At 56.7% G+C, this 182,527-nt stretch carries 148 protein-coding genes, 1 tRNA gene, 1 pseudogene and 1 riboswitch (1 of these 151 only partly in view); of the genes and pseudogenes, 68 read left to right on the top strand and 82 right to left on the bottom strand.

Annotation, left to right across the window (positions count from 1 at the left end; all coding sequences use genetic code 11):
• Window positions 1–42: 42 nt before the first annotated feature.
• The 3 genes from wzc to ACMWJS_RS11495 are packed head-to-tail and all read right to left on the bottom strand — an operon-like array spanning window position 43 to window position 3,797.
• Window positions 43–2,205 (bottom strand): tyrosine-protein kinase Wzc, encoded by a 2,163-nt coding sequence (gene wzc / locus ACMWJS_RS11505; RefSeq protein WP_048028312.1) that lies wholly within the window; start codon window positions 2,203–2,205, stop codon window positions 43–45.
• Between the two features lie 2 nt (window positions 2,206–2,207).
• Window positions 2,208–2,651: a low molecular weight protein-tyrosine-phosphatase Wzb gene (gene wzb, locus ACMWJS_RS11500; RefSeq protein ID WP_045908628.1), complete on the bottom strand. Its 444-nt coding sequence runs from the start codon at window positions 2,649–2,651 to the stop codon at window positions 2,208–2,210.
• Between the two features lie 6 nt (window positions 2,652–2,657).
• The gene (locus ACMWJS_RS11495) at window positions 2,658–3,797 is read right to left on the bottom strand and encodes a polysaccharide export protein (protein ID WP_008499413.1); all 1,140 of its coding nucleotides are present in this window, start codon (window positions 3,795–3,797) and stop codon (window positions 2,658–2,660) included.
• Window positions 3,798–4,481: 684 nt separating this feature from the next.
• On the opposite strand from ACMWJS_RS11495, the gene ACMWJS_RS11490 reads away from it, so the two are divergent.
• Complete coding sequence (locus tag ACMWJS_RS11490; protein ID WP_196346848.1) at window positions 4,482–6,065, top strand: TerC family protein; 1,584 nt, start codon at window positions 4,482–4,484, stop codon at window positions 6,063–6,065.
• 75 nt (window positions 6,066–6,140) lie between these two features.
• Here ACMWJS_RS11490 and asmA read toward each other — a convergent pair whose 3' ends face one another.
• From asmA to udk, 3 genes are all read right to left on the bottom strand, one after another.
• A complete protein-coding gene (gene asmA, locus ACMWJS_RS11485) occupies window positions 6,141–7,991 on the bottom strand; it encodes an outer membrane assembly protein AsmA (RefSeq protein WP_414747080.1) in 1,851 nt (616 codons plus the stop codon).
• A 22-nt stretch (window positions 7,992–8,013) separates the two neighbouring features.
• Window positions 8,014–8,595: a dCTP deaminase gene (gene dcd, locus ACMWJS_RS11480; protein WP_024908111.1), complete on the bottom strand. Its 582-nt coding sequence runs from the start codon at window positions 8,593–8,595 to the stop codon at window positions 8,014–8,016.
• 91 nt (window positions 8,596–8,686) lie between these two features.
• Window positions 8,687–9,328, bottom strand: a complete 642-nt coding sequence (udk, locus tag ACMWJS_RS11475; RefSeq protein ID WP_334399673.1) for a uridine kinase — start codon at window positions 9,326–9,328, stop codon at window positions 8,687–8,689.
• Between the two features lie 343 nt (window positions 9,329–9,671).
• On the opposite strand from udk, the gene ACMWJS_RS11470 reads away from it, so the two are divergent.
• Window positions 9,672–13,001 (top strand): diguanylate cyclase, encoded by a 3,330-nt coding sequence (locus tag ACMWJS_RS11470; protein WP_262778223.1) that lies wholly within the window; start codon window positions 9,672–9,674, stop codon window positions 12,999–13,001.
• Here ACMWJS_RS11470 and alkA read toward each other — a convergent pair.
• On the bottom strand, window positions 12,960–13,838 hold the full coding sequence (gene alkA / locus ACMWJS_RS11465) for a DNA-3-methyladenine glycosylase 2 (protein ID WP_414747082.1): 879 nt from the start codon (window positions 13,836–13,838) through the stop codon (window positions 12,960–12,962). The genes ACMWJS_RS11470 and alkA overlap by 42 nt on opposite strands.
• A gap of 130 nt (window positions 13,839–13,968) precedes the next feature.
• On the opposite strand from alkA, the gene yegD reads away from it, so the two are divergent.
• The 8 genes from yegD (at window position 13,969) to yegQ (ending at window position 28,057) form a co-directional block, all read left to right on the top strand.
• Window positions 13,969–15,321: a molecular chaperone gene (gene yegD, locus ACMWJS_RS11460; protein ID WP_262778226.1), complete on the top strand. Its 1,353-nt coding sequence runs from the start codon at window positions 13,969–13,971 to the stop codon at window positions 15,319–15,321.
• Window positions 15,322–15,589: 268 nt separating this feature from the next.
• Window positions 15,590–16,792, top strand: coding sequence for an MdtA/MuxA family multidrug efflux RND transporter periplasmic adaptor subunit (locus ACMWJS_RS11455; protein WP_048028298.1), 1,203 nt, complete (start codon window positions 15,590–15,592; stop codon window positions 16,790–16,792).
• Window positions 16,792–19,914 carry an MdtB/MuxB family multidrug efflux RND transporter permease subunit gene (locus tag ACMWJS_RS11450; protein ID WP_414747079.1) on the top strand — a complete coding sequence of 1,041 codons (3,123 nt, stop codon included), beginning with the start codon at window positions 16,792–16,794 and terminating at the stop codon, window positions 19,912–19,914. The genes ACMWJS_RS11455 and ACMWJS_RS11450 overlap by 1 nt, the downstream gene beginning before the upstream one ends.
• A complete protein-coding gene (mdtC, locus tag ACMWJS_RS11445; RefSeq protein WP_262801425.1) occupies window positions 19,915–22,992 on the top strand; it encodes a multidrug efflux RND transporter permease subunit MdtC in 3,078 nt (1,025 codons plus the stop codon).
• A complete protein-coding gene (locus ACMWJS_RS11440) occupies window positions 22,993–24,408 on the top strand; it encodes an MFS transporter (RefSeq protein WP_262801424.1) in 1,416 nt (471 codons plus the stop codon).
• Window positions 24,405–25,808 (top strand): two-component system sensor histidine kinase BaeS, encoded by a 1,404-nt coding sequence (gene baeS, locus ACMWJS_RS11435; protein ID WP_039025016.1) that lies wholly within the window; start codon window positions 24,405–24,407, stop codon window positions 25,806–25,808. Before ACMWJS_RS11440 ends, baeS begins: the two co-directional genes overlap by 4 nt.
• Complete coding sequence (gene baeR / locus ACMWJS_RS11430; RefSeq protein WP_024908120.1) at window positions 25,805–26,527, top strand: two-component system response regulator BaeR; 723 nt, start codon at window positions 25,805–25,807, stop codon at window positions 26,525–26,527. The genes baeS and baeR overlap by 4 nt, the downstream gene beginning before the upstream one ends.
• A gap of 168 nt (window positions 26,528–26,695) precedes the next feature.
• Window positions 26,696–28,057 (top strand): tRNA 5-hydroxyuridine modification protein YegQ, encoded by a 1,362-nt coding sequence (gene yegQ, locus ACMWJS_RS11425; protein ID WP_008500866.1) that lies wholly within the window; start codon window positions 26,696–26,698, stop codon window positions 28,055–28,057.
• 161 nt (window positions 28,058–28,218) lie between these two features.
• Here the strand turns inward: yegQ and ACMWJS_RS11420 are convergent, their stop codons facing one another.
• Window positions 28,219–28,719: a DUF523 domain-containing protein gene (locus tag ACMWJS_RS11420; RefSeq protein ID WP_414747078.1), complete on the bottom strand. Its 501-nt coding sequence runs from the start codon at window positions 28,717–28,719 to the stop codon at window positions 28,219–28,221.
• A gap of 141 nt (window positions 28,720–28,860) precedes the next feature.
• Here ACMWJS_RS11420 and yegS point away from each other — a divergent pair, with 141 nt between their 5' ends.
• Window positions 28,861–29,760 (top strand): lipid kinase YegS, encoded by a 900-nt coding sequence (yegS, locus tag ACMWJS_RS11415; RefSeq protein ID WP_045908639.1) that lies wholly within the window; start codon window positions 28,861–28,863, stop codon window positions 29,758–29,760.
• A 53-nt stretch (window positions 29,761–29,813) separates the two neighbouring features.
• Here yegS and fbaB read toward each other — a convergent pair whose 3' ends face one another.
• A complete protein-coding gene (fbaB, locus tag ACMWJS_RS11410; protein ID WP_008500869.1) occupies window positions 29,814–30,866 on the bottom strand; it encodes a class I fructose-bisphosphate aldolase in 1,053 nt (350 codons plus the stop codon).
• 250 nt (window positions 30,867–31,116) lie between these two features.
• On the opposite strand from fbaB, the gene ACMWJS_RS11405 reads away from it, so the two are divergent.
• From ACMWJS_RS11405 to ACMWJS_RS11395, 3 genes are read left to right on the top strand one after another with little or no spacing between them, the layout of a single operon-like run.
• A complete protein-coding gene (locus ACMWJS_RS11405; RefSeq protein WP_045908640.1) occupies window positions 31,117–32,394 on the top strand; it encodes a nucleoside permease in 1,278 nt (425 codons plus the stop codon).
• Window positions 32,391–33,395 (top strand): ADP-ribosylglycohydrolase family protein, encoded by a 1,005-nt coding sequence (locus ACMWJS_RS11400; protein ID WP_111968079.1) that lies wholly within the window; start codon window positions 32,391–32,393, stop codon window positions 33,393–33,395. The genes ACMWJS_RS11405 and ACMWJS_RS11400 overlap by 4 nt, the downstream gene beginning before the upstream one ends.
• Window positions 33,392–34,345 (top strand): PfkB family carbohydrate kinase, encoded by a 954-nt coding sequence (locus tag ACMWJS_RS11395; RefSeq protein WP_414747077.1) that lies wholly within the window; start codon window positions 33,392–33,394, stop codon window positions 34,343–34,345. Before ACMWJS_RS11400 ends, ACMWJS_RS11395 begins: the two co-directional genes overlap by 4 nt.
• Here the strand turns inward: ACMWJS_RS11395 and ACMWJS_RS11390 are convergent.
• The 3 genes from ACMWJS_RS11390 to thiM are packed head-to-tail and all read right to left on the bottom strand — an operon-like array spanning window position 34,319 to window position 36,675.
• Window positions 34,319–35,065: a GntR family transcriptional regulator gene (locus tag ACMWJS_RS11390; protein WP_045908643.1), complete on the bottom strand. Its 747-nt coding sequence runs from the start codon at window positions 35,063–35,065 to the stop codon at window positions 34,319–34,321. The genes ACMWJS_RS11395 and ACMWJS_RS11390 overlap by 27 nt on opposite strands.
• Before the next feature lie 42 nt (window positions 35,066–35,107).
• The gene (gene thiD, locus ACMWJS_RS11385) at window positions 35,108–35,908 is read right to left on the bottom strand and encodes a bifunctional hydroxymethylpyrimidine kinase/phosphomethylpyrimidine kinase (protein WP_063622075.1); all 801 of its coding nucleotides are present in this window, start codon (window positions 35,906–35,908) and stop codon (window positions 35,108–35,110) included.
• A complete protein-coding gene (gene thiM / locus ACMWJS_RS11380; RefSeq protein WP_111968083.1) occupies window positions 35,905–36,675 on the bottom strand; it encodes a hydroxyethylthiazole kinase in 771 nt (256 codons plus the stop codon). The genes thiD and thiM overlap by 4 nt, the downstream gene beginning before the upstream one ends.
• A gap of 35 nt (window positions 36,676–36,710) precedes the next feature.
• A riboswitch (TPP riboswitch) is annotated at window positions 36,711–36,807 on the bottom strand.
• Window positions 36,808–37,151: 344 nt separating this feature from the next.
• Here thiM and ACMWJS_RS11375 point away from each other — a divergent pair.
• The 5 genes from ACMWJS_RS11375 (at window position 37,152) to ACMWJS_RS11355 (ending at window position 40,696) form a co-directional block, all read left to right on the top strand.
• Window positions 37,152–37,601, top strand: a complete 450-nt coding sequence (locus tag ACMWJS_RS11375) for an STM2901 family protein (protein ID WP_414747076.1) — start codon at window positions 37,152–37,154, stop codon at window positions 37,599–37,601.
• Window positions 37,595–37,921 carry a DUF1493 family protein gene (locus ACMWJS_RS11370; protein ID WP_025913229.1) on the top strand — a complete coding sequence of 109 codons (327 nt, stop codon included), beginning with the start codon at window positions 37,595–37,597 and terminating at the stop codon, window positions 37,919–37,921. The genes ACMWJS_RS11375 and ACMWJS_RS11370 overlap by 7 nt, the downstream gene beginning before the upstream one ends.
• Window positions 37,922–37,939: 18 nt before the next feature.
• Window positions 37,940–38,425 (top strand): Hcp family type VI secretion system effector, encoded by a 486-nt coding sequence (locus tag ACMWJS_RS11365; protein ID WP_414747075.1) that lies wholly within the window; start codon window positions 37,940–37,942, stop codon window positions 38,423–38,425.
• 588 nt (window positions 38,426–39,013) lie between these two features.
• Window positions 39,014–40,021, top strand: coding sequence for a YadA C-terminal domain-containing protein (locus ACMWJS_RS11360; RefSeq protein ID WP_262778250.1), 1,008 nt, complete (start codon window positions 39,014–39,016; stop codon window positions 40,019–40,021).
• Window positions 40,022–40,234: 213 nt separating this feature from the next.
• Entirely contained in the window at window positions 40,235–40,696 is a 462-nt protein-coding gene (locus ACMWJS_RS11355) for a hypothetical protein (protein WP_063622078.1), read from the top strand.
• An 84-nt stretch (window positions 40,697–40,780) separates the two neighbouring features.
• Here the strand turns inward: ACMWJS_RS11355 and ACMWJS_RS11350 are convergent, their stop codons facing one another.
• Together ACMWJS_RS11350 and ACMWJS_RS11345 are read right to left on the bottom strand one after the other, a co-directional pair.
• Window positions 40,781–42,214 (bottom strand): glycoside hydrolase family 32 protein, encoded by a 1,434-nt coding sequence (locus ACMWJS_RS11350; protein WP_414747074.1) that lies wholly within the window; start codon window positions 42,212–42,214, stop codon window positions 40,781–40,783.
• Between the two features lie 15 nt (window positions 42,215–42,229).
• Window positions 42,230–43,471 carry an MFS transporter gene (locus ACMWJS_RS11345; RefSeq protein WP_069720631.1) on the bottom strand — a complete coding sequence of 414 codons (1,242 nt, stop codon included), beginning with the start codon at window positions 43,469–43,471 and terminating at the stop codon, window positions 42,230–42,232.
• Between the two features lie 238 nt (window positions 43,472–43,709).
• On the opposite strand from ACMWJS_RS11345, the gene ACMWJS_RS11340 reads away from it, so the two are divergent.
• From ACMWJS_RS11340 to ACMWJS_RS11330, 3 genes are all read left to right on the top strand, one after another.
• Window positions 43,710–44,717 carry a LacI family DNA-binding transcriptional regulator gene (locus ACMWJS_RS11340; RefSeq protein WP_414747073.1) on the top strand — a complete coding sequence of 336 codons (1,008 nt, stop codon included), beginning with the start codon at window positions 43,710–43,712 and terminating at the stop codon, window positions 44,715–44,717.
• Window positions 44,718–45,050: 333 nt separating this feature from the next.
• Window positions 45,051–46,427: a diaminobutyrate--2-oxoglutarate transaminase gene (locus ACMWJS_RS11335; protein WP_014884533.1), complete on the top strand. Its 1,377-nt coding sequence runs from the start codon at window positions 45,051–45,053 to the stop codon at window positions 46,425–46,427.
• Window positions 46,428–46,445: 18 nt separating this feature from the next.
• Window positions 46,446–47,912: a pyridoxal phosphate-dependent decarboxylase family protein gene (locus ACMWJS_RS11330; protein WP_063622081.1), complete on the top strand. Its 1,467-nt coding sequence runs from the start codon at window positions 46,446–46,448 to the stop codon at window positions 47,910–47,912.
• 36 nt (window positions 47,913–47,948) lie between these two features.
• Here the strand turns inward: ACMWJS_RS11330 and ACMWJS_RS11325 are convergent, their stop codons facing one another.
• The 4 genes from ACMWJS_RS11325 to ACMWJS_RS11310 form a co-directional block, all read right to left on the bottom strand.
• The gene (locus tag ACMWJS_RS11325; RefSeq protein ID WP_048028262.1) at window positions 47,949–48,464 is read right to left on the bottom strand and encodes a protein disulfide oxidoreductase; all 516 of its coding nucleotides are present in this window, start codon (window positions 48,462–48,464) and stop codon (window positions 47,949–47,951) included.
• A gap of 76 nt (window positions 48,465–48,540) precedes the next feature.
• Window positions 48,541–50,721, bottom strand: a complete 2,181-nt coding sequence (locus ACMWJS_RS11320) for a polysaccharide biosynthesis tyrosine autokinase (RefSeq protein ID WP_414747072.1) — start codon at window positions 50,719–50,721, stop codon at window positions 48,541–48,543.
• A gap of 22 nt (window positions 50,722–50,743) precedes the next feature.
• The gene (locus ACMWJS_RS11315) at window positions 50,744–50,857 is read right to left on the bottom strand and encodes a hypothetical protein (RefSeq protein WP_198925398.1); all 114 of its coding nucleotides are present in this window, start codon (window positions 50,855–50,857) and stop codon (window positions 50,744–50,746) included.
• A complete protein-coding gene (locus tag ACMWJS_RS11310; protein WP_414747071.1) occupies window positions 50,857–51,996 on the bottom strand; it encodes a polysaccharide export protein in 1,140 nt (379 codons plus the stop codon). The genes ACMWJS_RS11315 and ACMWJS_RS11310 overlap by 1 nt, the downstream gene beginning before the upstream one ends.
• Before the next feature lie 488 nt (window positions 51,997–52,484).
• On the opposite strand from ACMWJS_RS11310, the gene ACMWJS_RS11305 reads away from it, so the two are divergent.
• Both ACMWJS_RS11305 and ACMWJS_RS11300 read left to right on the top strand, forming a co-directional pair.
• Window positions 52,485–52,817, top strand: coding sequence for an RcnB family protein (locus ACMWJS_RS11305; RefSeq protein ID WP_008500887.1), 333 nt, complete (start codon window positions 52,485–52,487; stop codon window positions 52,815–52,817).
• Window positions 52,768–53,247 carry a GNAT family N-acetyltransferase gene (locus ACMWJS_RS11300; protein WP_045908655.1) on the top strand — a complete coding sequence of 160 codons (480 nt, stop codon included), beginning with the start codon at window positions 52,768–52,770 and terminating at the stop codon, window positions 53,245–53,247. The genes ACMWJS_RS11305 and ACMWJS_RS11300 overlap by 50 nt, the downstream gene beginning before the upstream one ends.
• Window positions 53,248–53,342: 95 nt before the next feature.
• Here ACMWJS_RS11300 and apbC read toward each other — a convergent pair whose 3' ends face one another.
• The gene (gene apbC / locus ACMWJS_RS11295) at window positions 53,343–54,452 is read right to left on the bottom strand and encodes an iron-sulfur cluster carrier protein ApbC (protein ID WP_196351889.1); all 1,110 of its coding nucleotides are present in this window, start codon (window positions 54,450–54,452) and stop codon (window positions 53,343–53,345) included.
• Window positions 54,453–54,589: 137 nt separating this feature from the next.
• Between apbC and metG the strand changes: the two genes are divergently transcribed.
• Window positions 54,590–56,623, top strand: a complete 2,034-nt coding sequence (gene metG, locus ACMWJS_RS11290) for a methionine--tRNA ligase (RefSeq protein ID WP_414747070.1) — start codon at window positions 54,590–54,592, stop codon at window positions 56,621–56,623.
• A gap of 105 nt (window positions 56,624–56,728) precedes the next feature.
• On the opposite strand, the gene ACMWJS_RS11285 is transcribed toward metG, so the two are convergent.
• From ACMWJS_RS11285 to ACMWJS_RS11275, 3 genes are read right to left on the bottom strand one after another with little or no spacing between them, the layout of a single operon-like run.
• Entirely contained in the window at window positions 56,729–57,199 is a 471-nt protein-coding gene (locus ACMWJS_RS11285; RefSeq protein WP_008500891.1) for a DUF1456 family protein, read from the bottom strand.
• A gap of 46 nt (window positions 57,200–57,245) precedes the next feature.
• Window positions 57,246–57,965 carry a two-component system response regulator BtsR gene (btsR, locus tag ACMWJS_RS11280; protein WP_023325655.1) on the bottom strand — a complete coding sequence of 240 codons (720 nt, stop codon included), beginning with the start codon at window positions 57,963–57,965 and terminating at the stop codon, window positions 57,246–57,248.
• A complete protein-coding gene (locus ACMWJS_RS11275) occupies window positions 57,959–59,644 on the bottom strand; it encodes a sensor histidine kinase (RefSeq protein ID WP_024908145.1) in 1,686 nt (561 codons plus the stop codon). Before ACMWJS_RS11275 ends, btsR begins: the two co-directional genes overlap by 7 nt.
• 217 nt (window positions 59,645–59,861) lie before the next feature.
• On the opposite strand from ACMWJS_RS11275, the gene mlrA reads away from it, so the two are divergent.
• Window positions 59,862–60,602, top strand: a complete 741-nt coding sequence (gene mlrA, locus ACMWJS_RS11270) for an HTH-type transcriptional regulator MlrA (protein WP_048224086.1) — start codon at window positions 59,862–59,864, stop codon at window positions 60,600–60,602.
• 69 nt (window positions 60,603–60,671) lie between these two features.
• Window positions 60,672–60,785, top strand: coding sequence for a protein YohO (locus tag ACMWJS_RS11265; protein WP_008500895.1), 114 nt, complete (start codon window positions 60,672–60,674; stop codon window positions 60,783–60,785).
• Here the strand turns inward: ACMWJS_RS11265 and ACMWJS_RS11260 are convergent.
• From ACMWJS_RS11260 to bglX, 5 genes are all read right to left on the bottom strand, one after another.
• Entirely contained in the window at window positions 60,760–61,497 is a 738-nt protein-coding gene (locus ACMWJS_RS11260; protein WP_045908661.1) for an ABC transporter permease, read from the bottom strand. The genes ACMWJS_RS11265 and ACMWJS_RS11260 overlap by 26 nt on opposite strands.
• The gene (locus tag ACMWJS_RS11255; RefSeq protein WP_262811665.1) at window positions 61,481–62,431 is read right to left on the bottom strand and encodes an ABC transporter ATP-binding protein; all 951 of its coding nucleotides are present in this window, start codon (window positions 62,429–62,431) and stop codon (window positions 61,481–61,483) included. Before ACMWJS_RS11255 ends, ACMWJS_RS11260 begins: the two co-directional genes overlap by 17 nt.
• Entirely contained in the window at window positions 62,424–63,581 is a 1,158-nt protein-coding gene (locus ACMWJS_RS11250) for an ABC transporter permease (protein ID WP_048028246.1), read from the bottom strand. The genes ACMWJS_RS11255 and ACMWJS_RS11250 overlap by 8 nt, the downstream gene beginning before the upstream one ends.
• A 12-nt stretch (window positions 63,582–63,593) precedes the next feature.
• Complete coding sequence (locus tag ACMWJS_RS11245) at window positions 63,594–64,511, bottom strand: ABC transporter substrate-binding protein (RefSeq protein WP_196346829.1); 918 nt, start codon at window positions 64,509–64,511, stop codon at window positions 63,594–63,596.
• Between the two features lie 147 nt (window positions 64,512–64,658).
• A complete protein-coding gene (gene bglX / locus ACMWJS_RS11240) occupies window positions 64,659–66,956 on the bottom strand; it encodes a beta-glucosidase BglX (RefSeq protein ID WP_048028242.1) in 2,298 nt (765 codons plus the stop codon).
• 189 nt (window positions 66,957–67,145) lie between these two features.
• Here bglX and dld point away from each other — a divergent pair, with 189 nt between their 5' ends.
• Both dld and ACMWJS_RS11230 read left to right on the top strand, forming a co-directional pair.
• Window positions 67,146–68,894: a D-lactate dehydrogenase gene (dld, locus tag ACMWJS_RS11235; RefSeq protein ID WP_414747069.1), complete on the top strand. Its 1,749-nt coding sequence runs from the start codon at window positions 67,146–67,148 to the stop codon at window positions 68,892–68,894.
• A gap of 112 nt (window positions 68,895–69,006) precedes the next feature.
• The gene (locus ACMWJS_RS11230; protein WP_045908666.1) at window positions 69,007–69,561 is read left to right on the top strand and encodes a GNAT family N-acetyltransferase; all 555 of its coding nucleotides are present in this window, start codon (window positions 69,007–69,009) and stop codon (window positions 69,559–69,561) included.
• A 94-nt stretch (window positions 69,562–69,655) separates the two neighbouring features.
• Here ACMWJS_RS11230 and pbpG read toward each other — a convergent pair whose 3' ends face one another.
• The gene (pbpG, locus tag ACMWJS_RS11225) at window positions 69,656–70,579 is read right to left on the bottom strand and encodes a D-alanyl-D-alanine endopeptidase (RefSeq protein ID WP_252076910.1); all 924 of its coding nucleotides are present in this window, start codon (window positions 70,577–70,579) and stop codon (window positions 69,656–69,658) included.
• Between the two features lie 167 nt (window positions 70,580–70,746).
• A complete protein-coding gene (locus tag ACMWJS_RS11220) occupies window positions 70,747–71,334 on the bottom strand; it encodes a Yip1 family protein (RefSeq protein WP_023312454.1) in 588 nt (195 codons plus the stop codon).
• A 157-nt stretch (window positions 71,335–71,491) separates the two neighbouring features.
• On the opposite strand from ACMWJS_RS11220, the gene ACMWJS_RS11215 reads away from it, so the two are divergent.
• Window positions 71,492–72,064 (top strand): DedA family protein, encoded by a 573-nt coding sequence (locus ACMWJS_RS11215; RefSeq protein WP_414747068.1) that lies wholly within the window; start codon window positions 71,492–71,494, stop codon window positions 72,062–72,064.
• An 88-nt stretch (window positions 72,065–72,152) separates the two neighbouring features.
• Here the strand turns inward: ACMWJS_RS11215 and ACMWJS_RS11210 are convergent, their stop codons facing one another.
• From ACMWJS_RS11210 to ACMWJS_RS11175, 8 genes and pseudogenes are all read right to left on the bottom strand, one after another.
• Entirely contained in the window at window positions 72,153–72,917 is a 765-nt protein-coding gene (locus ACMWJS_RS11210) for an SDR family oxidoreductase (protein ID WP_196365097.1), read from the bottom strand.
• A gap of 50 nt (window positions 72,918–72,967) precedes the next feature.
• The gene (mdtQ, locus tag ACMWJS_RS11205) at window positions 72,968–74,386 is read right to left on the bottom strand and encodes a multidrug resistance outer membrane protein MdtQ (protein WP_414747067.1); all 1,419 of its coding nucleotides are present in this window, start codon (window positions 74,384–74,386) and stop codon (window positions 72,968–72,970) included.
• Between the two features lie 201 nt (window positions 74,387–74,587).
• Window positions 74,588–75,982: a glycoside hydrolase family 1 protein gene (locus ACMWJS_RS11200; RefSeq protein WP_045908670.1), complete on the bottom strand. Its 1,395-nt coding sequence runs from the start codon at window positions 75,980–75,982 to the stop codon at window positions 74,588–74,590.
• Between the two features lie 12 nt (window positions 75,983–75,994).
• Window positions 75,995–77,954 (bottom strand): annotated as a pseudogene (gene bglF / locus ACMWJS_RS11195) (PTS beta-glucoside transporter subunit IIABC); the annotation flags it as partial.
• 29 nt (window positions 77,955–77,983) lie between these two features.
• Window positions 77,984–78,817 (bottom strand): BglG family transcription antiterminator LicT, encoded by an 834-nt coding sequence (licT, locus tag ACMWJS_RS11190; RefSeq protein WP_023616723.1) that lies wholly within the window; start codon window positions 78,815–78,817, stop codon window positions 77,984–77,986.
• Window positions 78,818–78,983: 166 nt separating this feature from the next.
• Entirely contained in the window at window positions 78,984–80,273 is a 1,290-nt protein-coding gene (locus ACMWJS_RS11185) for a carbohydrate porin (protein WP_233100200.1), read from the bottom strand.
• Between the two features lie 358 nt (window positions 80,274–80,631).
• On the bottom strand, window positions 80,632–81,564 hold the full coding sequence (gene dusC, locus ACMWJS_RS11180) for a tRNA dihydrouridine(16) synthase DusC (protein ID WP_045908673.1): 933 nt from the start codon (window positions 81,562–81,564) through the stop codon (window positions 80,632–80,634).
• 41 nt (window positions 81,565–81,605) lie between these two features.
• Complete coding sequence (locus ACMWJS_RS11175) at window positions 81,606–82,403, bottom strand: helix-turn-helix domain-containing protein (RefSeq protein WP_414747066.1); 798 nt, start codon at window positions 82,401–82,403, stop codon at window positions 81,606–81,608.
• Window positions 82,404–82,462: 59 nt separating this feature from the next.
• On the opposite strand from ACMWJS_RS11175, the gene ACMWJS_RS11170 reads away from it, so the two are divergent.
• The 6 genes from ACMWJS_RS11170 (at window position 82,463) to ACMWJS_RS11145 (ending at window position 87,816) form a co-directional block, all read left to right on the top strand.
• On the top strand, window positions 82,463–83,173 hold the full coding sequence (locus tag ACMWJS_RS11170; protein ID WP_414747065.1) for a type 1 glutamine amidotransferase: 711 nt from the start codon (window positions 82,463–82,465) through the stop codon (window positions 83,171–83,173).
• Between the two features lie 184 nt (window positions 83,174–83,357).
• On the top strand, window positions 83,358–83,753 hold the full coding sequence (locus ACMWJS_RS11165) for a CidA/LrgA family protein (protein WP_414747064.1): 396 nt from the start codon (window positions 83,358–83,360) through the stop codon (window positions 83,751–83,753).
• A complete protein-coding gene (locus ACMWJS_RS11160) occupies window positions 83,750–84,445 on the top strand; it encodes a CidB/LrgB family autolysis modulator (RefSeq protein ID WP_008500916.1) in 696 nt (231 codons plus the stop codon). The genes ACMWJS_RS11165 and ACMWJS_RS11160 overlap by 4 nt, the downstream gene beginning before the upstream one ends.
• Before the next feature lie 129 nt (window positions 84,446–84,574).
• A complete protein-coding gene (cdd, locus tag ACMWJS_RS11155) occupies window positions 84,575–85,459 on the top strand; it encodes a cytidine deaminase (RefSeq protein WP_046091540.1) in 885 nt (294 codons plus the stop codon).
• A 127-nt stretch (window positions 85,460–85,586) separates the two neighbouring features.
• On the top strand, window positions 85,587–86,303 hold the full coding sequence (gene sanA / locus ACMWJS_RS11150; protein ID WP_008500918.1) for an outer membrane permeability protein SanA: 717 nt from the start codon (window positions 85,587–85,589) through the stop codon (window positions 86,301–86,303).
• Between the two features lie 124 nt (window positions 86,304–86,427).
• On the top strand, window positions 86,428–87,816 hold the full coding sequence (locus ACMWJS_RS11145) for a glutamine synthetase family protein (RefSeq protein WP_414747081.1): 1,389 nt from the start codon (window positions 86,428–86,430) through the stop codon (window positions 87,814–87,816).
• A 50-nt stretch (window positions 87,817–87,866) separates the two neighbouring features.
• Here ACMWJS_RS11145 and mglC read toward each other — a convergent pair whose 3' ends face one another.
• The 7 genes from mglC to ACMWJS_RS11110 all read right to left on the bottom strand — a co-directional run bounded on the left by mglC (window position 87,867) and on the right by ACMWJS_RS11110 (window position 96,061).
• Entirely contained in the window at window positions 87,867–88,877 is a 1,011-nt protein-coding gene (mglC, locus tag ACMWJS_RS11140; RefSeq protein WP_008500921.1) for a galactose/methyl galactoside ABC transporter permease MglC, read from the bottom strand.
• 15 nt (window positions 88,878–88,892) lie between these two features.
• Window positions 88,893–90,413: a galactose/methyl galactoside ABC transporter ATP-binding protein MglA gene (mglA, locus tag ACMWJS_RS11135; protein ID WP_008500922.1), complete on the bottom strand. Its 1,521-nt coding sequence runs from the start codon at window positions 90,411–90,413 to the stop codon at window positions 88,893–88,895.
• Between the two features lie 79 nt (window positions 90,414–90,492).
• Entirely contained in the window at window positions 90,493–91,491 is a 999-nt protein-coding gene (gene mglB / locus ACMWJS_RS11130) for a galactose/glucose ABC transporter substrate-binding protein MglB (RefSeq protein ID WP_414747063.1), read from the bottom strand.
• 295 nt (window positions 91,492–91,786) lie between these two features.
• Window positions 91,787–92,809 carry an HTH-type transcriptional regulator GalS gene (galS, locus tag ACMWJS_RS11125; RefSeq protein ID WP_196365105.1) on the bottom strand — a complete coding sequence of 341 codons (1,023 nt, stop codon included), beginning with the start codon at window positions 92,807–92,809 and terminating at the stop codon, window positions 91,787–91,789.
• 155 nt (window positions 92,810–92,964) lie between these two features.
• Window positions 92,965–94,122 (bottom strand): DUF418 domain-containing protein YeiB, encoded by a 1,158-nt coding sequence (gene yeiB / locus ACMWJS_RS11120; RefSeq protein WP_414747062.1) that lies wholly within the window; start codon window positions 94,120–94,122, stop codon window positions 92,965–92,967.
• Window positions 94,123–94,141: 19 nt separating this feature from the next.
• The gene (gene folE / locus ACMWJS_RS11115) at window positions 94,142–94,810 is read right to left on the bottom strand and encodes a GTP cyclohydrolase I FolE (protein WP_008500927.1); all 669 of its coding nucleotides are present in this window, start codon (window positions 94,808–94,810) and stop codon (window positions 94,142–94,144) included.
• Window positions 94,811–94,912: 102 nt separating this feature from the next.
• A complete protein-coding gene (locus ACMWJS_RS11110) occupies window positions 94,913–96,061 on the bottom strand; it encodes a YbfB/YjiJ family MFS transporter (protein ID WP_045908681.1) in 1,149 nt (382 codons plus the stop codon).
• Window positions 96,062–96,199: 138 nt separating this feature from the next.
• On the opposite strand from ACMWJS_RS11110, the gene fghA reads away from it, so the two are divergent.
• The gene (fghA, locus tag ACMWJS_RS11105) at window positions 96,200–97,027 is read left to right on the top strand and encodes an S-formylglutathione hydrolase (protein ID WP_325841147.1); all 828 of its coding nucleotides are present in this window, start codon (window positions 96,200–96,202) and stop codon (window positions 97,025–97,027) included.
• A gap of 99 nt (window positions 97,028–97,126) precedes the next feature.
• Here the strand turns inward: fghA and cirA are convergent, their stop codons facing one another.
• The 3 genes from cirA to yieE form a co-directional block, all read right to left on the bottom strand.
• A complete protein-coding gene (gene cirA, locus ACMWJS_RS11100) occupies window positions 97,127–99,097 on the bottom strand; it encodes a catecholate siderophore receptor CirA (protein ID WP_414747061.1) in 1,971 nt (656 codons plus the stop codon).
• A 224-nt stretch (window positions 99,098–99,321) separates the two neighbouring features.
• Window positions 99,322–100,791, bottom strand: coding sequence for an amino acid permease (locus ACMWJS_RS11095; RefSeq protein WP_008500931.1), 1,470 nt, complete (start codon window positions 100,789–100,791; stop codon window positions 99,322–99,324).
• Window positions 100,792–100,949: 158 nt separating this feature from the next.
• Complete coding sequence (gene yieE / locus ACMWJS_RS11090) at window positions 100,950–101,816, bottom strand: DNA-binding transcriptional regulator YeiE (protein WP_069720466.1); 867 nt, start codon at window positions 101,814–101,816, stop codon at window positions 100,950–100,952.
• A 97-nt stretch (window positions 101,817–101,913) separates the two neighbouring features.
• Here yieE and ACMWJS_RS11085 point away from each other — a divergent pair, with 97 nt between their 5' ends.
• On the top strand, window positions 101,914–102,960 hold the full coding sequence (locus ACMWJS_RS11085) for a YeiH family protein (protein ID WP_023294037.1): 1,047 nt from the start codon (window positions 101,914–101,916) through the stop codon (window positions 102,958–102,960).
• A gap of 64 nt (window positions 102,961–103,024) precedes the next feature.
• Window positions 103,025–103,882, top strand: a complete 858-nt coding sequence (nfo, locus tag ACMWJS_RS11080) for a deoxyribonuclease IV (RefSeq protein WP_023294038.1) — start codon at window positions 103,025–103,027, stop codon at window positions 103,880–103,882.
• Window positions 103,883–103,929: 47 nt separating this feature from the next.
• On the opposite strand, the gene fruA is transcribed toward nfo, so the two are convergent.
• From fruA to fruB, 3 genes are read right to left on the bottom strand one after another with little or no spacing between them, the layout of a single operon-like run.
• Window positions 103,930–105,615: a PTS fructose transporter subunit IIBC gene (gene fruA, locus ACMWJS_RS11075; RefSeq protein ID WP_069720465.1), complete on the bottom strand. Its 1,686-nt coding sequence runs from the start codon at window positions 105,613–105,615 to the stop codon at window positions 103,930–103,932.
• Window positions 105,616–105,631: 16 nt separating this feature from the next.
• Entirely contained in the window at window positions 105,632–106,570 is a 939-nt protein-coding gene (gene fruK / locus ACMWJS_RS11070; protein WP_008500936.1) for a 1-phosphofructokinase, read from the bottom strand.
• Window positions 106,570–107,700 carry a fused PTS fructose transporter subunit IIA/HPr protein gene (fruB, locus tag ACMWJS_RS11065; protein WP_063622107.1) on the bottom strand — a complete coding sequence of 377 codons (1,131 nt, stop codon included), beginning with the start codon at window positions 107,698–107,700 and terminating at the stop codon, window positions 106,570–106,572. Before fruB ends, fruK begins: the two co-directional genes overlap by 1 nt.
• Window positions 107,701–108,060: 360 nt before the next feature.
• On the opposite strand from fruB, the gene setB reads away from it, so the two are divergent.
• On the top strand, window positions 108,061–109,242 hold the full coding sequence (gene setB, locus ACMWJS_RS11060) for a sugar efflux transporter SetB (protein ID WP_063622108.1): 1,182 nt from the start codon (window positions 108,061–108,063) through the stop codon (window positions 109,240–109,242).
• Here the strand turns inward: setB and ACMWJS_RS11055 are convergent.
• The gene (locus ACMWJS_RS11055; RefSeq protein WP_045908692.1) at window positions 109,239–109,493 is read right to left on the bottom strand and encodes a YkgJ family cysteine cluster protein; all 255 of its coding nucleotides are present in this window, start codon (window positions 109,491–109,493) and stop codon (window positions 109,239–109,241) included. The two genes, setB and ACMWJS_RS11055, sit on opposite strands and share 4 nt — an antisense overlap.
• Before the next feature lie 164 nt (window positions 109,494–109,657).
• Here ACMWJS_RS11055 and yeiP point away from each other — a divergent pair, with 164 nt between their 5' ends.
• Complete coding sequence (gene yeiP / locus ACMWJS_RS11050) at window positions 109,658–110,230, top strand: elongation factor P-like protein YeiP (RefSeq protein WP_008500940.1); 573 nt, start codon at window positions 109,658–109,660, stop codon at window positions 110,228–110,230.
• A gap of 117 nt (window positions 110,231–110,347) precedes the next feature.
• Here the strand turns inward: yeiP and uxuA are convergent, their stop codons facing one another.
• Entirely contained in the window at window positions 110,348–111,538 is a 1,191-nt protein-coding gene (gene uxuA / locus ACMWJS_RS11045) for a mannonate dehydratase (protein WP_048028201.1), read from the bottom strand.
• 205 nt (window positions 111,539–111,743) lie between these two features.
• Here uxuA and ACMWJS_RS11040 point away from each other — a divergent pair, with 205 nt between their 5' ends.
• The 9 genes from ACMWJS_RS11040 (at window position 111,744) to yejF (ending at window position 123,335) form a co-directional block, all read left to right on the top strand.
• Window positions 111,744–113,210, top strand: coding sequence for a mannitol dehydrogenase family protein (locus tag ACMWJS_RS11040; RefSeq protein ID WP_414747060.1), 1,467 nt, complete (start codon window positions 111,744–111,746; stop codon window positions 113,208–113,210).
• 122 nt (window positions 113,211–113,332) lie between these two features.
• Window positions 113,333–114,319 (top strand): CobW family GTP-binding protein, encoded by a 987-nt coding sequence (locus tag ACMWJS_RS11035; protein WP_414747059.1) that lies wholly within the window; start codon window positions 113,333–113,335, stop codon window positions 114,317–114,319.
• A 33-nt stretch (window positions 114,320–114,352) separates the two neighbouring features.
• Window positions 114,353–115,054 (top strand): phosphatase PAP2 family protein, encoded by a 702-nt coding sequence (locus ACMWJS_RS11030; RefSeq protein WP_164712107.1) that lies wholly within the window; start codon window positions 114,353–114,355, stop codon window positions 115,052–115,054.
• A gap of 427 nt (window positions 115,055–115,481) precedes the next feature.
• The gene (gene mepS, locus ACMWJS_RS11025) at window positions 115,482–116,051 is read left to right on the top strand and encodes a bifunctional murein DD-endopeptidase/murein LD-carboxypeptidase (RefSeq protein WP_008500946.1); all 570 of its coding nucleotides are present in this window, start codon (window positions 115,482–115,484) and stop codon (window positions 116,049–116,051) included.
• 127 nt (window positions 116,052–116,178) lie between these two features.
• The gene (locus ACMWJS_RS11020) at window positions 116,179–117,735 is read left to right on the top strand and encodes a cyclic di-GMP phosphodiesterase (protein ID WP_045334347.1); all 1,557 of its coding nucleotides are present in this window, start codon (window positions 116,179–116,181) and stop codon (window positions 117,733–117,735) included.
• A 74-nt stretch (window positions 117,736–117,809) separates the two neighbouring features.
• A complete protein-coding gene (locus ACMWJS_RS11015) occupies window positions 117,810–119,615 on the top strand; it encodes an extracellular solute-binding protein (RefSeq protein WP_414747058.1) in 1,806 nt (601 codons plus the stop codon).
• 9 nt (window positions 119,616–119,624) lie between these two features.
• Window positions 119,625–120,719 (top strand): microcin C ABC transporter permease YejB, encoded by a 1,095-nt coding sequence (locus tag ACMWJS_RS11010; protein WP_045334343.1) that lies wholly within the window; start codon window positions 119,625–119,627, stop codon window positions 120,717–120,719.
• Entirely contained in the window at window positions 120,719–121,744 is a 1,026-nt protein-coding gene (locus tag ACMWJS_RS11005) for an ABC transporter permease (RefSeq protein WP_045334341.1), read from the top strand. The genes ACMWJS_RS11010 and ACMWJS_RS11005 overlap by 1 nt, the downstream gene beginning before the upstream one ends.
• A 1-nt stretch (window position 121,745) precedes the next feature.
• The gene (gene yejF, locus ACMWJS_RS11000; RefSeq protein ID WP_414747057.1) at window positions 121,746–123,335 is read left to right on the top strand and encodes a microcin C ABC transporter ATP-binding protein YejF; all 1,590 of its coding nucleotides are present in this window, start codon (window positions 121,746–121,748) and stop codon (window positions 123,333–123,335) included.
• Between the two features lie 3 nt (window positions 123,336–123,338).
• Here yejF and ACMWJS_RS10995 read toward each other — a convergent pair whose 3' ends face one another.
• The 3 genes from ACMWJS_RS10995 to rsuA form a co-directional block, all read right to left on the bottom strand.
• On the bottom strand, window positions 123,339–123,683 hold the full coding sequence (locus ACMWJS_RS10995; RefSeq protein WP_008500952.1) for a YejG family protein: 345 nt from the start codon (window positions 123,681–123,683) through the stop codon (window positions 123,339–123,341).
• Between the two features lie 278 nt (window positions 123,684–123,961).
• Window positions 123,962–125,158, bottom strand: coding sequence for a Bcr/CflA family multidrug efflux MFS transporter (locus ACMWJS_RS10990; protein WP_045334334.1), 1,197 nt, complete (start codon window positions 125,156–125,158; stop codon window positions 123,962–123,964).
• Between the two features lie 15 nt (window positions 125,159–125,173).
• The gene (gene rsuA, locus ACMWJS_RS10985) at window positions 125,174–125,881 is read right to left on the bottom strand and encodes a 16S rRNA pseudouridine(516) synthase RsuA (protein ID WP_021241522.1); all 708 of its coding nucleotides are present in this window, start codon (window positions 125,879–125,881) and stop codon (window positions 125,174–125,176) included.
• A gap of 349 nt (window positions 125,882–126,230) precedes the next feature.
• Here rsuA and ACMWJS_RS10980 point away from each other — a divergent pair, with 349 nt between their 5' ends.
• Together ACMWJS_RS10980 and rplY are read left to right on the top strand one after the other, a co-directional pair.
• A complete protein-coding gene (locus ACMWJS_RS10980) occupies window positions 126,231–127,991 on the top strand; it encodes a DEAD/DEAH box helicase (protein WP_414747056.1) in 1,761 nt (586 codons plus the stop codon).
• Window positions 127,992–128,116: 125 nt separating this feature from the next.
• Window positions 128,117–128,401, top strand: a complete 285-nt coding sequence (gene rplY / locus ACMWJS_RS10975) for a 50S ribosomal protein L25 (protein ID WP_008500956.1) — start codon at window positions 128,117–128,119, stop codon at window positions 128,399–128,401.
• 50 nt (window positions 128,402–128,451) lie between these two features.
• On the opposite strand, the gene yejK is transcribed toward rplY, so the two are convergent.
• Window positions 128,452–129,459, bottom strand: coding sequence for a nucleoid-associated protein YejK (gene yejK, locus ACMWJS_RS10970; protein ID WP_008500957.1), 1,008 nt, complete (start codon window positions 129,457–129,459; stop codon window positions 128,452–128,454).
• Window positions 129,460–129,593: 134 nt separating this feature from the next.
• Between yejK and ACMWJS_RS10965 the strand changes: the two genes are divergently transcribed.
• The 3 genes from ACMWJS_RS10965 (at window position 129,594) to ACMWJS_RS10955 (ending at window position 131,750) form a co-directional block, all read left to right on the top strand.
• On the top strand, window positions 129,594–129,821 hold the full coding sequence (locus tag ACMWJS_RS10965; RefSeq protein ID WP_008500958.1) for a YejL family protein: 228 nt from the start codon (window positions 129,594–129,596) through the stop codon (window positions 129,819–129,821).
• Between the two features lie 19 nt (window positions 129,822–129,840).
• Complete coding sequence (gene yejM, locus ACMWJS_RS10960; protein WP_229226157.1) at window positions 129,841–131,601, top strand: LPS biosynthesis-modulating metalloenzyme YejM; 1,761 nt, start codon at window positions 129,841–129,843, stop codon at window positions 131,599–131,601.
• Window positions 131,602–131,673: 72 nt separating this feature from the next.
• A tRNA-Pro gene (locus ACMWJS_RS10955) sits at window positions 131,674–131,750 on the top strand.
• A 38-nt stretch (window positions 131,751–131,788) separates the two neighbouring features.
• On the opposite strand, the gene ACMWJS_RS10950 is transcribed toward ACMWJS_RS10955, so the two are convergent.
• Window positions 131,789–132,976 carry an MFS transporter gene (locus tag ACMWJS_RS10950; protein WP_045908701.1) on the bottom strand — a complete coding sequence of 396 codons (1,188 nt, stop codon included), beginning with the start codon at window positions 132,974–132,976 and terminating at the stop codon, window positions 131,789–131,791.
• Between the two features lie 125 nt (window positions 132,977–133,101).
• Window positions 133,102–133,362, bottom strand: coding sequence for a DUF2534 family protein (locus ACMWJS_RS10945; protein WP_010433451.1), 261 nt, complete (start codon window positions 133,360–133,362; stop codon window positions 133,102–133,104).
• Window positions 133,363–133,571: 209 nt separating this feature from the next.
• Here ACMWJS_RS10945 and eco point away from each other — a divergent pair, with 209 nt between their 5' ends.
• Window positions 133,572–134,075 carry a serine protease inhibitor ecotin gene (gene eco, locus ACMWJS_RS10940; RefSeq protein ID WP_023616341.1) on the top strand — a complete coding sequence of 168 codons (504 nt, stop codon included), beginning with the start codon at window positions 133,572–133,574 and terminating at the stop codon, window positions 134,073–134,075.
• Window positions 134,076–134,168: 93 nt separating this feature from the next.
• Here the strand turns inward: eco and mqo are convergent, their stop codons facing one another.
• Window positions 134,169–135,818 (bottom strand): malate dehydrogenase (quinone), encoded by a 1,650-nt coding sequence (gene mqo, locus ACMWJS_RS10935; RefSeq protein WP_023344564.1) that lies wholly within the window; start codon window positions 135,816–135,818, stop codon window positions 134,169–134,171.
• A gap of 187 nt (window positions 135,819–136,005) precedes the next feature.
• Between mqo and ACMWJS_RS10930 the strand changes: the two genes are divergently transcribed.
• Window positions 136,006–137,295, top strand: coding sequence for a SulP family inorganic anion transporter (locus ACMWJS_RS10930; protein ID WP_414747055.1), 1,290 nt, complete (start codon window positions 136,006–136,008; stop codon window positions 137,293–137,295).
• Here the strand turns inward: ACMWJS_RS10930 and mgtE are convergent.
• From mgtE to ACMWJS_RS10900, 6 genes are all read right to left on the bottom strand, one after another.
• Window positions 137,258–138,694: a magnesium transporter gene (gene mgtE, locus ACMWJS_RS10925; protein WP_045414667.1), complete on the bottom strand. Its 1,437-nt coding sequence runs from the start codon at window positions 138,692–138,694 to the stop codon at window positions 137,258–137,260. The two genes, ACMWJS_RS10930 and mgtE, sit on opposite strands and share 38 nt — an antisense overlap.
• A 147-nt stretch (window positions 138,695–138,841) precedes the next feature.
• Window positions 138,842–140,485 carry a multidrug ABC transporter permease/ATP-binding protein gene (locus ACMWJS_RS10920; RefSeq protein ID WP_045908765.1) on the bottom strand — a complete coding sequence of 548 codons (1,644 nt, stop codon included), beginning with the start codon at window positions 140,483–140,485 and terminating at the stop codon, window positions 138,842–138,844.
• 69 nt (window positions 140,486–140,554) lie between these two features.
• On the bottom strand, window positions 140,555–141,211 hold the full coding sequence (gene alkB, locus ACMWJS_RS10915) for a DNA oxidative demethylase AlkB (RefSeq protein WP_414747054.1): 657 nt from the start codon (window positions 141,209–141,211) through the stop codon (window positions 140,555–140,557).
• Complete coding sequence (gene ada / locus ACMWJS_RS10910) at window positions 141,211–142,269, bottom strand: bifunctional DNA-binding transcriptional regulator/O6-methylguanine-DNA methyltransferase Ada (protein WP_414747053.1); 1,059 nt, start codon at window positions 142,267–142,269, stop codon at window positions 141,211–141,213. The genes alkB and ada overlap by 1 nt, the downstream gene beginning before the upstream one ends.
• Before the next feature lie 72 nt (window positions 142,270–142,341).
• Window positions 142,342–143,397, bottom strand: a complete 1,056-nt coding sequence (gene apbE, locus ACMWJS_RS10905; protein ID WP_045908705.1) for an FAD:protein FMN transferase ApbE — start codon at window positions 143,395–143,397, stop codon at window positions 142,342–142,344.
• A 116-nt stretch (window positions 143,398–143,513) separates the two neighbouring features.
• Window positions 143,514–144,626 carry a porin OmpC gene (locus ACMWJS_RS10900; RefSeq protein WP_048224198.1) on the bottom strand — a complete coding sequence of 371 codons (1,113 nt, stop codon included), beginning with the start codon at window positions 144,624–144,626 and terminating at the stop codon, window positions 143,514–143,516.
• A 743-nt stretch (window positions 144,627–145,369) separates the two neighbouring features.
• On the opposite strand from ACMWJS_RS10900, the gene rcsD reads away from it, so the two are divergent.
• Complete coding sequence (gene rcsD, locus ACMWJS_RS10895) at window positions 145,370–148,042, top strand: phosphotransferase RcsD (RefSeq protein ID WP_063622157.1); 2,673 nt, start codon at window positions 145,370–145,372, stop codon at window positions 148,040–148,042.
• Between the two features lie 16 nt (window positions 148,043–148,058).
• Window positions 148,059–148,709 carry a response regulator transcription factor RcsB gene (gene rcsB / locus ACMWJS_RS10890; protein ID WP_003859405.1) on the top strand — a complete coding sequence of 217 codons (651 nt, stop codon included), beginning with the start codon at window positions 148,059–148,061 and terminating at the stop codon, window positions 148,707–148,709.
• Between the two features lie 111 nt (window positions 148,710–148,820).
• Here the strand turns inward: rcsB and rcsC are convergent, their stop codons facing one another.
• Window positions 148,821–151,667, bottom strand: coding sequence for a two-component system sensor histidine kinase RcsC (rcsC, locus tag ACMWJS_RS10885; protein ID WP_104950479.1), 2,847 nt, complete (start codon window positions 151,665–151,667; stop codon window positions 148,821–148,823).
• A gap of 135 nt (window positions 151,668–151,802) precedes the next feature.
• A complete protein-coding gene (gyrA, locus tag ACMWJS_RS10880) occupies window positions 151,803–154,439 on the bottom strand; it encodes a DNA topoisomerase (ATP-hydrolyzing) subunit A (RefSeq protein ID WP_048224205.1) in 2,637 nt (878 codons plus the stop codon).
• Between the two features lie 146 nt (window positions 154,440–154,585).
• Here gyrA and ubiG point away from each other — a divergent pair, with 146 nt between their 5' ends.
• The 4 genes from ubiG to yfaE all read left to right on the top strand — a co-directional run bounded on the left by ubiG (window position 154,586) and on the right by yfaE (window position 159,432).
• Complete coding sequence (gene ubiG, locus ACMWJS_RS10875) at window positions 154,586–155,314, top strand: bifunctional 2-polyprenyl-6-hydroxyphenol methylase/3-demethylubiquinol 3-O-methyltransferase UbiG (protein WP_045908709.1); 729 nt, start codon at window positions 154,586–154,588, stop codon at window positions 155,312–155,314.
• Between the two features lie 347 nt (window positions 155,315–155,661).
• Window positions 155,662–157,947, top strand: coding sequence for a class 1a ribonucleoside-diphosphate reductase subunit alpha (gene nrdA, locus ACMWJS_RS10870; protein WP_045908710.1), 2,286 nt, complete (start codon window positions 155,662–155,664; stop codon window positions 157,945–157,947).
• A 100-nt stretch (window positions 157,948–158,047) separates the two neighbouring features.
• Window positions 158,048–159,178, top strand: a complete 1,131-nt coding sequence (gene nrdB / locus ACMWJS_RS10865) for a class Ia ribonucleoside-diphosphate reductase subunit beta (protein WP_045908711.1) — start codon at window positions 158,048–158,050, stop codon at window positions 159,176–159,178.
• On the top strand, window positions 159,178–159,432 hold the full coding sequence (gene yfaE / locus ACMWJS_RS10860; protein ID WP_025757202.1) for a class I ribonucleotide reductase maintenance protein YfaE: 255 nt from the start codon (window positions 159,178–159,180) through the stop codon (window positions 159,430–159,432). The genes nrdB and yfaE overlap by 1 nt, the downstream gene beginning before the upstream one ends.
• An 89-nt stretch (window positions 159,433–159,521) precedes the next feature.
• On the opposite strand, the gene glpQ is transcribed toward yfaE, so the two are convergent.
• On the bottom strand, window positions 159,522–160,577 hold the full coding sequence (gene glpQ / locus ACMWJS_RS10855; protein ID WP_414747052.1) for a glycerophosphodiester phosphodiesterase: 1,056 nt from the start codon (window positions 160,575–160,577) through the stop codon (window positions 159,522–159,524).
• 11 nt (window positions 160,578–160,588) lie between these two features.
• Window positions 160,589–161,941, bottom strand: coding sequence for a glycerol-3-phosphate transporter (glpT, locus tag ACMWJS_RS10850; protein WP_045354273.1), 1,353 nt, complete (start codon window positions 161,939–161,941; stop codon window positions 160,589–160,591).
• 251 nt (window positions 161,942–162,192) lie between these two features.
• Here glpT and glpA point away from each other — a divergent pair, with 251 nt between their 5' ends.
• Genes glpA through glpC form a run of 3 tightly spaced genes read left to right on the top strand, consistent with a single transcriptional unit; the run spans window position 162,193 to window position 166,215 of the window.
• Window positions 162,193–163,821: an anaerobic glycerol-3-phosphate dehydrogenase subunit A gene (gene glpA / locus ACMWJS_RS10845; RefSeq protein ID WP_414747051.1), complete on the top strand. Its 1,629-nt coding sequence runs from the start codon at window positions 162,193–162,195 to the stop codon at window positions 163,819–163,821.
• Complete coding sequence (glpB, locus tag ACMWJS_RS10840; RefSeq protein WP_414747050.1) at window positions 163,811–165,028, top strand: glycerol-3-phosphate dehydrogenase subunit GlpB; 1,218 nt, start codon at window positions 163,811–163,813, stop codon at window positions 165,026–165,028. The genes glpA and glpB overlap by 11 nt, the downstream gene beginning before the upstream one ends.
• Window positions 165,025–166,215, top strand: coding sequence for an anaerobic glycerol-3-phosphate dehydrogenase subunit GlpC (gene glpC / locus ACMWJS_RS10835; RefSeq protein WP_196351926.1), 1,191 nt, complete (start codon window positions 165,025–165,027; stop codon window positions 166,213–166,215). Before glpB ends, glpC begins: the two co-directional genes overlap by 4 nt.
• Before the next feature lie 33 nt (window positions 166,216–166,248).
• On the opposite strand, the gene ACMWJS_RS10830 is transcribed toward glpC, so the two are convergent.
• The 10 genes from ACMWJS_RS10830 to ACMWJS_RS10785 form a co-directional block, all read right to left on the bottom strand.
• On the bottom strand, window positions 166,249–167,448 hold the full coding sequence (locus ACMWJS_RS10830; protein WP_414747049.1) for a nicotinamide mononucleotide deamidase-related protein YfaY: 1,200 nt from the start codon (window positions 167,446–167,448) through the stop codon (window positions 166,249–166,251).
• Between the two features lie 93 nt (window positions 167,449–167,541).
• The gene (locus ACMWJS_RS10825) at window positions 167,542–168,081 is read right to left on the bottom strand and encodes a YfaZ family outer membrane protein (protein WP_414747048.1); all 540 of its coding nucleotides are present in this window, start codon (window positions 168,079–168,081) and stop codon (window positions 167,542–167,544) included.
• A 124-nt stretch (window positions 168,082–168,205) separates the two neighbouring features.
• Entirely contained in the window at window positions 168,206–169,567 is a 1,362-nt protein-coding gene (gene menE, locus ACMWJS_RS10820) for an o-succinylbenzoate--CoA ligase (protein ID WP_414747047.1), read from the bottom strand.
• Window positions 169,564–170,529 carry an o-succinylbenzoate synthase gene (gene menC, locus ACMWJS_RS10815; protein WP_262820978.1) on the bottom strand — a complete coding sequence of 322 codons (966 nt, stop codon included), beginning with the start codon at window positions 170,527–170,529 and terminating at the stop codon, window positions 169,564–169,566. Before menC ends, menE begins: the two co-directional genes overlap by 4 nt.
• The gene (gene menB / locus ACMWJS_RS10810) at window positions 170,529–171,386 is read right to left on the bottom strand and encodes a 1,4-dihydroxy-2-naphthoyl-CoA synthase (protein ID WP_008500223.1); all 858 of its coding nucleotides are present in this window, start codon (window positions 171,384–171,386) and stop codon (window positions 170,529–170,531) included. Before menB ends, menC begins: the two co-directional genes overlap by 1 nt.
• Window positions 171,383–172,159, bottom strand: a complete 777-nt coding sequence (gene menH, locus ACMWJS_RS10805; protein WP_414747046.1) for a 2-succinyl-6-hydroxy-2,4-cyclohexadiene-1-carboxylate synthase — start codon at window positions 172,157–172,159, stop codon at window positions 171,383–171,385. The genes menB and menH overlap by 4 nt, the downstream gene beginning before the upstream one ends.
• Window positions 172,156–173,826, bottom strand: a complete 1,671-nt coding sequence (gene menD / locus ACMWJS_RS10800) for a 2-succinyl-5-enolpyruvyl-6-hydroxy-3-cyclohexene-1-carboxylic-acid synthase (RefSeq protein ID WP_414747045.1) — start codon at window positions 173,824–173,826, stop codon at window positions 172,156–172,158. The genes menH and menD overlap by 4 nt, the downstream gene beginning before the upstream one ends.
• Window positions 173,827–173,914: 88 nt before the next feature.
• Window positions 173,915–175,210 (bottom strand): isochorismate synthase MenF, encoded by a 1,296-nt coding sequence (menF, locus tag ACMWJS_RS10795; protein ID WP_414747044.1) that lies wholly within the window; start codon window positions 175,208–175,210, stop codon window positions 173,915–173,917.
• An 86-nt stretch (window positions 175,211–175,296) separates the two neighbouring features.
• Window positions 175,297–175,602, bottom strand: coding sequence for a stress response protein ElaB (gene elaB, locus ACMWJS_RS10790; RefSeq protein WP_008500219.1), 306 nt, complete (start codon window positions 175,600–175,602; stop codon window positions 175,297–175,299).
• Between the two features lie 53 nt (window positions 175,603–175,655).
• Window positions 175,656–176,117, bottom strand: a complete 462-nt coding sequence (locus tag ACMWJS_RS10785; RefSeq protein WP_048029682.1) for a GNAT family N-acetyltransferase — start codon at window positions 176,115–176,117, stop codon at window positions 175,656–175,658.
• A gap of 71 nt (window positions 176,118–176,188) precedes the next feature.
• On the opposite strand from ACMWJS_RS10785, the gene rbn reads away from it, so the two are divergent.
• Complete coding sequence (rbn, locus tag ACMWJS_RS10780; RefSeq protein ID WP_045908723.1) at window positions 176,189–177,106, top strand: ribonuclease BN; 918 nt, start codon at window positions 176,189–176,191, stop codon at window positions 177,104–177,106.
• Window positions 177,107–177,170: 64 nt separating this feature from the next.
• Window positions 177,171–178,175: a chemotaxis protein gene (locus tag ACMWJS_RS10775; protein WP_032652809.1), complete on the top strand. Its 1,005-nt coding sequence runs from the start codon at window positions 177,171–177,173 to the stop codon at window positions 178,173–178,175.
• Between the two features lie 99 nt (window positions 178,176–178,274).
• Here ACMWJS_RS10775 and nuoN read toward each other — a convergent pair whose 3' ends face one another.
• The 3 genes from nuoN to nuoL form a co-directional block, all read right to left on the bottom strand.
• A complete protein-coding gene (gene nuoN / locus ACMWJS_RS10770) occupies window positions 178,275–179,732 on the bottom strand; it encodes an NADH-quinone oxidoreductase subunit NuoN (RefSeq protein ID WP_024908971.1) in 1,458 nt (485 codons plus the stop codon).
• A gap of 6 nt (window positions 179,733–179,738) precedes the next feature.
• Window positions 179,739–181,268: an NADH-quinone oxidoreductase subunit M gene (gene nuoM / locus ACMWJS_RS10765; RefSeq protein WP_414747043.1), complete on the bottom strand. Its 1,530-nt coding sequence runs from the start codon at window positions 181,266–181,268 to the stop codon at window positions 179,739–179,741.
• A gap of 76 nt (window positions 181,269–181,344) precedes the next feature.
• Window positions 181,345–182,527, bottom strand: the 3' portion of a protein-coding gene (gene nuoL / locus ACMWJS_RS10760; RefSeq protein WP_023325763.1) for an NADH-quinone oxidoreductase subunit L. It continues 659 nt past the right edge of the window; 1,183 of the gene's 1,842 nt are visible here — the last part of the coding sequence; its start codon lies off the right edge, out of view — the gene reads right to left on this strand; it ends in the stop codon at window positions 181,345–181,347.

Raw genomic sequence — 182,527 nt, 5'->3', positions numbered from 1 at the left:
CTCCCCTCTGGGGAGAGGGTTAGGGTGAGGGGGGGTGTTTTGTTATTTACTGTCAGACTTATATTCGTACTCGTAATAGCCATAATCCTGATAGCCGGTCGCGCGACGGAAGATGGAGTTCAGGATCACCCCTTTTACCTCAATCCCGTTCTGCTCGAAGCGGCTCAGGCTGGTTTCCACCTCTTTCAGGGTGTTCACCGCGTAACGCGCCACCATCAACGTGGTACCCGCATGGCGGCCAACAACGGCCGCGTCGGTCACGGCCAGAATCGGCGGCGTATCGATCAGCACCAGGTCGTAGTTTTTGCTCGCCCACTCCACCAGTTCGCTAAAGCGCTCGCTCATCAGCAGCTCGGACGGGTTAGGCGGCACCTGCCCACGAGGGATCAGGTCAAATTTCGGCACCGTAGTGGGCTTCGCGCTCTGGCTGATATCACCTTTGCCAAGCAGGATTTCCGACAGACCGTTAACATTGTTGGTACCCAGCAGTTCGTGGGTGTAGCCCTTACGCATATCGCAGTCGATCAGCAGCACACGCTTGTTGGTCTGGCTGACCACCGCCGCCAGGTTGGCGCAGACAAAGGTTTTACCGATTGACGGGCTGACGCCGGTTAACATCAGGACGTTATTTTTAGCCTGCATCATGGCGAAGTGCAGACTGGTGCGCAGGCTGCGGATCGCTTCGATAGCGAGGTCGGTTGGGTTACCTACCGCCAGCAGCTGGCTCTGTTTGTAACGCTTAACGCCTTTGATGGTTTTGACGCTGTCACGGGATTTTTGCCACTCAGACAGCGGAATGCTGGCATAGACGTTGATACCGTTTTCTTCCAGCACCTGCGGGCTTTCGATACCGCGGTTGAACAGCGAACGCAGCAGCACGCCAACGATGGAGAGCATCAGGCCGAGAATAATGCTGCCGAGAATGATCAGCGCTTTCTTCGGCTTCAGCACGCCAGGCTGGGTAATGGCCGGGTCGACAATGCGCACGTCACCCACGGTGCTTGCCTCGGTGATTTTCAGCTCCTGCTGCTTGTTCAGCAGCTGCATATAGACCTGCTGTCCGGACTCCACATCGCGGGTCAGACGCACGATCTCCTGCTGAGTTTTCGGCATCGCGGTCACGCGGTCATTGAGCTTCGCCTTCTCCTCTTCCAGCGTGCGGCGTTTCTCCAGCAGGGTGCGGTAGGCCGGGTGGCGTTTGGTGTAAAGCTTGGAAATCTCCGCCTCTTTGAAGGTCAACTCGTTAAGCTGCGCATCAATATTGACCATCGAATCGAGGACCGATTTTGCCTCCAGCGGCAGGTCAACAGAGTCTTTATCCTGACGGTAGGCGTTCAGCTTGTTCTCAGCATCATCCAGACGGCCGCGTACTTCCGGGAGCTGTTTCGCGAGGAAGGCCAGGCTTTTCGCCGCTTCAGCCGACTTACGCTCGACGTTCTGCTCAAGATAGTTGCGGGTAATGCTGTTCAGGATGTCGCGGATCTGATCCTTATCTTCACCGGTAAAGGTCATGCTCAGCACGCCGGTATCCTTACCGTTTTCGGTGACGGTCAGGTTGTTCTGCAGATTGTTGATCATCCCCAGCGTGGAGAATTTCGTGACGGTGAATTCACCGCCCTCCTGGGCATTGATCGCGCTGACCATCATGCTGACGCCATCTTTGGTGAGCATCTGCCCCACTTCACCACGCGCGCTAAAGCCCGCGTCGCTGGTCAGCTGGTACTGTTTCGGGCCAAGCACCGTCAGGGTAAAGGTCTGATCGGCGGCCCCTTTTGGCAGCACAAAGTCAGTAACCTTGACCGTGTCGTTGTTTCTGCCCATCAACCGATCCCAGCCCGCACCAAAGATCGGGAAGGTATTTTTGGTGACGGAGATATCAAGCCCAAGGTCATGGACCGTTTTACCCAGTACCAGTCGTGACTGGATGAGCTGAATTTCAGCATCGGAGGCCGGCGGCTTGTTCGCCAGCGCAGAGCCAATGTCCTGCACCAGCGAGTTGCCGGTATTCTGCTCGATCTGCACCAGCGCATCGGCGCTGTAGATGGGGGTGGCAAACAGCGTGTAGACGACGGCCGCAGCGGCAAACACGGCGGTAATGCCCAGCACCCACCACTTTGCCTCTACAACAGTGCCGACCAGGCGTCCAATATCAATTTCATCACTGCCCGAAGTCGGGGCGGCAGAAGGTCTTGTTTTTTCGGTCATTGTTATCCCTGCTGAGCTTTCAGTGCCTGCGCCCACTGTTGGGCAGACTGGTCAAGTAAGGTGTAAACCGCCTCAAAGGCCTCATGGCTTTTGCGGTAGGGATCGGGGATTTCACGTTCATTGTCCCAGTGTCCAAACAGCATCACCTTACCGCGCATCTCCGGAGCGATATCGCACAGCGCATGAATATGGCGTTTTTCCATCGCCAGAATCAGGTCATACTCGCGGCACATGCGGCCAGTGACCTGGCGGGCAACATGCCCGTCGAGAGAGAGGTGATGATCCCGCGCCACGATCGTTGCGCGCTCATCGGCACCTTTACCGACCAGTGCACCCAGCCCTGCCGAATCGACGGTCAGTTCGGGCTGGTAGTGTTTCAACAACCGTTCAGCCGTAGGGGAACGGCAAATGTTCCCCACGCATACCACCAGAATTTTGTTAAACATCGCGGATTACCAGGTATGAATGTCGCGCGCCGTATCCGTCATGTAGCGAACGCCACTGATGGTTGGCAGCAACTGGTTGATCAGACGGTTCCAGCGGGCAACCGGTGCGGTAGTGACATACACCACATCGTATGGCTGGAGACGGAACTCCGTCGCCATCACCAGAGAGGTCGCATCGGACATATCCAGCTGGTAGATGTTGGCAATCTTGCCTTTCGCGCTGCCCTCACCTTTCAGCGGACGGATCACGAAGATGCCGGTCGCGTTAGAGGTCGTCAGATCGATACCCTCAGCATTGCCCAGCGCTTCGGTCAGCGTCATACCGCTGAAGTCCATCTTGAGGGTGCTTTGTTTCTTCACTTCACCCATCACGAAGACTTTGAGATCGTCATTGCGTGGTACATAGAGGATGTCGCCCGGGTAAAGCAGGCGGTTCTGGGTCAGATCGCCGTTTTGCATCAGCGCCTGCAGTGAAATGCGCTGCTCCTTCCCGTTGTGGGTCAGTACCACGTTGCGCCAGTCGGCGCCGTCGGTTAACCCGCCCGCGGCGTTAATGGCATCCAGCACGGTCAGAGGAACGTTGGTGATAGCCTGCTGACCGGATTTGTTCACCTGGCCGGAGATGTAGGCTTTTTGCGAGCGGAATGCGGCGATATTAACGTCCACCTGCGGGTCGGCGATGTACTGCGCTAAGCGGCCGGTAATATCACTACGGATCTCGGCAAGCGTTTTCCCTGCCACATGGACTTTACCAATGTAGGGATAGAACATGGTGCCATCTGACTGCACCCAGTTACCGGTGTCGCTTGAGCTACGGTACTGGCCCGCTGGCGTGGTCAGTTCGGGGTGGTCCCAGACGGTCACGTTAATGACGTCTCCTGGCCCTACGCGATACTGGTAGGACGCGATTTCCTGGTCCAGTGACATATTCGGCTGGGCAACGTTTGGACGTGGGCGTAATTGTTCGACCAGACGAGGCGTAAGTGGATAAACATTCACCATTTTGTCGAGATCAAAATCGGCATCCTGTTGCTTGATCACATCCTTGCCCATTGTTGACATATTGCTGCCGGGAAAGACAGTGCAACCGCTCATCAAGGTCACAGACACCAATAATGGCATCAATTTCATTTTGGAGTTCATCATTGATTATTTATCACTTTGGCAGAGTAATTATCCTGTGCAATTTAAATACGTGTGAATCTAAAATGCATTAAGAATGTAGCTAATTAAATAAAAATATAACTAGCATCATTCCTAAAAAAAACGTTATTTGGCCAGTCACTGTTGACAACGGAATCATGGCTCATCCACACACATCCAGGCACGCTACCGCCCTTGGCTTCCAGCTACCAATACGCTATAACACGATGAATTGCAGGCAAAAAATCGCCAGATTTTTTGCATTTGAAATAAATGGAGCATTCATAATACGCAGGCACTATTTCGTTAGTCGCTCAAAAAAAAACAACAACCAGTAACAGAAGATATCCTTTTTCAGGCTAATAATCTTGTAACAGCTAATCCCAAAACAGGCAAGAAAACGGGTTCCGAACACCAAATTTTAAGAATTTGTTTAGAAAAGCAGTTTATTTTTAAGAATTTCTTTATATTGACAGCGTTATCATTGAACATCTTTTAATGCGATATTTCTTAATTTTGTTATTTCAGATAAATACAGACTTTCTAGATGAATTAGACTTATTATTCCCGGTATTATTAATTTAATGATTATTGAGAGAAATCTCATACTGACATTGCAATTTCCCCCAGCTTTATCCATGATCGAATTGTGTCATTCGTCATGTTACAGAAGGTATTGCTACTACTATGGAATGGATTGCCGATCCCTCAATCTGGGCCGGGCTGGTTACGCTGGTCGTCATCGAGCTGGTGCTCGGGATTGATAATCTGGTTTTTATCGCCATCCTCGCTGAAAAACTGCCCCCTTCCCAGCGCGATCGCGCGCGCGTAACGGGGCTGCTGCTGGCGATGGTCATGCGGCTACTGCTGCTGGCCTCTATTTCCTGGCTGGTCACGCTCACTCAGCCTCTGTTCTCCATCCACGGTCTGAGCTTTAGCGCCCGCGATCTGATCATGCTTTTCGGCGGCCTGTTCCTGCTGTTCAAAGCCACCGTGGAGCTCAACGAGCGGCTGGAAGGCAAAGACAGCGAGAACCCGACCCAGCGCCGCGGGGCAAAATTCTGGCCGGTGGTCGCGCAAATCGTGGTGCTGGATGCGGTCTTCTCCCTGGACTCGGTGATCACCGCCGTCGGGATGGTGGACCATCTTGCGGTGATGATGGCCGCGGTCATTATTGCCATCACGCTGATGGTCATGGCCAGCAAGGCACTGACCCGTTTTGTGAACAGTCACCCCACCATCGTGATCCTCTGTCTGAGCTTCCTGCTGATGATTGGCTTTAGCCTGGTGGCCGACGGCTTTGGCTTTCATATTCCGAAAGGCTACCTGTATGCCGCCATCGGGTTCTCCGTCATGATTGAAGCGCTTAACCAGCTGGCGATATTCAACCGCCGCCGCTTCCTTTCCGCCAATCAGACTCTGCGTCAGCGTACGGCCGACACGGTCATGCGCCTGTTAAGCGGTAAGAAAGAGGATGCGGAGCTGGACGCCGAATCCTCCGCCATGCTGGCCGACCACAGTGATGGGCAGATCTTTGACCCGCAGGAACGACGGATGATTGAGCGGGTGCTCAATCTTAACCAGCGTACGGTCAGCAGCATTATGACGTCGCGGCATGATATAGAGCACATTGACCTGACGGCCCCGGAAGCGCACATTCGCGCCCTGCTGGATAAAAACCAGCACACACGCGTGGTGGTGACCGGCGGGGAAGCGGAAGAGGAGCTGCTGGGCGTGGTGCACGTCATTGACCTGCTCCAGCAGCAGCTTCACGGTGAGCCGCTTAATCTCCGCGTCCTGGTTCGCCAGCCGCTGGTCTTCCCGGAGGGGCTGCCGTTGCTTTCCGCCCTTGAGCAGTTCCGTAACGCGCGGACCCACTTTGCCTTTGTGGTGGATGAGTTTGGTTCGGTGGAAGGACTGGTCACGCTCAGCGACGTGATGGAAACCATTGCCGGTAATCTGCCAAACGAGGTGGATGAGATTGATGCCCGCCACGACATTCAGAAAAACGCCGACGGCTCGTGGACGGCAAACGGCCATATGCCGCTGGAAGATCTGGTGCAATATGTCCCGCTGCCGCTGGATGAAAAGCGGGAATATCACACCATTGCCGGTCTGCTGATGGAGTATCTGCAGCGTATCCCGCAGCCGGGCGAAGAGGTTCAGGTAGGCGACTATCGGCTTAAAACGCTACAAATTGAAAACCATCGCGTGCAGAAAGTTCAGCTGATACCGCTGCGGGATGAGGAAGAACTGGATTTTGAGGTGTAAAAAAGCCGGGTGGCGCAACGGCGTCAGGCTTTTGTAGGCCGGGTAAGGCGAAGCCGCCACCCGGCACAACAGGCATCACAGCTTATCCAGCAACTTCTTCACATCCTTGCCGTCCTGCGAATCTTTATTACGATCCGCCCAGCCGCTCAGCCGACGTTTCGCTTCATCCTGCAGATGCTTGCGCAGGATCTGATCCACCTGGAGGCTATAATTCAGAGCCTGCCATTTGCCGTAGACGCTCAATGGGACCGGCGTTTCTTTCAGGAAGTCGATGAGCTTACTTTCTCCCTGCCAGCCGGAAAGTACCCGCACGTTAAAGCGAGTGTCCGCCGTCTCTTTGACCAGATCCAGCTTACCTTCGCCCGTCAATGATAAGAGTGAAGAGGCACCCTGCATTCCGTCGAGAGAGAGTTGTCCGTTGTCCAGCGTCAGGTCCGTGGTGAAGCTGTCGAGTCGCGTGGCGCTGTCGTAGTTCTCCTGGGCTTTCACATCGCTGCTGCGCTCCACCGCCTGCTGTACCAGCTGCTGGAAGTTGAGCCCTTCCATACGGGAGTTTTTCAGATCAAGATGCGCCTGCCCTTGCCACTCGCGGCGGAAAGCCTCGGCATCAATTTTCGTGCCGGAGAAGTCCCCCGCCAGCGTCAACTGCCCCGTCAGGGATATCGGGTAATTAAACGCGTTCAGGATGGTTCCTATCTCAACGTTATCGAGACGCGGCTGGAATTCGGCGCTGGCAACGTCTTTACGAACATCCAGCGTGCCGGGCAGCGAGAGGTGCCCTGCGCCCATCTTGCCGCTCAGCTCGGAGATCACCAGCAAACCGTTATGGTTAAACATCTGGCTGCTCACGTCGGTAAAGTCCATGCCGCGCCAGCGCAGGCTATTGGCTTTCAGCAGAATATCCGCCGTGAATCCGCGTAGGACGTTATAGTCAGGCTGATCGAGATTCGACGAAATAACCGGGCGTGATACCGCTGCCTGGCTTTGCCCCGTCTGCGCCGCATTGCTGTCCGTGGCGCTGGCTGGCAGAGGCGGCAACAGATTTTCCAGGTTGAGCTTGTCAAACTGCAGATTCAGCACCCACTTCGGCTTTTCTTCGAGCGTGACGCTGGCCTGCCCTTTCAGACTACTGTCATTTGCCTGCAGGTTGAGGTTATCCAGCTCCAGCTGTTTTTGTTCCTCGCGCCACACGGCCTGCAGCGTCCCCTGCCCGGCGATCCCCTGGGTGGGAAGATCGGCCCCCGTCAGTTGCCAGTCCAACTGCTGAATGTCGGCGGTGAGCTGGTGCGGATAGTCTGACGCGTTAACGCTGGCATTCAGCGACAGGGTCAGATCGCGCTGATCGCGGTTCACGCGCCCGCTGAATTCCACCGACGCAATATGGTGTGCATCCTGTTCCATCTGCAGGTTAATGTTGCGAACGGTGACCTGCTCTTCGTGCTCATGCTGGAAAACCAGTACGCTATCGGCCACTTTCAGTTTGCCAATATCAAAGGACCAGCCTGTATCAGACGGCTCATCAGGCAGGGTGTTTTCGCGCGGTGCCACCGGCGCGTTAGCATCACGCACGGCCTCGGTTTGCGGGGTGAGCTGAATCACCGCACCTTTCAGCATCACCTGATTCACCTGCAGCTGATGGGAAATGAGCGGGATCAGCGCCACATCAAGGCGCATGTTGTCTGCGGAAACCAGCGGCTGGGATGCCCCCGGCGCCGTGAGCGACATGCGGCCAGAGAGAATACTGAGCTGCGGCCAGACGTGCCAGCGCAGCGGCCCATCAAGCTTCAGTTGATAACCACTGCGTGCCTCGACCTGCCGCACCATGTAAGCGCGGAAGTCATTGGGGTTAACCAGCAGAACCAACGCCGAAAGGCCAGCCACCAGCACCACCAGCAAAATCATCAGCGTTGTCAGAACTCTTCTCATGGCATCCTCAATGGACTAACGATCAGTCTTTATCAATACGGCTGGCAACCGCACCCTGCTGGTCGCGATATTTTGCGTCCTGGCGGCGGTTATACGGCCTGTCTGCCGGGCCTGACAGCGGTTCAAAACTCAACGCGCCGATCATCATGCCCGGACGAAGCGCCAGCGGCAATTTACCGGCATTGAAGAATTCCAGCACGATACGTCCTGACCAGCCTGGATCGATACGGTGCGCGGTCACGTGTACCATCAGCCCCAGTCGCGCCAGCGAAGAGCGGCCATCAAGCCAGCCGACGAGGTCCGCAGGCAGGGTGACGGATTCAAATGTAACCGCCAGCGCCAGTTCTCCCGGATGCAGATAAAAGGCTTCGCCGTCGTCGATAACGATTTCATCACTCATCACGCGATCGAGCGCGGCGCTGACTTCGTCCTTCGGACCGCTGAGGTCGATGAACGGTGCGGTATGGCCGCTAAAGGTGCGGAATTTATTCCCCAACCGGACATCAACGGTCACCCCATTGATACGCTCAACAGGTGGACGCGGGGTAATAGACAAACGGCCTTCATCCAGCCAGGCTTCTATATCGCGATCACAAAGACGCACGCCTCTTTCTCCTTTCATGCAACGTACCCTGAGTCGGTAAGCGCTCAGGGTAAAACCAGGTTATCTCTGAACGGTACACAATTCACGCGGCTTATTCAAAAAACTGGCTGATTTTCGCTTTTAAGATATCAATCGCAATGCGGTTTTTACCCCCGCGCGGCACGATAATATCGGCGTATTGTTTGGAGGGTTCAATAAACTGCAGGAACATTGGGCGGACCGTTTTCTGGTATTGCGCCATCACGGAGTCCATTGAACGGCCGCGTTCATTAACGTCACGCTTGATGCGGCGCATCAGGCAGATATCCAGCGGGGTATCGACGAAAATCGAGAAGTTCATGGATTCACGCAGGCGGGCATCGGTCAGCAGCAGGATGCCTTCAAGGATAATGACCTTTTTCGGCTCGATGCGGATCGTTTCCTTGGTACGGGTATGTTCGACATAACTGTAAACGGGCAGTTCAATCGCCTGGCCGCTCTTAAGCGCTTCTAAATGCTGGAACAGCAGGCTGTGATCCATTGCATTTGGGTGGTCATAGTTCGTTTTAACGCGCTCTTCCATCGACAGATGGGATTGATCTTTGTAATAGCTGTCTTCGGGAATGACGCCGATATGCTCATCACCTACTTGTTCACGCAGTTCGCGATAAAGCGTACTGGCAATTAGACTTTTACCTGAAGCCGATGCGCCGGCGATGCCTATAATGACGCACTGATGAGACTTATCAGTCATAAATTTAGCGACCTGATTAACCTGGATGTTAAGGAAGGACGACGCCGGAGCGTCAAACGCGGCAATTATAGGGATTTCGCGGGCGTGATACCAGTCGAATGCACAGGTTCTGCGAGACTGGCCGAAAAGTGACGAGTTATTCCCTGAATGAAATTTAAATGACCATTTTTTCACCGTTTCACCGTTTTTTTTAACGGAGTAAGTATTTAATAAGTCTGTGGTGTCAAATTCTGAGCGGTCACCATATGAATTGTAAATTGTTTGTACTAGCATAAACCAAATTATCAAATTCACGCGTTCGGACATCTTCCCTGACGGCATGGCGTCTCTGGATAAAGCGGTAATGAATAAACAATACCAGCGGGTTTTGGTGACTACCCCACATCCTTTAACACGACTTGTCTGTCTGGGCCTGGTCACCTTTATCTTTACCTTATTTTCGCTGGAACTCACCCGTTTCGGCACCCTGCTGGCTCCGCTCTGGTTCCCCACCGCCATTATGATGGTGGCGTTTTACCGCCATGCCGGAAAAATGTGGCCGGGCATTGCCCTGGCCTGCTCGTTCGGTAATGTTCTGGCCTCGTGGATGCTGTTCTCCTGGGGATCGGTCAGCCTCATCTATCCTTCGATCAACATCATTGAGGCCGCTATCGGTGCGCTGTTTCTGCGCAAATGGCTCCCATGGTACAACCCGCTGCAGAATCTGAACGACTGGATCCGCGTGGCCATCGGCAGCGCACTGGTGCCTCCGCTGGTGGGCGGTATTCTGGTGACCCTGCTGGCCCCCGGCCCAGAGCCCCTGCGTAATTTCTTCGTCTGGGTATTGTCAGAAGCGATTGGCGCGCTGGCGCTGGTGCCGCTAGGGCTGTTGTTTAAGCCGCATTATCTGCTGCGCCACCGCGATCCGCGGTTGCTGCTGGAAACACTGACCACGCTGGCCGTGACGTTAGCCCTCAGTTGGGCAGCCATCACCTGGCTGCCGTGGCCCTTCACCTGCGTGATCGTTCTGCTGATGTGGAGCGCCGTGCGCCTGCCGCGGATGGAAGCGTTCATGGTGTTTCTGGTCACCGTAATGGTTGTGTCGCTGATGATTGCCCAGAACCCACTGGCGCTGACCACCCAGCACGCCGGGCCGATGATAAACGCCCCCTGGCTGCCGTTCCTGATGCTGCTCCTGCCCGCTAACGTCATGACCATGGTGATGTACGCCTTCCGCGCCGAGCGCAAACACATCACCGAAAGCGAAGAGCGTTTTCGTAACGCAATGGAATATTCTGCCATCGGTATGGCGCTGGTCAGCATCGAAGGAAAATGGCTTCAGGCGAACAAGGCGCTGTGCAATTTCCTCGGCTACAGCCAGACGGAGCTCCAGTCGCTGACCTTCCAGCAGCTCACCTGGCCGGAAGATCTGAATACCGACCTGGAGCAGCTCGAACAGCTCATTAACGGCGAGATCAATACCTACACCCTCGAGAAGCGCTATTACACGCGCGATGGGGAAGTGGTCTGGGCGCTTCTTGCCGTCTCCGTGGTGCGCCATGCCGACGGCTCGCCGCTCTATTTTATCGCCCAGATTGAAGACATTAACGACCTGAAGCAGACCGAGTGGGTCAATAAACGCCTGATGGAGCGCATCACCCTGGCAAACGAAGCAGGGGGCATCGGCATCTGGGAGTGGGATCTGGAACCCGACGTTATTAGCTGGGATAAGCGGATGTTTGAGCTGTATGAAATTCCGCCGCACATCAAGCCCACCTGGCAGCTCTGGCACGACACGATGCTGCCGGAAGATCGCGCCCACGCAGAGAAGGTACTGCGGGACTCTCTGATTTCCCGTCTGCCGTTTAAGCTGGAATTCCGCATTCGCGTGAAGGAAGGCGTGCGTCATATTCGCTCCCTGGCGAACCGGGTGCTCAATAAGCAGGGGGAAGTCGAACGGTTGCTCGGTATCAACATGGACATGACCGAGGTTAAGCAGCTTAACGAGGCGCTTTTCCAGGAAAAAGAGCGTCTGCACATTACCCTCGACTCCATCGGTGAAGCAGTGCTGTGCACCGATATCAACATGAACGTCACCTTTATGAACCCGGTCGCCGAGAAAATGAGCGGCTGGCTGCAGACCGAAGCTATTGGTCAGCCGATTCTGAAGGTGTTACACATCACCTTTGGTGAAAAAGGGCCGCTGATGGAAAATATTCACAGCGGCGATATGTCCCGTTCCGATATCGATCAGGACGTGGTGCTGAACTGCCGTACCGGCGGTAATTTTGATATCCACTACAGCATTACGCCGCTCAGCACGCTGGATGGACAGAATATCGGCTCGGTGATCGTGATTCAGGACGTGACCGAGTCGCGCAAAATGCTGCGCCAGCTGAGCTACAGCGCCTCCCACGATGCCCTGACCCATCTGGCTAACCGGGTTAGCTTCGAAAACCATCTCAAACGGCTCCTGCAGACCGTTCGTGAAACGCGCCAGCGTCATGCCCTGGTGTTTATCGACCTCGATCGCTTCAAAGCCGTCAACGACACGGCTGGCCACGCGGCGGGCGATGCCCTGCTGCGGGAACTGGCTTCCCTGATGTTGACCATGCTCCGCTCCAGCGACGTGCTGGCGCGCCTGGGCGGGGACGAGTTCGGGTTACTGTTACCGGACTGCAACCTGGAAAGCGCGCGCTATATCGCCGGTCGCCTGATTCATGCCATCAACGACTATCACTTTATGTGGGAAGGCCGCCTGCACCGGATCGGCGCCAGCGCCGGCATCACGCTGATTGATGAAAATAACCATCAGGCGTCGGAGATCATGTCGCAGGCGGACATTGCCTGTTACGCCTCAAAAAACAGCGGACGTGGCATGGTGACGGTGTATGAACCCCAGCAGGAGCGGGATCACCACACGCGCAGCATGATGTCGCTTGATGAACAGTGGCACATGATTAAAGACAATCATCTGATGATGATTGCCCGCAGCGTCGCCTCACCGCGCATCCCTGAGAGCAGTAATTTCTGGCTGCTGTCGTTACGCCTGTGGACCAGCCAGGGCGAAGTTCAGGAAGAGCATGCCTTCCGCTCGGGCCTGGCGGAACCAGAGCTTCTGCACGCCCTCGACAGGCGGATCTTTAGCGAGTTTTTCCGCACCTCAGCCGCCCAGATCGCCAGTAAAGGCATGGGTGTGGCGCTGCCGCTCTCAGAGGCCGGTTTAGCCAGCGTGACGCTGGTCGATGAACTGCTCGACCTGCTGGATAAAAGCCCGATGCCGGGCCGTCTGCTGCATCTGGTTATCTCTGCCGATGTGGTGTGCAATCCGGATAAGAACCTGCATCGGGGTCTGCAAAAGCTCCGTCAGGCGGGCTGCCGCGTGATCTTCAGCCAGGTGGGACGCGATATGAACGTCTTTACCCACCTGACTGCGAACATGGCCGACTATCTGATGCTGGATGCGGAGGTGGTAACCAACGTGTACGGCAATCTGATGGATGAGATGATGGTGACGATTGTTCAGGGGCACGCCCAGCGTCTGGGAATGAAAACCATCGCAGGCCCTTGTAACCAGCCCATCATGATGGATACGCTCTCCGGTATCGGCATCGATTTTATCTTTGGTGACACCATCGCCGAGCCGCAGCCATTAGATCTTCTTCTCAACACCAGCTATTTCGCGATCAACTGACGGTGCCCAGCCGTCGGTATACCAGATATGCAGCAGAGCATAGGAGCGCCACGGCTTCCAGCGTTCGGCATAGCGACGAATTTGCGCGGGCGTCATTCCGGCGAAGCGTTGTTTAATTAGGTAATCATCCGGCAGAAACACATCTTTCGCCTGCCAGCCGCGCAGGGCCAGATAATTTGCCGTCCAGCGCCCTATTCCCGGCCGCTGCTGTAGCGCCTTCATCCCCTCTTCTATATTCGCGGGCGGGAAAAGCGGAAATGTTCCGTCGATAACCGACTGCGCCAGATGAATCAGCGACTCCGCGCGCTTTACCGGCATGCCCAACGCTTTCAGCGCCAGCGGGTCCGCTGCCGCCAGCGCCTGCGGCGTGGGGAAGCAGAGATAGCCCGGGCAATCCGCCACGGGTTCACCGCATAACGCCACCACGCGTGACGCCAGCTTCGCCGCCATCGCCACGCTCACCAGCTGTCCGAGAATCGCCCGGACGCCCTGCTCGTACGCATCCATCGCTCCCGGCAAACGTAAGCCCGGCCTTGCAGCACCGAGATCGCCCAGCGTCTCCGCGATGTGCTGCGGATTGCAGGCAAGATCGAACAGGCGTTCGATGCGCTCAAGGCACGGCTGCGCAACCGGCATTAATCCCGGGCTGAGGGTCACGGTCAGCGTGTGTGTTGCGATATCCGGCGTCACGCGGAAGATCCCCTGATGTCCCTCGCAGGCAAAACTGCGCTCGTAGTAGTCGTGCGTGACGGTTTCAATGCCCGTCACCGCACGCGCGCCAAGAAAGCCAAACATCCACTGCCAGTCGTAAGGGGGAAGCCAGTTCAGGGTGTACATCATCTCTCCTTTTAGGTTCTTCACAGCATAAACGGAAAGGTCCTGTTTCGCCTTGCTTTCATATTCCTGTTGTCGCCATGCGGACATTTCGTTAAAGTCTCGCCCCTTCTCACCGGCATGGGGATTCATCGTGTTTATTGGATTTGACTACGGTACGGCAAACTGCTCGGTTGCGATTATGCAAAACGGGCAGCCACGGCTCCTGAAAATGGAAAAAGAGAGCACGCTGCTGCCGTCAATGCTCTGCGCACCGACGCGTGAAGCGGTGAGCGAATGGCTGTTCCGCCACCATCAGGTTCCGGCTTCGGCGGCGGAAACCCAGGCGCTGTTACGCCGTGCCGTCAGCTTCAACCGCGAGGAAGATATCGACGTTACGCCGTCCAGCGTGCAGTTCGGCCTCTCCTCGCTCGGACACTACATTGAAGACCCCGAAGAGGTCTATTTCGTTAAGTCGCCAAAATCCTTCCTCGGCGCCAGCGGCCTGAAGCCGCAGCAGGTCGCGCTGTTCGAAGACCTGGTGTGTGCGATGATGCTGCACATCCGCAACCAGGCGCAGACGCAGGTCCCAGAGGCGATTACCCAGGCGGTGATTGGCCGACCAATTAACTTCCAGGGGCTGGGCGGCGATGAGGCCAACCAGCAGGCGCAGGGGATCCTGGAACGCGCGGCGCACCGCGCAGGCTTCCGCGACGTGGTATTCCAGTATGAACCCGTTGCCGCAGGGCTGGACTTCGAAGCCACGCTGACGGAAGAGAAGCGCGTATTGGTCGTGGACATCGGCGGGGGCACGACGGACTGCTCGCTGCTGCTGATGGGCCCCCAGTGGCATAACCGTCGCGATCGTGAAAACAGCCTGCTGGGACACAGCGGCTGCCGCGTAGGCGGGAACGATCTTGACATCGCCCTGGCATTCAAGAGCCTGATGCCGCTGCTCGGCATGGGCGGGCAAACGGAAAAAGGCATCGCGCTGCCGATCCTGCCGTGGTGGAACGCGATTGCCATCAACGACGTGCCGGCACAGAGTGATTTTTACAGCACCGCCAACGGCCGCTTCCTTAACGATCTGGTGCGTGATGCCCAGGATGGCGAAAAAGTCGCCCTGCTCTATAAAGTGTGGCGTCAGCGCCTCAGCTACCGCGTGGTGCGTACGGCTGAAGAGAGCAAAATCGCCCTTTCCGACCGCGCTGAACATGCGGTATCCCTGCCGTTTATCAGTGACGAACTGGCCACCGCCATTTCGCAGGACGGGCTGGAGACGGCGCTTGCCCAGCCGCTACAGCGCATTCTGGAACAGGTGCAGCTCGCGCTGGAGAACAGCAACGAGAAGCCGGATGTGATTTACCTGACCGGCGGTAGCGCCCGTTCGCCGCTGATCAAGAAAGCGCTGGCCGAACAGCTGCCGGGTATTCCGATTGCAGGTGGCGATGACTTTGGTTCCGTTACCGCTGGTCTGGCACGCTGGGCGCAGGTGATGTTTAGCTAGTGCGGTTGTGCCGGGTGGCGGCTTCGCCTTACCCGGCCTTCAAAACGTGTGTTGTTGTGGTGCGGTCTGGTGCCCTCTCCCACAAAACACCAAAAACGGCAACGTCCGTTGCCGTTCGCATTTACCTTGTAGGCCGGGTAAGCGAAGCGCCACCCGGCAACACTCAGACAATTCCCGACAGTCTTCCATATTTCCTCCATTTTTCCGCTGTGTTGCCTGACTAAACTAGTATCATTCCCCGAAGTATTCAGGATGAGAACGTATAACGATGAAAGGCAGTAACAAATCCCGCTGGGCAATCGCCGCTGGCATCATTGTGGTGGCCCTTGCCGCCGCTTGGTACTGGCACAGCCAATCCGCGAACTCCGCCGCACCCGCCGGTGCCACCAGCCAGGCTCAGCGCCCCACGGGCGGAGGGCGTCATGGAATGCGCGGCGGCGCCCTGGCGCCGGTTCAGGCGGCGACGGCGGTAAATAAAGCCGTTCCTCGCTATCTCACCGGTCTCGGGACCATTACCGCCGCCAACACTGCCACGGTGCGCAGCCGCGTCGACGGCCAGCTCATCGCGATCCACTTCCAGGAAGGTCAGCAGGTTAAGGCTGGTGACCTGCTGGCGGAAATCGACCCGAGCCAGTTTAAGGTCGCCCTCGCCCAGGCGCAGGGACAGCTCGCGAAAGACAACGCGACCCTCGCCAACGCCCGGCGCGATTTAGCCCGCTACCAGCAACTGGTGAAAACGAATCTGGTGTCCCGTCAGGAGCTGGATACCCAGCAGTCGCTGGTCAGTGAAACGCAGGGCACTATCAAAGCGGACGAAGCCGCCGTGGCCAGCGCCCAGTTGCAGCTGGACTGGAGCCGCATCACCGCGCCGATTGACGGACGCGTCGGCCTGAAGCAGGTCGATATCGGCAACCAAATCTCCAGCGGCGACACCACGGGCATCGTGGTGATCACCCAGACCCACCCGATTGATTTAGTCTTTACCCTGCCGGAAAGCGATATCGCGACCGTCATGCAGGCGCAAAAAGCCGGTAAAGGCCTGGTAGTGGAAGCCTGGGACCGCACCAATAAGCAGAAACTGAGTGAAGGGTCCCTGCTCAGTCTGGATAACCAGATCGACACCACCACCGGCACCATCAAGCTGAAGGCGCGCTTTAATAACCAGGACGATGCCCTCTTCCCGAACCAGTTCGTCAATGCACGCATGCTGGTCGCCACCGAAGAGAACGCGGTGGTGATCCCCACCGCTGCACTGCAGATGGGTAATGAAGGTAACTTTGTCTGGGTGCTTAACAGCGACAATAAAGTCAGCAAGCATCTCGTAAAAACCGGAATTCAGGACAGCCAGACGGTGGTCATCAGCGCGGGGCTTTCCGCAGGCGACCGCGTGGTCACCGACGGCATTGACCGTCTGACCGAAGGGGCCAAAGTGGAAGTGGTTGAACCTGCGAAACAGGGAGCGACCTCCTGATGCAGGTGCTGCCGCCGGGCTCTACAGGTGGGCCGTCACGCCTGTTTATCCTCCGTCCTGTCGCCACCACGTTGCTGATGGTGGCGATCCTGCTCGCCGGGATTATCGGCTATCGCTTCCTGCCCGTCTCGGCGCTGCCGGAGGTGGATTACCCAACGATTCAGGTTGTCACCCTCTATCCCGGGGCCAGCCCGGACGTGGTGACGTCCGCCATTACCGCCCCGCTGGAGCGCCAGTTCGGCCAGATGTCGGGGCTAAAACAGATGTCCTCCCAGAGTTCTGGCGGGGCATCCGTCGTGACGCTGCAGTTCCAGCTGACGCTGTCGCTGGACGTCGCCGAGCAGGAGGTGCAGGCCGCCATCAACGCCGCTACCAATCTGCTGCCGTCAGACCTGCCTAACCCACCGGTCTACAGCAAGGTGAACCCGGCAGATCCGCCAATCATGACGCTTGCCGTCACCTCCTCCGCGATGCCGATGACCCAGGTCGAAGACATGGTCGAAACGCGCGTGGCGCAGAAAATTTCTCAGGTGTCCGGCGTTGGCCTCGTCACCCTCGCGGGCGGCCAGCGCCCGGCGGTGCGCGTCAAGCTGAACGCGCAGGCCATCGCCGCGCTGGGGCTCACCAGCGAAACCATTCGCAGCGCCATCAGCAACGCGAACGTCAACTCGGCGAAGGGCTCGCTGGACGGCCCAACCCGCGCCGTGACGCTCTCCGCCAACGACCAGATGCAGTCCGCCGACGAATATCGTCAGCTAATTATCGCCTACCAGAACGGCGCGCCAGTGCGTCTGGGCGACGTGGCGACCGTAGAACAAGGCGCGGAGAACAGCTGGCTGGGAGCCTGGGCCAACAAACAGCAGGCGATCGTGATGAACGTGCAGCGCCAGCCGGGTGCCAACATCATCGAAACCGCCGACAGCATCCGCACCATGCTGCCGCAGCTGATCGAAAGCCTGCCGAAATCGGTCAGCGTGAAGGTGCTTTCCGACCGTACCACCAACATTCGCGCGTCGGTCACCGACACCCAGTTCGAGCTGATGCTGGCGATTGCGCTGGTGGTGATGATTATCTATCTGTTCCTGCGTAACGTCCCGGCGACCATCATCCCCGCCGTCGCCGTACCGCTCTCGCTGGTCGGTACCTTTGCGGTGATGGTGTTCCTCGATTTTTCGATCAACAACCTGACGCTGATGGCGCTCACCATCGCCACCGGGTTCGTGGTGGATGACGCTATCGTCGTCATCGAGAACATCTCGCGCTATATCGAGAAAGGCGAAAAGCCGCTGGCCGCCGCGCTGAAAGGCGCAGGGGAAATCGGCTTTACCATTATCTCGCTGACCTTCTCATTGATTGCGGTGCTGATCCCGCTGCTGTTTATGGGCGATATCGTCGGGCGTCTTTTCCGCGAGTTTGCCGTGACGCTGGCGGTCGCCATTCTGATCTCCGCCGTGGTGTCGCTGACCCTGACGCCGATGATGTGCGCCCGCATGCTGAGCCACGAGTCACTGCGTAAGCAAAACCGCTTCTCGCGCGCCTCCGAGCGCATGTTCGAGCGCATTATTGCCGGCTACGGTCGCGTGCTGGCGAAAGTCCTCAACCACCCGTGGGCGACGCTCGGCGTGGCGCTCGGCACGCTGGCGCTCAGCGTGATGCTGTGGATTTTCATTCCGAAAGGCTTCTTCCCCATCCAGGACAACGGCATTATTCAGGGCACGCTTCAGGCCCCGCAGTCAGTCTCCTTCGCCAATATGGCCCAGCGCCAGCAGCAGGTGTCTGAGATTGTTATGAAAGATCCGGCGGTCGAGAGCCTGACCTCCTACGTGGGCGTCGACGGCACCAACCCGTCGCTCAACAGCGCGCGTCTGCAGATCAACCTTAAGCCGCTGGATGAGCGCGACGATCGCGTCAACGCCGTCATTGAGCGGCTGCAAAACGCCGTGGCCCGCGTGCCGGGCGTTGAGCTTTACCTGCAGCCGATTCAGGATTTGACCATCGATACCCAGGTCAGCCGCACGCAGTACCAGTTCACGCTGCAGGCCACCTCGCTGGACGCGCTCAGCACCTGGGTGCCGCAGCTGGTGGATAAACTCAAAACCCTGCCGCAGCTCTCGGACGTCAGCAGCGACTGGCAGGACAAGGGCCTGGCGGCGTATGTGAACGTCAACCGCGACGCCGCCAGCCGTCTGGGTATTACCATGGCGGACGTGGATAACGCTCTGTACAACGCCTTCGGTCAGCGCCTGATCTCCACCATCTACACCCAGGCGAACCAGTACCGCGTGGTGCTGGAGCACAACACGGAGAACACGCCCGGCCTGGCGGGGCTGGACTCGGTGCGCCTGACCAGCAAAGACGGCGGCATTGTGCCGCTGAGCGCTATCGCCACGGTGGAAGAACGCTATACCCCGCTGTCGATTAACCATCTGGATCAGTTCCCGTCCACCACCATCTCCTTTAACGTGCCGGACAATTACTCTCTGGGTGAAGCGGTGGAGGCCATTCAGGCGGCGGAAAAAGATCTCAGCTTCCCGTCCGACATTCAGACCCAGTTCCAGGGCAGCACCCTGGCGTTTCAGGCCGCGCTGGGCAACACCATCTGGTTGATCGTGGCGGCGGTCGTGGCGATGTACATCGTGCTCGGCGTGCTGTACGAAAGCTTTATCCACCCGATCACCATCCTCTCTACCCTGCCGACGGCGGGCGTGGGGGCGCTGCTGGCATTAATGCTGGCGGGCAGCGAGCTGGACGTGATTGCCATCATCGGCATTATCCTGCTTATCGGGATCGTGAAGAAAAACGCCATCATGATGATCGACTTTGCCCTGGCCGCCGAGCGCGAACAGGGGATGTCGCCGCGCGATGCCATCTTCCAGGCCTGCCTGCTGCGTTTTCGTCCGATCCTGATGACCACGCTGGCCGCCCTGCTGGGCGCGCTGCCGCTGATGCTGAGCACTGGCGTCGGCGCGGAGCTGCGCCGTCCGCTGGGTATCGGCATGGTCGGCGGTCTGCTGGTGAGCCAGGTGCTGACGCTGTTCACCACACCGGTGATCTACCTGCTGTTTGACCGCCTGGCGCTGTGGACCAAAAGCCGCTTCCCGAAACGTGAAGAGGAGGCATAAGTGAAGTTTTTCGCCCTCTTCATTTATCGCCCGGTGGCGACGATTTTAATCTCGCTCGCCATTACCCTCTGCGGCGTTCTGGGCTTCCGGCTGCTGCCGGTGGCGCCGCTGCCGCAGGTAGATTTCCCGGTAATCATGGTCAGCGCCTCGCTGCCGGGTGCCTCGCCGGAAACCATGGCCTCGTCCGTTGCCACGCCGCTGGAGCGTTCGCTCGGGCGGATTGCGGGGGTCAACGAGATGACCTCCAGCAGCTCGCTGGGCAGCACGCGCATTATTCTGGAGTTCAGCTTCGACCGTGATATCAACGGCGCGGCGCGCGACGTGCAGGCGGCCATCAACGCCGCACAGAGCCTGCTGCCGAGCGGGATGCCGAGCCGTCCGACCTACCGCAAGGCCAACCCGTCCGACGCGCCGATCATGATCCTGACGCTGACCTCGGATACGTACTCACAGGGGCAGCTGTACGACTTTGCGTCTACCCAGCTGGCGCAGACAATCTCACAAATTAACGGCGTCGGTGACGTGAGCGTCGGTGGGAGTTCCCTGCCCGCCGTGCGCGTGGGGTTAAACCCGCAGGCGTTATTCAACCAGGGCGTGTCGCTGGACGACGTGCGCTCCGCCATCAGCAACGCCAACGTGCGTAAACCGCAGGGGGCGATTGAGGATAACAGCCACCGCTGGCAGATCCACACCAACGACGAGCTGAAAACCGCGGCGGAATATCAACCGCTCATCATCCACTATAACAACGGCGCGGCGGTGCGCTTAAGCGACGTGGCCAGCGTCACCGACTCGGTGCAGGACGTGCGCAACGCCGGGATGACCAACGCCAAACCGGCGATTTTGCTGATGATCCGCAAGCTGCCGGAGGCCAACATTATTGAGACGGTGAACAGCATTCGCGCCCGTCTTCCGGACCTGCAGGAGACCATCCCGGCAGCAATCGATCTGCAAATTGCCCAGGATCGCTCCCCGACCATTCGCGCCTCGCTGGAAGAGGTGGAGCAAACGCTGGTGATCTCCGTCGCGCTGGTGATCCTGGTGGTCTTCCTGTTCCTGCGCTCTGGCCGCGCGACGCTGATCCCGGCGGTGGCCGTGCCGGTCTCGCTGATCGGTACCTTTGCCGCCATGTATCTGTGCGGGTTTAGCCTCAACAACCTGTCGCTGATGGCCCTGACGATTGCGACGGGCTTCGTAGTGGATGACGCCATCGTGGTGCTGGAGAACATCTCCCGCCATCTGGAAGCGGGCGTGAAGCCGCTGCAGGCTGCATTGCAGGGCACGCGCGAGGTGGGGTTTACGGTGCTCTCCATGAGCCTGTCGCTGGTGGCGGTGTTCCTCCCGCTGCTGCTGATGGGCGGGCTGCCGGGCCGGTTGCTGCGCGAGTTTGCCGTCACCCTCTCCGTCGCGATCGGCATTTCGCTGGCGATCTCCCTAACGCTGACGCCAATGATGTGCGGCTGGATGCTCAAGCGCAGCAAACCGCACTCGCAGCCGCGCCGCAAAGGCTTTGGCCGTTTCCTGATGGCAATGCAGGAAGGCTACGGAAAATCGCTGAAGTGGGTGCTGAACCATACCCGACTGGTCGGCCTGGTGCTGGTCGGCACCATCGTGCTCAACGTGTGGATGTATATCACCATCCCGAAAACTTTCTTCCCGGAGCAGGACACCGGCGTGCTGATGGGCGGCATTCAGGCGGACCAGAGCATTTCGTTCCAGGCCATGCGCGGCAAGCTGCAGGACTTTATGAAGATCATTCGTGAAGACAAAGCCGTGGATAACGTCACCGGTTTTACCGGCGGGTCACGCGTCAACAGCGGGATGATGTTTATTACCCTCAAACCGCGCGGCGAGCGCAACGAAACCGCCCAGCAGGTGATTGACCGCCTGCGGGTGAAGCTCGCCAAAGAGCCGGGGGCAAACCTGTTTTTGATGGCCGTTCAGGATATCCGCGTCGGTGGGCGACAGGCGAACGCCAGCTATCAGTACACATTACTCTCGGACGATTTGGCCGCCCTGCGCGAGTGGGAGCCGAAGATCCGCAAGGCGCTGGCCGCCCTTCCCCAACTGGCGGACGTAAACTCCGATCAGCAGGACAACGGCGCCGAGATGGCCCTGACCTACGACCGTGAAACCATGTCGCGGCTGGGTATCAACGTTGAAGCCGCCAACAGCCTGCTGAACAACGCCTTCGGTCAGCGCGAGATCTCCACCATCTACCAGCCGATGAACCAGTATAAGGTGGTGATGGAAGTTGACCCGCGCTACACCCAGGACATCAGCGCCCTGGACAAAATGTTTGTCATTAACAACGACGGTAAGGCGATTCCGCTCTCCTACTTCGCCAGCTGGCAGCCTGCCAACGCGCCGCTGTCGGTGAACCATCAGGGGCTTTCGGCGGCATCGACCATCTCCTTTAACCTCCCCGCCGGTTCGTCACTGTCTGAGGCCAGTGATGCAATCAACCGCGCGATGACCCAGCTTGGCGTGCCGTCTACCGTCCGCGGCAGCTTCGCCGGGACCGCGCAGGTATTCCAGGAGACAATGAACTCGCAGGTGATTTTGATTCTGGCCGCCATCGCCACGGTCTATATTGTGCTGGGCGTGCTGTATGAGAGCTACGTGCACCCGCTGACCATCCTCTCGACGCTGCCGTCGGCGGGCGTGGGGGCACTGCTGGCGCTGGAGCTGTTCGGCGCACCGTTCAGCCTTATCGCGCTCATCGGGATCATGCTGCTGATCGGCATCGTGAAGAAAAATGCCATCATGATGGTGGACTTCGCGCTGGACGCCCAGCGCAACGGCAACCTCTCGCCGGAAGAGGCCATCTTCCAGGCCTGCCTGCTGCGCTTTCGTCCGATCATGATGACCACCCTGGCGGCGCTGTTTGGCGCGCTGCCGCTGGTAATTTCGGGCGGCGACGGCTCAGAGCTGCGCCAGCCGCTGGGGATCACCATTGTCGGCGGCCTGGTGATGAGCCAGCTGCTGACGCTGTACACCACGCCGGTGGTCTATCTGTTCTTCGACCGCCTGCGGCTGCGCTTTTCGCGTAAAAACAGAGAAACGGTAAACGGGTAAATGACTGAGCTTCCCAGCAACGTTCGCTGGCAATTATGGATAGTCGCCTTCGGCTTCTTTATGCAGTCGCTGGATACGACCATCGTCAACACCGCCCTCCCCTCCATGGCGAAAAGCCTGGGGGAGAGCCCGCTGCATATGCACATGGTGATTGTCTCCTACGTGCTGACGGTTGCCGTGATGCTGCCCGCCAGCGGCTGGCTGGCCGATAAGGTCGGCGTGCGGAATATCTTCTTTACCGCCATCGTGCTGTTTACCACCGGCTCGCTGTTTTGCGCCCAGGCCAATACCCTCGACCAGCTGGTGATGGCGCGCGTGCTGCAGGGCATCGGCGGGGCGATGATGGTGCCCGTCGGGCGGTTAACGGTGATGAAGATTGTGCCGCGCGAGCAGTACATGGCGGCGATGACCTTTGTCACCCTGCCCGGTCAGGTGGGGCCGCTGCTGGGCCCGGCGCTGGGCGGCATGCTGGTGGAGTACGCCTCCTGGCACTGGATCTTCTTAATCAACCTCCCGGTAGGCATCATCGGCGCGATGGCCACCCTGACGCTGATGCCGAACTACAAAATGCAGACCCGGCGCTTTGATTTCTTAGGTTTTATCCTGTTGGCCGGCGGTATGGCCACGCTCACCCTGGCGCTCGACGGGCAAAAAGGACTGGGGATTTCGCCCCTGACGCTCGGGCTCCTGATCGCGCTCGGTGTTACCGCCATACTGTGGTATCTGTGGCACGCCAGAGGAAACGACAAGGCGCTGTTCAGCCTGGCGTTGTTTAAAAACCCCACTTACCGTCTGGGCCTGTCTGGCAGCTTCGCCGGACGCATCGGCAGCGGGATGCTGCCGTTTATGACGCCCGTTTTTCTGCAAATTGGCATGGGTTTTTCGCCATTCCACGCGGGCCTGATGATGATCCCGATGGTGCTCGGCAGCATGGGAATGAAGCGCATTGTGGTGCAGGTGGTGAACCGCTTTGGCTATCGACACGTGCTGGTGGCGGCCACGCTGGGGCTGGCGCTGGTCAGCCTGCTGTTTATGGCCGTGGCGCTGATGGGCTGGTACTACGTCCTGCCGCTGGTGCTGTTCTGCCAGGGGATCATCAACTCCATGCGCTTCTCGTCGATGAATACCCTGACCCTGAAAGACCTGCCGGACGATCTGGCGAGCAGCGGCAACAGCCTGCTGTCGATGGTGATGCAGCTCTCCATGAGCGTGGGCGTGACTATCGCGGGGTTACTGCTCGGCATGTACGGTCAGCACCACCTCAGCGTCGACACGCCGGTGGCGCATCAGGTCTTTATGTATACCTACCTCAGCATGGCGATCATCATCGCCCTGCCCGCTTTCATCTTCGCCAGAGTGCCGGATGATACCAGCAAGAACGTCGTGATTAGGCGCGGCAAAAGGAGTGGCTCATGAAATTCTGGCGTCCGGGTATTACCGGCAAGCTCTTTGTAGCGATCTTCGCCACCTGTATCGTCCTTCTGATCACCATGCACTGGGCGGTGCGGGTCAGCTTCGAGCGCGGCTTTATTGATTACATCAAGCATGGCAATGAGCAGCGTTTGCAGGGACTGAGCGATGCGCTGAGTGAACAGTACGCCCAGCACGGCAACTGGCGTTTTCTGCGCAACAATGATCGCTTTATTTTCCAGATCCTGCGCTCGCTGGAGCACGATACCGGCGACGATCGCCCTGGCCCGGGCATGCCGCCGCACGGCTGGCGCACCCAGTTCTGGGTAATCGACCAGGATATGCGCCCCCTGGTTGGCCCGCGCGCGCCGATACCGCCTGACGGCACCCGGCGGGCGATTAAAGTGAATAACGCCACCGTTGGCTGGGTGATCGCCTCCCCGGTGGAGCGCCTGACGCGCAACACCGACATCAACTTTGACCGCCAGCAGCGTCGGACAAGCTGGCTGATTGTCGCCCTCTCCACGCTGCTCGCCGCGCTCGCCACCTTCCCGCTGGCGCGCGGTCTGCTCGCCCCGGTGAAACGCCTGGTGGAAGGCACGCACAAGCTCGCCGCCGGGGATTTCACCACCCGCGTCGATACCCGCAGCCAGGACGAACTGGGCAAGCTGGCGCAGGACTTTAACCAGCTCGCCAGCACGCTGGAGAAGAACCAGCAGATGCGCCGCGACTTTATGGCCGATATCTCCCACGAGCTGCGCACGCCGCTGGCGGTGCTGCGCGGCGAGCTCGAGGCCATTCAGGACGGCGTGCGCCAGTTTACGCCCGAATCGGTGGCTTCCCTGCAGGCGGAGGTGGGCACGCTCACCAAGCTGGTGGACGATCTCCACCAGCTCTCCATGTCCGACGAAGGCGCACTGGCCTACCAGAAGGCGCCCGTAGACGTCATTAACGTGCTGGAGGTGGCGAGCGGCGCCTTCCGCGAACGCTTTGCCAGCCGCAACCTGAAAATCGACCTCTCCCTGCCGGACAGCGCGGTGGTGTTTGGCGACAAAGATCGGCTGATGCAGCTGTTCAACAACCTGCTGGAAAACAGCCTGCGCTATACCGACAGCGGCGGCGGGCTGCTGATTTCCGGCAGACAGGAAAACGGGCGCTTTGCCCTTACCTTCGCGGATTCCGCACCCGGCGTGCAGGACGCGCAGCTGGAAAAACTGTTTGAACGTTTTTACCGTACCGAAGGCTCCCGCAATCGCGCCAGCGGCGGATCCGGTCTGGGGCTGGCGATTTGCGTTAACATCGTCGAGGCGCATAATGGCACGATCCGCGCCGCCCATTCGCCTTTTGGCGGGGTTAGCATTACAGTAGAGTTACCTCTGGAACGGGATTTATCGAGAGAAGTATGACCGAGTTACCGATTGACGAAAACACGCCGCGCATTTTGATCGTCGAAGACGAACCCAAGCTGGGACAGCTGCTGATCGACTATTTACGCGCGGCCAGCTATGCCCCGTCACTGATAAGCCACGGCGATCAGGTGCTGCCATACGTGCGCCAGACCCCGCCGGACCTGATCCTGCTTGATCTGATGCTTCCCGGGACCGATGGCCTGACCCTGTGCCGGGAAATTCGCCGCTTCTCCGACGTGCCGATCGTCATGGTCACCGCCAAAATTGAAGAGATTGACCGCCTGCTGGGGCTCGAAATCGGCGCGGACGACTACATCTGCAAGCCCTACAGTCCGCGCGAGGTGGTCGCCCGCGTGAAAACCATTCTGCGCCGCTGCAGGCCGCAGCGCGAGCTTCAGGTGCTGGACGCCGAAAGCCCGCTGATTGTCGACGAAAGCCGCTTCCAGGCGAGCTGGCGCAGCAAGCTGCTGGACCTGACCCCTGCGGAGTTCCGCCTGCTGAAAACCCTCTCCCACGAGCCGGGAAAAGTCTTCTCCCGCGAACAGCTGCTGAACCACCTGTATGACGATTATCGCGTGGTGACCGACCGCACCATCGACAGCCACATCAAAAACCTGCGCCGCAAGCTGGAGGCGCTGGATGCCGAGCAGTCGTTTATTCGCGCGGTGTATGGTGTGGGGTATCGCTGGGAAGCGGATGCGTGCAGGATAGCCTAGCCAGCAGAGGGTCAATCCAGGCCGGGTAAGGCGAAGCCGCCACCCGGCACAATAACTTTACCTCCCCGCCCCGCAGCGCTACAATGCCCGCCCTTAAAGTGGGGGATCTCCCCTTACCGCTGCACCTGGTGCACGCGGATCTGACCTGTCATCAGAACGAGAACAAACATGTTTAAACCGGAACTCCTTTCCCCGGCGGGAACGCTGCAAAATATGCGTTACGCTTTCGCCTATGGCGCCGACGCCGTGTATGCGGGCCAGCCGCGCTACTCGCTGCGCGTACGTAATAACGAATTCAACCACGAGAACCTGCAGCTCGGCATCAACGAAGCGCACGCTCTGGGTAAAAAATTCTACGTGGTGGTCAACATCGCGCCGCACAACGCCAAGCTGAAAACGTTCATCCGTGACCTGAAGCCGGTGGTGGATATGGGGCCGGACGCGCTGATCATGTCGGACCCGGGTTTAATCATGCTGGTTCGGGAGAACTTCCCGGAGATGGATATCCACCTCTCCGTACAGGCTAACGCCGTCAACTGGGCAACGGTGAAGTTCTGGAAGCAGATGGGGCTGACCCGCGTCATCCTGTCTCGCGAGCTTTCGCTGGAAGAGATCGAAGAGATCCGCACCCAGGTGCCGGATATGGAAATCGAAATCTTCGTTCACGGCGCGCTGTGCATGGCCTATTCCGGCCGCTGCCTGCTTTCTGGCTATATCAACAAGCGTGACCCGAACCAGGGCACCTGCACCAACGCCTGCCGCTGGGAATACAACGTCCAGGAAGGCAAAGAGGATGACATCGGCAACATCGTCCACAAGCATGAGCCGATCCCGGTGACCAACGTTGAGCCAACGCTGGGCATCGGCGCGCCAACCGACAGCGTGTTTATGATTGAAGAAGCCAAACGTCCGGGCGAATACATGACCGCCTTTGAAGACGAGCATGGCACTTACATCATGAACTCGAAAGATCTGCGCGCCATCGCCCACGTCGAGCGCCTGACCCAGATGGGTGTGCACTCCCTGAAGATTGAAGGCCGCACCAAATCCTATTACTACTGCGCGCGTACCGCGCAGGTATACCGCAAAGCCATCGACGATGCGGCCGCCGGTAAACCGTTCGATACCAGCCTGCTGGAAACTCTGGAAGGCCTGGCGCATCGCGGCTATACCGAAGGCTTCCTGCGCCGTCATACCCACGACGACTACCAGAACTACGAGCACGGCTACTCCGTATCCGAGCGCCAGCAGTTTGTCGGTGACTTCACCGGCGAGCGCAAAGGCGCGCTGGCGGCCGTCGCGGTGAAAAACAAGTTCACCAAAGGCGACAGCCTGGAACTGATGACCCCGCAGGGCAACATGAACTTTACGCTGGAGCATCTGGAAAACGGCAAAGGCGAAGCGATTGAGGTCGCGCCGGGCGACGGGCATACCGTCTGGCTGCCGGTTCCGGAAGAGGTGGAGCTGAAGTTCGCGCTGCTGATGCGTAACTTCAACGGGGAAAGCACCCGTAACCCACACGGCAAATAGTCAATCAGGGAAATTTTTTCGCGCTGGGATAATTCTTAGAATCGGATCACATACCGCTTCGTTCAATACGGGTATTATCCCCCCGCTGAAAAACATAACCCATAAATGCTAGCTGTACCAGGAACCACCTCCTTAGCCTGCGTAATCTCCCTTACGCGGGCTTATTTTTTGCCTTCTCTCTCCTCAATCCAGGCAATGAGTTCGTCGATTTGCTTCTCTGAGAACACGGCGATCCCATGCTCTGAGAGCAACGATGCCGCAACCCCCTTCCCCGCTTTATGTATTCCGCGAAACGATCCGTCATAAATAAACTCACTGCCGCACGTTGGGCTGCCATCGGTTAACAATGCAGCGCTACACCCCGACTCCTGAGCAGCGCGTAGCGCAAGCCAGGCTGCAAGCTGATACTGCTCAGTAACGTCCTGCCCGGTATTTTCAACAATTCTGGCTTGCCCGCGCATTACGTCTTTGCCATCAGCGGACATAATCTCTGCCGGAGGACGCGGTACAGGCAGCCCGGCAGCCAGTTCAGGGCAGTGGATAACCAGACGTTGTTCCTGTTGCCAGCGAGCGAGTTGCGCGTTCATTCTCGCTTTTTCACTTCCGTTATAACGAACCCTGAAGCCCATCAGGCACGCGCTTACCAAAATTTTATTCATCATCACTTTCCTGTGATTACGTTAATATCATCGCTGGAGTGTAACGCGCTTTCGGGCTTATTTTGTTCCTTTCATCCTGTTCTTACCCGCTTTTTTCCTCTCTGCTATACACTCTTACTAACGCTAAAAAAGGGAGCAGCGCGGATGGCAACCTATCCAGACAGTTTATTGATTCTCAATGGCAAAAGTGCGGGCAACGATCTACTGCGTCAGGCAATTCAGGATTTGCGTGACGACGGCGCGCGCATCCACGTCAGGGTAACCTGGGAAAAAGGCGACGCGGCACGCTATATCAATGAAGCCCTCGGGCTTGGCGTCAACACCATCATTTCCGGCGGCGGCGATGGCACCATCAATGAGATCGCGTCAGCGCTGATCGACCTGCCCCCGGCAAACCGCCCGGTGATGGGCATTTTACCGCTCGGCACCGCCAATGATTTTGCCACCAGCGCAGGGATCCCGGAGGCGTTAGAAAAAGCGCTCCAGCTGGCGATCCTCGGTAAAGCCACCGCGGTAGATATTGCGCAGGTGAATGACAAAACCTGCTTTATCAATATGGCCACCGGCGGGTTCGGCACGCGCATCACCAGCGAAACGCCGGAAAAACTGAAGGCGGCGCTGGGCGGCGTGTCGTATCTGATCCACGGTCTGATGCGCATGGATACCCTCAAGCCTGACCGCTGCGAAATTCGCGGCGAGGATTTTCAGTGGCAGGGTGACGCGCTGGTCATTGGCATTGGCAATGGTCGACAGGCTGGCGGCGGTCAGCAGCTGTGCCCGGAGGCGCTGATCAATGACGGTCAGCTACAGCTGCGGATTTTCACAGGCGACGGCCTTCTGCCCGCGCTGTTTACCACGCTGACGCAGCCGGAAGAGAGTCCGAATATCATTGACGGGAAATCCGCATGGTTTGAGGTCAATGCCCCGCACGGGATGACGTTTAACCTCGACGGAGAGCCGCTAAGCGGAACACAGTTCCGCATTGAGGTGTTGCCCGGCGCGCTGCAGTGTCGGTTGCCGCCGGACTGTGTGCTTTTGCGCTGATGGTATTGCCGGGTGGTGGCTACGCCTTACCCGGCCTACACTTCGCCCTCAGGTCAGGCAATCGTGACTTTGCTGTCCAGATAGACATCCTGCACCGCATTGATCAGCTTCACGCCGTCGGCCATCGATTTCTTAAACGCCTTACGACCCAGGATCAGCCCCATGCCGCCCGCGCGTTTGTTAATAACCGCCGTACGTACCGCGTCTGACAGGTCAGTATCGCCGCCCGCCGCGCCGCCGGAGTTAATCAGCCCTGCACGTCCCATATAGCAGTTCGCCAGCTGGTAGCGCACCAGGTCGATCGGGTTATCGCTGGTCAGCTTGCTGTAAACGCGGTCATCGGTGTAACCAAAGTTCACCGCTTTATAGCCGCCGTTATTCTCGGCCATTTTCTGCTTCACGATGTCTGCGCCAATGGTCGCCGCTAGATGGTTCGCCTGGCCGGTCAGGTCGGCCGAAACGTGGTAATCCACGCCGTCTTTTTTGAACGCCGAGTTACGCAGGTACGCCCACAGCACGGTCACCATACCCAGCTCGTGCGCGCGCTCAAACGCCGCAGAGATCTCTTCAATCTGACGACGGGACTGTTCAGAGCCAAAGTAAATCGTCGCCCCAACGGCAACCGCCCCCATATTGAACGCCTGCTCGACGCTGGCGTAGAGCGTCTGGTCATATTCGGTGGGGTAGCTCAGGGTTTCATTGTGGTTCAGCTTCACGAGGAACGGAATGCGGTGGGCATAGCGACGCGAGACGGAGGCCAGCACGCCGTAGGTGGAGGCCACGCAGTTACAGCCCGCTTCAATCGCCAGCTCAACAATGTTCTTCGGATCGAAATAGAGCGGATTCGCTGCGAAAGAGGCGCCCGCCGAGTGCTCAACGCCCTGGTCTACCGGCAGAATGGAGAGATATCCGGTGCCACCGAGCCGCCCGGTGTTGTAGAGCGTCTGCATGTTTCGCAGAACCGCAGGCGGACGGTTGTTATCGACCATCACGCGGTCGACGTAGTCATGACCCGGCAGATAGAGCTGGTCGGCTGGAATGGTCATACAACGATGCTGTAAAAGGCTGTCGGCGTCTTTGCCAAGCAACTGCGCAATATCAGTCATGTGATACTCCCGTAAGTCCGACGTCGTGTCGGTGTGTGTTTATCCAGTCCCATTATTTATGGGCAGACTAAGCCTGGTACCGACTTAACAGATTTTCCACCTTTTGCATTTTTTTTCAGCACAATCTGCTGGCTCGATTCGTGTACAACAAAACTGTTACATTGATCAAACAATCGCCACAAAGGTATTTAAAAGGTATTATAGAATGGTATGTTAAAGGCGTACCCTCTCTGACATGCAGGATTAAAAAATGAAAACGAAAGTCCAACTGTCATTCATGATGTTTGTTGAATGGTTTATCTGGGGCGCGTGGTTTGTGCCGCTGTGGCTGTGGCTGAGCAAAAGCGGTTTTACCGCCGGGGAAATCGGCTGGTCTTATGCCTGTACCGCCATTGCCGCAATCCTCTCCCCAATTCTGGTCGGATCGCTGACGGACCGCTTCTTCGCCGCGCAGAAAGTACTGGCGGTGCTGATGTTTGCCGGCGCGATTTTGATGTACTTCGCCGCACAACAAACCCAGTTCAGCACCTTCTTCCCGCTGCTGCTGGTTTACTCCCTGACCTATATGCCCACCATCGCGCTGACCAACAGTATTGCCTTCGCGAACGTGGATGACGTCGAGGCCGATTTCCCGCGTATCCGCGTAATGGGCACTATCGGCTGGATCGCCTCCGGGCTGGCGTGCGGCTTCCTGCCGCAGATGCTGGGCTATAGCGATATTTCCGATACCAATATTCCTCTGCTGATGACGGCAGCCAGCTCCGCCCTGCTCGGCGTGTTTGCCCTCTTCCTGCCGAACACGCCGCCGAAAAGTACCGGCAAGCTGGACTTCAAAGTAATGCTGGGGCTGGACGCGCTGATCCTGCTGCGCGACAAAAACTTCCTCGTGTTCTTCTTCTGCTCGTTTCTGTTCGCCATGCCACTGGCCTTCTATTACATCTTCGCCAACGGCTATCTCACCGAAGTGGGAATGAAAAACGCCACCGGCTGGATGACGCTCGGCCAGTTCTCTGAAATCTTCTTTATGCTGGCGCTGCCGTTCTTTACCAAACGCTTTGGTATTAAGAAGGTCTTACTGCTGGGTCTGATCACGGCCGCCATCCGCTACGGGTTCTTCGTTTACGGCGGTGCGGAACAGTACTTCACCTACGCCCTGCTGTTCCTCGGCATTCTGCTGCACGGCGTGAGCTACGACTTCTACTACGTTACCGCGTACATCTACGTGGATAAAAAAGCGCCGGTGCACATGCGTACCGCCGCGCAAGGCCTGATTACGCTGTGCTGCCAGGGCTTTGGTAGCCTGCTGGGTTACCGCCTGGGCGGCGTGATGATGGAAAAAATGTTCGCATATAAAGAGCCGGTGAATGGGCTGACCTTCAACTGGGCCGGAATGTGGGCATTTGGCGCAATCATGATTGCCGTGATTGCCGTGCTGTTTATGCTGTTTTTCCGCGAATCGGACAAAGAGATCACTGCTATTGAGGTGGTTGATGGCGATACCGCGCTGACACAAGGGGAAGTTAAATGAAACAAGAACGTGTTCTCGGTGCCCTTTACGGGCAGGCGTTAGGGGATGCGATGGGCATGCCGTCGGAGCTGTGGCCGAGAAAGCGCGTCAAGGCCCACTTTGGCTGGATCGACCGCTTTTTACCCGGCCCGGCAGAAAATAACGCGGCCTGCTATTTCGGGCAGGCAGAGTTCACCGACGATACCTCAATGGCGCTGTGCCTCGCCGATGCGATCATTGAGTGCGACGGGGAGATTAACGCGGATGTTATCGGCAAGCATATCCTGAACTGGGCGCTCGATTTCGACGCGTTCAACAAGAATGTGCTCGGCCCGACCTCAAAAATCGCGCTTAATGCGATTCGTGACGGGAAGCCGGTCAGCGAACTGGAAAACAACGGCGTGACGAACGGGGCGGCGATGCGCGCCTCCCCGCTGGGCTGCCTGCTCCCGGCGACGCGGCTGGAACACTTTGTTGAACAGGTGGCGCTGGCCTCCAGCCCGACCCATAAATCGGACCTCGCCATTGCCGGCGCGGTGGTGATTGCCTGGGCGGTATCCCGCGCCATCGACGGCGAAAGCTGGCAGAACATCGTTGATGCCCTGCCGGGGATCGCCCGCTATGCGCAGGAGATGAAAACCACCACTTTCAGCGCGTCGCTGGCGGCGCGTATTGAGCTGGCGCTTAAGACCGTGCGGGAAGCCAACGGTATTGACTCTGCCAGCGAGCAGGTTTATCAGCTGATTGGCGCGGGAACCAGCACCATTGAGTCCGTTCCGGCGGCCATTGCGATGGTGGAACTGGCGGGAACCGACCCGAACCGCTGCGCCATTTTATGTGCCAATCTGGGCGGTGATACGGACACCATTGGCGCCATGGCGACGGCCATCTGCGGTGCGCTCCACGGTGTGCAGGCGATTGACCCGGCGCTCAAAGCCGAACTCGATGCCGTCAACCAGCTCAACTTCGGCCATTATTGCGAGAAACTGCTGCACTTCAGGGAGCAAAGGGAGGGCGTATGAATGCATTTGCCCAACGTCTCGAAAATCTGCACGCCACGCGCCCGGTGACGGTGCTGGGCGCAGCGGTGATTGACGTCATCGCCGACGCCTACGCCCTGCCCTGGCGCGGGTGCGATATCGAACTTAAGCAGCAGGGCGTGAATATCGGCGGCTGCGCGCTGAATATCGCCATTGCCCTGAAGCGGCTCGGCATTACGGCGCAAAACGCTCTGCCCGTCGGGCACGGCGTGTGGGCGGATATTATTCGCAACGCCATGGCGAAGCAGGATCTGCACAGCGCCGTGGAGGCCGATACGGGCGATAACGGCTGGTGCCTGGCGCTGGTTGAGCCTGACGGAGAACGGACCTTTATGTCCTTTAGCGGCGTGGAGAACCAGTGGCAGCAGCGCTGGCTGGATGCGCTTCACGTCCCGCAAAACAGCCTGGTGTATTTGTCCGGCTATCAGTTGGCCTCACCGTGCGGTGAACTGCTGACACGCTGGCTGGAGGGGTTGCAGGAGGTGACGGCATTCATCGATTTCGGCCCCCGTATTGCGGATATCCCCGACGCGCTGATGGCGCGAATTATGGCCTGCAGGCCAATCGTGTCCCTTAATCGTCAGGAAGCGGAGATCGCAGCCGGGCGGCTGGGTGTCGTGGCTGAAAACCTGGGTGCAGAGTGGCAGCAGCGTTTCGGGGCCGCACTGATTGTGCGCCACGATAAAGACGGTGCGGCCTGGTATGACGCCGGGAGCTCGGGCGTTGTTCCGGCGTTCCCGGCGACGGTCGTGGACACCATTGGCGCAGGCGACAGCCACGCGGGCGGCACGCTTGCCGGACTGGCGGGAGGATGGTCACTGGCAGACGCGGTTCTGCTAGGGAATGCCGTGGCGTCCCGGGTGGTCAGCCAACGCGGCGGCGATTGCGCACCAACTCGCGAGGAATTACTCCTCGCACACAAAGACGTATAGGTCGCTGCGACAGTAGCTGATGCTGTACTCAATCGGCCGGTGCTGCTGGTCAAGCGCGACCTGCTTGATCACCAGCACCGGTATTTTTTCATCCATCTTGATGTGCGCCTGAAACTCGCTGTCCGGCATGCGGGCGCTCACCCTTGAGCGGGTGCGCTGCGGGAAGATATTCTGGCTGCGGAAGTAGTCGTAGAGCGAAATGCCAATCGCATCCGGGTCGGGAATTAACCCGACCGGGACCCAGGACTCTTCAATGGACACCGCATCGTCATCCACATAGCGAATGCGCTTGAGCAAAAAGACCTCGCTGTCCGGGGAGATCGACAGGTGGTTCGCCACCTCTTCCGGGCATTTCACCACCCGCTTGTTAACCCAGAGCGTATTTGGCGTTTGGCCGCGCAGCACCACCTGCTGTGAGAAGCCGCGCGCCTCTTTCAGCGAGTATTCGAAGATATTGTTGATTTGCGTCCCATAGCCACGGGCGCGCGTCACCACACCCTCTTCCTCCAGCGCCTGCATCGCTTTACGCACGGTAATGCGCGACACCCCGGTCAATTGGCTCAGATCGCGCTCGCCGGGCAAAATATTCCCGTGCTCCAGCACCCCGCTGCGCACCGCATTTTTTACCGTTTCGGCAAACTTCAGGTACAGCGGCGTGTTATCGGGCGCGGCGATCCGTTCATTCAATTGAGCGATTAACCGGGTATGCGCTTGTTCCATCTCTGTTTTCTCAGGCGTGGTGTTTTCTGCCAGTATACTGGCTTACCACCATGCATGAAAATGATGAACCGGCCCAATACCGTGACCGACTTCCAGAGTATCGGCTTTTGCCAGCGCCGCCGAGAGCCAGGCTTTCGCTTCGCGCACCGTATCGGCCCAGCCTTCATGCCGGGGACGCAGCGCCGCCAGCGCGGCCGAGAGCGTACAGCCCGTGCCGTGGGTATTTTTGGTCTGCACGCGCGGCGCGGTAAAGCGCACTTCGCCGTCCCGGGTGAAGAGCCAGTCCGGGCTTTCCGCGTCATCCAGATGCCCACCCTTCATCAGCACCGCCCCGCAGCCCATCGCCAGCAGCGCGTTCCCCTGCGCTTTCATCTCGCGTTCCGTTTGCGCGTGCGATGTGCCCAACAGCGCGGCGGCTTCCGGCAGATTGGGCGTGATGAGCGCTACCTGTGGCAGCAGCTTTTTGCGCAGTGTCTCCACGGCAGAGGCGGAGAGCAGCGGATCGCCGCTTTTCGCCAGCATCACCGTATCCAGCACCACGTTTTGTACCTGATAGCGTTTAAGCCGCTCGGCCACCGCTTCAACGATATCCGTTTCGGCCAGCATGCCGATTTTGGTGGTATCGATGCGCACGTCGCTGAAGACTGAATCCAGCTGCGCGGCAACAAAATCCGGCTCGATACGGTAGACCGACTGCACGCCGCGCGTGTTTTGCGCCACCAGCGCGGTGATGACCGAGCAGCCGTACGCGCCAAGGGCTGAGAAAGTTTTCAGGTCAGCCTGGATACCCGCGCCGCCGCTGGGATCGGTGCCGGCAATGGTCAGGGCGTTAATTCGCTTCATGCCTGTTCCTCCAGCGTGTAGAGCGCATCCAGGAACGCGCTGGCAAAACTGCCCGGGCCACGCGACTGCACAACCGCGACCGTTCCGGCTCGTTTCATCCATCCGCAGGCGGCAGCGATGTTATCCAGCCGGTCACCCGGCAGCGAGCAGCTCGCCGCCACAACGGCAGAAAGCGCGCACCCGGTGCCCACCACGCGCGTCATCAGCGGGTCACCGCCGGTAACCGTTCGGGTACGTTGCCCGTCCGTGATGTAGTCCACCTCGCCGGTGACCACCACAATCGTATTGATCTGCCGGGCCAGCGCCTGGGCCGCAGGCACCGCGCTGGCGGCGGTATCGGTCGTATCGACGCCGCGCCCGCCGGCGCTCATCCCGGCAAGAGCAAGGATTTCGGAGGCATTGCCGCGAATGGCCGCCGGTTTCAGGGCAAGAATTTGATGGCAAAAGCGGGTGCGGAACGCCAGGGCGCCCACGGCAACCGGGTCCAGCGTCCAGGGCTTGCCTGCCGCCACCGCGCTTTCAATTGCCCGACGCATCGACTGGGCGCGCGGCGCGGTCAGCGTGCCAACGTTAACCAGCAGCGCGTCGGCTATCGCGGCAAACTGCTCGGCCTCTTCGGCCTCGATCACCATCGCCGGGGATGCGCCAAGCGCCAGCAAAACGTTGGCCGTAAAGGTCTGTACGACGTCATTGGTCATACAATGGGTCAGCGGAGAACGGGTGCGGAAGTGATGTAAAACGTGTAAATCGAGCAGGTCAGGCTGCATGGGTTCGCTCCTGCCTTGCGTGAAGAAGCGATGACCGGGAAGGCATCTGACTTCCCTACGCTGGCATTATCCAGATCAGGTAATACGGGTATTTCTCAGCCTTCACAAAGAAGGGCACCCCGAGTCATTTGGTAAGCATTAGCTTACTTTTTGCCAGATTAGGGGAAGTTGCTGGCTCAAGCAAGCCCACTCTTTCGGATAATGATTCTTCACGCAAGGCAGGAGCGAAAGACTTCGAGTGCTCAGAAAGAACAACGACATTCTGTTACTCACTGTCTTTTTAGTTAAACAACTAAAAGGTCCTTCACAGAAAAGAAAATAATTAATATTGTAAGAGATGGTATTGAGCAGTAGCTAATGAATTATTTAGCCAACAGCACTTTGATTTTAAGTGCTTTTTCATAAAAACAGCTTCTCCTTTGTACTTGCACGCAGTACGATTAATAAACATGTTGCCTGAAACTAAAGGGTTACTGATGGATACAGTAGAAAAATTAAATGGAACATATTTCTATCGTGGCGTATGCAATATCACTGCAGGAGAGTTATTTTTTTGGATTTTACTGGATAGAGTTAATGATCAATTTGGCGGAATTAAAGATGTTATTTCAATGAGCTGTATTATTCTGGGTCTGCCATTATTAAAAACAAGAGGTAAACCTTACGGAACCACAGCGGGTACGTCAATAGCATCAAAATACCTTCGCCAACTTCTTAACACTGAATTACCTGTAAGACTTCCAACTCTTACAGAAGCGAGCATAACAACACTTAAGCCTAAATATGTTACTAACCTGGGCGCTTTTGTGGGGCGTGGATTACCTGTTGTTGGTTGGGCTATAGTAGCGAGCGATATTAGTCAAATCGTTTATAAAACCGTTCGTAACTACAACACCATCGCACACGAGAAAGATCGCATATGGTAACAGATCAGGAAGTTTTAGAGCTATTCCGTAAAGAGTTACCTGTGTCAGGTACATTCACAGGAAAGCTGATACCGTTAGAGCTTGATGATATTCTTCAAGATTATGCAGACGATGATGATTTAATTTATTGCATTAATAAATACGACAGTTTTTTTAATATTGACATGTCAGCAATGAATTATCAGAAATATTATCCGTGGTTTAGAACGTGGTTCTTTAGAAGATGGTTTACTGATAAACCAGTAAAGCAAATCTCAAAACCTCTTACTGTAAGGATGTTTGCAGAATCGGCTAAAGCAGGAAGATGGTTATACGACTAACAGCAAGGAGCGTTAAAAATGGCTGTACCAGTACATTTGATTTTAAAAGATGATGGTGGTTCTCAGATCATGGGATCTTGTGACGTTCATGGACGTGATGGAAGCATAGAACTACGTAGCTTACAGCATAGCGTGATCATTCCTACAGACAATTTAACAGGTAAAGTGACAGGAAGCCGACAACATTGCTCATTCAACTTCACTAAAGAGATTGACAGTTCATCACCCTATCTGTTTAAAGCTGTTGCAACGGGGCAGACTCTTAAAAGCGCTGAGTTTAATTTCTATCGTATCAACTACAGCGGGCAAGAGGACATTTACTACACCATTACATTAGAACGTGTGAAAGTAGTTAGCTTTAGCCCTGTGATGCACGATACCCGAACGGCTACGGGTACAGGCCATATGGAAGATATTTCTTTAGCCTACGAGAAAATCACTCACCTTTATAAAGATGGCAATATCTTGCACTCCGATGCGTGGAACGAAAAGAAACAAGCATAGCAAAAAAAGCTTTAAACATGGGGCTACCCTGCCCCTCCTTCAGACTCTCCATTTTGTATAACAATTCTGTTACTAAGTCATATAAATTTATATCCAGATACATTTCGCTTGAGTTTTCAACAACAATATTTTTAGCAAAAAACTGTAGGATTACTGTTAGGCTCAGCATTGCTTTCATTCAAAACATAAGAAGGATTCAATAATAAAACAGAGAGAGAGATCCATTAACTGACATTAACTATTCCGCCTATTTTTCATCTTTCCTCGCCAAGAAACTTAAAAAATATTAATGAGTTTTTATTTCATACACATCATAAAATCAAACCAACTAAAAACTTATATCATTGATATTTAACAGGTAATATCTTTTCTATTACAACGAACTAAATTAGCTATTAATGCGATTTATGATTTAGATCAATAATCATAATTACACATTCATAGATAGTTGCTGCACGTTACGAAATAAGTTATCAAACTAAAACTTTCTACGTTAATCGTGAATTAATACAGATATAACAAGACGTTGTATCTTCCCGCCAGGATAGCGCCCTAATTTTTTCTTGTATTGATGATGAGAGCTTTAATATGAAATGTTTAAATACATCAGCTACCGCTGTTTTTGTATTTGGTATTGTGTTTTCTGGTGCAACATTCGCAGCTACGATCAGCACTGATGATGTTGTAGATTCTTTGGGCTGGACTCAAACCCAAATCAATCAACAAAATGCAGATCGTGAAGAGGCAAATCGTGTTGATATTGGTACAAATCGCACTGATATTATCAACATGCGAGATGAAAATTTATTGCGTGATGATGCAATTAAAAGCGCAACTGATAAAGCTGACGCAGCTTTACAAGGCGTTATGACTAACGGACAAGCAATCATTGATACAAACACGAGAGTAGATAAAGCTGAATCTGATGCTGTGCTTGCTGGTGCAAAAGCTGATACAGCGCTTACTGATGCTACTGGCGCTAAAGCCGCTGCTGATCATGCCGAAATCACCGCCATTAATGCGAACAATAAAGCAGATGCTAATACACAAGCGCTTGCAAGTAAGGTAGATAAAAGCATTTTTAACGCCGATCAGGATAGACAAGATCAAGCCCTTCAGGATGCCTCTGACAAAGCGACTCAGGCATTTAATACGGGCGCTTATGCGCAATCTTTAGCTGTAGATGCACAAACGGTAGCCGCAGCGAATAAAGCTGCTGTTGCTAACGTTCAGTCACGCCAGCAAACGCAGGAAGCGACGATTCAGAATCACAGCGCACAATTAGCGAATCATGAATCACGTATTACTGCGTTAGAGAGTCAAAATAACGCTAAGTTCTCTTCTCTGGAGAATCAGCAGAATGAGGATCGCAAGGAATATCGTGCTGGTATCGCTGGCGCTGCTTCTCTTGCTGGTTTGCATTACGTTGATACAGATAACGCGGTTGCCGTCGGTGCTGCCAACTTCAAAGATGCGCAAGGTTATGCGATCGGCTACCGTCATAAGTTCGCTGAGAATGTAGCCGCTACCCTCTCTACATCAGGTACATCCAACGGTGATGAAATTGTTGCGGCGTCCGCATCTTACGGATGGTGATGCTAGAGTATTAAAATAAAATGCCAGTAAGCTAAAAAACTCGCCCATGCGTTTTAATCAGCTGGCTATAACTCAATACATTGCTGCTCGCAAAGAAAATGACAAAGTACATTTTTATCTCCGCTGTTTTGTATCTCACTTTTATTTTATTAGGGATATGGATCGGCTTGATGTTAGGCACGTATATTTATAATTGTAATTACTGAGGCAATAATGAAAAAGTTAATGATGGTGGCGGCTATATTATCTCTTGCTGCGTGTTCCTCACCCGCTCAACGGATGGCGGATTGTCAAAGCAAAGGAGTGAGTAAAGATGCTTGTTATATTGCAGAGCAAAACCGCACTACAGCCATTAACGCTGCTGCTGAAAAACAGGCTTTAGAGAATGCTGCTCAACTTGCACAGTCAGCGCACAGGCACCTTCCTGAAGGCTGCACTCAGGTAATGGATGCTGCGGGTCGTTGTGATAGCAAGCCGGCCAAAGTAAGCGGTGATTTAAAAAAGTTCTCAGGTGAAGCGGATCACGTTATGAATAAGCCAATCTCTGAAGCTGCTGAATATCTGCTTTCGAAAGGCTGGAAGCCAAATAAGGGTTCATGGCACAAGGGTGGCTATATTATGCAGCTGGTTGTCGAAAAAGAGAGAGTTGTAAACGCACAATTATCAAAAATGTGATCTTAGCATTACGCTCCCACCTCATAAGATTTACATAGCCCCATTTGTATGGGGCTTTATTTTAGCTCGTGACTAAATACACATTTACTCTAACTGCCACGCCCCGCCATGAATAAGCGACGCTCCTCCCGTCCAGGCAAATAACGCCAGCTCGCGGCAGCCTGCATCAGGATAGATACGGCTGCTGAGGCACGCCTCACCGTCGTTAACAAACACTTCCACTGACGAGCTGTCAACGAACAGGCGCAGGCTTAGCGTGTCGTTCAGGTTCAGCGCGACACTACGGGTACCGCACAGGCCATACTGCGGATAATAACGCTCCAGCACCAGGCGCTGCATCTGCGCATCAACGTAGAGACGGAATCCGTCGCCGAGACGAATGCCGTATTGCTCCGCGCTGCTGTTCCTGCAATCCCATTGCAGAATGACCTCCATCGCATCGCAATGTTCCACTAGCGTCATCTGCTGGTTATTAAGCGTACTTATCGGCCAGGGGAACCACGCCCCGCGCAGGGTTTCAACTTCTCTGGCCGGCCGCATTTGCAGATTGTTATCCGCACTCAGCGTCAGCTCGCGAGGTAAGGAGAGCATGCCCGCCCAGCCATCCTCCTGTTCCGGCAGCGGGGATTCCCACATGTCCAGCCAGCCGATGACGATGCGTCGGCCATCCGGCGTCAGGAAACTTTGCGGCGCATAGAAATCATGCCCGTAATCCATCTCCACAAATTCACCTTCACGCACAAAGGGCTGACCTGGCTGCCATTCACCTACCAGATAGCCGCTCTGGAAAAGATTGCGATGTTTAAATCCGTCTGCGGTGAGTCCCTGAGGCGAAAACATCAGCACGCGTTTCCCACCGAGAGTGAAGAAGTCCGGGCATTCCCACATATAACCCATCTCTTTTTCAGCCACCGCGAGCACGCCCCTGTCCTGCCACTCGCGCAGATCCGCAGACCGGTACGCACGCACCTGGCCCGTATCACCCTCTCGCGCGCCAACGACCATGTACCACCACTCCCCTTCACGCCATACTTTCGGATCGCGGAAGTGGTGCAGTCCAGGCGGTGTGTCAATGACGGTCCCGTGCCGCACAAAGTGGATGCCGTCACGGCTGGTTGCCAGGCACTGAACCTGGTAGAGATTAGCCTCATCGCCGGGATCGCCGTGGAATTTGTGGCCGGTGTAGATCAGCGCCAGCGTGTCGCCATCCACCACGGCTGAGCCAGAAAAACAGCCGTCCTTGTCGTCTGGTCCTTCCGGAGCCAGCGCAACCGGGAGATGCTCCCAGTGAACTAAATCTTTGCTGCGCGCATGGCCCCAGTGCATCGGACCCCATTGGGTCGAATACGGATGGTGCTGATAAAAGGCGTGATACCAGCCATCAAACCAGACCAGGCCATTCGGGTCGTTCATCCAGCCAGCACGCGCAGCGAGGTGGTAACGGGGATACCAGCGCAGGTTGAGCCCTTCGCGTCTGGACTGAATTTCCTGTTCTGCTTTCGTAATGGAATACGTCATTTCTCTACTCTTTGATCAGATGGTGGAAGGTTGCGGCATAAGCGGGTCAGAAGAGGACTTACCCGAGCGCAACAGGAAGATGGAGATAAACGTGGTGCTGAAGACCAGTAGTCCCATGATGAGATAGGACTGGGCAAAGCCGTATTTCTCATAGCTGTAACCTGCCAGCGGCGACAGCACCGAGGCAATCACTGAGCTTGTACAGGCAAAGCCCACCAGATAGAGGGTGGAAGAGAGTCGCTTATCAAAATGCAGGCTGTTGTATTTGAAGATGGAGACCAGCAAAACGGGCAGCTCAACCGCGTGCAATAGCTTGGTAATGGAGATCAATACCGGCCCCTCAACCAGACCCGATGCCACCATACGCATCGCCATCACCATTCCGGCGAAAATCAGGCCGTTTTTCGCACCGAGGCGATTCACCAGCCACGGGGCGCAAAACATGCCCGCCGCCTCCAGGAAGACCTGGAAGGAGTTGAGATAGCCATACATGGCGTTTCCTTCCTGCAGCGTCGGGAACTGGGACGAGAAATAGACCGGGAACTGCTGGTCATAGACGCCATAAATACAGGTGCCGATAACAAAAAATACCAGCGCCCAGAAGCGCGGCAGCGTCAGCAGGCGCAATGCATCCTCCAGCGTGACCTTACCGCCGGACACCGCCTCCTGCATGGCATGCGGCGCGGAAGAGACCCGGAGGCGTGCCAGCAACACAAAAAACACCAGCCCGGCGCAGCTCGCCACCGCGAAGTTCAGCTTCGGATTAATGTTGAACAGGAGTCCTGCAAAAAAGGTTGCCACTGCCCAGCCCAGCGATCCCCACATCCTCGCCTTGCCAAATTCAAACTGGCTCTGGCGGGCCACGCGCTCGGTATAGGACTCCAGAACCCCTATTCCGCCGTTAAACGTCAGCCCGATATAAACCCCGCCGAAAATACTGCCGAGTAACACGTTAATTTGCAGCAGATAACCAAACAGCAGGAAGGCCGGACCGGAAAGAATGAGCAGACTGGTCAGAAACCAGAGCAGGTTTTTTCGCAGGCCGAGCTTGTCCTGAATGAAGCCGTAGCAGATTTGCGCGCACAGCGCGGAGACGGACAGCACGGCATAGATGACTCCCGTATCCCCTGCCTTTAACCCCACCTCCTGATGGAGCCAGATAGAGAGCAACGAGCCGGAAGATGACCATGTGACAAAAAAGAAAAAGAGTAGTGCGCTTAATAAAGGGTAGCTGTGAGAGTGATGCGTTTTCATCATGACATTCTCATGTTGGAGTAATGACGCAATGGTAACGTTAACATCTATCCTTTCTCATGCTGTTTGGTAAAAATTTAAGATGTTAATCACGAAAGTTAACGTTAACATCAAGAGAGTGAGATCGCGATCAAATATTCATCACTGAGGTAAGCCTGACCTGGCCTGTGCATCAGCCTTCCTTTTACATCAGCGACTTAGTTGTATACCCTTTCACACAGAGCATTAACGGAGTAAAAAAATGGCTTCCCTGAAGGACGTCGCAAAGCTGGCTAACGTATCGCTGATGACGGTCTCCCGTGCGCTGAACAGCCCGGAGCGCCTTAAGCCGGAAACGCTGGCGCGCGTTCAGCGGGCTATCGAGCAGACCAGCTACGTGCCCGATCTGTCCGCCAAGAAAATTCGCGGCGCGCATGCCTCGCCTAAAACCATAGGCGTACTGGCGCTCGATACGGTGACGACGCCTTTCTCGGTGGAGATCACGCTGTCGATTGAAGAGACGGCCAGAATGCACGGCTGGAATAGCTTCGTGATGAATATGTTTACCGATGACAACCCGGACGCCATTGTCGACCTTCTTCTTTCTCATCGGCCTGACGGAATTATCTACACCACCATGGGGTTACGTCAGGTTCCTCTCCCGGCCAAACTCCTCACCCTTCCCTGCGTGCTGGCCAACTGCGAAAGTGACGGCGAAAAGGTCGCCAGCTATATTCCTGATGATGAACAGGGGCAGTATACCGCCGTACGGGCGTTACTCGCGGCGGGTTATCGACGCCCTCTCTGCCTGCATTTGCCTGAGGGGCATCTGGCCACAACCCGACGTCGTCAGGGGCTGGAACGTGCATGCCGTGAAGCGGGGCTCGATCCGGACGGCCTGGAGCACAGCTATATGGCACTCGGCGATGAGCACTATCGTGACATTCCGTCAGTATTGCTGGCGCACATGCAGAATGGCATTCCCCGGTTCGACGCGGTTATCTGCGGCAACGATCGTATCGCGTTTATGGTCTATCAGACGCTACTGGCGCAAGGGCTTCGCATACCGGAAGATGTCGCCGTTATCGGCTATGACAATATGGTGGGCATTGGGGAGTTGTTCCTGCCGCCTCTCTCGACGGTTCAACTGCCGCACTATGAAATTGGTCGTTTGAGCGCCCTGCATATTATTAACGGTGAAGAACATCATGAAACCACGCGCGTAGAAAGTCCTTTTTTACCGCGTGATTCCGTTGCGCATGCAACGTAACCGCCGTTTTTTGCCCAGGACGCAGAAACAGGAAGCGTCACCCTCCTTTTATGCCGTTCGATGGCACGATTTGTCACACTCTTTTCTGTGACTTTACACACCGGGTAAACGGCCTGTAACGCGCTGTTTTTATTTGGCATAAAATGCAATTTTCATTTTAAAAATGGGGATATTTCCTCGTTACAGCCCCGTGTCACAAAACAGTAAACAAATTAACCATTGAGCCCCGTGGCAAAAGGCTCTATATTGGCGGCGTTTTTTTCAGGCCCCCATCTGTTTTTTAACTTTTTATTCAATCGTGGCTCATAACGAAGCGGCGGTTGTAGGAGTGATATGATGACGGATAAAGTCCGTATTGACACCGTAGATGCCCACAAAAGCAACGAAACCTATCTGGCCCGTCAGGCCGAGTTTGAATCTAACGTCAGGAGTTATCCGCGCAAACTGCCTTTAGCCATCACTAAAGCAGAAGGCGTGTGGATCACCGATGCAGATAATAAAGAATACCTTGACTGTTTAGCAGGCGCAGGGACCCTTGCGCTTGGCCATAACCATCCTGATGTGCTGAAAAGCATCCAAAATGTCATTACCAGCGGCTTGCCGTTACATACTCTGGATCTGACGACGCCTCTGAAAGACGCGTTTTCCGAATACCTGCTCTCTCTGCTGCCTGGTCAGGGCAAAGAGTACTGCCTGCAGTTCACCGGTCCATCCGGTGCTGACGCCGTTGAAGCGGCGCTGAAGCTGGCGAAAAAAGTGACCGGCCGTAGCGGTATCATCAGCTTCTCTGGTGGTTACCACGGCATGACCCACGGCGCACTGTCCGTGACCGGCAACCTGTCTCCGAAAGAAGCGGTTGACGGTATGATGCCAGAAGTCCAGTTCATGCCTTACCCGCACGAATACCGCTGCCCGCTGGGTATCGGTGGTGAAGCGGGCGTGAAAGCGCTGACTTACTACTTCGATAACCTGATCAACGACGTTGAAAGCGGCGTGCGTAAGCCTGCTGCGGTGATCCTGGAAGCGGTTCAGGGCGAAGGCGGCGTGAACCCGGCTCCGGCTGAGTGGCTGCAGCGCATCCGTAAAGTCACTCAGGAACACGGCATTCTGCTGATCCTCGACGAAGTTCAGGCTGGCTTTGCCCGTACCGGTAAATTCTTCGCCTTCGAACACGCTGGCATTGAGCCAGACATCATCGTGATGTCTAAAGCCGTCGGTGGCGGTCTGCCGCTGGCCGTGCTCGGTATCAAAAAGCAGTTCGATGCATGGGCACCAGGTCACCACACCGGTACCTTCCGCGGCAACCAGCTGGCGATGGCAACCGGTCTGACGACGCTGAAAATCCTGAAAGATCAGAACATCGCAGGCAAAGTGGCTGCACAGGGCGAATGGCTGAAAGGCCAGCTGAAAGAGATGGCGAAACGTTATCCGGTCATCGGCCATGTGCGCGGTCTGGGCATGATGATCGGTATTGAGATCGTTAAGCCACACGAAGCCGCTGACCACATGGGCTGCTTCCCGGGCGACGGCGAGCTGTCCGCACTGATTCAGAAGAAGTGCTTCGAAGCCGGTCTGATTCTGGAGCGCGGTGGTCGTAACGGTATCGTTCTGCGTCTGCTGCCTTCTCTGCTGATCAGCGATGAAGAGCTGAAGATCTTCCTGGATAAATTCGAGCAGGCACTGCTTGCTGCGGGCGTTCGCCCGGCGTAACCGGAGTTGTTGATTACGATGTCTGATTCAAACCCAATTTTGTTCTCCTCTGCGCAGAGCATTGAAGCTTACCAGCAGGCGATTGAACAAAGCACTCAGGCTGTGATGCAGTGGCTGAAACAGCCTGAGATGTACCAGGGCAAAACGGTCGCGGAACTGCGCGACCGTATTAAGCTGGATTTCAACCCGAAAGGGCTGGGCAACGAAGCGGCGATTGAACGCGCTGTCGAGTTCTTCCTGAAAGACAGCCTGTCCGTTCATCACCCGCAGTGTGTGGCGCACCTGCACTGCCCAAGCCTGGTCGTAAGCCAGGCGGCGGAAGTGCTGATCAACGCCACTAACCAGAGTATGGACTCCTGGGATCAAAGCCCGTCCGCAACCATCATTGAGATCAAACTGATCGAGTGGCTGCGTACCCGCGTGGGTTATCAGGCCGGCGACGCAGGTGTTTTCACCAGCGGCGGGACTCAGAGCAACCTGATGGGCCTGATGCTGGCGCGCGATGCGTTCTTCGCGCGTCAGGGTCATTCCGTTCAGCAGGACGGCCTGGTTGGCGATCTGCGCAAAATTCGCGTGCTGTGCTCCGAAAACGCACACTTCTCCGTGCAGAAAAACATGGCGCTGATGGGCCTGGGCTACCAGTCCGTAGTGCAGGTGAAAACGGACGAATTCTCCCGCATGGATCTGACCGATCTGGCAGCGAAAATTGAGCAGTGCAATGCGAACGGCGAGCAGATTCTGGCGATCGTCGCGACGGCAGGTACCACCGATGCCGGTGCTATCGACCCGCTGCGTGCGATTGCAGAGCTGGCGGCGAAGCAGAACATCTGGGTACACGTTGATGCAGCCTGGGGTGGCGCGCTGCTGATGTCTGAGCAGTATCGTCACTACCTGGACGGCATTGAGCTGGTGGATTCCGTGACCCTGGACTTCCACAAGCAGTTCTTCCAGACCATCAGCTGCGGCGCGTTCCTGCTGAAAGAAGCGCGCCACTATGAGCTGATGCGCTACCAGGCGGCTTACCTGAACTCTGAGTTCGACGAAGAAGCAGGCGTGCCTAACCTGGTCTCCAAATCTCTGCAGACCACCCGTCGTTTCGACGCACTGAAGCTGTGGATGAGCCTGGAAGCGCTGGGTCAGGAGCAATACGCGGCGATCATCGATCACGGCGTGACCCTGGCACAGCAGGTTGCGGCCTACGTGAAATCGCAGCCTGCGCTGGAACTGGTTATGCAGCCGCAGCTGGCAAGCGTGCTGTTCCGCTTCCGCGGACAGGTGCAGACGGATGACGCGGGCATCGCCCTGCTGAACCAGAAAATTGGTGACGCACTGCTGGAATCCGGCCGTGCAAACGTCGGTGTGACCGAGCATAACGGCGTGACCTGCCTGAAGCTGACGCTGCTGAACCCAACCGTGACGCTGGAAGATATTAAAATCCTGCTGTCTCTGGTTGAGCGTACCGCGCAGGAAGTTCTGGCTAAGTAATACAAAACCCCTCTTCCGCCGGGAGAGGGGTTATTTTTATACGCCTGCCCACCACATCCTTAATTTTAATCCCCAGTAGCTCGTCCAGCCCGTTGTGGTACTGACCACGTTCCCCTTCGACACAACCACCAGCGTTGGCGTGACGCTCACCTGCCACTGCTGCGACAAAGCACCGTTTGCATCATTAATGACCGGCATTTTCAGCTGTTTCTTATCAACCCAGCGCTCAAGCTTTGCGTTGTCACCGGAACGCATGGCGATACTCACCACGTTCCCGCCCTCTTCTGCCAGTTGATTAACCGCAGGCGTCGTGTAGCGGCAAATGCTGCACCAGGTCGCCCAGACGTAGATCAGCAGCGGACGATCCTGGCTGAGCGCCGCAATATCGTGAACGTTGCCGTCGATACTCGTCATCGGCGTTGCACTAAAACTGGCGGGGAGTGTCGGTTTTCGGTATTGATCCACACCCCACACCACGGCCAGCGTCAGCAGAACGAGTATTATCCCTTCCCGCGCCCAGCGGCGCAGTCGATTGATTTTGCGGTTATCCATTGTGACCTCATGTTTTAATGGAGGTCATCTTAACGGGCAATACGCCATCACGCTGTAAAGAAGTGTCGCGCCAGGGTTACTCCGGGCTATAGCCGTAATCGTAATAGCTGTACCCCGAGTTGTAATAGAGCGCGGCAGATTTCACTATGTCATTGAGGATCGTGCCACTCACCTGCACGCCCATCCGCTCCATACGCTTAAGGCTGGTCTCGATCTCTTTAACGCTGGTTTTACCAAAGCGGGCGACCAGCAGCGTGGTGGCGGCTGTTCTGGCTATCAGCAAAGCATCCGTGACGGCAAGCACAGGCGGAGTGTCGATAATCACCATGTCATATCGCTTTTCAATCTGCGACATTATCCCCTGAAGGCATTCACTCATGAGCAGATCGACGGGATGGGCAGGTTGAGGTCCGCAGGTCAGTACATCAAAACCGCCTTTTTCGAAGCGTTGAACCGCCTCCTGCCACTCGACCGTTCCGTCGAGCACGCTGGACAACCCCCGCTGATTATTCAGCCTGAACACGTTGTGGACATAGCCCTTGCGCATATCCGCATCAATAAACAGCACCCGCTGTCCGGCCTGCGCCAGAATCGACGCCAGCGAAGAACTGACCAGCGTCTTTCCGCAGTCCTGCGTGGGGCCAGACACCACGACAATCCGGTTTGTGGCATCCATCATGGTAAAGTGCAAACTGGTGCGCAGCCCGCGTATCGCCTCCACAAACGAATCAGCCGGACGATCGATGGGCAGAAAAGGCACGTTGGCTATCTTGTGCTTCCAGTGGGAAGTAAACAGGTTTCTCCTGCGCAGCTGCGTTTTTTTCCATAACCATGCCGAGCGCGGAAGCGTCACCAGCAGCGGCATTCCGAGCTCATCCAGTTGTTCTGACGACGTAATGCCCCGCTTAAAGGCTGAACGCACTAAAACCGTTCCGGCAGAAAGTATCAACCCCATCAGCATACCAAACACGATAATGAGTGCTTTGCGCGGTTCAACCGGAGCAGGCTGCGTCATGGCCGGGTCAATGATCCGCACGTTCCCGATCGCGCTGGAGCGCGAGATGCTCAGCTCTTGCTGACGCGTCAGCAACTGCATGTATACGGTACGCCCGGATTCAACGTCACGACTCAGACGTAATATTTCCTGCTGCGTGGAAGGCATGGATGACACGCGGCTATTCAGGCGTGCGCGCTCCCGTTCAAGGGTTTGTTTCTTCTCCCGTAAAGCACGGTAGGTTGGATGATCTTTTTTGAACAGCTGAGAGACTTCTGCTTCGCGAAATATAAGCTCGTTAAGCTGATTTTCCACGTTAACCACCTGATCAAGCACCGATTTTGCCTCAAGAGATAAATCGACCGAATCGCGCTGCTCTCGGTAAGCATTCAGTCGTGCCTCGGCTTCATTCAGTTCGAGACTGATTTTAGGTAACTGATCCTGTAAGAACGCGAGGCTGCGGGAATCTTTAGCCTCCTGGCGCGCAATGTTCTGGCTGAGAAAATGTTCAGCAATCGAATTAAGTATCGTGGCGGTCTTGTCGGGATCGTCGCCCGTTAGCGTTAAGGCGATCATACCGCTCTGTTTCGCCGACTCGGCAATCGTAAGTTTGCTCTGAAGGGCGTTGATCGCGTCAAGCCTGGTCACGGTGTTGAGGGTAAATTGCGTTCCCGGTACCGCACTGAGGGATGTCACCAGAAGCGATACGCCCTCTTTAACCAGCGCTTTCCCGACAATGCCCTCTGCTTCAAGCGTTTTCCCCTCAAGATGATATCGCCCCTGCTCCTGAACGGTGAGTAAAAGCGTTTGTGGCTCACCTTCCACAAGGGGAATATTCAGCGAGCCAATCGTGATTTCCGCCGGTTTGCGGCCCTGCACGTGCTGCCAAAGCGCCCCGATAACGGGGAACATGCGCTGGCTAACCTCGTAGGTCAACCCTAATTGATCAACGGTCTCGCCGAGGACCATCCGTGACTTGAGGAGTAAAAGTTCTGGGGCGACATCGGGTGAAAGATCGGGCCTGAACGACGTCAGGTTCTTGAGCAGCGCGTTGCCCTGCTTCGCTTCGACCTGCACCAGGGCATCAGCCTGATAAACTGGCGTGGCGCTGAATGCGTAGATCCCCGCACACACCGTAAACAGAAGTGTTACACACGCGATCGTTACCCGGTGATCGAACATCTCAGCAAGCAGCTGAATAAGATCCATTTCGTTATTCTGCGGCGTCGCAGCACGATATTTGTCTGATTGAGAAGACGACATTACAGCTTCATTCCTTGTTAACTTAAACGGCAGGCCCATTCCTGACGGACTTTTCCTGATTGCCCGAAAATGGCCGCTCACCAATCGGTGAGCGGCACATATTGCCGGTGCAGACCACTAAGATTGAAGGGAACATTACTGCGGCCACGCTCTGATGTTGCGAACGGTTTCGGTCAGGTCATGTACGCCGCTGATGGTGGGTACCAGCTGGGAGATCACGCGATTCCAGCGCGATAGCGGTGCCGTGGTGACGTAGACAATGTCATACGGCTCAAGCTGAAATTCCGTACCCAGCACCATGGCTGACGCATCTTCCGCATTCAGCTGATAGATATTGGCGATTTTGTCGGTGTCGCCTTTTTTCGATACCTGCCGAATAACAAAAATGCCGGTTGCATCGGCCATATTTTGGTTAAGCCCCCCGGCATTCCCCAGGGCTTCGGCCAGCGTCATGCCGCTACGATCCATCTTAAGCGTGCTCTGTTTAATCACTTCCCCCATCACGAACACCTTCAGCGCGTCGTTCCGGGGCACAAACAGGATATCGCCAGGATAAAGCAGCTCATTTTGGGTTAAATCGCCATGCTGCATCAGGGCATAGAGGGAAAGGTGCGCGTCCTGTCCATTATGTGTGAGCACGACGTTACGCCAGTCGGCATCTGCCGAGAGCCCACCCGCAGCGTTAACCGCGTCCATCACCGTCAACGGAATATTGGTTATCGGTTGTTGCCCTGATTTTTCGACCTCACCGGTGACGTAGGCTTTTTGTGAACGGAAGGCGGCAACGCTGACGTCCACCTGCGGGCTCTCAATAACGTTATCCAGTCGAGCCGTAATCTCGTCGCGTACCTGTGAAACCGTTTTTCCTGCTACCCGCAGTTTACCGACATAGGGATAAAAGAGCGTGCCGTCGGCGTTAACCCAGTTGCCGGCATCGCTCGCGCTACGATATTGTCCTGCCGGCGTCGTTAATTCAGGGTGATCCCAGACGGTGACCGTCAGGATGTCACCCGTACCAATACGGTATTCCCAGCGTTTGATCTGCGCATCCAGATTAGGATTTGCCTGAGATTTCGACACGGGCGGACGCAGTTTTTCAATCAGTTCCGGCGTCAGGGGAAATATTTCCACGCGCTTTTCGAGCTGATAATTTGCCTCTTCCGGCGAAATAACGTTCTTCCCGGACACAGTTAAGTCCAGGCCTGGTGAAAACATACACCCCGTTAACTGACTCATACTCAGAAATAAGAGCGAAAATGCAGTTGTACTTTTCATTAATATAAATATTTCTTTTCAACGTTGCGTTTATCGTCAAGCCTGTAAAAAGACTTAAGCTAACATCATGAAATTTAATTGATTACTCTTTCCCGGAGTGAAATTGCTGGCATTATAAAACGCACTTCACCCGCTTTCTAAAAAGCAGAGCCTTTGCCTGGTCTTGTTAAAAAAATGGCGGTAAGCACGCTGCACTCGAAGGCGATATTAAATGCTCTTCAGGCGGAAAGCATTCGCATCGCTTTCTAACTTTGATATGAAAAGTTATTTTCAGAATTAATAAATGAAATGATAAATATTAAAAATATAAGACACTGGCAATATTCCCGACACTGATAAACATCACGCAATTGGGCTACACAAAACCGTCCACTTTTGTTACATTTTTTTTCAAACATACCCTGCATTGATACTTAAAATGGACTGTCTGCTTCGCTTTGCACGACCCGCAGACGAAAAGTATCTGTAACGATATCACTGGAGAAAAAATGGCTAAGCGTAAACTGCTGCTTCTGGGTGTATTACTGTCTCTGGCGGGATCTGCATTCTCTGCCCCGCAAACGGCCGCTGCACCCTCCGGCATCAAGGCCTATGAAGAACAAGAGTTCATCGCTGACTTCACGAAATTCAAGATTGGCGACACGGCGCCGGCGCAGTATCAAACGCCGGAGTACACCATCAAACAGTACCAGCTGCGTAATCTGCCGGCGCCGGATGCCGGAACCCACTGGACCTACATGGGCGAGAATTACGTGTTGATTGGCGATGCGGATGGCAAAATCTACAAAGCCTATAATGGAGATATTTTCTATCACCGCTAATACCATCCTGATCCGCCCCTGGCAGGAAAGCGATCGCCCTTTCCTGCGCACGCTCTTCCTCCACGCCCGGCGTGAAGCCTGGCCATGGCTGGACAGTTCAGACTGGCAGCTTGAAGACTTTGACGCGGCCACCCGTGACGAAGTGATTTGGGTTGCCACGCAGAACGGCCATCGACTGGGTTTTGCTTCCGTCTGGACGAACGATAATTTTCTGCACAACCTCTTTGTTGACCCGCAGTATCAAAGCCACGGCGTCGGGAAAATGCTCCTGGAACAGGTGCAGAAGACGTTTACCAGTACGGGTTCGCTTAAGTGTCTGGTGAAGAATGCGCGGGCTGTCGCGTTTTACCAGCGGCACGGCTGGCACATTGAGGCGACGGGGGATTCTCCGGAGGGAGAGTATTATTTGATGCACTATCGGTTGGGTTAAAGTCGGGTGGCGGCTTCGCCTTACCCGACCTACGTGATAGTGCCACTTGTAGGCCGGGTAAGCGAAGCGCCACCCGGCAATTCAACGCGAAGGCATTACACCGCGCGGAACGCGATTTCGCCCGGGATCACTTCGCCCTGCCAGTAAAGCTGCGCCGCAACGCGACCCGCCAACTGACGATACATCTCTGCAAATTCGCTGTCCGGACGGCTGACCACCGTCGGCTTGCCGCTATCCAGATCTTCGCGCAGGGTAATGTGCAGCGGCATCTGTCCCAGCAGTTGGGTGTGATACTTCGCGGCCAGTTTTTCTGCGCCACCCGTACCAAAGATAGGTTCGTGGTGACCGCAGTTGCTGCAGATGTGCATGCTCATGTTCTCCACGATACCGAGCACCGGCACTTCCACCTTCTCGAACATTACGATGCCTTTTTTGGCGTCGATCAGCGCGATATCCTGCGGCGTGGTCACCACAACGGCTCCCGTCACCGGAATGTTTTGCGCCAGCGTGAGCTGTATATCACCGGTGCCCGGCGGCATGTCCAGAACCAGATAATCCAGATCCGGCCACATCGTCTCCTGCAGCATCTGCAGCAGCGCTTTGCTGGCCATCGGGCCGCGCCAGACCATGGCGTTATCGTCAGTCACCAGGTAACCGATAGAGTTGGTCGCCAGACCGTGCGCCATGATTGGCGCCATGTGGGTGCCGTCCGGTGAGGTTGGACGCTGGTTTTCCGCGCCCAGCATATTTGGAATAGACGGACCGTAGATGTCGGCATCCAGAATACCGACCTTTGCCCCTTCCGCTGCCAGCGCCAGCGCCAGGTTTACGGCGGTAGAGGATTTCCCCACCCCGCCCTTGCCCGAGCTGACGGCAATGATGTTTTTCACGCCGTTCACGCCAGGCTGGTTTTTCACGCGTTTCAGCGTGGCAATGCTGTGGCTCAGCTTCCAGTCGATCGCCTTCGCGCCGGTCATGCGCAGCAGCTCAGAGCTGGTCTGCTCTTTCAGCGCGTCAAAGGCGTTGGTCCAGACGAACGGCATCTGCAGCTCAATGTGCAGCGTATCATCCAGCCAGGCAACGTGGTGTAACGCTTTCAGCGTAGTGAGATTATGTTTCAGGGTTGGATGCTGAAAGTTAGCCAGCGTCCCGGCGACCATTGCTCGTAAGGCTTCCGGTGATTTGGCCTGGGATTGAGAACTCATCCCGACTCCTTTGTTCTTGTGAATAAGACCTTAGATGAACAAGTTTACCTGAAAGGCCGTGGTTTGTGCTTACTTAATAATGCCCCTTTTGGTAATATCAAAAACCCTTTTCACAGTTAAAAGAAGTAATGCCTACTATGACTCAAGTCGCGAAGAAAATTCTGGTAACGTGCGCACTGCCGTACGCCAACGGCTCAATCCACCTCGGCCACATGCTGGAGCATATCCAGGCTGATGTCTGGGTCCGTTACCAGCGAATGCGCGGCCACGAGGTTAACTTCATCTGTGCGGACGATGCCCACGGCACGCCGATCATGCTGAAAGCGCAGCAGCTGGGGATCTCCCCGGAGCAGATGATTGCCGAAATGAGTCAGGAGCATCAGACCGATTTTGCTGGCTTTGACATCAGCTATGACAACTATCACTCCACGCACAGCGACGAGAACCGCGAGCTGTCGGAGCTGATCTACACCCGTCTGAAAGAGAACGGTTTTATCAAAAACCGCACCATCTCTCAGCTGTACGATCCGGAAAAAGGCATGTTCCTGCCGGACCGTTTCGTCAAAGGCACCTGCCCGAAATGTAAATCCCCGGACCAGTACGGCGATAACTGCGAAGTGTGCGGCGCAACCTACAGCCCGACCGAGCTTATCGAGCCAAAATCCGTGGTTTCCGGTGCCACGCCTGAGATGCGTGACTCCGAGCACTTCTTCTTCGATCTGCCGTCCTTCAGCGAAATGCTGCAGGCGTGGACCCGCAGCGGCGCGCTGCAGGAGCAGGTGGCGAACAAGATGCAGGAGTGGTTCGAATCCGGCCTGCAGCAGTGGGATATCTCCCGCGATGCGCCGTACTTCGGCTTCGAAATCCCGAACGCACCGGGTAAATACTTCTACGTCTGGCTGGACGCGCCAATCGGCTACATGGGCTCCTTTAAGAACCTGTGCGACAAGCGTGGCGATACCGTAAGCTTCGACGATTACTGGAAGAAAGATTCCACTGCCGAGCTGTACCACTTCATCGGTAAAGACATCGTTTACTTCCACAGCCTGTTCTGGCCGGCCATGCTGGAAGGCAGCAACTTCCGCAAGCCAACCAACCTGTTTGTTCACGGCTACGTGACGGTGAACGGCGCCAAGATGTCCAAGTCCCGCGGGACGTTCATCAAGGCCAGCACCTGGCTGAACCACTTCGACGCGGACAGCCTGCGCTACTACTACACCGCGAAGCTCTCTTCCCGCATCGACGATATCGACCTGAACCTGGAAGATTTCGTGCAGCGCGTGAATGCGGACATCGTCAACAAGGTGGTGAACCTGGCGTCACGTAACGCGGGCTTCATCGCCAAGCGTTTTGACGGCGTGCTTTCTGCCGAACTGGCCGATCCGGCGCTTTATAAAACCTTCACCGATGCCGCCGCTGCGGTTGGCGAAGCCTGGGAAAGCCGTGAATTCGGTAAAGCGATTCGCGAAATCATGGCGCTGGCCGATGTTGCCAACCGCTATGTGGACGAGCAGGCCCCGTGGGTGGTCGCGAAACAGGAAGGCCGTGACGCCGACCTGCAGGCGATCTGCACCATGGGTCTGAACATGTTCCGCGTGCTGATGACCTGGCTGAAGCCGGTTCTGCCACAGCTGGCAGCCCGTGCTGAAGCGTTCCTGAACACGGAACTGACCTGGGATGCTATCCAGCAGCCGCTGCTCGGCCACAAGGTCAACACCTTCAAAGCGCTGTACAACCGCATCGAGATGAAGCAGGTTGAAGCCCTGGTGGAAGCCTCTAAAGAAGAGGTGAAGGCAGCAGCGGCACCGGTCACCGGCCCGCTGGCAGACGACCCGATTCAGGAAACCATTACCTTCGATGATTTCGCCAAAGTCGACCTGCGCGTGGCGCTGATTGAAAACGCGGAGTTCGTGGAAGGCTCTGACAAGCTGCTGCGCCTGACGCTGGATCTGGGCGGCGAGAAGCGCAACGTCTTCTCCGGGATCCGCTCTGCTTACCCGGATCCGCAGGTGCTGATCGGCCGTCAGACCGTGATGGTGGCGAACCTGGCGCCGCGTAAAATGCGCTTCGGCATCTCTGAGGGGATGGTGATGGCTGCAGGCCCTGGCGGGAAAGATATCTTCCTGTTAAGCCCTGACGAAGGCGCGAAGCCGGGTCAGCAGGTGAAATAACAAAAAAACCGGATTCTTATCCGGCTTTTTTTTGCCGGGTGGCGGCTTCGCCTTACCCGGCCTACAAAACCCGTAGGCCCTGCAAGCGCAGCGCCGCTGGGCAAATCACGCCTTCGGGTGATGCACCCGGTGGGTCAGTCCGCGCAGGAAATTACGCAGAAACTGGTCGCCGCACTCGCGGTAGTTTTTATGATCCGGCGCGCGCATCATGGCGGTCACTTCCGGTACGGATACGCGGAATTTTTGCTCGGTCATGATCGCCACGATATCGTCCGTTTTCAGCGAGAACGCGATACGCAGCTTTTTCAGCACCGTGTTGTTGTTCACCCGACGCTCCAGCGCCAGCTCTGGTGCGGCCGGATCTTTGCCACGCTTATCGTAAATCAGGCCGTTCAGGAAACCCGACAGAATGATGTCAGGGCAGCGGACAAAGCCCTCTTCGTCTTCTTTGGTCATCCACGTGTCAAAACTCGCAGACGTGGATTCCATATCGGACAGCGCAAGAATGCGCACCATGTCGTTATTGTTCGCTTTCAGGGTGTAGCGCAGGCTACGAAGAATATCGTTACTTAGCATAGAGCCTTCGAATGTCGATGATGCAATGGCGCGCAGTGTACCAGCTTTACAGCCCAATCGCCTCTTTCAAACTCTTCAGGTAGCGACGGCTGACGGGTACCGTTTGTCCGGCACGCAGCACCAGCTCGGCCTGGCCGTTATCTTCCAGGCGGATCTCCTTCAGATGCGCCATATTCACCAGGTACTGACGGTGACAGCGAATCAGCGGCGTGCGGCTCTCCAGCGTGCGCAGGGTCAGCTCGGTAAACCCTTCGTTCCCTTCCGCGCTGGTGACAAACACCCCGCTCAGACGGCTGCTGACAAAGGCCACATCATCCATCTGCAGAAGATAAATCCGGCTGTGCCCGGTGCAGGGGATAAACTTCAGCGGCTGCTGGTTTTCCGGCAGCAGCGTGACGTCCTGGACCGTGCGCTCCTGGCGTAAACGGGTGAGTGTTTTATCCAGACGCTTCTCTTCAATCGGCTTGAGCAGATAGTCAAACGCGTGCTCCTCAAAAGCCTTAACGGCATATTCATCAAACGCCGTCAGAAACACGATGTAGGGACGATGTTCCGGATCGAGCATGCCGACCATCTCCAGCCCGCTGATGCGGGGCATCTGAATATCGAGGAACAGCACGTCCGGACGCAGTTTGTGCACCGCGCCGATGGCCTCAATGGCGTTCGCGCACTCCCCCACAATCTCAATATCCGGCTGCTCCTGCAGCAGAACGCGCAGGTTTTCCCGTGCCAGCGGCTCGTCATCCACAATCAGCACTCTTAACATGCGTTTTCCTCCAGCGGCAGTCGTACGGTAATACGGGTAAATCGGTCGGGCTCGCAGGCGACGGTAATGCCACAGTCATCGCCAAAATGGGCGCGCAGGCGTTTATCCACCAGGCTCATCCCTAAACCGCCGGAGGCGGAAGGCTGATAAAGCCCGGCATTATCTTCAATATCCAGCACCAGGTGATGGTTGAAACGGCTGGCGGCAATGGTTATCTCCCCCGTTCCCAGCAGCTGTGATGTACCGTGCTTAATGGCGTTTTCCACAATCGGCTGCAGGGTAAAGGCCGGAAGATGCTGATACGCCAGCTCATCCGGTACGGAGAGCGACACCTGCAGACGAGACTGGAAACGCGCCTGTTCAATCTGCAGATAGGCATTTACGTGCTCAATCTCATCGGCGAGGGTGACGATCTCAGACGGACGTTTCAGATTTTTACGGAAAAAGGTCGACAGAAACTGCACCAATTGGGCGGCCTGATCGCTGTCGCGGCGGATCACCGCTTTAAGCGTATTGAGGGCGTTGAACAGGAAATGCGGATTGACCTGGGCATGCAGCAGTTTGATCTCAGACTGCGTCAGCAGGGCTTTCTGCCGCTCATACTGTCCGGCGAGGATTTGCGCGGACAGCAGCTGGGCGATCCCCTCCCCCAGCGTGCGGTTGATCGAGCTGAACAGACGGTTTTTCGCCTCATACAGTTTGATGGTGCCCATCACCCGCTGATTCTCGCCGCGCAGCGGAATCACCAGCGTGGAGCCCAGCTTGCACTGCGGATGCAGCGAACAGCGGTAAGGCACTTCGTTACCGTCGGCATACACCACCTCGCCGGTTTCAATGGCGCGCAGCGTGTAGGCTGAAGAGATCGGTTTACCCGGCAGATGGTGATCGTCGCCGGTGCCGGTAAAGGCCAGCAGCCGCTCGCGGTCGGTGATGGCCACCGCGCCGATATCCAGCTCCTTGTAGAGCACCTGCGCCACCTTCATGCTGTTCTCTTCGTTAAAGCCCTGGCGCAGGATCCCTTCGGTCGAGGCGGCAACCTTCAGCGCCGTGGCGGAAAAGGCCGAGGTGTACTTCTCAAACATGGCGCGCTTGTCGAGCAGAATGCGCATAAACAGCGCCGCGCCCACGGTATTGGTCACCATCATCGGAGCAGCAATGCTGCTGACCAGGTGCAGCGCATCCTCAAACGGACGGGCAATCAGCAGAATGATCGCCATCTGCGCCATTTCGGCCACAAAGGTAATGGCACCGGCGGTGAGCGGGCTGAAGACTTTATCCGGGCGGCCGCGTTTAATCATGTAGCTGTGAACCAGGCCGCCAAGCAGACCTTCCACAATCGTGGAGATCATACAGCTCAGGGCCGTCATCCCGCCCATGGAATAGCGATGCAGCCCCCCGGTTAAACCGACAAGGCCACCGACGACGGGACCGCCCAGCAGCCCGCCCATCACCGCGCCAATCGCGCGGGTATTGGCAATAGAGTCTTCGATATGGAGACCAAAATAAGTCCCCATGATGCAGAAAATAGAGAAGGTGACGTAGCAGAGCAGCTTATGCGGCAGACGTACGGTGACCTGCATCAGCGGGATAAACAGGCGCGTTTTACTCATCAGCCAGGCAATGACCAGAAACACGCACATCTGCTGAAGCAACAGCAGCACCAGATTAAACTCGTACATACTCAAAACCGCACACGCTAAAAACGCGTAACATACACGGATGCGGCTTTACTTTCTTTGAAGCATCCCAAAAAAGCGCAAAATCGTGTCCGTTATCACACCTTTTTCTGAATATCGCGCATGCTTCGCATTGTTTGTTCAAAAATCAATCAATCCTTCCTGGTTCGGAAAAGTGGGTCTACAGTTAAGCTGGGGACGCGTAAGCCAGGGGGCGAATATGGCGCTTTACACGATAGGTGAAGTGGCACTCCTTTGTGATATCAATCCCGTTACCCTACGGGCGTGGCAGCGACGGTATGGATTACTCAAACCGCAGAGAACGGACGGTGGTCATCGCCTTTTCAATGAGGCCGATATCGACCGCATCCGCGAGATTAAGAGCTGGATCGACAATGGCGTGCAGGTCGGCAAAGTGAAGTCCCTTCTGAGCCACGACGACCCGGATACGCAGCATCTCTGGCGCGAACAACAGGAAACCCTGCTGCGGCTCCTGCAGGCGGGCAACCTGCAGCGCCTGCGCGCATGGATAAAAGAGCAGGGCCGCGATTACCCGGCACAGACGCTGATCTCCCATCTTTTCATTCCGCTTCGTCGACGCCTGCAGTGCCAGCAGTCTACCCTGCAGGCGCTGCTCAGCATGCTCGACGGGGTGCTGATCAACTACATTGCCGTCTGCCTTGCCTCGGCGAAGAACAAAGCCGGCAAAGATGCGCTGGTGGTGGGCTGGAACGTGCACGATACCACCCGCCTGTGGCTGGAAGCGTGGATAGCCACCCAGAAGGGCTGGCGCGTGGATGTCCTGGCGCACTCGCTGGCGCAGCTCAGACCTGAGTTTTTCGACGGTCAGACCCTGCTGGTCTGGTGTGGCGAAGTGCCGTCCGCCACGCAGCAACAGCTGCTGACGGAATGGCGTGAGAATGGTTACCCGGTTTATTCCCTTGGCCCGGATGAGCCATAACGGCATTTAATGGTTCATTAACAGCTGCGCTTCACCGTATAATTGTTCCGTTAACAACAGGAGCACATGATGAAGGCAACCAAACTGGCCATTATTACCCTTTTTGTCCTGATGGCCGTAAGCGGCATCGGCGGCGTAATGCTGGCAGGGTACTCGTTTATTGTTCGCGGCGGTGTCGGCTGAGGTACAGCGCCAGCCGCTCAAAAGCGCGATCGACGACGATTGCCGCCAGCGCGACCAGCACCGCTCCCTGCACAATATAAGCCGTATTAAACCCGCTTAAGCCGATAATGATCGGCGTTCCCAGCGTATTAGCACCGACCGTCGACGCAATGGTCGCCGTCCCGATGTTAATGATGACCGACGTGCGGATCCCGGCAATGATAACCGGTGCCGCAAGCGGCAGTTCAACCTTACGCAGCCGCTGGCCGCGACTCATCCCCATCCCTTCCGCCACGCTCAGCACGGACGCAGGTACCGCCGCGATGCCCGCCAGCGTGCCCTGCAGAACCGGCAGTACGCCGTATAATATCAGCGCAATGATGGCAGGCTGTTGGCCAAAGCCCATCACCGGAACCGCTATCGCCAGCACCGCCACGGGCGGAAACGTCTGTCCGATGGCCGCAATCGTCTCCACCAGCGGACGAAACTCCCGGCCCGCAGGCCGCGTGACCGCGATGCCCGCCCCCACGCCCAGCACAACCGCGATGGCGCTTGAGAGCGCCACCAGCCAGAGATGCGCCAGGGCGAGATTAATGAAGCTCTCCTGCTGATACACCGGCCGCGGCAGTCCGGGAAAGAGGCTGTTAAACAGCGCCGCGCTGTGGGGCATCAGAAACAGTAAAGCGACAAAGAGCGCTACCAGCCAGAGGAGCGGATCACGCAGTGCCTTCACGCGTCACCTCCCCGGCCAGCAGATCGCGAAAGTGCAAGGTACCGCACGGTGCGCCCCGGGCATCCGCAACGGGCAATACCTCGCACTGGCGCGCGACAAACGCGGAGAGCGCATCCCGCAGGCTCATCTGCGCCTGCAGCGGTTCGCCGCTCACCGGCACCGCCTCCCGACGCATATAGTCGCTGACCGTTCGCAGGGAGAGCAGCCTGACGCCCAGCTCGCTGCGGCCAAAAAACTCGCGCACAAAGTCGTTCTTCGGCCAGGTTAACAGCTCAAGCGGCGAGCCCTGCTGCACCACTTCGCCATGATCCATCAGCACCAGATGGTCAGCCAGGCGCAGGGCTTCATCAATATCGTGCGTCACGAGTACGATCGTGCGTCCGAGAATGCGGTGAATGCGGGTCATCTCCGCCTGCAGCGCCCCGCGCGTAACCGGATCCAGCGCGCCAAAGGGTTCGTCCATCAGCAACACCTGCGGGTTGGCCGCCAGCGCGCGCGCCACGCCCACGCGCTGCTGCTGCCCGCCGGAAAGCTGGTGCGGATAGCGATCGCGCAGCGCGGGCTCGAGCCCCAGCAGAGACATCAGCTCATCAACACGATCGGCGATTTTCGCCCGCGACCATTTTTCCAGCTGCAGCACGGTGGCGATGTTCTGAGCCACCGTCCAGTGCGGAAACAGGCCGATAGACTGAATGGCATAGCCCATCCGACGGCGCAGCTCCAGCACCGGCAGGCTGCGGATCTCTTCCCCGGCAAAGCGAATCAGCCCGCTGTCATGCTCAACCAGCCGGTTGATCATCTTCAGCGTGGTGGACTTGCCCGACCCCGAGGTGCCTATCAGCACGGAAAACGCCCCCTCGGCAAAGTTCAGGTTCAGGTGGCTCGCCGCCGGGCGACCGGCAAAGGTTTTACTGACATCATGAAATTCAATCATTGGCTCTTCTCCCGAGCAGCGCGAGCCATAAGGCAAACAATGCGTCGACGACCACCGCCAGCGCAATCGTGGGCACCACGCCCAATAACACCAGATCCAGAGCACTGCTCAGCAGCCCCTGGAACACCAGCGCGCCAAAGCCACCCGCGCCAATCAGCGCCGCAATCACCGCCATGCCAACGGTCTGGACCGCCACCACCCGCAGGCTGCGCAGCAGCAGGGGCAGCGCCAGCGGGAGCTGAATTTTCCAGAAACACTGCCGCGCGCTCATTCCCATCGCATGGGCGCTTTCCAGCACGTCAGGTGCGACCTGGCCCAAACCTGCGACCACGCCGCGCACCAGCGGCAGCAGGGCATACAGCACCAGCGCGATAAGAGCGGGCGTTAGCCCCGTCCCGGCAACACCGAGCGTTCCGAGCACCGGGAATGACTTCACCAGCCCGGCCAGTGGCGCAATCAGCAGGCCAAACAGCGCAACGGAAGGAATGGTCTGGATCACGTTGAGCACGGCAAAAACCCCGCCCTGGCGTGAAGGATGGCGATAGCACCACATGCCAAGGGGGATCCCAACCAGCAGCGCCGGAACGAGCGTACCAAAGAGGATCGTCAGGTGCTGCGCGAGGGCATCATCAAACACCTCCTGACGGTTGGCGTACTCTTTTAACAGCGAGAGGTTGTTCAGTTCCCCGCTGAACAGCAGGAGTAAAGGAATACACCATATCTGCGCATTGAGCACCCAGCGCCAGACGGCGCTGGCGATGAGTCGACGAATGGCATCGCTGCAGGCCAGCAGACACAGCGCCAGCCACAGCCACAGGCCGCTGCCGATAGTGGTTCTCGCCAGCGGACTTTCCGCCGAGGCCATATGCGTCGCCGCCAGCCCGGCGCTCCAGAACAGGAGGATAAACAGCCCTTCAGAGAGGAACAGCGTAAGCCACTGCGCCGGGCGTCCCTGCCAGAGCGACAGGATCACCCACGCGCCCAGCGACGCCACAAGCCACCCCGGCGTAAACGACCAGACCTGCCAGAGCGCTTTGCCCTCCCCCGACATCAGGCGGTTTGGGGCAACGTTGACAAACGGTAACGCGACCGCCGCGATGGCCACACAGGCCAGCAGCAGCAGGACGCGGTTATGACATTTTATTGGCACAGCCTTTTCCCGTTACTTCACAAGCCCTTGTTGCTTCAGGAAGTCGGCGGCCACTTTTTTGGCATCCAGTCCCTCGACGGCAATGCTGGCATTCAGCTGCTGCAGCGTTTTTTCATCCAGCTTTTCGAAAACCGGTTTGAGCCATTCTGCAATGTCCGGGTACGCTTTTAGCACCGCCTCGCGCACCACCGGGGTCGGCGCGTAAATCGGCTGTACACCTTTTGGATCGGTCAGGGTTTGCAGGCCAAGCGCCGCCACCGGGCCGTCGGTGCCGTAGGCCATTGCCGCGTTAACGCCGGAGGTTTGCTGTGCCGCCGCTTTGATGGTCACCGCGGTATCCCCGCCCGCCAGCGAGAGCAGCTGAGCCTGGTCGAGCTTGAAGTCGTAGGCTTTTTCGAACGCCGGGAGCGCATCAGGACGCTCGATAAACTCCGCGGACGCCGCCAGCTTAAAGTCGCCCTTCTCTTTCAGGTAGCGGCTGAGATCCGCCAGGGTGGTCAGCTTCCCTTTCTCCGCCACGTCCTTGCGCACGGCGATAGTCCAGGTATTGTTGGCCGGCGCCGGGGTCAGCCAGACCAGTTTGTTCTGTTCCGCGTCGAGTTTTTTGACTTTCTCATATCCGGCTTTGGCGTTTTTCCATGCCGGATCGTTTTCATCTTTGAAGAAGAATGCGCCGTTGCCGGTGTATTCCGGGTAGATATCCAGCTCGCCGGAGGTAATTGCGCCGCGCACAACGGGCGTGGTGCCGAGCTGGACTTTATTGACCGTTTTCACGCCGTGACTTTCCAGCACCTGCAAAATAATATTGCCGAGCAGCGCGCCTTCGGTATCGATCTTTGAACCCACCTTTACCGGCTCCGCCGCCTGTAACGGCAGGCTCAGCGCCGCCAGTAACACCGCAGATCCCCACATCCCCTTTGCAATCGTCATTCCGCTATCCTCATTTTTTTGCTGCCTTTTTCAGAGGCTTGAGAGAAAAGCGTAGCTTAAAACGGCGGAATTAACCGTCAAAATGCCTTTTTAGCATAAGGTAAGACGCCTCCCCCGCAGGACGGGGGGAGGCAAAGGAGGGAAAGGTTACAGCAGCTCGAACTCGCCTTTATTCACGCGGGCGGAGTCCACGCCGATAAAGACGTTAAATTTGCCCGGTTCCGCATCATATTTCATCTGCTGGTTCCAGAACTTCAGCGCATCCACGTCGATCGGGAAGCTGATGGTTTTGGTTTCCCCCGGCTTCAGGTTGACCTTCTCAAAACCGCGCAGCTGTTTCACCGGACGGCTCATCGACGCGGTGACATCCTGAACGTACATCTGAATCACCGTTGCCCCTTCGCGCTTGCCGGTGTTGGTCACCTCAACGCTGGCGGTGACGTTGCCGTCACGCTTCAGGCTCGGCGACGACATTTTGACGTCAGAAACCTTAAAGGTGGTGTAGCTCAGGCCGTAACCAAACGGATACAGCGGGCCGTTAGCTTCGTCGAAGTAACGAGAGGTGTACTTGTTCGGCTTGTCGGCGTTGTACGGGCGACCGGTATTCAGGTGGCTGTAGTAGACCGGGATCTGCCCGACGGAGCGCGGGAAGGACATCGGCAGCTTGCCCGACGGGTTGTAATCGCCAAACAGCACGTCGGCGATGGCGTTACCGCCTTCGGTACCGGCGAACCAGGTTTCCAGGATGGCGTCAGCCTGCTGGTCTTCTTTCACCAGCGCCAGCGGACGACCGTTCATCAGCACCAGCACCAGCGGCTTGCCGGTGGCTTTCAGGGCGGCGATCAGATCGCGCTGGCTCTGTGGAATGGTGATATCGGTCCGGCTGGAGGCTTCGTGTGCCATACCCTGCGCTTCCCCCACGACCGCGACAACGACGTCAGACTGCTTCGCGGCGTTCACCGCCTCATCAATCATCTCCTTCGGCGTGCGCGGATCGACCTTCACCGCTTCCTCATACTGGTTGAGGAAGGTCACGATGTCTTTATCGTTGGTGACGTTCGCCCCTTTGGCGTAAACCACTTTGGCGTTTTCACCGACGGCACTCTTGATACCGGTCAGCACGGTCACGGACTGGTCAGCCACGCCCGCGGCAGACCAGCTGCCCATCACGTCGCGCTTGCTGTCGGCCAGCGGCCCCACCACGGCAATGGTGCCGGATTTTTTCAGCGGCAGCGTGTCGAGGCGGTTTTTCAGCAGCACCAGGCTTTCGCGCGCCACGTCACGCGCTTCTTTGCGGTGCAGGCGGCTTTCAGCATTGGTATCTGCCGGGTCAGACTCTTTCGGACCCAGGTGGCTGTACGGATCGTTAAACAGCCCCATGTCGTATTTCACGTTCAGCACGTGACGGGTGGCATCGTCCAGCTCCGCCATCGTCACCTTGCCGCTCTTCACCAGCCCCGGCAGATATTTGCTGTAATACTCGTCGCTCATGCTCATGTTGATGCCGGACTTGAGCGCGACGCGCACCGCGTCTTCCGGATCGGAGGCGGTACCGTGTTTGATCAGCTCTTTAATCGCACCGTGGTCGGAAACGGTGATGCCCTTAAAGCCCCACTGGTCGCGCAGCACGTCTTTCAGCAGCCAGGAATCAGAGGTCGCAGGCGTGCCGTTCAGCGAGTTCAGCGCCACCATCACCGCGCCGCTGCCCGCATCCAGACCGGCCTTGTATGGCGGCATGTAGTCGTTGAACAGGCGCTGCGGACTCATGTCGACGGTGTTGTACTCTTTACCGCCCTCCACCGCGCCGTAGGCCGCGAAGTGTTTGACGCTGGTCATCACCGAGTAGCGGTCCGCCGGGCTTTTGCCCTGCATCGCTTCCACCATGGTTTTACCCATCGTGGAGGTTAAATACGTATCTTCACCAAAGCCTTCCGAGCCGCGGCCCCAGCGCGGATCGCGCGAGACGTCCACCATAGGCGCCCAGGTCATGTTCAGGCCGTCGTCCGCCGCTTCATAAGCCGACACGCGCCCGACGGTTTTCACCGCGTCGAGGTTAAAGGAGGAGGCTAAGCCGAGGCTGATGGGGAAGACGGTACGCTGGCCGTGCACCACGTCATAGGCAAAGAACAGCGGAATTTTCAGGCGGCTGAGATCCATCACCTGGTCCTGCATCTTGCGGATATCCTGGCGGGTGACGGTATTAAAGATGGCCCCTACCTGCCCGTCTTTGATCATCTCGCGGATGGCCTCTTTCGGGTTATCCGGGCCGACGCTGATCAGACGCAGCTGGCCGATTTTCTCATCGACCGTCATTTTCTTGAGCAATTCCGTGACAAACGCATCCCGCGCTTCAGGCGTGAGCGGGTGATTGCCAAACAAATCCTCTGCCAGCGCAGGTTGCAGCGCCAGGCTGACGGCGACACCTACAGAACATAGCCATTTCATGTCGTTTTACTCTCTCATCAATAACCGCCGGACGATCTCGGCCATACCGTGCGAAAAGCGCAGTGTGCCACAAACCCTCCGATCGTTGCAGGGTTATTCTCTGATTTTTCTCGTGAATACTCGACCGCTTAACAGTTAATCGCGCTATGCTTTACAGCGAGAAATTTGCCCCACCACAAGGAGTGGAAGATGTCTTCTGTTCGAACTGACGATAACAAAACATTTATTAACGAACTGTCGCGCCTGGTTGGCTCCTCTCACCTGCTTACCGACCCGGCTAAAACCGCCCGCTACCGCAAGGGCTTCCGCTCCGGTCAGGGCGAGGCGCTGGCGGTGGTTTTCCCCGGCACGCTGCTGGAGCTGTGGCGCGTGCTGAGCGCCTGCGTCGCCGCCGACAAGATTATTTTAATGCAGGCGGCCAACACCGGCCTGACCGAAGGCTCTACGCCGAACGGCAACGATTACGATCGTGACATCGTGATTATCAGCACCCTGCGCCTCGACAAGCTGCACCTGCTGGATAAAGGCGAGCAGGTGCTCGCGTTCCCCGGCACGACGCTCTACTCCCTCGAGAAAGCGCTTAAGCCGCTGGGCCGCGAACCGCACTCGGTGATCGGTTCCTCCTGCATTGGCGCCTCGGTGGTCGGTGGGATCTGCAATAACTCCGGCGGCTCGCTGGTACAGCGTGGCCCCGCCTACACCGAGATGTCGCTGTATGCACGTATTGACGAAAACGGCAAGCTGACGCTGGTGAACCATCTGGGAATCGATCTCGGCGTGACGCCGGAGCAGATCCTCAGCAAGCTCGACGACGATCGCGTGAAGGACGAAGACGTTCAGCACGACGGCCGCCATGCGCACGACCATGACTACGTGACCCGGGTGCGCGATATCAACGCTGACACCCCGGCGCGCTATAACGCCGACCCGGATCGCCTGTTTGAATCCTCCGGCTGCGCGGGCAAGCTGGCCGTTTTTGCGGTGCGTCTCGACACGTTCCCGGCAGAGAAAAAGCAGCAGGTATTTTACATCGGCACCAACCAGCCTGAGGTTCTGACGGAGATCCGCCGTCATATTCTGGGCGAATTCACTCATCTGCCGGTGGCGGGCGAGTACATGCACCGGGACATTTACGACATCGCCGAGCGCTACGGCAAAGACACGTTCCTGATGATCGACAAGCTCGGCACCGACAAAATGCCGTTCTTCTTCACCATGAAGGGCCGTACCGACGCGATGCTGGAGAAAGTGTCGCTGTTCAAACCTCACTTCACCGACCGCTTTATGCAGAAGCTGGGCAACGTTTTCCCGGCGCATTTACCGGAGAGAATGAAAACCTGGCGCGACAAGTACGAACATCACCTGCTGCTGAAAATGGCCGGAGACGGGATCGCCGAAGCGCAGGCCTGGCTGACCGAGTTCTTCAAAACTGCCGAAGGGGATTTCTTTGCCTGTACGCCTGAAGAGGGCAGCAAAGCGTTTCTGCACCGCTTTGCCGCCGCTGGTGCCGCCATCCGATATCAGGCGGTGCATTCCGAAGAGGTGGAAGACATTCTGGCGCTGGATATCGCCCTGCGGCGTAACGACACCGAGTGGTTCGAGCACCTGCCGCCGGAAATCGACAGCAAGCTGGTGCATAAGCTCTATTACGGCCACTTTATGTGCTATGTCTTCCATCAGGATTACATCGTCAAAAAAGGGGTCGATGCACACGAACTGAAGGAGCAGATGCTCGCCCTTTTGCGTGAACGTGGCGCACAATATCCTGCGGAACACAACGTCGGACATCTTTATAAAGCCCCTGACGCACTTAAGCAGTTTTATCGCGAGAATGACCCTACAAACAGCATGAATCCCGGCATCGGTAAAACAACGCGGAAGAAATACTGGAAAGATAGCGAAGACGCGGAGCAGCGCATAACGCAAGCGTCTGATTAATTCCTACAGCCAAATTTGAGAGATTGTTAAGCGCTCCTTAATCGTAATAGAGTAACTGCTCATCGCCGGAGAAACGTTTCTCCGGCATTCGATAACGAGGAGCAGGCACATCATGTCGGCTATTGATGTTTTATCCGAGACCGAGCTGGAAGTGCGCGACGCCCTTCCCGATGATGTGCATGCCATTGCCGCGATCTATGCCTGGCATGTACTTCACGGGCGTGCGTCATTTGAAGAAGTCCCCCCGACCATTGACGAAATGCGCCAACGTATGAAAAGCGTGACTGAGAACGGTTTACCGTGGCTTATCGCGCTGTACCGCGGCATTGTGGTTGGCTACTGCTATGCCACCCCTTACCGACCGCGACACGCCTACCGCTATACCCTGGAAGAGTCGATTTACGTGGATGCCAGCATCACCGGGCGCGGTTTTGGCACGGCACTGATGGATGCGCTGATTGAACGCTGCGAGCAAGGGCCGTGGCGGCAGATGATTGCCGTAGTGGGAGATGGTAATAACAACGCCGGTTCGTTACGCCTGCATAAAAAACATGGTTTCGTGATTGTCGGTCAGTTGCGCAGCGTAGGCTATAAGAAAGGAGACTGGCGGGATACGGTGATTATGCAGCGCCCGCTCAACGACGGTGACTGGACGCTGCCGGAATAATCGCAGTGCGGTCTGGTGCCCTCACCCCGGCCCTCTCCCACAGGGAGAGGGAGAACATAAAAAACGGTAACATGCGTTACCGTTTTGCTTTTACCTAATCGTTCTGCGCCGTCGCCATCTGCTCGGCTTTCTGCTTTTTATACGTCAATGCCGCGGCCGGGACAGGCTGCACTTTTCCTGTTTCAATCCAGGTACGCAGGCGGCTCGCATCCGCGAAGTGCGTGTATTTGCCGAAGGCATCCATCACCACCAGCGCCACCGGCTTACCGTTAAACACGGTGCGCATCACCAGACAGTGTCCAGCCGCGTTGGTAAAGCCGGTTTTGGTTAGCTGAATATTCCAGTTATCCCGGTAAACCAGATGGTTAGTATTGCGGAACGGCAGCGTATAGGCTGGGTTCGCAAAGGTCGCCATCTCTTCACGGGTGGTACTGAGCTGGCCAATCAGCGGGTACTGTTTGCTGGCAATCAGCAGTTTCGTCAGATCGCGCGCCGTGGAGACGTTGTTGATCGACAGCCCCGTCGGTTCAACATAGTGCGTATTGTTCATCCCCAGCGCTTTGGCTTTGGCGTTCATCGCGCGGATAAAGGCGTCGTAGCCGCCAGGATAGTGGTGCGCCAGACTCGCCGCCGCGCGGTTTTCAGACGACATCAGCGCCAGCAGCAGCATATTCTTACGGCTGATCTCACTGTTCAGGCGCACGCGGGAGTAGATCCCCCTCATCTCCGGCGTGTGGCTGATATCCACTTTCAGTTTTTCGTCCAGCGGCAGATGGGCATCAAGCACCACCATCGCGGTCATTAATTTGGTAATTGAGGCGATCGGTCGCACCAGATCCGGATGGCTGGCGTAAATCACCTTATTGGTGTTGAGATCGACAATCATCGCGCTGCCGGAAGCAATTTGCGGCTGAGCGGCGGTAGCAGTCACCGCGGGCGTTTTGGCGACGGCCGGCACGGCAGCGGACGCACCCAGCAACAGCGCCAGGCTAAGTAAAGAGACTCGGAATTTCAGCATGGTGAGACTTCTGATAATTATTCACGCACGTCATGACGTACACCGCCTGGGTCGACGGATAAACTCAGGCTGGCTTCGGCATCATAGCCGTCAGCGGGCGTTGTCGCCAGAGGATAATCGTGAACAGATGCTGCATTGCTGGCATTTACGCCAGCAATGCAGTGCGTTTAGAAGAGACGGTATCCATAACCCCAAAGAATTACCGTCAGCGCCAGTAGCGCCTCCAGCACCAGCACCCCGATGGCAAGCGTTGAACTGGAGAAGCTCAGGCCCTCTTCTTTATTGATATTCAGGAAGGTTGGAACCCCCAGATACAGCAGATAACCGGTGTAAAAGAGGGCAATAGTACCGATCAGCGCGCACAGCCAGACCAGTGGATAGAGCGCAACAATACCGCTTAAGAACAACGGAGTCGCGACATACCCGGCAAAGACCATACAGTGCGCCAGCGATGGACGTTGCGGATAGTTACGCGCCATCCAGTGAATGACCCGCCCCATGACCGCCACACCCGCCAGCATCAGGCCATAAAAGACGATGGCCAGATAGAGTCCGGTAAACCAGGAAAGCTGAACCACGGTGCCGTCACCGAAGTTCCAGCCGATTTGTGTCGTTCCGATAAAAGCGCATATTACCGGCACCGCAGCCATCAGCAGCACGTGGTGCGTGTAATGATGCGAGACCGTTTCGTTCTCACTTTTAATGACATGCATTTCACGATCGGGATGGGAGAAAAGTCCCCAGACATGGTTCATAGCGCCCCCTTGTTGTCGGCCCGTCAGCGATACCTTAAGTATAATGCAGGCTTTAGATTATTTTATGTACAGTGGGAAATTTCCGTTGATTTCCCCGCTGTTGATTCATGGGGTATATGATTAAACGAGGCACGCTGAGGGAGATAACAGTTACGTAATGGATATTAACGCACTCATTGAGCAATATGGATATGCCGCGCTGGTGATCGGTAGCGTGGCAGAAGGTGAAACCATCACGCTGTTAGGGGGCGTCGCCGCGCATCAGGGGTTACTGAAATTCCCGCTGGTCGTCGCCGCGGTCGCGCTGGGCGGGATGATAGGCGATCAGCTGCTCTACTTTCTGGGGCTGCGCTTTGGGCCAACGCTGCTTAAGCGTTTCGCAAAGCATCAGAAGAAAATCCGCCGCGCTCAGCGGCTCATTCAACGTCATCCCTATCTGTTCGTCATTGGCACCCGCTTTATGTATGGCTTTCGCATTATCGGGCCGATACTGATTGGTGCCAGCCATCTGCCGCCCAAAATTTTTCTGCCGCTCAATATTGTGGGCGCGATTGCCTGGGCGCTGATCTTTACGACGCTCGGTTACGTAGGGGGCGAAGTGATTGCGCCCTGGCTGCATAATCTCGACCAGCACCTGAAGCACTGGGCGTGGTTGATTCTGGTGGTCGTGGCGGTGATTGCGGTTCGACTGTGGCTGAAGCATCGGGACAAGACGCGGGATGAGGAGTGAGTGCGGCCTGATGCCCTCACCCTAACCCTCTCCCACAGGGAGAGGGAACTAGAAACACCCTCAGCCTCAGGGAGAGGGAGAAAGGAACCTACCCCTCCGGCTTAAACTGCGGGTTCGCCAGCATAAAGCCCCCGTCGACGATAAACGATTGCCCTGTTGTATAGCTGGCGTCACTGTCACACAGCCACGCCACCAGGCTGGCAATCTCTTTCGTGTGGCCCGGCCTTGCCAGCGGGATTTCCGGCATTGAGCCTTCCTTCACTTCGCTGTCGTCCATGTCATTCATCGGCGTGGCAATGGCACCCGGCGCGACGGCGTTCACCAGAATGTTGTGCTTCACCAGCTCCATCGCCATGGATTTGGTTAACCCGCCGAGCGCGTGTTTCGCCGCCGTGTAGGCGCTGGCCTCCGGCAGGGGCGTGTGTTCATGTACCGAGGTGATGTTCACAATCCGCCCCCCTTCCCCCTGCTTCACCATCTGCCTTGCGGCTATCTGTGAACAGAGAAACGCCCCGTCCACGTCGACGGTGAAAATGTTCCGCCAGTCGTCGAACGGCATCTCGAGGAACGGCGCTTTGGTCATCGCCCCTGCATTATTGACCAGCACGTCCAGCCGGCCAAAACGCGCAATCAGCATTTCAATGGCCTCAGCGCCTTCCGGCAGCGTGCTTAAATCAAGATGGATAGCCTCCGCACGCTGCCCCTGCGCTTCGACTTCGCGGCAGGTTTCCAGCGCCCCTTTCTCATCCGAGTGCCAGGTGACGCCAATATCAAACCCGCGCTCAGCCAGCATCAGGGCCGTGGTTTTCCCTATCCCGGAATCCGATGCGGTCACAATCGCTACTCTGGTCATACTCACCTCCTGAAAAACTGCAAAGAGGTAAGTATAGATAATGGCCTTTTTTAGCCATGATGATAGCCGCCGCCCAGCGCCGAGGTCAGTTGCAGGGTAGCGTCGACATATTGCCCCTTCAGCAGCACGCCTTCGAGGTGCTCTTTGAGGGCCGGTATTCTGGCTTCACTGACCCGGGAGCCCGCAATAATCCCCGCGCTGAAACGCGCCTGAGCCAGCGCCACGACCCGTGCCGCATCTTTTTCAACCTGCTGCTGATGGCTGTTCTTCGCCATTAGCGTTTCGACTTCGCTGGCCGTGCGTGCCACCTGATTGACGGCCTCCACTACCGCTTTGTTGTAGTTGGCAACCGAGAGATTGTTCTGCGCCTGGGCGATATCCAGGCTGGCGTTCAGCCTGCCGCTGTCAAAAATTGGCAGCGTCAACCCGGCGGTCACGCCCATCTGCTGCGCGGATGAACGGAACAGATCGCTCAGGTGGAGGGCATCCTGCTGTAAGAACGCCATCAGGTTCACGTCAGGATAGAACGCTGCTCTGGCGGCCTCCACCTCGCTCATGGAGGCGTCGATATACCAGTGCGCCTCCTGAAGATCCGGGCGGCGTGCCAGCAGTTCATAGCCGAGCGTCGACGGTAACGAGGCTTCCACCTTCGGCAAGGCGTGCCGCGTCAGCTTCACGGAGGGGGCGTTGGTCAGCGCGACCAGGCGCGCCTCTATGGCTTTCATCTTCCCGTTGACCCCGGCCAACTGCTCTTGGGTTTTGCTGGCGTTGATGTCCGTTTCGACGCCCTCCACGGAGGAGGTGATGCCGTGTTGATACAGCTCGCGGTCGGCGCCGATAATATTGTCCTGCTCATGTTTGATCTGCGCGAGGACCTCCCCCACGGCGGCCTGCGTTTGCCATTCCCAGTAAAGCCGCGCCACGCTGCGGGCCAGCAGCTGACGGGTCTGCTCCAGCTCCGCTTTTTGCGCATTCACTTTGCCTATCCGGGCTTCGACCTGCGCGCGATTTTTTCCCCACAGATCGAGATCCCAGCCAGCAGTCAGGCCAAAGGTGCCGTTGGTGTACCACGGCCCGGTTGTCCCTGCCGCCGGGTCGGTAATGGCAAAGGGCCCCATCAACCCTTCGGCGGACATTTTCTGGCGTTCAGCATCCGCTGAAAAATCGATCTGCGGACCGTCGGCAGCCATAACCGCTTTGGCCTGGGCTTCAGCGAGCGTAATGCGCTGACGGGCAATCTGCATATCCGGCGCATCGCTTAATGCTTTCGCAATCAGCGAATTAAGTTCGGGATCGTTATATGCTTTCCACCACTCATTTTTCGGCCAGTCCTGATGAGCCAGAAACGTCTTTACCGACGCCGCCGTGGTTTGGGTTTTAATGGGAGTTACCGTGGCATGTTCAGGCGCGCAGGCAGCCAGAATAAATGCAAAGGGAACACTCAGAGATAAAATAAAAGACCGTTTCATTACGCCATATACTCAAAAAATAAAGGCGCAAATTACGCTTGATTCTGTTTGTTTTTTTAGTAATGCGTGGCAACGCGTAAATTGTCATAGATTTAAATATACGGAAAAGTATTCACCGAAATTATTGTTTAAATTTAATTATGCAAATAAAAAATAATCAACCCGACAGCGTGAACGTCCTCTGTCAGGTTGATCGCGTTATTAAACTTTCAGCGACGCGCCTTTTGTCGCAATAACCTCTTTATACCAGTAGAAGCTTTTCTTGCGGCTGCGCGCCAGCGTACCTTTGCCACTGTCATCGCGATCGACGTAAATAAAGCCGTAGCGCTTAGAGAGTTCAGCTTTTGATGCGCTCACCAGGTCGATTGGCCCCCAGCTGGTATAGCCCATCACCTCAACGCCGTCTTCGATCGCTTCACGCACCTGCACCAGATGATCGTTAAGGTAGCTGATGCGGTAGTCATCCTGCACCGTGCCGTCCGCGTCCGGTTTATCCTTTGCTCCCAGACCATTTTCCACAATAAACAGCGGCTTCTGATAGCGATCCCAGAGCACGTTTAGCAGGGTACGCAGGCCGATGGGGTCAATCTGCCAGCCCCATTCGGAACTGGCCAGATGCGGGTTTGGCACCATGCTCAGGATGTTGCCGCGCGCCTGCTGGTTGAGGGCGTCGTCCGCGGTGACGCAGCCCGTCATGTAGTAGCTGAAGGAGATAAAATCGACGGTCGATTTCAGCGCCTCGCGGTCGGCGTCCGTGACCTCAAGCTGAATACCGTTGTCGCGGAAGAAGCGCTGCATATACCCCGGGTAGGCACCGCGACACTGTACGTCACCAAAGAATTGCCAGGCGCGGTTTTCCTGCAGTGTTTCCAGAACATCTTCCGGCTTGCAGGTCAGCGGATACATCAGACCGCCCAGCAGCATATTGCCAATTCTGCCATCAGGAACGATCTCATGGCAGGCCTTCACCGCCAGCGCGCTGGCCACCAGCTGATGATGGATCGCCTGATACACTTCGCCTTTGCTGCTGGTTTCCGGCAGGCCCACGCCGGTCATCGGCGCGTGCAGAGACATATTGATCTCGTTGAAGGTCAGCCAGAGCTTGACCTTTTCTTTGTAGCGCGCAAACACGGTACGGGCGTAGCGCTCGAAGAACCCAATAGTCTGGCGGCTGCCCCATCCGCCGTACTGCTTCACCAGCCCCCACGGCATTTCGTAATGCGACAGCGTCACCAGCGGGGTAATGTTGTGCGCGGCCAGCTCGTCAAACAGCCGGTCGTAAAACGCCAGCCCCGCCTCGTTCGGCTGCTGCTCGTCGCCGTTCGGAAAAATGCGGGTCCAGGCAATGGAGACGCGCAGGCAGCTAAAGCCCATCTCCGCGAACAGTTTGATGTCTTCCGGATAGCGATGATAGAAGTCGATGGCAACATCCTTGATGCCGCTGTCGCCCGCCACGCGCTCAACCACCGGGCCGAAGACCCCCTGCGGCTGAACGTCAGAGGTGGACAGCCCTTTCCCCTCCTCCAGATATGCGCCCTCTACCTGATTCGCGGCAACCGCGCCGCCCCATAAAAAATCGTCCGGGAAAGTTTTCATCACGTTCTCCTGTTATTGATGGCTTACGCTGAGTAACGGCGCACCAGCATTGACGGACGTTGCCGCCACGGTCACCACATCGCGATACTCATCGCTGTTACTGATAATAATCGGGGTTGCCAGGTCGTATCCGGCATCGATAATCGCCTGTCGGTCAAACTCCAGCAGCAGATCGCCGGGCTGCACCGTGTCACCGACCTTCACATGGGCGGTAAACGGCTTGCCGTCGAGCTTCACGGTGTCGATACCCACATGGATCAACACTTCGATTCCACTGTTACTGAGCAGGCCGATGGCGTGTTTGGTCTGGAACAGCGAGGCCACCACGCCAGCAAACGGGGCAACCACTTTGTTATCGGAGGGAATAATCGCGGCGCCGCTACCCAGCAGGCCGCTGGCAAAGGTGGTATCCGGCACCTGGTCGAGCGCAAGAACGGTACCGGTCATCGGTGATAGCACATCGTTTTCGCTCGCGGTGACCACCCCTTCTGTCGCGGTGTTTCCTTGCATACCGGCGACCAGCGTCAGGCCGCAGCTCAGTACCAGCGCCACCACCGTACCGATAATGCCGCCCCACAGCGTGGCGTCCACGCCGCCCGGCGGGATCATCTGGGCGACAGTAAAGATATTGGCGAAGCCGAAAGAGTAAACGTGGGTGTCACTAAAGCCGACAATCGCTCCGCCGATAGCACCTGCCAGGCAGCCAAAAATAAACGGACGACGCAGCGGCAGGTTTACACCATACACTGCGGGTTCGGTGATACCGAAAAACCCTGCCGTCACGGATGAACCGGCCAGCATTTTCTGACGCGCATCGCGGGTACGCAGGAAAATGCCCAGTGCCGCCCCCACCTGGCCGAACACCGCAGGCAAGAGCATCGGCAGCATGGAGTCATGCCCCAGCACCGCCAGGTTGTTGATCATCAGCGGCACCAGCCCCCAGTGCAGGCCAAAAATGACGCAGACCTGCCACAGCGCGCCCATCGCCGCGCCCGCCAGCCACGGTGCCAGAACGTAAATACTCTGATAGCCGTTCGCCAGCATCTGGCTCAGCCAGGTCGCCAGCGGCCCGATAACGAGGAAAGTCAGCGGCACGGTCACGGCAAGACAGATCAGCGGCGCGAAGAAGTTTTTCATCGAGGAAGGCAGCAGCCTGGTGCTCTGCTTTTCCAGCCAGCAGCTCACCCACGCGGCGAGAATAATCGGGATCACCGACGAGCTGTAGTTGAACCAGGTGACAGGAATGCCCAAAAAGGCTTCCGACACCGCGCCCGGCTGCTGGCTGGCGTTGAACGCCGCAATCATCACTGGATGGGTGAGCGCCCCGCCGATCACCATGGTAATGAATGGGTTGCCGCCGAACTTTTTCCCGGCGGTATAGCCCAGCACCAGCGGGAAGAAGAAGAACAGCGCGTCGCTGGCAGCAAACCAGATTTTATACGTGCCGCTCTCGGTCGTGAGCCAGCCGCACACCACGGCCAGCGCCAGCAGCCCCTTCAGAATACCGGACGCGGCCAGAATGCCGATAAACGGGGTAAAGATGCCGGAGACGATATCAATCAGACGGCCCAACAGGTTACCCTTTTCACCCTTCTCTTCCACGACAGGAGCGTCATCGGTAAGACCTGCTTCATTGCGCACCGCCTGCCAGACGTCATGCACGTGGTTGCCAATCACCACCTGAAACTGGCCGCCGCTTTCGACCACCATGATCACGCCCGGATTTTTCTTGAGCCCTTCCGCATCCGCCCGTTGATTGTCTTTCAGTTTGAAGCGAAGCCGGGTTGCACAGTGCACAAGACTGACGATGTTCTCTTTTCCGCCAACGTGGCCGAGAATATCCTTCGCTAAAGCCTGGTATTCCATCTCGATTTCCTTACATCCGATGCCCGCAGGCACCTGTTGACTGAGTACAAAAAATAAAAAACCCGAGAACGGCCTTCTGACGACGCCCGCGCTCAGGTTTTGCCTGCGTAGTGCAGTAACAATCCTGTTTGAGGCTTAACGCCCCTCTTTTCTCACCCGCTCGATATGAATGGCGAGGAACATGATTTCTTCGGTTGTCAGCTCACGCTGATAGCTTTTGTTCAGGTGCTGTGCGATTTTCTCGGCGCATTTCCACGCCTTCGCGTAGTTGTCTTTGACTGCCGTATGCAGCGAGACATCGTCATCTTCCACCACGGTGCGGGTGAGCATCCGCTGGGCAAAAAACTTCAGGTGGGTGACAAAACGCTGATAGCTGAGCGACTCTTCGTCATACTCAAGCTGCAGCTGATACTTCACCAGTTGCAGGATCTCCTGCATCACCCGCGTCACGTGCATCACCTCCGGCATTTCGCTGTTCAGCTGCGCGGTGACCAGATGCAGGGCGATAAAACCGGCCTCATCCTCCTCCAGTTCGACGTTCAGGCGTCTGGCGATAATGGCCCGCGCCTCCTGCCCTAACTCGAACTCCTTCGGATACAGTCGTTTAATATCCCACAGCAGCACGTTTTTGATGGCCAACCCGTTCTTCTGCCGCTCAATCGCAAAGTAGCAGTGATCGGTGAGGGTGATATACAAGCTCTCCTGCAGCTTGCCCAGCCGCTGCGCCGCCAGCCCGATGATGCGGTCGCAGGTGGTCATCACCTCCAGCGGAATTTGACTCAGCAGCTCTCCGAGCCGACGCACCAGTTCATCGCTTTGTAACGCAAACACCTTTTCAACCAACGCGGTATCCAGCGCTTCACCGACGCGCTTCTGAAAGGCCAGCCCACGGCCCATCACCACCTGTTCGCGCCCGCGCTCATCCTGAACAACCACCACGTTATTATTGAGTATCTTGGCGATTTTCATCTGAACCCCAGAAACAAAAAAACCTGACCTCCGGCAGATGCCAGAAAATCAGGTTTTGCCTGCCTAAGCAGTAACAATCCAGTTCTGGCACTCTATCAGTTTCATTCGTAGCCTCAATGCGTCACGCGTCAGAAACGTGACGCGGATCGAACTTGCTACGGTGATATCAGAAGGTCACCACCGTTTTCAGCTCGGTGACCCAGGCATCCTGAGTGCGACTGACCCCGCCGGGATGGTGCCAGTACTGAATGCCCGGCTGCAGTTCAAGCCATGACACCGGACGAAAACGGTAGTAAAACTCGCCGTTCAGGGAATGGCCCGGCACCGGGTGATACGCCGGATTGTCATAATCGCTTACGCCGCTCAGGCTGTTCAGGTAACGCTGGTTGCGGGCGTACTGGCTGCTCATATCAATCCAGGTTAAGCCAAAGCCAATCCAGTCTTCCGGTCGCGCATCAAACAGGCCGCGGTAGCGCAGCGAGGCGGCGTATACCTGGTGCATGTAGTTAGTACTCTGATCCGCAAGGCTCATGCTGAACGAGGTACTCAACCCGCGATTCGGATCATCCTGATGCTGCGTTAGCTGCTGGTTCAGTCCGGCGTACATAAACCAGGTCCGGCTGTGCGTATCGAATCCGTCCGGGTCCGTCGCCCCCGCCCCACCCGATTTGCCGCGATAGAGATCGGTTTGCGGCGCGTTGGTAAACACCACGCCCAGGTTGTACGCGCCCGGCAGGCCGTTAATCAGCGGACGCGCTTCGATTTCAACCGGCAGTAAGATCCCTTTGCTGCCCTTCGTCGACCAACTCCAGGCATGGCTGCGGCTGGCGGCCTGCGGATTCTGCTCCATCACGCCGCCCTTCAGGGTTAGCGTCGGCGTGAGTTTATACGCAAGCGTGGTGCCCCAGGTGTGCACGTTCCAGTTGTTCCAGGTCAGCGAGTTGGCTGACTTTCCGCCGCACTGGGACAGCAGCTGGAAATCACAGGGGATAATTTGATCGAAGGTTTGTACCTTGTTCATCATCCCGATGCGCCAGGTCAGACGCCGGTCGTCAAAGCTGCGGGCAAAGGTCAGCCAGCCCAGACGGGTAATCGACTGCCCGCCCCAGCTCTCCTGGGTCAGATCGTTGAAGTTGACACGCGGGTCCTGCACGCGTTTGGTGGTGAGGTCATCATTGTGGTTACGGTTGACGATGTTCCCCTCGATACGCGCGTCCGGAATACCGGTCCAGCGCTCCAGATCCTGGTTGAAGGTCAGCGCGAACTGGTCAATATAGGCCACGTGTGAATCGTGGTTATAGCCACCACCGCCGTTCCAGCCAATTTCATTCAGGTATCCGAGGTTGTAGGTAAAACCGTTATCGTTAAGGATTTTACGTATGCCGAGCATTTCGCCGAGAACAGGCTCCGGCGGAGCTTCAAACCCTAATACCGTACCGTTCCAGTCTTGCGCCATCGACAGCGGGGATATCGCCAATAAGGCGAGCGCATAGAGTTTATTTTTATATGCCATAATAACAACCTGTGATTGAGTATTGAGTGCGTAACCGGCCGCAGGAAATTTTTCTATTTCCTGTCGAGAATTCATTTTTTAAAATCATTAAAAAGCGCTAAGCCAAATGTCTCTCCTGCGTAAACGACAGGCAAAAAAAAACCTAAGCGCTCCACAGCGAAAATGCTGTGAAACGCTTAGGTTTTGCCTGTTAACCAGTAACAATCCTGCGTTGAAAACAGTGGCACCTTAACACCGTCGCGCCACGTTGAAAACCGGAACTGTTTTCTGTTTTAAAAAAGTGTGAGCAATTTAACGCTTATTATTTGGACTGAATCACCCGCGCAATATCAGCCGACGTCTGTAAAGTACGAATCTCCTGAAATAACCCCAGCGCTTCATCGTACTCTTTGCGTAAATAACTCAGCCACTGCTTAATTCGCGCGACGTGATACAAACCGGTGTCGCCCTGCTTTTCCAGACGGCTGTATTTTTGCAGCAGCGTGACGACGTCTGCCCACGGCATCCGCGGTTCGTTATATTTCACCACCCGGCTGAGGTTAGGCACGTTCAGCGCGCCGCGGCCGATCATTACCGCATCGCAGCCGGTGGCGTTCAGACAGGCCTGCGCGCTCTCGTAGTCCCAGATTTCGCCGTTGGCGATCACCGGAATGGTGAGGCGTTTGCGGATCTCACCGATCGCCTGCCAGTTAATGCGATCGGCTTTGTAGCCATCTTCTTTGGTACGGCCATGCACCACCAGCTCGGTGGCGCCGGCCTGCTGCACCGCATCGGCGATTTCAAACTGCCGCGCATCGCTGTCCCATCCCAGGCGAACCTTAACCGTCACCGGCAAATGCGCGGGTACCGCCTCGCGCATGGCTTTCGCGCCGCGGTAAATCAGTTCAGGATCTTTCAGCAACGTCGCTCCGCCGCCGCTGCCGTTCACCAGCTTAGATGGACAGCCGCAGTTGAGATCTACCCCGTAAGAGCCCAGCTCAACCGCGCGGGCGGCGTTTTCCGCCAGCCATTCCGGATACTGGCCGAGGAGCTGAATACGCACCAGCGTGCCGGAAGAGGTCCGGCTCTGGTTGTGCAGCTCGGGGCAAAGCCGGAAGAAGGATTTTACCGGCAACAGCATATCGACCACGCGCAGGAACTCCGTCACGCAGAGATCGTAGTCGTTCACCTCGGTCAGAAGCTCGCGCACGAGGGAGTCGAGCACGCCTTCCATTGGGGCCAGTAAAACACGCATAGCAGTACCTGTGAAAAAAGACGCGCTATAGTAGCCGCTCTCTATATCGCTGGGAAGCGCTTCTGTTCAGGCAGAAAGTCACCCGGCGTTGCCCCAACAATGGCGCGAAACGCCGCCGCAAATGCCGCCGGGCCGGAAAAGCCCAGCATCCAGGCCACCTGCTTAACCGGGTATCCGTTGGCGAGGAGATCCAGCGAGGCACAAATCCTGGCACGCTGTCGCCAGGCCCGGAAGCTAAAGCCGGTATCGTTGATAAACGCGCGTGAAAACGTGCGTTCAGACATCGCGGCCCGTTCCGCCAGCCTTTCCAGAGAAAGATCCCAGAGATTGTTGGCAATGATGTCACAGGCAATGCGATGTAAGCGCTCATCCACGGGCATCGGTAATTCGGCCGAGATTTGCTGAGCTTCACTGAGGATATCGAGCAGCAAAACGGCCATGCTGCGCTGACTGGCTGGCCGGTATTCCGCGCTGAACAGTCCGGCAATCAGCTCTTTGAACAACGCTGTTGCCATAATCACGTGAACCTCGTTTTTCCGCTTAAAAGGCTCGCATTGCGCTATCAGCGCCGGGCTAAACCAGACTGCGCGCAGCTCCGTTGTGGATAACACGCTGTAGGTATGCTCCTGAAAGGGAGGGATCCACAGCGCACGCTGTGGCGGTATGACCCAGCGTTTGCTGCCGGTTTCGACCAGCATAACCCCTTTGATGGCAAACAAAAGTTGTCCCTGCGAATGCTGGTGAGGCGGATCGACTTCGCCGCGCGTATAGCGAATTGCCCCTCTTGACCATCCGATAGCATCGTCGTGAATTGGCGTTTTATCGATAACGGTTGGCATTTCACATTCCCTCCTTCCTCTTATGATGCTGCTTGTACACGTAACCAGAGAGAGACGCAATGCACATCCATTTTATTATTCATGAACATTTCGAGGCACCTGGCGCCTATGAAATCTGGGGGAAAAGTCGCGGCTGCAGTCTGAGCTACACCAGAGTTTATCAGGGCGATTCGTTACCTGAGGAACTGGAGAACATAGACCTGCTTATCATCATGGGAGGCCCGCAGTCCCCCGCCACCACGCGTGAGGAATGCCCCTGGTTTGATGCGCAGGCGGAAAAGGCACTCATCAGCCGCGCGATAGAGGCAGGTAAAATGGCGATAGGCGTTTGTCTGGGCTCGCAGCTTATCGGTGAAGCGCTGGGCGCAGCGTTTTGTCACAGCCCGGAAAAAGAGATCGGCAAATTTCCCGTCAGGCTCACAGATGCAGGTAAGGCGAACCCGCTGTTTGAGGACTTTGGCAGCGTGCTGAACGTCGGTCACTGGCATAACGATATGCCTGGGTTGACGCCGCAGGCTAAAGTTCTGGCTTACAGCGAGGGCTGTCCCCGCCAGATCGTGCAATACAGCGAACGGGTTTACGGTTTCCAGTGCCATATGGAGCTGACGCCGGAGGTGGTAGAGTTGCTGATTGAGCATTCGCAGAGTGACCTCCGCCGCGCGGGTGAATTCCGTTTTGTCGAAACGGCGGAAAAACTCCGCTCGCATGATTATCGCGAAATGAACCAGGTGCTGTTTTCTTTTCTCGATAAACTGACCGCCTGTCGCTGATACCTTCTCTGGCACGCCGTTTCGCCAGCGCAATCCCTTTCCTCTAAACTGTAGCCTGCACCGGTAAAGTGATACCAGACGTTCCATTCCGGAATGTCTGGTATGCTCAAAATTCATGATGTGATCCATGGCACATTTTTAGGTTTAATTGTATGATGAATGCGTTTCAGCAAGGACTATCACCATGAGCAAATCATTGAACATTATCTGGCAATATCTGCGCGCATTCACCCTGATTTACGCCTGCCTGTATGCCGGGATTTTCATCGCGTCGCTGCTGCCCATCACCATCCCCGGCAGCATTATCGGCATGCTGATCCTCTTCGTTTTGCTGGCGCTGCAAATCCTGCCCGCAAAGTGGGTCAACCCCGGCTGCTTCGTCCTCATTCGCTATATGGCGCTGCTTTTCGTGCCTATCGGCGTGGGCGTCATGCAGTATTTTGATTTGCTCAAAGCCCAGTTCGGCCCGATTGTGGTCTCCTGCGCGGTCAGTACGCTGGTGGTTTTCCTGGTGGTGAGCTGGAGTTCACATCTGGTGCATGGCGAACGTAACGTGATTGGGGAGAAAACAAAAAAATGATGGACAATATCTGGTGGTCTCTGCCGCTCACCCTGGCAGTGTTCTTCGCCGCACGTAAGCTTGCCGCGCGTTTCAAAATGCCCTTGCTGAACCCCCTGCTGGTGGCGATGGTGGTGATTATTCCGTTCCTGCTGCTCACCGGCATTCCTTACGAACGCTACTTTGCCGGCAGCAAAATCTTAAACGACCTGCTGCAACCCGCCGTTGTGGCGCTAGCGTTTCCTTTATACGAGCAGTTGCACCAGATCCGCGCCCGCTGGAAATCCATCATTACCATCTGCTTTGTGGGTAGCCTGGTGGCGATGATCACCGGTACGTCGGTGGCGCTGTTGATGGGAGCCTCGCCGCAAATTGCCGCCTCTATTCTGCCTAAATCGGTGACCACGCCTATCGCGATGGCGGTTGGGGGCAGCCTCGGCGGTATTCCGGCCATCAGCGCGATGTGCGTCATTTTCGTCGGTATTCTCGGCGCGGTGTTTGGCCACACCCTTCTGAACGCGATGCGTATTCATACTAAGGCTGCTCGGGGGCTGTCGATGGGCACCGCCTCGCACGCGCTGGGCACCGCCCGCTGCGCGGAGCTGGATTATCAGGAAGGGGCGTTTAGCTCCCTGGCGCTGGTGATCTGCGGGATTATCACCTCCCTGCTGGCCCCGTTCATTTTCCCGCTTATTCTGGCGGTGATGGGCTAAAATTTGCGATGCGTCGCGCAAATTTCATTTTGATTTCATAAGTTGCATACATAATGAGAAGTGGATCACATATAAAGCCCTGACGGCTCCGTAAACTACCGATCCATTAACCTTTATGAGGCAAACGCCATGCACCCACGTTTTCAAGCTGCTTTCGCCCAGCTTGCAGAGAATTTGCAGTCAGCCCTTGCTCCCGTTCTGGCAGATGCGCACTTCCCCGCCCTGCTGACCGCGGAGCAGGTCACGATGCTGAAACAGGCAACGGGACTGGACGAAGACGCGCTGGCTTTCGCACTGCTTCCTCTGGCTGCCGCCTGCGCGCGGGCCGATCTCTCCCACTTCAACGTCGGGGCCATTGCGCGCGGCGTCAGCGGCACCTGGTACTTCGGCGGCAACATGGAGTTCCTGGGCGCAACCATGCAGCAAACCGTGCACGCCGAGCAGAGCGCCATCAGTCACGCCTGGCTGCGCGGTGAAAAAGCGCTGAGCGCCATTACCGTTAACTACACTCCGTGCGGTCACTGCCGTCAGTTTATGAACGAGCTGAACAGCGGGCTGCAGCTGCGCATCAATCTGCCAGGCCGCGCGCCGCACACGCTGGCGGATTACCTGCCTGACGCGTTTGGCCCGAAAGATCTGGAGATCAAAACCCTGCTGATGGACGAGCAGAACCACGGTTTCGCCCTGTCCGGCGATGACCTGAGCCAGGCGGCGATTGCCGCCGCCAACAAGAGCCACACGCCGTACAGCAAGTCCCCGAGCGGCGTGGCGCTGCAGTGCCGCGATGGCCGAATCTTCACCGGCAGCTATGCGGAAAACGCCGCGTTTAACCCAACGCTGCCGCCGCTGCAGGGCGCACTCAACCTGCTGAGCCTGAACGGCTATGATTATCCTGACATTCAGCGCGCCATTCTGGCTGAAATTGCCGATGCGCCGCTGATTCAGTGGGATGCCACTGCCGCAACGCTTAAAGCGCTGGGCTGTACGACGATTGACCGCGTACTGCTGGCGTAATCCTTCCGGCGGGCAGAAATGCCCGCCAGTTTGCTGAAAAACCCCTCAGTTGAGTCGCTGTTTCTTGCGCTAACCAGGCGGGTAAAGTAGCCTGAGTTAAATTTCACCTTCGGTACGAGCCATCTGCATGTTAAAGCGCGTTTTTTACAGCCTGTCTGTCCTGGTCGGCATACTGCTGTTGATCGTGCTCGGTCTCGACCGCTGGATGAGCTGGAAAACCGCCCCCTACATCTTTGATGACCTGCAGGACCTGCCCTATCGTCAGGTTGGCGTGGTGCTCGGCACCGCCAAGTATTACCGCACCGGCGTCATCAACCAGTATTACCGTTACCGCATCCAGGGCGCGCTGAACGCCTACAACAGCGGCAAGGTGAACTATCTGCTGCTGAGCGGCGATAACGCGCTGCAAAGCTACAATGAACCGGTGACGATGCGTAAGGACCTGATTGCCGCGGGTGTGGATCCTGCCGATATCGTCCTCGACTACGCCGGGTTCCGCACCCTGGACTCCATCGTCCGCACGCGCAAAGTCTTCGACACCAACGACTTCATCATCATCACCCAGCGCTTCCACTGCGAGCGTGCGCTGTTTATTGCCCTGCATATGGGTATTCAGGCGCAGTGTTACGCGGTGCCGTCGCCAAAAGATATGCTGAGCGTGCGCGTGCGCGAGTTCGGCGCCCGCTTTGGTGCCCTGGCCGATCTGTATATCTTTAAGCGCGAACCGCGCTTTTTAGGCCCGCTGGTGCCGATTCCGGCGATGCACGAAGTGCCGGAAGACGCGCAGGGTTACCCGGCCGTCACGCCTGAGCAGCTGCTCGATATGCAGAAAAAAGAGAAATAGCGGAACCGCCTTTATACTTTCTTTACGCCGGGCCTGACGCTTTTTATCTCCCCTTTACGTCGGCTCTTTTAAGCTGAGTTCATTGCCGCTACGGCTTCATTGAAGAATGACTATGAACTCGATAATGAATGCGTTTTTCCTCAAAAGTCTCCGTCCGTACTTTAACTTTCCCGGCTTATCACTCCCTGGCGCACTCCATTCTGGTCTCTGGCTGGATGAAAAAATTGACGCCCTGCAGCACAACGTTGCCGTGGAAGTGGCCGATTATCTGGAACGTTACCCGCAAACGAAACATGTTGACGTTTACCTGAACGATATCAACGGCACGATGCGCGGCAAGCGCCTCTCGGTGGAGAGCATGCTGAATCTGGAAAAAGGCTGTTATTTTCCACTTTCCGTCTACTCAATGGATCAGAAGGGAAACATCGCCGCCCCGCTTTATGATGAACCCGATCGGCTGTGCGTCCCGGTCGCCGGCTCTTTGCGTCCCTTTCCGCAGGATCCGGAGCACACCGCGCAGATCCTGCTGACGATGAAAGACAGCGACGGTAACCCCTGCCCGCTTGAGCCGCGCGCGATACTGCAGAACGTCGTGGCCCGCTTCCATCAGCACGGCCTTTTCCCGGTCATTGCCCCGGAAATTGAGTTTTACCTGACGGGACAGGGCGAACGCGATCCGCAAAATCAGGGCTGTTTTCATATGGATACCTCGTCGGCGCATGCGGCGCTGTTTGACGAGCTGGAACAGCTGGCGCACCTGCAGCGCATCCCGCTGTCAGGGGTCGTAGCGGAAGCCGAGTCCGGACAGTACGAATTAAACCTGAAGCACAGCCAGCGCGTCGTTGAGGTCTGTGATAACGTGCTGGCCCTGCGCCGCCTGACCCGCTATGTCGCTGAAAAGCACGGTCTTCAGGCCAACTTTATGGCTAAACCTTTCAGCCAGCTGTCCGGCAGCGGTTTGCACATCCATTTCAGTCTGAACAACAGCCGTGGCGAAAACGTTTTTGCCTCGCCGGTGAACGCGCTGAGCAGCATGATGCGTTTGTGCATCGCGGGCCAGCTGGCGCTAATGCCCGCCTCCGTCGCCATTCTTGCGCCGGGGGTCAACGCGTTTCGTCGCCTGCGTAAAAACCTGACGGAACCCGTCTTTAACTCCTGGGGCTATAACACCCGCTCCGCCGCCTTGCGTATTCCCTGCTCGGATGACGGCAATCGTCGCATTGAGTACCGGCTGGCCGGGGCCGATGCGAATCCGTATCTGGTGGCGGCCACTATCCTGACAGGCATGCTTTACGGGCTGGAACATATCGACGAGGGGGATCTCCCTGAGCCGCAGCACGACCAACCTGAACTGCCGCTGTTCCAGCAGGAGGCGATTGAGGCCTTTGCCCGCTGTCAGTATCTCACCGACAGCCTGGGCGACGCCTTTTCCGAACAGTGGGTCGCCTGCAAGCTTTCTGAACTCGACTGGTTTGAGCGCATTGTGACGCAGGAGGAGTCCCATCTGGCATAGGGCATAAAAAAAGCCCGCTCGGTGAGCGGGCCGGGTATGGCGAGTGACGATTACTTCTTACGGGCGTACTTCAGTGAATCCAGCGCAACCGCGAAGATAATGATGGCGCCCTTGATGATGTACTGCCAGTACGGGTTCACGCCGATGTAGGTCAACCCGTAGTTGATGACGGTGAAGATGATCACACCGGTCACCACGCCGAGCACCGTCCCCACGCCGCCGCTGAAGGAGACGCCGCCCACCACGCAGGCTGCAATCGCATCCAGTTCGTACATGAAGCCAAGGTTGTTCGTTGCAGAGCCGATACGGCCCGCTTCCAGCATCCCGCCGAAGGCGTAGAACACGCCGGACAGGGCATAGATGATGAGCAGGTTCAGGGCAACGTTTACGCCGGAGACTTTCGCCGCTTCCGGGTTACCGCCGATAGCGAAGATGTTTTTGCCAAAGCGCGTTTTGTTCCACAGGATCCAGACGAAGGCGACCGCAATCAGCGCATAGAAGGTGATATACGACAGGCGGAAGCTGCCCAGCGCGATAAACCCTTGCGTAAAGGTCGAGAAGCCGCTGTCAAAGCCCGAGATGGGCGAAGCACCGACGAAGTCGTAGTACAGGGAGTTGATACCGTAAACGATGATCATCGTACCCAGGGTGGTGATGAATGGCGTCACGTTCAGGTAGGCGATGATAATACCGTTGATCAGACCAATCACCGCACCGATGGCGCAGACAATCAGGATCACCACGAAAATCGGCATGGTGGCCATTTCCGGGAAGACCTTGTTGGCGTTTTCCATCGACTGCAGCAGGGTTGCCGCGATAACCGCCGCCAGACCTACCTGACGCCCCGCGGAGAGGTCCGTCCCCTGGGTCACGATCAGGCCCGCCACGCCCAGCGCAATGATAATACGCACGGAGGACTGGGTCAGAATGTTACTCAGGTTCAGCAGGCTTAAGAACGTAGGGTCCTGGAAAATGATGATTGCCAGCAAGACTAAAAGAACAACGTAAATACCGCCTTCTTTCAGGTAAGTGAGAAAACTTTTTTTATTTAACGCACTCATGAGGAGCCCCTGATCTTAAAGGTGCAAAGACGCAAGACGCAAAATTTCATTTTGCGTTGTCGTTTTGGTGTCAACAATACCGGCAACGAGACCATTGCTCATAACCAGAATACGGTCTGTGATCCCTAACAATTCCGGCATTTCGGAAGAAATAATAATGATCCCTTTATTCTTTTTCGCCAACTCGGCAATCAGCTGATAAATTTCAAACTTCGCACCGACGTCAATACCGCGGGTCGGCTCATCCAGCATCAGAATTTCTGGCTGGGTTAATAACCAGCGGCCGATAATGACTTTCTGCTGGTTACCGCCTGACAGCGAACCAATCTGGGTGCGGTGGCCTGGCGTTTTCACGCGCATGGAGTCAATTACCCATTGGGTATCGCTCTTCATGCGGGAGTTATCCAGCAGCCCGACTTTGTTTTTGTAATTGCGAATGTTAGAAATTAACGAGTTAAAGTTAATATCCAGATAAGCATAAATACCGGTCGAACGACGCTCTTCCGTCACCAGCGCAAAACCATTATTAATGGCTTCGTTGGCGTTGTGGTTATTGATTTTCTTACCGTGCAGCGTAATGGTGCCTTCGGCTTTCTCACGAATGCCAAACAGGGTTTCCACGATATCGGTACGCTTTGCCCCCACCAGCCCGGCAATCCCCAGGATTTCACCCTTGTGCAGGTCGAAGGAGACATCGCGGATAGACGGCTGACGCAATGAGGTCAGATTGCGCACTTCCAGAATCACTTCACCCGGCTTGTTTTCTTTGTCCGGGAAGCGCTGGTTCAGGGAACGGCCGACCATCATGGCGATGATCTTGTCCATGTCCAGCCCTTCCAGCGGCTGTGTGGCAATCCACTGGCCGTCGCGCAGGATGGTGATTTCATCGCACAGCTGGAAGATCTCTTCCATTTTGTGGGAGATGTACACAATGCCGCAGCCGCGATCTTTCAGCTTACGAATAATGGTAAAAAGGTGGTTAACCTCTTTTTCCGTTAATGACGATGTCGGTTCGTCCATGATGACGATTTTCGCATCATAGGAGAACGCTTTGGCAATTTCGATCATCTGCATCTGGGAGACGGATAATGTTCCCACGCGGGCGCGCGGATCGATATCAATATCCAGCTCGTCGAAAATCGCCTTGGTGTCGCGATACATTTTATCCTGATCGACAAAGACACCTTTGGTGGGATAACGCCCCAACCACATGTTATCCATGACTGAACGCTGCAGCACCAGGTTTAATTCCTGGTGAACCATCGAGATACCGTTTTCCAGTGCTTCTTTCGCTGAATGGAAATCGATCTCTTTCCCCTGAAAAAGAATGCTGCCAGAATCTTTTTGATAGATCCCAAAAAGACATTTTAATAATGTTGATTTACCCGCACCGTTCTCCCCCATTAAGGCATGAATAGAGTGAGGACGCACTTTTAAATTAACATTATCGAGTGCCTTAACGCCGGGAAATGACTTGTTGATACCGCTCATTTCCAACAGGTATTCACCGGATGACTGAGTTGTTGTGCTGACCATAATTATACCTTGTTGGCCTCGCATATCGCGTTATAAAAGGGCGCAACGAATTGCGCCCAGTGGAGACAGTACCGCTTACTTATTTACCGATAAACTCAGCCAGGTTGGACTGGTCTACGCCCACGTAAGGTACGCGAACGATTTTGTTGTCAATTTTCCAGTTGGTGCCGTCTGCCGCACCTTTGCCATCGGCCAGGTTTTTCGCCAGGTCGAAGGTGGCTTTCGCCTGGTTGTTGGCATCGTTCAGCACGGTACCGGCCATCGCACCGGATTTAACCAGCGCCAGCGCTTCTGGCAGCGCATCCACACCGAATACCGGGATAGAGGATTTGTTGTGTGCTTTCAGCGCTTCTACCGCACCCATTGCCATCGCATCGTTGTTGGCGATAACCACTTCGATTTTGTTGGCGTTAGGGCCGGACAGCCACGCGTCCATCTTATCTTTCGCCTGAGCGGTATCCCACATCGCGGTATCTAACGCCAGCTGCTGGGTTTTCAGGCCCTTGTCGTTCAGCTCTTTGATAACGTAGTTGGTACGCGCTTCAGCATCCGGGTGGCCAGGTTCGCCTTTCAGCAACACGAACTGAATCTGACCGTCTTTGTTCAGGTCCCAGTTCGGGTTCGCCGCCCAGTGTTTCGCGATCAGATCGCCCTGAATAATACCGGACTCTTTGGAGTCGGTGCCGACGTAATACGCTTTATCATAGCTATCCAGCGCCTTACGGGAAGGTTCTTTGTTGAAGAAGACGATCGGCACGTTCTGGCCGCGCGCTTTTTCAATAACCGTGCCTGCTGCAGCCGGGTCAACCAGGTTGATGGCCAGGGCTTTCACGCCTTTCGCCAGCAGAACGTCGATCTGGTCGTTCTGTTTGGACTGGTCATTCTGGGAGTCGTTCATCAGCAGCTGAACGTCTGGCGCTGCTTTCGCATCTTTCTCAATCGCTTTACGCACAACAGACATGAAGTTGTCGTCGTATTTATAGATGGTCACACCAATACGGGTATCCGCAGCGTGCGCTGCTGCACCAAAAAGCATGCTTGCCATTACAGCAGACAGGGTCAACACCTTCTTATTCATGGTATCTCCGGTTTTTTTTATGCAGGGTAGTTCTTGTGAATAACGAGCGGCGGGCAGATGTTAATAAAACGTTACTGACAGCCGAGGTTCACTTATAAAATTTCTCTCTTCCGTGTTCGGTAACGCTCCAGAAATGCGTTTTATTCGTTGTTTGCGGCACATTGGCTATAGTGAAAGTGAATAATCACTGTTACATAGCGTTTCAGCCCCTAAGACGCTGACATCATAGTCAGCGCCTTGTTAAGATACTGTGAATTTACTCACAGATTGAAAACGGTTACATCACCACATGTAATCAGTTAGTGATCGGAACCACAGTTTGCCGGGCCGCGACGGAGTGACGACGCACTAAAGTCGGCATGAAACAGTGTGTTGCCCCCGGATCCAGCACGCCAGCAGCCCCCTGTAACGCCAGCTCAGTCGCCAGTTTTGCCATAGAGGCAATGGGGTAACGCACGGTTGTCAGCTGCGGGTCGGTGTAACGGGCAATCGGGATATCATCAAAACCAATGAGTGATAAATGCTGTGGCACCGCAATGCCGTTATCCTTCAGCGCCGTCAGGGCGCCTGCCGCCATGCTGTCGTTATAGGCAAACACCGCAGACAGCTGCAGATTGCGGCCCAGCAGCTCTACCATCGCCGCTTCACCGCCCTGCATGTCCGGCGTGCCGGTCCCCACCCAGCTTTCGGATGGCGTAATGCCGTGCTCTTTCAGGGCGTTTTGCCACCCTTCGCGCCGCAGTTCGTCATCTTCAATCTGATGGCTGGAGGCCAGATAACCGATCCGCTGATGCCCGTTGTTGATGAGCATTTTCGTGGCCATCATGGCGCCGCTGACGTTATCCAGCCCGACGCAGCGGTGGGCATAGCCGGGGACGATGCGGTTGATCAGCACCATGCCCGGGATCTGCTCCATCAATCCGGTTAGCTCTTCATCGCTCAGGGCTTTTGAATGGACAATCAAGGCGTTACAGCGCTGGCGGATCAGCACTTCAATGGCATGGCGTTCTTTTTCCGCCTCATGATAGCTATTGCCGATCAGGACATATTTCTGATGCTGCTGGGCGACCATATCGACCGCTTTTACCAGTGCGCCAAAAAAGGCATCTGAGACATCCATTACCACCACGCCGATGGTGTCGCTGACCTGCGTCGCAAGCGCCTGGGCATTGGCATTTGGCCGGTACCCGAGCTGGGTCACGGCCTTCATTACGGTTTCACGGGTTTCAGGGCTGACCAGCGCGCTATTGTTGAGCACGCGTGAGACGGTAGCCACAGAAACGCCCGCCTGACGGGCGACGTCACGAATGGTGATCATATTCACCATCCTTCAAAGGATTGCAGCAACTCACAGACACCCCCTGTGTTTAGCAAGGTGGCTATTTTGGCAGCGAGAGAAAGGGGACTACGTGAAGAAGCTCACAGTCATGAAAACGCTTACATCCGTTTTGTTAATGATTGTGATCCAGATCGTTATCTGGATGTATTTTTCAATGATATCCCTGAAGCACGTGCGGTTAACTGACGCCATACCCACTCCAGCGGTCCCTGGCGGAAATAGCGTAGCCAGAGCACAGAAAACGCCAGGTTTACTGCCCAGACCGGAATAACAAACGTCAGCAGCGTAAGGCGGTCGAATTTCATAAACAGGCCAAAGCGATAGAAAAGCGTGGTGCAGATCAGCGTTTGCAGGAGGTAATTGCTTAACGCCATGCGGCCCACGCAGGCGATAGCGCTGACCATCCACAGACGAGAAAGCGAGGGCCAGAAGCCGTAGATCAGCGCCGCGTAGCCGATGGTCTGAAACGGCGCGCTCAGTTCACGCGGCACCTGGAGCAGGAACGCGCACCAGCGGTAATCCCAGTGGATATGCCACTGCACCATCACCGCCGGGAAATTAATCAGCACGCCGAGCAGCACCAGACCGGCGCCGGTACGGCGATAGTGACGCAGGCTGAATTCCCCTTTCAGCCAGCCGGTGCGCATCAGTGACGCGCCCATCAGCATCATACCCGCCAGCTGCCAGCCGTATTGCGCGCCCAGCGCGAGGAGGTTGTCCCCCAGCATATCCGCGCGGTTGCTTATCGCTTCCGTTCCGCCCTTCAGCTTCCAGAACTGCTCGTACTGCAGGTTAGCGGCATCCGGGATCCAGGCACGGTTTGTCGTCTCGCCGGAGATCATCCCCAGCAGCAACAGTACTCCAAGCCCCATGACATAGAGCATCACCCCGGTGTTGAACAGGCTTTTAACGCTGTGCGCATCGCGAATGAGGCGCCAGCAGATGAGCCCGACTAACCCATAGGCAAGAAGAATATCGCCGTCCCAGAAGAACAGGCCATGGATAAAGCCGAGGATAACCAGCAGCGTCAGGCGCGACTGGATCCAGCGCGTGCCGCGTTTGAGGAGAAGCTGCAGGCCTGCGCCAAACAGCAGGGCAAAGAGCGTGAGGAATTTGACCTGCGCAAAGAGATCGAGGATTGCCCAGGTCCAGGCATCACTGCGGGTAATGTCGCCATACCACGCGGGATTGAGATACGCCGCCTTCGGCAAACCGAAGGCGGTGATATTAAGCAGCAGGATACCGAGAATGGCGACGCCGCGAACAAAATCGAGCGTGACGTTTCGCTCCATGGTCCCTGCCCTGTAAGACTTAGTTGTGGTGACGTACGGCGCGCAGGAACTCCTGGCGGGTATTCTGGCTCGATTTAAACAGACCGCCCAGCGAGGTTGTAGTGGTCGCACTGGTGGCATCGCGCACGCCGCGCGCTTTCACGCAGTAGTGAACCGCGTCGATAGAGACGGCCACGTTATTGGTGCCCAGCAGCGTTTGCAGCGCGGTCAGGATCTGCTGGGTCAGGCGCTCCTGCACCTGCGGACGCTGAGCGAAGAACTGCACGATGCGGTTAATCTTCGACAGGCCAATCACCGTATCTTTGGGGATATACGCCACGGTCGCTTTACCGTCGATGGTCACGAAATGGTGTTCGCAGGTGCTGGTCAGCGTGATATCGCGAACCGTCACCATCTCATCCACTTTCATCTTGTTTTCAATGACGGTGATTTTCGGGAAGTTGGCGTAATCCAGGCCCGAGAAAATTTCGTCGACGTACATTTTTGCGATGCGGTGCGGCGTCTCCATCAGACTGTCGTCACTCAGATCGAGATTCAGCAGCTCCATGATGTCGGTCATATGACCGGCAATCAGACGCTTGCGGGTTTCATTGTCCAAGTCCTGTACGGGCGGACGCAGTGGCGTTTCAAGACCGCGCGCGACCAGGGCTTCGTGGACCAGGGCAGCTTCTTTACTGAGTGATGACATTTTGTTCTCCTGCAGGTGTGGCGTCTTTTGCCCTCGTTGTGGCAAAAGTATGCGTTCATTGTGCGTGAGGCGGCGCACATAATCCAGTATTCACGACGATAATTATTGCAATTGCTGTTGCCTTTCAGCGTGACGATTCCAGACCAGGGCTCCTCCAACGAACAGCGCCACGCCCGCCAGCCCCAGCGCCGGCTCCAGCCGGTGGGTAAGCCAGGTTGATAACGCCGAGGTGACCGGGCCAATTAACTGCCCTATCGCATACCCGGTGGTGAGCAGGCCCGCCATATAGCGCGTGTGGTTTGGCGCCAGTTCACGACCGTATAAAAGAGAGAGCTGCACGGCACACAAAAAGCCACCGCCCACCAGCAGCCCGCCCGTCAGCAACCCGCCAATCCCCGGCAGCAGCCAGGCCGCCAGCACGCCCGCCCCCTGTAACCACAGTACGATAGCCAGCCTGCGGTTAGCCGTTGAGGTATGGCGTAACAGAATACTGAGCGCAATCCCCACCACGGCGGCGAGACCAAAAATCGGCCAGACAAACTGGGCAAACAGGCTGCCGGGAAAACGCACGGCCGCCATTTGCGACAGGAAGGTCGCCGGAAGGATATAGCCAAACCCGGCCAGGCTGTAGCTCCAGACCAGACGCGTCAAATCCGCCGTCAGCACCAGCGGCTCTGGCGCGGTGCCGGGTCGATGGAGCTGCCCGGATCGCGGCAGGTAGCGCGCCACCAGGGCAATCAACACCAGCGCCAGCACGCCGTAGATTTGCCATGCCGCCCCGGCCGACAGGGACTTCGCCTGAATATAGACGGCGAGCAGGCCGCTCAGCGCAATGCCTGCCCCCGGCCCGGCAAATACGGCAGCGCTCAGACCCGGTTTACCGAGCTGTCCCAGCCGTTCGTTAGTCCAGGCGGCAATGAGTACCATCGACCAGCCGCTCATGCAGCCGATGACAAAACGCAGCAGGCCGTGCACGACGGCGTTCTCCGCCGCCGCGGAGAGCAGCGTCAGCGCCACCGCGCCGGTGATGCCAAGCCAGAGGCGCGTTTCAACGAAGCGGTGCGCACGCATCGCATCCCACGCGCCCACCAGATAGCCCAGATAGTTCATCGCCGCCACCAGACCCGCGCTGGTCAGCGTAAGCTGTCCGGCAGCAATCATCAGCGGCACCTGGGGCGTAAAAGCAAAGCGCCCTATCCCCATCGCCACCACCAGCACGACAAACCCACTGAGCGCAATACGCAGCGCCATGACCGCTCCAATTGTTAAAGAAAAGTAAATTTATGATGCAGCATCTCGACGTCTGGCGAAAGTGAAAGTTACTCACAGGTCAATGAAAAGGCTGTATTATGGTTTTTATGAATACGCATTCTCATTAAGGAGCCCTGCATGGAACTGCTCGAAGAGCACCGTTGTTTTGAAGGTCGACAGCAGCGCTGGCGGCACGACTCCACCACCCTGAACTGCGCAATGACGTTCAGCATTTTCCTGCCGCCGACGGAAAATCCACCGGTTCTGTTCTGGCTTTCCGGCCTGACCTGCAACGACGAAAACTTCACCACCAAAGCGGGCGCGCAGCGCATTGCCGCCGAGCTGGGCATTGCGCTGGTGATGCCAGACACCAGCCCGCGTGGCGACGATGTGGCCGACGATGCCGGATACGACCTGGGCAAAGGCGCCGGGTTTTATCTCAATGCGACCGAGCAACCCTGGGCGCGCCACTACCGCATGTATGATTACCTTCGCGATGAACTTCCTGCGCTGGTGCAGTCGCAATTTGCGGTCGGTGAGCGCTGCGCAATCAGCGGCCACTCAATGGGCGGACACGGGGCGCTCATCATGGCGCTGAAAAATCCGGGGAAATACGTCAGCGTGTCGGCATTTGCACCAATTGTGAACCCAACACAGGTGCCGTGGGGGCAGAAAGCCTTCACACACTATTTGGGTGAGGATGCGGAAAAATGGCAGGCATGGGACAGCTGCGCGCTGATGCTGGCCAGCAAAGCTGAAGAGGCCATTCCCACCCTTATCGATCAGGGTGATGCGGACCAGTTCCTCGCCGGACAGCTACAGCCTGCGGTGCTGGCAGAAGCGGCACGCCAGAAGGACTGGCCGCTGACGCTGCGCATTCAGCCGGGATACGATCACAGCTATTACTTCATTGCGTCCTTTATTGAGGATCATCTCCGCTTCCATGCGGAGCATTTGTTCGGGTAAGTGCGGCCGATTGCCGGGTGGCGGCTTTGCCTTACCCGGCCTACATTCGTGGGTTTTGTAGGCCCGGTAAGCGAAGCGCCACCGGGCATAAAGGTTACATCAGAACTTATAATCCACACCGATAAAGTAGCGACGGCCATCTTCCGTGTAGCTGTAATCGTCGCGGCTCAGATCTTTGTCCAGCAGGTTTTGCACGCCCGCACGCAGCTTCACGCTTTTCGTCGCCTGCCACGCTGCGCCGGTATTCCAGATAACATAGCCACCCGGCGTTGGGTCGCTGCTGGTCAGCGCGCGTTTCTCACCGGTGTAGTTGCCCTGAACATAGAACGACCAGTCCTGCGTCGCCTTCCAGTCAACGGTCCCGTTGGCGGTGTGGAACGGCAGATCGGACAGCGGCTTGTTGCCACCGTTGCTGATATCACGACCGTCGTTGTAGGTGTAGTTCAGCGTCACTTTCCAGTCGTCCGCCAGCGGGAATTTCAGCTCGGTCTCCACCCCGCGGATGCGCGCCTTGTTGACGTTGTAGTAGCGGAATATCGGTTCACCGTCCGCATTCAGGCCAACGTAGTTAGGGTAGCTCTGCGCCTGCTTCGCATTGGCCGTACGGCTGATGCTGATGCGGTCATCGACATTATTCTGGAAGGTGGTCACGCTGGCCTGCACGCCCTCTAACCAGCCCTCTTCCCCGCTGTAGTACAGACCGAACTCGAAGCTCTCGCTGGTCTCTGGTTTCAGATCCGGGTTACCGACAATCTCACAGGCACCGCGGCACGAGCCGGTGACCCAGTCCGGGCTCAGCTGCAGCAGTGACGGCGCTTTAAATGCGGTCGCCCAGCCCCCTTTCACCGTTACGGTATCGGTCGCGTTGTAGACCAGATAGGCGCGCGGGCTCCAGTGGTCGCCGTAGGTATCATGGTCATCCATACGGATGCCGGTGGTCAGCGCCAGAGGTTCAAAGATACGCCACTCATCTTCAAGGAACAGGGCATACTGGCTTGTCGACGTACTGCTGCTTGAACCGCCCGTCAGGTTGACCGGATCCTTCAGCTTATCGTGACGCCATTCGCCGCCGAAGGTCATCAGTTGGTTGATGTCGCCCAGCGGCAGCACGTATTTCCCGTCCACCGCGTTGCTCTCGGAGGTGATCGTATTGCTGTTGCCCGGGTTTTTGTTATCCACCTTCTCGCCGTACACCTTCAGCTCGCTGTTGCCGACGCCCCAGCGGCCGTTGTGGCTAAGAGAGTAGTTCTGACGCTCAAGGCGGTTTTTGTCGAGGGAATCCGAGTCACGATCCTGACGGTCGAAACCGTAGCCCGCCGTAAAGTCATGATTTTCAGACGGCGTCCAGGCGAACTCCACATTCGCATCGCGGCTGGTAAAGCCCTCAATGCGCGGCGTTTCACCGCTCGCCGTGGTAGAGGACTTCTGCTGCCCGTCTTTCTCACGCTTTGCGAGGCTACCGTAGGCTTTCAGCCCCAGCAGACCGTCCACCAGCGGACCGCTGGTATAGAATTGACCGTTGTAGGTGTCTCCACGGTCGCGATGTTCCTGAATTGTGGAATCGGCGCTCAGGGTACCCGTCCATTTCTGGCCGATTTTTTTGGTGATAATGTTTACCACGCCGCCCAGCGCATCGGAGCCGTAAAGAGAAGACATCGGTCCGCGCACCACTTCAATTCGTTCGATGGCGTCAACCGGCACCCAGTTGAGGTCAAAATCATTATGGCGGAACACCGCGTTACGGGAATTGACGCGCTTGCCGTCTATCAGGATCAGCGTATAGCTGCTGTCCAGTCCGCGAATACTTACCCCTTTACGGTTGTCCCCTTCGCTCGTGAGCTGCACGCCCGGCACATCCCGTAACACATCTTTCAGGTTCTGAACGGGTTTGCGCTGCAAATCTTCCTGGGTGATGACGCTGATGCTTGCCGGTGCGTCTTTCAGGTTTTGCTCGGTCGCGGAGGCCGTGACAACCATTGTGTCGCCGGATTCCGCTGCGATAACAGGCAGGGCCAGGGACATTGCGGACGCGCAAAGTCCTCCCCTGACGAAGGGATTCAACCTAAACATTCCATATCTCCATGAGGTAAATACAACTCAATCAAATCATCATTGCTCACAGCGTCTTCCTGGCCGCCCACATCTCGGGTGGGTCGGTGAAACGCTTATTTTTGATAACGATAAAGCAAACGATAATTATTATCAATTAAATTGTTAAGAAATATATCTTTGTTTCAGGGGGCGGGAATAAAAAAGCCCGCTCAAACGAGCGGGCTAACAGAGAGGAAGTGCGGTTATTGTTTAAATCGTTCCGGGAATTCCATTTCACTGTAGCGAACGAAGTGTGTCCCTTTCGTCAGCTTGTAACCAAACCAGATGACGAGGAACAGCGGAATGCCAATGTAGGTTGCCGTGACGGCGCCCCAGTCAATGGTGTCCGCCAGGAACGCTTCATAGTTCTGTCCCAGCGTAATGATCAGGCACAGAATGAAGGCGAAAATGGGACCCAGCGGGAAGAAGCCGGAGCGATACGGCAGCTGGTTAACGTCATAACCCTGTTTGACGTAGCCACGGCGGAAACGATAGTGGCTAATGGCAATCCCCAGCCAGGCAATAAAGCCCGTCATCCCGGAGGTGTTAAGCAGCCACAGGTACACCGTCTGGTTGCCAAACATAGAGGTCAGGAAGCACAGACCGGCGATCACCGTAGTGGCGTACAGCGCGTTACGCGGTACGCCGCCACGGGACAGCTTCGCGAAAATACGCGGTGCTTTACCGTCGCATGCCAGCGTGTAGAGCATACGGGTGGACGCGTACATCCCGGAGTTACCGGCTGACAGTACAGCGGTCAGGATAACGGCGTTCATCACTGCCGCGGCAGAAAGCAGACCGGCATGCTGGAAGACCAGCGTGAACGGGCTAACGCTAATGTCTTTCACGTCATTACGCAGCAGGCTTGGATCGGTGTACGGAATGATCAGGCTGATAATCAGGATCGCGAACACATAGAACAGCAGGATACGCCAGAAGACCTGACGAACCGCGCGCGGAATATTCTTCTCCGGGTTCTCTGACTCACCGGCAGCAATGCCAATCAGCTCGGTTCCCTGGAAGGAGAAGCCGACAATCATTGCCACGCCAATCATTGCCGACAGTCCACCGGCAAACGGCGCATCGCCTATTGTCCAGTTACTCCAGCCCGCAGGTTCTGCGCCTTTGAAAATACCAACGATCATCGCCACACCGACGACGATAAAGATGATGACGGTTGCCACTTTGATCAAAGAGAACCAGTATTCCGCTTCGCCGAAACCGCGCACGGAGATGTAGTTCAGCAGGAAGATGACGGCCAGGAACAGGGCGCTCCAGATCCAGCCCGGCGTATCCGGGAACCACCAGTTCATCACCAGCTGTGCGGCGACAAGGTCAACGGCGATGGTGACCGCCCAGTTGTACCAGTAGTTCCAGCCCAGCGCGAAGCCGAAGCCTTCTTCAACGTATTTTTGACCGTAGGTCGAGAACGAACCGGATACCGGCATGTACGCGGCCAGTTCGCCGAGACTGGTCATCAGGAAGTACACCATCAGGCCAATCAGGATATAAGAGAAAAGTGCCCCACCCGGGCCGGCTGCCGAAATCGTTGCGCCAGAGGCAACGAAAAGACCTGTACCGATTGAGCCGCCAATGGCGATCATCGTCAGGTGACGCGCCTTGAGTTCACGACGTAGCGTGGGCGCTTCTGTGGTTTTAATTTCTGAAACCATATGAAAATGCTGTCCATTTAATAAATGAGGCGCGATTGTAGCAGACGATCCGCGTTCCTTCCGGCAGAAATACTCAGTTATAAGAGAGCTTCATGACGCGGCCAGGATTATAAGTAAAGCATAATTTTTCCCTCTCCCCTTTGGGGTGAGGGATGCTGTCAGATTTCGCAATAGCGCAGAAAACGCTGCAGGGAGCTGGAAAGGTGTTTCTGACGATGATGAATGCACCACAGCGTGCGCACCAGCTTCGGCAGCGGGATGGGGATTTCAACCAGCGATCCGGTTTCAAGCTGTTCGGCAATAACGCGCCGGGAAAGACAGCTGATGCCCAGCCCGTGGCGCACCGCGTGCTTGATGGCCTCAGAGTTCCCCAGCTCCATCCCTAACTGGAAATGCGGCAGATGGGAAAGCAGCAGATAATCGACAATTTCACGCGTGCCGGAGCCCTGCTCGCGCAGGATCCACTGCGCCTGCGCCAGCCTCTCCAGCGTCACCTCTCCCTGCAATAACGACGAGGCCGGGGACGCAAACACCACCAGCTCGTCTTCCAGCCAGGGCTCGGCAATGATATCGACGTTATGGCAGGGACCTTCGATGAGGCCGATATCCACACGGAAGTCGATCACTGCGTTGATGACGTCCTGGCTATTGCCCACGCTCATCTCCAGCGGCAGGGTGGGAAAATCCCGGCGGTAGCGGGCAATCACTTCCGGCAGAATGTAGTTCCCGATGGTGCTGCTGGCGTAAACGCGGATCGCACCGTTGTCTTCGCGGAACAACTGCTCGATTTCGATTGCCTGCTCGAGCAGCGCCAGCGCGCGCGGATAAAGAAGACGACCGTGCTCGTTGACCACCAGACGCTTCCCTACCCTGTCAAAGAGCTGAACGCCCAGCTGTCCTTCAAGATCGGTTAACGCCGCGCTGACCGCAGACTGTGAGAGCGCCAGCATTTGTGACGCCTGGGTCGTCGAGCCGCTTTTCAGCACCTCGGCAAACACTTCCAGCTGACGCAGAGTAATGTGCATGGTTGCTTACCACTTATATAGATTGATTATAAGTATATAATCAATTTTATTTTTAAACCAGAGCGCCGTAACCTTTAGCCAGACAAAGGAGAAGGTTATGTCAGAAATCACCTTACAACATCATCGTACAGTGTGGCACTTCGTGCCGGGTCTTGCGCTCAGCGCTGCAGTCACCGCCGTAGCGCTATGGGGCGGCAGCATCCCGGCCATCGCAGGCGCAGGTTTCAGCGCGCTGACGCTCGCCATTTTGCTCGGCATGGTCGTGGGTAACACCGTTTACCCGCATATCTGGAAATCCTGCGACGGCGGCGTAATCTTTGCCAAGCAGCATCTGCTGCGTCTTGGGATCATTCTTTACGGCTTCCGTCTTACCTTTTCGCAGATTGCGGACGTGGGTGCGAGCGGGATCGCCATCGACGTTCTGACCCTGACCAGCACCTTTTTACTGGCCTGCTTTATCGGCCAGAAAGTGTTTGGCCTGGACAGGCAAACCAGCTGGCTGATCGGTGCCGGGAGCAGTATCTGTGGCGCAGCGGCGGTGCTGGCCACGGAACCCGTCGTGAAGGCCGAAGCCAGCAAGGTAACGGTGGCGGTAGCGACGGTGGTGATCTTCGGTACGCTGGCGATTTTCCTCTACCCGGCCATGTATCCGCTGGTTGCCCACTGGTTCAGCCCGGAAACCTACGGCATCTATATCGGTTCGACCATGCACGAAGTGGCCCAGGTGGTCGCGGCAGGACACGCCATTAACCCGGACGCCGAAAACGCAGCGGTGATTGCCAAAATGCTGCGCGTGATGATGCTGGCCCCGTTCCTGATTTTCCTGGCTGCACGGGTTAAACAACTGGCTCCGGCGGGCGGCAGTGAGAAAAGTAAAATCACCATTCCGTGGTTTGCGATCCTGTTCATCGTGGTCGCTATCTTTAACTCCTTCCATCTGCTGCCGAAAGCGGTGGTGGATATGCTGGTGACGCTGGATACCGTACTGCTGGCAATGGCCATGGCGGCCCTGGGAGTGACCACGCACGTCAGCGCGCTGAAAAAAGCCGGTGCGAAACCGCTGCTGATGGCGCTGGTACTCTTCATCTGGCTGATTGTCGGCGGCGGCGCGATTAACCTCGCGGTCCATAGCCTGATGGCATAAACCACTACATCCTTCTCCTGTTAACCCGCTATCATAAGCATTTCGGGTTAACAGGAGTCCCTTTATGAAATATGTTGGAGCGCACGTCAGCGCTGCAGGTGGCCTTGCGAATGCCGCCATTCGTGCCGCCGAAATTGAGGCGACCGCTTTCGCCCTGTTCACCAAAAATCAGCGCCAGTGGCGCGCCGCACCGCTCACCGCTGAGGTGATTGATGATTTCAAAGCCGCCTGCGAGAAATACCGCTACGGGCCCGGCCAGATCCTCCCCCACGACAGCTACCTGATCAACCTCGGTCACCCGGTTGAAGAGGCGCTGGAAAAATCCCGCGAGGCGTTTCTTGATGAAGTGCAGCGCTGCGAACAGCTGGGGCTGACGCTGCTGAACTTCCATCCGGGCAGCCATCTGATGCAGATCGACGAAGATGCCTGCCTGGCGCGCATTGCCGAATCCATCAACATCACGCTGGACAAGACCAAAGGCGTCACCGCGGTGATTGAGAATACCGCTGGTCAGGGCAGCAACCTCGGCTTTAAGTTCGAACATCTGGCGGCGATTATCGACGGCGTGGAGGATAAATCCCGCGTGGGCGTGTGCATTGATACCTGCCACGCGTTTGCCGCCGGTTATGACCTGCGCACCACCGAGGCAACGAAAAACACGTTTGATGAGTTCGAGCGCATTGTGGGCTTTAAGTACCTGCGCGGAATGCACTTAAACGATGCAAAAAGCGCCTTTGGTAGCCGCGTTGACCGCCACCACAGCCTGGGCGAAGGCAACATTGGCCACGATGCGTTTCGCTTTATTATGCAGGACGCCCGCTTCGACGGTATTCCGATGGTGCTGGAAACCATTAATCCGGACATCTGGGCAGAAGAGATTGCCTGGCTGAAGGCACAGCAAACCGCTGAACAGGCGGCATAAAAAAAGCCGGGTGCGTAATGCAACCCGGCTTTTTTGTTGTTTATCGCTTACGCTGCTTTTGCCACAACTTCCGCTTCCGGACGTTTAAGCACCGCGTAAGAGAGACCCGCCACCAGCGTACCGGCAACAATCGCCAGCAGGTAGCCCAGTACCGGGGTGATGGCGCCAGGGATCAGCAGCACGAACAGACCGCCGTGTGGTGCCATCAGCTTCGCACCGACAGCCATAGAGATCGCCCCCGTTACCGCACCGCCAACGATACAGCACGGCAGCACACGCATTGGGTCACGCGCCGCGAACGGAATCGCCCCTTCGGTGATGAAGCACAGACCCAGCACCAGCGCGGCTTTACCGCCTTCCTGCTGCGCTTTATCGAACTTACGACGGGCAATAATCGTCGCCAGACCGAGCGCCAGCGGAGGCACCATACCTGCCGCCATGATCGCCGCCATTGGCGCGTAGGTCTGGGTACTCAGCAGGCCCACACCAAAGGCGTACGCCGCTTTGTTCACCGGACCACCCATGTCGGTACACATCATGCCACCGAGGATTGCACCCAGCAGAACCGCATTCGCGGTCCCCATGGTTTGCAGCCAGTGGGTCAGACCCGCCAGGATGCCCGCAACCGGCTTACCAATCAGGTAAATCATCGCCAGACCGACCACCAGGCTGGAAATCAGCGGGATGATCAGGATCGGCTTCAGCGCTTCCATACTCTGCGGCAGCTTCAGCTTCGAGCTAATCAGCTTCGCGACGTAGCCGGCGAGGAAGCCCGCGATGATACCGCCGATAAAGCCGGAACCGGTGCTCACGGCCAGCATACCGCCGATAAGACCCGGCGTCAGGCCAGGACGGTCAGCAATGGAGAAGGCAATAAAGCCCGCCAGTACCGGCACCATCAGGGCGAAGGCTGAGCCGCCGCCGATCTGCATCAGCGCAGCCGCCAGCGTACCTTGTTCTTTAAACGCGGTGATACCAAACGCGAACGAGAGCGCGATACACAGACCGCCCGCGACTACCATTGGCAGCATGTAAGACACGCCGGTCAGCAGGTGACGATAGGCGCCTGCGGACTCTTTCTTCCCTTCCGTCGCGGTCTGACGCGCGCCGGTTGCTTGATACGGCTTCGCTTCTACCAGCGCTTTATCAAACTCCTGCGCGGTCTTTTTCAGCGCCAGGCCGGTGGAGGTACGGTACATTGGCTTACCGGCAAATTTCGCCAGGTCCACTTCGATATCCGCCGCCACAATCACCAGATCGGCCTCCGCCACTTCTTCAGGGGTGATCGCGTTGCCGGCACCGACGGAGCCGCGTGTTTCAACTTTTACCCACCAGCCACGTTTTTTCGCTTCGGTTTCAATGGCTTCAGCCGCCATAAAGGTGTGAGCCACCCCCGTCGGGCAGGCCGTCACCGCCACAATGCGTTTCGGACCCGTGGCCGCAGCCGGTGCCGTCGCGACAGGCGCGCTGTAGACAGACGCATGACCTTTCGCTTCGCTCAGGAACAGTTCCGGGTGTGCCACCGCGCGATTAATATCGCCCAGCCACACTTTTTTGCCGTTCAGCGCACTGTCAGCCGGGATTTTGTCGCCCAGGACAATGGCCAGTTCTGCATCGCCTGGATTATCGATAATCTCCAGATGTGCTTTTTGTGCCGCCGCGCCCAGCAAGGTCTTCGCCATATAGGCGCGAGCCTGTCCGAGACCGGAGTCAATGATCAGCAGCGTTTTCATTATTCCTCTCCTGCTGTTAGTTAAAAGGTTTTAAGTCAACGCGCGCCATCATCGCGGCTAACTGGGTACGATCGGTAATACCGACATTGCTCTGGCTGACGGCCAGGGCAGCAACGGCAGTGGCAAGACGTAAGGTATGTTCACTGGATTCCCGCATCAGCAGACCATAAATCAGGCCGCCAACCATGGAATCCCCTGCGCCAACGGTACTCACAACCTCCATTGACGGCGGTTTGGCGATCCATTCGCCAGACGCGTTAACCCACAACGCGCCTTCTGCACCAAGCGAGATCACCACGTGAGCGATACCCTGCTCGCGCAGCGCATGGGCAGCGTCAATCACATCTTTTAATTCTGGCAGCTTACGACCCGCCCAGATCTCCAGCTCGCGGCGATTCGGCTTCACCAGCCACGGTGAGGCTTTCAGGCCCGCAACCAGCGCGTCACGGCTGCTGTCAAAAATGATGCATGGGCACTGGCTGCGCAGGCGCGTCATCCAGTCGGTAAAGGCTTCCGGGCTCACGCCGGACGGCAGGCTGCCGCTGACGCAGACCATGTCAAACTGCCCCAGCCAGGTCAGCGAGTCGTTGACAAAGCGCTCCCAGTCTGACGGCGTCACTTCGAAGCCTGAGAAGTTCAGATCGGTTACTTCACCGTCTTTCTCCGTCAGCTTAACGTTGATACGGGTACGGCCCTGAACAACCTGAAAACGGTTGGCAATGCCCAGCTCGCTGAAGAGCTGCTGGAAACCGTCCTGGTTGTCTTTACCGAGGAATCCGCCCACGGTGACATCAATACCGAGATCCTTGAGCACTTTCGCGACGTTAATCCCTTTGCCCGCAGCGTGCAGGCCGGTGGTACGCACGAGGTTGACTTCGCCGCGCTCAATTTCCGGGCAAAATCCTACCAGGTCATAAGCCGGGTTCAGCGTAATAGTCGCAACACGTCTGCTCATTATGCGCCCTCCCCCAGACCTGCCGCGATGGCATCGCCAATCGCTTTCAGCGCCTGTTCAGCATCGGCACCCTGCGCGGTGAAACGCAGACGGTGGCCTTTCTTCACGCCCAGCGCGACCACTTTCATCAGACTACGGCCGTTGGCCGGTTTGCCCGTGCCGTCAAGATTCGCCACGGTAATCTCACTCTCGAATTGTTTAATGGTATTCACCAGCATGGTGCCCGGGCGGGCATGCAGGCCGTGTTCGTTACGCACCACGAACTCCGCGGTTTGCACGTCATCCGTCAGCGCATCATCACTGGTCAGCAGTGCCAGCACGGTGGAGGCATCAGCGTTCAGCAGCTTTTCAGCTTTGTTATTCAGCAGCAGGTCGCCCAGACGCTTCAGCACGGAAACCGGCTGTTCATCAGCCATCGCCACGGTCACCAGCATGGCCGCGCGTTCGCCTTCTACGTCAAATGCCGTGGCCGCACGGCTCACGGCAATCGCACTGCGCAGGTTGCCTTCAGCACTGTCGTTCAGCCAGATGCCCTGACCCAGATTCAACGGCTTATCGTTAATCACGCGCGTCACAAAGGTGGCATCCGCCGCGCCGGCTTCTTTCAGGCGGCCCGCGTTCAGCGCCTGCAGCGTCACCAGATCGGAAGCAACTACATCCAGCGTCAGCGTTTCATTATCCAGTTTCAGCGCTTCACTCTGTTTTTCGCCCATCAGCAAGGCGCGCAGCTCTTCCGCGGTGGTGGCGGATTTAAGCTGTTCAGCCACCGCGTCATCGCTCAGGACATGCGTCAGCTGACGCAGCAGACCTAAGTGTTCGTCGCTGCTGGCCGCGATACCGATGGCCACATAGGCTACCTGACCGTCTCCCCAGAGTACGCCCTGCGGGAACTGGTAAACCTTAACGCCGGTTTTCAACACCTGATCGCGGGTGTCGGTGGTGCCGTGCGGAATGGCGATCCCATTGCCAAGGAAGGTTGAGGTCTGCTGCTCGCGCGCCAGCATGCCGTTGACATAGCCGTCCGCGACGTTACCCGCCTGCACAAGCGCAGCGGCAACCTGGCGAATAGCCTCTTCTTTATCCCCGGCCTGAGCGCCCGGGTGGATATCCTGAACAGATAACTGGAACATGGTTCTCCACTCCTGCTGAACTTGAATCGTTTCAGCTTTAATGAGAAAAAATGCGCTAGCCTGCTCCGTTTGTTAAACAAGATAGCGCTGAAACGTTTCAAAAAGTCTTGCGCTTTCTGCAATGCCTTGCAAGAAAACTCGTATTTCAGATTGCAGAATTTAGAGATACAGCACATTTCTTCTTCGTTCAGCTGAATTTTGCTGAAATTCAGCAAGTCAGTTTCAGCTAAGGTCAGCCGATGTGGATGCAAGATGAAATGCCATTTTGATTTTTCGTGGCATCATTGACCGCACCCACTGTTTATTTTTTAGCTGACGGCGTACACTCCGCCCCTCTCTGCTACTCGCTAATTATAAAACATGCATAACATCCCTGCGGCTGCCTCGCCGAAGCCCTTTGATTTGACCTCAGCGGCCTTCCTGATTGTTGCCTTCTTCACGGGCATTGCCGGTGCGTTACAGACGCCGACGCTGAGCTTATTTTTGACCAATGAGGTTCATGTTCGTCCGGCGCTGGTTGGCTTCTTTTTTACCGGAAGCGCCATCATCGGCATCCTGGTCAGTCAGTTCCTGGCGGGGCGATCCGACAGAAAAGGCGATCGTAAAAGCCTGATCGTTTTCTGCTGCCTGCTGGGGGTTTTGGCCTGCGTTCTGTTTGCCTGGAACCGCAACTACTTCATTCTGCTTTTCGTCGGGGTATTCCTGAGCAGCTTTGGTTCGACGGCGAACCCACAGCTGTTTGCGCTTGCCCGCGAACACGCCGACCATACCGGACGTGAAGCGGTGATGTTCAGCTCTGTCCTGCGTGCGCAGGTGTCGCTGGCATGGGTGATTGGCCCACCGCTGGCTTACGCGCTGGCGATGGGTTTTGGCTTTACGGTGATGTACCTGAGCGCGGCGGTCGCGTTTGTGGCGTGCGGCGCGCTGGTGTGGTTCTTCCTGCCGTCCATGCGCAAAGAGCCCAAAGTAGCAACGGGCGTGCTGGAAGCGCCGCGCCGTAACCGCCGCGATGCCCTGCTCCTGTTCGCGATCTGCACGCTGATGTGGGGCACCAATAGCCTCTATATCATCAATATGCCGCTGTTTATTATTAATGAACTGCACCTGTCGGAGAAGCTGGCGGGGATCATGATGGGCACCGCGGCCGGGCTTGAGATCCCGACCATGCTTATCGCAGGCTATTACGCAAAGCGCTTCGGGAAACGTTTTTTAATGCGCATCGCCGCCGTCGCCGGTCTGCTGTTCTATCTCGGCATGCTGACGGTACATACCCCCGGGCTATTGCTGGCGTTACAGCTGCTGAACGCCATCTATATTGGCATTCTCGCCGGGATAGGCATGCTCTATTTCCAGGATCTGATGCCGGGTCAGGCAGGCTCTGCCACCACCCTTTATACTAACACCACCCGCGTGGGCTGGATTATTGCCGGCTCAATGGCCGGTGTCGTGGCCGAAATCTGGAACTATCACACGGTGTTCTGGATTGCGCTGGTGATGTGTACGCTGACGATGGGCTGTCTGGCGAAGATTAAAGACGTTTAAGGTGCGGTGAGCGATTCAAGCTCAAGAAGGTACGTCATCGCCTGCTCGCGCGTGCTGCCACACATTTCGGCCGTGGGCTGAAGCCCGGAGCAGACCTTCGGACGCAGCGGTGAGCCAAAGATCATGCACAGGTTGGTTTCCGAGAGCTGAACGCAGCGGGTATTGGCAGGCTTGCCCTCGGGCATTCCTGGAATGGGGCTTGAAATGGACGGTGCAGTACAGCACGCGCCACAATCGGGACGGCAATCCATAAATGCTCTCTTTCGCTGGCGGATGCCCGTACAGTCGGGCATCGCGCGCACAGTAACACCTTTTGCGTATTGATAGCAAAAGCCACGAATTCCTCTTGCCTGAAAGGCCGCGCGCGAGTAATTTGGCGCGATATTTTTTACCTCCCGTAAACAGGATTACTGCAATGCCAAGAGCGAACGAAATTAAGAAAGGTATGGTACTGAATTACAACGGCAAACTGCTGATTGTGAAAGATATCGATATTCAGGCACCAAGCGCCCGTGGTGCAGCTACGCTGTACAAAATGCGTTTCGCCGATGTGCGTACCGGCCTGAAGGTGGAAGAGCGCTTTAAAGGTGACGATATCGTCGATACCGTCACCCTGACTCGTCGCTATGTTGATTTCTCCTATATCGACGGCAACGAATATGTGTTCATGGACAAAGAAGATTACACCCCGTACATCTTCACCAAAGATCAGATTGAAGAAGAGCTGCTGTTCATCCCGGAAGGCGGTATGCCAGACATGCAGGTTCTGACCTGGGACGGCGTGCTGCTGGCGCTGGAACTGCCTCAGACGGTCGATCTGGAAATCGTTGAAACGGCACCTGGCATCAAAGGCGCATCCGCAAGTGCCCGCAACAAACCGGCGACCCTGACGACCGGCCTGGTTGTGCAGGTACCGGAATACCTCTCTGCTGGCGAGAAGATCCGCATCCATATTGAAGAAAAACGCTATATGGGTCGCGCTGACTGATTGCGGCATTTGTCGGGTGGCGCTACGCTTACCCGACCTACGAAAAAACCGGCCCTGAAGCTGGTTTTTGTGTTTTTGTAGGCCGGGTAAGGCGAAGCCGCCACCCGGCAATTCCGGTTACAGCAGCTCCGGATACTTCGTCATCTTCAGCGCCAGCTCAACGCCGCGCACTTCCGCCATCCCTTTAAGACGGCCAATCGCCGAATAACCCGGGTTAGTTTTCTTACGCAGATCGTCCAGCATCTGATGACCGTGGTCAGGACGGAACGGAATAGGACGCACATCGCCAGTCTGCTTGCGACGCGCCTCTTCCGCCAGAATGGCGTCTACCACCGCCACCATATTCACATCACCGCCCAGGTGCGCCGCCTCGTGGAAGGTTTTTGGATTCTCTTCACGGCAGGTCGCGCGCAGATGCGTGAAGTGGATACGATCGCCGAAGGTTTCAATCATCCGCACCAGGTCGTTATCCGCCCGCACACCGTAGGAGCCGGTACACATGGTGAAGCCGTTATAGATGCTGTCGACCGTCTCTTTCAGCCACTGCATATCTTCAATCGTGGACACGATACGCGGCAGGCCGAGGATTGGACGCGGTGGATCGTCCGGATGTACGGCCAGGCGAACCCCTACCTCTTCCGCAACCGGCACGATAGCGCGCAGGAAATACGCCATGTTTTCACGCAGCTGCTGCTTATCAATATCGCCGTATTCCGCCAGGCGGGCGCGGAACTGATCCAGCGTATACCCTTCTTCAGCCCCCGGCAGGCCCGCAATAATATTACGGGTCAGCTTTTCGATATCTGCGTCACTGGCGGCGTTAAACCACGCGAGCGCCTGCTGCTGCTCTTCCGCGGTGTAATCGGCGTCGGCGCCAGGGCGTTTCAGAATGTGCAGTTCGAATGCCGCAAAGGCAATCTGGTCGAAACGCAGCGCTTTCGAGCCGTCCGGCATCTGATATTCAAGGTCAGTTCGCGTCCAGTCCAGGATAGGCATGAAGTTATAGCAAACCGTATCAATGCCGCAGGCCGCAAGGTTACGGATGCTCTGCTGGTAGTTAGCGATCCAGGTCTGGTACTCCCCTGAATGGGTTTTGATATCTTCATGAACCGGAATGCTTTCTACCACAGACCAGGTTAATCCCTTCTCCGCCAGCAGCGCCTGACGCGTCTGTATTTCCTCTACCGGCCAGACCTGACCGTTAGGAATATGATGCAGCGCCGTGACGACACCCGTTGCGCCAGCCTGACGCACATCATCAAGAGAAACCGGATCGTTCGGCCCGTACCAACGCCAGGTTTGTTCCATTGCCTCACCCTCTTAAGTTGTTATACCAATATGTGCTACTGCAATGACGACTACCATACATGTTTGCCGTGAAGGGTCAATACACCGCCACACATTGATTGATCAAACTCACATAACGGGGATAATTACGGCTCACCAATTTTATTTGCTGTCATATAACTTTACACTGGCATTGTTAATTAATGGTTAATCAGGTGTGTATCTCATGAAGACAATTGCCTCCACCGCCCTTCCTGCCCGGGTTCAGCAACCTCGCTACGATCGCCAGTCATTACGCTCCCGCATCGTCCACTTTGGCTTTGGCGCGTTTCACCGTGCGCACCAGGCATTGTTAACAAATCGGGTGCTGAATGAAAAAGGCGGCGACTGGGGGATTTGTGAGATTAGCCTTTTCAGCGGCGATGTGCTGATGAGCCAGCTGCGCGCGCAGGATCATCTGTTCACCGTGCTGGAAAAAGGGGCTGAAGGAAATGAGGCCATTATCGTCGGTGCCGTCCATGAATGCCTGAACGCAAAGCTGGACTCCTTGCCCGCCATTATTGAGAAATTTTGCGAGCCTCAGGTTGCGATTGTCTCGCTCACCATCACGGAAAAAGGCTATTGCATCGATCCCGCGACCGGAAAACTCGATCTGAATAACCCCCGGATCGTCCACGACCTTGAAAACCCCTCCGAGCCACATTCGGCCCCTGGGATCCTGGTCGAAGCCCTCCACCGCCGCCGCGAGCGCGGCTTGCCTGCGTTTACCGTGCTGTCCTGCGACAATATCCCTGACAACGGGCACGTGGTGAAAAACGCGGTGCTGGGCATGGCGCAAAAACGTTCCGCAGGGTTATCTGAATGGATTGATAGCCACGTGAGTTTCCCGGGGACGATGGTCGACAGGATTGTGCCCGCCGCAACGGAGGCCTCGCTGGCGGAAATCACCGACGCGCTCGGCGTGGAAGATCCGTGCGCCATCAGCTGCGAGCCGTTCATTCAGTGGGTCGTGGAAGATAATTTTGTCGCCGGCCGTCCCGAGTGGGAAGTGGCCGGTGTCCAGATGGTGCAGGATGTGCTGCCTTGGGAGCAGATGAAATTACGCATGCTCAACGGCAGCCACTCTTTCCTGGCGTATCTGGGGTACCTCGCGGGCTACGCTCATATAAATGAATGCATGGAGGACGCGGCGTTCCGCGAAGCCGCCCGTCGGCTGATGCTGGACGAGCAGGCCCCCACGTTGCGCATCAAGGATGTCGACCTCACGGCATACGCCGATAGTCTGATCGAACGCTTTGCCAACCCGGCCCTCCAGCATCGGACCTGGCAAATCGCGATGGACGGTAGCCAGAAGCTGCCCCAGAGAATGCTGGAAGGGATCCGCGTTCATCTTGAGCGAAATACACCGTGGTCGCTGCTGGCCCTGGGCGTGGCCGGCTGGATACGCTACGTCAGCGGTACCGACGAACGTGGAAACGCGATTGACGTTCGCGATCCCCTCAGCGATAAAATCCGCGCCATCGTCAACGCCAGCAGCGACGCCAACCGCGTCCACGCGCTGCTGGGGCTGAGTGAGGTCTTCGGTCACGATCTTGCGCGTAATCGCATTTTTGTGGAGGCTGTCAGCCAGGCCTATGAGCGCATTACCCGCCACGGCGCGCGTCAGGCTGTTATCGAAACGTTAAATCTTTAACGATTATTGCGCTTAATGCGAACGGATGAGGCCTCCGTTCGCCCTTCCCCTTCTCACGGGGCCCGTTTTTCGCCAGGATAGAGAGCAGTGTTATAGCATCACAATTCTCATCCGGAGCGCACGTGACCAAAACCAACCTCATAACCGGTTTTCTCGGCAGCGGTAAAACCACCTCAATTCTCCATCTGCTGGCGAATAAAGATCCGGCCGAGAAGTGGGCCGTGCTGGTCAATGAATTTGGCGAGGTGGGCATTGACGGCGCGTTGCTGTCATCCAGCGGCGCGATGATTAAAGAGATCCCCGGCGGATGCATGTGCTGCGTCAATGGCCTGCCGATGCAGGTCGGGCTCAATACCCTGCTGCGTCAGGGCAAACCTGACCGCCTGCTGATTGAACCTACCGGGCTGGGTCACCCGAAGCAGATCCTCGATTTATTGACCGCACCGGTTTACGAGCCGTGGATCGATCTGCGCGCCACCCTGTGCCTGCTCGATCCGCGTCAGCTTCTGGATGACAAGGCGGTGGCCAACGAGAACTTCCGCGATCAGCTCGCCTCGGCGGACGTTATCGTCGCCAACAAGGAAGATCGCGCCACGCCAGAAAGCCAGGCCGCGCTGGAGGCGTGGTGGCAGCATTTTGGCGGCAATCGCACGCTTGTGCAGGCCACCCAGGGGAATATTGATAGCGCCCTGCTTGACCTGCCTCGTCTGAACCTCACCGAGCTGCCCGCCAGCGAGGAGCATGCGCACAATCACCCGGTTAAGCAGGGTCTGGCAGCCCTGAGTCTGCCGGAGCACCAGCGCTGGCGTCGTAATCTGAACAGCGGTCAGGGATATCAGGCCTGCGGATGGATTTTTGATGCTGAAACCGTTTTTGACACCATTGGGATCCTGGAGTGGGCCCGCCTTGCGCCCGTCGATCGCGTGAAAGGGATCATGCGCACGCCGGACGGACTGGTGCGGATCAACCGCCAAGGCGACGATTTCTTTATTGAAACGCAAAACGTGGCGCCGCCCGACAGCCGAATAGAGTTAATTAGTGCGGTTAACGCCGACTGGAATGCCCTCCAGTCCAGCCTGTTGAGGATTCGTTTAAGTTCGGGCGGCTAACGTTGCCCCAGTTTTCACTCTATGCAGAACGTTATGACAACTCGATTTCCCCTGATATTACTGCTTAATGTCGCCGGTCTGGCGCTTTTCTTCTCCTGGTATATCCCGGTGAATCATGGTTTCTGGTTCCCACTGGATTCTGCCCTCTTCCACTTCTTCAACCAGGAGCTGGTGAAGAGCAACGCGTTCCTGTGGCTGGTGGCCATCACCAACAACCGCGCCTTTGACGGCTTCTCGCTGCTGGCGATGGGCTGCCTGATGCTCTCTTTCTGGCTGAAAGAAGATAAAGCAGGACGCCGACGTATTTTGATTATCGGTCTGGTGATGCTGCTGTTTGCTGTCATCATTAACCAGCTGGCCACCGCGATTATTCCGGTTAAGCGTTCCAGCCCAACGCTCTTTTTCACCGATATTTATCGCGTCAGTGAGCTGCTGCATATTCCAACAAAAGATGCGTCGAAGGACAGTTTCCCTGGCGATCACGGCATGATGCTGCTTATTTTTTCCGCAATTATGCTTCGCTATTTCGGCAGAAAAGCGTTTGCCATAGCCCTGATTATTTTTGTGGTTTTTGCCTTCCCGCGCGTAATGATTGGCGCTCACTGGTTCACCGATATTGCCGTCGGTTCGCTTTCCGTTGCGCTGATTGCGCTGCCGTGGTGTTTGATGACCCCACTGAGCGACAGGATAATAGCGCTGTTCGATCGCTACCTTCCCGGTAAAGCGCAACAATAATTGAACAAATAACTAACCTAAATTAACGTGAGCTATCAGGGATCGACATGATCCACGATAGCCTTCCCGCCACGATCTTTTCCCAGTGTCATATTCTTGTCATCACATTCATGATAAAAATGAAGCAATTGCGCGATAAAGCCTCGGATCTGACCGCATTTTAAGCAATTACGGATTTTTACTTTCTGTATCACATTTTCTTATAAAAAAAAGGCTTTTTTTACTCGCAATACCCCTGGCAATCGGTTAATCTCGAACTCGTTTTGCCCCATAGGGATAATTATTTCGATGGTGAATAATTTTGTGCGCTACGCCACAAATGTGACCAGAAAGAATTGTCTCAATGTGAACAGATAATTAGTCTCGTCACGTTTGGCATTTTTATAACGATATTTGTCGTTAAGGACTTCAAGGGATAATAAACAAAATGGTCAAATCTCAACCGTTTCTGAGATATATCTTACGGGGGATCCCGGCGATAGCAGTCGCGGTACTGTTATCTGCATGTAGTACATCGAACACCGCAAAGAATATGCATCCTGAGACGCGTGTTGTGGGAATGGAAGATTCCTCTTCACTGCAAGCCTCTCAGGATGAATTTGAAAATATGGTACGTAATCTGGACGTGAAGTCCCGCATTATGGACCAGTATGCTGACTGGAAAGGCGTGCGTTATCGTCTTGGCGGCAGCACGAAAACAGGTATTGATTGTTCCGGTTTTGTACAGCGTACGTTCCGCGAGCAATTTGGGTTAGATCTTCCGCGTTCGACCTATGAACAGCAGGAGATGGGCAAGTCGATTTCACGTACCAAACTGCGCACCGGTGATTTAGTTCTGTTCCGTGCCGGTTCGACAGGTCGACATGTTGGCATCTACATTGGTAATGACCAGTTTGTACATGCCTCCACCAGCAGCGGTGTGACCATTTCCAGCATGAACGAACCGTACTGGAAGAAGCGTTATAACGAAGCGCGCCGCGTACTGACCCGCAGTTAATATCGCTATTGTATCGTTGGTTATCCCTTGGCTGGCGATATGATGAAAAAAAGCACTGCTTCGGCAGTGTTTTTTTTTGCCCGTTACACTGAATACATCCAGCGGCTTTTCAGGAATCACGACGTCTATGCTTACCCGCTACTTCTCCAGTAATCGCAAGATACTGATCCTCAGTATTATCACTGGTCTCATTACCGCCCTGCTCCTGGGTTCCCTGCAATTTTCCTGGAGTTACCACAAGCGAGAAGTCAAATTCGACACCCTGGTGAATGATGTGAGCGCCTACATGGGGAGCTATTTCGACGATTTAAAAAAAGCGGTCAATGTTCTCCAGCCTCTCACGCTAAATACCTGCCACGACGTCAATCAGGAACTCACCTCACGCGCGGCCTTCAGCATTAACGTTCGCGCTTTCCTGCTGGTCAGGGACAAGATGGCATTCTGCTCTTCCGCGACAGGCCCGATGAATGTCCCGATGAAGACGCTGATACCTGAGCTGAACATCGATAAACAGATCGATATGGCCCTGCTTCCGGGTACCCCCATGCTGCCTGATGAGCCTGCGATTGCGATCTGGTACCGCAACCCATTAGTAAAGGATGGCGGCGTGTTCACCTCAGTGAATATTAATCTGACGCCTTACCTGCTCTACACGGAGCGCCAGGATGAGTTCGCGGGTATCGCCATCATCATCGGCGATAACGCGCTGTCGACGCGGTCCAGCACCCTGGTTCATGCACACGAACTGCATGACATCCCGGTCCGCACGGCGACACTGAAAGACGTCCCCCTGACCATCAACCTGTATGCGGACGCATGGACAGGCGATGAAATCCTCTATGCGCTGTTTTTCGGGCTGGTATGCGGTATTTGTGCCGGATCGCTTAACTACTACATCCTCAGCATTCGGCTCAATCCGGGTAAAGAAATTTTAAGCGCCATCAAGCGCGGTCAGTTTTATGTGGTCTATCAACCCGTCGTCGATGCCAAATCGCTCAGGATGACCGGGCTTGAGGTCCTGATGCGCTGGAAACACCCGACAATGGGAGAAATTCCGCCGGACGCGTTTATTAATTTTGCCGAAGCGCAGAAGCTGATTGTCCCGCTGACGCTGCATCTCTTTGATCTTATCATTCACGACGCTCCCGTATTACAAACGCTGTTACCTCCGGGCGCAAAGGTGGGCATCAACATTGCGCCGGGTCATCTGCATGCGGAAAGCTTCAAGGACGATATGCGCACCTTCAAAGCGTTACTGCCGCCGGATTATTTCCAGATCGTGCTGGAAATTACCGAGCGCGATATGCTTAACCATCGGGAAGCCAACAGCCTCTTCGAATGGCTGCATAACGAAGGGTTTGAAATCGCCATTGATGATTTTGGAACCGGCCACAGCGCGCTGATTTACCTTGAGCATTTCACCATGGACTACCTCAAAATAGACCGTGGTTTTGTTAATGCGATCGGTACTGAGACCGTGACGTCGCCGGTGCTGGATGCCGTTCTGACGCTGGCAAGACGACTGAATATGTCGACCGTAGCCGAAGGGGTAGAGACGCCGGAACAGGCGGCCTGGCTACGCGAACACGGCGTTAACTTCCTGCAGGGATACTGGATTAGCCGTCCCATGCCGCTGGCGCAGTTCCGCGAATGGCGTCCTGATATTTCGCCCGAGGGCGATTAATTTCACATTGTCCGCGACGTCACTTATTATTCAGCTTAACCGAGCCGGTCTGTAAAAGAGGGAGCTGCCGCGAGATGCTTATGCGCTTTATGTTGCTGATGTTGGCATTCACGAGTCTGTCCAGCCAGGCGCAAGCCATCAAAGAAAATATCGCCTTCGCGGTCATTGGCGAGCCGAAATACGCGGTCAATTTTACGCACTTTGATTACGTCAACCCTGCCGCGCCGAAGGGCGGTATGGTCACGCTTTCCGCCACGGGAACCTTCGACAACTTCAACCGCTACGCCCTGCGCGGCGTGGCGGCCGCGCGGACGGAATCCCTTTACGATACGCTCTTTGTCACCTCCGATGACGAGCCCGGTAGCTATTATCCGCTGATTGCCGAGAACGTGCGCTACGCCGATAACTTCGCCTGGGCGGAAATCTCGCTGAACCCGCGAGCACGTTTTCACGATGGCACGCCGGTTAAGGCCAGCGACGTCGCCTTCACCTTCCATAAATTCATGACCGAAGGCGTGCCCCAGTTCCGCATCGTGTATAAAGGCGCATCGGTCAGAGCCATTGCGCCGCTCACCGTGCGCATCGAACTGAGTGACCCCAACAAAGAGAACATGCTGAGCCTGTTCTCGCTGCCGGTGATGCCGGAATCGTTCTGGAAAGATCATAAGCTGAGCGACCCGCTCTCCACGCCACCACTGGCTGGCGGCCCCTACCGCATTACCGACTGGCGCATGGGGCAATATGTCGTCTATTCCCGCGTCAAAGACTACTGGGCGGCCAATCTGCCGGTAAACCGCGGGCGCTGGAACTTCGACACCCTTCGTTATGATTACTACCTCGACGATAACGTGGCGTTTGAGGCGTTCAAAGCCGGGGCCTTCGATTTGCGCGTCGAGAGCAGCGCCAAAAACTGGGCGACCCGCTATATCGGCAAAAATTTTGCTAAAGGCTATATCGTCAAAGACGAGCACAAAAATGCGTCTGCGCAAGACACGCGCTGGCTGGCGTTTAATATTCAGCGTCCGGTATTTAGCGATCGCCGGGTGCGGGAAGCCATCTCCCTGGCCTTTGATTTTGAGTGGATGAACAAAGCGCTGTTTTACGGTGCCTACAGCCGCGCCAACAGCTATTTTCAGAATACCGAATACGCCGCACGCGATTATCCGAAAGCCGACGAGCTGGTCCTGCTGGCGCCGCTGAAAGCGGAACTGCCACCGCAGGTTTTCACCTCCGTGTTTCAGCCGCCCGCATCGAAGGGTGATGGTTACGACCGCGACAACCTGCTGAAGGCCAGCAAGCTGCTGGATGAGGCGGGCTGGCACCTGAAGAATCAAAAACGTGTTGATGCCAAAACGGGCAAGCCGCTCAGCTTTGAGCTGCTGCTCTCGTCCGGAGGCAACGATCAGTGGGTGCTGCCGTTTAAGCACAACCTTGAGCGGCTGGGCGTGACCATGAACATTCGCCAGGTGGATAACGCGCAGATCACCAGCCGCATGCGCAGCCGTGATTACGACATGATGCAGCGCCTGTGGCCCGCCCAACCGTGGCCCAGCTCGGACCTGCAAATCTCCTGGGCCTCGAGCTACATCGACTCCTCGTACAACGCGCCGGGGGTTAAAAGCACGGCGATTGATGCGCTGATTGCGAAAATCGTGGCGGCGCAGGGGGATAAAGAAAAGCTTCTGCCGCTCGGGCGCGCCCTCGACAGGGTCTTAACCTGGAACTACTACATGCTGCCGATGTGGTATATGGGCGAAGATCGCCTTGCGCGCTGGGATAAGTTCTCCGTGCCAGCCGTGCGCCCTGTCTACTCCCTGGGCTTTGATACCTGGTGGTATGACGTTAACAAAGCCGCCAGACTTCCCGCTGAGCGGCGATAAGGAATAATCATGGGTGCCTATCTTCTCCGCCGTCTGCTGCTGGTCATCCCTACCCTGTGGGCCATCATCACGATTAACTTTTTTATCGTGCAAATCGCCCCCGGTGGGCCGGTCGATCAGGCCATTGCCGCCATTGAATTTGGCAACAGCGGCGGCATGCCCGGCGGCGGCGGTGAAGGGATGGGTGCCAGCCATGCGCGAACCGGCGTAGGGAATATCAGTGAAAGCCACTACCGCGGCGGACGCGGTCTGGATCCGGAAGTGATCGCCGAGATCACCCACCGCTACGGCTTTGACAAACCGATTCACGAGCGCTATTTCAAGATGCTCTGGGATTACATCCGCTTTGATTTTGGCGATAGCCTGTTTCGCAGTGCGTCAGTGCTGACGCTGATCAAGCAAAGCCTGCCGGTTTCGATCACGCTGGGGCTGTGGGGTACGCTTATCATCTATCTGGTCTCTATTCCGCTCGGGATCCGCAAAGCGGTGTACAACGGCAGCCGGTTCGATATCTGGAGCAGCACGTTCATCATTATCGGCTATGCCATCCCGGCGTTTCTGTTTGCTGTCCTGCTGATCGTCTTTTTTGCCGGGGGAAGTTATTTCGACCTCTTCCCGCTGCGAGGGCTCGTCTCCGCCGATTTCAACTCCCTGCCCTGGTACCAGAAAATTACCGACTATCTCTGGCATATTACGCTGCCGGTTCTGGCAACGGTCATTGGCGGGTTTGCGGCCCTCACCATGTTGACCAAAAACGCCTTTCTCGATGAAATTCGTAAACAGTACGTCGTCACGGCCCGCGCCAAAGGCGTGAGCGAGAAGCAGATCATGTGGAAACACGTGTTCCGCAACGCCATGCTGCTGGTGATCGCCGGGTTTCCGGCCACGTTCATCAGTATGTTTTTTACCGGCTCGCTGCTGATAGAGGTGATGTTCTCGCTCAACGGCCTGGGGCTGCTGGGCTATGAGGCCACCGTGTCGCGCGATTATCCGGTAATGTTTGGCACACTCTATATATTTACCCTGATTGGCCTGCTGCTGAATATCATCAGCGATATCAGCTATACGCTGGTCGATCCCCGAATCGATTTTGAGGGCCGATGATGCTGCGTTTAAGCCCCGTCAACCAGGCCCGCTGGGCCCGCTTTCGCCACAACCGCCGCGGCTACTGGTCGCTGTGGATTTTTGCCGTGCTGTTTGTCTTAAGCCTGTTTTCAGAACTGATCGCCAACGACAAACCGCTGCTGGTGCATTTTAACGATCGCTGGTACGTGCCGGTCATCGCCAATTACAGCGAAAGCGACTTTGGCGGCCCGTTTGCGACACCGGCGGAGTATCAGGATCCGTGGCTTCGCCAGCAGATTGAGCAGCACGGCTGGGCGCTCTGGGCGCCGGTACGTTTTGGCGCAAACAGCATTAACTTCGCCACCACAAGCCCCTTCCCTTCCCCGCCCTCCGCGCAAAACTGGCTGGGAACGGATGCTAACGGCGGCGACGTGCTGGCACGCATCCTGTACGGTACGCGAATCTCGCTTCTCTTTGGACTGATGCTGACGCTCTTCTCCAGCGTGATGGGCGTCGTGGCGGGCGCCGTTCAGGGTTACTACGGCGGGAAGATTGACCTGTGGTGTCAGCGGATTATTGAAGTCTGGTCTGGCATGCCGACGCTGTTTCTGATCATCCTGCTTTCCAGCGTCGTACAGCCCAACTTCTGGTGGCTATTAGGCATCACCGTCCTGTTCGGCTGGATGGCGCTGGTCGGTGTGGTAAGGGCCGAGTTTCTGCGCACCCGTAATTTCGACTATATTCGCGCCGCGCAGGCGCTTGGCGTGAGCGATCGCGGGATCATTTTCCGCCATATGTTGCCCAACGCCGTGGTGGCAACGCTCACCTTCCTGCCGTTTATTCTGTGTAGCTCCATCACCACCCTCACCTCACTGGATTTTCTCGGTTTCGGGTTACCGTTGGGTTCCCCATCGCTTGGCGAACTGCTGCTGCAGGGCAAGAACAACCTGCAGGCGCCGTGGTTAGGCATCGCCGCCTTTCTTTCCGTGGCCGTGCTGCTGTCGCTGCTGATTTTTATTGGCGAAGCCGTGCGCGATGCCTTTGATCCGAACAAGGCGGTATAAGATGACCCAGCCCCTGCTCAGTATTGATAACCTGTCGATTGCCTTTTCAAAACAGAACGAGACGCGCACCGTGGTCAGCGACCTGACGCTGCAGATCCAGCGCGGTGAAACGCTGGCCCTGGTGGGTGAATCGGGTTCAGGCAAGAGCGTTTCGGCGCTCTCCATCCTGCGGCTGCTGCCCTCTCCGCCAGTGAGCTACCCGCAAGGGGATATTCTCTTTCACGGCCGTTCGCTGCTGCAGGCCGACGAACAGACCCTGCGCGGCATTCGCGGCAACAAAATCGCGATGATTTTCCAGGAGCCGATGGTGTCGCTTAACCCGCTGCACAGCCTGGAAAAACAGCTCTATGAAGTGCTCTCCCTGCACCGTGGGATGCGCAAAGAGGCCGCGCGGGGAGAAATTCTGGATTGTCTTGAACGCACAGGCATACGCAATGCGGCCAAACGACTGAATGATTTTCCGCATCAGCTCTCCGGCGGCGAACGCCAGCGCGTGATGATCGCCATGGCCCTGCTCACGCGCCCCGAACTGCTGATAGCCGACGAGCCCACAACGGCGCTGGACGTGACGGTGCAGGCCCAAATACTGACGCTGCTGCGGGAACTGCGTGACGAGCTGAACATGAGCCTGCTGTTTATCACGCACAACCTGAGCATTGTCAGAAAGCTGGCCGACAGCGTGGCGGTGATGCAGAACGGGCGCTGTGTTGAACAGAATACGGCGTCAACGCTGCTGAGTGCACCGCAGCACCCCTATACGCAGCGGTTGCTCGACAGCGAACCCTCCGGCGACCCGGTTCCTCTCGATGCGGACAGCACGCCGCTGCTGCGCGTTGAGGATCTGTCCGTCTCATTCCCGATCCGCAAAGGTATTCTGCGACGCATTGTCGATCGCAACCCGGTGCTGAAAAACCTCCGCTTCTCGCTGCGCCCGGGGGAATCCCTGGGGCTGGTGGGCGAATCCGGCTCGGGTAAAAGCACCACCGGTCTGGCGCTGCTGCGCTTAATTGCCTCCCAGGGCGAGATCCTGTTTGACGATATGCCGCTGCACCGCTGGAACCGCCGCCAGATGCTGCCCGTGCGGCCCCGCATGCAGGTGGTGTTTCAGGATCCCAACTCCTCGCTTAACCCACGGCTCAGCGTGTTACAGATTATCGAAGAGGGTCTGCGCGTCCATCAGCCCGGCCTGAGCGCGCAGCAACGCGAGCAGGAGGTCATGCGGGTCATGACCGAAGTGGGTCTCGATCCCGAGACGCGCCACCGCTACCCTGCGGAATTTTCCGGTGGGCAGCGCCAGCGTATCGCCATTGCCCGCGCGCTGATCCTGAAACCAGAGCTGATTATTCTGGATGAACCCACGTCGTCGCTGGACAGGACCGTTCAGGCGCAGATCCTGGCGCTGCTGAAAGGGTTACAGGAAAAGCACCGGCTGGCCTATATCTTTATCAGCCATGATTTACAGGTGGTGCGGGCGCTATGCCATCAGGTGATTGTGTTGCGTCAGGGAGAGGTGGTCGAGCAAGGTGATTGCCAGCGCGTATTTAGCGCGCCAACGCAGCGCTACACGCGCCAGCTGTTGTCGTCAGACTAGCGCTCAGAACGGGTACTGGCCGGAGAAAGGCTCGGCAATGGCAACGCCAAAATTTTTCAGACGGCAGGTGGCAGCAAACTCGTCCTGGCTTTTCACAAACAGGCACGGCTCACCTTCGCACTCCAGCACGGAGCTGTCCACTTCGATATCCGTCAGGGCCTGACTGAGACGCTCCATCACCCGCCAGGCATTTTCGTCACTCGGGCTTAACAGCTTGAGCGCCACCAGGCAGTTTTCACAGCCCGCGACGTTTTGCGGAATCGGTTCAACTTTCGAACCAGCAAAACCCGCCGACCAGCGATAGCTCTGGGGCAAGCGATGGACAATAGAAAGTTGTAATGTATTCACGTTCGTTCCCCGGAAGCAAAATTTACTTCACAATTTATTTACATTTATAGTAACACATCATCGTCAGCCTGCACTATTCAGCACTTTTTTATCGGTATTCAGGCTCGCGTCGGCGCTATATGTACCCGTTTCTGCGATCTAACTCAACCTTTTTGAATACAATGATGTGACTTTTTACACAAATAGATTTTACATAAAATAAACAAACACAGCATAAACGAACGGGGTTTGGTTGATATGCATCAACAAAAAAGGCCCTGCCGGGCCTTCTCTGTGTTTTAGTGGACCGCTTTTCGCGGTCGACTGGCGTAAAGATAGAAGAGTATCGAGCTGGTTGCGCAAAAAGCCATCGCCCACAGCATGGGCCATGCCGTCGTAAAGGTGGCCATCGAAAGCAACGCGCCGACGATAGCGCCGATGCCGAAGCGGAACGTCCCCGCCAGGGAAGATGCGGTTCCTGCCATGTGCGGGAACTCATCCAGGATCACCGCCATCGCATTGGATGACACCATCGACACGCAGCCGACAAAGGCCGCCACGCCAACCACCAGCGCCCAGAAGCCCACGCCCAGAAACGCGCTCACCACCAGCCAGATCGCCATCACAAACTGGATCCACAGCCCGGCGCGGAACATGTTCAGCGCTCCCACCCGTCGGACAAAGCGGCTGTTAATGATGGTCATAATGAACAGGAAGACGATGTTAAGCGCAAAGTAATAGCCGAAGTGCTGCGGCGAAACGTGGTTCAGCTCGATGTAGACAAACGGCCCGGCGCTCAGGAAGGAGAACATTCCGGCGAAGCTGAACCCGCTCGCCAGCATATAGCTGAGCACGCGCTTGTGGCGAAACAACGAGGCAAAGTTACCAATTGTGGTTCGGATGTGAAACTTCTGGCGGCGCTCGACGGGAAGCGTTTCATCAATAAAGAAGAAGATCATTGCGGAGGCCAGCAGCGCGGCCAGGGCCAGGATCCAGAAAATCACATGCCAGCTGAACCACACCAGCACCGCACCACCGGCCATCGGGGCCACCAGCGGCGCAATCGTCGTCACCAGCATGACAAACGACATCATGCGGGAGAACTCTTCTTTCGGGTAGATATCGCGCATCAGGGCATTAATCACCACGCTTGCCGCTGCCGCCGCCAGACCGTGGAAGAAACGCATGATAATCAGATGATCGATGGTCTGCGCCAGCGCGCAGGCAACCGCTGCGGCCGCAAAGACCAGCGTCCCGCCCAGAATGACCGGCTTGCGTCCAAGGCTGTCGGCCATCGGGCCATAAAACAGCTGGCCGAGGGCAAAGCCAAGAATATAGGTGCTGAGCGTCATCTGCGCGCTGCCCGCCGGAACGCCAAACTGCGCGGAAATCACCGGCAGCGCGGGCAGGTACATATCAATAGACAGCGGCATCAGCATGGCCAGCAGGCCAAGAATGAAGACGATTTTGAACGACGAGTGTGGCCTGGTGGTCACAGAGTTCTCCTGAAATTAGTGCGAAGGCAGACCGACGCTGGCGATCTCTTCTTCCGTTAACGGGCGATATTCGCCAGGCGCCAGGTCGGGATCGAGTTCAATCGCACCAATCCGTTCGCGATGCAGGCCAACAACGTGGTTCCCCACCGCGGCAAACATACGTTTCACCTGATGATAGCGCCCTTCGCTGATGGTCAGGCGGACCTCGGTCGGGGTGATGACTTCGAGCACCGCCGGTTTGGTCAGATCTTTTTCATTATGCAGCTGAACGCCTTTCGCGAAGTGCTCTGCCGTGTCATCCGACACCGGTGACTCCAGCGTCACGAGATAGGTTTTCTCGCAGTGGTGGCGTGGAGAGGTGATGCGGTGCGACCACTGACCGTCGTCGGTCATCAGCACCAGCCCGGTGGTGTCGATATCGAGTCGACCTGCGGCGTGCAGCTTGTGCGCCACCGGCTCGTCGAGGAAATAGAGCACCGTCGGGTGATCCGGATCGTCCGTTGAGCAGACGTAGCCTTCCGGCTTATTGAGCATGAAGTAGCGCGGACCGTGCTGCTGGGTCAGCGGATTGCCGTCATACTCCACCTGATGGTCAGGTTGCAGTTTGAACGCGCTGTCTCTCACAATGTCGCCATCCACGGTAACGCGGCTGGCGCGAATTTCGCGCCCGGCAATAGCGCGGCTTACGCCGAGTTGCTGAGCGATAAACTTATCAAGTCGCATGAAATCTTTTTAGCCTTAATGGTGCAGGAAGTCGGACAACAGGTCCGAAAAAAGAAGCAGTCTGGAACGGTTCAGTATAATGGTCTGGTTGCGCCACTCAAGGGAAAAAGTTTCGTGGCATACTATCTATACCCTAAATAATTCGAGTTGCATGACAAAACGCCTATAGCGTTTTGAACAGCGCTTGCGCTGGCCCCGTAGGGGCGAGGCCACAGGCCGAGTCACGCGGCAAAGGAGTGAATCCCCGGGAGCTTACATAAGTAAGTGACCGGTGTGAACGAGTGCAGCCAACGCACAGGCAACTTGAAGTATGACGGGTATATGTGCGGAATAACGAAACCGAGACCCTATGACTTTTACACTTCGTCCCTATCAGCAGGAAGCCGTTGACGCCACCCTCGCCTGGTTCCGCAAACATCGCGAGCCGGCGGCGATTGTGCTCCCGACCGGTGCAGGCAAAAGCCTGGTCATTGCCGAACTGGCGCGTCTTGCCCGCGGCCGCGTGCTGGTGCTGGCGCACGTTAAAGAGCTCGTCGCGCAAAACCATGCCAAGTATTGTGCGCTTGGACTGGAAGCCGACATTTTCGCCGCCGGGCTAAAGCGTAAAGAGAGCCACGGCAAAGTGGTGTTTGGCAGCGTGCAGTCGGTGGCCCGCAATCTGGATCTGTTTCGCAGCGAATTTTCGCTGCTGATTGTCGACGAATGTCACCGCATCAGCGATGACGACGACAGCCAGTATCAGCAAATCCTGTCCCACCTGAAAGAGGTGAATCCTCACCTGCGCCTGCTGGGCCTGACGGCGACCCCGTTTCGTCTGGGGAAAGGCTGGATCTATCGCTACCATTATCACGGCATGGTGCGCGGCGATGACAAGGCCCTGTTTAGCGACTGCATCTACGAGCTTCCGCTGCGCTACATGATTAAACATGGCTACCTGACGCCGCCTGAACGGCTGGATATGCCGGTGGTGCAGTACGATTTCAGCCGCCTGCAGGCGCAGAGCAACGGGTTATTCAGCGAAGCGGATCTTAACCAGGAGCTGAAAAAGCAAAAGCGCATTACGCCGCATATCATCAGCCAGATTGAGGAGTTCGCCGCGACGCGCAAAGGGGTGATGATCTTTGCCGCCACCGTTGAGCACGCGCGAGAAATCACCGGGTTACTGCCCCCCGGCGACGCGGCGCTCATCACCGGCGAGACGCCCGGCCCGGAGCGCGATCGCCTGATTGAGGCCTTTAAAGCCCAGCAGTTCCGCTATCTGGTTAACGTGTCGGTGTTGACCACCGGCTTTGACGCCCCGCACGTCGACCTGATCGCTATTTTGCGTCCGACCGAATCGGTCAGTCTGTATCAGCAAATTGTTGGCCGCGGCCTGCGTCTGGCGCCGGGGAAAACCGACTGCCTGATTCTGGATTATGCCGGTAACCCGCACGATCTCTATACGCCTGAGGTCGGCGCGCCAAAAGGGAAAAGCGACAACGTGCCCGTGCAGGTCTTTTGCCCTGCCTGCGGGTTTGCCAACACCTTCTGGGGCAAAACCACCGCCGACGGCACGCTGATCGAACATTTTGGCCGCCGCTGTCAGGGCTGGTTTGAAGATGATAACGGGCATCGCGAGCAGTGCGATTTTCGTTTCCGCTTTAAAAACTGCCCGCAGTGCAACGCCGAAAATGACATTGCCGCTCGCCGCTGTCGGGAGTGCGACACGGTGCTGGTTGACCCGGACGACATGCTGAAAGCGGCATTAACGCTGAAAGATGCGCTGGTGCTGCGCTGTTCCGGCATGGCGTTGCAGCCCGGCGCCGATGAAAAAGGCGAATGGCTGAAAATCACTTATTACGATGAAGACGGGGCGGACGTCAGCGAGCGCTTCCGGCTTCAGACGCCAGCTCAGCGAACGGCCTTCGAACAGCTGTTTATCCGCCCGCACACCCGCACTCCGGGCGTGCCCCTGCGCTGGATCACCGTGGCCGATATCGTGCGCCAGCAGGTGCTATTGCGCCATCCGGATTTTGTGGTCGCCCGCAAAAAAGGTCAGTTCTGGCAGGTGCGCGAAAAACTCTTCGACTACGAAGGTCGCTTCCGTCGCGCCAACGAATTGCGCGGGTAGCGGGACTTTTCATTGATGTGAGGGGCATTTGAGTATAAAATGCCGCCCGCTTCACATCCGTGAGGCAGAACACTCACCTGCTGCTGGGTCGCCTGTAGTAGGGTTTTAAATACAGAGAGAAATCAATGTTTACTATCGAAGCAGAAGTACGTAACGTGCAGGGTAAGGGTGCGAGCCGCCGCCTGCGTACCGCTAACAAGTTCCCGGCTATCGTTTACGGTGGCGAAGCTGCTCCAGTTGCAATCGAACTGGATCACGACAAACTGTGGAACCTGCAGACCAAAGCTGAATTCTACAGCGAAGTTCTGACCATCGTTGTTGGCGGTAAAGAAGAAAAAGTGAAAGTTCAGGCTGTTCAGCGTCACGCGTTCAAGCCAAAACTGACTCACATCGACTTCGTTCGCGCGTAATCGCAAACCTGTCGAAAAAAACCCCGCTTCTGCGGGGTTTTTTGTGCCTGCTATTTACCGCCCGAGGTGCGGCGCTGAAGCTGATCGCGCAGATTCGGCGGCGTCCCCTTAATGGTCAGCGTATCGGTGGCCGGGTCCCAGAAGATACGTTCCCCCAGCAGCATCGCATCAAAGTTGATGGTTAACCCGCCGCCGCTGCCGGCAAACTTGGTTAACTGACGCAGCGTGCTGCGATCCGCCGGGAAGCTCTCTTCAAGCTCATAGCCCTTCTCTGCGGTAAATTCCTGGAAGCTGACTTCGCTGACGCCCGCCAACTCTTTTGACAGCGACTCCAGCTCAATCTCTTCCCCAGCCTGCAGCTGTTCGTTGCAGTAGCTGTAAACCTGCTGGCGCACCGTCTGGCGCTCAGATTTATCAAGCTGCGCTTCGGCTGTGAAATCGTCCACCGCCTGGAGCAGCCCTTTGTTCTGCGCTTTGGCGTTAAGCCCTTCACTGGCACCGAGGAAGTCCATGAAGAAATCCGCCACTTTGCGGCCCACGCGTCCCTTCAGGAAAGTCAGGTAGCGGGTCGATTCCGGGTTGGTTTCCCACTCGGTCAAATCAATACGCGCCACGATATCCGCATGGTTAATATCCAGATAATGCGTCGAGCTGATATCCAGCTGCTCGTTCACGCGCATGCTGCTTAAGTTATTCAGCACGGTAACCAGCAGATACTCGACCGCCAGGTAGCGGTAGTGGCAGAACAGCACAATCCCGCCGTCGGCGAACGGATATTTCGCCAGCTCGTCGCGCAGACGCCCGGTTGCCGCACGGCTAAACGCCAGGAAATCCTCTTCACCCTGGCGCTGCAGGCGCAGGCTATCGGCCAGTTCACTCTCTTCGCTGAACAGCCCATAGGCTTTATTTTTGGCGCTGTAGACGCGATGCAGCTCTGCCATCATCTCCACAACGGTCGCCGTAGGTTCCAGTAACGAATCGCGTAGCACCACTTCAAGGGTTTGCTCATCGCGCTTGATAAGCTGGTGCAAGGCAATCTGGTTGATTTCCAGACTCATGATAAACTCTCCTTTTAGACCGGGCGGTATTCAACCACCACCAGGACATGTGTGCAACAACAGATAAAAAAGGGGAAAAAAAGCTGTTGCTACGGTAATATGTTGCCCTTTCATCAACAAACTGATTTTGATTTATGCCACAACATTCCCGCTACAGTGATGAACACGTTGAACAACTGCTCAGTGAGCTGGTCAACGTACTGGAAAAACATAAAACGCCGACCGATCTCTCCCTGATGGTTTTGGGAAATATGGTCACCAACCTGATTAACACCAGCGTTGCTCCGGCTCAGCGTCAGGCGATCGCAAAATCTTTCGCCCAGGCTTTACAGTCGTCCGTCAGCAACGACCCGGCCCATTAAGGGATACGAACAACAGTTTATGGTGACGAATCGTCAGCGCTACCGTGAAAAAGTCTCCCAGATGGTCAGCTGGGGGCACTGGTTTGCCCTGTTCAACATTCTGTTGGCGACGGTCATTGGCTGTCGTTATCTGTTTGTCGCAGACTGGCCAACAACGCTCACCGGGCGTATCTACTCCTGGATAAGCGTTGTCGGTCACTTTAGCTTTTTGGTTTTCGCCACCTATCTGCTGATCCTGTTCCCCTTGACGTTTATCGTCATGTCGCAGCGTCTGATGCGATTCTTGTCCGCCATCCTTGCGACGGTGGGGATGACGCTGCTGCTTATCGACAGTGAAGTGTTCACCCGCTTCCACCTGCATCTCAACCCCATCGTCTGGGAACTGGTGATTAACCCCGACCAGAACGAAACGGCCCGTGACTGGCAGCTGATGTTTATCAGCGTCCCGGTGATCCTGTTGATTGAGATGCTGTTTGCCACCTGGAGCTGGCAAAAACTGCGCAGCCTGACCCGCCGACGCCACTACGCGAAGCCCGTCGCCGCGCTCTTCTTCGTCTCCTTTATCAGTTCGCACATCATGTATATCTGGGCGGATGCGAACTTCTATCGCCCTATTACCATGCAGCGCGCGAACCTGCCGCTCTCGTACCCGATGACGGCACGTCGCTTCCTCGAAAAACATGGCCTGCTTGATGCACAGGAGTACCAGCGACGTCTTATCGAGCAGGGTAACCCGGAAGCCGTCAGCGTGCAGTATCCGCTGAGCGACCTGCGCTATCGCGATATGGGCCGCGGGCAAAACGTCCTGCTGATCACCGTCGATGGCCTGAACTATTCCCGTTACGAGAAGCAGATGCCTGCGCTGGCCAATTTCGCGAGTCAAAATGTCACGTTTACTCAGCATATGAGCTCCGGTAACACAACCGACGCGGGCATCTTTGGCCTCTTCTATGGCATTTCAGCCGGATACATGGACGGCGTACTCTCTACCCGCACACCTGCGGCGCTGATCACCGGGCTGAATCAGCAGGGCTATCAGTTAGGGTTGTTCTCATCCGATGGCTTTAACAGCCCGCTCTACCGCCAGGCGCTGCTGTCTGATTTCTCACTGCCAGCGGCACAAAATCAGTCCGATGCGCAGACCGCCAGCCAATGGATAAACTGGCTCCAGCGCTATGCCCAGGAAGATAACCGCTGGTTCTCATGGGTTTCCTTTAACGGCACTACGCTTGCTAACAGCAATAAGAGTGATTTCGCGCGCCGCTACGGCCGCGCGGCGGGTGATGTTGATGCGCAGATTGGCCGCGTGCTTGACGCGCTACGTGAGTCCGGCAAGCTGGATAACACCGTAGTGATCGTGACCGCAGGCCATGGCGTCCCGTTAGGTGACGAGACGAAGAGCATGAGCTGGTCACGCCCGAACCTGCAGGTTCCGCTGGTCATCCACTGGCCGGGTACCCCGGCGCAGCGCATCAATATGCTTACCGAGCATAAAGATGTGATGACCACCCTGATGCAACGCCTGCTACACGTCAGCACGCCAGCCAATGAGTATTCTCAGGGGCAGGATCTCTTCAGCGCCGCGCGCCGCCATAACTGGGTCACGGCTGCGGGGAATAATACGCTGGTGGTGACCACGCCGAAGCTGACGCTGGTGCTGAACAACAACGGGAATTATCAGACGTATAACCTGCAGGGTGAACGGCTTAAAGACCAGAAACCGCAGCTGAGCCTGCTGCTGCAGGTCCTGACGGATGAGAAGCGCTTCGTCGCTAACTGATTAATAATAAACCAGTTAGCGACGGATTCCCTTGCATTCGAAACGGAATCGAGTAGTATTCTTTCTATGCGTCGGCACGTAGCGCAGCCTGGTAGCGCACCGTCATGGGGTGTCGGGGGTCGGAGGTTCAAATCCTCTCGTGCCGACCAAAAACACATTGAAAACCAGCCTTTTATGGCTGGTTTTTTTATTTCGCCTCGTCCGGCGTTTTGCGCAGGTACACCAGCGTAACCAGGCAAATCACCGCTCCGGCATAGAACGTATATTCTGCGCCAAACGTTTCCCAGATGACCCCGGCGCCCAGGCTGGCGACTAACAATCCCACGCCGCTGACCAGACTAAAAATACCGTAGGCGGTACCGCGCAGATCCGCAGGCGCGGTTTTCGCAATCATTGCCGCCAGCAGCCCCTGCGTCATCCCCATATGCACTCCCCAAAGCGCAACGCCCAGAAGCATTCCAGCCCAGTGGGTGCTCAGCGCCAGCACAACATCTGCCCCAATCAGCATCACCAGCCCCCACTGCAGTAATCGGGTGTGGCTCATCCCGTCCGATAACTTGCCAAACGGATAGGCAGAGAGGAAATAGAGCAGATTCATGGCCACCATCACCAGCGGGATCAGCGCCAGCGGCACCCCCGACTGCTGTGCGCGCAGGACAAGAAAGGCTTCACTGAAACGTGCGAGCGTGAAGATGGCCCCCAGGCCAATGACCCACCAGCAGCCTTTCCCAAGACGCCTGAGGTTCTCTTTTTTGATGGGGTTCGTGCGTTTATGTTCGACGGGCGTTTTCGGCTCATGCAGGCCGAAGAAAAGCAGCGCCACGGCGAGCACGCCGGGGATCACCGCGATCCAGAAAATCGTGCGGAAATCATCGTTCCAAAGCAGCATTAATCCTACGGCCAGCAGCGGCCCGAGAAATGCGCCGACGGTGTCCATCGACTGACGCAGCCCAAAGGCCGCGCCGCGAAGTTCCGGCGGCGTAACATCAGCAACCAGCGCATCGCGCGGCGCTCCCCGTATCCCCTTCCCGACCCGGTCGATTAAGCGCGCCCCAAGGATCATGCCGGAAGAAGAGGCGATAGCGAACAACGGTTTACTCAATGCGCCAAGACCGTAGCCCAGAACCGCCAGTCCTTTACGCTTACCCAGATAGTCACTGATGGCGCCGGAAAACACCTTGATAAACAGCGCTGTGGCTTCGGCCAGACCTTCAATCAAACCAATGAAAATAACGCTGGCGCCCAGCGTCGTCACCATAAACAGCGGCAGCAGGCTGTGAATAATCTCCGAGGAGATATCCATTAACATACTGACGCCGCCCACCACCCAGACTCCTTTCGGGATCCGGCTGAGCGTTGCAAACCGGGATAACATTGCGCATCTCCTGCTTCATGTTGAACTGTCTTGTTCGAAACAGAATATCCTGGAAATGCGAATAAAAATTATTAGACATAAAAAAAGCCACCCCGCAGGATGGCTTCGATATCGCAAATCGGCGTCTAGTGTTTATCACGTCCGCCCAGGAAGAAAATGCCCAGCGGGATGGCCAGCAGAACGGTGAACACCAGGCTGTAGACAAAGATCATCGCCGATTGCAGGACATACATGCTGGTTGTCCAGGCTGAGAGTGGAATGTTGTACTGTTCGATGACGCCAACAATGGTGGCCCGCCCCACGCACGCGGCAGCAATCATAAACACAACCAGCAGCGCCAGGAGGAACTTGCGGCCTTCAGGCGTTTTCAGTTTTGCACGAACCATCTCTCTTCCCTTTTACAGATGAATAACATTATAGAGGGTCTAAAATAACACAAACGCCTGCCGGACTCCACGCCAGTACAAATCTCTACTTAAATGGTAAATATGTGGTTTATTACGCTATTCATATTGAAAATGTAAGTAAATAACACCAATCATTCATAGTTGATATGTTAACCTGTGCAGGATCGTTTTGACATAAAGGAATGACAATGAAAAACGCACCTAAATTTGCCATCGCACTCATCGCCGCCGCGTGTGTCAGCACCAGTGCTTTCGCCAGCGAAACCCCTAAAGAGCAGCCGCTGGAAAAAGTCGCCCCGTATCCAAAAGCGGATAAAGGGATGAAGCGTCAGGTGATCCAGCTGCCGGCACAGCAGGATGAAGCGAATTTCAAAGTAGAGCTGTTAATTGGCAAGACGCTGGAAGTGGATTGCAACCAGCATCGCCTGGGTGGTCAGCTGGAAAGCAAAACGCTGGAAGGCTGGGGTTACGACTACTACGTCTTTGATAAAGTGACCTCGCCGGTCTCCACCATGATGGCCTGCCCGGATGGCAAGAAAGAGAAGAAATTTGTGACAGCGTATCTGGGCGACAATAGCCTGCTGCGCTACAACAGCAAGTTGCCGATCGTGGTTTATACGCCTGAAAACGTGGAAGTGAAGTATCGCGTGTGGAAGGCTGAAGAGAAGATTGAGCAGGCTGTAATACGTTGAAATTAAGTCGGGTGGCGGCTTCGCCTTACCCGACCTACAAAACAACACCGAACATAGGCCGGGTAGGCGTCAGCGCCACCCGGCTTTTTTACCTTACAGCGCGATATCCGCAACCGGTTTGTTTTCCGGCTGAGGCTTCAGCTCCGCTTTTGGCGCAGCATCCGCAGCCTGCGGTTTGATGTACTGCAGCTGCAGTACGCGGCTGGTGTATTCCAGCTCCTGCTCCGTCGCGCTCACGTTACCGTTCAGCTTCGTGCCGTAGGATGGAATAATGGTCTTCAGCTTCGCCTGCCATTCCGGACTGGCGACTTTATCTTTAAACACTTTTTCCATCAGGTGCAGCATGATTGGCGCAGCGGTAGATGCACCCGGTGACGCACCCAGCAGCGCGGCGATGGTGCCGTCCTTATCGCTCACCACTTCGGTGCCCAGACGCAGCACACCGCCCTCTTTCGGATCGCGCTTGATGATCTGTACGCGCTGACCCGCCTGCCACAGGCGCCAGTCTTCTTTCTTCGCCTGCGGATAGTACTCTTTCAGCGCCTCGAAACGGTCGTCGTCAGAGAGCATCACCTGGCTAATCAGGTATTTCACCAGATCGAAGTTATCCAGCCCCACGTCCATCATCGGCTTGACGTTAGAGGTGGTGGTTGCGCTCAGCAGATCCCACAGGGAGCCGTTTTTCAGGAACTTCGTGGAGAAGGTCGCGAACGGTCCAAACAGCACCACGCGTTTGCCGTCAAGCATACGGGTGTCAATGTGCGGAACAGACATTGGCGGCGCGCCCACGGAAGCCTGACCGTACACTTTTGCCAGATGACGGTTCACCACTTCCGGGTTATCGGACACCAGGAACTGACCGCCGACCGGGAAGCCCGCGTAGTCGTCCGCTTCCGGAATGCCAGACTCCTGCAGCAGCTTCAGCGCCGCGCCGCCCGCACCGATAAAGACAAACTTCGCCTTGATAACGTGCTCGGCTTCATTGTTTTTCAGATCGGCAACGGTCACGCTCCAGCTGTTATCAGCGTTGCGCTTGAAACCGCGCACTTCGGTGCTGAGCTGCAGGTTGAAGTTCTCTTTTTTCTTCAGAGACGTCACCAGCTGACGGGTAATTTCACCGTAGTTGACGTCGGTACCAATTTCGGTACGGGTCGCCGCCACTTTCTGGTTCGGGTCACGACCTTCCATGACCAGCGGAGCCCACTCTTTAATCTGCGCGTGATCTTCAGAGTATTTCATCCCGCGGAACAGCGTGCTCTGCTGCAGTGCGGCGTAGCGCGCGCGCAGGAAGTTGACGTTCTGCTCGCCCCACACAAAGCTCATGTGCGGTACGGTATTGATAAAGGAGTGCGGGTCGTGCAGCACGCCGCTGTTGACCTGGTGAGACCAGAACTGACGAGAAACCTGGAACGCCTCGTTGATCTCTACCGCTTTCTCGATACTAATGGAACCGTCCTTTTTCTGCGGCGTATAGTTCAGTTCCATGAGTGCCGAATGGCCGGTACCGGCGTTGTTCCAGCCGTTCGAACTCTCCTGCGCCACGCCATCAAGGCGCTCGACCATGGTCATTGACCAGTCCGGCTGCAGTTCTTGCAGATAGGTTCCCAGCGTGGCGCTCATGATACCGCCACCGATTAAAAGGACGTCCGTTTCCTGCTCTTTTGGTGCGTCAGCTTTCGCCGCCATGGAGACGGTGTTAAGCCCCACGGCCAGAGAAAAGAGCATGGCAGTCATTTTTTTCATAATTTATGCCTTAGTGTAAAAGTGCTTGATGCGTGGAAATTGCAGGTGAAAAAAGCTGCGGGGGCACGGTAACAACTTTTAAATATTGTTTAAAGGTTACGAAATTATTGTAATTGTGAAATTTAATGATGGATTGTTTGTGAGGAATTCTCGAAGCGTCTGGTAAAGGGCGGTTTAACGGGCTAGTATGTTGCGTTTTGTGATCGCGCGCACGGAAGCCTGCCCTAACCAGCGAAACGTTATGTCCCTACCCCATTCTCCTTTATCTCCCGAAAACCGTGTCGCCAGCGTGCTGCGTTCCCCTAAGCAGCTGACGCGTGAAACGCTGGCGGGCGTGATTACCGCCCTGGCGCTGATCCCCGAGGTCATCTCATTTTCCGTGGTGGCGGGCGTTGACCCGAAGGTCAGCCTGATCGCTTCCGTGGTGCTCTGTCTTGCCCTGTCCGTACTGGGCGGTCGCCCGGCGATGGTCACGGCCGCGGCCGGTTCCGTGGCGCTGGTTATTGGGCCCAGGGTGCATCAGCACGGCGTACAGTACATTCTTCCCGCCGTGCTCATGGCTGGCGTGATTCAGATTCTGTTTGGCGTGCTGGGCATGGCAAGGCTGATGCGCTTTATTCCCCAGTCGGTCATGACCGGGTTTGTTAACGCCCTCGGGATATTGATTTTCTTTGCGCAGGTTCCCCATTTCTGGAGCCGAAGCCCGCTGATTGTGGGCCTGTTCGTGCTGACGGTACTGATCGTGCTGTGGGTGCCGCGCTATTTCAAAAGCATCCCTTCCCCACTGATTGCGATTGTGCTGTTAACCTTGTTTACCGTTTCAACCGGGCAAAGCCTGCCGACCGTGGGCGATGAAGGCGCCATGAGCGGCGGCTTGCCGGGTCTTAGCGAACTTCTGGTCCCTCTCAATCTCCAGACGCTGAGCATAATCTGGCCGTGCGCGTTGAGCATCGCGTTTGTCGGCCTGCTGGAATCCCTGCTGACCGCAAAGCTGGTGGATGAGCTGACCGCGACACCGTCAAGTAAACGCCGCGAAAGCATTGGATTAGGCGTCGGCAATATCCTGGCCGGATTTTACGGTGGTATTGCGGGCTGCGCGATGATCGGACAAACCATTGTTAACGTGGAGATGGGGAAAGGCCGAAGCCGCATTTCAACCTTCGCTGCGGGCATCGTGCTGCTGATCCTGGTGACGGCGCTCAGCGACGTGATGGCCAACATCCCGATGGCGGTGCTGGCGGGTATTATGGCGATTGTCGCCGTCAAAACCTTCAGCTGGCACAGCCTTCAGCCCGCCACGCTGAAAACGGCTCCGATTGCAGAAACGGTCGTCATGCTGGTGACCGTTGCCGCCACGGTATCAACCGGCAATCTGGCGATTGGCGTGCTGGGCGGGATTATCATCATGGTGCTGCTTCCCGCCCGCATTAAGCGTCGGCTTAAAGCAGAAAAATCGTCGCCAGCCCAAGAAAAATAAAGAAACCGCCGGTATCGGTGATGGCGGTGATCATCACGCTCGACCCCACCGCGGGGTCGCGACCCAGTTTGGTCATGGTCAACGGGATAATAACGCCCATCATCGATGCCACCAGCAGATTCAGCACCATCGCCAGCATCATCACTCCACCCAGCGCCATATCGTCATACAACCACCAGGTGATGCCCCCCATAATCCCGCCCCAGACCAGGCCGTTGATCAACGCCACACCCATCTCTCTGAAGATCAGAAAGGCGAAGTTACCGGGCTGAATATTCTCCAGCGCCAGCGCGCGAACGATCATCGTGATAGTCTGATTGCCAGTATTCCCGCCTATTCCGGCCACAATCGGCATCAGCGAGGCCAGCGCCACCAGCTGCGAAATGGTGTGTTCAAAACCGTCAATCACGCGGGAGGCGATAAACGCGGTACACAGGTTAATGGCCAGCCACGCCCAGCGCGTTTTCACCGCCTTGCCGACGGAGGCATGGACGTCATCTCCCGCACTGATCCCCCCCAGCGCACGCAGGTCGTTGTCGGTTTCTTCATAAACGACGTCAACGATCTCGTCGATGGTCAGACGCCCCATCAGTTTGCCAACGGAGTCCACGACGGCGGCACTGACGAGGTCGTCACGTTCGAAGGTACGCGCCGCTTTCTCGGCATCGTCCTCCGGGGAGAAGACCATCGGCTCGTTTTCCATCACCTCGCTCACCTTCCGCTGGGTGCTGTTGAGCAGGATGGTTTTCAGCTCCAGCTCGCCGAGCAGGGTTTTATCCCGGGAGGTAACAAACAGCTTATCGGTGTTATCCGGCATTTTGCCCAGGCGACGCAGATAGCGCTGCACGGTGCCGAGCGTCACGTCCGGACGCACCGTGATAACGCCGAACTCCATGATCGCGCCGACGCTGTTTTTCTCGTAGTGCATCACCTGGCGCACGCGCGCGCGTTCATCGGCAGGCAGTGACGCCAGCAGGCGACCGGTCAGGTTTCGCGGCAGGTGCTGAACCAGGTAAATCTGTTCGTCGATATCCAGGGTTTGCAGAGCGTCAAGTATATCCCTGTCGCTCATCTCGTCGATCAGGTCGTCCCAGACGTTTTCGGAGGCCTCGAGCAGCACCTGTCCGCGCTCGTGATCCTGCACCAGCCGCCACAGGGCGTGACGTTCTTCCGAGGGAAGCGCTTCCAGGGTATCCGCCAGATCCGGCGGGGGTAAGTGAGCAACCAGCGCACCTACCTCAGCAATATCGTCGGCTAAAGTGCCGACATCATATTGCTCAGCCAGGGTCAGTTTGCCTAATAGCGTAGAGGTGACCGCTTTATCGGTCGTGAGAAGCCAGATCAGTCGCGCACGTTCCTGGTCACGCTGTCTGGCGCTGTTTTTCTTTAATACCGACATCAATCATAAATCCATGAAATAAGTTGGTATTAAGCATAGCGCGAGGATATGTAAATAAGAATAAACAACGGGGCGGGATGGAGAAAAAAGCAGCATTACGGCCACGATTATCCCCTCTCCCTGTGGGAGAGGGTTAGGGTGAGGGCATCAGGCCGTACGCGCCACCGCGTCACGCGAGGCTGCATCGCGCTCTTCACCGGTCAGCTCGCTCAGCCTGCCGTCGCGCATCTCCAGCAGACGGTCGGCATGAATAAAGTAATGATCGTCGTGGCTGATGGCGAAAATGGTTTTACCCATCTGCTGCATCAGCGGCAGCAGCACCTGATAAAACTCGCGGCGGAAGTGCGGGTCCTGATCCGCCGCCCACTCATCCAGCAGAATGATGTCACGCTCTTCCGCCAGCGCCAGCAGCAGCGCCACGCGCTTTTTCTGCCCTTTGGAAAGCTTCAGATTGAGAATTTTACCGTCCTGAAGTTCCAGCTTGTGGGACATCTGCAGCTGCGCCAGCCATTTTTCCACCAGCGCAGGATTGGCCTGCTGCCCTTCCGGGCCCAGCAGTTGCTCAAACAGCCAGACGTCGGTGAACACCGCCGAGAAAAGCTTGCGGTAATCCTCGGGCTTCTCCGCGCTCAGCGCTCTGCCATCCAGTAAAATCTCGCCCGACTGCGGCTGATAAAGCCCGGTGAGCAGCATCGCCAGCGTCGATTTACCGCTGCCGTTGCCGCCAATCAGGAACAGCAGCTCGCCGCGGCGGATCGTCAGGTTGACCGGCCCCACGGAGAAGGCGCTGTCCTGATAGCGGAACGTGACGTTACGCAGCTCCAGCGTCTGCCAGTCAGGGAAGGCCTGCGGGCGCGGGAATTCGGCTTTAAACGGCGCGAGATCGAATTTGTTGAGCTTATTAAAGGCCACCTGCGCACTCAGTAAGGTGGGCAACGCGCCAACCGCCGAGAGCAGCGGCGTGCGCAAAAACAGCAGCGTCAGCGAGTAGGTTGCCGCGACGTTGGTGTCCGCCCAGCCCAGACTGTTCGCCATCCAGAATACCAGGCCAATGGCGCCCAGCATCATAATGTTTGACCAGTTCACCGCGCTCAGGTGGAAGGTATCGGCGCGAATGATGTGATGCCGGTATTCGCGCGCGTCCGGAATATAGAGATGGTTAAAGATATACTCGGCGCGCTCGCGGTTCAGGGTGAGTTCTTTGCGCCCTTCCAGTACCGTCTGGTAGTCGTTATAGAGCTTATCTTCGGTTTCGCGCAGCACCGCCATGTGTTTATAGACGCGTGACACCAGGACAAAACCGCCCCAGATGGTAATGGCGATCCACAGCGCAGTCACCGCCAGCATTTTGCTGGAGAGCCAGGCGAGATAGGCCGCCGAGCCAAAGGTCAGAATGATCCCCTGCACCAGCTCGGGCAGACGAACGAACGCGATGGTAATGGCGCGTACATCGCTGGTCAGCCCCGCCAGCAGGGAGGCGCTGCCGAGCTGCTCAACGCGCTCGACCTGGGTGTCCAGGATCCGCTTGATAAACTCACTGCGCAAGCGAAAAACGAAATGGTGGCCGAGCGCGGTCAGCGCCAACTGGGAGCCGAGCGTAACCGCCATCAGCAGCAGCAGCAGGCCAAGAAACTCCGGCAATACGGAGAGCGAGGTGTCGACCATTTCAATCAACCGCACGTTAATAAACGCGATCAGGCCAATACCCAGTGCGGCGCTGGCCAGGCTTAACGCCATAACGGCGATGAAGGGCCAGCGGTACTGACGCCAGACGAGGAGAAGTAGTTGCATGCAGGCAATCCGGACAATAAAAATCAGCGAGCAGTGTAAACTGCCCTGCGCGGACATCAAGAATAATTCTTATTTTAGTTTACGCATCCCCGCCTGACGGAAGGTCAGATTAAAGCGGTACTCGCCCGTGAGGGGGTGAACGCCGGGTTTCAGCGGCTGAATGCCGTGATAATAAAGCCGCGATTCCCTGCCCCACACCACCACATCGCCATGTTCCAGCATGATGCGTTTGAGCGGATCGTTGCGGCGTAATCCCCCAAACTGAAAGACGGTGGGCAGGCCTAACGATACCGAAACGATAGGCGCGCGCAGATCGGGCTCATCCTTGTCCTGATGCAGCGAGAGCTTCGCACCGACGGCGTAGCGGTTAATCAGACAGGCATCAGGACGAAAATTAGGATAATCCGCCGCCACGGCAGCCTCGTGACAAAGTGCCTGAAAAACCGCAGGCATGGGAGGCCACGGCCGGTCGGTCGTGGGATCGTTTGGAGCATACACATACCCACGTTCGTTTGTCGCCCAGCCCAGTTCGCCGCAGTTGGCCATGGCCACCGACATGGTGTAGCCGCCCGGCGTCACCATATGGCGAAACGGTGAAACCGCCGTCACCTCTTCAATACCGGCAAGCAATGCCTCCGCACGGGAGAGAGCAAAGCGGCGCAGGATCACCGCCCCTGGCGCAAGCGGTTCCTGCCAGGGTTCAGCATCCGCAAAAAGATCGAGCATTATTCCTCCCGGCGTTTCGCCTCACGTTTCAGTAATAGCGCTTTTCGCGCCGTCCCCCAGCGATAGCCCGACAGCGCACCGTCGTTGCGAACCACCCGATGACAGGGGATCACAATTGCCAGCGTGTTTGCCGCACAGGCGCCTGCTACGGCGCGTACCGCACCGGGTTGACCAATCGCCTGCGCCACCTGCTGGTAGCTTGCCGTTTCGCCGCAGGGAATAGTGCGAAGGGCCTGCCAGACGCGCTGCTGGAACGCGGTACCGCGAATATCCAGCGGCAGCGCAAGCGGTACGTCGCGGTTATCAATACTGGCAATGACCTGATGGATCCGCTGCACAAAGGCGTCGTCCAGCGGCGCGTGCGTAGCTTTTGGAAACTGCGTGGCAAGCTCTGCGGTGACTTCCGCATCGGTGTCACCCAGCAGAATCGCGCAGATCCCCCGCTCGCTTTCGGCAACCAGACAGCGTCCTAACGAACAGTCATGGATGGCATACCGCACGGCCACCTCTCCTTTACGGTACTGCTTCGCCGTCATGCCCAACGCATCGTTGGCTTTACGATAATAGCTGCTGCTGTCGGGAAACCCCGCCGCCAGCACGGCATCGGTAATTTTGTCTCCCTGCGTAAGCGCGGTGCGCAGACGCTGACCCCGCGCCGCCTGCTGCCAGGCTTTGGGCGTCATGCCGGTTACCGACTTAAACAGGCGGTGGAAATGGAAAGGACTCATGGCAACCTGCTCCGCCAGTCTCTCCAGGGTTAACGCGGGATCCTGCTCCAGAAGCCGGCAGGCATGTTCCACTTTTGCCAGCTTCTGCGCCTGCGGATCGCGTTTGTCCGGCATGCAGCGCTTGCACGGACGAAAGCCCGCCTGAGCGGCATGCCGGGCATCAGGATAAAAACGGACATTTTTACGCAGCGCGTGGCGGGCACGGCACGACGGGCGGCAGAAAATACCCGTCGTCTGTACGGCGAAGACAAACTGATCGTCAGCGAGCGGATCGCGGGCCAGCACGGCCTGCCAGCGATCCTCATCGGTCATTAAGGTTGGGTTTTTCATGATCGGCTCCTCGTATAAGCATACATAGAGCGTGCCTGAGCGCCACCGATAAAAAACCCGCAACCTTGCTTTTTAATTTTTGTCGCTGACCAGGAAACTGTTGAACTGCGGCGAGCTCCAGGTTTTGAACCCGTCGCCCTCTTTGGTGATCATATAAACCGCCAGCCCCTCCTGACGGACCACCTCTTTGGCTTTTTCCGGGCCGAGAACCATTAATCCGGTATCCCAGGCATCCGCTTCCAGCGCAGTGGGGGCAATGACCGTTACCGAGACCAGGTTATGCGTGATGGGGCGTCCGGTCTGCGGATCAATCACGTGCGAAATACGCTTCCCGTCAAGCTCGTAATAGTTGCGATAGCTTCCGGAGGTGCTGATGCCATGTCCGTTGATATCCACTATCGCCTGCACGGCATTTTGCCGATCGGTCGGTTTTTGAATCGCTACGCGCCACGGTTTATCGCTGGCGTTCATGCCCCGACTGACCAACGCGCCGCCCACCGAGACCAGATAACGGGAAATCCCTTCCTGCGCCATCAGTGCAGCAAGATGATCCGCCGCATAGCCTTCCCCGACCGTCGACAGATCGACAAACAGATCGGGAATATCTTTTTGCAGGTACTGCTGCCCGTACTGGTTGATCACGGTCAGATGCTGTAGCCCTGTCCGGGCGCGGGCGTCATCAATGGCCGCCTGTTCGGGCGTCTTCACCGGCTGTTTATTGGGGCCAAATCCCCAGAGGTTCACCAGAGGACCGACGGTCACATCCATCGCCCCGTTGGTTTTATAACCCACGCGCATTGCCTCGGTCACGATATCGGCCATCGCCTCGCTCACCGGCCACAGAGAGGTGCTGGTCGAAAGGTTAAAGCGCATCAGCGCCGAGTCATTTTTATAGGTCGACAGCAGCTGATCGTCGGCGTCCAGCTGCGACTGGATTTTGCCGCGAAGTTCATCCGTGCGTGTTTTATCGAGGTTCATCACGCTGACGCGCCAGAAGGTGCCCATCGTTTTACCTTCGAGCACCGTCGCGGCAGGTGCATCGGTTTTCGCCACGGTCGCGGGATCGTTACACGCGGTCAGGAAAAAAAGCATAGCCAGAAAGCTGGCGCGTAAAAAAGTCATGTCCATTCATTATTATCCTCATGCCAGGGCGGCAAGAGTACACCAAAACAGGGGCGTTGTGAGAATCTGAGAAGCACAAAAAAGGGGGCCATCAGGCCCCCTTACGTCACACGTTAACGCGATTAGAACTGGTAAACCAGGCCCAGCGCGACGATATCGTCAGTACCGATACCCGCCTGACGGGTGAAGTCATTTTCATCAACCAGGTTGATTTTGTAATCCACGTAGGTGGACATGTTTTTGTTGAAGTAGTAAGTCGCACCCACATCAACATATTTCAGCAGATCCTGATCGCCGTAACCTTCGATGTCTTTGCCTTTAGACTGCAGGTAAGCCACGGATGGACGCAGGCCGAAGTCGAACTGGTACTGAGCAACCACTTCGAAGTTCTGCGCTTTGTTGGCAAAGCCGTAAGCGGTAGTTGGGTTGCTGCCGTTAGAGGTACCGAAACGGGTTGCGTTGTAGGTCTGAGAGTACTGCGCTGCCAGATAGATGTTGTTGGCATCGTATTTCAGGCCACCAGAATAGACTTCTGCGTGATCGCCCTTACCGTATACGCCAGCTGCATTCTGGTCGGCGGTACGTTTGGAGGAGGACATCGCACCACCCACGCTGAAGCCTTCGCCCAGGTTATAGGTCACGGATGCACCGTAGCCGTCGCCGTTCTGGTTCAGCAGGCTGCGACCGTTAGTGTTTTCACCGCTTACGCTGCCGTTTTTACCCTGATACTGCAGAGCAAAGTTCAGGCCATCAACCAGACCGAAGAAGTCCTGGTTACGGTAGGTTGCCACGCCGTTAGCACGAGACTGCAGGAAGTTGTCGGCACCATAAGTGTCACCGCCGAATTCTGGCAGCACGTCGGTCCAGGAGGTCACGTCGTAAATCACGCCGTAGTTACGACCATAATCAAAGGAGCCAGCTTCAGCAAACTTCAGACCTGCGAACGCCACACGCGTCCAGGACTGGTTGTCACCTTCATTGGTGTTGCCCTGGATCTGATATTCCCACTGGCCGTAACCGGTCAGCTGATCGTTAACCTGAGTTTCGCCTTTGAAGCCAAGACGCATGTAGGTCTTGTCGCCATCGTTACCCTTGTCGTCAGAGAAATAGTGCAGACCATCAACTTTACCGTACAGATCTAATTTGTTGCCATCTTTGTTATAAATTTCGGCCGCATTTGCTGCGCCTGCCACCAGGAGTGCTGGTACCAGGAGGGACAGTACTTTAACTTTCATTTTATTAACCCTCTGTTATATGCCTTATAATTGCCACTGCTTACTGGTTAACCCTCATTAACCAGTCGGCAATTTCATTCTCCGCAAAATTACAGAATAATCCAACGCGAATATGATACGAAAACTTTGAAGATGTTTCATTTATCAGTCAACATGTTTCAAAATGTAAAAATCAAGGAACTTTTACAAAGCACAAATAGCTTAGAAATTTAGCACTTATAATCAAAAGAAAAAACAGAACCATAATAATCAATAGGTTATAATAAAAATCGTTACAGCACTGAATGACAAAACAAGATCGCACCTAATCTCTAAAATATCTCTCGCTATCATCATTAACTTTATTTATTACCGTCATTCAGTTTTGAATGTCTGTTTATCCCTAATTGAGCCGGATGCTTCGCATTCGGTTTTTTTTTACCTTTCTTTACGTAACTTCTCATTTTTTGTGCTACCGCGCCGAAATTGTAACGACTATTAACTAAATTCTCATCGGCCGTCCTTCGCGAACGCACAATTGATGTAAAACTTAATTTCTTGTTAATTCGTGCTATTTGCTGGCTGAGCGCACTTATTATTTGTACGCGCACGGCGTGTTTGTACATGTTTACTGCGCCACACGCTGCCGATATTGTCCGTTGAAAAAGTCGCCTTTTCCCGGACAGTGGCGCTGGAAATTCAGTTATTACCCTTTATACTGCCCTATCGCCACAGAGCATGACCATGACGGGTTAAAGATATCAATGAGTCAGACTGAAACCACCGCCCCGAGCAAATTCTCCCTCCTCCCCGGGAGCATCACCCGTTTCTTTCTTCTTTTGATCGTTGTGCTGTTAGTGACCATGGGGGTGATGGTACAAAGCGCGGTTAATGCCTGGCTGAAGGACAAAAGCTATCAGGTCGTCGATATCACCCACGCCGTGCATAAGCGCATCGATACCTGGCGCTACGCCACCTGGCAGATTTACGACAATATTGCAGCTGCACCGGCCTCCTCATCCGGAGATGGACTTCAGGAGACACGGCTTAAGCAGGATGTCTATTACCTCGAAAAACCGCAGCGTAAGACTGAGGCGCTTATTTTTGGCTCTCACGACAGCGCGACGCTTGAGATGACGCAGCGTATTTCGACCTATCTGGATACCCTCTGGGGTGCCGAAACGGTGCCATGGTCGATGTACTATCTGAACGGTCAGGACAACAGCATGATCCTGATCTCAACGCTGCCGTTAAAAGATCTCTCTTCCGGGTTTAAAGAGACCACCGTGGGCAGCATCGTCGATTCCCGCCGGGCAGAGATGCTGCAGCAGGCGAACGCCCTTGATGAACGTGAGAGCTTCTCTTCTCTGCGCCGCCTGGCCTGGCAAAACGGTCATTATTTTACTCTGCGCACCACCTTCAACCAGCCAGGACATCTGGCGACGGTGGTCGCCTTCGATTTACCCATTAATGATTTAATCCCGCCGGATATGCCGCTCGATAGCTTCCGTCTGGAGCCCGACAGCAGCACCCAGAACATGCGTGCGGCGTCTGACAAAGAGGCCGCAGAGAGCGTATCGATCTCCTTTAACGGTTCAAAAATCGAAATTGCCTCATCCCTGAACTCGACTGGTATGCGTCTGGTGTGGCAGGTGCCGTTTGGTACGCTGTTGCTCGACACGCTGCAAAATATCCTGTTGCCTCTGCTGCTGAATATCGGTCTGCTGGCGCTGGCGCTATTTGGCTACAGCACCTTCCGCTTCCAGTCGGGACGTCAGAGCGACGCCGCGGCGGTCCCGGCCGGAACCAGCAATGAGCTGCGCGTATTACGCGCGCTGAATGAAGAGATTGTTTCCGTGCTGCCGCTTGGGGTCTTAGTTCACGATCAGGAAGCAAATCGTACGGTAATGAGCAATAAAATTGCCGACCATCTGCTGCCGCATCTTAACCTGCAGAACATCACCACCATGGCGGATCAGCACCAGGGGGTGATTCAGGCCACCATCAACAATGAACTGTACGAGATCCGCCAGTTCCGCAGCCAGGTGGCTCCCCGCACACAAATCTTCATCATCCGCGATCAGGATCGCGAAGTGCTGGTGAATAAAAAGCTCAAGCAGGCGCAAAGACTGTATGAGAAAAACCAGCAGGGGCGCGCCGCATTTATGCAGAACATTGGCGATGCCTTCAAGCAGCCGTTAAAAACGCTGGCGACCCAGGCGGCGGCGTTAAATACGTCAGAAAGCCACCAGCTTGCCTGTCAGGCCGACTCGCTGGTCAGAATGGTTGATGAGATCCAGCTGGCGAACATGCTGGAGAATGATTTCTGGAAGGGAACCCCCACCCTCTTCTCCATTCAGGATCTGATCGATGAAGTGGTTCCGGAAGTCCTGCCCGTGATTAAGCGCAAAGGGCTGCAGCTGCTGATCAATAACAATCTCCCGGCAAATGATGAACGCCACGGCGATCGTGAAGCACTGCGCCGCATACTGTTGATGATTATTCAGTACGCAGTGACCACCACGCAGATCGGCAAGATCACCCTCGAAGTCAGTACGGAGGAGTCGGCAGAAGACCGCCTGACGTTCCGCATTCTGGACACCGGGGAAGGCGTCACCACGAGTGAAATTGATAATCTGCACTTCCCGTTCCTGAATGACACGCAAAGCGATCGCTACGGCAAGGCCAATGCCCTAACCTTCTGGCTGTGCGATCAGCTGGCGCGTAAGCTCGGGGGCCATCTCAATATCAAGGCCCGTGAATCTCTCGGCACCCGCTATTCTCTGCACGTGAAAATGGCGGCCAATCCGCAGGAAGAAGATGAAGAGCGTCTGCTGGATGATGTCGTGGTGATGGTCGATGTTACGTCGAACGAGATCCGCAATATTGTCGTTCGTCAGTTAGAAAACTGGGGTGCGGCCTGCATCACGCCGGATGAAAGACTTGCAAGTCAAGAATTTGATCTGTTTTTAACTGATAATCCGTCTAATCTTACTGCCTCCGGCTTGCTTTTAAGCGATGATGAGTCAGGCGTGCGGAAAATCGGCCCTGGCCAGCTGCGCGTCAACTTTAATATAAGCAATGCGATGCAGGAAGCTGTACTACAACTAATAGAAGAGCAGCTGGCGCAGGAAGAGATAGCGGAATCACCGTTAGGCGGTAATGAAAATGCCGAGCTTCACGCCAGCGGATACTATTCACTCTTTGTTGATACAGTACCAGATGATGTTAAGCGGTTGTATACTGAGTCCGCTGCGAATGATTTTGCAGCGCTGGCACAGACAGCACACCGGCTTAAAGGGGTGTTTGCCATGCTTAATCTGGTTCCCGGCAAGCAGTTATGTGAAACGCTGGAACATCTAATTCGTGAGAAAGATGCCTCTGGCATTGAAAAATACATCAGCGACATTGACGCCTACGTCAAAAGCTTGCTGTAGCAAGGTAGCCTTATACATGAACAATATGAACGTAATTATTGCCGATGACCATCCGATTGTACTGTTCGGTATTCGCAAATCACTTGAACAGATCGAGTGGGTGAATGTAGTCGGTGAATTTGAAGACTCTACAGCACTGATCAATAACCTCCCAAAGCTTGATGCACACGTGCTCATTACCGATCTCTCCATGCCTGGAGACAAATACGGTGATGGGATCACGCTCATCAAATATATTAAACGTCACTTCCCGGATATCTCGATCATTGTTCTGACCATGAACAACAACCCGGCGATCCTGAGCGCGGTACTGGATCTGGACATCGAAGGGATTGTGCTGAAACAAGGCGCACCGACCGATCTGCCTAAAGCGCTTGCGGCGCTGCAGAAAGGCAAGAAGTTCACGCCTGAAAGCGTTTCTCGTCTGCTGGAAAAAATCAGCGCGGGTGGCTACGGTGACAAACGCCTGTCGCCGAAAGAGAGTGAAGTTCTGCGCCTGTTCGCAGAAGGTTTCCTGGTGACCGAGATTGCCAAGAAGCTGAACCGCAGTATTAAAACCATCAGCAGCCAGAAGAAATCAGCGATGATGAAGCTGGGCGTGGATAACGATATTGCTCTGCTGAACTATCTCTCCTCCGTCACGCTGAGCGCAACCGACAAGGATTGATCTCCGCTGTTTATGCCGGGTGGCGCTCGCGCTTACCCGGCCTACAAAACCCGCAGGCCCGCGCAAGCGCAGTGCCGCCGGGCAATTAAAAAAGGCCCTTCCGGGCCTTTTTTATATCCGCGTTTTTCTCACGCGCTCCGCGTAAATCGACAATGTCTGCTTCAGCACGTCCAGCGTCACCGGTTTCGACAGACAGCTGTCCATGCCTGACTCCAGACAGCGCTGCTTCTCTTCCGCCAGCGCGTTCGCCGTTACGCCCACCACTGGCAACGTCAGGCCAAGCTGTCGGATGCGCTGCGTCAGACGGTAGCCATCCATATTAGGCATGTTGACGTCGCTCAGCACGATATCAATATGATTCTTACTCAGCACGTTCAGCGCATCCACGCCGTCATTGGCGGTTTTGCACTGGTAGCCCAGCGATCCAAGCTGGTCAGCCAGCAGGCGACGGTTTATCGGATGATCATCCACCACCAGAATCATCATATCGTCATTCACCGACGCCAGAGACTCCGGTGACGGCAGTCCGCCCGCGCCGTCGCTCTCTTCCAGTTCCACTTTGTAGATGCGCGCAAGCAGACTCAACAGCTCGTGCGGGGTGGCGACACTGTGTACCCATTCTCCTGGCGCACGCTCAACCGGGATACCGATGTGGCGACGGCAGAAGAGCACTGACCCTCTCCCCTGCCACGGCTGTTCTGGCATCTCGTCGGCGATCAGCACATCGTCCACGTCCGGTGTTTGACCTTCATAGCGGCACACCCTCACGCCGCTGTGGGTAAGCAGTGCCGTCAGATAGTCATTCAGCGAGGCGTTATGCACCGCCAGCCAGCAGCGCTTATCGCTCAGCCCGTCTACCGTGGCTTTTGCCGGATACTGCGCCGAATAGAGCGGAATGCGGATGGTGAACTGGCTGCCCATGCCGGGCTCGGTATCCACGGAGATATCGCCATCCATCATGCTGACGAGCTTCTCACAAATCGCCAGCCCCAGTCCGGTTCCCTGGAAGTTACGCTGCACGCCGGTACCGACCTGGAAGAACGGATCGAACAGACGAACCACCTCCTTCGCCGGGATGCCGACGCCCGTGTCGCGCACGCGAATGCTCAGGTAATCCCCCGCCCGGCAGACGTGCAGCACAATACAGCCGGTATCGGTGAATTTAATGGCGTTGCTGAGCAGGTTAGAGATGACCTGCTGCAGGCGCATCGGATCGCCGTGCAGCGTCAGCGGCACGTCCGGTTCGATAAAGCAGTAGAGCCCCAGCTGTTTACGCACCACCAGCGGGAGATAGTTGGCGCTGATATGGTTCATCACCTCGCGCGGCGAAAACTCGCGCGGCTCGATTTTCAGCTGCTCGGACTCGATTTTAGAGAAGTCGAGAATATCGCTGATGATCTTCAGCAGCAGGCTGGAGGAGTTGTTCATCGCCGTCACCAGCCGGTCGACGCCTTTCGGCAGCTCTTTAGTCTGCAGCAGGTCGAGGTTACCGATGATCCCGTACAGCGGCGTACGCAGCTCGTGGCTGACGGTGGCAAGGAACATGGACTTCGACTGGCTGGCCTGCTCTGCCGCCTGCGCCATCTCCTGCAACGACTCTTCCATCTTCACGCGCGCGGAGACATCCACCAGCACGCAAATCGCCACGTTTTCATTGCGATAACGGGAATGCACAAAGCTGATCTGCAGGTTGGTGTGCGTACTGGTCAACACGTCGACAAAGTTAACCTGCTGACCGCAGATAATTTGCGTCAGCCTCTGCCGGTCTTCGTGCGTCAGCATGTTCAGGTAGTTATGTGCCAGTTCGTTACTCAGGATATTGGTCCCGTCCTGGGTACGCAGAATACAGATCCCCACCGGCGCCGAGGCAACAATCTTGCGGTTAAACTGCTCGTGTTCCTCCAGTCGCTGGGCGTCGCTTTCGGCAGGAATAAAGATTTTCCGCTCATACATGCGCGCCAGCGTAAATAGCGCGCCCCCCGCCAGCAGGTTGAGCAGAATCGCATTCATGATAAGAATGCGTATCCGCTCAAGCACCATATCCACCGGCAGCGAATAGACGATACTGAGCGACGAAGGCGGCAGGCTCTTCTTCAGCACCAGCTCGCGGAAACCTGAGGTATAGCCAAACCACGACCGCTCCTGCATCCAGTGCGGTTCGACGTTTAGACGGTTATCAGGCCCGGCAAGCGAGATCAGTTGATGACCGTTTTCATCCAGAATGGTCACGCCCATGGGCAGGCTGCCCGGGGTGAAGAAGTTTTCCATGCGAATGGTCTGCTCAATCCCCAGCAGCGCCTGCAGGCGATTGCCGAGATAAACCGGCGTCAGGGCGTAGAAATAGCCCACGCCCGGACGCGGGCCCTGGCTCACCCAGAAGATGTTATTGCCGCGCTCGTCCTGCGGTGCATTGCGGTATTTGACAATACGTTCATGCAGGCTTTTCAGCGCATCGTCACGTTCAACGGGCACGTCGCGCAGGCCAAAGTCAGCCATGCAGAGATTCTCGCTGCCAATCAGGAAGACGCGGTTCAGGTCATAGGCGGCGGAGAAATTGTCGCGCCAGTAGCGCATAAACCAGGCGAGCGATTCCAGAGAGCCGCGCCAGGTATTGCTCATGGTGGAGCAATCGGAATCCGGGAACAGCGGCTGGAAGTCCGGGACTTCGGTTTTGTCATCACGCCCGCGAAGCGCAAGGATGCCGTTTTCCGCCGTCAGACGATTTTCGGCAATATACTTCAGCTCCTTCATCACGTCAGACGTCCGCTGAATGTAGCGCTGGGCCTGGTCGGAGCTTAAGTTAAACTCCTGGCGGATCTCCGCTTCTTTCTGGTGCAGGGCGTTAACAATGTAAAACACCGAGAACAGGGCTACCAGCAGCCAAAGCAGGAGCGCCAGCGCCCGAAACAGATAGCGAGAGACTTTCAGCGTAGTACGAAAGGAGACGAGGTATTTCAAGGGGGCGAGGCTCCGCCGTCGGGGTCAAAAGAATGTGGTTAAGGTAGCGGTAAACGCGCCAGGTCGCAACGTTGACTTATCTGCTTGTGCAAAAGAAAAGGGCCGGAATCCGGCCCTTTTTTGCATCAGGAGACATTACTCGTCAGCGTCATCCGCTACGTCATCGTCGGTGTCGGCTTCCGGCGCGATATCCTCATCGCCTTCCGCGACGCTACCGTCGATGGAGTCGAGCTCTTCGTCATCCACCGGCTCAGCAACGCGCTGCAGACCCACCACGTTTTCATCTTCCGCTGTACGGATGAGGATCACGCCCTGGGTATTACGACCCACCACGCTGATCTCAGACACGCGGGTACGCACCAGCGTACCGGCATCGGTGATCATCATGATCTGGTCCGCATCATCCACCTGCACCGCGCCGACAACGGAACCGTTGCGCTCGGTCACCTTGATGGAGATTACGCCCTGCGTGCCGCGAGACTTGGTTGGGTATTCCCCTTCCGCCGTACGTTTACCGTAACCATTCTGCGTCACGGTCAGGATAGCCCCTTCACCGCGCGGAATAATCAGGGAAACAACGCTGTCTTCGCCAGCCAGCTTGATACCACGCACGCCCGTCGCGGTACGGCCCATTGCACGAACGGCGTCTTCTTTGAAGCGCACCACTTTACCGGCAGCAGAGAAGAGCATCACTTCATCGGAACCGGAGGTCAGATCCACGCCAATCAGCTCGTCGCCTTCGTTCAGGTTCACGGCGATAATACCGGCAGAACGCGGACGGCTGAATTCGGTCAGCGCGGTTTTCTTCACGGTACCGCTGGCGGTCGCCATAAAGACGTTCACGCCCTCTTCGTACTCGCGTACCGGCAGGATAGCGGTGATACGTTCGTTCGCTTCCAGCGGCAGCAGGTTAACGATTGGACGACCACGCGCGCCACGGCTTGCTTCCGGCAGCTGATAGACTTTCATCCAGTACAGACGGCCACGGCTGGAGAAGCAGAGGATCGTGTCATGGGTGTTCGCCACCAGCAGGCGGTCAATGAAGTCTTCTTCTTTAATACGTGCTGCAGATTTGCCTTTACCACCACGACGCTGTGCTTCGTAGTCGGTTAACGGCTGATACTTCACGTAGCCCTGGTGAGACAGGGTCACAACAACGTCTTCCTGGTTGATCAGGTCTTCGATGTTGATGTCCGCGCTGTTGGCGGTGATTTCGGTGCGGCGCTCGTCGCCGAACTGATCGCGGACCAGCTCCAGCTCTTCGCGGATCACTTCCATCAGGCGCTCTGCGCTGCCCAGAATATGAAGCAGCTCAGCAATCTGTTCCAGCAGCTCTTTGTATTCGTCGAGCAGTTTTTCATGCTCAAGGCCGGTCAGTTTCTGCAGACGCAGATCCAGAATCGCCTGGGCCTGCTGTTCAGTCAGGTAGTACTGACCGTCACGCACGCCGAATTCAGGTTCCAGCCACTCAGGACGCGCCGCGTCATCGCCCGCACGTTCCAGCATCGCGGCGACGTTGCCCAGATCCCACGGACGGGAAATCAGCGCAGTTTTCGCTTCCGCCGGGGTTGGCGCACGACGGATCAGTTCGATGATCGGGTCGATGTTGGCCAGCGCAACCGCCAGCGCTTCAAGGATGTGCGCACGGTCGCGCGCTTTGCGCAGTTCGAAGATGGTACGACGGGTCACCACTTCACGGCGGTGACGGACGAACGCGCTCAGGATCTCTTTCAGGTTCATGATCTTCGGCTGACCATGGTGCAGTGCAACCATGTTGATACCGAAGGAGACCTGAAGCTGCGTCTGGGAGTACAGGTTGTTCAGGACAACCTCACCCACTGCATCGCGTTTGATCTCAATCACGATGCGCATACCGTCTTTGTCAGACTCGTCACGCAGCGCGCTGATGCCTTCAACACGTTTTTCTTTTACCAGCTCGGCGATTTTTTCAATCAGACGCGCTTTGTTCACCTGATACGGGATCTCGTGAACAATGATGGTTTCACGGCCGGTTTTGGCGTCCGCTTCCACTTCGGCGCGGGCACGGATGTAAATCTTGCCGCGGCCGGTACGGTACGCTTCTTCAATACCGCGACGACCGTTGATGATCGCCGCCGTCGGGAAGTCCGGGCCCGGAATGTGTGTCATCAGCCCTTCAATGCTGATGTCTTCATCATCGATATAGGCCAGACAGCCGTTGATCACCTCAGTGATATTGTGCGGCGGAATGTTGGTTGCCATACCGACCGCGATGCCGGACGAACCGTTCACTAACAGGTTCGGGATCTTGGTGGGCATCACATCTGGGATGCGCTCGGTGCCGTCGTAGTTATCGACGAAATCAACGGTCTCTTTTTCCAGGTCGGCCATCAGCTCATGAGCGATTTTCGACATACGGATTTCCGTATAACGCATCGCTGCAGCGGAGTCGCCGTCGACTGAACCAAAGTTACCCTGGCCATCTACCAGCATGTAGCGCAAGGAGAATGGCTGCGCCATACGAACGATGGTGTCATAAACGGCGGTATCACCATGCGGGTGATATTTACCGATGACGTCACCGACGACGCGGGCAGATTTTTTATAGGCTTTATTCCAGTCATTGCCCAATACGTTCATGGCGTATAGTACGCGACGGTGTACCGGCTTCAGGCCATCGCGGACGTCCGGCAGCGCACGGCCAACAATGACCGACATCGCATAGTCCAGATAGGAGCTCTTCAGCTCTTCCTCGATGTTAACCGGTGTAATTTCTCTCGCAAGGTCGCTCATCTAACCGCTATCCCTCTACTGTATCCCGGATTCAAAGGTCGCAAATTATAACACAGCCGAGGTGATTGAGGTAAACCTATACGCTTTATTCACAGGGATTGCCTGATATACTCATTCGTCTTGCTAAATAAGGAGTAAAAGCGCCCATGAATGCCGAAAAATCCCCGGTGGCTCACAACGTTGACCACGAAGAGATTGCCAAATTTGAAGCGGTGGCGTCCCGCTGGTGGGATCTCGAAGGTGAGTTCAAACCGCTGCACCGTATTAACCCGCTGCGTCTGGGCTATATTGCGGAGCGTTCCGGCGGTCTGTTCGGTAAAAAAGTGCTCGATGTCGGCTGCGGCGGCGGTATCCTGGCGGAAAGCATGGCGCGCGAAGGGGCGAACGTCACGGGCCTGGATATGGGTTTTGAACCGCTGCAGGTTGCCCGTCTTCACGCGCTGGAGTCTGGCATACAGGTAGACTACGTGCAGGAAACCGTGGAAGAACACGCGGCAAAACATGCCCATCAGTACGATGTGGTGACCTGCATGGAGATGCTGGAGCACGTTCCCGATCCGCAATCCGTGGTGCACGCCTGTGCAAAACTGGTGAAACCGGGCGGCCAGGTCTTCTTCTCAACCCTCAACCGCAACGCTAAAGCCTGGCTGATGGCCGTCGTCGGCGCGGAGTATGTGCTGCGCATGGTGCCGAAAGGCACGCATGACGTGAAGAAATTCATCAAGCCGGCGGAGCTGTTAAGCTGGGTTGACCAGACGTGGCTCAAGGAGCAGCACATCACCGGCCTGCACTACAATCCGCTGACCAATAAATTCAAACTCGCACCGGGCGTTGATGTTAACTATATGTTGCACACAACCGCCAAAAACGACTAACGTCATTCGTTATTCTTATAAAGATTGCGCGACATCATGTTGCGCAATTCTGACCTCCCGTTGAAGAAATCAGCACTCGATCAAATTTTGAATTTTTTTTCTTAATTATTGACATGTCTTCCAGGCCTTACGGTACGAGGACTTAGCCTTTTTTACCCTTTCACAACCTCAATTTAACGTCAAAATCAACCCTTGTGCTGAAAAGATTCGATACTAGAATACTCACCATATAGCGTTTTTCTTATCGCAAACCCCCTATATGTAGTATTTATCCACAGAGTTAGTCACAAGACGGTTCTGTGGATAAGCGGGGGATATTTTTTATTTCACGGACAGGTAAAACCCACATGAATCAGAGTCTGCTGGTGACAAAGCGCGACGGTACTACCGAGCGTATCAATCTGGACAAAATCCATCGAGTTCTCGACTGGGCAGCAGAAGGACTGAACAACGTATCTATCTCCCAGGTTGAACTGCGTTCTCATATTCAGTTCTACGACGGCATCAAAACGTCTGATATCCACGAAACCATCATCAAAGCGGCGGCAGACCTCATCTCCCGCGAAGCACCGGATTATCAGTACCTGGCTGCACGTCTGGCGATTTTCCACCTGCGTAAAAAAGCCTACGGCCAGTTTGAGCCGCCGAAGCTTTACGATCACGTGGTGAAAATGGTTGAGCTGGGCAAATACGACACGCATCTGCTGGAAGACTATACGGAAGAAGAGTTCGAGCAGATGAACGGGTTTATCGATCACTGGCGCGACATGAACTTCTCCTACGCGGCGGTGAAGCAGCTCGAAGGCAAATACCTGGTTCAGAACCGTGTAACCGGTGAGATCTACGAAAGCGCCCAGTTCCTCTACATTCTGGTGGCCGCCTGCCTGTTCTCAAACTACCCGCGTGATACCCGTCTGGATTACGTGAAGCGTTTCTACGATGCGGTATCGACGTTCAAGATTTCTCTGCCGACGCCAATCATGTCTGGCGTGCGCACCCCTACCCGCCAGTTCAGCTCCTGCGTGCTGATCGAGTGCGGTGACAGCCTGGATTCCATCAACGCCACCTCCAGCGCCATTGTGAAATACGTTTCCCAGCGCGCCGGTATCGGCATCAACGCCGGCCGCATTCGTGCGCTGGGCAGCCCGATTCGCGGCGGTGAAGCGTTCCACACCGGCTGTATCCCGTTCTATAAGCACTTCCAGACGGCAGTAAAATCCTGCTCTCAGGGCGGCGTGCGCGGCGGTGCTGCGACCCTGTTCTACCCAATGTGGCACCTGGAAGTGGAAAGCCTGCTGGTTCTGAAAAACAACCGTGGTGTCGAAGGCAACCGCGTACGTCACATGGACTACGGCGTGCAGATCAACAAGCTGATGTACACCCGTCTGCTGAAGGGCGAAGACATTACCCTGTTCAGCCCGTCCGACGTCCCGGGCCTGTATGACGCGTTCTTCGCCGATCAGGACGAGTTCGAGCGTCTGTACACCAAATACGAAAAAGACGACAGCATCCGCAAGCAGCGCGTGAAGGCGGTCGATCTGTTCTCCCTGATGATGCAGGAACGTGCCTCTACCGGCCGTATCTACATCCAGAACGTTGACCACTGCAACACCCACAGCCCGTTTGATCCGGTCGTTGCGCCAGTGCGCCAGTCTAACCTGTGCCTGGAGATCGCCCTGCCGACCAAACCGCTGGAAGACGTGAACGACGAAAACGGTGAAATTGCGCTGTGTACGCTGTCCGCATTTAACCTGGGCGCAATTAAGAGCCTGGACGAGCTGGAAGAGCTGGCCGTGCTGGCAGTTCGTGCCCTCGACGCTCTGCTGGACTACCAGGATTACCCAATCCCGGCAGCGAAACGCGGTGCGATGGGCCGTCGTACCCTGGGTATCGGCGTGATCAACTTCGCCTACTGGCTGGCGAAAAACGGCAAGCGTTACTCCGACGGCAGCGCTAACAACCTGACGCACCAGACGTTTGAAGCCATTCAGTACTACCTGATGAAAGCCTCTAACGAGCTGGCGAAAGAGCAAGGCGCGTGCCCGTGGTTCAACGAAACCACCTACGCGAAAGGCATTCTGCCGATCGACACCTACAAGAAAGACCTGGATGCGATCGTCAGCGAGCCGCTGCATCTCGACTGGGAAGGCCTGCGCGAGTCCATTAAAACGCACGGCCTGCGTAACTCCACGCTCTCTGCCCTGATGCCGTCTGAGACCTCTTCGCAGATCTCTAACGCCACCAACGGCATTGAGCCACCGCGCGGCCACGTCAGCATCAAAGCCTCGAAAGACGGCGTGCTGCGTCAGGTGGTGCCGGATTACGAGACGCTGGGTGACAACTACGAGCTGCTGTGGGAAATGCCAAACAACGACGGTTACCTGCAGCTGGTAGGGATCATGCAGAAGTTTATCGACCAGTCGATCTCTGCCAATACCAACTATGACCCGACGCGCTTCCCGTCAGGCAAGGTTCCGATGCAGCAACTGCTGAAAGACCTGCTCACCGCCTACAAATTTGGCGTGAAAACGCTGTACTATCACAACACCCGTGATGGTGCGGAAGACGCGCAGGACGACCTGGTTCCGTCAATTCAGGACGATGGCTGCGAAAGCGGCGCATGTAAGATCTAAGCACTTCGCCGGGTGGCGCTACGCTTACCCGGCCTACGGTTTTGTAGGCCCGGCAAACGCAGTGCCGCCGGGCAATAAAATCTCAACAGGACTCACCGCAATGGCATATACCACCTTTTCACAGACGAAAAACGACCAGCTCAAAGAGCCGATGTTCTTCGGCCAGCCGGTCAACGTGGCACGCTACGATCAGCAAAAATATGACATCTTCGAAAAGCTGATTGAAAAGCAACTCTCCTTCTTCTGGCGTCCGGAAGAAGTGGACGTCTCCCGCGACCGTATTGACTACCAGTCGCTGCCGGATCACGAAAAACATATCTTCATCAGCAACCTGAAGTACCAGACGCTGCTGGACTCCATTCAGGGCCGTAGCCCGAACGTGGCGCTGCTGCCGCTGATCTCGATTCCAGAGCTGGAAACCTGGGTGGAAACCTGGGCGTTCTCCGAGACGATCCACTCCCGCTCTTATACCCACATTATCCGCAACATCGTGAACGATCCGGCGGTGGTGTTTGACGATATCGTCACCAACGAGCAGATCCAGAAGCGCGCGGAAGGCATTGCTCATTACTACGACGAGCTGATCGAGATGACCAGCTACTGGCATCTGCTGGGTGAAGGCACCCACCACGTGGACGGCAAAACCATCACCGTAAACCTGCGTGCGCTGAAAAAGCAGCTGTACCTGTGCCTGATGAGCGTCAACGCGCTGGAAGCGATCCGCTTCTACGTGAGCTTCGCCTGCTCCTTCGCCTTTGCCGAGCGCAAGCTGATGGAAGGCAACGCCAAGATCATCCGTCTGATTGCCCGTGATGAAGCCCTGCACCTGACCGGTACCCAGCACATGCTGAACCTGCTGCGCAGCGGCACGGACGATCCTGAGATGGCGGCAATCGCCGAAGAGTGCAAGCAGGAGTGCTACGACCTGTTCGTGCTGGCGGCCCAGCAGGAGAAAGAGTGGGCAGACTACCTGTTCCGTGACGGCTCCATGATTGGCCTGAACAAAGACATCCTGTGCCAGTACGTGGAGTACATCACCAACATCCGCATGCAGGCTGTCGGTCTCGACCTGCCGTTCCAGACGCGCTCTAACCCTATCCCGTGGATCAACACCTGGCTGGTGTCCGATAACGTGCAGGTCGCGCCGCAGGAAGTGGAAGTGAGTTCTTATCTGGTCGGTCAGATTGATTCTGAAGTCAACACCGACGACCTGAGCGATTTCCAGCTCTGATGACGCGCGTCACGCTGAGCCTTTCGGGTACAGAAGTGCTGTGCCAGGAAGAGCACCCTTCCCTGCTGGTGGCGCTTGAAGCGCATCAGGTGGAGGTCGAGTACCAGTGTCGTGAAGGCTATTGCGGCTCCTGCCGCTGCCGTCTGGTCGCCGGCCAGGTGGACTGGCTGACCGAACCGCTGGCCTTTATCAACGAAGGGGAAATTTTGCCCTGCTGCTGCCGGGCAAAAGGCGATATCGAGATCGAGATGTGAATGTGTCGGGTGGCGCTTCGCTTACCCGACCTACAAAACCGCAGTTCGTAGGCCGGGTAAGGCGCAGCCGCCCCCCGGCAATTTCAGCGTTAATCCTTCAAAAAGCTCACCGCTTTATCCGGGAAATCCGTAAACAGTCCGTCCACGCCCGCCTGCTTATACAACACCTCATAAAGCTGATTCACATCCGAGGCATACGGCGGCAGTTGGTCTGCACGCACGGTGTACGGATGCACCTGCATCTTGCTGGCATGCGCCTCTTTCACCATCGCCGTCAGCTTCACGTGGCCCGGCGTTGAGCCTTCCGCTACCAGCATATGGTAATCCGGCCCAATGCCGTCGGCGTACTGTGCAATCTGCTTCATCGCGCCCGGCTTAAACATCCAGTCGTAGTTGTAGTTCACCCACGTCCCGTCCGGCTGTTTCTCCTGGGTTTCATTCCAGTCAGTGTAGGCAATCAGCTGCACCAGGTTGAGGTTCATGCCCATCTTCGGCTCCAGCTCGGTTTTGATGCGCTTCAGCTCGGCGGCATCAAAACACTGCAGGTAGACCTTGTCCTTCTTGCTGGTGTAGCCGTACTGTTTCAGCACCTCCAGCGTCTTCGCGGCAATGTCCTTCCCTTCCTGATGGTGGAACCACGGCGCTTTGATTTCCGGATAGATGCCGATGTTTTTACCGGTTGAGTGGTTCAGCCCCTGAACAAACTCAATCTCTTCCTGGAAGGTATGGATCCGGAAGTCAGATTTGCCCATCGGGAAACGTCCCGGATAGACCTGCACCTTCTTGCCGTTTTCAATCTCGAAGCCTTCGGTAAACTTCAGAGAGCGGATCTCCGCCAGCGTGAAGTCAATGGCGTAGAAGCGGCCATCTTTGCGGGCGCGGTCCGGGAAGCGCTCCGCCACGTCCGTCACGCGGTCAAGATAGTGATCGTGCAGGACGACCAGCTGGTCGTCCTTCGTCATCACCAGATCCTGCTCCAGGTAATCCGCACCCTGCGCATAGGCCATCGCTTTCGCCGGCAGCGTATGCTCCGGCAGATAGCCGCTCGCGCCGCGGTGGGCAATAACGATTTTATCCGCCGCCAGCGCGGACCCGGTCATCAGGCCCGCCATCAGCAGGCCTGTCGCTAACTGAGTTAATTTCATCGCAAAGCTCCTTATTGACGACGTGCCAGCACTTCAGCGTGGTGACGTTTTTCCCCGATCATCACAACAATCAGCAGCAGTACCGCCAGCACGCTACCGCCGATCATCACCATAAAGCCGCCGTCCCAGCCGAAGAAGTCAACGGTGTAGCCCACAATGGCGCTCGCCGCGACCGAACCGCCGAGGTAGCCGAACAGGCCGGTAAAGCCCGCCGCCGTGCCCGCCGCTTTTTTCGGCGCCAGCTCCAGGGCATGCAGACCGATCAGCATCACCGGACCGTAAATCAGGAAGCCGATGACGATCATGCAGGCCATATCTACTGATGGGTTGCCCGGCGGGTTAAGCCAGTAAACGACCGTCGCGATGGTCACCAGCGTCATAAAGAACACGCCCGTCGCACCGCGGTTACCTTTAAATACTTTGTCCGACATCCAGCCGCAAAGCAGCGTGCCCGGGATCCCGGCATATTCATACAGGAAATAGGCCCAGGAGGATTTATCCAGCGCGAAGTGCTTCACCTCTTTCAGGTAGGTTGGCGACCAGTCGAGGATGCCGTAGCGCAGCAGGTAAACGAACACGTTCGCGACCGCGATGTACCACAGCAGCTTGTTCGGCAGCACGTACTTCATGAAGATCTGTTTTGCGGTCAGCTCTTCTTCATGTTCCTTGCTGTAATCATCCGGATAGTCGTTTTTGTACTCTTCAATCGGCGGCAGACCGCAGGACTGCGGCGTATCGCGCATCAGGGCGAAGGCAATAATCGCCACCAGAATGGCGCCAAAGGCAGGCATGTAGAGCGCCGCGTGCCAGTCGTTGAACCAGGCCATCCCCAGCAGGAACAGCAGAGGCGGAATACCGCCGCCCACGTTATGGGCGCAGTTCCACACCGACACGATGCCACCGCGCTCTTTCTGCGACCACCAGTGCACCATGGTACGCCCGCACGGTGGCCACCCCATCCCCTGGAACCAGCCGCAGAGGAACAGCAGCACGAACATGATGGCAATGCTGGAGGTTGCCCACGGCACAAAGCCCATGAACAGCATGACCGCGGCCGCCAGGATCAGACCGGCGGGCAGGAACACGCGCGGATTCGAGCGATCCGACACGGAGCCCATGATGAATTTGGAAAAACCGTAGGCGATAGAGATCCCCGACAGCGCGAACCCCAGATCGCCGCGGGAAAAGCCCTGCTCCACCAGATACGGCATAGCGAGCGCGAAGTTTTTACGTACAAGGTAGTACGCCGCGTACCCGAAGAAGATCCCCAGGAAGATTTGCCAACGCAGGCGGCGATAGAGCGGATCTATTTCTGCCTCTGGCAGACGCGCCCTGTGGGGCGCAGGTTTGAAGATACTGAGCATAACAGCCTCCGTGGCCTTGAAATGAATGAGCAGGTGGCTCGCACCTGAATTCCAGAGGCGGGGATGTTAAGAAATCACGGTGATTGTTACTGTGAATCAACGCACAGATTGTTACAGAAATATGACAGAATGCGCAAAAAAGCGCATGAAATCACGTTTCACTTTCGAATTCCGCGCGTTTATGTTCGAAATCAAACAAACCACAAAATTAATATGGCTAAATGATAAAAAACGAACATAGAGGGTAAACAATGACCAGTCACGATCCTCGTTATAGCGATGTGATAATCATTGGTGGTGGCGCAACCGGCGCCGGGATCGCGCGCGATTGCGCCCTTCGCGGCTTAAGCGTCACGCTTCTGGAACGCCATGATATCGCCACGGGCGCAACCGGGCGTAACCACGGCCTGCTGCACAGCGGCGCCCGGTATGCGGTCACCGACGCGGAATCCGCACGCGAATGTATTGCTGAAAACCAGATCCTCAAGCGTATCGCCCGACACTGCATTGAGCCGACCGACGGCCTCTTTATTACCCTTCCTGAAGATGACCTCGCCTTTCAGGACACCTTTATTACCGCCTGCAGCGCCGCGGGCATTCAGGCTGAAGCCATGGATCCGGCGCTGGCGCGGCGGCTGGAACCGTCGGTTAACCCGGCGCTTATCGGCGCGGTGAAAGTCCCTGACGGCACCGTCGATCCGTTCCGCCTGACCGCCGCCAACATGCTGGACGCCCGGGAGCATGGCGCACATATCCTCACCGGGCACGAAGTGACCGGCCTTATCCGCGAAGGCCACCGCATCTGCGGCGTGCGGCTTTTTAATGCGCAATACAATGAGCACAGCGAGCTGTATGCCACCGTGGTGGTCAACGCGGCGGGGATCTGGGGGCAACGGATTGCGGAATACGCTGACCTGTCGGTGCGCATGTTCCCGGCGAAAGGCTCGCTGCTGATCCTCGACCACCGCATTAATAACCACGTGATCAACCGCTGCCGCAAACCGTCTGACGCCGATATCCTCGTGCCGGGAGATACCATTTCGTTAATCGGGACGACCTCAACCCACGTGGACTACAGCGAAATTGACTACAACCGCGTCACCGCTGAAGAGGTGGATATCCTGCTGCGCGAAGGGGATAAACTGGTGCCGGTGATGGCGCAGACGCGCATTCTGCGCGCCTACGCGGGCGTGCGTCCGCTGGTCGCCAGCGACAACGATCCGAGCGGACGTAACGTCAGCCGGGGCATCGTGCTGCTCGATCACGCCGCGCGCGACGGCATGGACGGGTTTATCACCATCACCGGCGGCAAGCTGATGACCTATCGCCTGATGGCCGAGTGGGCAACCGATGCCGTCTGCCGCAAGCTGGGGAATACCAGGCCGTGCGTGACGGCAGAGCAGCCGCTGCCGGGATCGCGCCAGTCCACCGAAAAAACGCTGCAAAAAATCATCTCTCTGCCTGCGCCGCTGCGCGGGTCCGCGGTGTACCGCCACGGCGACAGAACGCCACCGTGGCTCGGTGAAGGACGAGTAAGCCGCAGCCTGGTGTGCGAGTGCGAAGCCGTCACCGCCGGTGAGGTGCAGTACGCGGTGGAGAACCTGACGGTCACCAGCCTGCTCGATCTTCGTCGCCGCACCCGCGTCGGAATGGGCACCTGCCAGGGCGAGCTGTGCGCCTGTCGCGCCGCCGGGCTGTTGCAGCGCTTTCACACCACCACCGCTACCCAGTCGCTCGATCAGCTCAGCGCGTTTTTAAACGAGCGCTGGAAAGGTATTCAGCCTGTCGCCTGGGGCGATGCCCTGCGTGAAAGTGAATTTACCCGCTGGGTCTACCAGGGGCTTTGCGGTCTTGAGAAGGAGCAACACGATGAAATTTGATACCGTGATTGTCGGCGGTGGGCTGGCGGGCCTGCTCTGCGGCATTAAGCTCACGAAGCAGGGGCTGCGCTGCGCCATTATCACCCGGGGGCAGAGCGCCCTGCACTTCTCGTCGGGCTCGCTGGATCTGGTGGACGAAGCGTACCGCGATAAACTGCCACCCGAACACCCGTATCACCTGATTGGCGCGCAGCATATTGACCGCTTTGCGCTGGAGACCGAAGCGCTGCTGGCGGACTGCGGCGCACGTCTGCAGGGTAGCGCCCGGCTCAATCACCAGCGCGTCACGCCGCTCGGCACCCTGCGTTCCGCGTGGCTCAGCCCGGAGGAGGTGCCCGTTGCCCCCATTCGCGCGGAACGCGTGCGGGTGGTAGGGATTAGCGGCTTTCTGGATTTCCAGCCCCATCTCGCGGCGGCGTCGCTCTGTCGCCAGGGCGTTAACGCCGAAACGGCAGAGATAGAACTGCCTGAGCTTGATGTCCTGCGCGATAACCCGAGCGAGTTTCGCGCGGTGAATATCGCCCGTTTTCTGGATAATGAAGAGAAATGGCCGTTGCTGTATGACGCCCTCAGGCCGCTTAGCGACAACTGTGACGCCCTGCTGATGCCCGCCTGCTTCGGTTTACGCGACAACCGGCTCTGGCGCTGGCTCTCGGATCGTCTGCCCTGCTCGCTCGGCCTGCTGCCAACGCTGCCCCCGTCTGTCCCCGGCATCCGCCTGCACACCCAGCTCCAGCGCCAGTTTGTTGCCCAGGGCGGCGTGTGGATGGCGGGGGATGAGGTGAAGAAAATTACCCTGGTGGACGGCGCGGTAAGCGAAATCTGGACGCGAAACCACGAGGATATTCCGCTTCGCGCCCGCTATACGGTGCTGGCAAGCGGCAGTTTCTTCAGCAACGGGCTGCTGAGCAGCCGGGAAGGCATTCGGGAAGCTATTATGGGCCTGGATGTTCGCCAGCGAGCCTCCCGCGCGGACTGGTATCAGAGTGATTTCTTCTCGCCGCAGCCCTGGCAGCAGTTCGGCGTGATTGTCGATAACCACCTGCATCCTCAGCTTTCCGGTAAGCCCGTCAGTACTCTTTTTGCCATCGGTTCGCTGCTGGGCGGATACGATCCCATCGCCCAGGGATGCGGTGGCTGCGTCTGCGCCGTCACGGCGCTGTATGTGGCAGAGCAGATTAGCCAGCGCACGGAGGCTGAACAATGAACGACACCCGTTTTGAAAGCTGCATCAAATGCACGGTGTGTACCACCGTCTGCCCGGTCAGCGGCGTGAACCCACGCTATCCCGGGCCTAAACAGGCCGGACCGGACGGCGAGCGCCTGCGCCTGAAGGACGGCAAATTGTACGATGAGGCGCTGAAATACTGCATCAACTGCAAACGCTGCGAAGTCGCCTGCCCGTCGGATGTGAAAATCGGCGATATTATCCAGCGCGCCCGGGCGCGCTACAGTACGCAAAAGCCGTCGCTGCGGGACGCGATTCTGAGCCACACCGATCTGATGGGCAGCGTCTCTACGCCGTTTGCCCCGCTGGTGAATGCCGCGACCTCTCTCAAACCGGTGCGCCAGCTGCTGGATGCCACGCTGAAGATAGACCATCACCGCAGCCTGCCGAAATATTCTCACGGCACCTTCCGCCGCTGGTATAAATCCGTGGCGGCGGAGCAGGCGCAGTACGCCGAGCAGGTGGCCTTTTTCCACGGCTGCTATGTGAACTACAACCATCCGCAGCTGGGTAAAGATCTGCTGAAGGTGCTGAACGCCATGGGAACCGGCGTACAGCTGCTTAGCAAGGAGAAGTGCTGCGGCGTGCCGCTGATTGCTAACGGGTTTACCGATAAAGCGCGCAGTCAGGCTCAAAGCAATGTCACCTCCCTGCGTGAAGCCATCGTCGACAAGGGCATACCGGTGCTGGCGACCTCGTCCACCTGTACCTTCACCCTACGCGATGAGTATCCGCATCTGCTGGACGTGGACAACACCGGCCTGCGAGAGCACATCGAGCTGGCAACGCGCTTCCTGTGGCGCAAGCTGGACAGCGGGCAGACGTTGCCGCTGGGGAAATTGCCGCTGAAAGTGGTGTACCACACGCCGTGTCATATGGAGAAGATGGGCTGGTCGCTCTATACGCTGGAGCTGCTGCGGTTAATCCCGGGGCTGGAGCTGACGGTGCTGGACTCGCGCTGCTGCGGGATTGCGGGAACCTACGGCTTTAAGCGTGAAAACTACGAAACGTCGCAGGCGATCGGCGCTCCGCTGTTCCGTCAAATTGAGGAGAGCGGCGCGGATATCGTGGTGACGGACTGCGAAACCTGCAAGTGGCAGATTGAGATGTCCACCAGCAAGCGCTGCGAGCATCCGATTACGCTGCTGGCAAAGGCGCTCGGGTGAACATGGCCGGGGCGAAAGGCCCCGGCACAGGCGTTACTCCACGAACAGCGACTCAACCACGTTAATCCAGCCGTGCTCGCTGGCCAACTCTTTGCCATTCAGCCAGCGGCGCAGCATGTTCAGCGCCATCATAGCGCACACCTCCTGACGCACCGCCAGGCTGTGGCGGGTAATGCTCATTTTTACCCGCAGGGCGTGGGTGCCCTCGGGCGTCGCCAGCGCGAAGTTGAGATGTTCTTCATCCAGCCCGCCGACAAACAGCGCCAGACCGGCAAAATGCTTCACCCTTCTCTCGGACGCCCAGCGGGCGGTCTGCGCCAGGGTCTCCTGCTGGAACGGCACCACTTCGCTCGCCAGCAGCGGCGCGTTGACGCGCGACAGCTGAAGTGCCAGCAGGCCACCGGTGAACTGCTCGCTTAAGGTCACGCTCAGTTGACGCGCCTGCAGCTGCTTCGCAATCTGCGCGGGCAACCCTTCCGTACCTTCAAAGATCAGGCTTTCGCCCGCCACGCGCTGCACCTCGGGCCACAACGCCAGCATCGCCTCTTTCTGTTCGGCCGGGCCTGTCAGCTTAAGTTCAATGATCGGCATGGAGGAGCGATAGCCCATGGACACGCCCGGCGGCAGAGGAAGGTGATCGAGGCTCTGGGCCAGATCGCTTTCCGAGCGGCCAAAGGTGGTCAGACGCAGGCACAGCGGCGGTTCCGGCAGGGTAAAACGATCGCGAAGGCGCGGCAGGATCTGCTGCTCGACCATCACTTTAAATTCTGAGGGCACGCCCGGCGTGAAGAACATCAGACAGCGGTTCAGGTGCATGGCAAACCCACACGCGGTACCGACCGGGTTATCGACCAGTTCAGCACTGGCGGGAATTTCAGCCTGTTTGCGGTTGCTGGGGGCCATGACGCGGCCACGTTCGGAGAAAAAACGCGCCATCTGCGAGAGCCACGCCTCATGCAGCACCAGCCCTTCGCCTTTTGCGGTCGCGGCGGCCAGGGCACTGAGATCGTCACTGGTGGGGCCGAGCCCGCCGTTCACAATCAGCACGTCGCACTGTTCACTGCGCTCGCGCAGAACAGCGACCAGTGACTCAAGATTGTCGCCCACCGTATTGCGGCGCGTTAACGGTAATCCTTGCTCAAAGAAAAGATCGGCCAGCCAGGCAGCATTGGTATCAATAATTTGTCCATGCAGCACTTCGTCGCCGGTGGATAACATCTCCACGTTAATCATTGTGTTCTCCCGCTTATTTGGTCAAAACACTATAGCGCAAACGCGGGGTGGAGCAGAGAGAAACTGGCGCGACAGCATGCCGCGCCGGAGAGATTAGAAGCCTGCGCTGACGCCCACGTACGGACCGTCGGCCAGCGCGTTATCGCGGTTGCCGTCTTTGCCGGCCAGGTTCAGATAGCGATAGCCTGCTTCGATGGTGATTGGACGCATGATGGTCCAGCGTGCGCCAGCGTTGGCCTCTTCATAGCTGTCGATACCGCTTGAGAGGGAATCTGGAGAGTAGTAGAACTCACCAAACAGCCCGAAGCTGTCGCCAATTTTCCACTGCAGACCGCCGCCCACTGCCGCCGCATACCCTTCATCACCATCATTTGGGTTGGTATAGATACCTTTACCGCCGACGGTCGCCAGGAACGGGCCAAGAGGAACGTTGAGACCCAGGCCGAGGCTGGCCGCGTCGCCGTCGTCATCGTTATGCGTCCAGCCGCCGGTCATCGCCAGACCGGATGTCTCGGTACCCATGCCAAAGCCCAGGTGGGTATAATCCTGACCCGCCGAGCCGTTAATGCTAATGGCGTTCGCCGCCGCAGATACAACCATCAGGCCGAAGCCCAGTAATGCCACTTTTTTCATTGTCGTGATCCCGCACAATTTTTATAGAGAAGTCCCAAAACCGCGAGATTTTAACCTGGGTCTTTCGGGGATCAAGCACTCTGCGTGCGGCCGGTCAGTAGATTGTAACTATTTGAAACGGCTATTATCCCTTCAGCGCTGCGTTAACCCACTCCTGCAGCGCGCGGCGCGAAACTTTAATGCCGCCATTTTTGAGTTCAGTCGGCAGCAGCAGCCAGCGGACGGGTTGCTCAAAACGCGCCACCTTGTCCCTCACCCAGTCGGGTAAGCAGGTGATATCCGTTCCCGGCTCGCACTCCACGACCGCCACCGGGCGTTGCCCGAATTCAGCGTCGTCCAGCGGAACGACAAACACCTGGTTAACCTGCGGGTGCGTGGCGATAACGCGCTCCAGCGATTCCGGCTGGATCCCTTCTCCACCGCTAAAAAAGAGGTTGTCCATGCGGCCAAGGATCGTCAGACGGCCGTCATGCCATTCGCCGCGATCGCGTGTGGCGAACCAACCCTGCGCGTTGGTCAGCGGAATCAGTTCGCCATCCCGCCAGTAGCCTGAGGCCATGCTTTGCGCCCTGATCCAGACTTCACCGTTAACGACCTGCACCTCTCTGCCCGGCAGCGCACAGCCCACGTCCGGCTCGCCGTCCGCCTCTTTCGCACAGACGGTAGAGGCAAACTCGGTCAGACCGTAACCGCAGAAGGTGCGTATATCCTGCTCTCGCGCCTGTTCGGTCAATTCAACAGGGATGGCCGCCCCGCCCAGCAGCACCGCTTTCAGTGCGACAGGCTGGTGGGCATTCAGCAAACGCCAGAGCTGGGTTGGCACCAGTGAGGCGTGGGTGCAGCCGCACAGCGCCTGCTCCAGAGGCTGTTTCTCGCGTACGGTTAACCGCGCGCCGGCCTGCAGCCAGCGCCATAAAATCCCCTGGCCGGAAACGTGAAACAGCGGCAGCGAAAGCAGCCAGTCGTCGTCTTCACCGTAGGGCATCAGCGACAAAACGCCGCGCGCGCTGGCAAGATGAGCCTCGCAGGTATGGACCGCCGCTTTCGGCAGCCCGGTGGAGCCGGAGGTCAGCGTCATGGAGGCCAGCCGCGCCGGTTGCCACGCAGCGCAATACGCATCGGCTGTCTCGCGCATGCACAGGGGAGGAAGAGCGTCGTAGCTGCCGTCCAGCACCAGCGCAAAGCGCAGCGTCATCTGCGGGAGCAGCACGTCCAGCAGCGGGCGCGGCAGCTGCGGATTAGCGGGAAGAATACGCGCCCCGCACTGGAGCAGCGCCAGCCACGCCAGCAGGGTTTGCGGATGATTATGGGCCTGCAGCAGCACGCCGCAGCCCTCCTCCACGCCCTGCCGGTGAAAGCCTGCCGCAAGGCTGTCGATGCGCGCGCACAGCTGTTGCCAGCTGAGCACCTCGTCGTTCAGCCTCAGGGCCGGTTTATCGGCAAACAGCGCGCACCAGTGTCGCCACGGCCAGTCGGTAAAACTCATCGCAACGGCTCCAGCGCCTCGGAGCCCAGGCACGGCAGCACGCTGTCCGGCCACGGGCGGAGAAGCTGAGCCTGCATCAGGTTCAGCGTATCGAGGCCAGGAACCGTATCCGGCGTTAGCCAGGCGGCCATGCGCGCCAGCTGGGTTAGCCCAAGGCTGGACTCAATCGACGAGCTGATCACCGCCGTCAGCCCTAAGGCATGCGCCGCCGCGACCTGCTCGCGCACTTTCGCCAGGCTGCCGGTCAGCGTCGGTTTAATCACCACTGCGCTGACGCCGGGCTCTGCAGCAAATTCAAAATCGGCCTCGCGCAGGCTTTCATCCCAGGCGATGGCAATCCCCGTTTCGCGGGCGAACGCACGCGAATCCTCGCGGGTTTTGCACGGCTCTTCGAGGAAGGCAATGCGGCTCCGGTACGCCGGATTGACGTACTTTGCAAACTGCTGCGCCTTAAGCGGCGTCCAGGCGCGGTTGGCGTCCAGACGCAGATGCAGATCGGGGATCGCCTCCAGCAGCAGGTTGGCGACCATGCCGTCACGCACCGCTTCATACAGCCCGACTTTGATTTTCGCCACCTTCTCGCCCGGCATGGCGGAGAGCAGCGCGAACAGCTCGTCCGGATCGCCCGTGCAGAGCGGTGCTGCGCGGTAATTCCCCGCCTCCGGCAGGCTACCGTCCAGCTCCGCCAGCGCGCAGCTGATACCAAAGGCCGCGGAAGGCACCTCCGGCAGCGCCGGATTTGCACCCTCGCGCCACGCGTACGCCCACGCCAGCAAGGCCGCCCGCGCGTCATCCAGCGACTCGAGGCTAAAGCCCGGCAGAGGCGAAATCTCGCCCCAGCCTTCCCGCTCGCCCTGCTGCAGATGCACGAAGAAGCCGTCACGGGTTTTTAACCGCCGTTCACGCAGCACCACGCCCGCGTCCATCGGTATCTGCCAGCGGTAAACCTGCGCGCGACGCATTACGGATTCCGTTTGTATTTGCTGAAGTCTGGCTGGCGTTTTTCGTTAAACGCGTTGCGCCCTTCCTGACCCTCTTCGGTCATGTAGAACAGCATGGTGGCATTGCCCGCCAGCTCCTGCAGACCCGCCTGACCGTCACAGTCGGCGTTGAGTGCCGCTTTCAGGCAGCGCAGCGCCATCGGGCTGTTTTGCAGCATTTCACGGCACCAGCGCACGGTCTCTTTTTCGAGATCGGCAAGCGGCACCACGGTGTTCACCAGGCCCATATCCAGCGCTTCCTGCGCGTTGTACTGACGGCACAGGAACCAGATTTCGCGGGCTTTTTTCTGACCGACGATGCGCGCCATGTAGGAGGCCCCCCAGCCGCCATCGAAAGATCCCACTTTCGGGCCCGTCTGGCCGAAGATGGCGTTCTCGGCGGCAATAGTCAGGTCGCACATCATGTGCAGCACGTGGCCACCGCCGATGGAGTAGCCCGCCACCATCGCCACCACCGGTTTTGGACAGGTGCGGATCTGACGCTGGAAATCGAGGACATTCAGGTGATGCGTACCCGCGTCGTCCTGGTATCCGCCGTAGTCACCGCGCACTTTCTGATCGCCACCGGAGCAGAACGCTTTCTCGCCTTCGCCGGTCAGGACAATCACGCCGATATTGTCGTCGTAGCGCGCATCCGCCAGGGCCTGAATCATCTCTTTCACGGTCAGCGGACGGAAGGCGTTACGCACCTGCGGGCGGTTGATGGTGATTTTGGCGATGCCGTCGGTGGATTTGTGGTAACGAATGTCGGTGTAGCCTTCGGAGCAGTCCTGCCATTCAACCGGGGCGTAAAGCATGTGTTCATCAGGGTAGATCATAGAGTGTCCTTTATTCGAAGACGCAGTATCTGAGCCAGACTTGCCGCAACCGCATCGGGGTTTTCCCGGTGGGCGTTGTGTCCGGCGTTGGGAATTGCATGGCGAACAGCGTTCAGCTCCGCGGCAAGGGCCGCAAACTTCTCATCACGTTCGCCATAGAGATAATCAAAAGAGAAATGGCGCGCGCTCAGGGCAGCATGCAGGTCGGGCTGCACGGCCAGCGACGTTGCCTCGAGCATCATCGCCAGCGCCGCGCCGCAGTTCTGGCTGCGCAGGGTAATCAGCGCGTCGCGCTGGGCGTCCGTCAGGGAGGCAAACACGGGCTGTTGGTACCAGTCAGCGAACACCTTATCCAGCGGTTCGTTGCGAAAACGTGCTGCCCAGCGGCGGTCGGATGCCAGCCGCGCCTGTCGCGCATCGGCATCCTGCAGGCCCGGATGTCCCCCTTCTACCGTCAGGCCCAACAGACCCTTTGGCTGCTGGCAGGCATGGAACATCGCAATGCGGCCGCCGAGGGAGTACCCGACGAGCCAGAACCTCAGTATGTTGTAACTAATCAGAGTTCGAGTGAGCAACGCACTTATCTCGTCGAAGCCCCCGACGCCCAGGTGCCGGGATCCACCGTGACCCGGCAGATCCAGATACAGCCGGGGGTAGTCACGAAGTCGCTCTCCAACACCCTGCCACTCGCGGCAATCGCCGGAAAAACCGTGCAAAAAGACCAGCCAGGGATAGCCTGGTTTTCCGGCCTGCTGCACGCCCGAGAGGATCACAGCTGGCTCACCTGCGCCAGCAGGCTTTGCAGGGTCTGCGCACCGTCAGCCTCGTTCACCACCAGCTCAATCAGCGTCGCGCCGGGCTGTTTCCAGGCTGTACCGAGCGCGGCACCCAGCTGTTCCCAGCTTCCCGGGCGATGATATTTCAGGCTGAACATTGCCGCGGCGTGTTCGAACTGTACGTTCTGCGGCATCAGATAGAAGCGCTCGCGCTCGCTCTGCGGCGTAGGCAGCAGGGAGAAAATCTGCCCGCCGTTGTTGTTGACCACAATCAGCACGAACGGGGCTGACACCTGACGCAGCAGCGCCAGCGCGTTGAGATCGTAGAGCGCGGAGAGATCCCCCACGATGGCCAGCGTCGATTTCGCGCTGGCGCGCTGCACGCCCGCCGCCGTGGAGATCAGCCCGTCGATGCCGCTGGCGCCACGGTTGCTGTACACCGGGTAGCCTGCTGGCAGCTGCGAAAAGGCGTCTATCAGCCGCACGACCAGGCTGTTGCCGACAAACAGCTGCCCCTGCTCGGGCAGGTACTGGCGAATACGGTGCGCCAGCCCGGCCTCGCTGAACGCTTCACAGCGCGCATGGGTCAGTTCCCACGCCTGCCGCGACAGGTCCGGGAGGGTAACCGCCCAGGGTTTGCGTTTTTCAGCCGGATGGAGCGCCAGCCAGGCGTCGATACGGCTGACCAGACGACGACCGCGATGGTGCGCCGGGTCAAGACGCCCTTCCAGGGCGTCCACCAGCCAGTATTCGTCCGGTGTGCAGGTGGCCTGCCACTGCAGTAACCGTTTGCCGGTTAAACTCGATCCAAGCTGGACCACAATCTGCGCCTGCGACAGCTCGGTGACCGCTTTGGCATTACCCAGCCAGAGATCCGCGCACGGCAGCGGCTGCCCGGTCTGGGAAAGCACGTCGCCTATCAGCGGCCAGCCCAGGGTTTGCGCCCACTCGGCGACCAGCTTGCCTTCGGTGGCGCTCATGCGCCCGGCGATAACCACGCCGCGCTTCTGCCGCCAGAAGAACCAGTCGCGCTGTTTCGCGCTCTCAAGGTGCGTCTGCTCGCGCAGCCACGGTTTCTCACTGTGCCACCAGTCGCCGAGGGTCTGCTGCCAGTCAAGACCCGTATCGTCCAGCTCGCCGTACAGGGGCTCGGCAAACGGGCAGTTAATATGCAGCGCCCCGTTGCGCAGCGTCTCCATGGCATGATCGACGGTGGAGACCAGCCAGCTTGCCGGAATATCCTGGGTGGGACGGGGCAGCGAAATCGTCTGCGAAGGATGCGAAGAAAAGAGTCCCGGCTGACGGATGGCCTGATTGGCGCCGCAGTCGATAAGCTCAGGGGGACGATCGGCCGTCAGCAGAATCAGCTTTTCACCGGTTAACCCGGCTTCAATCAGAGCCGGATAGAGGTTCGCCACGGCAGTACCGGAAGTGACAATCACCGCCACGGGTTCTTTGCTGACCTTCGCCAGACCCAGCGCGAGATGCCCGAGGCCACGCTCATCAAAGTGGGTGTGGTGAATCAACGCCCGGTTTTCGGCGGCCGCCAGCGTCAGCGGCGTTGAGCGAGAACCCGGTGCAATACACACGTGCCTGACGCCGTGGCGCGTCAGGGCTTCAAGGATCACCGCCGCCCAGCGTCGGTTAAAAGAACTTACTGACATGAGATTGTCCGGTATCAAGAATGCGACACAGTATAAATAATAGAAAAAATTGGAATTTTGATATGAATCGGGATTGCGCGAATCAGTATTAATCCCTAAGGAGCAGAGAGCGCAATCCGGCCGCTTTGTTTTCGATCTCCTGCCACTCCTGTTCCGGGTCAGACCCGCTGACAATGCCGGCCCCTGCGTAGAGCCGCAGGGAGTCATCCTGGACGCGGGCGGAGCGCAACGCCACGCAAAATTCACTCTGGTCAGGCGATAAATACCCGGCAGAACCGGCGTACCACTCGCGGTTAAAGGGCTCAACCTTCTGAATAAATTCGCGCGCAGGCTGTCGCGGCAAACCGGCAACGGCCGCCGTCGGTTGTAGTATATGCAGGCACTGCTCGTCGTCGGCCTGTTTGAGTTCGGTCCAGATACAGCGGCGCAAATGCTGCACTTTACGCAGGCGCACCACCTGGGGGGGCAGTACCTCAAGCGTCTGCATGTAGTGCTGAAGACGCTGGCAAATATCTTCCACGACCAGCATATTTTCGCGCTGGTTTTTATCGTCGTTCAGCAGCCATTCGCCGAGACGCTGCGCCTGGCCATCATCGGCATGGCTGGCGACGGTGCCCGCCAGCGCTTCCGTACGCAGCAGCGTGCCGCGCCGCCGCCAGAGACGCTCGGGGGTCGAGCCAAGAAACGCGTTGCTGGCGTCGAAAATCATGCAGAAATGGTAGCAATGTAAATTCAGGGCGCGGCTGGCCGCCATCAGCGCGACAGGGTTAACCCGCTGTGTAAACCGGATATCGGTTGCCCGGGCGAGAACCACCTTTTCAAAATCACCGCGTGCGATGGTCTCTGTCGCTATGCGGATAAGCGTCAGCCATTCGGCCTGTTGCGGCTGATGGGTTTCGTGCTCAACCTGAACGGATAGCGGACGGATAGATCTCGCAGGACGGAGTTGCTCTAAAAAATCCCGCGCGGCGAGGGCATCTTCCTGAAGTGAATAATCACTCCACAGCTGCAGACGCAGCGTAGCGGTGCCGGCGGTGCGTCGCCAGAGCAGTCGCGGTAAAAAGAGGCTGCCCTGCTCCGGAGTAAAGGCGTTCAGGCCACAGATACGGGTATCACCTGCCGCGTTTTGCTCGCGCAAAAACTGCGTGGCTAACGCCAGAGAGGAAAAGGGGATCACCGCCCCCAGCGCAGCCAGCTCTTCATCGCCGTTACGCTGCTGCCAGTAAAACTGCGGATAGCACTGCTGCGCCCCAAGCCAGGCGAGAGGGTCGAAAGCGTCGTTTAACGGGAAAGAGACGTCGAAATGACGTATGCCGGGTGTTGCGGGTAACGCTTGCGAAAGCTGGGTACGCAATTGCTCCAGCGCGAGGAAAATCGAATTCACGCGAACCTCTCCCTGTTAAAACTTCGTATTATACGGGGTACTGGCAATAAATAGCAGTACCCACGTATAGGGAGTGGTTAAGCGGCTTAACGACGGGCCAACAGCAGCCCCAGCACCAGCCCGACGGCAGCACCGACTCCAATACCCTGCCACGGTTTTTCATGCACGTAATCATCGGCACGGTACACCGCTTTTTTGGCGCGGTAGTAGTAGGTATCAGACGCATGGCTGACGCGGTTTTTCACTTCATGCAGCGCCTGCTCGGCGCGGGCTTTTAGCTCAATATATTTCTGATCGGCAGGGTCGCCAGAGGAACGTAACACCTCTTCCAGCGTTTCGCTCAGTAAGGCCAGGTCGTCGTCGATACGGGTATCCCAGGATTGAAATGACATATTTTTCTCCATGTTAGTACACCAGTCCGCTAACTATAGCCAACGACTCGTCATTACGCCTGCTTCGCTTCCCGCGCCATGCCGATGTGGGGAATGCCGTCTTCATCGTACACCTCGGTGACCGGCACGAAACCAAAGTGGCCGTAGAAGGACTGCAGGTGCGCCTGCGCGCCCAGGTATAACGCCTTGTTCGGCCACTGTTTCTGGCATGCCTCCAGCGTTTTCTCCATCAGCTGATAGCCCAGTTTTTCACCGCGCGCTTTGCCGCTGATGATGACGCGGCCAATGACGACAGGCTCAAAATCGTCTTCGCTTTTCAGAATCCTCGCATACGCCACCAGCTCGTTATTCCGCCAGCCGAGGATATGGCGGTTCTCGCCGACGAGATCGTCGCCGTCGATGTCCTGATACGGGCAGGTCTGTTCAACCACGAACACTTCGCAGCGCAGTTTCAGCAGGGCGTAAAGTGAATGAACGGTGAGGTCACTATGGTGTAAATCTTGCCACTGGATCATGTCAGTCTCCTTCCTGGGGTTCATCACGTTATACTAAACCCCTCCCCGTTCGGCAAAGGGCTGATTGCGTTATGGAACTGATTTTTCTGGGTACGTCCGCGGGCGTACCAACCCGCTCACGAAATGTGACGGCGATATTGCTGGATCTTAAACACCCCACCCGCGGCGGGCTGTGGCTGTTTGACTGTGGTGAAGGGACGCAGCATCAGCTGTTACACACCGCTTATCATCCCGGCAAGCTGGATAAAATTTTTATCACCCATCTGCATGGCGACCATCTGTTTGGCCTTCCCGGCCTGCTGTGCAGCCGCTCGATGGCCGGTAACGCCAACCCGCTGACGATTTACGGGCCTGCGGGTATTCGTGAATTTGTTGAAACCACGCTGCGCCTGAGCGGGTCGTGGACGGATTATCCGCTGGAGGTCGTTGAGATTAGCGAAGGCCTGATTTTCGATGACGGCGATTATAAGGTGAGCGCTCAGCCGCTCAATCACCCTGTCGAGTGCTATGGCTATCGCATTGACGCGCATGACAAACCCGGCGCGCTGGACGCCGCCGCGCTGATGGCCGATGGCGTAAAACCCGGACCGCTGTTCCAGCGCCTGAAGCACGGTGAGACCGTCACGCTGGAGGATGGGCGCGTCATCAACGGTCAGGATTATCTCGCCGCACCGCAGCCCGGCAAGAAGCTGGCTATTTTTGGCGACACGGCCCCGTGCCGGGCGGCGCTCACGCTGGCCCAGGGCGTGGACGTGATGGTACATGAAGCGACCCTCGAAACGGCGATGGAAGAGAAAGCCAACGGCCGGGGTCATAGCTCGACGCGACAGGCGGCGCAGCTTGCCCGTGACGCGGGCGTCGGGAGGCTTATCGTCACCCACGTCAGCTCGCGCTACGACGCGCGGGGCTGTGAAAAGCTGCTGGCAGAGTGTCGCGCGCTGTTCCCGGAATGTGAGCTGGCCGAAGATTTCGCTCAGGTCAGCGTTTAGTCCTTCATTTTTCCCTCAGGATGCCGATAACGATTAAAAGGTCAGCATTTCTCTCGAGGGTAGAATGGATAATTTCCAGAAAGATATTGATGACAGGGCGAATCTGACCCTGTCGAACCGTTTTGAACTGTTGCTGTTCCGTCTTGGCACCTCTCTTAACGAAAATAAATCTGAGCTGTTTGGCATTAACGTCTTTAAGCTGCGTGAAATTGTGCCGATGCCGGAGTTCACGAAACCCGCCGGGATGAAATCACCGCTGATGGGAATGGTGAATATTCGCGATCAGGTGATCCCGGTGATCGACCTGGCCGCCGTGGCGGGCTGTAAGCCCACCACCGGGCTGAATATCCTGCTGATCACCGAATACGCGCGCAGCGTGCAGGCGTTTGCCGTGGAGTCGGTTGAGAACATCATGCGTCTGGACTGGAAGCAGGTGCACGCGGCGGAAACCGCCGTCAGCGGTCGCTACATCACCAGCATTGCGTGTCTTGACGAGAAGAGCGATACCAACGATCTGGCGATGGTGCTGGACGTTGAGCAGATCCTGTACGACATCACTCCGGCCAATCACGATCTGCACGCCACCAATCTGAAAACCACCAAATTCCATATCAAGCCGGGCGCGGTCGCCATCGTCGCGGAAGACTCCAAAGTGGCGCGCTCGATGCTGGAGAAAGGCCTGCAGGCGATGGAGATCCCGGCGCAGCTGCATATCACCGGCAAAGAGGCGTGGGAGAAAATTGGGGTTCTGGCCGCACAGGCGCAGGCTGAGGGGGTTCCCATCACCGATAAGATCGCGCTGGTGCTGACCGACCTCGAAATGCCGGAGATGGACGGTTTTACTCTGACGCGCAAAATCAAAACCGACCCGGTATTGAAAGATATTCCGGTGGTGATCCACTCTTCCCTTTCCGGCAACGCCAACGAAGACCATATTCGTAAGGTGAAAGCGGATGGCTACGTCGCGAAGTTTGAGCTGAACGAGCTGTCGTCAGTGATTGAGGAAGTGCTGGACCGCTCGATGAAGAAGATTGACGGGCCGTTGATTAGCCGTAAACAGCTGGCTTAGTCGGGTGGCGCTTCGCTTACCCGACCTACAAAACCCGTAGGCCCTGCAAGCGTAGCGCCGCTGGGCAACAAAAAACCCGCCGAGGCGGGTTTTTTGTTTTTACATCAATGGCATTGCTCGCTGCACGATATCAATCAGCGGCTGCGGATAGATACCGAAGATCAGCACCAGCAGCGCGGAGATGAGAACCACAATACCGCCAGCGCTGTACTGCCAGTTGGTTGGGGCATCACGGTTGAGCTGCTGAGGCGCGCTCAGGTACAGGCTCACGGCCACGCGCAGGTAGTAGTAGAGACCAATCGCGGAACCGATCACCACGCCCGCAGTCAGCCACCACAGGTGCGCCTGCACACCGACAGCCAGCACGTAGAACTTACCGATAAAGCCGAGCGTCATCGGGATACCCGCCAGAGAGAGCATCATCACGGTCATCACCGCGGACAGGATCGGACGGTGCCAGAACAGACCACGGTAGGAGAACAGTGAATCGGCATCCGGACCACGGTACGGGCTGGACATCAGGCTCACCACGCCGAAGGCGCCGAGGCTGCTGAACAGGTAACCGGCCAGATAGACGCCCACGGCTTCCATCGACATCTCACCGCTCTGCAGCGCAATCAGCGCCACCATCAGGTAGCCCAGATGAGAGATAGACGAGTAGCCCAGCAGACGTTTGATGTTGGTCTGGCTCAGCGCCATCAGGTTACCGAAGATGATGGAGACGAACGCGATAATGCCCAGCACCACGCGAACCGCTTCACTGTCACCCACCGGTGCGTACAGGAACAGACGCATAACCACCCCGAAGATGGCGATTTTGCTCGCCGTCGCCAGGAAGGTCGACACCGGCGCTGGCGCGCCCTGGTAAACGTCTGGCGTCCACAGGTGGAACGGCACCAGAGAGAGTTTGAAGCCAAGGCCAACAATCATCATGCCCAGACCCGCCAGCAGCAGCGGCTCATGCAGCATGCCGTCACCGAGGCTCTTGCCGAGCGCCATAAAGGAGAGGTTACCGGACTGTGCGTATACCAGCGCAATACCAAACAGCAGGAACGAGGACGCCGCCGCAGACAGGATGGTGTACTTGATGCTTGCTTCCAGGGAGCGCTTCTGGCGGAAGGCGTAACCAATCAGACCGAACAGCGGCAGAGAGATCAGCTCAATGCCGAGGAACAGCGCGGCCAGGTGGTTCGCATTCGCCAGCAGAATGCCGCCCAGCGCGGCAATCAGAACCAGCAGGTAAAACTCTTCTTTGTTGTCGTTGTAGCCTTCGAGCCACGGGTACGCAAAGGTACAGGTTGCCAGGCTCGCCAGCAGCACCAGACCGGTATACAGCATGGCGTAACCGTCAACGCGCATCAGCGGGGTGACGTCCATCGCCCCACCCTGGCCAACAAACCAGAGAGAGACTAACGCGGCGTTCAGGCCGATGACCGACAGCGTGGCATTCAGGAAGTGATTGCGTCGCCACGCAATGGAGAGCATCACAACCACCACCGTCAATCCGACGATCAGCAGCGGTAGCAGCGCGATCAGTTGTTGTGGAGTTATTGTCATGGCGAATTACGGCCTTGTAGTAGAAACAGAATTAACAAACCACTGCTGGATATTGCCCATCGCGCTGTGCGAGGTATCCAGAATCGGCTGCGGGAAGAAGCCCAGCAGCACCAGCAGTACGACCAGCAGCAGGATGATGAACAGCTCACGCAGCGACATCCCCGGCAGTTCTTGTGCAGCAATTTCGCTCTTCGCTTTACCGAAGTAAGCGCGGTGCAGCATCGCCAGCGAGTAGACGGAAGCGAACACCAGACCAAAGGTGGAGATCACGGTAATCACCGGTACCACTTTGAAGCTGCCGAACAGAATCATAAATTCGCCGACGAAGTTACCGGTGCCCGGCATCCCCAGAGTCGCCACCGCGAAGAACATGGAGAGCGCTGGCAGCCACTTAATTTTGCTCCACAGGCCGCCCATCATACGCATGTCGCGAGTGTGCAGACGTTCATACAGCTGGCCGCACAGGATGAAGAGACCGGCTGCGGACAGACCGTGCGCAATCATCTGGATCACCGCCCCCTGGTACGCCAGCTGGCTGCCGGTGTAGATAGCAATCAGCACGAAGCCCATGTGGGAAACGGAGGTATAAGCAATCAGACGCTTGACGTCGTACTGGGTGAAGGCCATCCAGGCACCGTAGAAGATACCGATGACACCCAGCCACATGGCAATCGGTGCGAATTCTGCGGAGGCATTCGGGAACAGCGGCAGAGCGAAACGCAGCAGACCGTAGGCCGCCGTTTTCAGCAAGATGCCCGCCAGGTCAACGGAACCCGCCGTTGGCGCCTGAGAGTGCGCGTCTGGCAGCCAGCCGTGCAGCGGAACCACCGGCATTTTCACCGCGAAGGCGATGAAGAAGCCCAGCATCAGCAGATATTCCACGCCGTGAGACATTGGGGTCTTCAGCAGGTCTTCGTAGTTGAAGGTCCAGGTGCCGGTCGCGTTGTGGTGAACAAACACCAGCGCCAGAATGGCAATCAACATCACGAGACCACTCGCCTGGGTATAGATGAAGAACTTGGTTGCCGCCGTGATACGCGTTTTACCGTCGGACGCCTTGTGGCCCCACAGCGCGATCAGGAAGTACATCGGCACCAGCATCATCTCCCAGAAGAAGAAGAACAGGAACATGTCGATGGCAAGGAACACGCCGATTACGCCGCCCAGGATCCACATCAGGTTCAGGTGGAAGAAGCCCTGGTATTTTTCGATTTCACGCCAGGAGCAGAGTACCGCCAGAACGCCGAGCAGACCGGTCAGCACCACCATCAGCAGTGAGAGACCGTCAATCGCCAGGTGGATCGTAATGCCGAAACGTGGGATCCACGGCAGGATGAACTCAGACTGCCACTGCGGAATGCCCGCAGACTGGGTCAGTGAGTAACCGCCCTGCAACCACAGTTGCAGGCCAAGCGCGAGCGTCAATCCCATGGTGATCAGCGCGATCCAGCGCGGCATCTTCACGCCAAAGCGTTCAGTCTGCCAGCACAGGAAGCCGCCGATGAAGGGAATTAATATTAGCCAGGGTAGTAACATGGCGATTTACATTCCTTTTTAAGGCCCCCAGCAGGGGCCTGATTTTCAACGAATTCGAATAAAATTCACTTAACGATCAACGCAACACCATCAGCAGCGCCAGCACGACAACCGCACCGATGCTCATGGACGCCACATACCAGCGCAGGTAACCGTTCTCGCTGTACAGCAGGCCCTTGCCTGCAAAGCGGGAAAGGATCGCCGGGATGTTCATCAGGCTGTTCAGCGGGTCGCGCTTCAGCAGCCACGCGATGCCCAGGAACGGCTTAACGAAGATCATGTCGTACAGCCAGTCGAAGCCCCACGCGTTGTACCACCAGGTGCCCAGCAGGCGGCCCGGCGCACTGTTGGCCACGGCAGTGACCAGCGTACGTTTGCCCAGCCACAGCCATGCTGCGATCAGGATGCCCGCGATAGCGACCACACCGGAGGTGATTTCAAGCGTCAGAACGCGACCGTGCTCAAGCTCGGTGGTGTCTGGCAGTACGCCCTGCAGCGGAGGCACAATCATCGCGCCAACGAAGGTGGACAGTACCAGCAGCACAATCAGCGGCAGGTGATGGGTAATCCCCTTCCCTGCATGAGCATGAATTTGTTCTTTACCGTGGAATACGATGAAAATCATACGGAAGGTATACAGGGAGGTCATGAACGCACCGACCAGACCCGCAACCATCAGATTGATATGACCATTCGCCATGGCACCCGCAAGGATTTCGTCCTTACTGAAGAAGCCCGCGGTGATCAGCGGCAGTGCCGCCAGCGCCGCGCCGCCCACCAGGAAGCAGACATAGACCAGCGGGATGGACTTACGCAGTCCGCCCATTTTGAAGATGTTCTGCTCGTGATGGCAGGCCAGAATCACCGAACCGGATGAGAGGAACAGCAGCGCTTTAAAGAACGCGTGCGTCATCAGGTGGAAAATGGCCGCGTCCCACGCCTGAACGCCCAGCGCGAGGAACATGTAACCAATCTGGCTCATGGTTGAGTACGCGAGAACGCGCTTGATGTCGGTCTGCACCAGCGCGGCAAAGCCTGCCAGCACCAGCGTGACCGCACCGACGATACCCACCAGATGCAGAATTTCCGGGGTCATCAGGAACAGGCCATGGGTACGCGCAATCAGGTAGACACCGGCGGTGACCATGGTCGCAGCGTGGATCAGCGCGGAGACAGGGGTTGGACCCGCCATCGCGTCGGCCAGCCATGTCTGCAACGGCAGCTGCGCGGATTTACCCACGGCACCACCCAGCAGCATC

This window comes from Enterobacter sp. HK-058-C-ECC (genome assembly GCF_047531125.1).
GTDB classification, from domain to species: Bacteria; Pseudomonadota; Gammaproteobacteria; order Enterobacterales; family Enterobacteriaceae; genus Enterobacter; species Enterobacter quasiroggenkampii.
This window is presented reverse-complemented; position numbering and strand designations above follow the sequence as displayed.

Coding starts and splice junctions, on each gene's coding strand:
- wzc (WP_048028312.1), bottom strand. CDS start 2,205: ATGACCGAAAAAACAAGACCTTCTGCCGCCCCGACTTCGGGCAGTGAT.
- wzb (WP_045908628.1), bottom strand. CDS start 2,651: ATGTTTAACAAAATTCTGGTGGTATGCGTGGGGAACATTTGCCGTTCC.
- ACMWJS_RS11495 (WP_008499413.1), bottom strand. CDS start 3,797: ATGATGAACTCCAAAATGAAATTGATGCCATTATTGGTGTCTGTGACC.
- ACMWJS_RS11490 (WP_196346848.1), top strand. CDS start 4,482: ATGGAATGGATTGCCGATCCCTCAATCTGGGCCGGGCTGGTTACGCTG.
- asmA (WP_414747080.1), bottom strand. CDS start 7,991: ATGAGAAGAGTTCTGACAACGCTGATGATTTTGCTGGTGGTGCTGGTG.
- udk (WP_334399673.1), bottom strand. CDS start 9,328: ATGACTGATAAGTCTCATCAGTGCGTCATTATAGGCATCGCCGGCGCA.
- ACMWJS_RS11470 (WP_262778223.1), top strand. CDS start 9,672: ATGAATAAACAATACCAGCGGGTTTTGGTGACTACCCCACATCCTTTA.
- alkA (WP_414747082.1), bottom strand. CDS start 13,838: ATGTACACCCTGAACTGGCTTCCCCCTTACGACTGGCAGTGGATGTTT.
- ACMWJS_RS11455 (WP_048028298.1), top strand. CDS start 15,590: ATGAAAGGCAGTAACAAATCCCGCTGGGCAATCGCCGCTGGCATCATT.
- ACMWJS_RS11450 (WP_414747079.1), top strand. CDS start 16,792: ATGCAGGTGCTGCCGCCGGGCTCTACAGGTGGGCCGTCACGCCTGTTT.
- ACMWJS_RS11440 (WP_262801424.1), top strand. CDS start 22,993: ATGACTGAGCTTCCCAGCAACGTTCGCTGGCAATTATGGATAGTCGCC.
- baeS (WP_039025016.1), top strand. CDS start 24,405: ATGAAATTCTGGCGTCCGGGTATTACCGGCAAGCTCTTTGTAGCGATC.
- baeR (WP_024908120.1), top strand. CDS start 25,805: ATGACCGAGTTACCGATTGACGAAAACACGCCGCGCATTTTGATCGTC.
- yegQ (WP_008500866.1), top strand. CDS start 26,696: ATGTTTAAACCGGAACTCCTTTCCCCGGCGGGAACGCTGCAAAATATG.
- ACMWJS_RS11420 (WP_414747078.1), bottom strand. CDS start 28,719: ATGATGAATAAAATTTTGGTAAGCGCGTGCCTGATGGGCTTCAGGGTT.
- yegS (WP_045908639.1), top strand. CDS start 28,861: ATGGCAACCTATCCAGACAGTTTATTGATTCTCAATGGCAAAAGTGCG.
- fbaB (WP_008500869.1), bottom strand. CDS start 30,866: ATGACTGATATTGCGCAGTTGCTTGGCAAAGACGCCGACAGCCTTTTA.
- ACMWJS_RS11405 (WP_045908640.1), top strand. CDS start 31,117: ATGAAAACGAAAGTCCAACTGTCATTCATGATGTTTGTTGAATGGTTT.
- ACMWJS_RS11400 (WP_111968079.1), top strand. CDS start 32,391: ATGAAACAAGAACGTGTTCTCGGTGCCCTTTACGGGCAGGCGTTAGGG.
- ACMWJS_RS11395 (WP_414747077.1), top strand. CDS start 33,392: ATGAATGCATTTGCCCAACGTCTCGAAAATCTGCACGCCACGCGCCCG.
- ACMWJS_RS11390 (WP_045908643.1), bottom strand. CDS start 35,065: ATGGAACAAGCGCATACCCGGTTAATCGCTCAATTGAATGAACGGATC.
- thiD (WP_063622075.1), bottom strand. CDS start 35,908: ATGAAGCGAATTAACGCCCTGACCATTGCCGGCACCGATCCCAGCGGC.
- thiM (WP_111968083.1), bottom strand. CDS start 36,675: ATGCAGCCTGACCTGCTCGATTTACACGTTTTACATCACTTCCGCACC.
- ACMWJS_RS11375 (WP_414747076.1), top strand. CDS start 37,152: ATGGATACAGTAGAAAAATTAAATGGAACATATTTCTATCGTGGCGTA.
- ACMWJS_RS11370 (WP_025913229.1), top strand. CDS start 37,595: ATGGTAACAGATCAGGAAGTTTTAGAGCTATTCCGTAAAGAGTTACCT.
- ACMWJS_RS11365 (WP_414747075.1), top strand. CDS start 37,940: ATGGCTGTACCAGTACATTTGATTTTAAAAGATGATGGTGGTTCTCAG.
- ACMWJS_RS11360 (WP_262778250.1), top strand. CDS start 39,014: ATGAAATGTTTAAATACATCAGCTACCGCTGTTTTTGTATTTGGTATT.
- ACMWJS_RS11355 (WP_063622078.1), top strand. CDS start 40,235: ATGAAAAAGTTAATGATGGTGGCGGCTATATTATCTCTTGCTGCGTGT.
- ACMWJS_RS11350 (WP_414747074.1), bottom strand. CDS start 42,214: ATGACGTATTCCATTACGAAAGCAGAACAGGAAATTCAGTCCAGACGC.
- ACMWJS_RS11345 (WP_069720631.1), bottom strand. CDS start 43,471: ATGATGAAAACGCATCACTCTCACAGCTACCCTTTATTAAGCGCACTA.
- ACMWJS_RS11340 (WP_414747073.1), top strand. CDS start 43,710: ATGGCTTCCCTGAAGGACGTCGCAAAGCTGGCTAACGTATCGCTGATG.
- ACMWJS_RS11335 (WP_014884533.1), top strand. CDS start 45,051: ATGATGACGGATAAAGTCCGTATTGACACCGTAGATGCCCACAAAAGC.
- ACMWJS_RS11330 (WP_063622081.1), top strand. CDS start 46,446: ATGTCTGATTCAAACCCAATTTTGTTCTCCTCTGCGCAGAGCATTGAA.
- ACMWJS_RS11325 (WP_048028262.1), bottom strand. CDS start 48,464: ATGGATAACCGCAAAATCAATCGACTGCGCCGCTGGGCGCGGGAAGGG.
- ACMWJS_RS11320 (WP_414747072.1), bottom strand. CDS start 50,721: ATGTCGTCTTCTCAATCAGACAAATATCGTGCTGCGACGCCGCAGAAT.
- ACMWJS_RS11315 (WP_198925398.1), bottom strand. CDS start 50,857: ATGTTCCCTTCAATCTTAGTGGTCTGCACCGGCAATATGTGCCGCTCA.
- ACMWJS_RS11310 (WP_414747071.1), bottom strand. CDS start 51,996: ATGAAAAGTACAACTGCATTTTCGCTCTTATTTCTGAGTATGAGTCAG.
- ACMWJS_RS11305 (WP_008500887.1), top strand. CDS start 52,485: ATGGCTAAGCGTAAACTGCTGCTTCTGGGTGTATTACTGTCTCTGGCG.
- ACMWJS_RS11300 (WP_045908655.1), top strand. CDS start 52,768: ATGGCAAAATCTACAAAGCCTATAATGGAGATATTTTCTATCACCGCT.
- apbC (WP_196351889.1), bottom strand. CDS start 54,452: ATGAGTTCTCAATCCCAGGCCAAATCACCGGAAGCCTTACGAGCAATG.
- metG (WP_414747070.1), top strand. CDS start 54,590: ATGACTCAAGTCGCGAAGAAAATTCTGGTAACGTGCGCACTGCCGTAC.
- ACMWJS_RS11285 (WP_008500891.1), bottom strand. CDS start 57,199: ATGCTAAGTAACGATATTCTTCGTAGCCTGCGCTACACCCTGAAAGCG.
- btsR (WP_023325655.1), bottom strand. CDS start 57,965: ATGTTAAGAGTGCTGATTGTGGATGACGAGCCGCTGGCACGGGAAAAC.
- ACMWJS_RS11275 (WP_024908145.1), bottom strand. CDS start 59,644: ATGTACGAGTTTAATCTGGTGCTGCTGTTGCTTCAGCAGATGTGCGTG.
- mlrA (WP_048224086.1), top strand. CDS start 59,862: ATGGCGCTTTACACGATAGGTGAAGTGGCACTCCTTTGTGATATCAAT.
- ACMWJS_RS11265 (WP_008500895.1), top strand. CDS start 60,672: ATGAAGGCAACCAAACTGGCCATTATTACCCTTTTTGTCCTGATGGCC.
- ACMWJS_RS11255 (WP_262811665.1), bottom strand. CDS start 62,431: ATGATTGAATTTCATGATGTCAGTAAAACCTTTGCCGGTCGCCCGGCG.
- ACMWJS_RS11245 (WP_196346829.1), bottom strand. CDS start 64,511: ATGACGATTGCAAAGGGGATGTGGGGATCTGCGGTGTTACTGGCGGCG.
- bglX (WP_048028242.1), bottom strand. CDS start 66,956: ATGAAATGGCTATGTTCTGTAGGTGTCGCCGTCAGCCTGGCGCTGCAA.
- dld (WP_414747069.1), top strand. CDS start 67,146: ATGTCTTCTGTTCGAACTGACGATAACAAAACATTTATTAACGAACTG.
- ACMWJS_RS11230 (WP_045908666.1), top strand. CDS start 69,007: ATGTCGGCTATTGATGTTTTATCCGAGACCGAGCTGGAAGTGCGCGAC.
- pbpG (WP_252076910.1), bottom strand. CDS start 70,579: ATGCTGAAATTCCGAGTCTCTTTACTTAGCCTGGCGCTGTTGCTGGGT.
- ACMWJS_RS11220 (WP_023312454.1), bottom strand. CDS start 71,334: ATGAACCATGTCTGGGGACTTTTCTCCCATCCCGATCGTGAAATGCAT.
- ACMWJS_RS11215 (WP_414747068.1), top strand. CDS start 71,492: ATGGATATTAACGCACTCATTGAGCAATATGGATATGCCGCGCTGGTG.
- ACMWJS_RS11210 (WP_196365097.1), bottom strand. CDS start 72,917: ATGACCAGAGTAGCGATTGTGACCGCATCGGATTCCGGGATAGGGAAA.
- mdtQ (WP_414747067.1), bottom strand. CDS start 74,386: ATGAAACGGTCTTTTATTTTATCTCTGAGTGTTCCCTTTGCATTTATT.
- ACMWJS_RS11200 (WP_045908670.1), bottom strand. CDS start 75,982: ATGAAAACTTTCCCGGACGATTTTTTATGGGGCGGCGCGGTTGCCGCG.
- licT (WP_023616723.1), bottom strand. CDS start 78,817: ATGAAAATCGCCAAGATACTCAATAATAACGTGGTGGTTGTTCAGGAT.
- ACMWJS_RS11185 (WP_233100200.1), bottom strand. CDS start 80,273: ATGGCGCAAGACTGGAACGGTACGGTATTAGGGTTTGAAGCTCCGCCG.
- dusC (WP_045908673.1), bottom strand. CDS start 81,564: ATGCGTGTTTTACTGGCCCCAATGGAAGGCGTGCTCGACTCCCTCGTG.
- ACMWJS_RS11175 (WP_414747066.1), bottom strand. CDS start 82,403: ATGCCAACCGTTATCGATAAAACGCCAATTCACGACGATGCTATCGGA.
- ACMWJS_RS11170 (WP_414747065.1), top strand. CDS start 82,463: ATGCACATCCATTTTATTATTCATGAACATTTCGAGGCACCTGGCGCC.
- ACMWJS_RS11165 (WP_414747064.1), top strand. CDS start 83,358: ATGAGCAAATCATTGAACATTATCTGGCAATATCTGCGCGCATTCACC.
- ACMWJS_RS11160 (WP_008500916.1), top strand. CDS start 83,750: ATGATGGACAATATCTGGTGGTCTCTGCCGCTCACCCTGGCAGTGTTC.
- cdd (WP_046091540.1), top strand. CDS start 84,575: ATGCACCCACGTTTTCAAGCTGCTTTCGCCCAGCTTGCAGAGAATTTG.
- sanA (WP_008500918.1), top strand. CDS start 85,587: ATGTTAAAGCGCGTTTTTTACAGCCTGTCTGTCCTGGTCGGCATACTG.
- ACMWJS_RS11145 (WP_414747081.1), top strand. CDS start 86,428: ATGAATGCGTTTTTCCTCAAAAGTCTCCGTCCGTACTTTAACTTTCCC.
- mglC (WP_008500921.1), bottom strand. CDS start 88,877: ATGAGTGCGTTAAATAAAAAAAGTTTTCTCACTTACCTGAAAGAAGGC.
- mglA (WP_008500922.1), bottom strand. CDS start 90,413: ATGGTCAGCACAACAACTCAGTCATCCGGTGAATACCTGTTGGAAATG.
- mglB (WP_414747063.1), bottom strand. CDS start 91,491: ATGAATAAGAAGGTGTTGACCCTGTCTGCTGTAATGGCAAGCATGCTT.
- galS (WP_196365105.1), bottom strand. CDS start 92,809: ATGATCACCATTCGTGACGTCGCCCGTCAGGCGGGCGTTTCTGTGGCT.
- yeiB (WP_414747062.1), bottom strand. CDS start 94,122: ATGGAGCGAAACGTCACGCTCGATTTTGTTCGCGGCGTCGCCATTCTC.
- folE (WP_008500927.1), bottom strand. CDS start 94,810: ATGTCATCACTCAGTAAAGAAGCTGCCCTGGTCCACGAAGCCCTGGTC.
- ACMWJS_RS11110 (WP_045908681.1), bottom strand. CDS start 96,061: ATGGCGCTGCGTATTGCGCTCAGTGGGTTTGTCGTGCTGGTGGTGGCG.
- fghA (WP_325841147.1), top strand. CDS start 96,200: ATGGAACTGCTCGAAGAGCACCGTTGTTTTGAAGGTCGACAGCAGCGC.
- cirA (WP_414747061.1), bottom strand. CDS start 99,097: ATGTTTAGGTTGAATCCCTTCGTCAGGGGAGGACTTTGCGCGTCCGCA.
- ACMWJS_RS11095 (WP_008500931.1), bottom strand. CDS start 100,791: ATGGTTTCAGAAATTAAAACCACAGAAGCGCCCACGCTACGTCGTGAA.
- yieE (WP_069720466.1), bottom strand. CDS start 101,816: ATGCACATTACTCTGCGTCAGCTGGAAGTGTTTGCCGAGGTGCTGAAA.
- ACMWJS_RS11085 (WP_023294037.1), top strand. CDS start 101,914: ATGTCAGAAATCACCTTACAACATCATCGTACAGTGTGGCACTTCGTG.
- nfo (WP_023294038.1), top strand. CDS start 103,025: ATGAAATATGTTGGAGCGCACGTCAGCGCTGCAGGTGGCCTTGCGAAT.
- fruA (WP_069720465.1), bottom strand. CDS start 105,615: ATGAAAACGCTGCTGATCATTGACTCCGGTCTCGGACAGGCTCGCGCC.
- fruK (WP_008500936.1), bottom strand. CDS start 106,570: ATGAGCAGACGTGTTGCGACTATTACGCTGAACCCGGCTTATGACCTG.
- fruB (WP_063622107.1), bottom strand. CDS start 107,700: ATGTTCCAGTTATCTGTTCAGGATATCCACCCGGGCGCTCAGGCCGGG.
- setB (WP_063622108.1), top strand. CDS start 108,061: ATGCATAACATCCCTGCGGCTGCCTCGCCGAAGCCCTTTGATTTGACC.
- ACMWJS_RS11055 (WP_045908692.1), bottom strand. CDS start 109,493: ATGGATTGCCGTCCCGATTGTGGCGCGTGCTGTACTGCACCGTCCATT.
- yeiP (WP_008500940.1), top strand. CDS start 109,658: ATGCCAAGAGCGAACGAAATTAAGAAAGGTATGGTACTGAATTACAAC.
- uxuA (WP_048028201.1), bottom strand. CDS start 111,538: ATGGAACAAACCTGGCGTTGGTACGGGCCGAACGATCCGGTTTCTCTT.
- ACMWJS_RS11040 (WP_414747060.1), top strand. CDS start 111,744: ATGAAGACAATTGCCTCCACCGCCCTTCCTGCCCGGGTTCAGCAACCT.
- ACMWJS_RS11030 (WP_164712107.1), top strand. CDS start 114,353: ATGACAACTCGATTTCCCCTGATATTACTGCTTAATGTCGCCGGTCTG.
- mepS (WP_008500946.1), top strand. CDS start 115,482: ATGGTCAAATCTCAACCGTTTCTGAGATATATCTTACGGGGGATCCCG.
- ACMWJS_RS11020 (WP_045334347.1), top strand. CDS start 116,179: ATGCTTACCCGCTACTTCTCCAGTAATCGCAAGATACTGATCCTCAGT.
- ACMWJS_RS11015 (WP_414747058.1), top strand. CDS start 117,810: ATGCTTATGCGCTTTATGTTGCTGATGTTGGCATTCACGAGTCTGTCC.
- ACMWJS_RS11010 (WP_045334343.1), top strand. CDS start 119,625: ATGGGTGCCTATCTTCTCCGCCGTCTGCTGCTGGTCATCCCTACCCTG.
- ACMWJS_RS11005 (WP_045334341.1), top strand. CDS start 120,719: ATGCTGCGTTTAAGCCCCGTCAACCAGGCCCGCTGGGCCCGCTTTCGC.
- yejF (WP_414747057.1), top strand. CDS start 121,746: ATGACCCAGCCCCTGCTCAGTATTGATAACCTGTCGATTGCCTTTTCA.
- rsuA (WP_021241522.1), bottom strand. CDS start 125,881: ATGCGACTTGATAAGTTTATCGCTCAGCAACTCGGCGTAAGCCGCGCT.
- ACMWJS_RS10980 (WP_414747056.1), top strand. CDS start 126,231: ATGACTTTTACACTTCGTCCCTATCAGCAGGAAGCCGTTGACGCCACC.
- rplY (WP_008500956.1), top strand. CDS start 128,117: ATGTTTACTATCGAAGCAGAAGTACGTAACGTGCAGGGTAAGGGTGCG.
- yejK (WP_008500957.1), bottom strand. CDS start 129,459: ATGAGTCTGGAAATCAACCAGATTGCCTTGCACCAGCTTATCAAGCGC.
- ACMWJS_RS10965 (WP_008500958.1), top strand. CDS start 129,594: ATGCCACAACATTCCCGCTACAGTGATGAACACGTTGAACAACTGCTC.
- yejM (WP_229226157.1), top strand. CDS start 129,841: ATGGTGACGAATCGTCAGCGCTACCGTGAAAAAGTCTCCCAGATGGTC.
- ACMWJS_RS10950 (WP_045908701.1), bottom strand. CDS start 132,976: ATGTTATCCCGGTTTGCAACGCTCAGCCGGATCCCGAAAGGAGTCTGG.
- ACMWJS_RS10945 (WP_010433451.1), bottom strand. CDS start 133,362: ATGGTTCGTGCAAAACTGAAAACGCCTGAAGGCCGCAAGTTCCTCCTG.
- eco (WP_023616341.1), top strand. CDS start 133,572: ATGAAAAACGCACCTAAATTTGCCATCGCACTCATCGCCGCCGCGTGT.
- mqo (WP_023344564.1), bottom strand. CDS start 135,818: ATGAAAAAAATGACTGCCATGCTCTTTTCTCTGGCCGTGGGGCTTAAC.
- ACMWJS_RS10930 (WP_414747055.1), top strand. CDS start 136,006: ATGTTGCGTTTTGTGATCGCGCGCACGGAAGCCTGCCCTAACCAGCGA.
- mgtE (WP_045414667.1), bottom strand. CDS start 138,694: ATGTCGGTATTAAAGAAAAACAGCGCCAGACAGCGTGACCAGGAACGT.
- ACMWJS_RS10920 (WP_045908765.1), bottom strand. CDS start 140,485: ATGCAACTACTTCTCCTCGTCTGGCGTCAGTACCGCTGGCCCTTCATC.
- alkB (WP_414747054.1), bottom strand. CDS start 141,211: ATGCTCGATCTTTTTGCGGATGCTGAACCCTGGCAGGAACCGCTTGCG.
- ada (WP_414747053.1), bottom strand. CDS start 142,269: ATGAAAAACCCAACCTTAATGACCGATGAGGATCGCTGGCAGGCCGTG.
- apbE (WP_045908705.1), bottom strand. CDS start 143,397: ATGGACATGACTTTTTTACGCGCCAGCTTTCTGGCTATGCTTTTTTTC.
- ACMWJS_RS10900 (WP_048224198.1), bottom strand. CDS start 144,626: ATGAAAGTTAAAGTACTGTCCCTCCTGGTACCAGCACTCCTGGTGGCA.
- rcsD (WP_063622157.1), top strand. CDS start 145,370: ATGAGTCAGACTGAAACCACCGCCCCGAGCAAATTCTCCCTCCTCCCC.
- rcsB (WP_003859405.1), top strand. CDS start 148,059: ATGAACAATATGAACGTAATTATTGCCGATGACCATCCGATTGTACTG.
- gyrA (WP_048224205.1), bottom strand. CDS start 154,439: ATGAGCGACCTTGCGAGAGAAATTACACCGGTTAACATCGAGGAAGAG.
- ubiG (WP_045908709.1), top strand. CDS start 154,586: ATGAATGCCGAAAAATCCCCGGTGGCTCACAACGTTGACCACGAAGAG.
- nrdA (WP_045908710.1), top strand. CDS start 155,662: ATGAATCAGAGTCTGCTGGTGACAAAGCGCGACGGTACTACCGAGCGT.
- nrdB (WP_045908711.1), top strand. CDS start 158,048: ATGGCATATACCACCTTTTCACAGACGAAAAACGACCAGCTCAAAGAG.
- yfaE (WP_025757202.1), top strand. CDS start 159,178: ATGACGCGCGTCACGCTGAGCCTTTCGGGTACAGAAGTGCTGTGCCAG.
- glpQ (WP_414747052.1), bottom strand. CDS start 160,577: ATGAAATTAACTCAGTTAGCGACAGGCCTGCTGATGGCGGGCCTGATG.
- glpT (WP_045354273.1), bottom strand. CDS start 161,941: ATGCTCAGTATCTTCAAACCTGCGCCCCACAGGGCGCGTCTGCCAGAG.
- glpA (WP_414747051.1), top strand. CDS start 162,193: ATGACCAGTCACGATCCTCGTTATAGCGATGTGATAATCATTGGTGGT.
- glpB (WP_414747050.1), top strand. CDS start 163,811: ATGAAATTTGATACCGTGATTGTCGGCGGTGGGCTGGCGGGCCTGCTC.
- glpC (WP_196351926.1), top strand. CDS start 165,025: ATGAACGACACCCGTTTTGAAAGCTGCATCAAATGCACGGTGTGTACC.
- ACMWJS_RS10830 (WP_414747049.1), bottom strand. CDS start 167,448: ATGATTAACGTGGAGATGTTATCCACCGGCGACGAAGTGCTGCATGGA.
- ACMWJS_RS10825 (WP_414747048.1), bottom strand. CDS start 168,081: ATGAAAAAAGTGGCATTACTGGGCTTCGGCCTGATGGTTGTATCTGCG.
- menE (WP_414747047.1), bottom strand. CDS start 169,567: ATGAGTTTTACCGACTGGCCGTGGCGACACTGGTGCGCGCTGTTTGCC.
- menC (WP_262820978.1), bottom strand. CDS start 170,529: ATGCGTCGCGCGCAGGTTTACCGCTGGCAGATACCGATGGACGCGGGC.
- menB (WP_008500223.1), bottom strand. CDS start 171,386: ATGATCTACCCTGATGAACACATGCTTTACGCCCCGGTTGAATGGCAG.
- menD (WP_414747045.1), bottom strand. CDS start 173,826: ATGTCAGTAAGTTCTTTTAACCGACGCTGGGCGGCGGTGATCCTTGAA.
- elaB (WP_008500219.1), bottom strand. CDS start 175,602: ATGTCATTTCAATCCTGGGATACCCGTATCGACGACGACCTGGCCTTA.
- ACMWJS_RS10785 (WP_048029682.1), bottom strand. CDS start 176,117: ATGATCCAGTGGCAAGATTTACACCATAGTGACCTCACCGTTCATTCA.
- rbn (WP_045908723.1), top strand. CDS start 176,189: ATGGAACTGATTTTTCTGGGTACGTCCGCGGGCGTACCAACCCGCTCA.
- ACMWJS_RS10775 (WP_032652809.1), top strand. CDS start 177,171: ATGGATAATTTCCAGAAAGATATTGATGACAGGGCGAATCTGACCCTG.
- nuoN (WP_024908971.1), bottom strand. CDS start 179,732: ATGACAATAACTCCACAACAACTGATCGCGCTGCTACCGCTGCTGATC.
- nuoM (WP_414747043.1), bottom strand. CDS start 181,268: ATGTTACTACCCTGGCTAATATTAATTCCCTTCATCGGCGGCTTCCTG.